Source organism: Staphylococcus caeli, from assembly GCF_900097965.1.
Lineage (GTDB): Bacteria > Bacillota > Bacilli > Staphylococcales > Staphylococcaceae > Staphylococcus > Staphylococcus caeli.
Window position 1 is genome coordinate 57672 of sequence record NZ_FMPG01000002.1, and the last position, 230686, is coordinate 288357.

The following is a 230686-nucleotide window of genomic DNA, read 5'->3' on the forward strand; positions in this document are numbered from 1 at the left end:
AAGGCATTTTCCGAAAAAAATCTACCGAAACTCAATAACTTGAATGTAGTTGATCGTAACTTTACAAGCGGAACCCATATAACTATAATGATTATGAAAAATATTATAATAAAGTAATAGGATATGATTCTACTTTACTATGTATCTTTTCTAAATAGAAAGTTAAGAAAGGTGTTCCTCAATTGTGAATCACAATATTAATTACAGAAAGTTCATCGTTCCTATCGTCGTTGGCATCATACTCTGGTTATTAACCCCTATACGACCAGAAGGCTTAGATAGCACGGCATGGCATATGTTCGCCATCTTCGTAGCAACGATTATTGGTTGTATCACGCAACCACTCCCTATTGGCGCAGTTGCCATGATTGGCTTTACATTAACAGTATTAACTGGTACCGCCAAAATAGACACTGCCGTTGCAGGGTTTGGCAATAGTAGCATTTGGTTGATTGCCATGGCATTTTTCATATCCAGAGGCTTTGTCAAAACGGGTCTCGGCAGACGAATTGCCTTACAATTTGTGAAAATATTCGGGAAGAAAACCCTCGGACTAGGTTATTCACTCATCGGTGTTGATTTAATACTAGCGCCTGCAACACCTAGTAATACCGCTCGTGCGGGCGGCATTATGTTTCCAATTATAAATGCACTTTCGCGTTCATTCGGTTCTAAACCTGAAGATGGCACGCAACGTAAGATGGGAGCATTTTTAATCTTCACAGAGTTTCACGGCAATTTAATCACAGCAGCCATGTTCTTGACAGCAATGGCAGGCAATCCCCTTGCTCAGTCACTTGCGAAACATCAAGGTGTCGATATTACTTGGATGCAATGGTTTTTAGCAGCACTCATTCCCGGTATTATTTCTTTGATTCTCGTGCCTTTAATTATTTATAAAATGTATCCACCTGAAATCAAGGAAACTCCGAATGCGAAATCTTGGGCTCAAAACGAGTTAAATGAGATGGGTAATATGGCTAAAAGTGAAAAATTCATGATTGGTATTTTTGTCATCGCCTTAGCCTTATGGGTATTAGGCACTACGTTAAATATCAATGCCACATTAACAGCCTTTATCGCCCTTTCATTGTTACTCATTACTGGCGTATTAACTTGGAATGACGTTCTGAAAGAAACAGGCGCTTGGAACACATTGGTCTGGTTCTCAATATTAGTCATGATGGCAAACCAACTCAATGAACTCGGTTTTATTCCATGGCTTAGTAAATCAATTTCTGGAAGTTTAGGCGGCTTAAGTTGGCCAATTGTACTAGTGATTCTAATCGTCTTTTACTTCTATTCACATTACTTATTTGCAAGTTCGACTGCACATGTAAGTGCGATGTATTCAGCATTACTTGGCGTAGCAATTGCAACAGGTGCGCCACCACTTTACAGTGCATTGATGCTCGGTTTCTTTGGTAACTTAATGGCATCAACGACACACTACAGTAGTGGCCCAGCTCCGATATTATATTCAGCAGGCTACGTATCTCAAAATCGTTGGTGGTCCATGAATGCTGTACTAGCTATATTCTACTTCATCGTATGGTTAGGTATTGGCTCTTTATGGATGAAACTCATCGGTTTAATGTAAATTTAAAGCCCCGTGTAACAATTTCACAAACATGGTACAACAACTATCATGTTAAAAGTGAAGGTTACACGGAGCTCTTTTATTTTAATTATTAATCCATTACCTTTAATAATTCTCGACCTGCTTCTACACCAGCTTGTGTTAGTTCATGACTATTCACCCAAACTTGAGTTACCTCTGCTCCACGTTTTTCGAAAATATCAATAACGTGCATACTATCTTCCTTAGTTACAATTGGATCATGCTCACCCATTGATAACAAGACTTTCATGTCACTTAAATCTTTGTCATTCGCAATATCAACTGGATACAACGGCGCATATAGTAAAGCTGCTTTAAATGAAATATCTTGATGTAAAATCATACTTATTGCAATATTAGAACCATTCGAAAACCCTACCGGTATAGCTTGTGTTAAATCAAAACCATAGCGTTCAGCAGCTTCCTTTAAAAATAAAATCAGTCTGTCTGTACGAAGTTTCAAATCCTCTAAATCGTATTGACCTTCCCCATGACGTTTAAAGAATCGATTCATTCCATTTTCAGATACTTCTCCTCGTATGCTTAATACATTATACTTCGGATTAAGCAACTCACTTAAAGGTAACAAATCATGTTCATCGCCACCTGTGCCATGTAATAAAATCAATGTTGGCGCATTTGTATCGCCTGCTCTAAAAATATATTCCATCTTATTTTAGACTCCTTTGAATAAATATTATTTAGTAGTTGTTAGCCAGTACCTCATCTATTCAGACCTAGAAAGTGTTCAAATTATCTACGCGTATCAAAAGGTCTAATTTCTGATTCAATATAAGCTCTCTGTTCCTCTAAAAATGGTGGTAATGCTAAATTTTCGCCTAATGTTTCATAAGGTTCATCTCCCATAAAGCCAGGTCCATCAGTAGAAACCTCAATTAATATGTGTCCTATGCGTGCATATAAAGCCTCAAAATAGAACCGATCCACTAATCCAGAATTGCCAATACCTAATGCCTGGTATTTTTCCTGCCATTGTTTTATCGCTTCATGGTCTTTTAATCTAAATGAAACATGATGGACTTCACCATATCCTTGTCTTGATTCTGGACTTTCAGTATCCTTTCTTAAAATAACTTGACCGCCATTGCCGCCTTCACCAATTTCTAAAATTGCTACATTATCTTCAGTTAAAATGGTTTTCATACCAAATACTTCTTCAAGCATTTTCATAAAATCTTCAAAATAACTTACAGTAATTTCAATAGGTCCTAGCCCATAAATAGCTTTATCCATTGGTACCGGACCATTTTTCCATGGTTTACCTGGCGCTACTCCTGCATTATGCTCATCAGATATCAGTTGATAACTTTGACCATCTACCTCTTCAAAAGGCAATACTTTTGTACCGAAGAGCGTTTGAATCCCCTCATGTTTAACATTATATTCATCAAAACGTTGCTCATAATAAGCTAACGCTGCATCGTTAGGCACTCTAAATGCAGGACGTGTAATTGAATTCGTACCTGGTGTACCTTTTGGACTATTTGGAAAATCAAAGAATGTCATGTCTGTTCCTGGTGATCCTTCGTCATCAGCAAAGAATGTATGATACGTATATATATCATCTTGATTCACCGTTTTTTTAACGAGTCTCATACCTAATACTTCTGTGAAAAATTTATAATTTCTTTCAGCGTCGTCTGTCATTGCAGTAACGTGATGAATGCCTAATAATTGTGGGTTTGTCATAGTAAAAATCTCCTTGTATATATATTTATCTCGATTTCGCAGTAATTTTGGTTAAAATTTTTAAATGCTACTCCTAGTCAATAGGTTGCGCACTTAATTTTTTTAAAACTTGTTGTAATACAGTTATTTCTTCATCTGTAAGTACTGAAAATGTAGACTCTAATGTTGATGCATGAGCTGGAAATATTGTATCCATCATGTCACGACCTTGGTCTGTTAATAATGCATTCGTAACACGCTTATCTTTTTCATTACGCTGCCTTACAACACAGCCCTTTTCTTCTAATTTATCTACTACATAAGTAATGCTACTACTTGCTATCAACACACGATTACCAATGCGTTGAATAGGCTGTGGTCCTTTATTATAGAGCAATTCCATTACAGCAAATTCTGTAACATTCAAATCATAGCGTTGGACGTCTCTTCTAACAATTTTCATTAAATGATCTACGGTTCTATTCAATCCGATAAATGAATTTAAAGATGCTTTTGTACGATTCATGTATTCACCAACCTTTTGAATTTATTTCGAATTCGAGATAAATTATAACGCTGCTATCATATAGTGTCAATAATTAAGTATAAAAAATATATCATCTCCTATAAATGCCATAACATGAGCTATTTATTGCCATTAAAGAAATCAAATCTTAACCACAATAACACTGCCTGCCCATATTTAAATTTCAACTTCGTTTTTCATCACCACTTAAGGGTATGCATATATTGTGGAGGTGTCATGAATGAATCAATTATTTATAAACAATGAATTTATAGCAAGTCAATCTACTGACACAGAGGACGTCATTAATCCTGCAACAGGTGAACAGATAGATACAATTACATTTGCAACTAAAGATGAAGTTAACGATGCTATAGAAAAATCAAAACAGGCACAATTAGAATGGGAAAAGGTACCTGAACCAACTCGTGCCGACCATGTCAAGTTACTTATTCCGTTGCTCGAACAAAACAAAGACACATTGGCAGAGCTTTATGTAAAAGAACAAGGTAAAACATTAGCTTCAGCAAAAGGTGAAATTGATAAATCCATTCAATTCATCGATTATATGACGAGCCTAAGTATGAATAACAAGGGTGAAGTCCTGCAAAATAGTCGTGAAAATGAAACAATTTTACTTACGAAGAAACCTATAGGTGTTACTGCTGGTATCGTCCCTTGGAATGCTCCAATTTTAGTATTAATGAGAAAGATTATTCCTGCTGTTATCACTGGATGCTCCGCTGTCATTAAACCAAGTGAAGCAACTTCCCTTATTACATTAAAGATTGCCGAATTATTGCGTGCTTCAACAATACCCGCTGGTTTAATTCAAATTTTACCAGGTAGAGGAGAAATTGTAGGTACCCAATTGGCACAACATCCTGATATTCAACTTATTTCACTAACAGGTAGTATGCGTGCTGGTAAATCTGTTTACGCTGAAAGTGCAAATACAGTTAAAAAAGTAAACCTTGAACTGGGTGGCAATGCACCAGTCATCGTTACACCAAATGCTAATTTAAATAAAGCCGTAAATTATATCGTCACTGCAAGAATCAATAATGCTGGACAAGTTTGTACATGTCCTGAAAGAATCTTTGTACATCAAGATATACATGACACATTTATCGATAAATTAAAAGATCAAATGGAACAATTAAAAGTTGGCGATCCGTTTGATGCATCTACAGATTACGGTGCAATCATTAATCAACAACAGCTTGATAGTATAGAGGAAAAAGTACAAAACGCGATTAAAAATGGTGCTAAGTTAATTACTGGTGGGCATAAAATCGACCGTTCCGGCTTCTTTTACGCACCTACAATTTTAGATGAAATCAACTCTGAGGACGCTGCTTTCAAGGAGGAAATCTTCGGTCCTGTATTACCAATTGTGACATACTCTGATTTTGATGATGCTATCTATCAAGCAAATGATACGAATGCTGGCTTATCATCATTTATCTTTTCTGAAAATCTACAAGAGATTATGTTGGCTACTGAAAAACTTAAATTTGGTGAAGTCTATGCCAATTGTGAAGCCGAAGAAGTGGTAAATGGTTTCCATGCCGGTTGGAGAGAATCAGGATTAGGTGGTGCCGATGGTGTTCACGGACTAGAAGAATACTATAATACTACCGTATCTTATATAAGATATGATTAAAATAGATGGCACAATTGTGAAGGCCTTTAGCTTATACTAAGCTACCAATAACAAAAAAAGCATTCGATTAATCCAAATGACTCAATAAAGTACATTTAGAAATCGAATACTCGTATAGTGCAGGTGTTGAAATCAAACATGACAATTTGGTTTCAATTCACTGCGCTTTTATTTTTCTTCTTTAAATCCTGCTTTTTCTAAAGCTTTTTTAGTTTTTTTATAGCTAACATCTTTGTCTTTATCTGCATTCGCAAATGCTGAAGATTCGATTTTTTTCAATTCTTCTTTATCAATTTTCTCCATATCAACTTTTATAGATTCGATAGCTTTATCATCAGTGTATTTCACTTTTTCTTCTAAACCATCAATGTTTTGATATTTTTCACTTTCTTTATCTAATAATTCTTTAACTTGCTCTTTTTCTACACCATAATCTTTATAATTTAATACAGATTCTGTTTTTTGTTCAGTAACTTTGTCACCCTTGTGAGTAAGTTTTGTTGTTATATCTACACCACTTTGCTCACCTTTAAATGTGTTTGTTTCTTCTTTTTCTCCACAAGCTGCTAGCATAACGATAGCAGTACCACTTACTGCGACTAGTTTTGTTAATTTATTCATAATGTATACACCCTATCCCTTTAGTTGTAAATTGCTTCTTTAGTATAACATTAATTTTTTATATTATTATACAATTTTTATGAAAATTTCACACATTATATACGATAATCTTACAATATTAAAAAACGTACATGTTTGTCCGCGAGTGTTTCTAGCGTTTAAACATGTACGTTCCGTTTCTATTCATTTAATGCCTTATCTAAGGACTTAATATTTTGTTGCATTAGCGTTTGATAACTTATGTTATTTTGGTTTGCTTCTGCTTTTGACAATGAAGCCATATTATGGAAACTTAATGGTGTTGTATGAGACTCTTTTTGAATTACATCAGTCACTTTTGATGATATGTTTTGTTCATAAAGTACATAGGGTTGCTTTGTGTCATCAATTTGGTGAACAATATCCATTAAGTCCCTTTGACTTGGTTCTTCATTGTTCATGCCGCTCACACCTTCTTGCTCAAAGCCGTAACGATGTGCTAAATAACCAATCGAATCATGAGAAATAATAACCTTATCACGTTTAGCATGTTTTGTAATATGTTTCATTTCTTGGTCAATATGCTCCAAATCACCGCGTAATGTTTTATAGTTTTTTTCATAATATGCTTTATGACTAGGATCTTTTTTCACTAAATCATCTTTTATCACTTTTGCAAATTTTTTATTTAAAACTGGATCTAGCCACACATGTGGATCTTCACTTCCCGCTTCATGTGAATGAGTTTCGTCCTCATGTTCATGCTCGTGTTCATGCTCATGACTCTCTAGTATTTCTTTACTACTGATACCTTCAGCTACAGGTAATTTTAAATGGGAGTTATTGATGGAACTTGCTATTTTTTTAGCTACTGGATCCATTTCATTATTGGAGTAAATGAATAGATCTCCCTTTGCAATGTTTACCATCTCTTTCTGTGTTGGTTCAAAAGAATGTAAATCTGCACCAGGTGGATAAATAGATGCGACATCAACATATTTGCCCCCAATTTGCTCTGTAAAACTTTGAAAAGCAAATGCTGTTGTATATATTTTAAGTTTGTTATTAGAACTGACGTCTTTTTTCACTTCTTTATTCATATTTCCACATGCACTCACTACAATTGTTATTACACATGTCAATACGAGTATTATAATTTTCTTCAAAAAACGCCCCTCCAAATCGAAATTATTCCGTTAAAACTATAAACTTATTTTCCACATTTTTCAATGCTTTTGACCTATCTATTTTATTTTTTAAAACTTAAAGCCCTTCACAGTTGTTTAAATTTTTAAAAATGTGATATTTAATAAGCAAGATAAAATAATAGGGGTGTTAGTATGGCTGAAATTAAACAAGGCAAAAACAAATTTTATATAGGTGAAAATGAAAACAATCCTCAAGCACAAATTACGTTTCAACAACAGGGTAGTAACCAAATAGACATTGATCATACAGGCGTTCCTGATGAACTTGGTGGACAAGGTATCGGCTCAAAATTAGTTGGTGCCGTCGTCGATTATGCACGTGACAACAATTTAAAAGTAACTGCGTCATGCCCTTTCGCTAAACATGTGATTGAAAAACATGAATCTTATCAAGACGTATATGTTGATTAGTATTATAAAGTGCAATTCAATTTTCTTTATATAGTTAGCGTGCAATAGCTTTAAGTTATAAATGATAATTTCAACATTAAAAAGGGACTAAAACTTCATCATTGTTTTAGTCCCTCTTATATTATCCATTTTGCAATAAATACATATTATGGTAAATCCCTTTTTCTTCAATTAATTGATTATGCGTACCTCTTTCAACTATTTCTCCTTTATTGAGCACTATAATTTGATCAGCATCTTGAATGGTAGATAGTCGATGTGCAATAGCTATTGTTGTACGACCTTGCCTCATATCATTTAATGATGTTTGAATTTGCGCTTCTGTTTCAGAATCGATATTGGCAGTTGCTTCATCAAGAATCAATATTTTAGGATTTGTAGCAATTGTTCTAGCAAAGGCAAGCAATTGACGCTCTCCACTTGAAAACGCACTACCTTTTTCAATGACTTTATATTCATATTGCTTTGGCAATTTTTCAATAAAATGATTTGCATGTACAAAAGTTGCAGCTGCTTGTACTTGTTCAAATGTCATTGTTGGGTGATACAGTTTGATATTTGAGATGATTGTTCCATAGAAGATAAATGCATCTTGTAACACTAAGCCTATCTTAGACTTCAACTCTGATTTTGGTAATGCCTTTATTGAATGATTATCAATTTTAATATCACCACGTGTAAACTCATAGAAACGCATGAATAGATTTATAATTGAACTTTTGCCAGATCCTGTATGGCCTACAAGTGCCACCATTTCCCCAGGATTTACGGTAAAGCTAATATCCTTTAATACGTCTGTCTGGCCATCATAACTAAAACTGACATGTTCGAATTCAACTTTACCATCCACAATTTCTAAATGTTGCTCTACATGTTGCTGTGGTTCATAAGTATCATTATCAATCAGCGCAAATACTCTACTAGCCGAAACAAGCGCTTGTTGTAAAATATTTAAATTTTGACTAACCTGGTTTATCGGTTCAAAAAATCGTTCCATATATTGTACAAATGCAAAGACAATGCCAGCTGTTATACCTGTAGTAAAGCTTATCACCCCAAAGTAACCGAGTATCATTACAACCGCAAAGATTGAAATGGAACTGATGGCTGGACGTAATAATAAGCTATCCAATTTCACTGTTTTCAGCATATATTGGTAATGTTCGTCATTAATATCATTAAATTCACGTTTTAACCGTCTTTCTTGGTTAAAAGCTTGGATAATTTTCATACCTTCAATAGATTCAGCTAATTTTGAATTTAAATCAGAAAGGCGCTGCCTAGATTTAGAGAATAAATATGCAGAATGCTTTCGATAAGTTGCAAGTATGAGAAATATGATTGGAAGAAATACTAAGGCAATCAAAGCTAATTTAACATCTAATATAAACATCATAATATAACTTGAAACCATCATGAATAATGCCATAATAAATGTTGCAAATACGCCTACTATCATATCGACAATTGTTTCCGTATCATTCGTTAATCGCGATACAATACTACCACCCGGCACTTTATCAAAGTATTTCATACCCAGCTTCCCTAATTTATTAAATGCATCAATACGTAATTGCTGAATCACTTTAAATGCTAAATATTGAAATAAATATTGGCTAAAATAAAGCGCGAGCGCCCCTATAATTTGTATAGCTATAAAGATAACCATAAGCCATATCATAGTATCTCTAGGAAAATGGCGCGGTGTTAAGTAATCATCGATAAATATCTTAACCATATAAGGCGTCAACATACTAGCTATCGTCGACACAATTAACGTGATAAACGCCAAGACAATTGTCCATTTAAAGGGTAGTGTATATTTAAATAACCTGATTAGCGCACTGCCTTGTTCTTTAGCTGTTAAGTTAGCATGCTCAGTCATGTTATTCATCCCCTTTCGTCAATTGGTCTAAGTTGCGATTCAGTTGATCCTGTAATACCTGAGATTGATACGTTTCAAAATACCATCCTTGTTTTTGCATCAATTGCTCGTGATTACCTCGTTCTATAATCGTTCCTTCATTCATGACAATAATGAGGTCTGCATGTTTAATTGCACTCATTCTATGTGCTGTGATGATATTCGTTTTACCTTGTCTATTTTGCTCAAGATTGGCTAGTATTGCCTCTTCCGTTTGTGCATCAACAGCCGATAACGCATCATCTAAAATGAGCACCTCAGGATTAACGAGCAATGCTCTTGCGATTGACACACGCTGCTTTTGCCCTCCTGATAATGACACACCTCGTTCTCCTACAACTGTTTGATATCCTTCTGTAAATGACATAATATCATCATGTATATAGCTCAAACGACTCGCTTCATAAATCTGTTTATCTTCTACGGATTCCTGGCTAAAACCAATATTGTCACGCAATGTCGTCGAAAATAAGAAATGTTCTTGTGGTACATAGCCGAATTGTGCTCGCAATTTTTCAATTTTATAATCACGAATAGGTGCACCACCGTATGTAATATCATTAACTCGTTTTGTATCAAATTCTCTGAGCAACAATCGGATAAGTGTACTTTTTCCAGAACCCGTTCTACCAACTATACCTATCGTTGTGCCTTGCTCAATTGTAAAATGAATATCGTGTATATCTTGCACTTCATTTCCTGGGAAATGAAATTGTTCAATATTAAAAGTAATATCACCATGTGGCTGTACATCATATTTATAAGTTGTATCAATACCATTGGGAATTTGACCTATCTCATCAATACGCTCATATGATGCCTTAGCTCTTTGAATAATATTGAAAAATAAACCAAGCGCCAACAGTGGCCAAACAAGCATACCTAAATATGCAGTAAAAGTAATTAACTGTCCTAATGTTATTTCCCCACGGCTGACCATTTGCCCACCAAATACAATTGATAAAAAGTAACTGGCACCAATGACTATAGTAATGGTCGGATCAAAAAGTGCATCTATTTTTGAGACTTTCAAATTTTTTGCTACAACATCATCGCTTAAAGTTTTGAAATCTGCTTGATCACTCGTTTCATAGCCAAATGTTTTCGTCACCTTTATCCCAGCAACACTTTCCTGCGTTTTATCATTTAATTTACTAAATGCTGCTTGTGCTTTTTTAAATCCTTTACTCAATAAAGAACCATAAATACTCGTCAACAACACCATAAATGGCAACGGAATCATGGCAATCAATGTCAATTTCCAGCTTACCGTTACTGCCATCGTTATAATAACTGTTCCGCCGGTTATTAATGAATCCGCAATCATCAAAATACCAGCACCGGCTGCGTTTTGTACTGCTCTTATATCATTCGTAGCATGTGCCATCAAGTCGCCAGTACGTCTGTTTTGGAAAAAAATGGCACTCATTTCCGTATATTTTTGGTAAAGATATGTTCTTAAAATTTTCCCTAGCTTCTGGCTTGTGCCAAATATTGATAATCGCCATATATACCTAAGGATATATGTAATAATTGCGACGAGCGCTAATAGGATTAGGTATATCGTTAGTTTTTGTGGTGTTAATTTACTCGTTGTCATTTCATCAATGGTACGTCCTATAATTTGAGGCGGTACTATTTCAATAATAGCAATCAAGAGTAATGTAATTAGACCAATGATATAACTACCTTTTTGTTGCTTAAAAAACCATCCTAATTTCAAGAATACATTCATATATCCACCCCCCATTTTCTATATATTGATGGTCTCATTTACTTCAAAAATTAAAACCATTATATTGATATGTTCATATTTTACCACAAGTCAACTTCTGTAAATATAAATGCTATTTTACACACAAAACACACCCTGTGCTTTTCCAATAATCAATGAGTGGAACAGAAACCTAATTTTCTAAATAGTTTTCATTGTCCCACTCCGACAAAAAGTCTGAGACATCTACTTATGCCCCAGACTCAATATCACTAATTTGAATTTTTACGTTGTTGCTCTTGATACTCGTAAAACACTTGGAACAATAATATCAACATCGCTGGATGATAGGTTTCTGTTTCAATATCTATATCGTGACGTGATGCTAACTTAAAACGTTCAGACTTGGTTTGCATAAGATTATGATGATCATCAGTCACTTGTACACTTCTTGAGAAAAAACCAGATTGATATTTGAGTACGTCTCCTTTATTTCCTTCAAACAGCATTGTAGGTTTGAACCCTATTTTAGAGCGAAACTCACCAATACTTTCGCCATTTTTCTCAACTTGCCATACTGTTTTAAATGGGGTTTTAAATGCGCCACTAATCGTACGTTCTTGTAAGACACGATATGTGTCGTTACCATCTGTAATTTCAAAATTTTGTTTATTACTTCCAAGATAAGCCATTGTTTCTTGTGCAGTTGATGTATAAAAAAGTTGCAACGTATAGACTGCTTCATCATTGGCATTGAATACATCAATAGCCGATTTTGACGCATTGAAAAAATTCTCTTTAAAATAATAATGTGCCATATAAACGCTCCTAAGCTTTTATTTTTCACTTTTGCATAGTTTCATTATACAAAAGAAGTGCACAATACACTATTAAGTATCATAATCAAATACTTTATATTGACTTAGTATATTTTTTATACTAATATTCTACTTGTACCTATTATTAATACATGAACCACGGATAAGGAGCAAGCACATGACATTTCATAACCAACAAGCTACACAAGTTACAAATATCACTTTAAATGTTTCAGATTTATCAAATATGATAAATTTCTATACACAAGTTTTAGGATTATCTATTAATACACAATCAAACACACATGTCGTTTTTCAAATTGGTAAACACGGTCATACATTAACTTTACAACAAATTGAAAATGGACGACGTCCTTCTATGAGAGAAGCAGGTTTATTCCATCTTGCATACTTATTGCCCACACGACAAGACTTAGGTAATTTCTTATATCACGCTTCTAACTTAGGTGTTCAAGTAGGTGGTGGCGACCATCTCGTAAGTGAAGCTTTATATTTTGCAGATCCTGAGGGAAACGGCATTGAAGTTTATTATGATCGCCCTCATACACAATGGATTTGGAATGATCAAAAAGTGAAAATGGACACCCTAGCCGTCGATGCCAATGATTTAATTGCACAACGCAGTGAAAGTTGTTGGCAAGGTATGCCAGACCATGCCAAAATTGGCCATTTACATTTGAAAACGGCTGATTTAGAAGATGCACGTAAGTTTTACATTAATCGACTTGGTTTCGCACACATTTCAGATTTTCCACAAGCCTTATTTATGTCTACGCAACAATATCATCATCACATTGCAGCGAATACTTGGCAATCTAATGCAAAACGTGAAGATAATAACCATAGTTTAGGATTATCACATGTTGACATCTATAAACCAAATGCACAATCAGAAACTTTAATCGGACCAGAAGGATTCGAAATAAGCATTCACAGTGATGAATCCCTCGTCGCTGATTAATGGCTAAGCGTTATGGTTTCATCTATGTAGATAAATATGATTACGGTAACGGAACAAAACAACATATTAAAAAAGATTCATTTGAATGGTATAAAAACTTAATCCATACAAATGCTCAAGACTTATAAAAATAAAACCTTGGTACATTTCAAATGACTGTACCAAGGTTTATTTTTTTATTCTAACCATTCAACAATGTCGTCTTGTGATTGGCGTACTTTCGCTTTAGGCTCAGTTTCTCTGTAGCCAAATGCAACCATCACAGAAGGTGCAAAATGCTCTGAATCTAGTATACCTTCCTCAGTTAAGAAATCTGTGACTGCATCTAAATCAAAACCTTCTATTGGACAAGAATCGATGTTTAACAATGCCGCACTAGTCATCATATTTCCAAGTGCAATATACGTTTGCTTTCTCGCCCATTCTAATAACGATAAATCTGTATCGTTAATGTGGAAATTCGTTTGGAAATTGTCGAATTTCTTTTCAGTTGCAGGAATGCTTTCCTCACTATATTGTTTCACATCTCGCAACAAGTGTTGTACATACGGAGACTGTGACGTCACGTTTTTACGTGCGAGTATCAATACGAAATGGCTCGCCGTCTCTAATTGTCCTTGCGCCCCCCAACTGATTGCTTTCAATTTATCTCTCAGTTCTGGATTTTGAATCACTAAAAACTTCCACGGCTCTAATCCAAGCGAACTTGGTGAAAGTCTAGCCGCTTCGAGGATTGTATTAAAGTCACTGTCAGATATATGCTTATTAGCATCAAAACGTTTTGTAGCATGTCTAAAATGAAAAGCATCTAATATTGTTTGTTGCATTTGAGTCATCGTTTCATCCTCTACCTTCCATATTAAATTTACATTAGTTAGTATAGACATTTTATAAATCATATTACAATGATATGTTCAAAGTACAACTAACAAACGTGTACCTTTATTCAATTAAAAGTACACGTCGCTTACATCATTAGCAACCTGATGTTATTTATTTAATACCTCTGATTCAATGACGCTCAAAACACCTTGTTGATCATTAGAAGGTGCTACATGATTAGCCACATCAAATAATGATTTATCATCACTGTTTTCCATGACATAACTATGTTTTGCAAGTTTCAACATATCATAATCATTATTCGCATCACCAAAAGCCATTAACGCATCCGCCTCTAAATCCCATATCTTCAATAAACGTTTTAATGCATGCCCCTTAGTCACACCTGGAATAATGATATCAATACTATCACGCCCACTGGACACAAATTCTAATTTCCCTTCAAAGTGCTTCTGGAGGTCTTCATCTAACGTTGGATGGGTTTGTCTATTAATATTGAAGGCAATTTTCACATAATCATCTTCCGGTAAATCTTGTAACGAATCAATTTCCTCCAATTGACGATAGTAAAAATGCGCATCTTTTTTAAATGATTCTGGATTATCTTTCAAAATGTATGCACTATTCAAGCCACATACTATTAAATGATTCATTCCACGTGTAATATTTAAATAGTCAACGATGTCTTGATACAATTTTCGATCAAATGCTTGATGATCGTATAGGGTCTCCCCTTCATAAATGACCGCCCCATTTTCAGCCACAAAGTACATGTCTCTTTCACCAAAAATTGATTTCAGTTTAGCGTATTGATTGCCACTTGCTGCTATAAATTTAATATCGTTTGTTTTTAATTGTTGGAAAATCTTGTCAAAACGTGGTTCATCGTATGTTTTATCAGTTTTTAAAAATGTACCATCCATATCAACCGCAATTGCTTTTATCATAAAGTCCCCTCAAATCTTCCTAATTGTATGTATACTCTTATTATATCGACAATAGTGCTTGATTCAAAGTAAATCTATTAGGACATCATTTTCCTAAATAGTAAAAAGTGGAAATAGTGAATGACATCAAGATACATATTGTCTCAACCTCAAGCACTACTTCCACTTATAGCATTACTTTATATTTAGTTATCTAATTGTCTAACAAAATCCAAATAAGCTTGCGTATTATCTTCTAACTGACTTGGTGTAATTGTAAAAGCACTATATAATTTGTGTGCACCTACATAATTCGCTTTGACAAAACGTGTCGTCGCAATCATCGGGCTTACTAATTGATCTATCGTAAACTTAACATTACCTTCAGGTTCATACGCTTCAGCAACAGACCCTATTGAAATTGCTAAGCCAATCTTCTTATCCGCTAAAGCATTCCCTTTAGATCCATACGCCCAACCATGGGTAAAGACTTCATCCAAATATTGTTTCATTAACGGTGGTGAACTATACCAATATAACGGATATTGAAAAATAATATGATTATGCGATTCGATTAATTGTTGTTCTTTTTCAACATCAATTCGTCCATGTGGATACTCAGGGTAAATTTCATGAACCGTTACTGATTCCCCTTCTTTAGATAAAGCATCGCGCCATTTTTTATTAATTGTCGAATTACTAATATCTGGGTGTGCAATTATTACTAATGTAGACATACAATTTCCCTCACTCTGTTACAAATTTAATAGCTATATATTATACTTCTATAGTTTAAATTCAAAATAATTTGCCTAGTGATTGAAAAAACACACAGGCCTTCAATCTATGAGAATAATTCATCAACTGTTACACCAAATAATCTAGCAAGTTTAAACGCCAATTCTAATGATGGGTCATATTTGTCATTTTCAATAGCATTAATGGTTTGCCTTGAAACTCCCATTTTTTTACTTAAAAGTTCTTGTGAAACACCTGCATGTTTTCTATATGCTTTAATTTTATTCTTCATCCTATCAATCCTTGAAAGTATACTTTGAACGCGTAGTTAAATAGTTAAACACCAGGAGAAATATACCAATTGCTATGACGACAATTTCTGGATACGTAGATATTAATGCCTTATCTATATCAAACCAACCAAAGGTTCTAAGTATAACCATAAACATCAAACTATACATAAGCCAAATGAAACTTTTTGCTAGGATTTCTATAAACATTTTACTCTGTCTTTCATCATATTTTGATCTACCTTTGGGTTGGTCTAATGTTTCTTTTGGTAAAAACTTATTGGTAATTACCGTCCAAATACATGAAAAAATCAATACAACTACAAATAGTAGCATATTCATATTGAGCACTCCTAAATGTCAAATTTTTTTTACATTTTAACGCGCTTTCAAAATAATGTCAAACTTATTTTACATTTTCAATATGGAAATCAACTCAAAAAAGCTTACCAGCATATAAGACACTGATAAGCTTTTAGCTATTATTTTTTCACATGTACTTTCGAAACATAATTAGATTTCACTTTAATATCAAAGATCGTTAAACCTGTAATATCTTTCTTCTTATCAGGAACAAAGAGACTGATAAGATAAGAGAATACAAAGGCTACTACGAACGAAATAATTGATACAAAGAATGGTGAGTTGCCTCCACCGACACCATTAAAGATGTAAGCAAAGAGAATACCTAATATTAAACCACATAGCACACCAACCGTGTTTGTTCGTTTAGTAAAGATACCAACCGCAAATACACCAGCTAACGGCACACCTACAAGACCCGTAATTAATAAGAATAAATCCCATAAGTCATTTGAATCCGCTGCAATCAGATAGATAGACATACCAAAACCAAAGAATCCTGATAATATAATCATCCATCTTGCAAAAGTAACTTCATCTTTTTCTTTACCTTTTCCAAAGAATCTGTGTTTAATATCTACTGATAAACATGCAGAAATCGAGTTTAAACTTGATGAAATCGTTGATTGCGCTGCGGCAAAGATAGCAGCAATTAATAAGCCAGCAACGAATGGCGGCATTTCTGTGAGTATGAAATAAGGCACGATAGAAGACGTGTTAAATCCTTCTGGCAATGCACTTTCATGTTGATAGAATGAATACAACATTGTTCCCATTCCATAGAATAATGGTGCCGAAATCAACGCTAATACCCCATTCATCCACAGTGATTTTTTCGTCTCACTCATGGATTCAGATGCTTGATAACGTTGTACAACATCCTGACTTGCTGTGTATTGATGTAAGTTATTGAAAATATTTCCTAAGAAAATAATTGGAATCGCTGCAGCTGCGGCATTAAATTTCCAGTTGTCTGCACTTATAATTTTCTTATGTTCAAGGGCATCAGCTACAACAGTACCTAAACCACCTTGAATATGTGTAACACCTAAGATGATGATTGCTGCTGCTCCACCTAACAGAATCACACCTTGAATGAAATCACTCCATACTACACCTTCAAATCCTCCAAGGAACGTATAAAGTATACATAAAATACCTACCAAACTCGCTACTACATATGGATTAATATCAGAAACCGCTGTAATTGCTAACGTTGGTAAATAAATTACGATTGCCACTCTTCCTATATGGAAAAGTACAAAGAGTAATGATCCAATTACTCGAATACTAGGGCTAAATCTTGCTTCCAAATACTCATATGCTGATGTAACTTTTAATTTTTTAAAGAAAGGCACATAGAAATAAATCAATAATGGAATAATCGCTACAATAGCAATATTACCTGCAATATATGACCAATCTGTTAAAAAAGCTTTTTCTGGCGTCGACATAAATGTAATTGCACTTAATGTCGTTGCATAAATAGAGAATCCTACTGCCCATGAAGGTAAACGTCCACTCGCAGTAAAGAAACTATCGGTGTTTTGACTAGCACGTTTTGTAAAATACGCACCAATTAATAACATAATCAAGAGATATACTATAACTGCTACCCAATTCCATGTACCAAAACCTATCTGCTCCATTTACTTCATCCCCTTACCTTACGTCTTATAAATTATATTCTTTGATGAGTTTGTCTAATTTGCTTCTGTTTTCTTTGTTAAATGGTTTGAATGGGCGTTTAGGAACACCACCATCAATACCACGAGTTGCTAAAATTTCTTTGAGTGTAGAATAAATACCCATAGATAATACATTTTCAATAATGTCATTTGTCTCATGTTGAATGGCATATGCTTCAGCAACATCTCCACTTTGAGCTTTTTCAAAAATTTGTCTAGCACGTTTACCATTTACGTTATATGTTGATCCAATGGCGCCATCCACACCAGAAATTGCTGCTTGTACCAACATTTCGTCGAAACCAGATAAGATTAATTTGTTCGGATATGCTTTACGAATTCTTTCTAATAAGAAGAAATTCGGTGCCGTATATTTCACACCAATTACTTTCTCATGATTAAAGAGTTCTCCAAATTGCTCAATTGAAATGTTAACGCCTGTTAAATCAGGAATCGCATAAATAATCATATTATTTTGTGTAGCTTCAATTAATTCAAAGTAGTAATCTTTAATTTCTTCAAAAGAGAATGGATAATAGAATGGTGTGACTGCTGAAATCGCGTCATAACCTAATTTTGTGGCATATTTGCCAAGTTCAATAGCCTCGTTTAAGTCTAATGATCCTACTTGCGCAATCATATTCACGTCATCGCCTACTGCTTCTTTTGCGATTTTGAAGATTTGTTTTTTCTGTTCTTTACTAATTAAGAAATTTTCACCAGAACTGCCGTTAACATATAATCCATCCAAGCCTTCAGTTTCGATAGCATTTTTGGCAATTTGTTTTAATCCTTCTTCTTTCACCTGACCATTTTCATCAAATGGTACCAATAATGCTGCATATAACCCTTTTAATTTCTCTTCCATGAGATAACCCTCCATATATTTTCAATGTTTGTATTCTAATCTAAGCTTCTTGAACTTAATTAACACCTTAAAGCAATGCGTAAATTGCTATTTACAGTTCAAATTGTAAACGCTACCATGAATACTATCAATAGCATTTTGAAAAAATTCATCATTTATACTAAAATTCATTGAAAATATTTTTCATGATTATTATGACTTCACTTTTAAATTAAAAAGTGATACATCTATTAATGAATAAAATACGGGAGGACGAACCACATGACGAATTATAGAGTAGCAATTGATATTGGAGGAACCGATATTAAAGCGGCGGTTTTAGATGAAAAATTGAATTTTGTTGACTATCAAAAGATTGCCACTCCTGATAATATAAATGAATTTATAGTAGATAAAGTGTATGCAATTGTTGAACAATTTCAAAATAAACATGCACTTTCACCACTGTATGTTGGTATTTCTAGTGCGGGTGTCATTGATGAAACGAATGGCATTGTTGATTATACTGGACCAACGATCCCTAATTTTATGGGTACAAATTTCCACGAATTATTAGCTCCCCTGAATGCCAAAGTCGATGTCTTTAACGATGTGAATGCCGCATTATTAGGTGAACTACAATTCCATCATTATGATGCTGAAAATATATTTTGTCTCACACTTGGAACAGGTATTGGCGGCGCATTTTATAATCAAGCGTTGGGTTTATATAATGGTGAACGTCATCGTGCAAATGAAATTGGCTACTTACTGTATCGTCATTCAGACCAGTTAACATTCGAACAACGTGCCTCAACATCGGCACTCAAAACACGAATGCAAGATTACGGTTTCCAATTTAAAGATGATGTCCCTAAATTATTTGAATTAGCAGAACAACAAGACCCACTTGCCTTAAATATTTTAGAGCAATGGAGCTATGATGTGGCTGAAGGTATTGCACAAGTACAAATCATCTATGATCCAGGTGTCATCTTAATTGGTGGTGGCATTTCGGCTCAAGGTGAGACTTTATTGAACTATATCGTTCCAAAAATAAAACAATTCTTACCACCTGACTACGGTCACGCCAACATTAAGACCACTCAAACACAAAACCACGCTTCACTTTTCGGCGCAGTTTCAAGATTTTAAACAAAAACGCGTTCTATCAGTAGTCACCTTTGACTTTGATAGAACGCGTTTTATTTCGTTGATAATAGCTATTCATTCAATATCGTTTTCTTCGTATGTTGATACACATTGTGCATGTAATCATCATCTAATAATACATAACTTACAATATCAATTAAAAATAATGTTGCTATCTGCGTATTTATAAATCTCGTATCATTAATTCTCGATTGATCCGTTGTGATCAGTACTAAATCGGCACACTTAGTTAAGGTGCTCCCTTCAAAGTTCGTTATTACTACGACATAGGCACCACGTGCATGTGCGACTTCTGCCGCTGCAATTAATTCCTCTGTCTCCCCACTATTCGATATAGCAACAAATGTGTCAGCTGTCGTCAGCAAAGATGCAAATATTTTCATTTGATGGGCGTCAGTTGAGACATTTCCTTTAAGGCCCATACGCATCATACGATAATAAAATTCTGTCGCTGACAACCCAGAACTTCCTAAACCAGCATAAATAATCTGTCTACTTCGCATAATTTGATTAACAAAATTTTGGATTTTTTCGTCTGAAATAAACTCCCCTGTTTGTTGAATAATATCTTGATGATATTTATGAATGCGTTGAATCAATGGACTGTTTTCTATTACTTTTTCCGTCATTTCCTGTTGCAAATTAAATTTTAAATCCTGAAAATTATCATAATTCAACTTATTACTAAAACGTGTAATGGTTGCTGGCGACGTCCCAATCGCATATGCCAATGAATTTATCGTGGAAAAAGAATCATCAAAGTTGTTATTTTGTATATATTCCACAATTTGTTTATCGGTTTTAGTAAATAAGTGATAGTAACGTTGAACACGATTATCAAATTTCATATATTCCCCTACTTTCGCATTTAGCTTAAACACAGTATAGATGAAAATATTTTTCACATCAACGAAAACTATTGATTAATATTTTCTTAGTGTTATATTAAAAATACATATCATATACAACTAAATTCACTAAATCTATAAAAGTTACGGAGTGTGTACATATGTTACCACAAGGATTAATTGTTTCGTGCCAAGCACTACCTGATGAGCCATTACATTCATCATTTATTATGTCTAAAATGGCATTAGCTGCGTATGAAGGTGGTGCAGTGGGTATCAGAGCAAATTCTAAAGAAGATATTATTGAAATAAAAAAAGAAGTAGATCTACCAGTAATTGGCATTGTCAAACGTGACTATGAAAACTCTGACGTCTTCATTACTGCTACAAGTAAAGAAGTGGATGAACTCATTGAGAGTAAATGTGAAGTTATTGCATTAGATGCGACAAAACAAACACGTCCGCAAGAATCACTTGAAGACTTGGTTGCCTATATTCGTGAAAAAGCACCACATGTAGAAATTATGGCTGATATTTCTACATTGGAAGAAGCACAAAATGCTGACAAACTCGGTTTTGATTATGTCGGTACAACATTACGTGGTTATACTTCATATACTAAAGGTCATATTTTATATGAGAATGACTTCCAATTTTTAAAAGATGTATTAGCACATGTTAATGCAAAAGTCATTGCAGAAGGAAACGTGATTACACCTGAAATGTATAAAAATGTAACAGATCTAGGCGTTCATTGTACTGTTGTTGGTGGCGCAATCACTCGACCAAAAGACATTACGAAACGTTTTGTAAATGTAATTGATCAATAATAGTAAAGAGAGCTAGGACTCCTGTCCTAGCTCTCTTCATATGTCCACTTTTATTAATAATCGAGTAGAAAATCACTCATATAGTATCTATTCGATTTTCAACGGTTATCTTTAAATTATGCAACTTCCTGTGCGACAAAGATTTTACGATCTTCCCATTTACCAGTTTGTGCATTGTAGTTATCACATGTAATCAGCGTTAATTGTTTTTTATTGGAAGGTTGTTCATCCAACACTTTGACATCTTCTGGTTTTACATCATAAATTTTTGTAATTTTATATTTTCGTTGCTCACCTGCAACTTTAAAATACACTTTGCTCCCCTTTTTTGCTTCAGGTAAATTTGAAAATTGATAATCCGATGAACCTGTATATGTATGGCCGGCAATTGAAATATTTTGGTCATCTAATGATTCATCCGCTTCTGCAAAACTAACACCTCTGTCTAACTGTTCAGGCGTTGCTGGTCCAGGATATACGGGTGTTTTTATTTTAGCATCAGGCACCGATAGATATCCAGCCATCTTAGATTTATCTTTAGGAATCTCAGCTTTACTTTCTTTATGCTTTGATGTTTCCTTATCATAATTTTCTATTTTATTTTCATTATCTTTCGCAGTAAAATATTGATCGATATGCGGCTTAGCAAATAAGTAAATTGCCGTCAATATTAATAACACACCAACCACTGTAATGAGACGGTTACCCCATTTTTTCATACTTATGTAACTTCCTTTCACTTTCTACTCCATCTAATTTCATAGTTAGTATAGCACATATTTGCATCATTCTAAAAATCGTAGTTCAATAATTAATACAAATATAAAAGCTAACGGATGGGATGAGACTAATATGATTAGACTAGCAAACACTTCAGATTTGCCCAATATTTTAGACATTTATAACGACGCCATTTTAAATACAACTGCAGTTTATACTTATGAACCTCAAACACTTGCATCACGTAGACTTTGGTTTAAACAAAAGACCAAAAATAACGAGCCTATCTTTGTATATGAAGAAAAAGGTAGCGCCATTGCATTTGCGACATACAGTTCATTTCGTGACTGGCCAGCATATCAGTATACTATTGAACATTCTATTTATGTAGACCAACAACATCGAGGCAAAGGTATTGCCTCAATGTTACTGAAAACACTTATCCAAGATGCACACGATAAAGGGTATAAAACATTAGTTGCTGGAATTGATGCTACTAATGATAGTAGTATCTATTTGCATAAAAAATTTAATTTTCAACATTCTGGAACAATACAAAACGTAGGTTATAAATTTGATCAATGGCTAGATTTGGCTTTTTATCAATTAGAGGTAAGTAAATTTTCGTAGTTAAAAGTACAGTATTTCCATAAACTGATACTGTTATATTTTCACTCAAGTTTTAAAAAATCATTAAAGTGGTAGAGAGGATTATATAACTAGAAAAGGGAGTGTTTACATGTCTGTACTTTCTAATGAAGCACGTGTGAAAATATTATCAGATATTATCGAAATCCAATCTGTAAACGAAAAAGAACTCGATGTTGCACATTACTTACAACAACTCTTCAAGCAATACGACATTCAATCAGAAATATTAAAATTAGATGGTGAAGATTCACGCGCTAATCTTGTGGCTGAGGTAGGCAATGGTAAGCCTGTAGTTGGTGTTTCTGGACACATGGATGTGGTAACAACTGGTGATACAGATCAATGGCATTACAATCCATTTAAACTTACTGAAGATAATGAAGGTAAACTACATGGTCGTGGCTCAGCTGATATGAAATCTGGGCTTGCCGCATTAGCAATCAGCTTAATTGAAATCAAAGCTGCTGGCACTTTAAACAAAGGTACAATTCGTTTCATGGCTACAGCTGGCGAAGAAGTAACAAGTAACGGTGCTGCCCTTCTGCATGATAAAGGCTACATGGATGATGTCGATGCATTACTCATTGCTGAGCCTTCTCAAGATGGTATTGTATATACTCATAAAGGAACTATGGATATTCGGGTGACATCAAAAGGAAAATCTGCGCATAGTTCTATGCCTGAATTAGGATTTAATGCAATCAATCCACTCGTCGATTTCATTCATTATTTAAATGCTGAATATAACAAAGTTGATGTTCATAGTGAATTATTAGGTACACCAACTATGAATGCAACTGTCATCAACGGTGGTGACCAAGTTAATTCTATTCCAGAATTTTCAGAAGCACTATTTAATATGCGTACAATTCCGGATTTTGATAATACAAAATTCGAAGCACTTTTCAATCAAATAAAAGACAAAGTTGCTACAGAAGATAATGGAGAAATTACAATTGACCCGTACGTTAATCGTAATCCAGTTTACACAAATGGCAATAATGATTTCTTAAAATTAGCCAAATCATTAGGTGATGAATACTTTAATAGAGATTTAGACGTTACTTCATCAACTGCAACTACAGACGCATCTTATTTAATGAAAGATAAAGACGAATCCTTCGCGTTTGTGATGTATGGCCCAGGTGAAACTGGACAAGCACATCAAGTTGACGAGTATGTATATAAAGATACTTATTTAACATTTATCAATTTATATATACAACTATTACCACAATATCTAAATAGCGCTAACTAGCTCAGAATAAATATAGTCATACTTAAATAAAGGGAATGGTCTGACAAATCCAACATTAGTTTTTGGTGTCAACTATTCCCTTTTTTATTTAAATCACTCTTCATATATATCAAAATCCCTATCTTGTATCCACATGATTATTTATATTGCATTTCCAACCACTTCACTAATTCATTCAAACTGTTTACAGTTATCGTAGGTGTTTGACCATTAAAATCAAAGTTACTGTGTTGGCGATTAATCCATACAGTATCAAATCCGAAACTAGCCGCTCCTGTAACATCCCAAGAGTTAGCTGAAACAAATAATATTTCGTCACGTTTTAATTGATAATATTTTAAAATCAGAGCATAACTCGCATAACTTGGTTTATATTGTTTTACTTCATTTACACTCATAACCGTATCAATATAACCACCGATTTCAGAATGGTCGACTAAAGGCATTAACATACTATCATTCGCATTAGATAACACACCAATATCTATATTCTTGGCCTTTATATCGGAAAATACTCTTGGTAGTTCTCTAAAATATTGTAGATTTAAAAAAGCCTCAAATAACTGATGAATATCTTCGTCGTTATATTGAACTTCATGTTCATCCAACGCATAGCGAAGCGCATCTTTCGTTAAATCCTCAAATGGAACATAACATTGCATAATTTGTTTTAAAAACATATGGTTTAATTGCGTCTGACGCCATAAGTTGGCAATTGAGTCCGCTTGTTGCTCCTCAAATTGATCTAAGCCATTTGTTAATGAGCGCATATCAAATATTGTTCCATACATATCAAAGATAATTGCTTTATACATAATAAAACACTCCTTTCCTTCCATTTCAAATTCACTTATTCTTTATCACTAACGATAAAAATTAAAACAATTTTAACTAAAATATTAAATTCATTACTGAAACTTATTATTTTATACTTAATGCTTTACTATATCTTGAATACCGCTATGAAAACAAAATCAATTTTTTATAAATATTCCTATTGTTATACATATCAATTAGAAACATGTTAGTATTTCATATTGTAAAGATACATTTAAAGTTATATAATATAATTATAGAATGCGTACGAGTTTTATATCGTGGCTAAGTAATATGCCGTTATTCATCATAGTTATATTCCATTCCCAGAATTAAACTTTATGCACCCATTTAATAACTGATATAAAACTGCATTCTACAATGTGTATGTTTAATACACATAAAAAAGAGAACTAAAGTCACTTTCAGGCAGTGTCTTTAGTTCTTCTTATATATTCACTATTTATTCTGGTTTACCATTTGGATAAACCATCACTTTTAAAGAGCCACTTTTATTCGTTCTCGCTTGCTCCATAGCTGCTTTAGCATCCTCTAAATCGTATGCATTTGTAAACATAGTATTTAAATCAGCTGTCGTATTAGACAACATTTCTGAACTTTTTTCTTTTGAACTCTACATTTACTTAATATTTAATAATTGATAAGTTAAATTCTGTGTTTGTTGGTAAATCTGCTGATATACCTCAAAATATTGTTGGTATAGTTTATGGTTTTGTTGATTTGGTTGATAGATTTCACCATATGCTATAAATGTATCGGCACATGCTTCCATAGAATCAAACCATCCTACGCCATACGCTGCTAACATAGCTGCTCCCATTCCTGGCCCTTCTTCATATTTTAAGGGAATTACTTCGGCATTAAATACGTCAGCTTGCAATTGCAACCAAAAACTATTTTTAGCGCCTCCACCTATTGATATAATTTGGTTATTACCATTTTGATTCTTTTTCATATAACTATATGATTCGTAAAGTGAGTACGTAATGCCTTCTATTGTGGCACGCGCGATATCCGATTTGTTTGTTTTACCATGCAAACCAATATAACTACCTCTGATAAATGCATCCCCATGCGGTGTACGTTCACCTTGTAAATATGGAGTGAATAATAATCCATTTGCTCCAATATTAGATTGTGCTGCTAGCTTTAAGACATCATCAAAGTTTTCATTGTCAAAAAACGTCTGTTTCAACCAATTCAAACTATTTCCTGCACTTAATGTCACACCCATTGCATAAGTTACATTTGATAATACATGATTAAAATGATGAATATTGTTTCCAAAGTTTTGTTTGTTATCAGAAATACAAGACAATATCACTCCTGAAGTTCCTATACTACACAATGTTTGTTCCTCTTTAATTACTCCAGCACCTAAAGCTCCACATGCATTGTCAGCTCCGCCTGCAAATACTGCTACATCATAATCCAATCCTAATTCTTGTTTGATTTCTTCTGTAAAATTACCAACAAACTCATGCGATTCAACTAATTTAGGATAAATATCTCCTAAGGATAATTGCTCCCCTATCTTTTTATCCCATGTTTTATTGGCTGGGTTTAATAACAAAGTGCCTGCAGCATCACTATATTCCATTGAGATATCTCCAGTTAATCTATATCTCACATAATCTTTCGGTAAAACAAAGACATCGAGTGCTTGCCATAGTTCTGGTTCATACATTTGCATCCATAGTAACTTAGGTAGTGTAAATCCCTCTAATATTGGGTTTGTCAACAATGTATCTCCAAATTTATCTCTAATCATTTGGCATTGCTCTGTAGTTCTTGTATCATTCCATAAAATCGCATTTCTTAGTGGTTTCTGATTAGCATCTAGTGGAACTAGGCCATGCATTTGCCCCGAAAAAGAAACCCCTGTTATCTGTTTATCCTGCATGTTTTCTTCCAAAAGTAATGCAGCTATTCCTTTCATTACAGCAAGAAACCAAGATTCTGGATCTTGTTCATTATAACCAGGCTGTGATTGTATTAATTCCAGCTCTACACTTGATTTCGCTAAAACTTGACCTTCTTCATTAATAGCAATTATCTTAATAGCGCTCGTTCCCAAGTCAATTCCAAGAACAACATCTTCCATATATATCTGCTCCTTAAGTTTGCCTTATTTTTGTATAGGTGTAACATAATCCTTATTCTCATTAATACCCGGTTGATGCACTTTTATAAAGTAAGTAATTATAAAAATCATTCTTAGAATGTATAGTCCCAACTACATCCATAATTATTATTTTAAAGACTTAATACTTTTACTTTCTTTAAGCAAAAGTATGTCTCAAATATAATTAAACAACTATTTCTTAATTTGTAATATCATTTTATTAATAACACCTATTATCCGACATTTTTACACGTCCTCATTGTACAATAGCAGTATTACATAAAATGAGTGTTTCATATCAAAACAAAGGTGATTTTTGTGATTAGTTCTTTAACTATTAGAAATCATTATACATCTGATTTAACAAGATGTATCAATGAAATAATTGTACTGCTCCCGTTAAACAAACCCTGTAAAATTAACTTAAATGGGTCAATCATAAACATCGAGAATGGAATCATAATTAATAACGCGGACCTTTTTCAAATGCTTAACGTACAAGATGTCGTTGAGTTAAAACTGCCATTGCCACTTTTTTACGAAAAAGATAGCAACCTCTCAAATTCATATTTCGACTTTAATCGTATTCATTTTCTAGAACAATTCAGGAATTTAGTATTACAACCTATACATCAATCTATATCAGACGAGATTGCTGTAACTAATTATATATCTAATATTATTGATTTTTTAATTAGAGAAGCTAAGGTAATGCTTCCTACGTATTACATACCACCACTTCATACAAAACATCCATTGCTTCAAAATCTCACAGATTACATTCATGAAAATATTCATACTAAAATACACACAAAGCAAGTTGCAGAAACTTTTTTTATTTCACAATCTTATATTTCAATACTATTTTCTAATGTATTGAATATGAACTTTAAATATTATACTTCTAGTTTACGCATTGCTTTATCTTTATTCGATTTAGTTCAGGAACATAAAAGTATTTATGATGTTGCAATGAAGTACCAATTTACAAATGTAAGTACATATTCCAAACATTTTAAAAACTATATTCATATACCACCTAAAAAATATGTACGTGATTTCAGAGATGGTTGTTTAAGTATGACTACTCAAATTAAATTCGATCGCGCGCAGTTTATTGACTATTTTAATAGTAATCAAATAGCGCCACAGCATATGTCAAATGAGCAACAAATAATAAATTTATCTACATTATCCTTTGATACTGTTTTTGAGCCAAGTTTCACCTTTATAAAACTAAATAATCTAAATGATTTGCTCCTTTTTTCAGAAAAACATATCGATAACAGAAGCTTATCGCATTTCCCTAAGGTGAATATTAATATTTTAAACACAAATTTAAATCATTTAAATTCTCTTAAATCGCAACAAATATTGTCAGTTGTACAACACTTACTTATGAACGGCTACTATTTAACCTTTAAAATACCAGATTTCACATTATCACAAACAATTGCAATTCCAATAAAAAATCTGTTAACTGAAATAAAGCATCATTTAGATCACGTCACATTGCAATTTGATTTTACAACTCATTTATCCAATCATTTGCCTATGATGATAACTACCCTTAAGCAGAATTACCCTATGCTAAAAATAGGTATTATCATTGATAATATTCTAAAAAACTCAAATGATATACTAGAAATGATTGAATCGATAAAAACGTTAAATGTAGACTTTTATTATATCAATTTCGATCTTTCTAGATTTAACAAACTACTGACACATGTACTTTCACAATCCATTCATCAAAGTAACTTAAAACAAAATATTGACCTTTTTTGCGAACATCTTGGGCCTATGTATGCCAAAAAATTGATTTTAAACCATATCACACATACTGCACTCAAAGAATATTTCAATCGCTCAAACCAGGACACTCATGTGTTATTAACACAATTCCTGATCGAAACAAATACACTTTTTGGTGGTGTTGGCTATGCTTATTATTCTGACAATACCAATTGCCTTATGTTAGTCAATCAATATAGTAGCTACATGCCTATTGTGCATATATATCATTTTCTAGAAAGTTTCTATAACTGCAAATGCGCACTAATGCCAAATGTAGTTATCGCGAAAACTAATACACAATACCATTTAATGCTATTAAATGAGCAAACAACACCTTCCCTTATTATTCGTATTCATCATAATTTTATTAAATCATTTCCAATTTTTTCACGTCTAATTAATAAGGAACATGGCATGGTTACACAATTGATGCCTTCCGATTTAGCACATAGTTATATTGCAAAAAATATTCTTTCTGCAATTGATAACGCTAACTACCCACTTAGTAAACTGGAGATGCATTACTTTAAAGATCCATTACAATTCACGCTCTCTTCACATTCAATTTTATATGTCATGATTTCCATTAATTAAAAAATTCCTGAGGCTATACAAATCCTCAGGAATTTTTTTGCATTATATTTTAAATTTCGAAAAAATTTTGGATATCTGCTAAATGTGTTATATCCATTGCATACTGTTGTTTCACACAACCGTGCTCAAGATGCAACACCTCGTCTGCACATGCTAACAATAATTCATAATCATGTGTAATCACAAATATAGTATGTCCTAAATCTGCTAAATGGTTAATAATTTCACTCATTTCACGCATACGTGCGCCATCTAAACCACTTGAAGGTTCATCAAAAATAAGTATATCACGCTTAGTTTCTACAGCTGACGCGATAGCGAGTCGTTGTTTTTCACCACCAGAAAGTGATAACGGATGACGGTCTATATGTTCCGAAATAGCATATTGCCTTAAACGTTTTTGAATTGTGGCGTCGTCTAAATCATGATTACTTAATTTCAATTCTTCATCTACACGCTCTGCAAATAATTGATTATTAACATCTTGCATCACTAAATAGACACGATTTAACCTTTGTTTATGATTCCAAATTTCTGATTCATGTATGATATGTCCTTTAAATTTACGTTCAATACCGGTTAAACATCGCGCAAACGTTGATTTGCCTGAACCATTATGCCCCACAATGGCAGTCACTTTACCTTTAGGAATCTCTAAATTCTGGATATTTAATGATAACGGTAGATGGGATTTATATTTAAATCGAAAATCATTCATGATTAATTGACCTTGTGATTCATTTCGTGTTGGCTTTGGCATGATTTGTCTAAGATGAGTTGCTCTTAAACCTAAATCATACAAAGCTTCATGAGTAAGTTGATTAAACGATGCATTGGAAAAAATCTGACTCAACATGCCATCTTTTAATACTACAAAACGGTCTACTACGTCCATAAGATAATGTAAACGGTGCTCAGCTATAATGATTGTTTTACCTTCACTTTTCCATATCTCCAACATATGTTTTAATTTGATGATGGTCTTAAAGTCCAAATTAGATGAAGGTTCATCCAAGATAATCAAATCATGTCCTTGAATCTGCACAGCTGTACATGCAATTAATTGTTTTTCACCACCGGAAAGATTAAAGATTTCTCTATCTAACAAATGGCGCATACGCAACATTTGAGTACTTGCTTCAATATTATTCTTAATTTGTTCAGGATCCGTACCATAATTTTCTGGTTCAAATGCAAGTTCACTCGTTGTGTTTAAACAAAAGAATTGGGATCTCGGATTTTGAAATACTGAGCCACTTTTTTTGGAAACTTCATAGACAGATTGTTCTAAAACAGATTCACCATTGATCACAATATCTCCCTCGATATCTCCATGATAAAAATGCGGTATTATACCATTTAAAGTATTAGTCAAAGTCGTTTTTCCACAACCAGAAGCACCAGTTAAACAAATAACCTCACCATTTTGTATGGTCAGGTTTATCTCCTTTAATACTTGATCTCCATTGGCGTAGTTAAACGATAAATTTTGTATTTCAATCATATTTCAACCTCACAAGATATAGTAAGTCGTGCCAAGCAATATTATTAAAATAGCGCACAGCCAATCAAACCAACGTATTTTCAAATCAATGATTGATGTTCTGCTATATACTAGATTCAATCCTCGTGTAACGGAAGCTACTGTTAATTCATTTCCTATTTTAATAACACTATTTAATAGTGGAACAATGCGATATTCAATATATACCATAGGTTTTTTGAAGGCTAAACGTAGTGAAATACCTCGCATTTTCATTGCATCTTTGATAGCTGATGACTCGGCTTTAATGGTCGGTAGAAACCTAAACATCACCGCAATTGGAATCGTAATTTTCCGCGGTATTTTCATACGCTCTAAGCCTAGAATCAACGTTTCAACTTGCGTTGTTGTATATATATAATATCCCATAACAAGGGACGGTAAAAAGCGTGTAATAACGCCTGATGGTACGAAGATAAGCAGCGTGGCAATTTGCTGTTGTCCTTCAATGACTACAAATGCCTCACCATACCATGCTAATGTAATGATTCCTGTGCATGTGATGCCGTAGCTATATTTACCGGCTAAGATAAGTAACAGTGCAGGTATCAACATGACGATGAGTCTAAGTACAATTTCATGACCCGTTGTACCACCTGTCAGTGCAATCAATGAAACGATGAGCATCATTAAAATCTTAATCCTGGGATCCAAATTAAATATATGATTATGTGCTAATATTTGATTGCGCATATTAAATCATACCTGCACGTTGGAAATGTTTTTTTAGGACATTTTTTGCAACAACGACACCAATCCAAGCACCAATAATCGTAGTTGCAATGATAACTGGAATCATGCCTAGTGAAAAAATAGACTCAACTGTAGCTTCATAATCTGTTCCATATTTTTCTTGGATAAATGCTAAATATGAATGTCTCATAAAATAAAACGGCAGCAAATTACCTATCGGCCAAAATGAAAATACAATATAACCTATGCAATTCAATTTCCAACTTTTATACTTACCTATAGACATAATCATATCTGCAATAATAATAACTGGTACGCTTAGAATCAAAGCCATCCACGGGTGACCCATTATCGCTAATATTAAACTTACGACAATACCACATATCGTCAACGCACCAAATTTTTGAGTTTTCATAATAAGTAGCATGATGGGTATGCCACCTATTAAACCGATCATGGCAGGAAGTAAAAGCATGAATATGGGGATAATGCCTAAGATACCTGGAGGTGCTATAAAAATGAAGTATACTGCCGTAAAGAGGCCTATATTTATTAAATCTTTTATGTCAATTTTGCTATTTTTCATCGGCTACTCCCTCTTTACTTCAATCTAAAATCATAAATTACTTAATTTATTTCAAAGGTACTATAATTGAAAATTATTATCAATCTTTGCGAATTATAAAAAGTCGGACAGAAACTAACTTTTATAAAAAAGGTACGTTGTCACGTCCCGACAAAGATGGTTAGGATCAAAATGTTTATCTGAACTGAAGCTTATGCGTAAGTCTCTCTAACTCAATGAATGATGTAGTGAAACTTCACATTTATTATACAGTCATCTTCTGCTAAATTGAAAAAGAAATCTGAGACATCTATTTATGTCCCAGACTCCCTATTATTCTCTACTAATTAAAATTTCAAAACTAAATTTGGCGTTTCAATTCTAAACGGTTTTTTCAAGTCTCTATCTTTCACTTTTTCTGAAAGCGACAGGCTATAAGTCAATGTTTCTCCTGATGTATCATTTGTTAAATAACCGTGCATAAATGAGTTCGATAAAACTAAAGCCGTCAAACCTTCCGACAAGACATAATTAAATTCTAAACTACGCAATTGTATTGTTTGTTTATCTTTCACGCTCGTTTCAATCATCTTGTTTAATTTATTAGGCGTAACGTAGAAAGAAAGATTATCAAAGTCCTTAGTGAAATATGGCGTGAATCGATAATATTGTTCCTTACTGCGTGCAATTGTACTAGTTTCTTTGCTGTAAGGATACTTAACACGTTTACTACCAATTCGTTTTTCGATTGTCATATTATCAACGCGCATTTCTAAAAATAAATCCCATACTTTTTCTTTAGTAAGATATGGAATCACATCATTCATTGCTGCCTTAAATTTGAATTTATTTTGATCATTGATTGTTAATGGAATATAAATAAATTCTTTTTTATTGCGTGATAATAATTTAAGCTGAATCATTGTTGCTACGTGATTCGGATTGATAATTGAACTTAAAAATTCTAATTCCATTTCGAAACCTTGTTCATCAAATTTAAATTGCGACATCTTTATATCTGGTTTAACTAACTTACTAAATTTGAAAAATGGTTCATCCTTATCGAATTGTATGTGTAACTCACCATCTTGTGCATAATAATTATAAAATCTACCATTTTTATAACTTTCCTCAACCATTTGATAACGTTTCATGTCTTTTAAACGCGCATAGTGCAGCAATGGTTTTAAGTCATCTTTAACTAAGTTATCGACATCATTAGGCACTTTTCGAATAAAGTCACCTAATGCATCCATCCAAGCTTCTTTTTTATCATCAGCAATTTTTAATGAGAAATTGTTTGTTCTTGAAAATGAAAAATGTCTATCTATAAAGTATCCTAATACTTCGTATGGATTTTCCAATGGACTTTCTAATATTTCCTCGGTAATTAATCCCATAACTTTGTAGAAGTCTTTAGGCGCAACATAGGCAGAACTCATATGCTCCCCTTCACGTTTCGTAGCATAATAATACGGTTTATCTGCAAGAACTGCAATTTTATCTGCATTAACATAAGCTTTCATCGTAAATAGTTGATCTTCTGCACTACGTAAATCTTCTGGGAAGTCAATGTGATTGTCACGTAATAACGACGTTCTATAGAACTTAGTTGGACTTAAAGTATAAATAATTCTAGAATTAGCTAATGTCACTTCGTCCTTCGTTTCTTTAAACATGGACTTAGGTACCCCACGTCCATTTACACCTTCCATTTTCACTAAGACAACGTCGGCTTGGTTTCGGTCTATAAATTGTGATACATCCATCAATGTATCTTTGTGAATATAATCATCAGAATCAACGAAAAATACAAATTCACCTTGAGCAATGTTCAATGCAGTATTTCTTGGTTTACCTGGACCGCCAGAATTCGTTTCAAGTTTTTCAATAATTAAATTCATTTTATCTTTAAACTTATTTGCGATATTTATGGTTTGATCTGTAGAACAATCATCCACTAATATCACTTCGAAATCCTTCTTGTCATACGTTTGTTTCTCTATACTTGTTAAAAGTTCAGATATATACGTTTCAGAGTTATAACTTGGTACTATGATTGAAAATTTCATGTTCCGCCACCTTATAAAAAATGAGTTAAATACAAGCAATATTATCCTTTAAGCATGTCACTTTCTATATGCATACCAATTACGACCGTTTTATTGTTGTACTTAACTCATATATTTTAAATGCTATTTATATCGGCATTCATATTAACTGCCAAATATATTTCTGACTAATCGTTCACTAGAACGTCCATCTTGATATTTAAAGTGTTTATCTAAGAATGGTTCTACTTTTTCAACTTCAAAATCTTGCTGATCTAATGCAGTTATCAATTCACTAAATGATTCTACAATTTTACCAGGAACAAAAGTTTCATATGGTTCATAGAAATCACGTGAAGTAATATAATCCTCTAAATCAAACGCATAGAATAGCATCGGACGTTTAAATACTGCAAATTCATATACTAGTGACGAATAATCACTAATCAAAATGTCTGTAATAAATAAAATATCATTTACTTCTCTAAAATCAGAAACATCGATGAAATAGTCTTGATATTCTCTAGGAATATTTAATCTATTTTTTACAAATGGATGCATTTTGAATAACACTACTGCATTATTTTCACGACAATAACGTGCAAATCTCGCGAAATCTATTTTAAAGAATGGATAGTGCGCGGTATGATGTCCACTTCCTCTAAAGGTTGGTGCAAATAAAATGACCTTTTTCCCTTTAACAATTGGTAATTCTTCTTCCATTTCTGCAATGATTTGTTTTTCATAGTTTTCATCAAATAAGATATCTGTTCTAGGCACACCAGTTGGTATAATATTTTGTTCTTTAATACCGAATGCCTCTCCATAGAAAGGAATATCTGTTTCTGAAGATACAAATGCTTTGGTATAATTTCTATGGTTTACTGAGTTGAAGAATGGGCCACCTTTTTTACCGGCACGACTATAACCGACAGTTTTAAATGCGCCTACAGCATGCCAAACTTGAATAATTTCTTGGCTTTTTCTAAATTTCACTGTATACAGTAATGGATGAAAATCATCGACAAAAATATAATCTGCTTTTCCTAATAAATATGGAAATTTAAATTTATCAATAAAATTACGACGTGCTGAGATATTAGACTTGAATAACGCGTGTATTTTATATTTTTCATCTAGATTTTGACGCAACATTTCATTATACACATATTCAAAATTACCTGACATTTCCGACCTTGAATCAGATGTAAACAATACCGTATTACCTTTTTTCAAATGGAAAAACTTAGTTACTTTGAAAATCGTTTGAAATACAAAGTTCCTCACATTATATGAGTATTGATTATACTTTAACTTTAAATCTCTAATTTTTTGTTTAAGTGGATTCATTTTTGGTGTAGGTGCTTTGAAGTTTATATCTAAAACAAATTCATTCACTTCACTAGAAATCATAGGTTTAACTGTATACTCCGTCTTAGTAGAGTTACCACCTTTTCTAAAAGTATACATAAAATGCTCTAATAACAAATTATTTTTACCGTTTTGCGTTGTTTCTTCATCATATAATTCAAGCTGTTCTTCATCTAATTCATACTGTTCAAGTTCTAATAAAGATTCATTGATATGTGCAATATAATCAAATTCACCTTTATATACGATTAAATATTCACCAGATGGTAAATAATTTCCGTCATCTAATATCGCAACATTAAAGCGTGCTCTAAATTGATTGCCTTCAATTTTTACATCATTTGCTTTCAGTTCTTTCGTTTCAGTCAAATTTCTTAAAACGAAATGCTTTTTATTAATTGCAATATCTTCTACATGACCTTCTATAAATAATTGAATTCTTTCCCAATAAATATTATCAATTATTATTTTAGATTTATTCAATTTAAAAATTCCTCTCTTTGTACAGCTACCTGTTCATATCTTTGTTATATAGGTAAAATATATATTCTTATACTTTACTTACACCTACTTTATTATTAATTACATGGTCCATTTAATAACTGTTTTTCCCCATGACGTTGATAAATCTGTTTCAAAGGCTTTAACAGCATCGTTAATTGTTTTCACTTCAAATTCGCTACCTTTAAGTAACGATAATTTTTCAACAACATCTGGGTTATTTTTATAAAATTCTGCAATGTCTCTGAAATCTTGAGCGCCACTTCTACTACTACCACTCAAAGTAATACCCTTTTCCAGCACTAATCTCGTATTAACTTCAATTGGATACTCACTTACACCTAATAGACAAATCGTGCCTTCCGGAGCAATTATATCGATAATTTGATTTACTGCTGATTGACTACCCTTGCCGCCGACACATTCAAACCCATGGTCAAATGTAACGTCATCTGGAACATCATGTATATGATAGATATGATCAACAAATGAAAAATGGCTAAGTTTATAGTCAGTTTTACCAAAAACAGAAATCTCAGCATTTGGGTATAGTTTACGTAATAAAATAGCTGTAATATAACCTAAGTTACCATCACCCCAAATACCAAAGCTGTTTTTATTTGCATTCGATTTACGCTCGAAACGTTGGATTGCATGCCAACTAACACTGACTAATTCCGAATATGCAATCGTACTTAAGTCCTCAATACTTTCATCGATTTCGACCACACGATCATGATCCATAAACACATAATCTTGCATAAATCCATCAAAGCCACTTGATCTAAATTTACTGCTAGGTAAATAGTTTTCTGCTATAACATCATCTTTCTCTATTGGCGTATTTGGCACTAAAATTACTTTAGTACCAATTTCATATATACCCTGACTGTCATAAACTACTTCACCAACACCTTCATGAATTAAAGACATTGGTAGTTTCTTTTTTAAGACTTTTTCGTCTCTGCTACCTGTATAATAGCGTTGATCTGCAGCACAAATAGACAAATATAATGGTCTAATAATAACTTTATTACTCTTAACATCTTCGTTATTGTAAGTAACCTCAAATTGTCTAGGTGCCACAAGTTGATAAACTTGATTAATCACTCATCATCCCACCTTTAATGATTGAATTTGCGACTTTAAGATCATAAGGTGTTGTAATTTTAATATTATAAAGTTCACCCATAACTAATTTTACTTGCTTATTACCTACGACAAGAATTTTACATGCGTCTGTCATAATTTTTTTGTCGTCATCTGACAGTTCGTTATAACTATTTCTTAATAAATTAATATTAAATGATTGTGGCGTCTGACCTTGATACATTTCACTTCTAACTGGTATAGATTGTATAGAATCTCCATCTTCTGAAGTGATAATTGTGTCAGTCGCAGTTATTACAGTATCTACTGCACCATATTCTAATACATTATCTATGTTCTCTTTGATGATACGACGCGTTAAGAATGGTCTAACGGCATCATGTGTCACGATAACATCTTCGTCCGTAATGCCGTGTTCTGCTTCTGCAGCACGTATAATGCTCATGATTGTTTCATTTCTGTCAGATCCGCCTTGGACAACCTCAACTCTTGCATCATCAATATTATGTTTGCGTAATGTATCTTTCGTATGTGATATCCACTTTTGTGGTGTTGCAATATATATTTTATCAAATTCACTTGTTAATAAAAATTTCTCTACCGTATGCACTAATATTGGCTTTCCGTCCAAGTCTAAAAATTGTTTTGGAAGTGGTACGTTACCCATACGTGAACCTATACCACCTGCTAAAATTCCACCATAAATCATATTCTTCCTCCTAAATAATTATACTATATAATTGTTGTTTTAGTCTTAACTCTATCTATATCTAAATATGTTCTCATTTGTTAATAATTTAAAGATTTTGCGCAATTAAGATATCTACGTAAGATATTTATTCCTCTGTTAATATATCAACTTCTTTTTAATTAGGATATTGATATAAGATATTAATTCTTATGCATAATATATCAACTTTCTTAGGCTATTTCTACTTTTTTCATTATTAAGTAACCATAATAACATTACTCATATAACTTTTTCACATATTTCTACTACTCGTTCAGTAACTTTGTAAATATTCTATGTGTTAATTTACACATATTTGGCGTTATTCAACATTAATTTTTCAGAATATATTTACAATTCCGAATTTTATTAGTATATTCGTACGTATCAACGATGATTTAGCATATTTTTACAGGAAAACGATGCTTTATCTGACCGAAATAAGTTCGATAGCTACACGATTTTAGAATGTTATGAATCGTTTTAAAAGCTATAATTAGTAATTTTTGTCAAAACATTCTAATGGTAAACACTGGGAGGGCAACATTATGAATAAATCAGAGCAATTGATTCATGAAGATAGTAAATATTTCGCAAAACCAGGACGCATTAAATATTATCCTTTAGCCATTTCACATGGGTATGGTGCGACACTTGTTGATATTGAAGGCAATACATATATTGATTTATTGGCTAGCGCAAGTTCACAGAATGTCGGACATGCACCCAAGCCTGTCACTGAAGCTATAAAAGCTCAAGTAGATGAGTTTATACACTATACCCCTGCTTACATGTACCACGAACCACTCGTTAAATTAGCTAAAAAGCTTTGCGAAATTTCACCTGGTTCATATGACAAACGTGTTTTATTTGGACTATCTGGTTCTGATGCCAACGACGGCATTGTTAAGCTAGCAAGGGCATATACAGGAAGACCTTATATTATAAGTTTTGTTAATGCTTATCACGGTTCTACATATGGTTCGCTTTCTATGTCTGCCATTAGTTTAAATATGCGTAAACATTATGGACCAATGTTACCAGGCTTTTACCATATTCCTTTTCCTGATAATTACCGTGGAATGTTCGGAAACACGCAACCTAATAGCGTAGATGAATATTTAGCACCACTTAAAGAAATGTTTGAAAAATACGTACCTGCCGATGAAGTTGCTTGTATTATGATAGAAACGATACAAGGTGACGGTGGATTATTAGAGCCTGTCGATGGTTACTTTGAAGCATTACAAGCGTTGTGCAAAGAACACGGTATTTTACTTGCAGTCGATGATATTCAACAAGGTTTAGGTCGTACTGGCAGTTGGAGTTCTGTGACACACTATAATATAGAACCAGATCTCATTACTTTTGGTAAATCATTAGCTGGCGGCCTACCAATGTCTGCGATTGTGGGACGTAGTGAAATCATGGATTATTTGGAACCACCAGCACACCTATTTACAACTGGTGCAAATCCTGTTAGTTGTGAAGCAGCATTAGCGACTATTTCAATGATTGAAGATCAAGATTTATTAAGTGCTAGCACAGAAAAAGGAGATTATGTACGTCAACGTATGGATCAATGGGAGTCACAGTATCAAAGTGTTGGAGACGTTAGAGGGAAAGGCCTATCAATTGGCATCGATATTGTTTCTGATAAACAAAACAAAACACGCGATGCTGATGCCGCGCTGAAAATTTGCAACTATTGCTTTGACAATGGTGTAATTATTATCGCCGTTGCAGGTAATGTACTTCGATTCCAACCACCATTGGTTATCACTTATGAACAATTAGATACCGCTTTAGATGTTATAGAAAATGCCCTTCGAGACTTAGAATCTGGTAAATTGGATAATTATAATATAGATGGACAGGGTTGGTAACGTCTGACAAAAACGATTTTGTAACGTGCTGACGCCTAGTGAAATAATATGAGTGATAGACTATAGGCTCGAGCCATACCCTAGACAATCATACACGGTCAAAATCGGAATATTCTATATATAAAGAGGACAAATCCATTGTTAAGGATTTGTCCTCTTATTTTGAGATTGGCGATTTATGTCCCAACCTTGTTTTAGTTTTTATATACCTTTTGTTTTACCTATTACCAACATCATGACCAATTTCGACTGACTGATCATTTTTGTTATATAGCGCCGCTTGAATACTACCAAAGTTTGGATCATTGCGTTTTTCTTCAATTTCAAATCCTAAACTCTTAAATATATCAATATCTTGCTTATTGGTCGCATTCTCATAGAAAATTTTGCCACCATCGTTATAAAAACGTGGTTTGTCTATAGATTCTTGTAAAGTACCATCACCTCTTAGGTAATCTATCAACACTTCATTAATGGTTGTTGGAATTTTGTTACCACCAGGTGTACCAATACCCATGTAGTAATCAGGACCAACCACAATACTAGGTGCAGTAAATGAACGCGGCTCTTTATGTTTATCTCCGTAGTTTGGACTGGATGGATTAGAAGAGAAGTTCCCTAAAGAGTTGTTCATATAGAACCCTTCTTTCATATACTTACCAGAACCAAAGAAGCTTGCTAACGTATTTGTGGTACTCGTCAATTTTCCATCCTTATCAATAACCACAAAATGTGTCGTACTTGTATTATCTACATTATTCGTATTGAAATTACTATTAAAATTAACTTCATTCAACTTACCTAATAAATAATCTTGCGATAAATATTCATCAAAGTCTTGATCTTGTCCATTTATAATGTCACGGTTTCTGTACATCAATGCTCTGGATTTTAGAATACCCGTTATGTAATCCAATCGATTGTCTGGTGCTTCTTGATTATCTGTCGCCTCATCAATTTCCAATCCTTGTAACATTAACGTACCACCTAATGGATTAGATGCTGAATAAATTTTATTATTTAAATAATCTGTACTTACAGGTTCTTTTTTCTTTGTTTTATAGCTCTCAAAGTCTTTCGTTGAGAGTTTGTCATCTAATTGCTTAGACACACTTTCACCAATCTCATCGTAGAAATAATCTGGTCCTTTATCTCTAATGCCTTTAATAGTCTTAGCTAGTGCCGGTTGTTTTACAACATCACCTTCTCTTTTAGTTTGTTTACCATCAAAGAATGGTGAATCTCTATCGACATCCGAACCGTACAATTTAAGACTTCGCTCTAACTCAGAATCTACTTCAAAGCCATCTTCTGCCAATGGAATCACGTAGTCGAGAATTTTCTTCTCATCCATTTTTCCTGCTTCTTTATGTGCATCGTGCAAGCCACGTACAAAACCTGGCGTACCAATTTCATCTTTTTGTTTAAAATTAAATGACGAAATATCCTTATATTGCCATTGCTTAGGTGCAACATTCTCTTGTCCATCATAAGATAGCATCGCACCTCCACCGCCTAAACCAGAGGAATGTGGCTCAGTAATGGCTAAAGCATAAGAAACACCCATAGAAGCATCAACTGCATTACCACCATCTTTTATGATTTTTTCACCCACGCGTGTTGCTATTGGATTATTTGAAGCGACACCGTAATTTTTATCAGAAAGATCTTGTTCATGATCCGCTATTTTATTCTCATATAGATTATCTTTATTATAATTGTCTTTTTTCGTAATCATAAAAAAGAGAAATGATATAAGGATGGTAAGGAGTAATATTACGATGAGCGTTTTCTTTTTATAAATACTCATACTTATGCTCCTTTAGATAGATAATGATGGTGCGTTGTTTTTAGCTCACTTTGCTCATATTGATCTAAACCTTCATTTGCTCTTGCAAATACAATTAATAAGAAAATGACTAATACAATTGAAATAACAGTTATGCTTACCCAATGTTTTTTAATGTTCATATACGTAACCTCCATTCTCTTTTTTAAGTTCAATACCATTGCCTTTAATATTATTTAGTAATTTTCTTTCTTCAACTGTATTAGGCGTTGACTTCGTGATTTTTCCACCTTGTGATTTGATTGGTGTGACCATAAATTTAGATTGTTTGCCATTCCAATTTTGCTGTACCACTAAACCTTGTTTATTTTTAGATAAAAAACCTTCAGAAGTGACATTGCCTAAACTATAAAAAATATCGGTATGCTTATATTTTTCAATTTCTTGAATGACTGAATTATGACCGATAATAACATCAGCACCTGCATCTGATAATGAATGCGCATATTCCTTTTGCCTAGTCGTTACCGAACGTTCATCGGTGATGCCCCAATCTACGTTGACAACAACAAAATCATTTTTCTCTTTTAATTTTTTAATTAGTGGAACATAGATATTTGGTTCCAAACTAATTGAAGTTGTATTTTTGATTGGATCTGTATAATCAGATTCAACATCTGTAAATGATACATTCGCAATTTTTTTACCTTTTACTGTTTGTTGTACCGTTTTACTGTTGATGGGATTGGAACCATTTCCCGTCAGATAATTGTAGCCAGCTTGAGATTCTACAGATTTCATAAAATCTCTTGCAGTTATATTGTCAGTTACTTCGTTAATCACACTTAAGCTTTTGAAGTTTAAACCTTTTAAAAATAGTACATTTTCTAGATTTTTGTTGATATTCGTTTTTCTATCATTTGAAAATTTTGCCATTTTCAAACTTGCAGTTGAATAATCACTACCTTTTAAAACATCACTGATAGCTGCAAACGATTCCTTTAAATTATTCTTTCGAATATGTTTATTTAAGTCGACATTTCCTAAATACGTAAACTTGATTTCATTTTGTCCTTTACCCATTGCTTTAACTGGCTCGACTTTTTGAGCTGTGACTGCAAATACTAGAAGTACAAGTGCAATAGCTAAGATTACGCCAGTGTAAATTGAATTTCTTTTTTTGTGCCGCTTCGTCCACTTGAGTATGCGTTCTTCTATTGAAAATTTCTTAGTTTTTTTCATAGTTTATGCTCCTTACTAGTTGATAAAACTATAAAAGAATAGGATGACGTAAGTTATACATGTTAATAGCATACATGTCGACAAAGTAATAATGACACCTTGTTTTTGAATTGTGTTGGCTATAATTCCTGGAATAACGACACCAATGCCTGACATTTCAACCATCTCAAATGGAGTTAAAGGGTAAATTAAATCAAGAACAAACTTTAATACCATACCTGTAAGAATCATCGCAGCAAATTTTCGACGTCCGTATAAAATCACGAAACGGCTGATGCCGTGATTTACAATAAAGTATGTAATACAACTGATTACCAGTACGGATAATAACATGACCGGCTGATCAAAGATTAATGCTAAATATCCTGGTACTACTAAACCAGCAGGGCTGATACCAAATTTTTCGGCAAATATTAAACTCAATACGATGCCTACAAATAATGAAAAATATAACTCTGAACCTATCATATTATTTGATCCCTTCTATATACTGTGCTATTTGTTTACCTGGTCCGTGAATATTACCTACACAGAACATCAAGGCGTTATGAGATTCTTCGTAAACTGCACGTTCAACCTCTGTTATATCTCTACCTTCAAAATTTAAATACTTTTTATCAGGTTGACCGCTCATGACATCAGTCACCATTTGCGTACTCTTACCAGTACAGATTAATGTGTCGAAATCAACTTCTGTAATAAAGTCTTCACAGAATTGTCTTGTTCTATCTACTCTATCAGAACGACAGTTTAGGATAATTACAATTTTATTGTAAGGATAATTATATGTTTCTACTTTGTTCAAAATTGCCTTTGTTGACTGTGGTTCATTCGCTGCAAATGCATTTACATATACATTGGTCGTTTGGTTTGCGTTGTAGTATTTAACTTCCACTGCACCAACGTCTGGTGGTGCATTCAGCATACCGGATAATGCGGTTTCCCTATCGATACCTAACGCTTCTGCAACGCCCATTGCAATCGCAACATTGTCTGGGAATACAATATAGCCAAATTTTCTTAGAAATGATTCTGGCACTTCATCTTTATCCACGACAATCAATTTTGTCTTTCTTCTTTTTGCAACTTTTGCAAAAAACTTTGTATAATCATCTTTCATCACAACTAAATGACCTCGATAAGGAATTGTCGCAGTAAAGGCCTCTGCAACTTCATCTAAAGTAGGACCTAAGACATCCATATGATCTTCCATTACATTTACTATGACACCGATATTGGCTTTAACGAGATCCTTTTGGAATGTAATTTGATAATCAGGGTTAACAGCCATACATTCATTTACTAAGGCATTCCCTTTCTGTCTTACAACTTTGCGTATGATGTCACGTTGTTCCCCAATATTTGCACCTTGTGGCTTTCTATGTACAGGAAATTCTTTCGGTGTAAACCAATACAACATTCGAGCATCTGTTCCAGTTGTTTTACCAATAACACGATATTCATCTTCACGCAAAATACTGTAAATCAATCTTGTAATTGTAGATTTTCCTCTAATACCATTTATATTGATGCGTACAGGAATTTTTTCCAGTCTGTCAGAATGTCGTCGTTTCTCGACAATACCTAACCAAAGAATAAGTCCTACACAAATTATGATAAGTAGCAAATGTTTGTCCCTCTTTTCAATCAGACTGATATTTTTGTATGTATAATGTTGAGAAATAATGATTGATTAACATAATGAACATGATTCCTTTATAATTCGTTTAACAATGTTAAATCTACATCTCTTTCAATATAGACATGCTATCATGCAGTTATTGATTTAATATAAACACTTTAAAGTCACTATTAACATATTGTAAATTAGCCTTTACAATACATGTAAAATGAAATTTTTTTAATTTCAAAAACCTTTCGCACCGGTGATTTATTATTTTTACTAAATAAATGAATTTCTTACTAATTTCTTAAAATAATTTTAGTTAACCGCAATGCTTTTCAGAAAACAAAAATATAATATTTACTGCAACTTTACATGATATTAAAACTTAAATGTTACTTTATATGTGTAGAAGATATTCCGAGGACATATAGGAGGCAGTTTTATGAGTAAACCAGTTAAGTTAGTTGTTTCAATTTATCTTGCAGCTGTAGCAATTATTTGTTGTGGCTATCTACTCATGATTTTAGTTGGTAGTTTTCAAGGAAATGATATGAAAGGCTCAGTTTTAGATGCAGATAGTAGTAAAAATATTGAAAATGTAGATAATATCGATAACACTTCTAACGCAACACCTACAGAATCAACGACTGTACCAAAAGGATCGCAGTCAAGTATCCCTACTCACTCAAATACACTGTCAATATTACAAAATAACAAAACTCATACATGGTCTTTAGACAACTCGACCTCTAAAGCACATGTATGAGTTTTTTAATGATGCACATTCACCAACTGCCAATATCTAACACATTAAGTTCATTTTCAAAATTAATATAGACATAAAAAAGACATACTTATCCATATACTTTTAAACTCATAAATACTTCTAAACACATTAAATTCAAAATATTCGTTATAATTAGGATGCATAGCATTTTACAGTAAAGGGGTTTTTAAGATGAGTAAATTTACAGAAACCGAGAAGGTTAAAATTTTAAAAGATTTAGTAAGCATCCAGTCTGTTAACGATAACGAAATTGAAGTTTGTAACTATCTCAAGGATTTACTTTCTAAACATGGCATAGACTCTAAAATAATCAAGATTAGTGATTCACGTGCAAATTTAGTAACTGAAATTGGTGAGTCCGGCCCTGTTTTAGGTATTTCTGGTCATATGGATGTAGTGTCCGCTGGTGATTTGACGAAATGGACATATGATCCATTCACCCTAACAGAAAAAGATGGTAAGCTCTATGGTCGTGGATCAGCAGATATGAAATCAGGATTAGCTGCTTTAGTTCTCAGTTTAATTGATATACATGACCAATCATTGTTAACAAATGGTCGAATTCGTTTATTAGCAACTGCTGGCGAAGAAATAGTCGGAGAAGGTGCAAAAGCATTCCAAGAACAAGGTTATATGAAAGATGTAGATGCACTTGTGATTGCTGAGCCTTCTCAAGATAGAATTATTTATGCACACAAAGGTTCAATGGATATCCGAGTAATTTCGAGAGGTAAGGCTTCCCATAGTTCAATGCCACAACTCGGCTTTAATGCAATATCACCATTAGTGAAGTTTGTCTATAAAGCAGATGAAGGATTCAAAAAATTTGACCAGCATAATGATTTGTTAGGAAATGCATTAATGAACGCAACCATTTTCAACGGTGGTAATCAAGTTAATTCTATACCTGAGCATGCTGAATCTGAATTTAACATTCGTACAATTCCGGAGCACGATAACAATCAATTTATAAGTTATTTCAATGATATTTTAAAACAAGTTGAAACGGATAAAACTGATATAGAAATTGATACGTATATGTCTCGACCACCTGTTTATACTACAGGTCAAAATAAATTAGCGACATTAGCACATGATATGGGTACAAAATATTTGAAAAAAGACTTGCCTTTTGAAGCTTCACCAGGCGTTACCGATGCTTCTGATTTATTAGTCGATAAAGATGAAAATTTCTCTTTTATTATGTATGGACCAGGGTTAGTCAGCCAAGCACATCAAGTAGATGAATATGTTGAAAAATCTAGTTATCTTACTTTTATTGACTTGTATACTGAACTTTTCCCAACCTATTTAAAGCATCTTTAACAATATTGCTTTTCAAAATAAAAAGAATCAGACACTTTTTGAAGTGTTCTCGATTCTTTTTTTATTGAAAGGTAGGTATAGTGTTTTGATTTAGTAATCATGAAGAAGTTTGTGGTACTGCTTTGGTGTCATTTGATATGCCTCTTTAAAGACTTTAATAAAATAACTTGTAGTAGAAAACCCACATGTCATCCCTATCTCAGTGATCGTACAATAATCATTATTATTGAGCATATACAGACTTTGCTCTAATCGATATTGAGTCAAATATTCGAAAGGTGTTTGCTTTACATTTTTCTTAAATAATTTAATCGTTTCTGCTTCACTTAAGTAAATCATCTCACTTAAATCCTTCAATGACACCTTTTCAGAAAAATGTTGTTGCATATGCAATATTACTTGTTTGATTCTGGAATCAAACTTATAAGTAAAATCATTTGGTTGGTGTTCCATAATATATAATATGTACTTCAATGTATGATAAAAATGCATCATAATATCTAATTCAAAATACTTTTCTTTATTATCATATGTTTTGCCTACTGTTTCAATAATGGTCAATAAACGATTGTGGTATGCGTTCCACTGAGATAAATGTATGTAAGGAATATCTTGGACCTGTTGTATGATATGGTTTATATATTTAAATTCCATGTAATTTGTCATTTCTGGTATGCCAATATTCCAACAATAAAATTCACTAAATTGCTCTACTTCTTGAATCTCATGCACAATATCCGAATTAATGAATATACCGTCACCTTTATCAAGAACTTGTTCTTTACTTCCAATGATAATTTTTAGCTGTCCATTAATAACATATACAAATTGTAATGCGCGATGCCAATGAAGGGGAATATATCCCATGGTCATTTCATGCATTTTTGTTTTTAATACAATATGCTTCCAATTATTATCCTCATATCGAATCCGTTCTTCCCCGTTGCTCTCTATAAAAACATCTTTATACATTTTCCTCACCTCAATATATTGCTATTTTTAACGTGTTTAATTGTATTATAGCAATATTTTTTACGCTATATTTTAATATATTAGTAAATGAAGGTGATAAAATGGAAAATAAACAACGTTTAATAGGCATAGTCTTAGCAATTTTAGGGGCATCTTTTTGGGGATTAGGCGGCACAGTGTCTGATTACCTATTTCGACATCAAAATGTGGATATCAACTGGTATGTTACTGCTCGTCTATTAGTGAGTGGTCTCATATTATTATTCATCTTCAAATTATTGAATCCTAAACTAACCATATTTTCAATATTTCATAATATCCAAAGCACGATTCAATTATTTATATTCTCAATATTCGGCATGCTACTTGTACAATATTCTTACATGGCATCAATTAATTATGGTAATGCTGCAGTTGCAACTTTATTACAATATATTGCACCAGTTTATATCATCATTTGGTTTGTTCTACGGAAAAAAGCAAATTTTAAATTATTTGATCTAATTGCAATGCTATTAACGATATCCGGCACATTTCTCTTATTAACAAACGGCTCTACTCATAATCTTGTAGTACCTAGTTCCAGTGTCATATGGGGAATTATTTCCGGTTTGTCACTCGCTTTTTATACAATTTATGCAAGTAGGTTATTAGTCAAATTTCCCGCAATACTCGTAGTTGGTTGGGCCATGATCATTTCTGGTTTGTTAATGAATTTTAAAGCACCCATTTGGCAATTCAGTATTACACAGTTAAATTTTGCAAACGTATCTTATTTAACATTTGGCATTATCTTTGGTACAGCAATGGCATTTTTCTTCTTTATTAAAAGCTTAAATTATTTATCTGCAAAGGAAACTACGCTTTTTGGCACTATTGAACCAGTAATGGCCATAGTTGCTAGCGCATTTTGGTTAAAAGTCAGCTTTCTGCCTTACCAATCATTAGGTATTCTACTTATTATCATATTGATACTAACTCTTTCCTTAAAAAAAGAACAAGAACGTTAATATTATAAAAAGCGAAGAGACGTCATCGACACACATTCGATTTCGTTTCTTCGCTTCTAATTACCATATATAGTCTGTCTGATATTCCGTTTCCTGATTTAACATCATTGACATATATAGTTCATCAAAATAATGACCATCTATGTAGACCGACTCATGTCGAATACCTTCTATTTTAAAACCAAGTTTTTCGTAAAAGTTTACTGCCGGTTTATTCGTTGTAATAACGGTTAGTTCCAAGCGTCTCAAGCCTTTACGATTTGCCCATTTAATTGTTTCATTGAACATTTGAGTGGCAATACCTTGTTGTTGCAAATCATTAACCAGACCCGTAACCATAGAACCTATATGTCTAATTTTAATTAAACGACTGATATGTACAGACACATAACCTAATATCTCGCCATCCTCTGATTTGGCACCTATGTAAAAATTACGTTTTATTTCGTCTTCAAGTTGTTCCTTATCAAATTCCCGTTCATCTGCTAAGTACAACATAAACTGTGTTTCTGCATCCAATCTTTTTTGGCAAGCATAAAGCGCTTCCGCTTCATTCGGACAAATTCGCTCAATACGCATGATATCCCCCCACACTGCTATGAATTAACCTAATCATACATTATTTTTTATAATTATGACATAATTTATTATGTTTTCATCATTTTAATCACATACAATGTAAAATTAATATTTAACCGCTTAGCTTTCATTTTATAATTTCTATAATCATTCAATCCGTCATCTCACTTCAAAATCAAAAAAAACTGCCAAAACACTATGTATTTTGACAGCTTCTTATTCATTTAAAAATTATTAAAATATCCACGCTTGTTAATCCAATAAACTTTGGTACATTAAACGTAACTGATGTTCAAACTGCTGCATATCTATAAAACGCGCTTGTCGATGCATTTCTTTTCCATCCATAAAAATCAAATCGACTGGCACAGTGAATATTGACAACTCACCTGCAATAGCTTCAACGTCACTTTGATTAATCACACCCAACGGAATTTGAGGATATTCATCAACTAACCCTGCAATTTGTGGTAATACCGCATGGCAAACACTACATTGATCCCTCATAACATGTATCACTACAAGTCTATTGGATTCAATGAATTTATAAAATTCTGCTACTGTCGTCAATGTTTTTTGCATTATGAACACCACCTTTATGACCTTGATTAAACACTATGAAATCATTTTGACAACATATCTTTGCCTTTTTCTAATCAGTAAATATCCTTTAGCTATATATCAACTACATCACAACTTAAAATAACTATATATCACTAATTAAATTATTAAAAATTCATGACTTTTAACAAGCAACTATTAGATTTCACCATTTAATATATTTTGGAACACTTCAGGTACACGCGTGACCTTTTGCTTTTGTAAATTAAAAAATGTACCACTTTGTTTACCAAGACAATGTGTTTTACCTTCTGATGTAATCTCAAATTCAAATTCCCAACGTAATTTACTTGCTTTTACAAGGTAACACCGCCCAACAGGTTGGTCATGAATTGTAACAGGATTTTGATATTCGGCTTCTGTTTTCATCAATATAGGAGAAATGTGTTGATGCATCATATCAGAATATGACATGTATTTATTGATAAAATCCGTACGCAAATCTTCAAACCATCTAATGTATACAATATTACTCACTATGCCCATAGCATCAATATCATAGCCATTCACTTCTATATTGCGTTCTGCCACTAGCTTTCTTATAGTCATAATTTTTTAAACCCCTTAAACTTTTATATTCATTACCAACTATATTTTAAGCTATCAGAACATGAGATGACATTATTTTGTTTCTGTAATTTCGGGCAACATTTGTTGTAGACGGTGCCTTGTTTCTTCAGTATATCCTTGAAGTCCACCTGTATGAATAAACAATATATTTTCCTGATTATCATACTGACCCGACTTAATTTCTTCTATCAATCCTTTAAAAGCTTTGCCTGTGTAAGTAGGATCTAATATCATACCTTCTAATTGTGCAATATCAATATAGAACTGCAATTCCTCATCTGTCGCTTGCCCATAACCTAATCCGATATAAGCATCATTAATATGCACAGTATCAAATCTTTTTACAGAATCATCGAGCTGCTGAATAATTTCAATGATTTTATTATGAAATGCCTCGGTACTTTGATCGACTGCATACCCTATAATTTGTTTAGTAGACTGATGTTGTTCATTGCCATACCATAACCCAGCATAAGTACCGCCTGAACCAACCGCAACATTTATAGAATCGAAAGTAATATTCATTTCTTTTTCTTGTTCTATGATTTCATCGAAGGCATGTACATATCCGTGCGTGCCAATCCAATCTGAAGCACCCACTGGAATTGAGAATGGTGTCTTGCCTTGTGCTTCTAAATTCTTATATAAACTTTCCATGCTTGCTTCTCTAGAGGCTGTGGGCCCTATCACATGGATATGTGCTCCTAACATAGCATCTAAGAATAAATTGCCTTCATACGCTTGCAGTTCTCCCCTAAGCACAAGGTGACATTCAATATTATATTGTGCACATAACGCAGCTGTCGCACGCGCGTGATTAGACGTTATTGCACCTGTCGTAATGATCGTGTCATAACCATGATCTAATACATATTGTATTGTGTATTCTAGTTTACGTACTTTGTTTCCTGAAATTTCTGTTCCCGTAAAATCGTCACGTTTAATATAGATTGCTTTGCCTAACGCTTGGCTCAACCGTTCCAATTTATGAATAGGCGTATTTAAATTAGCTACATTTAGCTTGTTCTGTAACATACAACCCCTCCTCTAAATTAATTTCATTCATTATTGATGTTGCGCTTATTTATTCAAAAAATGCTTCCTAAATAAAACATATCGGTTCATATCCCTAAAATGTTCCCCATCGAAAACATCTTCAACATCTGTCGCAACAAACGTGAAGCCTACTTTTTTAGCTACTTTATTGCTCGCTATATTGCGTTTATCAGCCATAATAGTTAATTTATTCAGTGCTAAAATTTCAAATGCATAGTGGCACAAGTAGTTTACACAATTTGTCACTATTTGTTTACCTGTATAGCCTTCTGCTATCCAATATCCTACTTCTGCCTTTTGATGTGTAACTTGTATATTATGTAAATCTATAGTTCCAATCAATGTTTCATCATAATATATTAAAAACAAGCGTGCCTTATTGTCTGCATGCTGTTGTATCATCATTTTCAAATAAGACTGCTCGTCTTCCAACGTCACGTCTTCTTTAACAAAATCCAAAAATGTTGATAAATGAGATAAATTGCCCTTTATCGTCTCTAATAATGGCTCGGCCATATCTAATTCTGGGGGTACGAGTGTTACATTTGGCATAACTTTAATAGCCGGTCTATAATTCATGTATTTCACCTTCGATTCTATTTATAGTTATCTCCATAATATTTATAATTTCAGAATATTTCAACTTTTAATTCGAAAATTAAAAAATGAGGACAAGCGACAGTTCGAAAACTCATTCGAAACTTAATCACTCATCCTCATATTAAATATTTACAATGCTATTATGCTTTTACTGTTAAAATTAATTCTTCCGCTTTGACGTGCTTAACATCTTCTACTACTAATGCACGGTCTTCCAAATTCGTTACCACTAAAGGTGTAACAATACTTGGTGCGTTTGCTTTAATGTAATCTAAATCAACTTGCATTAATAATTGACCTTTGTTCACAGTATCGCCTGTATTTACAAAACTTTCAAAACCTTCACCATTGAGCTTAACCGTATCAATACCAATATGAATCAATAATTCTAAGCCTTGTTCTGATTCTAAACCAATCGCATGTTTTGTAGGGAATATTGTCTTCACAGTACCATCGAATGGTGCGACAATTTTACCATTTTCAGGAATAAAACCAACACCATCTCCCATCATTTTTTGAGCAAATACTTGATCAGGCACTTCTGATAATGGAATGATTTGACCTTCACCTGGCGCGTAAACTTTAATTTCATCTGTTTGTGCCACATGAACTGCTTCGTTACTATCTACTTCTTCAACAGTCGTTTCACTAGGTTTCGTAATTTCACCTTTGATAATGCGCGCCATATCATGTTTAATCTGATCCGATTTAGGTCCAAATATTGCTTGCATATTATTACCAACTTCAAGTACACCGGAAGCACCTAACGCTTTCAGACCTGCAACATCAACCTTGCTTTTGTCGTTCACTTCTACACGTAATCTTGTGATACATGCATCTAAGTGTTTAATATTACTTTCTCCACCCATTGCTGCTAGGACATTGAATGGTAAGTCACTCGCTGATGATTGTGTGAATTGTGCCTGTTTGTCTTCGCGTCCAGGCGTTTTGTATTTGAATTTTAAAATTAAGAATCTGAAAACGAAATAGTAAATAAATGCATAAACAATACCTACTGGAATAACTAACCACCACTGAGTCTTATTCGGTAGTACACCTAGTAAGACATAATCAATAAATCCACCTGAGAACGTATAACCTAAATGCACATTTAATAAGTATAAGATTAAAAAAGATAAGCCATCTAATACTGCATGCACAAAGAATAATAATGGTGCTACAAATAAGAACGAGAATTCTAATGGTTCAGTAATACCCGTTAAGAATGATGTTAAGGCTGCTGATCCCATTAAACCGGCAACAACTTTTTTATTTTCCGGTTTCGCAGTATGATAGATCGCTAACGCTGCTGCTGGTAAACCAAACATCATAACTGGGAATTCACCTTGCATGAATTTACCAGCCGTTAATTTACTACCTTCTTTAATTTGTTCAATAAAAATACGTTGGTCTCCGTGAATCATCTCACCAGCTGCATTTTTCCAACTGCCAAATTCAAACCAGAATGGCGCATGGAAAATATGGTGTAGACCAAACGGTATCAATAATCGCTTGATAAATCCGAATAAAAATACTGCTACGCCTGTGTTCGAATCTAATAATCCTTCACTGAATGCATTTAAACCATCTTGAATCGTTGGCCAAATCCAAGCCATTGGAAACGCTAAGATAAATGACGTTGTCGCCATCATAATTGGCACAAATCGTTTACCCGCAAAGAACCCTAAGTATGATGGTAATGAAATATTATAGAATTTGTTATAACACCATGCCGCAAGTGCACCGATGATAATACCACCAAACACACCCGTTTGCAGTGTAGGAATACCTAGTACACTCGCATAACCACTAGCTGCATCATTAACGTTGTCTGGTGTCACATGCAGGATCGCTCCCATCGTTTTGTTCATAATGACATATCCTACAAATGCCGCTATCGCAGCAACACCATCACCACTCGCTAAACCTATTGCAACACCTAAAGCAAAAATCATTGGCAAGTTATCAAATATACTACTTCCTGCCCCTGCCATCATTTCTGCAACATTTTGAACTCCTGCATTTTGTATAAATGGCAAATAATGTTGTAGTTCTTCGCCTTGAATGGCCGTACCAATTGCTAATAATAGACCGGCCGCAGGTAATATCGCTACTGGAAGCATTAATGCTTTACCAATACGTTGCAGCTGTCCAAAAAGCTTTTTAAACATATATAATTCTTCCCTTCATAAATAATAATTTCGTCAAAAATCGCGCAAAAAAAGCATGAACAAACAGACTATTCCCTATAGTCTTCCGTTTGCTCATGCCTGCCTAACCAGTAACACGCAAATTGACGATTATTTTTTTTATATTATATAACGCTTTCATAAAATACACAATAACTTTTTTGCCTTTATTTTTACAATTTGAGTCTTAATTCGTCACATTTTCAAAACTAATAACCTACAATGAGCGCTACTGACATACCAATACAACAAATAATAACCCAGAGTAAGATAACCTTCCATGCAAATTTCAACCACTGTGTATAGGTAATCTTCCCAACGGCTAAAGCACCCATTAAAATTGCAGATGTTGGGAATAAGACGTTACTAATGGCGTCTCCATATTGGAATGCGAGAACTGTAATTTGACGATTAATATTTAATAAATCAGAAATAGGTACCATTAATGGCATTGTTGTTAACGCTTGTCCTGACCCCGATGGAATAAAGAAATTCAGCATAAATTGTAATATAAACATTGCTATAATGACTAATGACGAAGGCACACCTGCCAACAAAGTTGTCATACCATAAACGATGCTATCAATCACTTCTCCATTTTCTAAAATAACGATGATACCTTTGGCAAAACCAACAATCATAGCGCCAAACAAAATATCTTTCATGCCCTCAATCATTGCATCAAAGGTACCGTTGATACCCAAGCCACCAATTACTCCAGCAAGAATTCCGGCAAATATAAAGTTGGCGCTCATCTCATTAAATGACCAGCCGAATGTGAATATGCCATAAACATTGAGTATAATCGCTAAGACGATCAATCCTAATCCGATTGCTTGTCGCTTTGTAAAACGTGCGCGTGTTAATTGCGTTTCAGACTTAGCTTCGATTTGTTCCAGTTCATAAACATAACTTTTCGACTTATCACGCTTAACCTTGCGTGCATAAAGCATTACGGTTGAAATAGCCGCTATTAAAATGAATACATATATGATTGAACGTAATCCCCATCCTGAAAACATCGGCAATTCTGCTACAGTTTGTGCAACACCTACAGTAAATGGATTCAACATCCCTCCTATAAATCCACTTGCTGCGCCAAGAATAACCATTGCTGCACCCGTCAGCGCATCATAGCCTAAAGTTCGTGCAATAATAATACCAATAGGGACAAAAATGATTGTTTCTTCTGCTAAACCAATTGAAAACCCTAAAATTGAAAAAATAGTCATTGTTAATGGAATCATCAGTACTTTATATGCACCTAATGATTGCATTGCTTTATTTACACCATTCTCAAAAGCACCAGTCTTGTGAACAATACCGAATGCGCCACCTACTAAAAAGATGTAAAAAACTATCTCCCCACCACTTATTAATCCTTCAGGTATTGCGCGAAATATATCAAAGAAAGATACGCCATGTTGTTGAACCTGCTCATATGATCCAGGTATAACTAATGTTTGCCCATCTTTTTTCTCTCTTGAAAATGTTCCCGCTGGAATTAAATAAGTGAGAATACTCGCAAATATGATAATACATAACAAAAGTGCATACGTATGTGGTGTTTTTAAACGCTTATCCTTCAAAAAATTTTTGACCATGCTTAAAACAACCTCTCCCAATGACATCCTATTTTTAACTTGTGAAATACAAAAAATATCAATTTAGTTATATTTAACACAATTATCTGACAATTCGCACTTTCTATTATTCCACAACCAAATATTAAATCAATACCCAAGGTGTGAAAATATCTACAGTGCATGCGTGATGAATGTTATATGTTTTGATTTCATACTATAACACGACTTATTTTTGTGTCTTTAATACTAGAAACAGATTAAGTAAAGAATTGAGTCTAGCACATAAATAGGTGTTTCAGATTCTTTGTTAATAAGTAAATTACAACCTGTATTAAAAACTATAAATATAAAGCACGACTAAACTTCGTTAATGAAGTATAGCCGTGCTTATGCAAAAAATTTAGTTTTATACTTATCTATTTTAACTAGACAATATATTAGAAGAAACGTTTAACTGCTGTTGACATTGGTGGCAGTTCGTCTAGGTCTAATTTTTTATCTTCAGTAATGGATCTAAATGCCCATTTACCATAATTGATTGCTTCATCTTTAACGATTTTACCTGGTAATGGTGCTGCATTAGGATCTACATAAACATTAACAATTGTTGGTCTGTCTTGAGCCATCGCATCAGCAACGACTTCATCAATGTTGCTTGGATCTTTTAATGTGTAACCAACACCACCACAACTTTCAGCAAATTTAGCTAAATCTATATCTGTGAAATCGATAGCATATTCTAACTCACCAGCGGCTTGTTGTTCATATTTAATAAATGATAATTGTTCGTTATTTAATACAAAAATCGTCATAGGTAAGTCATATTGAACAGCTGTGGCGAAATCCTGCATAACCATTTGGAATGCACCATCACCAGCAATACCTACAACTTGACGATTTGGGTATGCGCGTTTCGCTGCAATTGCACCAGGTAAAGCGCAGCCCATTGTACCTAACCAGCTAGATACAATAAATTTATTGTTCACTGTTAAATTTAAATAACGTGTTGACCAAACTGTTGATGTACCTACATCGATAGAAAAGATTGCGTCATCTGTTCTCACTTTGTTGATTGCGTCCATTAAACGTTCTGGGCGAATCGGTGAACTTTCATCTGCTAAATCTTTCGCCATCCATGAATCCCAAGTCGCTTTTCTTTCGAGTGTTTTATTTAAGAAATCACGATTTTTAATGTGTTTTACTGAATCCGTTAATTGTTGTAACGCATATTTACTATCACCAAGTATACCTACATTTACATTGAAACGGTGTCCGATATTGTCAGGGTTTGTATCAATTTGAATGGCTTTAATATTTTTCTTAGGTAAGTAGTCAACATATGGATAATTTGTACCAACCATAATTAATAAGTCGGCGTCTTGTATTGTTTGGTATGATACTTTGGTACCAATTTTTCCTAGATTTCCTAAATTATATGGATGTGCATCCGCTAGTATACCTTTTGCAGGTAATGTGATGATTGATGGAATTTTAACCGCTTCAATAAATTCACGCACTTCGTCTTTAGCATGTTTCGCACCTGTACCAATTAACATAACTGGACGTTTACTCTTATTAATTAATTTCGTCGCTTTTTTGATACTGCGTGGTTTCGGCGCTACTCGTGCAGGTGGTGCTGTATCAACTGGCGTATTCGTTGTGTCTTTCACTTTATTTGTTAATAAGTTATTTGGCAGAATTAAGACTGCTACGCCTTTTTTCTGATATGCCGTGCGAATGGCTTCATTTACAATGCCAAACACGTCTTTATCGTTTTCAGTGATTTGACGATTATATACTGCAACATCGTCTACCATTTTGCTAATATCTGTTTCTTGGAACGCTTTAGTTCCTAATGCTGTGCTATCTGTTTGTCCAGCCAAAATAAGTTGTGGCACATTATCTAGTTTGGCATCATACATACCATTAAGTAGATGAACGACACCAGGTCCTCCGATACTTAATGCAACACCAATTTTACCCGTTAATTTAGTATAGCTAGCTGCTGCTAAACTAGCCACTTCTTCATGACGTACATGAACAAATTCAACTTCATCTCTTACAGTTCTCAAACTATCAACAACTGCATCAATTGAGTCACCTGGAATACCATATAAGTGATCAATATCCCACGCTTGTAATGCTTTTACTAATGCTTCATTTGCTTTAATTTTTGCCATTATAAAAAACTCCCTTCAGTTTTTCACTTTAATTCACTATATTTTTAAATTTTAATAATAATCAAGTAATGCTTAGAAGTTCATTTAATATAAAAATAGGATGAGTATCGGTAAAATAATTGAACTTAATATAGCCGTTAAAATCATACCTATTGAACTAAATGCACCGGATTCTAAATCTATTTCTAAGGCTTGTGCCGTACCAAAGGCATGTGATGCATTACCATATGCCATGCCTTTTGCAATCGACGTATTAAATCTGCCTAATCTTAATAAATACGTTCCTAAAATACTGCCAATTAAACCAGTTGTAATAATAAACATGACGGTAATTGCATCAATACCACCAAGCTGCTTTGACACTTCAATACCAACAGCGGCAGTCATAGACCTTGGCAACATTGTTACAATGACTTCTTTTGAATAACCAAATAGTTTTAATATGCAGTAGACAAATATAAAATTTAACATCACTGCAGTCAACACACTGCTAAAAATAATGCGTGCATTGTGTAATATTTTATGACGATTTTGATAAAGCGGAAACGCTAAACATACGACTGTACAATTTAGTAAATAATGAATCCATTTCCCTCCAACCATATATGATTGGTAGTCCACCCTAAATAGTAGCAGTACACATACAATCCCAATTGAAGCAATCAGTGCTGGATTCAAAAATGGACTCCTAAACTTAGCTTGTAGCTTCTTAGCACCGACAAACATCAGTATCGTTAATAAAATCATAAAAATAGTTTTTAAAAGTAACATCTAATCTTGTCCATTCCCGTATCGTGCATTTTTAACCATTTTTTCAGCTATAAAACCTGAAATCAGTGACACACAACACGTACCTAATATAATCATTGTGAAAAATAGGATGAAATTTAAATTGATTTCTGGAATGACATCCATAATACCTACAACTGATGGGACAAAAAAGAAGACCATTGTCGCTAAGAAAAAGTTAGAACCTTCACTCACCCATTTGGAAGGAATCACTTTAAATTGCAAAAGCAAAAAGAATAGTATTAAGCCAACGATACTTCCGGCAATTGGTATATGAAAAAAGCTTTGAATGACATTACCTAAATAAGTAATACCCAAAATCAATATTATTTGAAATAAGACCTGTATCAACTTCTTTGATATTTGCATTACACATCACCCTTATTTTCATTTGTTAATTACTTGATTGAATATATATTCAAGTATAAGACGATGTTTTCTATAATAAAAATATTGATTTTCAATAGTACTTATTACTTTTATGAATGAAAGCGATTTAATCCATTATATTTTTCTATACTAATTATTGAAGGAATCTATCTATTAATAAAAACACGCAGCTGTGAGTGGGACAGAAATCAAACTATTTAATAAGGATTCATAGTCTCTGCAGGACAAGACTAACTAGGATTGAAAATACTTGATATAAGCAAAGGCTCAATTCAGTCATCTTCTGCTAAATTTAAAAAGCCTGAGACATCTATTTTTGTCTCAGACTTATTGTATGTGCTTTAATCTAATCAATGATTTTCGAGTTTATGTATATATTATAATCTTTGTTTCATGAAATCTATCCACTGTCTCGTCGCATGACTTAAATATTTATCACGTTTCCACACGACACCTAGTTCCCATCGCATACCAGGATCTTCTAGCTTTTTATGTACAAAGTGACTATCTAATAAACCTACAATGTTCTCGGGTAAAATACTGACACCTAAATGTGCATTCAATAAATTTTCAATAAAATTCCACTGTGAAATCTTAGAAATCGTATTCGGTAGATAACCGGCATTCTTCGCCGCTTCGATAATTTTATCGTTCAAATAAAAGTCTTCATTAAATAAAATAAAATCCTCATCTTTCAACATACTCATATCAATTTTTTCTATATTCGCAAGATGATGCTCTTTATTTAACACTAATTTTAAATCCTCTTGATAGAGCGTGATAGAATGGAAAATCGTTTGGTCTACTGGTAAAGTTGTGATACCAATATCAATTTCATCATTGATTAACTGTGTCTCAATCATTTTCCCGCCATTCTCAACAAGGTTATATGTTACATTAGGATATTTCTGATGAAACTCACCTAGTATTTGTATAAACTTATTCATGTTCATAACCGCAGATAAGCCAATACTTATATGTCCGGTTTCTAAGCCTAACAAACTGTTAATTTCTTTAGGTAAATCATTGTAAAGCGTTAAAATCTCTTTGCATTTTTTATAAAAAACTGATCCAGCGTCTGTTAATACAAGTTGTCGCTTACTCCGATCAAATAAGGGCATATTTAAAGTATCTTCTAAATCTTTGATTGCTTTACTTATCGTTGGTTGGGCAATATATAAATGTTTCGAAGCATTTGTCATACCGTTTTGGTCGACAACAGCTACAAAGTACTTCATATGTTTAATGTCCATGTACCCACTCCTTTATAAAATGTCTCTTTTTAGCATTCAGTATACGTAGAAATTTCAATATTTCAATATATGTGCCATGAAAATGATTTCCCCTACAAAATCACTGGTTATTAAATGAAATTTCATCTAACTTTAATTATAGATTCCATTCAAACATACATTTGCATTTTGCTTTAAAGATGATGATACAATATTCGTAACAAAACACATAAGCATTAATACCCCCTTACTATTGCCGTAGTAAGGGGGTTTTTAAGGTGTGGCTTTTGTCACCTATGCATTATTTATCACGTCTATTAAGCCAATAAGAAAAATACGCGATAATACAGCTACTTATAACTGTCATTAATATGTGTACAAAACACATAAGCATCATAATACACCTCCTCTCTCAGTCAATTTGATGCCTGAGAGATAGGCGACGCTATAATTATATCAACCTATTCATGCTACAAATAAATTGCTAATAAGGTGCAAAAATACAGACAAATAATCCTGCACAAATTAACTTTGCACTTTCTTATATGCTAAAAAATTTAATTTCCATCTTGTTGAACTAAAATATCCGTTCTCAAGATTCTTCTAATTGTGAGAACGGATATTATCAATTTAATTTATGGTAATCTAGCTTGGATATTTTACATTTCAGGCCAAATTAGTATCTTTCGATTGCGTTTGGTTCGTTGTTTCGTCATTCACTTTAATAGGTTGCTCGCTTAATTTTATAATTTTGAAACCAATATATCCGAATATAATAGAAATAATTGGTACAGTATAATTTAATATAGCGAACGGAGCATATTCGATGACAGAAACACCTAATGTTGATGCAATAAACACACCACATGTATTCCAAGGTACAAAGACCGAAGTTAATGTACCACCATCTTCTAAAGCTCTCGACAAATTCTTAGGATGTAATTGTTTTTCCTTAAATGCACTGATATACATGCGTGAAGGTACGATGATGGATATGTATTGTTCTGAACAAGTAAAATTTGTTCCAATGCAAGAGACAATGACAGAGGCGATTAATGACCCCGTTGACTTGGCTACTTTTAAAACGATAGAAATCAACGCTTTCAACATGCCGGAATATTCTAAAACACCACCAAATGTCATCGCGACTAATGTAAGAGAAATCGTATAGAACATCGACTCTAAACCGCCACGATTAAACAGTTCATCCACAAGTTTATTACCTGAATCGATTGTATAACCTGTTTGTAATGCTGTTAATGCTTCGGTAAGACTTCCACCTTGAATGAAAATCTGCGCAAAAAATCCTAGCACAATACCTACACAAATGGCTGGTATTGCCGGTACTTTGACAACAACAAGTGCAATTACAATAAGTGGAATCAGTAATAGCCATGGCGTAATGAGAAAGTTATCTTGCATCGTATTTAGTATTGCGTGGATGTTTTTAGCATCAAAATGTTGGGCACCATAACGTTGTCCGATAATAAAAAATGCGATGAGCGATATAATGAGTGCCGGAATCGTTGTATAAAACATATGCTTGATATGTTCAAACAAATTTACACCTGTCAATCCTGCAGCCAGATTCGTCGTATCTGATAGTGGACTCATTTTATCTCCAAAGTACGACCCACAAATGACTGCACCTGCAACCATACCTGGTGATATACCCATACTAATTCCAATGCCCATTGAAGCTACGCCTACAGTAGCCATTGTGGACCAACTGCTACCGATTGCTAAAGCAACAATACCACATAAAATAATAACAACCGCTAAGAAATAGCGTGGATCAATGAGTTGAAGTCCATAATAAATCATTGTTGCTACGACCCCGCTACCAATCCATGAACCAATGACTAACCCAACTAAAATGATGATTACGATTGCTGGTAAAGCATGTCGTATCCCCTTATACATCATTTCTTCAACTTCACTAAACTTATAGCCATGCAACATTGTCACAAGAATAGCGACAGCCGTACCAATAAGTAATGGAATATGTGGTTCTTTTTCTAACACAGCTACTGTAAATAACATGGATATAATCATTGTCGCCAATGTGAAGAACGCTGAGATAAACCCCAATTCTTTTTTCACTTGGCTTTTACTACTATTGTTTTTAAATTTACGTTTAAAAATAATAGCCACCTCCTCTGTTATTAAAATCATACTGAAAAATGATAGCGCTTTCAATACTTAGGTTAATTTTTAATTTTATTTTTATATAGTAAATATATAATTATCCAATACTATACCATTCCACTTGTTAGCAAGTCATTATTTTGCATGTCAAATTACAATTGTATGGCATATATTTCAGACTTATTAAAGTTAGTTGTATTAATTGTATACTTTATTGTACTTTTATCATTTGCATTTTATGATAAAAACATCAATAAAAAATGTTTGGGGATATGTATGAATATTAAAAAAAGATTGACTACGATACTTCTTGCGACTACGATTCTAATGACAGGCACTTTATCATTTGAGACAATGCAACAAAGTCACACGACAGAAGCTGCAGTAAATTATTATACGAAAAATCAATGCACTTGGTATGTATTTAAAAAGAGAGCAAGCGTGGGTAAACCGGTGCCAAATGGTTGGGGCAACGCTAAGACTTGGTATAGCAATGCTAAGAAAAGTGGTTATCGTGTAGGGAGAAAACCAGCAAAACGCGCAGTCATGCAGTCAACTGCAGGAACTTATGGCCATGTCGCTTATGTCAGCGCAGTTTATAACAATGGTAGTATCAAAGTTGCAGAATACAATTATAATCGCCCTTTAGCATTTGGAACAAGAATATTAAGCAAATCAGCTGCCGCAAAATACAACTATATCTACTAATCAAATCGCTTTTTAAGCTGTCGATAAAGTCCACTACTTTATTGGCAGTTTTTTTACGTTTCGTATTGAAAAGAGACAAATATCACGCATGATTTCTTAGCATTTTCAATAAAAAACACACCCCAAAAGTTAGAGTTATCGTCCAACTTTTGGAGTGTGTTTCAGTTAACCATTGAGGTTGCTTAACATATTTACTATAAATTTTTTATGCTTTCAAATGCATATTATGATTTTTGTGCTCGAATAGCTTCAAGTAATTGTTGTGCAACAGCTGTATTCGCACGTGGTTGTGTCTTCAACATATCTGCAACTTTAGCAATTTCTTCACCTTGTGCACCAACAACAATAGCTAGTGATTTATATTGTAAGCTCATGTGACCTTGTTGGATACCTTCAGATACCAATGCACGACAAGCCGCAAAGTTCTGAGCTAAGCCAACTGCAGCTACGACATGACCAAGTTCTTGAGCGGTATCAACTTTCATAAGATCTAGCGATGCTTTTGCAATAGGTAATACTTTTGTACCACCACCTACTGTTGCTAAAGTCATTGGCACTTCAATCGTCCCCACCAATGTTTGTCTCGCTTCATTGTATTTCCATGTTGCTAATCCTCGGTATTGGCCATCCTTGCTCGCATATGCATGTGCTGTCGCTTCTGCACCACGCGTATCATTACCAGTTGCAAGGACAACAGCATGAATACCATTCATTACACCTTTATTATGTGTAGCTGCACGATGAATATCCACTTGTGCTAATACGGATGCACGCTCCATGCGTTTTGCAACAGTTTGACCATCACGACCACCTTTGGACAGTGCTTCAACTGATATTTCACCTTGTACTTTAACAACTGAAGCAGTTGCGTGATTAGATAAGATGCTCATTAGGATGTCTACTTCTGCCAATTCATTTTTCAAATATGCTGTAATACCTTCTAAAATTGTATTTAACATATTTGCGCCCATGGCATCTTTTGTATCTACATATACTTTAAGCGACAAAAGCGCTTCTGCAGCAAACGTATCGATTTGAATTTTTCGATAACCTCCGCCTCTCTCTATTATTGACGGATAAACTTCATCAGCGATTTGTTTGATTTTAGGCTCAAGTTGTTGAATATGCTGTGCTAACGCATTTGTATCATCCACACCATCAAACACAATTTGTCCAATCATGAGTCGTTCACTTGAGACCACTTTGAAACCGCCAGTTTGATTAACTAATTTCGCACCATAGCTGGCTGCTGCAACAACAGAAGGTTCTTCCACCATCATAGGTACAACATATGATTTATCATCAACCTTAATTTCTGGCAATAATCCTACTGGTAACGCGCCTTGTCCAATGACATTTTCAATTAAACTATTCGCAATTTCTTCAGGAATAAGCGTATTATTTAATAATACGTCTCTATTTTCTTCGCTTAGCCAACCCTTTTCAACAAGTTGTGACAATTTGTCTTCTCTAGATAAGTGACGAAATGTTTTGTCTAATGCTTCCATTATTTGCCTCCTTTTTCAATTGCAATTGCAATGCCAAGACCGCCACCAATACATGCCGTAGCAATACCTGATTGTTTATCTTCTTGTGCTAAAAGGTTTACGAGTGTTGTAACTAAACGTGCACCACTTGCACCAATAGGATGACCTAATGCGATTGCACCACCATAAAGATTAAGCTTATCTTGTGTAATTCCCAAGTTATCTCTAACCGGAATACTTTGCGCTGCAAAAGCTTCCGTCATTTCTACAACATCAAAATCATCTATCACTTTGTTAGATTTTTCCAATAATTGTGTAACTGCATGATATGGCGCATAACCCATCAATTCTGGATCACAGCCAACTTCAGCGTGATTGCCTACTATAGCTAATACTTCGTAACCATTTTCTTTAGCATAAGTTTCATCCATTAAAATTACTGTAGATGCACCATCATTAATACTTGAAGCATTACCACCTGTTACAGTCCCATTTTCTTTAAAAATCGTTTTTAATGTCGCTAGTTTTTCTCCACTACTATTACCGCGAATGCCTTCATCTGTCGTCATCCACTCACCATTCGCATCTTTTAGTGGTACAATTTCGTTTTCAAATTTTCCAGATGCTGTAGCTTGATATGCTTTTTGTTGCGATGCATTAGCAAAGTCATCTTGTTGCTCACGTGTCACACCATATTTTTCAGCAATCTTCTCAGCTGTGATACCCATAGGTACATTCATAAAGGCATCCGTAAGTCCATCATGCATAAAGCTTTCCACAGGTGCTTCATCTTCATTTAAAATTAATTGCGGCGCATTCGTCATACTTTCTACGCCACCTACAGCAACAACTTTGGCTTCTCCAAGTTGAATTAATTGTTTACCTAAAATGATAGACTTTAATCCTGAGCCACAAACTTCATTGATTGTCATTGCAGGTGTTGTATCAGGTACGCCTGCTTTGATACCAATTTGGCGTGCTGGATTCTGACCATTACCACTTTGCAGTACGTTTCCGTATATGACTTGTTCAACATGTTTCGGGTCTAATTGTATAGCTTTCATAGCTGCTTCTAATGTTGTTGTACCAAGTTCTACTGCAGTATACTGACTTAATTTCCCTTTAAATTTCCCTATTGGTGTACGTTTTGCACTTACGATTGCTACTCTATTCATTATTATTCTCCTTTATGACTAATTTCAAATCATTGTATTTTATCGTTGTGATTTGGTATGATACAATTGCTTATTTATATACAGAAAGGTGTCGATACACTTTATGACAGTTGGTATTGATCAAATTAATTTTTATGTTCCAAGATTTTATGTAGATATGGCTAAACTTGCAGAAGCACGTCAAGTTGATCCCAATAAATACTTATTAGGTATTGGCCAAACTGAAATGGCAGTGAGCCCTACAAGCCAAGATATTGTTTCAATGGGTGCAAATGCTGCTAAAGATATCGTTACAGATGACGATAAAAAACAAATCAGCATGGTCATCGTAGCAACTGAATCAGCAATCGATTCAGCGAAAGCATCAGCAGTTCAAATACACAACCTACTTGGAATTCAACCATTTGCGCGTTGTATTGAAATGAAAGAAGCTTGTTATGCTGCTACACCTGCAATTCAATTAGCTAAAGATTATTTAGCACAACGTCCAAATGAAAAGGTTCTTGTGATTGCAAGTGATACTGCTCGTTATGGCTTACAATCTGGTGGCGAACCAACGCAAGGTGCTGGGGCTGTTGCTATGATGATATCACATAACCCTCGTATCCTTGAACTAAATGATGATGCCGTTGCATTTACAGAAGACGTTTATGATTTCTGGCGTCCAAGTGGTCAACCATATCCACTCGTTGACGGTGCACTATCAAAAGATGCATATATCCATTCTTTCCAAGAAAGCTGGCAAGAGTATGCACGTCGTCATAATAAATCATTAGCTGATTTTAGTTCATTATGCTTCCATGTACCATTTACAAAAATGGGTAAAAAAGCACTTGAGTCTATTTTAACAGACGATATCGATGAAGAAACTAAATCACGTTTAACTACAGGTTATGATGCAGCAACGTATTATAATCGCTATGTCGGTAATATTTACACTGGCTCATTATACTTGAGTTTAATTTCATTACTTGAAACACATGATTTAGTACCAAACGATACTATCGGATTATTTAGTTACGGTTCTGGCTCAGTTGGTGAATTCTTCAGTGGTAAGGTTGTCGAAGGTTATCAAGATGCACTTGATATTCAAGCACACAAAGATTTATTGAATAACCGTGAAGAAATTTCTGTTGAAACTTATGAAACTTTCTTCAAACGTTTTGACAATTTAGAATTTGACCCTGAAACAGAGTTGCAAAATGAACAAAATTCTATTTTCTATCTTGAAAGTATCAATGATCATATCCGTAATTATAATACCTTAAATTAGGTTTTAAAGCACTTATTCTTATCACGTTATAAATGCTTAATTTAAATTGTCTTATTTATGTTATTCATTTGAATCTTATACATTTTATCGTTTATTGACTAAGTACTATCCAATTATAATTATTAAATTAGAAAAACCTCCCTTCCAAAAGTACATAAGTTACTTTTTAGAAGGGAGGTCTTTTTATGCTATTTCACTTTATAATCTATTACGATTTTCTTCTTCAATCATTTTAGTATAAGATGCACTTCGTTCTTCATTAATTTTCAAAGTTAATCCTAATGCTTTACGTTCATTATTCGCATCTTTATATAATGAGACCATCATCAGTATAACAACAAAACTAAATGGCAATGCGGATATGATTGCTGCAGATTGTAAGGCACTTAGTCCCGTATCACCACCTGCTAATAATAACACATAGGCGATTGCGGCTAAGGCTAATCCCCACACAATCTTAATAAAGCCTGATGGGTTCAATGTGCCATATGCTGTTTGCATTCCTAAAACATATGTTGCAGAATCTGCCGATGTAATAAAGAATGATGCAATCAGTGCAAGTGCAATAATAGATAATATAAATCCAAACGGCAATTCATTAAAAATACCAAATAATTGCGTTTCTGGTGGCATTTTCAAAATACTTGAATGTGATTGTCCAACTGTAATACCTGTCGCACCAAACGCACTAAACCAAATAATACTTATTACAACTGGTACGCCAAGCACTGCAATAACAAACTCTCTAATACTACGTCCTTTAGAAATTCTAGCAATAAAGGTACCAACGAATGGGCTCCAACTCATCCACCAGCCCCAATAATAAATCGTCCATGTTTGTAACCAATCACTCTTTTGTTCATTTAATGGCGCAACATCCAAACTATTGAAGATAAGTGTATTCAGATAATCTCCAGTACCACTTGTCATCATGTTAAGAATAAGTAATGTTGGTCCAACAATAAATATTACAATTAATAATAATGCGGCCAAAATCATATTCAAATTACTTAAATATTGAATTCCTTTGCTTAAGCCACTCCATGCGCTGTATAAAAATAATACGGTAACAATGGCAATAATAATACCTTGAACGATAGAATTACTTGGTACACCGAATAAATAGTGCAATCCACCATTAATTTGTATAGCACCTACACCAAGTGAAACAGCTACACCAATAACTGTAGCAAACACTGCTAAAATATCTACTAGATTGCCAATTGGACCTTCTACTCTGTTTCCAAGAATAGGTCTCAGTGTTCTTGAAATTAATCCATTGTCACCTTTACGGAACTGAGAATATGCCAATGCTAGCGCGACAATGCCGTATACTGCCCAAGGATGAAAACCATAGTCAATAAATGATGACTTAAACGCTTCTGCCATCGCTGCTTTTGTTTCAGGATCTGCAGTTGGTGGAGCCATATAATGTGAAATAGGTTCAGATGCCCCGTAGAACACCAAACCAATACCCATACCTGCACTGAATAACATCGCAAGCCATGACACTGTTCTAAATTCTGGTTTATCTTTTGGTTTTCCCAATTTTAATTTACCTATCGGGCTAAATAATAAGAAAATACAAAAGCCTAAAATTACTGTATATAGCAACATATAATACCAACCAAATGTCTTAGTAACCCAAGTTGATATCTTACCACCCACACTACCAAATTGTTGTGGGAATAACGCCCCAATAATTACTAGTATTGCTATAACTGCTGCTGAATAAATAAAAACACTTGAAAATCCCTGTTTTTCCCGTTTCAGAAGACTCACCATCCCAAATTTTTATTTTAAAGATGGTTTACACGATATCATACTGAGTTAATTATTCAACTCTATCTAGAAAACTTTACAATTAATATATATTATTATATGTAGCTTTCTATTTTATTTGACATAATACAACTGTTAGGCAATTTATGGCTTCGTACTATGCTTCGGTCTATAAAATGATTTCATATCTAGTTGTTCTATTTTCAATAGCTCTATTTTGGCATCTATTCCACCACCGTAGCCTGTCAAACTACCGTCTTTCCCAACAACTCTATGACACGGAATAATAATTGAAATCGGATTACTACCCACAGCTCCCCCTACTGCTTGCGAAGACATTTTAGTCTTTCCACGTAGCGCACCTACCTTTTCAGCTAAATATCCATATGTCACTGTTTCGCCGTGTGGTATTTCTAAGAGTAATTGCCAGACTTGTTCACGAAATGTTGTACCTTTCGCGCTTAAAGGGAAATCTATCTCAGGGTTATTTCCTGAGAAATATTCATCTAGCCATCGTTTGGCTTTATCGAACACAGGTAACTCTGATTCTGTTAATCCTGATTTATACTGCGCTTCAAAGTCTTTATGAGTAGGAAGCCATAAACCCGTAATATTTTCTCCGTCTGAAATCAAAGTGATTTGTCCTAGCGGAGATTGGTATAAACTTTTATAATCCATCGTCTACCTCATTTCTGTTCTTAATGATTTGTACATATCATATGCCTTTACTCAATACGTGTAAATCCATAACTTTTCATCATCTTAGGACACTCGTTTATTGCATTCATAGCTTTGTAGAAAAATAAAATCACTGTCCAAGTTCAACAGTGATTTAGAATGCTATTAACGCTTAATATTTGTTTTAGGTATTATAATGGCACTGGCTAGCACACCACACATAACAAGTATTGCGCCTGCTATAAAACCAATACTTGCAGCATTACCGATACTGTGACCACTTTGAGCCACACCAGTAAATATAGAAGTCATAATTGCAATACCAAACGCACCACCTAGTGTCGATCCCATTTTAAAAATCCCAGATGCCACCCCTACTTTTTCTGATGGTGTCGTGGAAACAGCAGTACTTAGTGCAGGAGTTGCAAATAAACCTGTGCCTGCCCCGAAAAATAAAGCTCCTATCAAGGCAATCACAATGTAACTAGTCAAATTAAAAAACGTTAGACTAAATAACAACACACCAGTCGCTGTTAATATCGGTCCAATGACCATTGCACGTTTTGCACCAAAGCGTTTAATACTCTTTTCTCCCAATCGAATAACAAGTAGTAAGGCAATCAAATAAGGTAACGTTAATAATCCCGATTGGAATGCTGTCATATGTAAACCACCTTGTGCATACATATTAAACAAGGCAATGACACCCACACCTGTGTTTAAGAGAAAATTAGCCAGGACCGCACCTATATAAGGTTTGTTTTTAAACAATGCTAAATCTATAAACGGTGTCGTTTTAGATTTTTCTACATTATAAAATAGAATAATACAAATGATAAAGATAGCACTTAATATAAGTGTAATTTCATTCGTCCATCCCATTTTATAACCTTGTGTAATCACAAAACTTATACTACCAATCATCACCACAAAAATAGTCAGTCCCAAATAATCAAAACGCTTTGTTTGTGCTACATCATATTTACTTTCTGGCAAATGTTTCAACAGTAATAGTGCGATAATTGAAAGTATAATAGATAAGACAAAAATAGATTGCCATGCAATAAAAGTTGCCATAGCTCCTGCAAAAAATGAAGATAAACCTGTTCCACCAAACGCACCAATCGACCAATAACTTAATGCCCTTTGACGTTGATCACCTTCAAAAAAATCATTCAAAATTGAAATTGTTGCAGGCATGATGATCGCTGCTGAGAATCCCTGTATCACTCTACCTAAGAGTAATAACGTTACATTCCCAGAAATGATTAGCATAAGTGAACCAATAATACTTAACAACAAAGCGATTCGCGTCATCTTAACCTTCCCAAATCTATCAGAGATATTTCCTGCAACCACCATAAATACACCTGTCACAAATGATGTTAAGCTCACAGAAATATTCACTATATCTGGCGTAGTTTCAAAAGAACCTTGAATTTGTGGTCCTATATTTAAAAAAGATTGCGCAAATAACCAATACGTTAGAATAGAAAAAACGATACCAACAATTAACTGACTTCCAGAAATATTGTTTTTGTGTTCTGACATAAAAACATCCCCTATGTTTAAGTTGAAATAGATAATTTCGCATAACATTTAAAAGAATAGTGATTTAACACTTCTTTTAATATATTTACACTTCTAATTTTATCACTTTTTCTACTCAAAAGTGGGGATTTAAGCGTTAATATTAGAATTTTCAGATAATATAAATTCTTTATTTTCCCTTTATAAAAGTACTTCAAAAATTCTAAAACATTTTCTTAATTGCTTTTTTGAAGTATTTTTGGAAAAATCGTTTCCGATGCAATCCCTTTTTGCTTTTCACAAAATAAAAAAGGCTTTGTTCAGATACTAGTAGTTCATTTATGATGTCAACACCATATTCTGTACACGGCAACATATATTGATTAAGATGCTTACTTTGTTGCCCTTCAAGTTCGCCTACATACCAATAAATTTGTTTTGATTCATATACAGGTAACTGCGCTTTCATAAAATGTATAAATTCGGGATACCAAACTGACGGTGAAATTAATATATATTTACCGAAGGCATCCGGACGGTAAAACAAGCCATAAAGAGAGACGAGTCCTCCAAAAGAAGCACCACCAATACCAATATCCTGATTGTCTTGGGAAATATTAAAACATTTTCTTAAATATGGTATCAGTTTATCTGCAACCCAATTTAAATAGCTATTCGCTTCTCCACCATATTCAACACCATCGATATCAGCTTTCCATGGAATATAATCACGCTTTCTATCATTCGGTACAATGCCTACAAATATAACGTCTTCTTCGATATCCCTATATAAATAGTCCCCATCTTGTACAATTATGATCGGATAAGACTTCCCTTCCGTCTTATAATAACTTTTTGGTAATTTAACTTTTAGCTCTTGTTGTTGGAAGGATAAAGTCAATGTTCTTATCTTCACATTCATCACCACATTTCATTATAATCTTATAATATAATCATTTGTTACTAACTATTTATAAAAAATTATACAATTTAATATCATTGTCTTTTGCATATTCTAAAGCTAATATTTCCAATGTATTAATCATGGCAGGATTACCTTTAACTTTTATATATTGGAACTTTAAGCCATAGTCTTCTGCCTTAATATTTTTCAAGTCTGATTCATCTAAATTATTTTGAGCTACAAATCCTCTTCTGAACTTCGTTGTACCTGCATCAGATTTTAAATTGAATTGTGCTAATTTATCGCTCAAATCTTTTTGAGTCAATTTATAGCCAGTCATAAAGCCACCAGCTTGTCCGACAAATATTGGCTTCTTATTATTAAATATTACAAAAATCCCTTTTTGCTCTTGCACTTTATTTCTACTTTCTTTGTCAAAATTGAGTGCATTTGATTTATCATATTTAAATAATTTTTTTAATGGTTTTTTATAGTCATCTAGTAACTCTGCTATCTTTTTGTCGCCATTCATTTTTAATCATCCTTTTTATCATTTTAGTGTCATTCTATCTATACACTATATCGTACTTGTGTAAACTTGCGGCAAAATTCTATTGTCTTTACAATAAACTCTTAATGTTTAACAAGTCATAAATGATAGACTTCTTCTACGAAAATAGCACAAAAAAACTGCCAACAAAGTCACAAACTCTATCGACAGTTTTGTATGGATTCACATCCAGTTATTTTAGTTATTTCAAATAGTTTAATACCGTTAGACCAACTGCTTCTGCAGAAACTCGTAACGCTTTTTCACTAATGATAAATTTAGGATGGTGATGTGGATAAATTGTGCCATCCTCTGGTGCTGCACCGGCATATATAAATGTACTTGGTAATGTCTTAGCATAGTATGCAAAGTCTTCAGATGGTGGTTGAGGTTCACATCTCTCAATACTTTGTATTGCGTCTGTATTGGCATTTTCAAGCGTATCTATAACAAATCGAGTGAACTCTGGATCATTGTACAAAGCAGGGTAGTCATCATGGTAGTCTAACTCACATGTAACACCAAACATTGCTTCTAGTCCATCCGCTAAACGATTCACCTCTGTCTTAATCGTATGTTTCGTTTCATCCGTCAGTGCACGCACGTCACCTTCTATTTCAATGCTATCTTTAATAACATTGAATTGTCCTTTACCATCAAATGAACCAATCGTCACAACGCCAGTTTCAAATGGATTCAATCTTCTTGAAACAATCGTTTGCACTGCGTTAACAAAATAAGCACCTGCTACAATACTGTCATTAGCAGTGTGTGGCGATGAACCATGACCACCTTGACCTTTAATTTTCAATTTAAAAAAGTCTCTGCCAGTTTGGACATTACCTTCACGATAATAGATATTACCCGCAGGCATATGACTCATTACATGTACGCCCAATACATGATCTACACCGTCTAGTACACCGTCTTTAATCATCGCTTGCGCTCCACCTGGTGGTACCTCTTCAGCTGGTTGGTGGATAACGACAACTTTACCATTGAATTCTGATTTTAATTCTATCAGTGTCTCTGCAAGTATAAGCATATAGGCTGTATGTGCATCATGACCACATGCATGCATCACACCCTCGTTCTGAGATGCAAAGTCTAAACCAGTGTCTTCTTGGATAGGTAATGCATCAAAATCTGCACGAATTGCAATTGTCTTCCCTGGCTTGCCGCTGTCAATTGTTACTTTCAAACCATTTGGTCCAATATTTGTTTCGACTTTACAATCTTTATCTTTATAAAATGCTTCTATATACTTAGGCGTTTCTTTTTCATGAAATGACAATTCTGGATGTTGATGTAAATATCTACGTATTTCTATCATACGTGATTCTTTATCTTTCAAAGCGTTAATTAATTTTTCCATGCTAATTCCCCCTACGAAATATATTAACTTAATTACATTATATACCTATTTAATTAAAAATATTTGTTGTGACGTTCCTTACAAATAAAATCGGTATTTTACTTTATCTGAAAATGTTCATTTAGTTTTTCAGTTTTTTTACTGTTGGTACCATAACCATAATAATTATTAATGATAACAATGCCATAAATACATTTAGCCATAAACCTACTAATGCACCAATTTGTACATTTGTCGTACTTGCAACAACTCCAAATAATGCGCCTGATAGAGCGATACCAAATGCACCACCAAGTGATGATGCCATTTTATAAATTCCAGAGGCTACTCCTACTTTGTCTTCAGGTGAATTTGAAATTGCCATATCTGTTGAAGGTGTTGCATAGAAACCTAATCCTAAACCATATAATAAGTATCCAATGATACACACAACCACATATACCATGCTTGGTAAAAATGTTAATGAAACCAATATAATACCTACCATATTGAAAAATGTACCCAGTAACATTGGTTTTTTTGCTCCAACTTTTTGTAGCACTTTTTCACCAACACGAATCATTAATAACACTGTAATTAGGTACGTAATCGACAATAGTCCTGTTTGAAATGCATTAAAACCTAATCCCTGTTGTACAAATGTATTTGCAACTAATAATGCACCAGCAACACCATTCAATAAGAAGTTAGACAATGTTGCACCTGTATATGCCTTATTATTAAATAATTTAAAATCAATCAGTGGATTACCGATTTTATTTTCAACTTTCAAGAATATGATTGTCGCAATTATAAAGATTACAATGAGTCCTAATATAATAGGCGAAGTAAATCCTAGAGCACCACTTTGTGTTATCACAATATTAATACTTAACATCATAATGACAAACAAGATTAAACCAGTATAGTCAAAACGCTGTTTCGTCGTATTTACTGATTTAGTTTCCGGAGTGCCTTTTATTAGAAACATTGCAACTAATGCAATGATAATTGATAAAATAAAAATCCAACGCCATCCTACAAATGTTGAAACCATACCACCGAATAAAGATGCCAATCCAGATCCTCCCCATGAACCAATTGACCAATAACTTAGTGCACGTTGTCTTTCTTTTCCTTCAAAATACGCTTTCATAATTGCCAAAGTTGATGGCATAATTGCCGCTGCTGACAATCCTTGAATAACTCTCCCAATAATTAATAATATAGGTAAATTACTAACAATAATTAATACTGACCCTATAATACTCAACCATAAACCAATGTAAGTAATCTTCACTCTTCCTACTTTATCTGCTAAACTACCTGCTCCAACAACAAACATTCCTGAAAAGAGTGCAGTGATACTGACTGCTATACTAATCGTACCTATATTACTGTTAAATGATTGTTGTAACGTTGGTACTACATTTAATAAAGATTGTGCAAATAACCAAAAAGTAACAACTCCGAGTACAATCCCTAAAATGAGTTTGTTGTCCCCTTTATACGTTTGTGAATTTCCCTGTTGTGTCATTATTGCTTCCTCCTCTATAAATTTTAACTAATGACCATTAGGGAAGATAAGCTTCATTGTAAATGTGAATCACACATTCCCAATTAATTACAAATGCTATCCTCTCTAAACTTAGTCTAGTACTTATCTATATTTGGCTATATGCTTTATTTGTGATTTTTATCACTTAATCATTGTTTATTCCATTTATATTTAAATGATGACAAAAAGAGAAGTGCTTTTTTTGTTATTTTATTAAGTCAGTTTACAGTAATTAGAAAAAACACTTATAAAGCTCTGTGCTCTATAAGTGTTTTTCATTCCAATTTTAAAATTATCGATATTTTTTAAACTCAATAATTTGAACTGCATTTGTCTGCAATTTCAAATAATACGTGATTGCATCTTGTACATTAACTTCACTAACTTCCATCTTTGGATAAGATATACGATTCACATAATCAATCGTTTCCTCATCCATACCATGTCGTGTATTGTAATGTTGCCAGACCGTATACAATGCACCATTATTTTTATCTAAGGTTAGATGCTTAACTTTATACGTTCCTGCTACCATACGTCTCACATTGAGTCGGTATTCTTTATGTGTTAAATATTGATTCTGATCATTTAATACAAAGTAAGGATTATAATGTTCTGCATCCCACATCACAATTTGAAAATGATCATAGGACCCCAACACAATACAATTTTCATTTTGATAAAGCACATCTTTAAGTAGTCTTTTATAAAATGAGCTTGTAAAAAATGCCGGCCTTTTTCCATCAAATTGATGATACAGTTCAATTCCAGTTAACTGGGTGCTGGTATCATTCAATTGAAACTGTTGATGTAGCTCAAAATTCAACCAATAACCAATCATTTGAATCGAATCATTCATCTCAATCAGTTGCTCAAAAATAATCCCTGCTCTAAAGTACTCCCCATTTGTCAGGTGTGTATCACCAGTTAATGTATTCCAATTGAGCAAAATGAACGGAATTCTATTTTGTTCTAACTTCAATGTTTCAACAATCTTATTATATTGCACGAAAATATGGCGCTTTGCCATTTCATACTGTTGGCCTTCTATAGATTTGAAATCGATCATATCATTTTGATTAGCTGAAAAAGCAATGTTATCAATGCAATAATAGTCATTATTCAATATATTTTCCACTTCATGTATTGTGGACAAATGGTCAATATTCACATTTAATACGATTTTCAAATTATCAAAATATTTATTAAACAAGTCTACTATTTTTTTAAATGTCACCTCATCTGTGCATTGAATATAAATAATGCAATTGAGCGCTTCACTATCTGGTAATGCGTTAAATATATGTTCTAAAAAGTAACCCATTTCTTTATAATATTCGTTAAAATTAGTGGCACTTCTTGGTGGTTTCAATTCTATTCCTAATCCAATTTGCTGCGTCATTAAAAAATTAATCGCTTCATCAATCTCCATGTAAGAGTGGATGTTAGGAATAATTTCATCACTTTCTATTTTCGAACGCCTAATATGACCAATTTCAATTGGATCTTTGATTAAAACGTGGTTCACACCCAACAATTTTTTAACTTCTATCAGTTGCTTTCTAACTCTTTGCATTAACAATGATTCTATATACCCAATTTGAATCACATGCTGAAAATGAGAAATTGATTTGTTAGTTTTTGCTAATGAAATATCTAATACTTTTTGCGCATCTGGCGACTGTACAATATCACCAATATTTTGATTGATAAAGAGCGACAAATAATATAAATATGTTTGATATGTAGCATTTTGTATATTATCATCATGAGCGATTTTCTGTGATTTATTTTGATATTTCATCCTAAACTCTGAAGGCGTCTCATTTGTCGATGCCTTAAAATGTTTTAATAATATATTGGAGCTACTAAAACCATTTTTATATGCAATGGTTGTGATGCTTTCATTCGTTTCTACTAGGTCATTTTTACAGTGTTCTAAACGAATGTGATTAATATATTGATTAAATCCCATTTTCTTTTGTTGTTTAAATAATTTTGATAAATATGTCGTACTTAAACCTACTTTATCTGCCATTTCTGTAAGGTTAATATGCTCGGCGTAATGTCGTTCTATATAATCACAAACATAATCTAACCTTTGATCTGTCTTTAAAAGCAAGGATTTTTCTTTATCAATCGTTGGTATATAACGCGTTAAAATAAATACCAAATCTATTAATTGTTGCTCTATGTACAGTTTATAAAACTCACCTTTTCTGATGAACACTGTGCCTATTTTAGCAATTGCATTCACACATTGTTGGTATATAACATCTTGCAATGTATCACGATTTAATATAAATTCTCTATCTTGAAAGTCATACATATATTTTCTTAAATATGATTCCGTTAAACAAATTGAAATAACTATGGCATCCGTATGCTTCAATATTTGATATTGCTCATTATAGTTTATGATAAACACGTCGCCTTTTTGATAGTTCATCACAGTTGCTGATTTACTAACTTTTATCGTACCTTTCAAGATAAGTACAATACGTAAACCTTCACTGACAGCAAGTCTTCCATCAGTATTCAAATTAAATTCTACATCATATAATGTTTTCATATGACACCCCTTTACTGAATCTAATTTAAATAAAATTTCACATTATTACTATATATTATTGAATATTGTTGAATTTTAGACAAAAACAATTACATATTTGTACAAACAAGTTGTATTTTACTACATAAAAAAACGAAAACCACAAAATCAGTTGTTAACTTTGATTTCATGGTTCCGCTCCTACGCTCTATTTGTTTTTAATTTTATACTCGATTAACTCATTCAATTTTCGAATGTTTTCACTTTGTTGCATTAATAATGCATAAATATCTTTATCATTCATTTGTTCATCATCGTCATCATTAGATTTATTTTTTGCTAATTGTTGCGATGACTGCTGCATATCCATTTGATAATCTTTCAGTGCTTGATATAAGAAATCTGTATGCACTGCTTGATGTGCAATTTCATTATATAAAATATGCGTTTTTTCATCTGTATGAATCGTAAATTGTTTAGACTGAGAAGCCTTAGTCTGAGATTGAATACTAAATGAACGATCATACGTTTCATTGGCTACCTGTTTTGAAGTTGATTGTGTACGCGATGAAGGCATTTGATCTTGTAACGCATGCCCTTCGATATCAAATTGCGGTAATATTCTATTTAACCAGCTTGGAATATACCATGATGCTTTACCAAATAATTGTGTCAACGCTGGGATGAGTAATAGTCTAACTACGAATGCATCAAATAGTACACCAAAACCAAGTGCTATACCCATTGATTTGATCATGACATCGTCTTGGAAAACGAAAGCAATAAATACGCTAAACATAATTAATGCAGCTGCCACAACGACAGGTCCACTTTCTTTAATGCCTACTTTAATAGAATGTTCATTATTATGTGTTTTACTATATTCCTCATGAATACGAGACATTAAAAAGACTTCATAATCCATCGCAAGTCCAAATAGCAAACCAATCGCAATTACAGGTAGGAATGCAAGTAATGGTCCAGTTGTATCAACACCAAACAGACTAGACATAAATCCTTCCTGCATGATTAATGTTGTGAATCCTAGCGTTGCTACAAGTGATAGTACAAAACCTAATACCGCTTTTAATGGAATAATAATTGAACGGAAAACCACCATCAATAATATAAACGCTAACGCAACGATAACACCTGCGAATAATGGAATAGCTTCATTCAATTTCTGTGACATATCAATATTAATGACGCTTTGACCCGAAACTTCTGTCTTGAAGCCATATTTATCTTTAGCATCCTTATTATAATCTCTTAAGTCATGAACTAAATCATTTGTAGATTCGGCATTCGGACCTTTTTCAGGAATGACTGCCACTAAAGCATAATCTTTATTTTCACTTAATTGTGGCGGTGTTGCCATGTCTACATTATCCATCTTGTTGATATCTTTTGTTAAAGCTTGTAAATCTCTTTGCAATGCTTGAGGGTTATCTTTTTGGTCTTTGACATTTACAAGCATAGCAATTTGACCATTATAACCTTCACCAAACTTGTCTGAAATAATTTCATAAGCTTGTTTTTGCGTACTATCCTCTGGTTTCATACCATCGTCTGGAATACCTAACCTCATATTACTGATAGGAATTGCTGCTACAACTAGAATAATTAAGCCAATTAATACTGCAGCCAATGGTTTTCCTACTACAAATTTAGACCATTTTGTTTCTACATCATCATCAAATTCAGATTTCGTATGTTTTGGTTTAATTTGTTTATGGAAAATACTAATCAATGCTGGTAGTAATGTTAATGCGCTCAATACCGCAACAAGGACGCTAATTGCTGATGCAAATCCCATTACAGCTAGGAAATCTATCCCTACCAATGAAAGTCCACATACAGCAATGATTACGGTAACGCCTGCGAAGATAACGGCACTTCCTGCTGTTCCTACCGCAAGACCAACTGCTTTGATATGATTCGTTTCTGTCTTCATAATTTGACGATATCTAAATAGTATAAACAATGCATAATCAATACCTACCGCCAAGCCTATCATTACAGACAAGGTTAACGTAACATTGGGAATGTCAAACGCATATGTGAGTAATGAAATAATACCGACACCCGTTCCTAAACCGAGCAATGCACTGATAATCGGCATACCTGCTGCGATAAATGACCCAAACGTTACTAATAACACTACAAAGGCTACGATAATACCAATAAGTTCAGAAGATCCACCCATTTCTGTTGACTCCATACCAGTACCCATAAGTTCAACATTAACGTTATGATCATCTTCTAACTGATTTACTTTATCTTGAACATTATCTTTTGATTTTTGAGTCATCGACGTTGCAGAGACATCATAATTTATATCTGCGAATGCTGTTGTTTTATCTTTACTAATTTGTTTATTTTCATAAGGATCTGAAATATTTTTTATCTCTTTGTCATCATCCTTAATATCTTTCAGGGTATTTTTTATATCTTTTGTTATACCTTGTTTTACAATTCCATTATCGGAATCACTTTTAAATACAACTCTAATTTGTGCTTTTTCACTATCTTGATTAAATTCATCTTCAATTTTCTTATTCGTATCTAGCGATTGCAAACCATTCATGGTAATGTCGTTATCGAACTTAGGCGCACTCACTGTTAAAGGGATAATAATTGCAGCAAGTAGTACAACCCATGCTATAACACTCCACCATTTATGTTTCGCTATAAACGAACCTAATTTATACAAAAATTTTGCCAAACTATTGCCTCCTCAATTAATCAACGTTATAGTTTAAATATACTGTGTAGATTATTTATATACCCAAGATAAACGCTGCGTACTATCAATAAAAGATTTAAATATTCTAATATGTCTATTTAAACTACAGATTAGGAGAATTGTAGAATGAATGAAAAAGATTTACGCGTAATCAAAACGAAACGCGCACTTTCCAACAGTCTTTATACTTTATTAGAAAAGCAATCATTTACAAGCATTACTGTGAACCAAATTTGCAACGAAGCATTAACGCATCGAACAACGTTCTATAAACATTTCTACGATAAATATGATTTACTGATTTATTTAATTACAGAAATCACTAAAGACTTTTTCTCAATGGATATCAAAGAACGCATTAATCATCCTTTTAGTGCTATGGAACAAACATTAAATGATATCGACGAGTTGAAACGTGTTGGCGATAAACAATGCGATGACAGAGAATTCGAACGTACAATTTCCAATTATTTTATACGCAAATTACAAGCAGATATTAAACAAAATGAACACAGACTTTCTGTAGATGCGAACGTGCCACCTGAACTTATTTTTTACGTCTATGGGTCTAGTTTATACGGTTTTCTTGAATGGATTAATGAAAACCATATTGATTTACCAGCCTCCGAGGTTGATGTACTTTTCCAAAAACTGATTAATATAAAAGTACACGATGTTTAAATGTACGTATTAAAAAAGCACCGCGCAAAAATTGCGCAGTGCTTTTTCATCTATAATTAAAACATTTCAGAAACAACTTTTTGTTCTAAGAAGTTTAATAAGTAGTCTGGGCTACCTGTTTTGGCATCTGTACCTGACATTTTGAAACCACCGAATGGGTGATATCCAACAACTGCAGACGTACAACCGCGGTTTAGGTATAAGTTACCTACGTCATATGACTCTACCGCTTCAATCCAATTTTCACGATTATTCGTAATTACTGCACCTGTTAATCCATAATCTGTATCATTAGCAATTTCTAATAATTCTTCGAAGTCTTTGCCTTTAACAAATCCAACAACTGGACCAAAAATTTCTTCTTGCATAATTTGGTCGCTAGATTTAAGGTCAGCAATAATTGTAGGTTCTACAAAGTAACCTGTAGCATCATCTGTACCGCCACCTTGTTTTAACTTACCTTCTTTACTACCAATTTCGATGTAGTTTTTAATTTTATCGAATTGTTTTTGATTAATAACTGGACCCATGTATGTGTTATTTTCAGTGTTACCAACTGTTAAGTTTTTAGTTAAAGCAATAGATTTTTCTAAAACTTCATCATACACATCTTTGTGAATAATAGCTCTTGAACATGCTGAACATTTTTGACCTGAGAATCCAAATGCTGAAGAAACAATTGATTCAGCTGCTAAGTCTGTATCAATATCTTTATCTACAACAATCGCATCTTTACCGCCCATTTCAGCAATAACACGTTTCAAGAATTGTTGTCCATCTTGTACTTTTGCTGCTCTTTCAAAAATTCTAGTACCTGTAGCACGAGAACCCGTGAATGTAACAAAGTGTGTGTGTACGCTATCAACAAGATAATCCCCAATTTCTTTTGGATCACCTGGTACAAAGTTAACAACACCTTTTGGTAAACCTGCTTCTTCTAAGATTTCCATTAATTTATACGCTGTTAATGGTGTATCTTCAGCTGGCTTAAGTAATACTGTATTACCTGCAACCACTGGTGCTAATGTTGTACCAGCCATAATTGCAAATGGGAAGTTCCAAGGTGGAATTGTAACACCTGTACCGATAGGTTTATAGAAGTATTTATTATGTTCGCCTTCTCTATCTAGCACTGGTTTACCATCAGCAAGTTCCATCATTGATCTTGCATAGTATTCGATAAAATCGATACCTTCTGCAGTATCACCAACCGCTTCATCCCATGGTTTACCTGCTTCGTAAACCATTACAGCTGAAATTTCTTCTTTACGGCGTCTAATAATAGCTGCTACGCGAATTAAAAATTCAGCACGATCTTTATGAGACCATCTCTTCCAAGATTTATAAGCTTCATTAGCTACATCAAATGCTCTATCTACATCTTTTTGAGTTGCCTTTGAAACTTCTGCAATCACTTCAGACGTATTTGCCGGATTGATAGACTGATACGTATCTTTAGTGAATTTTTCTTCCCCATTAATAACTAAAGGAATCTTTTGGTTTAATTCCCCTTTGACTTTCTTTAAAGCTTCTTTAAATGACTCGACATTTTTACTATCTGTAAAATCAATGCCTGGTTCGTTATGATAATTAACTACCATTTTTCTACCCCCATGTAAGTTTGTAAATAGAAAACTAAATGGAAAACTTCCATTCTTATTGTCATTGTATAGGTATCGCACAATAAATGCAATCGCTTACATAAACTTTTATAAAAATTAATCGTTTTAGACTTCACTCTTTATTTCTAATATACCATTTATTAAATTTTATATTTATCGCAACTTTACAGAATTATTACAATTAAATTTAATAATTTGTTAAATAATAACGATTACTCCGATAATAGTTATATGATATTCTTAACATTGCAAAATAAATCATTTTTAAAATGATTTTAACATCAAATTAAAAGTACACGCGAGAGGAAACTATTATGAAGACATATACCTCAGTCATATTTTGGATGCGGACAATTGCTTGTTTAAGTATTGTGCTCATTCATTCCATTACCACAACATTTAGTAAAATGGACTTTGTTGGTCATGGTACTACTATCAGAGTAATTCAATTATTGCTTATGTTTAGTACGCCATTATTCGTTTTTATTTCTGAATTTTTATTAGCTAAAAATTATCACGTACAAACAAAACCTGGCTTTTTCAAAAATAAACTTATTTACCTTGGGATTCCTTATATTTTTATCAATATTGGTATTTCAATATTTTATTTTGAATCAAAAACTTTCGAGCAATTTATACAACACTTTGCAGACACGATGTTTCATGGTGGTGCAGTAACATATTTCATCGTTATTATTTTCCAGTTTTATATACTACATATATTTTTTGCTAAATATATTATCAAATGGAAACCTATCCCAGTCATTATCGGCGCTGTAATATTTGCCACATTGTATTGGGCATTTAGACAATTTGCACCACAGTCAGAGAATCCTATATTAGGTTTATTCTGGGAACGTGAAGGCTGGATGTTATTCTTAGGATGGATTAGTTATTTCTTACTTGGTTTTTATTCAGGTATTTACTACGAGACACTCATGGCAAACATAAAAAAATACACGTGGCACATTATCATTGGGGCGGTAGTCGCAACTTCTATATTAATCGGAAATTACTTATTAGGTATCAGTACTTGGGTTGAATCTAAACGCTTTGATATTCCTTTTTATGTAACGATGATTATTTTACTATTTTTCTTATTCTCATCTTATATAAAATATGTACCTAAATTTGTCTTATTTATCAGTAACTATTCATTCTGCATTTATTTAATACATTATTTCTTTGTACATGATTTAGGTTTATTAAGAGCTGATAGTTCCTTAAGAAATATAGCATTTAATTTTATTATTACAGTAACTGTTTCAATTTGTTTAGCTTATGTGCTTAACCTATTTAAATTCGGAAAATTCGTCGTCGGTGGCATCGGGCATATTAAATACGACAAAGTCTATGAAAGCTATCGCCATGGTAAAATGGATTAACTTAAATGTTCACTTAAATATAAACAAGAAACGCTTTGCTACACTTAAAATTGGTGTAACAAAGCGTTTTTTGTTATTTTGCCTCAATGTCTTCTTTAGAGACGATTGGATAATTTTTGAAAAGTAATGAGCATACATAGCCAACAATCAAACCAATCACGCCTACGATTGCCCCATAAATAAAGATCTTAACTGGATCATTAAACCCAAACATCACTAAAAATCCTGCTAATGGTGTAGCTGTACCTGTTGCATCATTAATCATTCCGGAAGATGCAATCACTGCGCCAGCTAATGCACCTCCAATAAAGTTTGCAGTGTAAATCGGCACAGGATTTGCTGAAACAACATCAGCTTGCGACAATGGTTCGATACAAACGGCAATTCTAGATTTGCGATCACCTAACTTTAATTTGTTAAACATTGTTCCGTTAATAAATGATGAAGCAAATGATACCATTGCCGCAATAGCCATTGGCATACCTGTCAAACCTAGTAAAGCAGTCAAAGCCATTGAACTTAGTGGTGCCGTACCAACAACTGTAATGACACCACCCAATATAATCCCCATAATAATTGGGCTTACTTCAGTAGAACTTTGAATAATGTCTCCAATTTTCAACAAAGAATTGTTAACGAGTGGTGTTACACCTGTAGCCACTAACCTTGCTAATGGCGCAATGATGATAATACCTACAATCAAATCAATACCATCAGGCACTTTTCGTTCTGCAAATTTCATTAAATAACCAATCACATAACCAGCTACAAAACCAGGTATCAAATCTAAGCCACCACACGCCGCGGCAATAACAAGTGCATATACTGGTGATACACCGATAGCAAGTGAGACTAAACCTGCTGCTGCGACACCACCTAAACCTCCTGCAGCATCACCTAGATCCCCTAAAAATTTTATACCTAACAAATCGCCACCCACATATTTGTGAAAAGCTTCTACTAAAAAAGTTGCTATAGCCGCATTTGCTAGAGCTCCCATTGCACGCATACCTTTAGGCGCGCGATATGTAAATAGTGTGAATAACGCTAACACTACTATTAAGAATACTGTACCTATGATTATATCCATGTATAAATGCCCCATCTCTCTTCAAACATAATAAGTGACGTCCAAAAGCATTCATATGTATCTATCACATATGTTTACTTAATCATTGCATTTATTATCCAATATACAATTTCACTTATTTTTATATTAACATAAATCCATTTTATATTCCGAACTATTTTATTATTTTGAATTTAAGCTCCGCGGAATATTTTTCGAAACACTTTTAATCATTTTTAATATATTACACAATTTACCTATAAAAGGTTTTTCTATATATCTATGTACCTCGTTTAAAATGAATTTAAATTCAATTTAGTAATTAATATAATAAAAAAGCGTATGCATATGAATGTAGCACTTGTATAATGCTAACTTTCATATCACACGCTTTAAGCTAAGAATTTATTGGTTGTTTATGTCATGTATAGGCTTAGCTGGTGTTCCTAATGCAAGCACGTTAGCTGGAATATCTTTCGCTACGACACTGCCTGCACCTATCACTGAGCCTTCACCAATCGTAACACCAGGTAGTACTACTACATTAGCTCCTAGCCAAACATTTGATTCAATACGAATAGGCAATGCTTGTTCTAATCCATTGTTTCGTGATTGATATTCTAATGGGTGAATCGCAGTGTAAAGACCACAACTAGGACCAATAAACACATCATCTCCGATAAATATTTTCCCACCATCCATAAAATAGCAATCATGGTTTATAAAAACACGTGACCCTAAAAAGATATTATAGCCATAATCTGTTTGAAATGGACTTAACAGTTCTACTGATTGTGGTTCATAGTTCAATAATTTCTTGAGTATTTGATGCCTTTTATCTTTTTCACTTGGCTTAGTATGATTTAATTCAAAACACAAATCCTTAGCTGCCATTCTTTCAGCATCAAGTGCCGAATCGAAATTTGCATCATACCATTCGCCTGCTAACATTTTCTCTTTTTCAGTCATGTTTATCGCCTCCAGTTATTCACTCTAAATTTAATCATCCAGTTCAGTTATTATGCGAAATATCAAGTATCTGTGGTTTATGTCATAGAACTAAGTAATTGATACATTAATGTTCCTGCATAGTTTCCAATGACATAACCTAGCGTACCAATGATCAATATCGGTCCAACTAAACCTGTCCAGCCCTTCCCAATTGCCAGAGCAGCTGCAGTTGTTGGACCACCTGCTGTCGCATTACTTGCTAATAGTATTTCTTCTATTTTAAAATGAAATACTTTCCCTAATAACAAGCTAAGACCTAAATTGAATACCAATATAATTATAACAAAAATGAACAGTAAAGGAGCTGTAGAGATGATTGTCGCAAATGAAGCTGGCGTCCCTATAACTACGAAGAAAATATAAATCAGAAATGTTCCAATTTCAGATGCTCCAGCTAATTTTTCAAAAAAATCTCCCCAAATGGCAACGACAATAAGTGTCAGCGTCGTTAATAACAAATATTGATCTCCAAAAAATGACACAATGACTGTGAATAACATATTACTTTTAGGGACAAATTGTTGTATGAGTTCGGCAGCTTTGAAACTCACTGCAACAAGTGCAATCGCACTAGCTATAGAAAAAGCGATATCAAGTAATTGTATTTTTTTAGGTTGCCAATAAGACTGCTGCATTTCGGGGGAATTTGTTTCGTGATAATCTGTTTTGAAAAACTTTTTAATCCAAGGTAGTGAAGGCATCGCGATTAATAGCATAAAGTATAATGCCATCACACTATTATCAGCCACCACTGCTGAAGAAACTATTTCACTCGGTGTTTCGAACTTAGAACTTAACGCTGCAAAGTTAACACCTCCGCCAATATAACTCCCTGTCATCATTGCACCTATTTTATTTAAATATGGAATCCATTGGTGCAACACTAAAAATGCGACTGTCGTCCCTATCATCGTACCGACAGATGCGATGAAGAATATAATCAGTAAACGTCTACTTTCTTTCCAAATTTTTAATATGTTAGAACTAAACAATAATAATGGAATCGATAACGGAACAACATAATCCCATACTGTATCGTATACTGGCGAACTTGTTGGAATCACTTTAAAGTTAGATAACAACATTGCTCCTACCAGTGCTATAATTGCCCCAGAAATTGTACTTGCCCATTGAAATCGTTGTTCTAAAAATAAACTTATCGTAGCCCAAACAATAATAATTGCCCACAGCACCCAAGTATCATCTTTGGCTATCAATGTGCCTAATATCATATTTGACATCTCCTCTCAATATTTCATTGAATTATAGCTATTTTACCAATATTCTTCATATTTTTTATAATTTTCTGAAAATAAATTGTTTATATGTGAAGAAATTGATATTCTTACTGTTATAGCAACACCAACAAGGGGGATTTTTATGAAACAAAAGATCGGGTTAATTTTAGGACCATTACTGTTCGTTATCATTTACTTTATTCCTGCAATCACAGGATTAGAAGATGCACCAAGAGCAGTACTTGCCGTTACATTATTTGTAGCGACATGGTGGATAACTGAAGCAATTCCTATTCCAGCTACATCCTTAATTCCACTATTTCTGTTGCCACTAACTGGTGGTACCGAAGAAGCAATAGCAACGAGCGCATATGCTGATCCTATCGTCTTTATGTATATGGGTGGTTTCATTATCGCTTTAGCTATTGAAAAATGGAATTTGCATAAACGTATCGCCATGACGATTATTTCTATGATGGGGACAAATAGCAATCGAATTATACTAGGGACAATGATTGCTACTGCTTTTATTTCGATGTGGATTTCGAACGCAGCCACAGCATTGATGATGCTACCTATAGCATTGGCACTGATTCAAGAAATTAAGGGCGCACAATTTTTAAAACCTGAATCTGCGAGTAAATTTAGTAAGGCTCTGCTACTTACGGTCGCTTACTCCGCGTCTATTGGCGGATTAGCAACATTAATCGGTTCTGTACCAAATGCTGTATTTGCCGCAGTAGCTGCTTCAAGTCTTGATAGAAAAGTATCCTTTGCACAATGGATGATTTTCGCAGTGCCATTGACTATCATTCTTTTAGCAGTACTTTATTTCTTACTTACAAAATGGCTCTTTAAAGTTGAAGATGCCGATCAAATATCGTCTGATTTCGCTAAAAAATCGTTACATGAGCTAGGCCCTATGTCTAAAGAAGAAAAACTAACTGGACTCGTCTTCTTATTCGTCAGTCTATTATGGGTCTTCGGTGGTCTATTACCAGAATCCTTACATGTCACTGATACCATGATAGCAATGGGCGGCGCAGTGATATTATTCCTAATTCCTGCCAAATCTAAGAAAGGTGGACTACTCGTTTGGGACGACATGTCCAAATTACCTTGGGGTATACTCTTACTATTCGGTGGTGGTTTATCCCTAGCCGCTGCATTTGAAGATTCTGGTTTAACAAAATGGTTCGGCGGGATGATGGGCATCGTCAAGCCGCTTCCACTGATATTAATCGTACTCGTACTATCTACTGCAATATTATTCTTAACCGAAGTAATGTCAAATACTGCAGTATCCAATATGCTAATGCCAATTAGTATTGGTTTTGCTGCCGCTATAGGCCAAGATCCATTCATTATTATGGCTATTGTAGCCGTTTCATCAACCTGTGCCTTTATGCTACCGATTTCTACACCGCCAAATGCAGCGGTATTTAGTTCGGATGAATTAGAAATGAAAGATATGGTCAAAGCTGGCTTTATTTTAAATATATTCACCATTATAATCATTTCATTCTTTGCATACTTCTGGTTACCTATCGCATTTGGTTTATAACTACACAGTCTCTTATACTACTAAGGTATGATGAGTTGTCTATACTATGGACGCATGTTAAATTCTGAAAAACAGTTTAGAATAATGATATAAACTTATAAAAGGAGTCAATAAATATGAAAATATTATTCAGAGGGGCGATAGCGGTCATATTAATACTCGGTATCGTAAAAACATTTGAAGACTATGACGTTGCTGCTGAGGCAACGCATTACTTTAATCAAGTTAAAAGTGGCGAGGCATTGCAAAGCATTGAAAATATAAATTTTGACGGCTTGAAAAATTTGAATTTTGATAACTTGAACCCTTCAGATTTCTTTTAAAGTTTATAGCCAACTTCTAGTGATTTCAGCATAAGTTTTACAATTAATATCCAAGACAACCTTCAGACTGAAGCAGCGTATTGCTTATTTAAAAGCATGCGTTGCTTTTATTTTTGCGTTAAATTTAACAATATAATAATTAGAATTTTCTGAAATATATTAGTGACAAATTTCATTTACTTTATTATAATATAATTAAATTATAATAAAGGTGGTTTTACATATGAAAAAATTCATCATAAGTTTATTGTTGTTTATCTCATTTGTTTTAAGCACCGTTCCATTAATCAAAGCTGCTACTATTTACGCACAAGGTGGCGTTTGGAATTACGGTATTGGTAGCACTTATGTATGGTCTTACTATAGCCACAATTCTAAAGCACATGCCTCAACAGCAGTTGGTAAATATACTTCTTACAGTGGTAAAACACGACCAGGTATTCAAGCAAGAGCTTCGGCCCCTATAGCTTTTTGGGGAAATCAAACATATTATAAAGTTTATTGATACATTGATATTTTTTATATAAGTTCTATTGATTAAATTCTATTACCATTTAAAAAATGACTATTATTGACTGAAGTATGAAAAATACTTCAGTCTCTATTATAAAGAGGTTCTGTATGAAAATATTTAAATTGTTATTAGATATCGTCACTCTTTGTTTAATAGCTGTATTAATAATGATTTTTTCACTAAAAGAAGCAGAAGAATCATTCCCTAACAGTAACTATGTACTTCATATAACATCTTGGGACAGACAATTCACAAAAGATGAGGTTTACAAAAAAATTGAATCAGTTGCTAAAAAAGAACATATTAAAATTTATAAATCTATCCCACCATCTCATCACACCAATAATAAAGAAGTATATTCGTTTAGCAAAACGAATGAAAATATTCCAAACTATCGACTAGTTAAATATAGCGAAATACTGTCTAAAGACATTAGAGGTAATTATTTTATTATCGGTAATAATTTCAACATCAATTATATGAATCAACAACTTCAACAAAAAGGAGTTCATTCAGAACTGTATTCAATTAATAAAGTAATGCTTTTCTTGTCCGTAATCAGCGATAAAGGCCTCATTTTTCCTACTGGTTCATTACTACTTATATATCTATTTTATTATTTTCATAAAACAAATATGCAATATAAGTCTTTTGCTATCAAAAAATTACATGGTTATTCTATAAGGAAAATTATTTTTGAGAACGCAAGACAAAGTATTTTATACTATGGTGCTTTATCTTTCATATCTACATTTCTACTATTTATTATCTTATCGAATAGATCACTCATTGGAGATATTTCTTTATTTATCTTTCGTTTTATAGTGAGTGTTATAGCTTTATACATCGTACTATTTATAATTTCACTAATATCTTATCTACTATATATAAGACTTAATATTTCCCAAACGATTAAAGGAAAGAAACCATATCATTTAATTAGAACTATAACCGTGTTTAGTAAGTTATGTATAACCTATATGCTTATATTTTTAGTTATTCAAAATATTGGCGTTTATCATTCACTAGCACAAATAAAAGAAACCAAAACTTATTGGAATAAATTAGATGATTATTATTGTCTTGAAATTGCACCTTTTAAATATACTGAGTCTGAAATTGAAGATATTTCTAAAAAATTGCATCGTATGATTAATATAAGCGAGAAACGTAATCATTCTTTATTAATTAAAAATAATAATATATATCGACCAAAGCATACAAACTTTACTCCCGATAACGGTAATGTAGTATTTGTGAATGAAAATTTTATACATTTTTATAACGATACGCTACAAAATCAGTTTTCTAATAAAACATCATCTAATACTGTTGAGTTGCTCTTACCACCCAACACAAATCATATGAAACAGCAAATCCATAATTCCTTTAAAGCATGGCTAAGTTTTCAACAAAATAATTCGAATCAGACAAAAGATATCAAATTATTGTCATCAAACAAAAACTATGAAATATATACATTTGATACAAGGTCCGATTTAAAAAATACATTTGCGCATAGTCCTATCATAGCTTTAGTGAATGCTGAAGATTTAGGTGATAATTTTTATTATGCTGCTGTTTCACAAGGAAGCTATTTGTTCAAGAATGAAAAAATGACCAATAACTATTTAAACCATTATGATTTAACCAATGTCATTAGTGGCATTACAAATTATAAATCAATCGTACTCAATGAATATCATGATCTTAACATAAAATTTCTAGTTATCATTTGTTCAATTATGCTATCGTTCTTAACATTACTACTCATTACTATATTCGATATTCATCAATATTTTAATAAAAATCAAAAATTGCTATTAATCCGAAAAATGCACGGTTTTAGCTTATTTAAAAATCATTATCTTTATTTGCTATGGAGCAATTGCATTATTATTATCGTCGGCTTATTCGCTTTGCTAACCATCCAAAATATGCTGGTCGTACCATTATTTGCTACCTTGCTATGCCTTCAAATTTTTATTCAATCGTTATACATTAAAAAATTAGAATATACCAACTTTATTAAGATAAAGGAGCTATAATTATGAATAAGAAGTTTATATTAGGTATCCCTATCATTTTGGTTTTATTACTTATTTTCCTTTTCACATTTGATAAATTTGATAGGTTTAACCCCTTCTTAAAAAACGAAACTTCATATGCTATCGTTAAACCAAACACACAATACTATCAAAACGTGACAATTTATTCTGAGCAAGGAGAAAAACGCAATTACAAACTATCTTTTGGAGGCTACGATCCTTCAAAACAATATGTAAAACTAAATCACAAGGGTACATATGTAAAAAATATAGAATACATTAGCAAACAAAATTTCCCTTCATTAAGCAGGTGATAGTTATGCTTCAAATAAAAAATGTATCTATAATTAAAGGTCAAACAACCATATTTCAAGATTTAAATTTAAATTTCCAACTAGGAAAGTCATATTCACTTATAGGATACAGTGGCTCTGGAAAATCTACTTTGTTAAATTGTATCGCAGGTTTTGAAAGACTAAACTCAGGTGAAATTCTTTTTAGCAATAAAAAGTTAATTACAAATCGAAATTTTTATAAGTCTACATTAGGTTATTTGTTTCAAAATTATGGCCTCATTGACAATGCGACTATAGACGCAAACCTAGATATTGGTTTGGCATACAAACGTTATCCTAAAAAACAAAAGTTGAAATTGAAAACGAAACTCCTTGAAGAGATGCAAGTACACGCTGAGTTATCAAGAAAAATATCAACACTTAGTGGGGGCGAACAATTGCGTATTGCTTTAATACGCTTATTACTCAAACAACCTTCAATTATATTAGCAGATGAGCCTACTGGATCAGTCGACAAAGATAATAGTAATCTTATAATTGATAAATTATTAAATGCTCTAGACGAAAAAAAGATTATAATTATTGCAACGCATGATTTAGCAATTGCTCAAAAATGTGATGAATGTATTCGAATTGAGGACCTAAAATAGAATAATCATCCATACAAAACAACGGACTACCTGAGAATAGATAGTCCGTTGTTTCTTTTATATAAACATCTTTTTTAAGAAGTAATGTAGTCTCCACCGCTGACATGGATAACTTGGCCAGTAATATATGAACTATCTGCATATGACGCAAGAAATACATAGGACGGTGCGAGCTCTGCCGGTTGTCCTCTTCTACCTATAGGTGTTTCTCCACCTTGATGTTCAACCTTATCTTCTGAGAAGGTAGCAGGAATTAATGGTGTATATATTGGTCCTGGCGCCACCGCGTTGACTCGAATGCCTCGTGAACTTAGTGTCGTTGCCAGCGAACGCGTAAATGACACAATAGCACCTTTAGTTGCTGAATAATCTATTAAATGTGCAGAACCTCGATATGCAGTAACGCTCGTCGTATTGATGATTGCATCTCCATCTTTTAAATGTGGTACTGCCGCTTGTGATAAAAACATCATACCGAAAATATTGGTTTCAAATGTTTCTTTGATTTGATTAGGTGTTATATCCTCAAAATGATCTTGTGGGAATTGAACACCACCGTTATTTACAAGTATATTCAAGCCACCAAAGTCTTTCACAACGTTCTCAATGAGTTTTTGTGAATCATCAACTGATTTTAAATCATGCGTGTAGGCTTTAGCTGTGCCCCCTAATGCTTCTATAGCATCCACAATCACTTCTGCATCTTCGTGTTCATCATAATAACCAATCGCGACTTGTGCACCTTCTCGAGCATATAACATGGCAATTGAGCGCCCAATACCTGAATCTCCTCCTGTAATTAGTGCTACTTTGCCTTGTAGTTTACCTGCACTTTTATATTCATCCATTTCTGTTATAGGCTGTGGATCCATATCTTTTTGGATACCCGGCTGTCTATCCTGTGTGTATCCTTTAATTTGATTGTGAAATTCTGTTAAATTCATTATCTGCACCTCTTTCTTGTTATATCTGTTCATAGCTCGATACCACTTCATGAAAATTACAAACATAAAAGCCACATATCAGATTGCAAGCAATTTTCTTATCATTTAAAAAACACTGCAACGTTACCGTTACAGTGTTCAAATTAAACTTATTTAAATTGAGTGTTTCACAACGCGACTTGAATGTATAAATGCCATAATTGCAAAAATTGCATATATGATGGAGTAAATTATCATAACGATGTAAATTGGTAACATCGTTGCGCCACCCATAAGTGACATAAATGCTTTAGCGGCAAAGTATGCATGCAGCAATGATACAATCAGTGGCAATCCAAAGTTAAATGCGACCTTCAATCCAAGCCCTTTCAACATATCTTGATGTGTATAACCAATTTTACGTAGAATACGGAAATTAGGCAGTTCATCTTCTGTTTCATCCATTTGTTTAATGTAGACGATACAACCAGCTGCCACTAAGAACGCTAATCCTAAAAATGATGTGACAAACAATACAATACCTATTGAGTCATTCATATCTTGATGCGCTACCTTTTGTGGAAGTATGTGCGGATTGATTGACTTAGCAATCTTATTCGCTTGTTTCCAATCGCTTTGATGTTTCAAGTCATAGCCATATTGAGGTTGTGTTTCTTTCGCATCTGGCTTGATTTGGTTATATTTTTCTGCACTCACTACCATAACCGGCCCTGCAAAGCTCGTCTGACTACTAAAATAAACATCTTTGGTAGCATCTTTGACATTGAAGACTTGCTTTGGTTGGCTATTTAATTGAATTTCGCCTTCATCATTATATTTAATAATGCCACCACCTGCAGCTAAGTTTACCATTTTAGCATTTGAACCTTTAACTGCCTTGTCGTTAATATACTCATTACTTGTGACAAATAAATTAATTGCTTGTGGACCTGCGATACTTTGTCCTTTTTTGAAGAAGCTGTCTTTTGTTACTTTAAATTCGGAAACTTCTTTATATTTATTATTAAAACCGATGTGTGCTTGTTCTAACTTTTTCTCAAATTGTTCAGCTTGATGCTTTTTAGAAAAATTAAAATCCTGTGGTGAGGTCAATTTCAAATTGTCATCAATCGTTGCTTTACTAATTGCACCAAAGCAAAGCACCGTAACCGTTACTGCAGAAATTGTCGCAATTATCGTTAGTGATAATGCATTTTTCTTCATTCTATGCATAATCGAAGACGTAAATACGACATCCGTGATTGAAACCTTACCACGTTTACTTCGTTTCAATGTTTTAAAAATAACAGACACTGAACTTCTGAAGAACAGATATGCCCCTACAACCGTTAAAAACAATATAATAAATGGTGCGAACATAAATAAATTCACAAATTTGCCAAACATTTCCGTAGCCATGTAATAACCAAAGAGAATCATCACTATGCCCAGTATACCTGAGCAGATTTCAAGTATAGAGACGTTGTTCTTTGAAGCTTCAGATTTAGAACTATCATTCATCATAGATAAAATGCTACGTCTGCGTAAAAAGATAAAGCTTTGAATTAATATGAGCAACAACGCGATTACTACTAGCAAACATGTTTGAATGACGGCTGGAAATTGGAATGTTAAAGATACACTTGTACTAATACCTAGTATTTTAAGTACAATCATCAGTAATATTTTCGACCCAAATACACCTACAACCATGCCTACCAAAGTTGTCATCACAAACATAGCAATTTGTTCTATCGTAATCATACGTAGGATATTGCCTCTCGTAAGTCCTATGAGTTGATATAACGCAAATTCGCGTGTACGTCTTTTAATAAATAACTGATTGGCGTACATTAAAAAGACGATGATAATCGCAAATAAGAAATATGCTCCAATTTCAGATCCTTTACTAATAATCTTCATAGAATTCTCATTATTAATACTATCCGTATACTTTAATGTCACAAAGCTAAAGTACAGTACAATACTGACAATTAATGAAAATATATACATCGCATAATGGCGCACGTTTTGTCTTAGATTTTTAAGTACAATTTGATTAAAGCTCATGTGCCACACCACCTAAGGCAGTTTGCATATGAATAATATTCTTATAGAATGCTTGGTTTGAGTCTTCTCCTTGATATACTTCTGAATGAATATTGCCATCTTTCAACATGATCACTCGGTTTGAATAACTCGCTGCAACAGGATCATGCGTCACCATTACAATTGTCGCATTCATATTTTCATTCAATTCTTCTAGTCTGTTTAATAAATCTTGTGCACTTTTAGAGTCTAATGCGCCTGTAGGTTCGTCTGCGAAAATAATAGCCGGTTTATGCACAGATGCACGTGCCGCAGCAGTACGTTGTTGTTGCCCACCAGAAATTTCATTTGGGTATTTATCTCCAAGTTCTTGAATCCCTAAGGCTTCCGTAACTTCTTTATAATTTCTCTCTTTTTCTTCTTTTGACATTTTTTGTATCGATAAAGGCAACATAATATTTTCTTTTACTGTTAACGTGTTAAGTACACTATAATTTTGGAAAATAAAGCCAACTTCTTTTTTTCTGAAATTTGCTAATGCTTTATTACTCATTTTATTTAATTTATTACCGTTAATTTCTACCGTGCCACTTGTAATATAATCTATTGAACTAAGTACGTTTAATAATGTCGTTTTACCAGAACCTGATGGTCCCATAATTGACACAAATTCACCTTTTTCAATTGTGAACTCAATTCCTTTAAGTACTTCTAGTTGGCGATGTCTGTTTCCATAACTTTTCGTTAGTCCTTCTACTTTTAATATAGACATGTCACTCACTCCTTAATTACTGTATAGTCATAGCTTAACGTTTTATTATCTATTTCTCGTTTGTTTGAACTAACAAATCTACCTATTAAAATGACAAACATGTCACACCAAACATCAAAGTATAAACTACGATTTCATTTTAGCATTATACTAGTAAATCACATGATTTAACTTATGATATAATAGTCTAGTTCAATTTTAAACGAGGAGTTACAAAGATGCTTAATAAACTTAAAAAGGAATGGCTCACAGCACCTGGAACGAATATTTTGGCTGGTATTCTAGTCGCATTAGCACTTATTCCAGAAGCTATTTCATTTTCAATCATCGCAGGTGTAGATCCGATGGTAGGACTTTATGCCTCATTCATTATCGCTGTTGTCATTTCTTTTGTCGGTGGTAGACCCGCTATGATTTCTGCGGCGACAGGTTCCGTTGCGTTAGTCATCGTCCCCTTGGTTCGTGATCATGGTGTCCAATATCTACTTGCTGCTACAATATTAATGGGTATTATACAAATTATATTCGGTATTCTAAAAATTGGACGTCTCATGAAATTCATTCCAAATTCAGTTATGATTGGCTTCGTTAATGCGTTAGCTATTATGATCTTCATGACACAAATCAAGCACATTTTTGGTATATCTATTCCAACCTATATATTTGTTATCGTAACATTACTTATTATTTACCTCTTACCACATGTATTTAATAAAATTCCAGCACCACTCATTGCTATCGTCGTTTTAACATCTATTTATCTAGCAACCGGTGCCAATGTTAAAACTGTCGGAGACTTGGGTGAAATCAAACGTGCTTTGCCACATTTCTTCATTCCTGATGTACCATTTAATCTAGAAACACTTCAAATTATTTTCCCATATGCATTATCTATGGCTATTGTTGGATTAGTAGAAAGTCTTTTAACTGCGCGCATCGTCGACCAAGCTACCGACACATATAGTAGTAAGAATCAAGAATCTAGAGGTCAAGGTATCGCCAATGTCATCACGGGTTTCTTTGGTTCTATGGGGGGTTGTGCAATGATCGGTCAATCCGTTATAAATGTTCGCTCAGGTGCCACGACGAGGCTATCTACCTTCACTGCTGGTGTATTTTTAATTATTTTAATCATTGTCTTCGGAGATTGGGTCGTTCAAATACCGATGCCCATTTTAGCTGGTATTATGGTTATGGTCTCCGTAGGAACATTTGATTGGCGTTCATTTAGCTTTATCAAAAAAGCCCCACGGTCAGATGCATTTGTAATGATTTTAACGGTAGCTGTCGTATTATTCACTAACAATTTGGCACTTGGTGTTATCTTAGGCGTTATTGTCAGTGCGCTATGTTTTGCGACTAAAATTTCTAATGTCACTGTAGAGCATGAAACATGCGACAACGAAATTCATTATCACATTAAAGGTCAAATCTTCTTTGTATCTATCGACACCTTAATGAATCAACTTGATTTAGAATTACACAATCAAATGATTTATTTGAATTTCAAGGATGCGCACGTGTGGGACGATTCGGCAGTTAATGCCATAGATCAGCTCATAGAAAATTACCACAAAAAAGAAAACACAGTCTATATTCAACATCTAAATAAAGATAGTCGCAAGATTGTTAATGAGTTAAGCAAAGTGAATCAACAACATCTATTATAAGTTTAAGCTTGAATGCTGGGGTTAGGACATTTAAATTGTCTTAGCCTCAGCATTTTTTATAAACAATAATATTGACTTTTATACCTATAGGGGGTATATTGATGATGTAAAAATTCTTAAACAGGCCTCGAAAGGAGGAAACTGTACATGACTGAACAGAAAACAACAACATTAGAAATTACGGGTATGACATGTGCCGCTTGTGCTAATCGCATCGAGAAAAACTTAAATAAAATGGAAGATGTGGAGGCCAATGTTAATGTGACAACAGAAAAGGCAACCATAAAATATAACCCTGACATCACGACAACAAATGATTTAACGAAAACTGTAGAAAAAACAGGCTACGGTGTGTTAAACGAAAAAGTTGAGTTAGATGTAATAGGCATGACATGTGCTGCTTGTTCCAATCGCATCGAGAAAGTATTAAATCGTACGGAAGGCGTATCTAAAGCAACGGTCAACTTAACGACGGAAAACGCAACAATCTCGTATAATCCAGGTGCAACATCCGTTAATACATTAATTAGTAAAATTCAAAAAATCGGTTATGATGCATGCCCTAAACAAGAAATATCTGAAAAGCATTCACAAAAAGAAGTTGAATTAAAACACAAGTTGATTAAACTTGTCATTGCTGCCATCCTTTCTGTACCACTATTGCTTACGATGTTTGTGCACCTTTTCGGCATACACATTCCAGCAATTTTTATGAATCCATGGTTTCAATTTATCTTAGCAACACCTGTACAATTTATTATTGGTTGGCAATTTTATGTTGGCGCCTATAAAAATTTAAGAAATGGTTCAGCAAATATGGACGTACTCGTAGCATTAGGTACAAGTACAGCCTATTTTTATAGTTTATACGAAATGATTAAGTGGATAAACCAACCAAGTATCACACCACACCTTTATTTCGAAACGAGCGCAGTTTTAATTACCTTAATTTTATTTGGAAAATATTTAGAAACCCGTGCAAAATCACAAACTACAAATGCACTTAGCGAATTATTAAATCTTCAAGCAAAAGAAGCGCGTGTATTACGCAATGAAGCAGAACAAATGATTCCACTTGAACAAGTCGTCGTTGGCGATTATTTAATCGTTAAGCCCGGTGAAAAGATACCTGTAGACGGTATTATTATCAAAGGCCAAACTTCAATCGATGAATCGATGTTAACAGGTGAATCAATGCCTATTGATAAATCTCAAGACGATGAAGTGATAGGGTCTACAATTAATAAAAATGGTCTGATTACGGTTCAAGCAACTAAAGTTGGCTCTGATACTGCGCTTTCTTCTATTATTAAAGTTGTAGAAGATGCACAAGGCTCAAAAGCACCCATCCAACGCCTTGCTGATATAATTTCAGGTTATTTTGTACCGATTGTCGTCGGTATATCCATTTTGACGTTTATTATCTGGATAACATTAGTCCAACAAGGTCAGTTTGAACCAGCATTAGTCGCTGCCATTGCTGTTTTAGTAATTGCTTGTCCATGTGCACTAGGTTTAGCTACACCTACCTCTATTATGGTTGGTACTGGAAAAGCTGCCGAAAACGGTATCCTTTTCAAAGGTGGCGAACATATAGAACGTACACATCAAATTGATACGATTGTATTAGATAAAACAGGTACCATCACAAATGGTAAACCAGTCGTCACAGATTTCGATGGTGACACTGAAACATTACAGCTATTGGCTAGTGCTGAAAAAGGGTCAGAACATCCACTTGCCCAAGCCATTGTAGATTACGCAAAAACTAAAAGTATTACATTGTTACCTACAGAGTCATTTGAAGCGGTACCTGGTCATGGTATCAAAGCTACGATAAATCATCGTAATATAATGGTAGGTAATCGTAAGTTTATGGAAACACATGATATTGTTATCGATTCTGATGAAACACAGTTATCAGAATTGGAAAATATGGGTAAAACTGCTATGTATATTGCGATTGATCAAACATTACGCGGCACAATTGCCGTTGCTGATACAGTAAAAGATTCAGCCCACAAGGCAATTGAACAATTACATGCCCTTAACATTAATGTAGTTATGCTTACTGGTGATAACCAACGCACTGCACAAGCCATTGCAGATGAAGTTGGTATCGATACTGTTATAGCTCAGGTCTTACCAGAAGAAAAAGCTAAACACGTCGAAGCGCTACAAACAGATGGCAATACCGTTGCCATGGTCGGAGATGGTGTGAATGATGCACCTGCACTTGTTCAAGCTGATATTGGTATCGCTATTGGAACAGGTACTGAAGTGGCAATTGAAGCAGCTGATGTTACAATTCTTGGTGGCGATTTATTACTCATTCCGAAAGCAATCAAAGCAAGTAAGTTAACGATACGTAATATTCGCCAAAATCTTTTCTGGGCATTTGGTTATAATGTCGCCGGCATACCGATAGCTGCTCTTGGTCTTCTTGCACCATGGGTCGCTGGCGCAGCAATGGCCCTCAGTTCAGTTAGTGTGGTCACAAATGCACTTAGATTAAAACGTATGAAATTGTAGACATATCTCTGGGACATAAAAAGATATCTCAAACCCAAGTTGTGAAACAATTTGTTTCAATTAGAGCTCTTTTCAATATTTAATTTTCAAGAAAGTTAGAATTACATTTAAATATATTAAAGTATAAAATAAACTATATAACTTATTTCAAGGAGGTGATTCATATGGCAACGAAAACAATTACAGTAGAAGGTATGAGTTGTGCACATTGCAAACAAGCAGTTGAATCTGCCCTCACGCAACTTGACGGCGTATCATCTGCAAATGTCAGTCTAGAACAAGGTAATGTTGCGGTTGATTTTGATGATAATAAAATCTCTCATTCTGACATGGCAGAAGCAATTGAAGATCAAGGCTATGATGTAAAATAACGTCATAAATTACAATCGTTAATATTAGCAATCTTAATATTATATTAGGACCATTCAGCCCATCTTTTTAATGTAATATTACCAATTTTATTTTGCATATTGCTCACCATCGTGCTATAATATTATCAACAAAGTTTCAAACATTAATACACCAAACCCCCTCACTACTCTGAATAGTGAGGGGGTTTTTTTAGGTGTTGGCTAGTCGCCTGTCTTATGATCGTCATGTTTGCTTAGCCAATGCGCAAACCATGTAACGATGCAACCACTTATGGCTGCGGTTGCAATTTGAAACAAAGTTTCAAACATTCAAATACACCTCCCCTCTACGTTAAAATAACGCCTGAGAGTTCGGCGACTAAAATATTATACACCTTGAAAATATACCAACACATAGCTTTAAATAAAGTTGAAAAAAAGTGAAAACCCTAATTGAAAATCAGTGGTATTTCCGCATTATTTTTCTCTATTAATTGGATTTAATGAAAATAATGTCAACGTGCGTTTCATTTATCTACAAATAAAACAATGACTTTTAATTTAATGCTTTATTAATTCACACGTAATGCTGTATCACCTGTCTGAAGTACATCCATCGTTGCATCTAATGCATCGACAATCAAGTTCTCTACTGCAGCATCTGTATAAAATGCAATATGCGGCGAAACAATCACGTCTTGGCGTTCTATTAATTGTTTCAAAACATCATCGGCTAATTCTGTATTACGTTGGTCACTTGGAAACAGTCCTTTTTCACCTTCGTACGTATCTAATGCAGCACCTTTAATAATACCTTCATCTAATGCTTTTATTAGCGCACTCGTTTTCACAATCGTACCTCTAGCACAATTCACAAATACTGAACCTTTTTTAAATTGACTAAATAAAGTTTCATCAAATAAATAGTCATTCTCTTTACTAGCAGGGATATGTACCGTGACAATATCTGCATCTTTAATCGCTTCAGGAATGCTCTCAGCATATGTTAAAAATGCTCGATAATCCTCGTTAGGCACAACATCATAGGCCACTACTTCCGCATCAAATCCTTGCGCAAAGATTTTAGCCACAATTGCACCAATGCGTCCTGTACCAATCACTGCAACCTTTAAATCTCTAATTGAACGCGATAATATCGCTGGCTGCCATCTGAAATCATATGCCTGAGTCTTCTGTTGAATATCATTATAGTTACGTACAAGGTTCAAAGCTTGTGAAACGGTATATTCTGCGATTGAATGCGGTGAATATGATGGTACATTACTAATTACTAGTTGATACTTTTCAGCCAAGTCAAAATCATAGATGTCAAAACCAGCACTACGCTGCGCAATTTGTTTAATACCAAATTCATGTAACTTTCTATATACACTTTCCGCCAACGGAATTTGTTGTGATATTGATACACCATCAAACCCTTTGACTCTATCTACCGTATCTTCATTTAACAAATCTTCATCTAAATCTACTTGTACATTATTTTTAGAAGCCCACTTTTCAATATAAGGAATATCTTCATTTCTTACGCCAAATAATTTGATACTGGTCATAGTAACTCGCTCCTTCAATAATTTTTATGCATAAAGATGTTTCAAATCTTGAATTCTCTGTACTGCTGTTTCCAATGATGCATCATCTACAGCTAATGAAATTCGTACAAAGTTTTTGCCATGTTCACCAAATGGTATACCTGGCGCTACTAGGATAGATTGTTTTTGTAATAAGTATTGTACAAACGCCTCTCCATCATATGTTGGCGGTGTATGTAACCATAAAAAGATACCGCCTTTCATAGGTTCAAAAGGTATATTCGCCGCTTTCAATTTCGCTTCAAACATATCTCTACGACGTTTAAATGTCTCATTTTGTTTATCTAAAAAACTGTCGTAATGATTTAATGCATAGGCTGCTGCATCTTGCAATGCGCCAAACATCCCAGCATGGGTATGGGATTGATATTTTTTCATTGCTTGAATGATGTCTTTATTACCAACAGCAAATCCCACTCTAAAACCAGACATGTTATAGCCTTTTGATAATGAAAATACTTCAATCGCAAGATCTTTTGCATCTTCTGATTGTAAGATACTTGGATTTTTCTCATCAAAACCAAAAGCACTATACGCAAAATCATGAACTATTTTAGTCTTAGTGCCTTTAAATTGAGCAATTGCTTCGTCAAACACCGCATGTGTCGCTACAGATCCAGTTGGATTATTAGGATAAGTTAAATAAACAAGTTTCGTATTCTGCAAAATATCTCGATTCACTTTGTCCCATTGCGGTAAATAGTAAGGCGGTTCTAATACGAGTGATTGTGGCCGTGCATCTGCTAATAACACACCTGCTTTATAATCTGTATAACCAGGATCTGGCAAAAGTACATTCTCACCCGGATTAACAATACATGTCGGCAATCCTACCAATCCATTCTTCGTCCCATATAAAATACACACCTCGTCTTCTGGGTCTAATGACACTTCAAATTGTCTTTTATAAAAATCAACAATTGCCTGTTTAAATGTCTCCTTCCCATGAAACGCACCATACTTTTGATTGCTAGGTTCACGTAATGCCTCCGCGAAACAATCGATAATCCCTTTAGGTGTCTCACCATCAGGAATGCCTACTGCCATATTAATAAGTGGTAAAGGTCCATGTTCAACTTTTTGTCCCATTGTTTTTCCAAAATAACTGTCTGGAATCTGTGCTAATCTATCTGAAATAACCATAAAATCCTCCTTAATAAAAAAGGAGTGGCACAGAAATCAAATCCTCTAATAGAGATTCCGTAGTCCCACTCCAGCAAAGATGACTAGAATTGAAATGTTTACCTGAGCTGACGCTCATGCATAAGTCTCACTAACTTAATAAATTAAAGCAGTGAGACTTTATATTTTCAATTGATTCATCTACTGCCTAATTGTAAAAATCTGAGACACCTATTTATGTCTCAGTTTCCTGTATGTTACCTATCTTTCAAGTATATGCCCGTGTTGGCCGAAGCACAGAACTTAACATTTAAGTCTGTTGCTGAAGCATTATCTGGCAAATACACTCAACTGCTCTTGATAAGATTATCTTTTAAATTACAATTAATTTTATCAGAATATTCAAACTTGTCAATTGCTATAAATACGCAAAAAAAGAGTAACTCATAATGAGTTACTCTTAATCTATACCACTAAACCACTATGTTTAGTGCTATAAATCCTACCACCAACCGTGTGAAGCACGGAAAGCTATAGCTGCGTCGATTGAACCATAACGGTTTTGCGCATAGTTTAACATACCTTTAGTTTGTGAAGATACTGAACCAGTACCCCATGATTCCATTGTTTGACCTAAACCACTGTAACCTGCTGGGTTAACTGCGTTAGGGTTACCACCTGATTCAGGCATAACGATTGAACTCCACATAGCTTCTGTACCACCAGCAGCTAAGAATTGAGCTTTAACTGATCCACCAGTTGATGCTGCTGATGATTGTGCAGCTTTATAAGTTTGAACTGCAGCACTTGTTTGTGCAGTTTGTACGTTTGAGTTAGATGAAGCTTTAGGAGCTTCAACTGCAGCTACTTCTGTGTTGCTTGATTGTTGTTGAGTTGCAACTTCGTTAGCTGAAGTTTCATTAGTATTAGTAGATGCTTGAGCAGCTACGTCTTGGATTGAATTTTGAGCACCAGTTGCTTGGTAGTTCCATGACCAAGTTTGACCGTTTGAAGTGAAGCTATACTCAAAGCCATTGTATACGAAGTCATAGTTATATGCACCAGCGTGTAATGGTTTTTCGTTTAATGCTTCTGGGTTGTTTTGAGCTAAATCAGCTAAATGTGCGTAATCAACGTTTGATTCTGATGCATGCGCTTCATTGTTGTCAGCTGTTGCTACATATCCTGTTACACCTAATGCTACTGCTAATGATGATGCTAAAATTGATTTCTTCATAATTAAAAAATCCTCCAATTAATATCTTTTTAGTTTAAGTTATATTTTTCATTAAATTATTTATCGTATGTGCTAATTTTCGTTTGTAATTTTTCTCTTAGCTTTTCGCCACAAATAATATACCATAAATTCAAGGCAGTTATATTACACTTCCTTAACAAAACGTTACAAATCAAATGCTCGTTTGTAACATTGACATCTAATTGTTTTGTTTTGTTACGCTTTTATATTCACATTAACACAATATAAATTGCACTAAATATTGTTGTCTAGACTTTTAAGGCGAGTATTTCCAATCTATATTTACGGTTTGAAATATTACAATATTCATTTTTGTTACATAATTGTAATATTTTCAAAAGACAAAAAAATTATATTTTGGGGTAAGATTTGTAAATTTTTTTGTTGAAAAATATAAAAGACCACCCATTTGTGGCCTTTTATACTTCTTCTCATTGTAAATCATCATATTGCGCTCTTCTACTTTATTACAAAATGTGACAAACGTTTTATTCTATTTGTGTTATTTTACGCTAAGAATTTGAATATTTCTCTATCATATAATTTCAATACCTTCATATAAAATACATTAATCAAATATCCCATTAAAAACGGCACTAAAAAGAATGCTATAAATACAAAAACCAGATTCAACAAGATGGAATGTTCCATAAATTTATATGCACTAATTGGACCAATTAAACCGATAATACCGAATCCAGCCGATTCTTTTGTCCCACCAATACCAATAAACGCGCCTACTAAACCTGTAATTAAAGCATTCGTAAAAATTGGTAATAAAATAATTGGATGTCTTACCATATTAGGGATCATCATTTTAACGCCACCTAAAAAGATGGTGATGGGGACACCTGCTCTATTTATCTTTAATGTACCTGCAACGAGCACACCTTCACACGCAACGATACCTAGTGAAGCCGAACCTGCAGCTAACCCACTGATTCCTATAGCTAGTGCCGTAGCAACAGTTGAAATAGGTGAAATTATAATAAAGCTAAATACAAGTGCAATCAGCATCGACATTAAGACTGGCTGTAATTCTGTAAAGGAATTAACTAGATTACCAATGCCTGTAGTAATCATTTTTATGTATGGCAACATTAGTACACCAATTAAACTAGCAAACACACCTACAAATGTCGGTAGTATTATTAGCGTTAAACTACCGAACCGTTCTCCTACTATTAATATTAAAAATACTGCAATTGCAGCAGTAATCATTGTATTGATTAAATCACCAACACCTGCAATAACCCATGTACCGTCTTTAAATTGTGCTACACCACTTCCAACAAATGCTGAACTTGCTACAACTGCTGTTGCTAATGGCGACAGTTTAAATCGCATAGCTATCAAAGTACCCACTAGTATCGGTACTGTGAATTGAATACTTTCAACGATTTGAAGTAATGTCGCAAATATAGAATATTTAGGCGCAAATAATTTAAATAATTCACCTAATATTGCATTAGGAATTAACCCTGCAACGATAACAATTGCTACCCCAGATAATACATTGTATAAAAATTGTTTTGGACTCACTTTAATCATTGAAGTACCCCCTAAGTTGAAATAGAATATTACTATATCACATTTTCTTAATTTTCAGAATATTTATTTTGTATTTTTTCTTCCATTACAAATAGGATTACTCATTAAAGACATTTTCCAAAACTTACACATATATAAACTATCATCCAACATTATGTTGAATGATAGTTTACACCTGACTGATCTATGTTCACTTTTCTAATTGATATAAACTTTTCTCACCTTCTGGTAACTCATCTATAAATTTAGCCGGATCAATTGCATATGTGTTACCGACACCGCCACGCATACGTTGGAAATGTAAATGCGCTCCTGTCGTTTGTTCTCCAGTATTACCAGATAATGCAATTGTATCCCCTGCTTGAACTTCATCGCCTACTTTGACTTTAAAGTCATTCAGATGCATATACCATTGATGATATTGACCATTTGGTTCAGATATTTGTACAACTTTGCCACCTAAATCATTATTAAATGTTCGTGTCACTGTACCGTCTGTCGCTGCTTGTATCGGGGTATCTTCTGGCAAATGATAATCAATGCCATAGTGTTTACTGTCAAAATCACTAAATTCGTACTCTCCAAAATTTTCCGTTTCCCGACTGCCCTTTAAAAATTCACTTATTCGATGATTACCTTCATTGTCATTTTGTTCCGTAAATGAATCGTTAATGTGTTCTTGAATATTGTTTATATTCAATGCCAACCATGTTAATGGAATGATTAAAATGAGTAGAAAGATAATCCATTTCATTGTCTTTTTCACTATTTGAATCACCTTTTAATATTTAAAGTATTGGCTTTTAAGTATACTTTTTATAGTGGAAAATCTCTAACAATACGTTTTGAAAAACAGTCATACTTTAGTTGTACACAAGCAATCTTTCAGCGCTTTTAATATGGCATTATGTAATCAATACATTTTACTGTGCATAGCTCTCCAAAATATTTTCTATCAAATCCCATACTTTCGGCACATCAACAGCTGTTGCAAAATAAGCATTATTTTCTTTTTGCAACACATTACTTAAATCAACAACCATCGTGCCATACGTTAATGCACTTTGATGCTCAATGTCGATATGCGTGTGTTGCATCGTAAAGAGCTCGGGCTTTAATAAATAAAGTATTGTACAGGCATCGTGTATCGGACCTCCATCCATATTAAAATGCGTTTTATACGTAGATTTAAAAAATGTCAGTAATTCAACTACAAATCGTGCAATTGGATTTTCAATTTTTGCAAAACGTTGAATCACTTCGTCTGTTGCCAATACTTGATGCGTCACATCTAATCCAAACACATTTATCGGCACACCACTGTCGAATACACGTGTTGCCGCTTCTGCATCGACCCAAATATTAAATTCGGCTGTAGGTGTCCAATTACCGAATGTACCGCCGCCCATAATCGTAATAGATTCAATGTATTGCGTAATGCTCGGCTCTTTAATCAATGCAGTCGCTATATTTGTAAGTGGGCCCGTCGCCACAATTGTGACGGGTTCCGTACTCTGCTTTAAACTTTCAATAATCGTATCAACAGCATGTTTAGCAGTTGGCTTTAAAGTTGGAACTTCAGGTAGCTTAGGACCATCTAAGCCTGTATCGCCATGAATTTGAGCAGCAAACGAGGCTGGCTTTATTAAAGGTCGCGTTGCTCCAACAGATACACCAATATCCTTTCTTCCCATTACTTCTAAAATATTTAATGCATTTTTAGTATTTTTTTCTACAGATTGATTACCGGCTACAGTAGTTACAGCTAATATTTCAAGTGCACTGTGCTTAGCACCAGCAAGAATTAACGCAATGGCATCATCATGTCCTGGATCGCAATCCATAATTATTTTTTTTACCCATAAGTTTCACTCCATTCTATGAAATCATTTTTTATATGATTCGCTATGTATGATAAACAAAGGAGGATTATTTGTATTTATATTATCATTCATTTAAATTTATCGTTTTGATTAAAACTTTTAAACTAAACAATCCACCTCTATCATAATTATATGACATTGAGATGGATTGTTAAATCGCGATTAAGATTAAATTGTAATGCTTTTTTCCTACTCAAATTTTTATTTAGCTTCTATTTTCATTAATAAAATTTAATACTTCTCCTGATATGGCTACGGCGCTATTACTCTCACCTTCAATGCCACCTTGATGAATACCAATCACTTCGTTACTGCTATTAAATACAGGTGATCCAGAATTACCACCAAATGTACTTGCGTTATATGTAAATTGTGTACCGTTATTCTCCAGTACAGCCCCTTTACTTTCCCACATTGTAGCTAATGCTTTATCGCCAGGATAACCCGTCACTGTAATTGGTGCATCTTTAGTAACGTCAGCTGCATCTTTAATAGTAGCAGTTTGTACCACATCACCTATTGATTGACCTGCTTCATTTTCATTAAAATGAACAATGACAATATCTTCATTTCCTGGATAAGCTTTTACTTCTTTTTCAGTAAAAGTACCATAAGGGAACGTATTTTCATCTTTAGCTGCAGGTGCAAATGTCATATTACCGTTCGATCCATTGGCAACATGCTTATTGGTTAAAACCGTATTCTTATCAATTACAACACCTGTAGCAATCTTGTTACCAATATTGATGTATCCTACAGATTGGTAATGGCCACTTGTCGTCTCTTGAATTTGTGTACGATCTTCATTAGGCAATACAACTCTTGGCATTGGTTTATTTACTGTATTGTTTCGTGCTGCAGTCACAGTCTGTGTACTTAATGGTAAGGCAGATACCAACAAGAGTATCATCAATGCTATACCACCAAATATTTTTCTTAAAATCATAAATAACCTCCACTAAAATTTATTTGTTCTTTTTAATTTAAAGAATTTTGTGAAAATAATCAAATGATTTATTATGCCTTATTTAATTTAATGTTATAGATATTAAACTGTAATAAAATTTATTTACTAATTTAGCTCAATTGGTTATATCCAAAACTTCAATAACCATAGAACAACAAAAAAGCTAGAACAAATATCTTGTCCTAGCTTAATATCTTTAATGACTATTCATTTGGGTCATCATCTATTATTTGTTGCATTGAACGTGACACACTACTTGCGTACATACTACCAAACTTCACTAAATGTACCATTAATAAGTAGAGTCTATAAAATTCCAATCGCCTTTCTACACCCTCACACATAGGATAAACTTCATGATATGCATCATAAAATGCTTCTGTAAAACCACCAAACACAGTAGTTATACCTATATCAAACTCCCTATCGCCATATAATGGTGCCGGATCAAATAGTGCAGGTGAACCATCCGTAAGAAACATGTAATTGCCACCCCATAAATCACCATGTAATAATGACGGCTCACTGTCATGATTTTCAAGTTCATGCACAATTACTTTGCGTGTAGTTTCATACTTGGCAAGGTCGTCTTCAGTCCACAAACCAAGTTGAGATAGTCGTTCTTTAAGTTTATCCAACCTTTTTTCTACAAATAAAACTATCCAACTATCTGTCCACTGGTTATCAAAGGAAATGTCGCCACCTTCATAAGGCAAATCAAAACCAAATTGCTGATTTGGTTGATATTGACGATGCATATGTGCAACTAGTTCGCCCAAAGCTTTTTGACTACCGGAAACACCTTCATCTAAAAAAGTTAATAATAAATAAGCGTCTTCTTCAATAACACCACTATCTATTACTTTAGGCGCCGTTATATTAGCCCTTTCAAATAAATTTAGTCCTTCTATCTCAGCCGCATAAAAGGAATCCGATCTCTGACGCTGTACTAGTAAAAAATAAATATCATCATCCGTTTCAACACGAAATGCTTCATTAACATCACCACCACTTACCGGTGAAATCGACTTAATATGTTGCAACGGTAAGTGTTCCTGCCATGCTGAATTCATATTCAATCCCTCCTATTTAACTATAAAATAATCTATATATCACTATTTCCTTATACTTAGCTACTTAATCACTTCATTTATGAAAAATCATTCTGTGAAACTTCTATAAAACATGTCGTTTTGCTCTAGGCAATGATTATGTAAAATGCTAGTCTATTAAGGACATCATTTTCAATTTGCATTTTTAAAATTGATTAAGCAACACGTATTAAAAGCTTTTACTATTAATTCAATTTAACAAATGGAGCGATAATCATATGTATAAACTCATCAAACCAATCTTATTTCAACTTGATCCAGAAAAAGCACATGGTATGACCATCGATGCCCTGAAACTTACTCAAAAATATCCAATATTCCTTCCCGTCATTAGACAAATGTTTCATTATGAAAATCCAGTACTTCAACAACAAATCCATGGTATTTCTTTCGATAATCCAATTGGACTGGCTGCTGGCTTTGATAAATCTTGTGAAGTACCAAAAGCACTTGAAAAAGCAGGATTTGGTGCGCTTGAACTGGGTGGCATTACACCTAAACCACAACCTGGCAATCCAAAACCACGAATGTATCGTTTAATTGAAGATTATGCTCTAATTAATCGTATGGGATTCAATAATTTAGGCATGAACAAAGCTTTAAGTAACTTGCGTAAATATAGTTACCAAACACCTATTGGTTTAAATGTAGGTGTTAACAAAGCAACACCTTATGAAGCACGCTATGAAGATTATATTAAAGTCATCTCAACTTTTAAAAATGACGTTTCTTTCTTCACAGTTAACATAAGTTCACCTAATACCGAGAATTTACAAAGTTTCCATGATAAAGATGAATTTTCACAATTATGTAAGGCAATTCAAAACTTTAAAGATAAAGAGTCACTTAACGTCCCTATTTTCATAAAATTAACTTCAGATTTATCATTAGAGGGATTAGGTCACATGCTTGAGCCTATTACACAAACATTTGATGGCATCATATTAGCCAATACGACTCAAAAACGTGAAGACTTGCAATCAGACAATCGTGTAGAAACAGGTGGCCTCAGTGGCAAGCCATTATTTGAACGAAATCTTGAGTTGATTTCCTATGCTTATAAACAAACAAAAGGTCAATTTTTAATTATTGGTACTGGCGGTATTTTCGATACATCTGATGTCATAACAATGCTTCGTCACGGTGCTTCACTTGTTCAAATATATAGTTCTTTAGTCTTTGAAGGACCTGGTTTAACTAAAAAGTTAAACAAACAACTTGCAAGCTACCTAAAATCTAATGGTTACAATAGTGTTAAAGATATTATTGGATTAGATGTAAAATAATTATGTACATATTGTGTCCCTTTTTATATTCAATTCATTTAAGATTCATTCAAACTATTATTTTAATTCGAAACGGGTATAGAAACAAAAAGGAGGCGCTACGATGTATAATAAAATTTTACTCGCTTACGATTTTGACAATTCATTCAACAATGTTCCAAAAGAACTGAACAATTTAATTGCTGGTAATGATGAGGCAGAAGTTACAATCTTCAATGTCATTCCAGAAAGTGATTTAGAAGCATCTGTGCGTTACGATAATAAACATTTTGAAGATTTAGCTAAAGAAAAAAACGAACAACTCAAACCTTTCGTACAAGAACTTGAACAACTCGGTTTAAAAGTTGAAGTTAAATTTAGCACTGGTTATATAAAACAATCTATTCTATCTGAAGTGAAAGCAAACAATTACGATATTATTGTGATGAGTAATACCCGAAAAAAATCAGATATTAAAAATATCTTAGGAAATGTAACTCATAAAATTGCAAGTAATATTAGCATACCTGTACTTATCGTAAATTAAATTAAAAAACTCAATTTCACATCCCTTGTTACTTAATAAAAGTGACAAAGTTGATGATGAAATTGAGTTTTATTTTATATAATGGACACTTTTGTTTTAGACTTACATGTTTTGGAATGTTTACTACATTGCAATGACATTGAATAAATGTCCATCGATGTCGCTAAATAAACCACCATAGTACCCTTCATGTTTCGTGCCTCTTTGTATAACTTTACCTCCTGCCTTTTCAACAAGGTCTAATAAAGTATCTACTTCTGCTGTTTCTGATACTGAAACTGAAACAAGCGCTTCATTTTTCCCAATATCTGTTAGTTGTGCTACTTTTTCAAATTGTTCATTTTGAATCAACATTATAATTTTGTGATCGACCGTTTCAATGCCTCTCATTTTATCTAATACTGCCTCATTTTGTTTAATCGCAAATCCTATATTTTCAAAAAATGTTGCACTCGCTTTTAAATCTTTAACTGGCAAATTCAACCAAGCTGATTGTATATTCAAAACAATCTCCTCCTAGAAATGATACTACTTAAACCTAGCAATAGCTTACCATTTCAATTGTTTTAAGACTACAATCATGCATCTATATAAAAATACCCCGAATGTTAAACTTAGAAGTTCAACATTCGGGTAACATTTTGAAATCATTAATTTATAATAAATAATATAAAGACAAAATTCTTATGGGTCTCTGTATTGCATTTTTCAAATAAATATATTCTATTTTGCATTTTTTCTTTTTCTGTTAAATAGTAATGTCGTACCAATTAACGCTAATAACGTTGCAAACAATGTTGTATGCTGTAATTTTTCACCCGTTGCTGGTAATTCATTAACTTGCTCTACGTTAGCATGTTTCATTTGTTGTGGTGATTTTTCATCAGAATGTAGATTTGAATTACTCATTTTCACTTTTTTATGATTAGATACTTTTTGGTAACTTATGTTTTCCACTTCTATATCTTTTGTATGCGCACTGTTACCATTAGGTTTAATAATTCTATTATTATCTTCATCACGCTTCTTGCCATCATCTGGTTTCTCATTATCATCCGGTGTCTTGTCTTCGTCTGGTTTCTTTTCATCATCTATAGGCTTAGTGTCTTCTTCCTCTGTCTCACTATTGTTGTGGCCGTTATCTCCATCTGGTGTTGTATCCTCTTCCCAATCTATTGGTTTGCTGTCTTCTTCCTCTGTCTCACCATTGTTGTGACCGCTGTCTCCATCTGATGCTGATCCTTCTTCCCAATCTATTGGTTTGCTGTCTTCTTCTTCTGTCTCACCATTGTTCTGACCGCTGTCTCCATCTGATGCTGATCCTTCTTCCCAATCTATTGGTTTGCTGTCTTCTTCTTCCGTCTCACCATTGTTGTGACCGCTGTCTCCATCTGATGCTGATCTTTCTTCCCAATCTATTGGTTTGCTGTCTTCTTCCTCTGTCTCACCATTGTTCTGACCGCTGTCTCCATCTGATGCTGATCTTTCTTCCCAATCTATTGGTTTGCTGTCTTCTTCCTCTGTCTCACCATTGTTCTGACCACTGTCTCCATCTGGTGCTGATCCTTCTTCCCAATCTATTGGTTTGCTGTCTTCTTCCTCTGCCTCACCATTGTTGTGACCGCTGTCTCCATCTGATGCTGATCCTTCTTCCCAATCTATTGGTTTGCTGTCTTCTTCTTCCGTCTCACCATTGTTGTGACCGCTGTCTCCATCTGATGCTGATCCTTCTTCCCAATCTATTGGTTTGCTGTCTTCTTCTTCCGTCTCACCATTATTATGTCCACTTTCACCATCTGGCAACGTGTCTTCTTCCCAATTAATATCATTATTTTCAATGATTTCTGTTTCACCATTACCATTAGCATTATTTTGATAAAATACTAAACCATTGTTCCAAGTTGCATGAGCTGCATAATGTGGATAATGTTCAGGATAGCCAGAAATATTTGTTTGGAAGTTTAAGTTTTGTGCATCACTTTGGTACATGCCTTCATATCGAATTGCATAACGTTTGTTTAACGTATCGAAATGTAACTGATATTGACTTTCTCCGATTTGCAACATATGTTTTACTTCTTCAGTTACATCTTTCCACATGCTTGTATCATTTGTATTCGCGTATACACTTTGTGGTGGATTATCCCTACCGATATACTCATACACTTTAACTGTCGGTATGACACCATTTGTAGTATAACCATTCGTAATTCTTCCATTTATCGTAGCACTTTGAATCGTATTCCCTTGAGTGTTGATATAAGCTATATGACTAAACTTACTCTGCTCTTTATCAATTGTTTCAATTGCTCCGTTAACACCAACTCCTGCATTATTAACACCATTTAAATGTTGTACATATATTTCTTTGGATAGCGTTTTACCATTTAATGTAGATGTTATTGTTTGTTGGCTGTCTCTTTGAACTACTTTTGGATCAATAAACAAGTTTAAATTCAATTGTGCTGTCACATTCACTTTATCCTTTATATAATCAGTGAATGTATACCTAATTTTACCGTTGTCCAGCAACTGCCCCGTTGCCATGACAATGGAACCATTTTTAATATCTGGTACTTTTTTTCTAGCCGAAACACCATAAGTGTTCACGTTATTAGAAATCATGAAGTCAAAGTAATCACCTGGCTTAATACCTTTTTCAAAGGCTAAATTATATTTCAATTGGCTACGTTGGCCTCTATGTGGATTCACAACATTTTCACTTATTATTTGTGAATCATCTTTAGCGCTAACTTTATTCGTCACATCTACACCTTTTGTGTTGCTAACACTTTCACTATCTTCCTTATTACTCAACGGTTTTGATTGTGCTTGTGCAGTGTTTATTCTAGGTGAATCACTCGTTTTATCTGTAGTCACTTTTTTACGTTTGTCATTAGCGTCACTTTGAACATTTGCTGGCTGTTCACTTTGCCCTTCCGTAACTTTAGCAGGTAGCTTTTCTTGCGCAACCGACGCTGATGTTTGTACTTGAGCACTGACTTTTTTCGTCAAAGTATTTTGTGATTGTTCAACTATTTTTTTATTTGTATGTTCATTTGCTAAATTATTTGTTTTAGCTGTTTCAGATATATCTGTATTTTCTACCACTTCTTCTTTAACAGCTATTTTATTTTCCACAGATTTTCCAACATTATCATTACCTTCTAAAGATGATGACTCTTTTTGAAATTCATTACTTTGACTTTCTTTCAAATTTTCACTTTGAGTATCAATTTTGGCTTCTGTTGGCGTTATCTCACTCTCAACTACTTTGCTATCACTTTGTACTGTTTTATTTTCAATTTCAGCTTGTTCAGATGCATAAGCTGATTCTGATGCATATCCAGCACCCCAAATTAATGTTCCTAATAATACCGAAGATGCACCTAATTTGTACTTCCTTATACTAAACTTTTCATTTCTTATTTCCCTCATAATTATACTCCTTTTAAATTCCAAAAACTTGATTAAAAAATGTAATATTTTTTTATTTTATGATTATATAATCATAAAAATGTTTTGTGTAAAAAGTGACAGATCAGTAAGCACATGTGACATTTTTGTAATATAAAAATCCTTGCCAAGCTTTGGCGAGGATTTTCACACATCATTTTTGGATATACTATTTAAGCTTATTGTATTTTAAAACAATATTGATTTGCTTCTGTAGTTTTTGTTTTTCGTGTGCATAGTGTCCAGAAACATGGCCATGAATTTTGTTAACCGCCTTTTGTGCAGCTCTATGTGTTTTGATTGTTCTCGTTTTTTTGAACGTATTCACTGCCTTCTTCGCTTCTATAACTTTTGCATCCAAACTTTGAACAGTGTCGTATTTTACTGGTGTAGTTTGCTTTGCATCTACAGCAGCTTCTACCGCTGTAGTTGTTAATCCGAGTAGCGCTACTGACAGCACTACTTTCGTTATATAGTTATTTTTCATTTAATTTCTTCCTTTCAATATTTAGTACATATATGATAGTACTTCAAAATAATAATTATTAGAATTAACTATCTATTAATTAATTATTAACTATTTATTAACTGAATATTTCCTTAATATTAAGATGATATTTGTTGAAAAGTATCAGTTTTACTTGGCACTACTATGTTTAAAAGTCATTTCACATAATATGTTTCTCTTGTGTACAATTACACAAAATTATTTTAAATTTTTCTGAATATTTAGATATATTTGTGCTATGATATACATTATTATAAATAAGTTATAATGTTTCACGATATAGATTCATTGGGAGAGGTTGTTTATGAACGAATTTTTCAGAAAGATTTTAAAACGAGAAGATCCATCCGTATACCAAGTCAAAGATGCGCATTTAAATCGAACTTTACGCGTTAAAGATTTTCTTGCGTTAGGTGTAGGGACAATTGTTTCTACCTCTATATTTACATTACCTGGAGTGGTTGCAGCGCAACATACCGGACCTGCTGTTGCATTGTCGTTCCTACTTGCAGCTGTCGTAGCAGCGCTCGTTTCATTTGCCTATGCAGAAATGTCTTCTGCAATGCCTTTCGCTGGTTCAGCATATTCTTGGATTAATGTTGTATTTGGAGAGGTCTTTGGTTGGGTAGCAGGTTGGGCATTACTTGCAGAGTATTTTATCGCAGTCGCCTTTGTTGCATCAGGATTTTCAGCAAATTTGCGAGGTCTTGTTTCACCTTTAGGTGTTGAATTGCCTAAAGCATTATCAAATACTTTAGGTACTGATGGTGGTGTAATCGACATAGTTGCAGCTGTCGTTATCTTACTCACTGCTTGTTTGTTAGCTTATGGTATGTCGGCTGCGGCTCGTATCGAAAATATACTTGTTGTCATCAAAGTATTCGCAGTACTTCTTTTCATCGTTGTTGGATTAACTGTCATTGATTTGAGTAATTATGTACCTTTTATACCTGAGCACAAAGTTACTGAAACTGGAGACTTCGGAGGATGGCAAGGTATCTATGCCGGTGTATCAATGATTTTCTTAGCTTATATTGGGTTTGATTCTATTGCTGCCAACTCAGCAGAAGCTATCAATCCTCAAAAGACTATGCCACGTGGTATATTAGGTTCGCTTGCTATTGCAGTCATCCTGTTTGTAGCTGTTTCATTAGTACTTGTTGGTATGTTTACATATTCAGCGTATGCAGATAATTCTGAACCAGTAGGATGGGCATTAAGACAAAGTGGATTTGGCATCGTAGCAGCTATCGTTCAAGCCATTTCAGTTATTGGTATGTTTACTGCGCTTATTGGTATGATGCTTGCTGGTTCACGTTTGTTATATTCATTTGGACGTGATGGTTTATTACCTTCATGGTTAGGAAAATTGAACAGTAAAGGATTACCAAACCGTGCACTTATTATCTTAACAATTATAGCGGTTATTATCGGCTCAATGTTCCCATTCGCATTCCTTGCACAATTAATTTCAGCAGGTACGTTGGTCGCATTTATGTTTGTTTCTATTGGTATTTTTGGCTTGCGCCCAAGAGAAGGTAAAGACATTCCAATGCCAGCATTTAAAATGCCTTTCTATCCAGTTATGCCTATAATTACTTTTATTAGTGTTGTCTTGGTTTTCTGGGGATTAAGTGTAGAAGCTAAATTATATACGCTCATTTGGTTTATCATTGGCCTGTTACTTTATATTTGTTATGGTGTAAGACATTCTAAAAAAAGAAATAATGAAAAGTCGTTATAATATTTTTAAGGACTGGAACGTGTTTATAACATAAACGCGCGCCAGTCCTTTTCTATATACTATTAATTTTTTTCATCATCAATTTGTGACAGTTTTCGAATATTAGTAAAACTGACCTTATCAATTAAATTTTCATAAGTGTCTAAAGCCTGTTCTGTTATTTCTAATCCTGCATCTGTTAGATAAATATACATTGCTCGATGATCTTCAACGCATTCTTGTCTAAAAACTAGAGCTTGGGTCGGTTTTTCCATTCTAGTTATGAGTCGAGACATCGCGCTCTGACTCAAGTCTACTATTTTAATTAAGTCATTAATTTTATACTTCTTACCTTTTGCCTTATAAATTTCATATAAAACATAGAATTCCTTAAGGCTCAGATTATATGTTTCTTTTAAATTTTTTTCAATCATTGTCTCTATATAATGTACATATTTGGTCAGTTGAACCCAATTATCAATTTTTTGTTGTTTTTTCATTATATCCTCCCAAGATATAAGTGTTATTGAACTAATCATAACATTTCTTTCATAAATGTACTAAATCTCTGTCATTATACTGTTTATATGATAAAAAAACTGCCGTAAGATCACTTTACGACAGTTTTATTAATTATTTATGTTGTAGTAATTTTTCTTTTAAATCTTTACGTTCATATTCTAATGAATAAGGATCATTTAACCAATAAATACCTTCATCTACTTTAAATGTTTTACCATTTTTAACTGCCTTAGTGTTTTTCCAAATATCTTTCTTTTCAAAAGATAAGTCAGCACCTTTGGCAACTGGTGTTACAACATAATCGCCAGACATTTCCGGGATTTGTTCCTCAGATATATCAGCTAAATCATTTTTCTTAGTTGCTTTTTCTACCTTACTAGGCATCTTCAATCCAAATGAATCATATAGAATCTCGCTACCATGACCATAAGTTTTACCTAATGCATAGATTTTCTTATCAAAATCTTTAATGATCGAAACGGTCGTATCTGTTCCAATTTGGTCTTTAATTTCTTGACCATCATTTTGTGTCTTCTTATCCCATTCCTTAATCCATTCATTAGCTTTATCTTCTTTACCAACTATTTTTCCAAGTTCTTTATGTTGTTCTTTGTAATCATGTTTCATATAGTCAAAAGCAATCGTTGGTGCAACTTTATTAAGCTTTTTCAAGTTTTTATCTGTGTTATATGTGATAATCAAATCCGGCTTAAGTTTCGCAACACTTTCAACATTTTCTGGATCTACTTTATCGACATCTTTAAATTTATCTTTTAATACTTTACTGTCATCAACAATATTTGCGACACCTACAACATTTGCATCTAATTGTTTCAAACCACCAGCGTAGGTAGCACCTAATACAACAATACGTTTCGGATGTTTCGGTATTTTAACTTTTTCACCTGAATCTTGTTTATATGTTGTTTTTACTTCATCTTTTTTAGAAGCTTTATCATTTGAGCCGTTGCCACATGCAGCGAGTATTAACACTAATGCTAGCAATGGTAATATTAATTTTTTCATCTCTATGTCCCCTTTTATCAACTTATTCTCAATTATACATGATGTTATATGAATCTCAATCATATATTGCGCTTTATTTTTAAATTTTAAAATATATTTACTATCAAAAATAATAAAACGTTATTATTAATTCAAAACATTTGCACCTCAAACAAAAAAGCAAATTCCCACATTGAGTTGTGGAAAATTTGCCTTTCTTGAACCTAAAATTCAATAAATTGAAAGTAATTCTTGAGTATATACATGACGTTGTTGATCAAATAAATTTTGCACATGAAAATCATCAACGATTTCACCTTGTTTCATTACAATCAGACGTTCTACAATTTGATTTAAAAATGTAATATCATGTGAAATTAAAATCAGACCTTTTCGAGAATTATTTACTTTAACATAATCCTCTTTAAGTATTTGCAACATACGTTGTTCAGCAATCACATCTAAACTCGCTGTCATTTCATCCCCAATAATGATATCGGGGGCTAACATCATTGTCCGTATCGTATTAAAGCGTTGTAACTGTCCACCACTCAATTCCTCAGGGTATTTATTCAACATTTGGTCATCTAATTGCATACGCTCCATTAACTTAGATAATCGTTCAAACATTTGACTTTCATCTGTTTGATTTTGATATTTTATTGCTTCTGCCATAGATTGACGCATTCTAAATTTAGGGTTAAAACTATCGTATGCATGTTGAAATATAGGCAATATGTGATGCTGATGACTTGTATACGTACCGCTAGTCGGTTGAATTAAACCTAATATGATTTGCATCAAAGTTGTCTTTCCAGAGCCACTTTCTCCAACGACGCCTATGACTTCGTTAGGTTTAATGTCCAGAGTTATATTTTTCAAAATATGTTCCTGTTTGATTCTATAGTTCAGATGATTGAGTCGAATCATGTATTTCCCCCTTTTCCAACTGGCTACGCGCATTAAATAACTCCGAACTATAAGCTGTAATATTCCCTGCTTTAAAGTCATGTACCTGTTTATATTCAATGATTTCTCCGCATCTCATTACATGAATCCAATCACTAAAATCTAACACGTGCGCTAAATTATGCGTAATTAACAACAATGTCACTTGATGCACATCCGCTAAGTGCTTAATCAATTGCATGACATGATACCCTGTTATAGCATCTAAAGACGCTGTAGGTTCATCAGCTATAATCACATTCGGATTCAACATCAATACACTTGCAATTTGGATACGTGCTAATTGTCCGCCTGATAGGTTAAACCGGTATTTATCTAACATCTCGTCTGCATCCAAATCAACCCATTCGAGGGCTTGTCTTACGTGTTGTTGAGCAACCATTTTATTCACTTTATAATGTTGTCTATATATTGCATTAAGTTGTTTCCCTAACTTGGTATGATCATTAAAACTATGAGTATAGTCCTGCGAAATAAAACCAATTTCTTTACCTAATAATTGTTGCATATACTTAATTTCGCGTTTTTGATATTTCAAACTGTCATAGTGCATGCGCAAAGTCGACGGGATATGTTGCACCAAAGCTTTGGCAGTCAAACTTTTTCCAGAACCACTTTCTCCTACGAGCACATTGACTTTTGCTTCTCTCAAGCCAATATTCACCTGCTGTAATAAATGATTACCCTTGTTGTCTTTAATAGATAGATTTGTCATTTCGAGTATATTAGTCATCCATATCACGCTTCCCCTTTAATAATCTATCTCGCAATGCATCTCCAGCTAAATTAAATAATAATATCGTTACAGTTATTAAGCATGCTGGCACAATTAATAGTAATGGATAGGAAGTTATATAATCTCTACCCGCATTTAACATTGCCCCCCATTCAGGTGATGGAGGCTGCGCACCTAAACCTAAAAATGATAGTGATGATATATAGAGGATAATTTTCCCAAAATCTACTGTCATTAACACAATGATAGAAGGCATTACTTGCGGTAGAAAATGCTTAAATATAATGATATACGTTGGAACATGAAACAACTTAGCCATTTGAATGTACGGTTTATCCATTTCACTATGTACGACTGCTCGCGTTAACCGTGTATAAGTCATCCATTTTATAATTGTAATGGCGATAACTAAATTCCATATACTTGGTTTAAAGAAACTTGCGAGTGCAATCATCAAGACAAATTCTGGAATACTGAGACCGATATCAATACAACGCATAATCACCGTATCGATAATGCCATGTTTATAACCCGCGATAAGTCCTAAAGGTACACCTATGATTACGGTAACTAATAACGTTATCAAACTTATGATCAATGTATATCGAGCACCAATAATCGCTCTAGATAATAAATCTCTTCCATAGTCATCCGTACCAAGCCAATGCGCCATGTTAGGCATTTCCAAACTTTGACCAAGATTCACTTCAAATGCACGATCAGATGATACGAAAAATTGCGCCACTATTAATATAAATATATATAATGCAAAGATATAGAAGATGATTTGATGTTTACGTATGCTGAATTGTTTCATGATGTTTCACCATCCTGACGACGTTTTGAATGAACCTTTGCATGTTTCATATGTCGGCGTTTTGGATCAATCCATAGCAATAATAAGTCACTCAAAGTATTCGCTAACACTACCATCACGCCAATCATGATGACAGTCCCTTGTACAACTGGGTAATCTCTTGCTCTTATACTATCTACTAAAAAGTGACCTATGCCGGGTATACCGAATAAATTTTCAATAACAACTGTACCGCCAATAAGACTCCCCACAGACATACCGAGCACTGTAATCACAGGTATAATAGCTGGTTTGAATAAATCTTCCCATAATATATAGCGTTCCGACATACCTCTTAACCTTGCCGCTTCAACTTCTTTAGATTGATACAGCTCAATTAAGGTAGAGCGCATTAAACGCACATAATAGGCACTCATGCCTATACTTAATGCTGCGATTGGTAAAATATAACCAGCCATTGAATCCAATCCAGATGAAGGTAATAAGTTCCATTTTTGAGCAAATATAAATATTAATATTGTACCTAAGAAGAATGACGGGATACTAACCGTAAACGACGTCACTGTTCTTATCAATGTATCAATCCATGTATGATAGTGTCGTGCTGCTATAATTCCTAATGGGACGGCAACAATAAATACGACAATGATAGTCATTATCGCAATAAACAATGTTGGTGGCGTGTAATACATCAATTCATGCATCACTGGCTCACCCGTTTGATAACTCGTACCAAAATTCAATTGCACAATTTGACCGAGCCATTGAATATATTGCACAATCATTGGTTGATTTAAGCCTAGACGTTCTTTCGTTGATTCAATTTGGTCATTTGAAACGTTCGCAACATCTAGATGTAATATTTTATCAACTGGATCCCCTGGCGTAAGTTTCATTAGTATAAAAGTGATAGTAGAAAGGACAAACAATACAATGATCATTTGTCCAACTCTAGAGAGTATATTTTTTAATAACATTATTTTTTATCTACCTTATAATCTATTAGATATATACCTTCTGGTGATGCTTTTAAGTTACTCACCTTTTTATTCATTCCTACAATATTATCCATATATGTCAAATAACTATTAGCTAAATCTTTATCCGTAAGATTAATAATTTTATTTGCCAATTGATTACGTTCTGATTTATCTACAGTTGTATTAAGTTTATCTATAAGCGTCGTTACTTCGTCATTATTATAAGCACCAGCATTAATCGCACCTTTAGGTTTAAACGCTTGATTAAAGAAATAGCCTGTATCTCCTCTTGGAATTGTGCCGAAGCTATACATAGACGCATCCCATTGCTTTTTATCTTTAAGGTACCCTTCAATATCATCTACATTCCGAATGGTAATATCAATATTAGCTTTTTTAGCATCCGATTGAATGACTTGCACCATTTTCGGTAGTTCTGGTCGACCATTATATGTGGACACCGTAAGTTTTAAAGGATGTACTTTAGTATATCCTTCTGCTTTCATGATATTTTTAGCCTTCTCAATATCTTGTTGTTGTACTGCTTCTTTCTTAATAAAGTCTAATTTAGAGTTAAATGGTCCTGTTGCAGGTGTTGCATGACCTTTAGATACATTTTCCGCCATACTTTCTCGGTTAACAATTTTATCCAATGCTTCGCGTACGGGTTTGGTCATTTTTTCACTCGAATGATTATACATGAGTAATGACGTTCTAAAACCTGAAACTGCAGATGTTGTTGTTTCGTCACCTTTGTTGAGTACTTTCTCTTTTTCTACAGGAACATCTGTAATTACATCCGCTTTACCAGATGCTAAATCACTCGTACGTGCATTACCATCCTCTTGATATGTAACATTAATATAATCTAAATTCGGTTTACCTTGCCAATAATCTTTAAATCGTTCTAATTTAATTTTCTGTGATTGTTTATAATCTTTGATTTGATACGGACCAGTACCCACTGGCGTTTGTGTCAAATCACTTTTGGCGTTTGTATCATATATAGCTGAAAATGGACTCGCCAATTCAGAAACTAATTCCGGATATGCTTCTTTAGTCGTGATTGTCAGTTTTTGACCATCGACTTTAATATCTTTAATTGGTAATGAACCTTTTACGAGATCACTTTTTTGTATACTTTTTTCTAAACTTGCTTTTACTGCACGTCCAGTAACTTTTTTACCATTTTGGAATTTAATATTATCTTTTAAAGTAATGTCTAATTGCGTTGGTGACTTTTGATTATAATCCTTAACTAATAATTTCTGAATTTTACCATCTGCACCTGCTTTAAATAATGATTCTGCAGCACCTATTTTAACTGGAACATCTGTGTCATAAGGCGCAATCGACGTCGTCTTCAGTGGTAATTCAACGTTGAGTGTTTTCCCTTTCGAATTGGTTCCAGCTCCGCTACAACCGGCTAATATTAATGCTAATGTAGCTATAAATGCAATTAATCTTTTCATTCTATATTCCTTCTTTCAACATAAATGATACTTTACTTAACGTAATAAATGGATTGCTCATAATATGAATACAACTCAATCACATTCCATAAAAATCAACGCTATCATTACTTTGCTGTTCCTTCATTTGATTTCCAGCAAATAACATAATCCATGTAGCTATAATAAATGGCAGTGTAAATACTGGTAAGCCGAACGGTGTCAGTAATGTCGTCATTCCTGCATGAATTACAATTGTTAATAGAATACCTATTACAATACTAATGTTACGCTGAATTCTAGTGCTAAACGTAACGCCTAATGCCAATACGGTCAGTATGACGTTATAACCGAACAGACCGTCATTAATTTGGTCATGATTAGCACCTAATACAATTACTGCTATAAAGCCTATTAAGTTCGCTATTATTGCAAAAATGCCTGCCTTTCTTGAAGCAATAAAAATGCCAATTAGTATCAACAATCCAGCTAATACACTTTTTAATAAAAACACCTCACTGAATCCCGATAAAAAAGCATTAAAAAAATGAATGCTATGCCCAGAAAACTGAATTTCATGTATTGCATTGGGCAGAATATTTACATCTGCATTTACAAACTTAAATTGAAATGACATGAGTAACACTAACCAACTTACAAATACATACGGCATTGTAAGCATCGGTACACCAAAAGGTTTGAAAAATTCTCTGAAAGCTGAACCAATTGGCATCGTGATAGTAATCGCGACAATTATAATAATCAAACTGTACCATTCTGGCACTAAGAATAACGTTAATGCAATTGCTGTAAGTACAGGATTAAAACCTGCTAATCCGGTATTGATTTCGTCGTCTGAGTAATTCGTCCTTTTCGCTAACAATAGTGCAATCATGCTTGCAATTAACGCCATTGTTCCTACTTTCCAACTTCCGACAAAGAGACCTAACAAAATAAATAATCCTGTCCAAGCATTATCTAGTAATAACACCTGCGCAATATTCTTTAATACAATACGAACTGCATACATATTGTCACCTGATTTCCATATACTCTGACCTAACCATGATATATTAATACATAGTAAATTAAAAGCAATACATATCAGTTAGAATAAATATATAATTGTAAATCAACCATTTCATAAGCTGTTATTCTTGTAGTTTAGAATAAATAGTTCTATCATTAAAGTGCATGTATATTATATATACAATTTAATTAGTTGAAAGGTAGTGAAATTGTGCATTTTACACAACGTGAACAAGACAAACTCATGTTAGTTGTTGCAGCTGATCTAGCACGCAGACGTCAGCAAAGAGGATTAAAATTAAACTATCCCGAGGCAGTTGCGATTATCAGTTTCGAATTGCTCGAAGGTGCAAGAGATGGAAAAACTGTTGCAGAACTAATGAGTTATGGTAAACAAATATTGAATGAAGAAGATGTGATGGAAGGTGTTGCAGATATGTTAACTGAAATGGAAATAGAAGCAACGTTCCCAGACGGTACGAAGTTAATCACTGTACATCATCCAATAGTGTAAAGGAGGAATTTAATTATGAAGCCTGGTGAAATTATAGTTAAACGTACTGAAATTGAAGTAAATCAAGGACACTATGCTACGATACTTGATGTTAAAAACACTGGCGACCGCCCTATTCAAGTTGGTTCGCACTATCATTTCTTTGAAGTAAATCCAGCGTTACAATTTGACCGCGAGAAAGCATATGGTAAACGTTTAGATATTCCTGCAGGAGCAGCAGTACGTTTTGAACCCGGTGACGAAAAGGAAGTTCAACTCGTAGAATATAGCGGCAAAAGAAGAATTTATGGTTTTCATGGCAAAGTGAATGGACCTATTGATGAAGAGCGTGTCTATAAGGCTGAAGATGACAACAGCGCCACAGAAATTATTACTGAAGAAAATAAAGTCAGCGAAAACGCTAATAAAGAAAGTGGGTATAACCGATGAGTTTTAAAATGACGCAATCACAATATACAAGTCTATATGGTCCTACTGTCGGAGACTCTGTAAGATTAGGAGATACCAATTTATTTGCACGTGTCGAAAAAGATTACGCAACATATGGTGACGAAGCCGCATTTGGCGGTGGTAAATCAATCCGTGATGGTATGGCTCAAAATCCTAATGTAACGCGTGATGACAAGCAAGTAGCAGATTTAGTTATTACAAATGCACTTATTCTTGATTACGATAAAATCGTTAAAGCGGATATCGGTGTTAAAAATGGTTATATTATGAAAATAGGTAAAGCTGGTAACCCAGATATCATGGATAACGTAGACATTATAATTGGTGCAACTACAGATATTATTTCTGCAGAAGGCAAAATAATAACAGCTGGTGGTATCGATACACACGTCCATTTCGTTAATCCTGAACAGTCCCAGGTTGCCCTTGAAAGTGGTATTACTACACATATCGGCGGAGGGACAGGCGCATCTGAAGGCGCTAAAGCGACAACAGTTACTCCAGGCCCTTGGCATTTACATCGCATGTTATTAGCAGCAGAGTCGCTACCATTAAACATTGGTTTTACTGGTAAAGGGCAAGCAGTTAATCACACAGCTTTAGTAGAACAGATACACGCTGGTGCTATCGGTTTAAAAGTACATGAAGACTGGGGTGCAACACCTTCAGCATTAGATCATGCGCTTCAAGTTGCTGACGATTATGACGTCCAAATTGCATTACACGCCGATACATTAAATGAAGCAGGCTTTATGGAAGAAACAATGGCTGCCGTTAAAGACCGTGTACTACATATGTATCATACAGAGGGCGCAGGTGGTGGACATGCGCCTGACCTAATTAAATCTGCAGCTTATTCCAATATACTACCATCTTCCACAAACCCTACCTTACCTTATACAGTTAATACAATTGATGAACATCTAGACATGGTTATGATTACGCATCATCTGAATGCATCAATACCTGAAGATATTGCCTTTGCTGATTCTCGTATCCGTAAAGAAACAATTGCTGCGGAAGACGTATTACAGGATATGGGCGTTTTTAGCATGGTCAGCTCTGATTCCCAAGCCATGGGACGCGTAGGCGAAGTAATTACAAGAACTTGGCAAGTGGCACACCGTATGAAAGTACAACGTGGTCCGTTAGCTGGCGACAGCGAATATAATGACAATAATAGAATCAAGCGCTATATTGCAAAATATACTATTAATCCTGCGATTACGCATGGTATTTCAGATTACGTTGGGTCAATCGACGAAGGTAAACTGGCTGATATAATTATGTGGGAACCCGCTTTCTTTGGTGTTAAACCTGACGTCATTATTAAGGGAGGTTTAATAAACACTGCAATTAACGGGGATGCTAATGGTTCTATCCCTACTTCAGAACCTTTAAAATACCGCAAGATGTATGGTCAACTTGGTGGAAATATGCAAGGTACTTCAATGACATTCGTATCTACTACTGCTTATGAAAATGATATTGGCAAACTTTTAGGTTTAAAACGTAAACTAAGACCCGTGCACAATATTCGTAAACTAAGTAAAAAAGATATGAAAAACAATAACGCAACACCACATTTAGATGTCGATCCACAAACATATGAAGTATTTGTAGACGGTGAAAAAATCACTAGTGAACCAGCAACAGAATTACCATTAACACAACGTTATTTCTTATTCTAGGAGGCCAACAATGATTATCGAAGAAATTGTAGGAAATATCGCTAACCTTACAGATAGCGACAAAAATAAGCACATTGAAAAAGTATACTTGGAAAATTCTGATTTAGTTAAAAGAATCCAACGTGTCACAACAGATCATGGCAATGAAATTGGTATTCGTTTAAAACAACCCATCGATTTACAATATGGCGACATTTTATATCAAGATGATACAAATATGATTATCGTTGATGTAAACTCTGAAGACTTATTAGTAATTAAGCCACGATCATTACAAGAAATGGGAGATATCGCACATCAACTTGGTAACAGGCATTTACCAGCACAATTTACAGAGACTGAAATGCTCGTCCAATATGATTATTTGGTAGAATCGTTACTAAAAGATTTAGGTATACCTTATGAACATGAAGACCGCAAAGTCAATCAAGCGTTTAGACATATAGGACATTCTCATGATTGATCATGCACATTTACGCCTGTTTCAGTTTTGCGATTCACAGTTTCCAACAGGTGCATTCAGTCATTCTTTTGGACTTGAAACTTATATACAACGCGATACCGTCCATGATGAAGCATCGTTTCAGCAATGGCTCACCCTATTTTTAAACGAACAATTAACATTCGCAGATGGGCTTGCAATGCGTCTTGTTTACGATGCACTCAATCAAGAAGATACGGCAGCTATCTTAAAATTAGACCGCCTACTCTTCGTTCAAAATTTACCAAAAGAAACCCGACAAGGTTCCAAGCAAATGGGCAATCGCATGGTTAAACTCGCTTCAGAACTTTACGACAGTGACTGGATTGACTGGTATCACTCGAAAATGAAAGCAAAACAAGCGACATTACACCCTACTATTTGTTTTACCATGCTTGGTCACTATCTCGGTGTCGATATTGAAACCATTATTGATTATTATTTATATCAAAATGTGTCTAGTCTCACTCAAAATGCAGTACGTGCTATTCCATTAGGACAAACTGCAGGTCAGCGTATTGTGCATAAAATGATACCTGTTATGAAAAAAACGAGAGAGCATATTATGACACTAGATCAATCTCAATTAGGTATAACTGCACCTGGTTTAGAGATTAATCAAATGGAACATGAAAATGTAAATGTAAGAATTTTTATTTCGTAGGAGGAAGACTTTTATGACAGATACAATAAAGATTGGTATAGGTGGACCTGTAGGTGCAGGTAAAACACAACTTATCGAAAAAATTGTTAAACGCTTAGCTAAAGACATGAGTATTGGCGTTATCACAAATGACATCTATACTAAAGAAGACGAAAAAATATTAGTCAATTCTGGTGTGCTACCAGAGGATCGTATTATTGGTGTTGAAACTGGAGGTTGCCCACATACAGCTATTCGTGAAGATGCATCTATGAACTTTGCAGCTATCGACGAATTGAAAGAACGTAATGATGATATCGAGTTAATTTTTATAGAATCAGGCGGCGACAATTTAGCTGCTACATTCAGCCCAGAACTCGTTGACTTTTCCATCTATATTATCGATGTCGCTCAAGGTGAAAAAATTCCACGTAAAGGTGGTCAAGGTATGATCAAATCAGACTTCTTCGTCATTAACAAAACAGACTTAGCACCATATGTAGGTGCATCGTTAGATCGTATGGCTGAGGATACTAAAGCATTCCGTGGCAACCGACCATTTACGTTTACAAACCTAAAAACTGATGACGGTTTAGATGAAGTCATTCATTGGATAGAACAAGACGTATTTCTTAAAGGGTTGGCTTAAATGTCTGAGGAGAGACAAAATTGGACAGGTCAATTAGATTTATCAGTCTTTAATAATGGCAAAAAATCAGTAGCTAGGAATATCTTTTTTGAAAAAGCTCTGAAAGTCATGCGTCCAGTTTATTTAAACAATTCTGATATCCCTACTTTTTATATTGTTAATGTAGGTGGGGGCTATTTAGATGGTGACCGCTATTCAATGAATTTCAATATAGATACTGATGCCAAAGTTATTCTAACTTCTCAAGGTGCAACCAAAATTTACAAAACGCTAAATGATCATGTAGAGCAATATCAAACTTTCAACATTAAGGATTATGGATATGCTGAGTATGTAGGTGATCCAATTATTGCATTTGAGAATGCTAAATTTTATCAACATAACCAATTTCATTTAACAAAGACAGCCGCATTATTCTATACCGATATCCTAACTCCAGGGTATTCCAAATCAGACAAAGCTTTCAGTTATAGTTATATGCATTTACTCAATGAAATCTTTGTCGATAATGAATTAGTCGTTTTTGATAATATGTTACTAGATCCATCCAAAAATAAAGTTACTGGAATTGGTTACATGGAAGACTATACACATTTAGGTTCATGTTATTTTATACACCCTAGTGTAAATCAAAAATTTATCGATGCAGTTTATGAACACATCAAACATTTCCAACAACAGTTTGATTGTCGTTTTGGCATTACACAATTACCTACACACGGGTTTAGCATACGTATTTTATCCAACAAAACACAAGTCATCGAAGCGATACTCAATACACTTCAACGTTATGTTGTGAAACAAATATTTGATCGAGATGTAGATTTTTTAAGAAAATATTAAGTGCTCAAAAAAAGAGGACTAATCCTTAATATGGATTGGTCCTCTTTATATTTAAAATCTTACGCTTTTGACCGTGCATGATTGCCTGGGGGGGATGGTTCAAGCCTGTAGCCTCTCACTCATACTATTCCCCTAGGCGTCAGCTCGTTACAAAATCGTAGTACAACTTCATATCACCTTAGAATGATGTGGCTCTCCAAAAACAAACACCTTCATATAAAATAATTAATCGCTTTAGAGTAAATCCTAAAGTAAATGCTTTTTAAGCATCTCAAAAGTTATTGTTGTTCATTAAACACTTCAATAGCATGTTTGATTTCGTCTCTCACGCGTTGAAATTCTGACCATGGTTTCCCTGCTGGATCATCGAACCCCCAATGCACTTTTTGCACATTTGACGGTAAAGTTGGACAATGTTCATCTGCATTACTGCACAATGTTACAACTAGATCAGATTGCTTTAATAACTCACTATCAATGATATCGGATGTCTGACCCGTGATATCAATATCTACTTCTTTCATTGCTTCTATTGCTTTCGGATTCACACCGTGCGCTTCGATACCTGCAGAATAGACTTGCCAATCATCTCCAAGTATAACTTTACCCCATCCTTCAGCCATTTGACTGCGACAAGCATTGCCTGTACATATAAAATAAATCACTTTTTTATCCATGATAAACCTCTCTTTTTAAAAAATTATAAGGGTTAGGTATAATCCAATCAATGTGAATAATAACACTGGAATCGTGATAATGATACCTGTTTTAAAATAAGTACCCCATGATATTTTCACACCTTTTTGAGCTAGGACATGTAACCAGAGTAATGTAGCCAATGAACCTATCGGTGTAATCTTAGGACCTAAATCTGAGCCTATCACGTTCGCATATATCATACCTTCTTTAATGCTCCCAACAGCGTGTGATTGACCTATCGCTATCGCATCAATTAACACTGTAGGCATATTATTCATGATAGATGATAAAATTGCAGCCATAAAGCCCATACCTAACACACTACTAAATAAGCCATAATTTGAAATATGTGATAGTAAATCTGCTAAAACGGAAGTAATACCTACATTTTTCAATCCAAATACAACTAAATACATACCAATTGAAAATACAACAATATTCCAAGGTGCGCCTTTAATCACTTGTTTCGTATGTACTGCAGGTGATTTGCGTGCTAATACGACAAAAATGAGTGCAACTAGTCCAGCAATGATAGATACTGGGATTTGGATAAATTCACTAATAAGATAACCAATAAGTAATATACCTAAGACAATCCAAGAAAGTTTAAAGAGTTTTTCATCCTTTATGGCACTTTTGGGCGATGCAATATCATTGGTATCAAATGTTTTAGGAATAGAATTTCTAAAATATAGCCATAATACAACAATACTTGCTATCAGTGAGAATATATTTGGTATGAACATACGACTCAAATATTCTACAAATCCAATATCAAAGTAATCCGCTGATACAATATTGACTAAATTACTTACAATTAATGGCAATGATGTTGTATCGGCAATAAAACCACTGGCAATAATAAATGGGAAAATCACTTTTTGATTAAATCCTAAATTTCTGACCATTGCCAGAACTATCGGCGTTAGTATTAATGCGGCACCATCATTTGCGAAAAATGCTGCTACTACCGAACCTAAAAGCATAATAAAAATAAACATTTTCAATCCATTACCTTTGGATGCGCTCACCATGTGTCTGGCTGACCATTCAAAGAAACCAATTTCATCTAATATTAGCGAAATCAGTATTACGGCTACAAACGTGAGTGTGACATTCCATACAATGCCTGTAACTTCTATGACATCAGCAAAGGAAACCACGCCAGTGATGATGGCAATAATGGCACCAATGAATGCTGTAACGCCAATATCTAACCCTTTTGGTTGCCATATGACAAAGAGTAATGTTAACAAGAAGATTGTAATTGCTAATATTGTCATTATGAACACGCTCCTGACTTCAGGTTATTACATATACATCGCTGATTGGCCGTATTCATCGTTTTAAGATTTTCGTTAACCAAATCAAATGTCTCATGGTTGAGTTGATACATATGTTTGTTTCCTTCTTTACGCGTTAGAACCAAATCACAATCTACTAAGGCCTTCATATGATGGCTTAGTGTTGGTTGCGAAAATTGAAAATGCGCTAATAAATCACACGCACATAATTCACCACATGAAATTAAATCTAATATTTCTAACCTACTTGGATCAGATAAAACTTTTAATAATGTTGCCAATGCTTGATAAGACATAACAAACCTCCTAGACACAACATAGACTAACATCAATATAGATAACTGTCTATGTACTTTATACAAAAAGGAGTGGAACAGAAATCAATTTTTCTAATTAAGATTTCGTAGTCCCACCACCGGAAAGGATGACTAATATTGATAAGTTTAACTGAGCTAAAGCTCATGCATAAGTCTCACTAACTTAATGAGTTAAGCAGTGAGACTTTTTACTTTTTCTTAGATTATTAAATCATATTAAGTAACCAAACGAGACTGACAACAAATAAAACAATTGTAATGATATAAATAATTAATTTTTGAACACTACTCAGTGATTTCTCTTCTTTTGAAAACAAGTGAAATAGCGTGCCATCTTTGCCCATTAATAATGTAATAGAATAAATAAGTAAGACAATAGCAATTACAAATAGGACTATAGCGATGAATAACATAGGTTCACTCCTTTATAAAGTCCAAATAACTTATTTCAAAACTATGTTCCATACTATCTTAACAGTGTGTCATTTTAAAGAAAGACGCATATTTTTATACTTATCCAATCAAAATGGTAACACTCCTTTGCTAACATTGATACAATAGTACCGGTTAATGAATCTTTACATAGGAGTGATCGTGTGACAGAGGAATACATTTATCAAAATACTGTACAACCAACTTGGATAGATAATAATAATCATATGCATGATGCGCAATACTATGCTGTATTCAGTGATGCTGTTGCTGGCTTTTTTGCTTCTCTTGGTTTTTCAAGAGAATATCGCCAAAGCCAAGAAGTCACGATGTTTACCATAGAAGCACACATTTCATTTTTAAAAGAATTGATACTAGATGAAGCTTTTTATATAAAAGTACATATATACAATTATGACGCTAAAAGAGTTCATTTATTTTTAAATATGTATAACAACCAGGATGAGCACAATGCGACATACGAAGTCATGATGATGGGCGTCAGTAATCAACAACGTAAGAGTATGAATTTCCCTGAGCCTATTCAAGCAAAAATCAAAGCATATTTTGATCAACAACAACTATTTGAAACACCTAAACAATTAGGTCATGTCATTGGCATTCCTCAAAAATAATGACTTTCAGACATAAAGATAGCCCGAGTATATGATATTAGTTCCTAAAACAAATATTTAATATCTGTCTTAGGTTTGTTTATCATATTTCCCGGGTTATTTTTTATATGTTGCTAGTCATTTTATTCAATTAATTTAATGTATCTAATGCTTGCGTTAAATCTGCTACTAAATCTTCTGTTCCTTCAATACCTACTGATAAACGGATGAGTCCATCTGCAATACCTTCTTTTTGACGAATATCTTTAGGAATTGATGCATGTGTCATTAATGCTGGTACCGATACTAAACTTTCTACAGCACCTAAGCTTTCTGCTAATGTGAAATATTGTAGTTTACTGATGACTTGTTTCGCACTTTCAATATCTGCAACTTCAAATGCAACGACACCTGTATGTCCTTCAGCTTGCGCTTGATGTATATCGTGATTAAGGTGTTCAGACATACTTGGATGGAAGACTTGTTTGACAGCTTGATGTTGTTGCAACATGTCAATTATCGCTAATGTATTACGTTGAACTTGATCCATACGTAGGCCTAATGTTTTCATACCACGAATGAGTAAGTAACTATCTTGTGGTCCAAGCACACCACCCGTTGAATTTTGGATAAATCCAATACGCTCTGCTAAATCTACATCTTTTGTCGCTACTAATCCAGCTACTACATCACTGTGACCGCCTAAATATTTCGTCGCAGAATGTAAGACAAGATCTATACCCAATGCTAATGGGTTTTGGAAATATGGTGTCATGAATGTATTATCAACAACGGATATTAGATTATGTTTCTGTGCAATTTCAGCTGATTTCTTAATATCTGTTACACGTAATAATGGATTTGACGGCGTTTCTATATATAACATTTTAGTTTCTGGTTTAATGTATTGTTCAACTGTATCGATATGAGTTGTATCTATGAAATCCGCTTCGATACCAAAGCGATTAAATACTTTCGTCAATGCTCTATAAGTACCGCCATAAACATCTGAGTTAATGAGTAAATGATCACCTTTATCTAGTAACATCATAACCGCAGAAATTGCAGCCATACCTGAGCCAAATGCAAAGCCGTGTGTACCTTGTTCTAAATCTGCAATCAACCCTTCTAAAGCGCTACGAGTTGGATTCGCTGAACGTGAATATTCATAACCTTGTCTCATGTCTCCAATGCCATCTTGTAAGTATGTACTCGTTTGATAAATTGGTGTAGTTACTGCACCTGTATATGGATCTGTTGTCATACCACCGTGGATAAGTTGTGTTTTTTTATTCATAATGATTTACTCCTTATAATTTAAAATTTGTTTAGACATGTATCGATCACTACCATCTGGAAAAATAGTAACGATGATACCTTGTTTAATATGCTTTTTAATCTCTAATGCGCCTTGTAGTGCTGCACCTGACGAACTTCCAACAAGCAAACCTTCTTGTCGTGCAATGCGTTTCACATTATTGAAAGCATCTTCGTCACTGACCTTGATGATATCAGCAACTAATGATTTTGACAGAAAATCAGGCCACTTTTCAGAACCAATCCCTTCAATATCATGTGCATGAGGCTGGCCACCACTTAATATAGAGCCTTCAGGTTCTACAATAACACTCTCAACTTGATGTGCTGTTAAATGTTTAGCTACACCTGTAAAAGTGCCTCCTGAACCAACGCCACTGACAAAATAATCGACATTGTCTAACTGATCTGTAATTTCCTTGCCTAATGTTGATTGGTAAGCATCAGGATTATGTTTAGAATCAAATTGATTTAAGTAAAAGGCCCCCGTACTTTGTTCATAAGCTTGTGCAGCTACTTGAGCACCAGTCATACCCAATGTTTGTTCAGTTCGGATTACCTTTGCACCTAAAGCTTTAATGATTGCTATCTTTTCTTCTGCAAAACCTTCGGGTGCAAAAATAACTGCCTGTATATCATAGTGATTTGCTGCTAACGCTATGCCAATCCCTGTATTACCAGCCGAAGCTTCTACAACCGTATCACCTTGTTGAATTTTATTTTCTTTTATAGCCATTTCAATCAAGTGTTTCCCTAACCTATCCTTCACACTTCCACCTGGATTAAACTGTTCTAACTTTGCATATATCTGCACGTCTTTATTACTAAATGACTGTAACAGTACAAGTGGTGTGTTTCCTATTAAATCAAACGAAATCATTGTTTTCCTCCGAGCTAGCCCATTTTTCCATTCCTTACTATACCGATAAGAATTATATATTCTTTCGCTCGAATTTGCAAATAATATTTTTCATAACTCAATCTGATGCTTCCGTGTCATCTAAACAAATTCTTAAATTTTAACTGTCTAAGCAAACAAAAAGACTGAAACAAAACAACTGTTCCAGCCTGCTTCTGATACAAATCCCTTTATTAGTCTGTGATTTGTATAATCTTTATTAAGAATCATTGTGTATCTATATCATATAAACCTGTTAAAACATTCGACTCTAATTCACTTATTTTCACTTTAAATGGTTGTGTTTGGATTAATTGATGTGTTGCAGCATAGCCTTCAATACGTGCTTTATAAGGCAATGTACTTTGTATAACACCACCGCCTAGCACGATATTATGACAATTAAATATGCTAAACAAATTTGTGCATAACTGTTGTGTTAATAACAATACTTCTTCAATCATTTCAGTTATAGTCGCATTGCTATCATTGTTATACATTGCTATGGCTTCTTGGGTACTCACCGGTTTCTGTAAAATTTCACTTGCTTTTCGACTTATTGCTACACCGGAAATTTCATTTTCCACACAGCCATACTGTTTACATACCGGACATTGATATGCACTATCGCTTTTTAGTATCGTATGTCCAATTTCTCCAAAATTCCCTTCACTGCCCGCTACTAATTTGCCATTTCTAACGTATGCCATTCCGACACCTGTACTGATTGTTAAATAAATTAAATCTTCAACTGGTGTTTGCAGATGACGATATTCTGCAAGTATCGCCGCATTAGTATCATTAACAAAATAAGGTTGGAAGCCACTATGTTCAGTGATATAATCTCCGGCATGAAACCCATTATATTGTTGTAAATTAGGTAGATTTATAAATATCCCCTTCGAATAATCGCATGGTCCAGGCATTGCAATATTCAGTGTTGTGGTTGCAACATCATCATACTGTTGCACATATTCCTGCGCCACACGTACAATTTCAGCAAACTCTTTTTCAGGATTATCGCTATATGTCGTAAATTTTTGATAAGCGACAACTTCTAAATCCTGACTAATTAAACCTACGATAGTCTTAGTTCCACCAATATCCACACATATTTTCAACATCCTTCATCAACTCCGTCTTAAATATTAGTTTTAGTATGAACAAAAAAAGACGCAGAGCAAAGCATTTTGTCTAAAAACAATGCAATTCTCTGCGATAATATTTATACATAACTCGTGATCAATGTCATGTTGCCCTCAAATGTAACATCTTGATCTTCCGTTGTTAAAATAAAGTGCGATCCTTTCTTTATTTCATAGGTGCCTTTACCTGTCGTAACACTACCACTACCTTCAACAACAGAGACTAAGCAATACGCTTGTGGCTTTTCATATGTTAATTGACCATCAATCACCCAACGTTCAACTGTGAAAAATGAATTAGACACAAATTGCGTGAACTGTTGTCCTTGTATCTCTTTATGAACAGGCGTTGTGTTCGGTGAACCCGATGTTAAATCAATGACTGCTTTACTTTCTTCTAAATGTAATACACGTTGGTTTCCATTGGCATCTTTACGATTATAATCATATATACGATATGTCGTATCCGATGACTGCTGAGTCTCTAATATCAATATGCCTTCACCAATAGCATGCACCGTTCCAGCAGGCACATAGAAAAAGTCACCTGCTTGAACTTTCACTGTTTTAAACAATGCATCAAATTGCTCATGATCAATCATTTCATTTAATGTTTGTTGATCCGTTGCATTCACACCATAAATAATTTCTGCATCTTCCTTCGCATCTAAAATGTACCAACACTCAGTTTTACCAAATTCACCTTCGTGCGCTTGCGCATATGCATTATCAGGATGAACTTGTACAGATAATTTATCATTTGCATCCAAAATTTTAGTCAATAATGGAAACTTTTCTTCTTTTGGATTACCAAACAACGCTCGGTCTGTATTCCAGACTGTTTCTAATGTTTCCCCTTGATGTACACCATTTATAATCGTATTCGGTCCATTTGGATGTGCGGAAATGCCCCAACATTCTCCAGTATGGTCATTGGGAATATCATAGTGAAACGCTTCAAGTGCACGGCCACCCCAAATACGTTCTTGAAATACTGGTTGTAAAAATAATGGCATCAGTTTGTCCCTCCATCTTATATTTCTTTTAGTATAGCGTATATTGCTTCTTTATGTGTTGCATCGATTAAACTTTGGCGTATCTCATCATCCATCAATGCACGTGATAGACGTTGTAATAGTTTCAAATGCGTGTCACTACTATCACTTGGTACTGCAATGAGAAAGACAATTTGTGGTAATGTGCCATCTAAACTATCCCAGTTGACACCATGTTTATTGTTCATTACAGCCACAATTGGTTGTTTCACCGCTTCGGATTTTGCATGTGGAATTGCAACATTCATCCCTATTGCCGTAGTAGATTGTGCTTCTCGTTTCAATACCTCACCTTTCAATAACTGCTTATCCGTAATATATTGTTGTTGTGCCAATTGATCGACTAATTGATCAATCGCTTCATCTCTCGTTATTTTTGTATCCATAATTTTAATCACTTCTTCATTAAACACATCTGTTGCTGTTACTTCATTTGAATGTGCTGTCGTCGTGTCATGATGTTGTGGTTGATTGCCTTTCGCGTCCGCATGTTCTGGTTCAACAACTTGATTGTCATTCATACCTGTCGCAATTTCAGATGAATCTACAGTTAATGTAGGTGAATTTTTTCTTAAAATTAACACCAAACTCATTGTTACAAGACTACCTACAATCACAGCGATAAAGAACCAAACAATCTGATCAATACCACCTAATACTGCTACAATTGGACCACCGTGTGCAACTCTATCTCCGACGCCACCAATAGCTGCGATTACTGCAGCAACCATCGCTCCAATCATATTCGCTGGAATAATACGTAATGGATCCTGTGCGGCAAATGGAATCGCACCTTCTGTAATACCAAATAATCCCATCGTAAATGATGCTTTACCCATTTCTACTTCACCTTGATTGAATTTACGTTTGTTGATAAACGTTGCTAAACCTAATCCAATAGGCGGCGTACATACTGCTACAGCTACCATTCCCATAACAGCATAGTTTCCTTCTGCAATTAATGCTGAACCAAATAAAAACGCAACTTTATTTACAGGTCCACCCATATCAAATGCAATCATAGCACCAATAATCAATGCTAAGATAACAATATTAGTACCTTGCATACCTTTTAGCCAAGTTGTTAATGCTTCAAAAATACTAGCAATCGGTGCACCAATAAGGAAAATAAAGATCAATCCTACAATAATAGATGAAATAATAGGAATGATAATAATTGGCATAATCGGTGCCATAGCTTTCGGTACTTTAATATTTTTAATCCATTTTGCAATATAACCTGCGATAAAACCGGCAACTATACCACCTAGGAATCCTGCACCTGCATCACTACCATAAAAACTTCCATCAGCTGCAATCGCACCACCAATCATACCTGGTACGAGCCCTGGTTTATCTGCAATACTTACCGCAATGTAACCTGCTAAAATAGGCACCATGAAACTAAATGCCAAACCACCGATGCTTTCAATCGATTTCCAAAAAGAATTATCAGGAATTACTAATCCTTTAGATGTTGCTTCTCCACCAAGCGTCAATGCAATAGCCATGAGCAATCCACCTACAACAATAAATGGCACCATAAAAGATACACCATTCATCAAATGTTGATAGAACATTTGTACACCACTTTTAGCATCATCATTCCCTTGATTAGACTGTGATGCACCACTTTCGTCGTGATAAATACGTGCGTCTTTGTCAATGATACGTTGAATTAATACCTTTGGTTGATGGATTCCTTCACGCACACTTTCATTGATTAACAATTTACCATCGAATCGAGATAAATCCACTTGGCGATCAGCAGCAATAATAATACCATCAGCCGCTTCAATCTCTTTAGCTGTTAATACATTTTCTGCTCCAACACCACCCTGTGTTTCAACTTTAATATCGACACCCATTTCTTGTGCAGCTTGCTCAAGTTTCTCTTGAGCCATATACGTGTGTGCAATCCCATTTGGACACGACGTAATCGCTAAAATTTTCATATTGATCATCCTCCCTCACTCTTATTGTAAGCGCATTCAAACGGAAAATAAAAAACATAATTGCCGTTGTTAGTGGCAATTATGCTTTAATGAGTTTCATTATATGTGTTTTAAATCGCTGCTCATCATAACGTAATAACGTTTGTACATCTGATTCAGTAATGTTAGCAATCCTTTGCATCATTTTCTTCATTGTAGATATATCACGTTCTGCAATGGCTAAGAAAAATATGATTTTCGCTTTATTTTGTTTCCATGTATATCCTTGTTGATTTTTAAAAATAATGATATGTGATTTCAAGACCCTTTCCGGATTACCATGAGGAATACTGATAGCATTGCCGATATAAGTTGATGAAAAACGCTCTCGCTCTAATGCACTCTGAATATAGCCAGTCATAACTGAGTGATTTCTATCAAATATCTCTTGCGCCTGCTCAAACACAAATGATGCATTTAACGAATCCTGTTTGCCCACAACGATATCAAACTGAATATTAGCCAGTTCATCTTGTTGAATAAGTGGATTTTGTTTATGATGCATCAATGTCAAAACCTTTTTGCCATCCTCCTCTGAGAATAACGGCGATACTTCAATTAATGTAACATGGGCTGGCAATTGGTCCGTTTCCATTGCATGCGTCGTTACAAGAGCGTCCACATTTGTAAAATCATATTGCTCAACTTGCTCAAATTTCAGCGTAGCTACAATCGAAATACGGTCATCTAAATTTGCAATTTTCGCTTCCAATAAACTAGAAATACCTACACCATAGTAACAGGTAATCACGATATTAAATATTTCTTTTTCATTTCTGTCTATAGAAGATTGAAAATGTAAGGCTAGAAAAGCAATTTCATCTTCAACCAAATGTATATCTGAGTCTTTCGACAGATAAGTGACCGTTTCATATAGCGCGTTGAACACAAATGGATAATGCTTTTTAATATCATCGGTTAAAGGATTATTGATATAGACATCTTTAGCAATTCTTAAATATGTACGACTAAAGTGCTCAAAAAGATTTTCTTGGAGCATTGGATCTGTCGAGAAGGCAATACCAACGATTTTTTCCATTTGGTAAATCATGCGTTCAATATAACTTTTAACAAATATTTTTTCCAAGCCCAAATCATATTGATTGAAATAGTAACTAATGAAAAATGACAACAGTTTTGCTGTTTCTTTAGTTAAGTTATAACCCAAGACTTGATTAATTTGTGTAACACATTGCTGTGCAATCTCATATGCAGTATCATCAATCACCCATGATTGTCCATCTTCATCATGTGACCTTTTAAAAATAATAATGAGATGAATGAGTAATTGCTTAATTCTAATTCTCGAGGTGTGAATATGATATGTTTTCAGTGTTTCTTCTATAATTTTTGTCATTTTATTAATATGTGCTTTGGGTAATTCATTCAAAATAAGCGTATCAACATTTTGAATATTTTCAGATAGTTGGTTTAAATGTAAAATGGCATTTCTAATATTCATTTCACTACCACTAACCGTAATGCCTTTGCGCTTCGTAACTTTGATTGTCACATTAAAAGAGAGGCTCCATGAACTTATTTTATTTAACAAGTCATTAATTTCTGCTTTAGTTAAGTGATATGTATTTGCTAATTGCTCAATTGTGATAGGTTGTTCGTACATTAATAATTGATATGCCAATTTGATAAGTATTTCATTCTCTTTATTCTTATAATCAGAAAGTACATCAACTATTTGAGTCGCATTATATTCATCAAGGTTTAGTTTGTAACCTCGACCTTTAACACTAATAATGAGAGCTGTTAAAACCTCACTATTGATAAACTTAATATCATTTCTCACCGTTCGATTCGAAATATTTAAATCCATTGAAATTTCGTCTGCGTTTATATACTGATTGCGCTTATTAAGTAATAATTGAATCATTTTTGCATGTCTTTCTAACATTATTACCTCGCACCCTTCATTTCAGTTAAAATTGCATCTTATATTTAAATTCATTGTAGCCAGTCGCAATGAGATTAGCAAGAAGATAACGAACGACAATCGTTCGATCCAGTGACAAAACAAAAAGCACCCATACAAAAGCATAATGCTCATGGATGGGTGCCCACTAATATTTAAATTAACTGCGTGCCGTGTGTATCGTTTGCTTAATATAAGTGTAAGCCTCTTGAAGTTGCTGACGTTCTTGTTCATCTAACGTAATCGCATATCTCTGCACAATTCCCGCTTCATCTACCAATGTAGGCAAACTATAAGCGCCATCCTTCAGACCGTATTCCGAACTCACTGATGTTAGTGGCACAATCGTGCGTTGATTGAGTGCCATTGATTGTATCAGTTGTATTGTCACCCGAGATATCGCTGCATTCGTCCATCCTTTTTGATAAAAAACATCCATCGACACTTGATTGATGATCGACGTTATATGCGCTTTATCTAATTTAGGACTGTTACTCAATGCTTCAAATTCACCTAAATCCATCCCATGAATACGCACCTTACTCCACACTGGTACTGCGTGCGTACCATGCTCTCCAATGACAAACGCTTCAACATTTTTAGGATCAACTTGATAATGGTTGGCAATAATCGTTTTCAACCTTGATGTCTCTAATGCTGTTCCAGTCCCAATAATTTTATTGGATGGATACGCAACTTCATTAGCAATATATACCATTGAATCAACTGGATTTGAAATTAAAATAATACACGCATTTTGTGTAACTGCCGCAATTTGAGTCATCACATTTTTTATGATTGAATAATTGCCTCGAGCTAATAATGTACGGTCACCATTATTGATATCCGTCGGTTCACTCGCGGCGATAACGATAAAATCAGCATCTGCTAAATCTTTGTACACACCGCTTCGAATTTTGATGTGTGCTGTGTTGGTTAAACCTTGTGCATGACTATGGTCCAACGCTTCTCCACTTGCCACATTTTCTCTATCATCAATTAGTATTATTTCTGAGAATAAATTCAATTGTTGTACATCCGTTAGTACTTGTGTACCCACTTTGCCTAAACCTATAATGCCTAGTTTTGACATAAATTCATCTCCTTCTTGAAACATCGGTTTACATTCATCTTATTTTTCGTATGGAATCACGTCTTTACCATATTTCTTTTTAATAAATTGTTTCATATCTTCTGATTGTAATACTTTAATCAGTTCTTGATATTTTTTGTCGTCTTTATGGCCTTTTTGCACAGCTAATATATTAGCAAATGGCGATGATTCTGTTTCACTGATAATTGCATCTTTATGCGGCGTTAGACCATTATCCAACGCGTAATTAGAATTCATAATAACTGCCGCGCCTTCTTTACTTTCATACGTTTTAGGTAAGAACTCGGCACCTTGTTTATTGTTAAATTTCAAGTCTTTTTTGTTTTCAACGATATCTTCAAATTTTGCGTCTTCGATGCTGACTCCTTTCTTAATTTTTATTAAACCTTTATCTACAAAAAATGATAAGAAGCGACCTTCTTCAGCAGGATTATTTGAAACATAAATTGTCGATCCTTTAGGTATATCTTCTATCTTTTTATATTTCTTACTATAAACACCCATTGGCGTTGTAAATACTTTACCTACTTCTTCAATATTATATTTATGGTCAGATTTTTCAGCTTTTAAATATGGTGTATGTTGGAAAAAGTTCGCATCAACGTCCCCTTTATCTAACAATTTATTCGGCACTTTATAATCATTCACCGTCTTAACTTCTAGGTCGTACCCTTTCTTTTTCATTTCTTCCTTCGCATGTTTCAACACTTCGCCATGTGGCGCCGGTGAAGCTGCAACCGTGATTTTCTTGTCATCACCTTTACCACCAGAATTACCACATGCTGCTAGGATAATCGTTAATACTAATAATGAACCTAATGTAATCAATTTCTTCATTTTATACTCGCTCCTTCATCTTTTTAGAACTATTACTATGTAAAAAAACTTCCTCTTAATAATTTAAGAGAAAGTTCACACCTTCTCTCATCTCCAAAAGTTCAATAACTTTTTGTGAATTAGCACCATTTCGTTCAACGACGGTTGCTGGGTTTCATCGGGCACGTCCCTCCACCTCTCTTGATAAGAGTATATTTATGTAATTGTAATGATTATATCCTAGCATTATGCTCACATTTAGTCAATGAATTTTTAGAAAATTCCAAATAATGCAACTGTAGTTTTACAAGTAATCATAAAGACCGAGACACTGCTTAATGTCTCAGCCTACTTGTATCGTTTAATTTTAAATTCAGTCAACTACTACTTAATTGAATAAAGTACAACGATTAGTTATGTAATAATTGTCATTATATATGCAAACAAATTATTCATTGCATGCAAAGCAATCGCTGTAGCAAGACTGCGTTGCGTTTTCAAATAAACATAAACAATGCCCACTGCAATAATGATATACATCACGATTTCCAGTGGTGACTTTGCTGAAGTCACATGCAACGATGCAAACACAAGCACTGAGACAACAGACATAACAATAAAATTGAATTTCTTTCCTAATTCGCCAATAAGCAAGTACCTAAACAAGAATTCTTCTGTAACTGGTGCAATAATCACAATCGTAAAGAATGACAATGCAATAGCTAATGGCGATTGATACATACTTTCAATCAACTTATCATTCTGTGTTTGTTCAAACTTCCATTGCTCAGGTGCAAATGTATCGACGAGATACGGATAAATTGCATTGAATACAATCATGATAATAAAAGTGACACCTATGAGTTTCCAATGACGCTTTATATTATGAAACCCTTGATACAACTTCTGCTTAAAGTTTTTACTGTGAAACAACATCCAAAATCCAAATATAGTCAGAAATCCTACTATTTCCAGAGTGACTGTTGTAACATCTGATAAAACTACATTAAAACTATCCGATCCTTGGCCTTGTACTTCATCAATAGTGAACATGATTGCCATAAACAAAATTGAAAGTACAAGATTGCTCACAAAATAAATCACAGGTAAGAAAAAATCCCTACCATTGATATCTTTCCATCGATATTGATGCTCATTTCTAAATGCCATATGGTTCCTCCTCACATATCCAACGGTTTACTATTACTTTGCACAAATAGCATTGCTTAAAACATAATAAAAGTGATTGCTTGTCAGCGATGTATACAAATTTTAAATTTATATGCGTATCTAACACTGCGATGTGGTATAAATACATAAATAAATCAAATTCACATCATGTATAAGGAGATGTTGTTATTGCGTATTTTAGTATTAGGTGCAGGTGGTATCGGTGGTTATTTTGGTGGTCGTTTAGCTGAAAATGGTCAAGATGTCACCTTTTTAGTTAGACCTAAGCGTAAAGCTTATTTAGAGCAAAATGGATTAACGATCCACAGCAAACAAGGTGATTATCAACTTGAGCCACAATTAATCACCAAAGAAGCACGCGTTGAACCCTTCGATGTTATTCTACTTTCTTCTAAAGCCTATCATTTAGATCAAGCCATCGAAGATTTAAAACCTTTCGTAAATGAAAATACGGTTATCATCCCACTATTAAATGGTGTTGCACATATACCAAAATTACAGTCTGAATTTGGCAAATCACACATTATGGGTGGATACTGTGTAATTGAAACGACATTAGATAGCCAAGGCGACGTTGTTCAAACAAGTCCATTTGACAAATTGATTTTCGGTGAATTAGATGGTAGTGAAAGTGCACGTGCTAAATCAATTGCCAATGCATTTTCAGGTACAAAAGCCTCCTTTAAATTATCGAATCAAATCGAACAGGGAATGTGGCAAAAATATCTCATGATCACCGTATTATCAAGCATCACAACACTGATGCACGCACCTATCGGACCTATAAGAGATAGCGATGGTGGCACTAAATTTGTCCGTGACCTCTATGATGAGACGGCAGCAATCATGCATGCACATGATGCACCATTAGGAGGCGATATTGTCGAACAATATATGACTTCATTCGAACAGTTATCTTATCATTTCAAAACTTCGATGCAACGTGATATGGAGAAAGGCTTAAATATTGAAACTGATCATTTACAAGGCTACTTATTAGATTTAGCTGAACAGTATCAATTGGATGCCCCATTACTTCGTTGTGTTTACCAGCATCACAAAGTATATAAAGAAATGTTGAAGTAATGTTCATATAGTGAAAAATAAAAAGAGCACACTCGCTTAAAATGCATAACAAAGCGATTTGTGCTCTTTTCTAATATAGGCATGGCTTACTTAAGTTTGGACATATATTGATATGCTGTCACACCATATCGATATTTAAACACTTTATTTAAGTGTGCTAAATCAACGAATCCACATTCAGTGACTGCTAAGTAGACATCTTTCGTACGTTCTATGATTTGTTTCGCAACTTCTGTCTTGTAATTAATATAATACTGATAAGGCGTAATACCTGTCTGACTTTTAAAAAATCTTATAAATTGAAATTTTGATAATTGAAGTTCTTTGCAAATATATTCTAATTTAAATGTATCAGTGACACTGCTTTTAATAATATCTTTCGCCAATCTTAACTTCACATGATCTACATTCGATTTCTCATAGTATGTATCAATTTTTAAACTATCGACCAGATTTTGAAATTGTTCATAACAAACGGCTTCAGAAGATTCTTTAAAAATAGAATGAGCTAACTGCAAGACATGATGTGCAATTTTTCCATTATAAATAATTGGGTCTTGGAATTGAACGATATGCTTTAAGTTTGTCGCTTCTAGCAATTGCTCTGGCTTAATATAGAGCATCGCATATTCTAATCCCTCTTCACCATTAGACATCCCATCATGGTTCTCTTCAGGATTAAAAAACATCACACCATTTTGAAAAGACTGCCGCTTCTCGCCTTTCAAATGATACCCTTGTATACCTTTTAACGTTACACCAATGCTATATTCTTGATGTGCATGTTTTTTATAAGTAAAATCATCCATTTTTGCACTTAATGCCGTTATACCGATAGCATTTTTAAATTTAAATTCGTTCATCTGCCCACGCCCTCAATATTAAAGCCATACCATTACAGCAGCATATAATAAGAATAGTGACATTGTAACATTTACGAGTAGTTCATGATTTTGTAAAAATGATTTTAACATTGTGCCAAAAACAATCCATATACTAAACGAAAACAATGCAATGATTGAAATAACCATAACATAAATGACAACAATTGGTATAGACGGGTGTCCCATCAATACAAAGGTTGGAATAATCGTCATTGTAAAAGTGATTACTTTAGGATTTAAAAACTGCAAGTTAAATCCTGACTTAAAAGTTCCGATATTACTATGTTCCGGTTTATCACTATGTTTTTTGAAAAGTGTATAGATGAGATATAGCATATATACACTACCTATTACTTTCATAACGAATAATAAACTTGGCATGATAACAGCAAAAAATGTATTCAGTATTGTAGAAATGATAAGTAATACAGTAAATGCAGTGATTGCCCCATAGGTATACTGGACACCACCCTTAAACCCTTTATTTTTAATCGTATTTAAAATATCTATATTCGTTGGTCCTGGAGTAACAGTTACCAAAAAAGTATAAATTAAAAAAGATACTACATTCATTATGACGCACCTCGTTCATCTTTGTTTATTCATACTATTATATTGATAACTGGAATAACCATATAGTACATTATTGCAGTAATTCTGTTGTACTATTACATAAGACGATTTTAATAAGTTTAATTTTCATGCGTTGGATCTGATTCAGTCTATAATTTAGCGGAAAGTCATTAAAACTTTAAAAAACCCTATACAAATTAATGTATAGAGTTTGTCATTATAATAAAGTAATTTGATTTACGAATTAGGGTAACTATTTACGTAATCAACAAATTCATATCACACATACTTGTATCCTATTATGATTCTTTAGCTTGTTTGTCATCTGAACGTTTTTGTAGCATGATTGCCACAACCGCAAGCACAATGACTAATACAACAATACCTATCAATCCAAGGAATTTTGCTACATTACCAAAGACAATACCTACAACTAAAAAGTCAGTATCTGAGAATGTTGTAGCTGCTCCACCTAAATCTCCTAAAAACGGTAAGAAGAGTAACGGTAAAAACGTAATCAACAGACCATTTAGTGCAGACCCTGCTACTGCACCTTTTATACCACCACGTGCATTACCAAAGACTCCTGCAGTAGCACCAAGGAAGAAGTGCGCAACTACACCTGGAAGTATAACTACTCCGCCAAATAAGAATAAAACAAACATGCCAATCACACCCACGATAAAGCTTACGAAAAAGCCTATGAGCACTGCATTTTGTGCATAAGGAAAGACAATCGGACAGTCTAAGGCTGGTTTCGTATTTGGGACCAATTTTTCTGAGATACCTTTAAATGCGGGAACGATTTCCGCTAAAATTAAACGTACACCAGTCAAAATTATAAACACACCTGCTGCAAACGTCACACCTTGAATAAGTGAAAATACAATAAAGTTCTGCCCATTACTGATTTCCGTATGTACATAATGAGGACCGGCAAATAATGCCGCTACAAAATATAATAAAGTCATCGTTAATGAAATACTAATTGTACTTTCTCTTAAAAAACTGAGACCTTTTGGAAAATTAATTGCTTCTGTTGATTTAGATTTCCCATTAAATAACTTTCCTATTTCTCCCGCAGCCCAGTAACTTATCGTTCCGAAATGCCCCAACGCTACTTGGTTATTTCCTGTAATTTTCTGCATCGTTGGATGAGCCAACGCCGGTAAAATCGCCATTATCAAACCTAGAATAATAGCACCGATAATCACTGTCATCGTGCCTGTAATATGACCAACTGATAATAATATAGCTAAAAATGCTGCCATATAAAACGTATGATGTCCTGTTAGAAATATATATTTTAAATTCGTAATACGCGCAACTATAATATTAACAATCATTCCGAACACCATAATCAGTGCAGCTGTTGTGCCGTACTGTTCTAGTGCAATTGAAATAATCGCTTCGTTATTAGGAACGACACCTTGCACACCAAAAGCGTGTTGAAATATCTTTCCAAAGGGCTCTAAAGATTGTGTAACAACATTTGCCCCTGCACTTAATACTAAAAAGCCTAGAATTGTTTTGATGGTGCCTGATGTAATATCTGTCGCAGATTTTTTCTGCATAATTAAACCAATCAATGCAATTAAAGCCACTAATATAGCAGGTTGACTTAAAATATCAACAATAAAATCTAGTATGGGTTTCATATGACGCCCTCCTTATACACATTTTATAAAATATTTAACTCGCTCAATTTTTTATTAAGTTTGTTCTGTAATTCTTCTTTATCTAAAATATTATCTAAAACAATCACATCGCCTAAGTTCTTCGTGTTTTCTTCTAAATCTCTACCACAAATGAATAAATCAGCCATGTCTGGACTCGCGCTCATTACGTCACTATGTTCTACTTTAATATCAGATGGTGCATTTAAATTTTTCAAAGCTTCTTGTGCATTCATTTCAACCATAAAACTACTGCCTAAACCGTGACCACATACAACTAATATTTTCATAATTATCATTCTCCTTGTATTATATTTATAATTTCTTCAGCAGTTTGTGCTGTTAATAATTTATTTACTGTCTCTTGGTTTCCTAAAATTGCCGCTAGATTTCTTAATATAGCTAAATGTGCTTCATTATCAATTGCACTGAGTACAAAAATAAGTGATGCGTAATGATCATTTTCAGAAAAGTTAATATGATGATTGAGCTTCAATAAACTTAAGCCAACTTGTTTTACATCATCATTTGGCCTTGCATGCGCAATTGCAATCTCTGGTGCAATTACAATATATGGACCTAATTGTTTCACACTATCAATCATGGCCTTTATATAGCTTTGTTCAAAATAGTCTTGCTTTAACAATGGTTGGGCAGCCAGATTAATTGCTTGTTCCCAGTCATCTACTTGATCAACTACTTGAACTTTATCTGCTGACAGCGTCTCCAAACTCATCTATCTCCGCCTCCTAATTACTGACTTATATTTTTAATTTCCATCATCATGCCATTCTTATCGCCAGAAAGCATTTTATCTCTCGCTTCACTATCCATGATTAATTCGCTCAATTGACGTAATGCATTTAAATGAATTTGAGGTTGTTTTGTTGCTAATGTAATAATCACCTTCACAGGATCGTATGTCTCATGCGAAAAATGTATGCCATCTTTAAAATGAATTAAGCTAAAACCGACCGATTGCTTAACATAGTCATGATTTGCATGTATGAGGGCAATATGTGGGCTAATCACCATATATGGGCCGAACGCTTCCAATTGTTGAATAATCGCGGTTGTATACGCCTCATCTACAACACCCTCATTAACAAGTAATGAGACACTTCGTTTAATTGCATCATCTCTATTGTGGGCAACTTGCTGTGTTAATAACCTTGATTCGGGTAATACTTGGGCTAATGTTGGTCCCGTTCCACGAACTTCATTCACGTATTTTTCCCTCGAAAGATTGACTATTTTGTTTAATTGTTTCCGATCTTCTTGGTTTAAAAATGGTGTAACATTAATGACTGGTACTGTCGTTTGTTGAAACGGGACGGTAGATATGATGTAATCGACACCTTCATGTTTTAAAACCTTTTCATCTATTTCATATATTGAATACGCATCTACAATATCTAATTCTGGATAAATATGCCGAATTCTACTTTTAAGTAACTGAGATGTACCGATACCTGAGCCACATAACAACACAACTTTTATTTTCGGTGCATTTTTTGTTGAAATACGTTCAATAGCCGATGCAAAATGTAAAACAATATACGTTAGTTCATCTTCATTAAAGTGAATTTGATAATTTTCTTCAATGCCCCATAAATGATGCTCTAGCGCTGTTATCAACTGACTATATTGTTTAATAATTTCTAATTTCAAAGGATTATCATGTGTCATATCAAACTTTAATCTATGAAGTGCAGGTCTTAAATGTACGATTAAACCCGTATGCAATTTCGTATCGGACATTAAGTCTAATCCCAGTGTCCCACTCATTCTCTCAATTAACTGTGCTACTAAAATCTCCAAATCATCCATCTCTTCATCTTGTTGGGTGATCTCTGATGTTTTTGCGCCTAGTAAATGCAGTGTTATAAATGCCGCTTCACTTTTAGGAAAATGCAGTTGAAATATTGTTTCCAAAGTTTTTTTAATTTGAAGTGCAATCTCAAACTGTTCAGTGGATTGCAGTTTTTCATATTCTTTCTTCGGTATTTCAAATACAAATGACTCATTCACCCTGTGAATTGCTATCATAATATGATAAATCAATCCATCAATCGCACTTTGTACGAATTGATAATTTGCATTTTTCAATGCAGTCGTGACGCATAATCGAATCTGCTCTAATTCATAAGTTGAAAACATATGATGCCCTATTTGATGCGTGTGTATTTGAAAGTATTCATGCACCATGTCTGCATAACCTTTACGATAAGCGTGTTCTGAGCCTTCTATAACAAACCCTTTATTTTTCTTATACTCAAGCATTAAATCATGTTGCGATAGCCACTGTTGTACTGTTTTCAAATCTTCAACAATCGTTCTCCTTGTAACAGAAACCATTGTTGCCAAAGTTTGTGAAGAAGTTGGTGTTTTGGTTTCAAAAAGTTTTAAGGTGATATATAAAATACGCTCTTTCTTTGAATAATGAACAGTATTCGTAAATTTCTTGGGTTCATATTGTTGGAACTGATCGGTAGCAGAAGTAATTTTGATGCCATCATGTTTATTTCTCTCAATCTCTAAATTCAATGTATGCGCCATGTCTTCAATATATTCAAGATCATATTGAATCGTTCTTTCAGAAACATTGAAATGTGTTGCTAAATGATGAATCTGTATAAAAGTTGCACGTTCATTCAAGTACGTTACGATATGAAACTGACGTCTACTTAACATATGAGCAACCTCCTCACGTTTTAATTGTAACCGCTTTCTATAAGTGGTGGATGTGTAATCTTTTGCGTCTAATAATACGAAAAGTTGCACATCTGATAAAAAATCATTATATTTTCAAATTATAATGTGTTATATGAATTATTTATAGCTCTTAATATTAAAAATTTTGATAAGGAAATAAGTATATGCAAGCTAGCAAAATAATCTCAGAGTTTACTTTTAATGAATCTTGATATTTCATTAAAACTGTTGATATTAGGCGCTATTAAAGATAAAAATATGTTGCTGAATTCAATGTCACAGCATAGAACTAAAAAAAGCTAGAACAATGTCAATTGTCCTAGCTTTTCTCTCATATAATCATTATATTAAACTTCACGAATCATATTTAAAAACCTTTGTAGTTCGGCAGTCTGCGGATGATTAAATATTTGTTCTGGTGCACCAGATTCTCCAATCACACCATCATGAAGGAAGACAATTTTATTCGACACTACTTTAGCAAAATGCATTTCATGTGTCACAATAATCATTGTCATACCTTCATTGGCTAAATCTTTGATGACGCGAAGGACATCATTTACTAATTCCGGATCCAGTGCAGAAGTTGGCTCATCAAACAGCATCACTTTTGGATTCATGGCTAATGCACGGGCAATCGCCACACGTTGTTGCTGCCCACCTGACAAGGCACTCGGTCTTTGATCTTTCACTGCTGTTAAATCTACTTTTTCTAACAAGGCCAACGCTTGTTGTTCCGCTTCAGTTTTCTTCACTTTTTTAACAGTGATTAACCCTTCCATGACATTTTCTAAGGCCGTCTTATGCGGAAATAAATTATAGCTTTGGAAGACCATACCGGATTGTTTACGTACTTTAATCTGTGATTTTTTATCTTTATTACTATAGGTTTCCCCATTCACATAAACGACACCTTCAGTTGGTAATTCTAATGCATTAATCATTCTAAGTAATGTCGTTTTGCCTGAGCCTGAACGCCCAATAAATGTGACAACCTCACCTTGATCTACTGTTAAATCAATGCCGTTAATCACTACTTTATCATTAAATGATTTTTTAATATTTTTCAACTCAATCATGAACGATACCCTCTTTCAAGATAAGATTCATAGAAGTTTTGCACGATTGAAATGATAAAACATACGACCCAATACATTAATGCTACAAGCAAATAGATCGTTAGATATTCATATGTCGTCGATGCAACTTCTTGCGCTTTTCTAAACATTTCGGCTACAAGAATAAATCCTAGTAATGATGTATCTTTGATTAAGCTTAAAAACGTATTGCCTAGCGCAGGCACTGAAACTCTTATTGCTTGTGGCAGAATAATACGTTGTATCGTTTGACGATAGTTCATCCCTATAGAATACGCTGCCTCTGTTTGGCCTTTAGAAATAGACATAATCCCACCACGTATGATTTCTGATGCATATGCACCAACGTTTAACGACAAACCTATAATAGCTGCTATAACAGGTGCTAACGTCCACTGATTATCAGAGTTGTTCGTCAATAATCTACCGAGTTCAGGAATACCGTAAAAGATAATGAATAATTGAACAATCATCGATGTTCCTCTAATGATTGAAATATAAAAACGTGCAATCCCTCTTAAAATGCGACTCGTAGATATACGCATTAATGCAGTCATAAGCGCAATTACTAAACCTAAGACAAATGTTATTAATGTAATAGGAATTGAAAATTTCACTAACCCCTCAAGCATCGGTGCAAACGCTTGGCCTGCTGCATCTAGTGCGTGTTGTTGTTCTGAATTAAGACTTAGAAACATCTTCGCCAAACCATTTCTTACTTATTTTCGCCAATTCACCATTATCTTTTAATTTTTTCATAGCTTTGTTAACTTTTTTAATTGTTGCATCGTCTTCTTTTTTATTAAATGTTAATGCAGATTGACTCTTCTCAGCATTACCTTCAATTGCCTTCACTTTAGCATTTGGTTTTTGCTTTTTATAATCTAAATATGAAATATTATCGTTAAATGTACCATCAACGCGGTTAGACTGTAATAAATCCATAGCTTGGTTGAAGCCATCTACTTTTGTCATTTCTGCACCTTTAGATTTTGCTAATTTACCATAGTTTGAAGTGAATGTTTGTGCTAAATTTTTACCTTTAACATCATCGAACGTTTTAATATCTTTATTATTTTTGTTTACTACTAATACAGCTTTAGAATACGTATATGGTTCTGAAAATTTATATTTTGCTTTACGGTCGCTATTGATACCTACTTGGTTTGCGATCACATTAAAGCGACCAGAATCTAATCCAGCGAACATTGAATCCCATTGTGTTTCTTTAAATTCAACTTTATAATTCATCTCTTTTGCGACAGCTTTCATGACATCGATATCGTAACCAGTTAATTTATCCTTTTTATCATGGAATGAAAATGGTGCATAAGTCCCTTCAGTCCCTACTACAAATTTTTTACTTTCACTAGCTGTTTTATTTTTACTATCTTTATTATCAGAATTGCCATTACCACATGCAGCAAGTCCCACAACTAGAATTAATGTAAGTATTGTCAATAATGTTTTTTTCATTTGCCCAACCTCTATCCTTATTCTTATTATTCTTATCGGAATAAAAATAGTTTATGCCTATCCCTCGATTTAGTCAATAACTTTTTTAATGTATTTGTATTTATTTTTATTTTCAGGTCATCTACCTATTAGAAATTTTAATCAACTGTAGTTTCGTTACATATTTAAAACCAACATAGTACTTATATATTCCAATTGTTACAAATTTCAAAATAGAAATGTAAGCGTATACAAATGTAAAATTACATGCTATACTTTATCTGATACCAAACAAAAGTTTGAAATTTAAACAATTGTTTGCAAAGTAGAAAGGAGGAATATTATGAATAACAATGAAAAAGAAGTTCTGAAGCGTATTCAAGATAATCCGTTTATTTCACAACAAGAATTAGCGCAGTCAATTGGTTTATCTAGACCTGCTGTTGCTAATATCATTTCAGGATTAATACGAAAAGAATATGTATTGGGAAAAGCTTATGTACTAAATGAAAATTATCCTATCGTTTGTATTGGTGCAGCAAACTTGGATAGAAAATTCTACGTACATTCAACTTTACAACCCGAAACTTCTAATCCAGTAACTTCTACAAGATCTATTGGTGGTGTCGCAAGAAATATTGCTGAAAATTTAGGTCGTATGGGGGAAACTGTCGCATTTCTGTCTACAAGTGGCAACGATAGTGAATGGGATATGATTCATAAACTATCAAATCCTTTTATGAATTTAGATCATGTACAACAAATTGAAAATGCGAACACTGGATCATATACCGCTTTAATTAATAAAGATGGTGATATGGAATATGGGTTAGCAGACATGAAAGTTTATGATTTTATTACACCAGAATTTTTAATTAAACGTACACATTTACTTATTAAAGCAAAGTGTATAATTGTTGATTTAAATTTAAGTAAAAATGCCATTGATTTTCTCTGTGCATATTCAGAAAAACATAATATCAAGCTAGTTATCATTCCTGTATCATCACCTAAAATGAAGAATATGCCTGACTCTCTTCATGCTATTGATTGGCTTATTATCAATCGCGATGAAACTGAAACTTACTTTAACATCAAAATAACTAATACTCAGGATTTGAAAAATGCCGCTCAAAAATGGATAGATTTAGGTGTATCAAACGTCATAATTACCAATGGTGTTAAAAATCTTATATATAAAAATAATGAGTTAGAAATTGTAAAATCAATAACACCTTCAAAAAACGTTGTTGATGTTACTGGCGCTGGGGATTCTTTTTCAAGTGCCGTTATTTTCACTTGGCTAAACGAATTAGAAATTGAAAATATAATTAACGCCGGAATTGTTAATGCTCGTAAAACAATTGAAACGAACTATACTGTTCGACAAAACTTAGATAAAAAACAATTATTTAGAGATTTGGAGGAATATAATAATGAAAAATTACATTGAATTTTCAAAAGAAGTACAACAAGCTAAACATAATAGTCAACCTATAGTTGCTTTAGAATCTACAATTATTTCACATGGCATGCCATATCCCCAAAATGTCGAAATGGCCAAAAATGTAGAACAAATTATTAGAAGTAATGGTGCTGTTCCAGCAACAATAGCAATTATTAATGGCAAAATTAAAATTGGTTTAGAAAGTGATGAATTAGAATTACTTGCTAAAAGTGAGAATGTTGCTAAAGTGTCACGTCGAGATTTAGCAGAAATTATTGCTACTAAACGCATTGGTGCAACAACAGTTGCATCAACAATGATTTGTGCTGAATTAGCAGAAATACAATTTTTCGTAACAGGCGGAATTGGTGGTGTCCACCGAGGTGTTGAACACACTATGGATATATCAGCTGATTTAGAAGAGCTTGGAGAAACAAATGTAACGGTCATTTGTGCGGGTGCAAAATCTATTTTAGATTTACCAAAAACATTAGAATACCTTGAAACTAAAGGTGTACCTGTTATCGGTTACCAAACAAATGAACTTCCTGCCTTCTTTACTCCTGACAGTGGTATCACTTTGAATAGTTCGGCTGATTCACCTGAATCTATTGCACTCATATGTAAAACGAAAAATGACTTGTCACTTAAAGGTGGTATTGTTATTGCTAATCCTGTTCCAAAAGAACATTCCTTATCAAAAACATATATAGATAAAATTATAAAAGAAGCTGTCAAAGAAGCTACTAATAAAGGAATTAGTGGCAAAGATTCAACACCGTTTTTACTTAGTAAAATTGTGGAAAAATCAGAGGGACAAAGTTTGGAAACAAATATAAAACTTGTTGAAAACAATGCTGTTCTAGGAGCTAAAATCGCAGTTGCTTTCACTCAATTGTAGGTGATAATTATGTCAGTTCTATTTGCCTTGACTGGAATCTTATTTGCAATATTTATAGCTTTTCTATTTAGTTTTAATAGAAAAGCTATAGATTTCAAAAAGCCAGTTGTCATGTTAGCCATTCAAGTTATACTTGTTTTATTTATGATGAATACAAGTATAGGCATGAAAATTTTAATTACTTTAGGCTCTTTTTTTGAAGCTCTTATCAATATTAGTAATGCTGGTATCACTTTTGTATTTGGCGATTTGGAAAATAAAGACGGTTCTACATTCTTTTTAAATGTATTACTTCCACTTGTTTTTATTTCCGTATTAATCGGTATACTCAACTATTTTAAAATTCTTCCATTTATTATTAAGTATGTTGGCTTAGCAATTAATAAAATAACACGCATGGGTCATTTAGAAAGTTATTTTGCAATATCTACCTCTATGTTAGGACAACCAGAAGTTTTTTTAACAATTAAAGATACTATACCAAATTTAACACGTGCAAAACTTTACACCATAGCTACCTCTGCAATGAGTGCAGTAAGTATGGCAATGTTAGGATCCTATATGCAAATGATTGAACCAAAGTACGTTGTTACTGCAGTTATGCTTAATATTTTTAGTGCATTAATCATTGCAAGTATTATTAATCCTTATAAATCGAATAAAGAAGATACTAAAATATCTCAAAATTCAAATGATAAAAACGACACATATATTAACAAATCTTCGAAAATTCCTTTCTTTCAAATGATTGGTGATAGTGCAATAGATGGATTTAAAATTGCGATAACAGTCGGTATCATGTTATTAGCATTTATCTCTTTAATGGAAGCTATCACCATAGTATTTGACTTAATAGGACTTAACTTCAAACAAATAATAGGATTCATATTTGCACCTGTGGCGTTTATAATAGGTATACCTTGGCATGAAGCCGTTCAAGCTGGATCCATTATGGCTACCAAATTAATTACTAATGAGTTTGTTGCTATGTTGGATTTTCAAAAACTTGCTGGTGATTTAACGTCACGTACCCAAGGTATACTTTCAGTTTACCTTATTAGTTTCGCAAATTTTGGTACTGTGGGTATTATTGTTGGTGCAATCAAAGGAATCAATAGTGATCAAGGAAATAAAGTTGCCTCATTTGCACTACGTTTATTACTTGGTGCCACCTTGGCTTCTATAATATCGGCTTCTATGATTGGCTTAGTATTATAGTTTTCAAAGATACTTTTCCACTTAAAAAAACGTCTTTTTTCAGACAACACAAAAAACTGCCAACAAAGTTTCTATCTTTGTTGGCAGCTCTATTTCAATTTTACTATCCTTATTAATTACTAAATCTGTAAATTTCATCATCGAGCACAACTTCTACATTCGGGTGTCGTTGTAATATCGAAGCAGGTAATGACTCCGTGATGTCACCATTTAACATTTGTTGCACAGCTTCTTTTTTATTACTACCAAATGCAAATAGAATAATTTTTTTCGCGCGCATAATTGATGCCAATCCCATAGAAATCGCTTGTTTTGGCACATCTTCTACATTATCAAAGTAATGGCTATTCGCATTAATTGTAGATGGCGTCAAATCTACGACTCTTGTCACACTTTCAAATGATGAATCTGGCTCATTAAATCCAATATGTCCATTTTCACCAATTCCCAAAATTTGAATATCAACAGGCCCTACTTCATTAAGTAATTGCTCATAATTTAAGCATTCTTGTTCAACATCTGATGCATCACCAGCTGGCAAATGAATCTGATCTTTATTCCATCCTTTGTTATGATCAAATAATCGTTCATTCATATAGACGTGATAACTTTGATGATGGTCTGCCGATAAACCAATATATTCATCTAAATTAAAAGTCCTTATTTGGGCTACATCAACTTGATTGATATTGATCAGTTCTGATAAGTGCTCATACACTTCTATCATCGTATTACCTGTCGCTAATCCTAAGACAGTGTCAGGTTTACGCTTCATTTGTTTCAATAATTCTGTTGCGACGTACTGGCTCCCAACCGTACGATTTTTTAAATTAATAACGTCCATTTTAATCATTTCACCCTTAGTTCCTCTACTCTATTTTTTTCATTCGAAAGTCTATGTGTTGAATTCTGAATTTATTTATTTTCACTTTCTAATAATTCTTCTACTTCATTCTTAATTGTAGTGACGTGAGGCCCATATATCACTTGAACTCCGTTTGCTTTTTGAATCACACCACGAGCTTCGGTAGATTCTAGCATTCCCTTATCAACGTCTTTATCCGAATTTAATGTGACACGAAGTCTTGTTGCACAACAATCCACCACATCTATATTCTCTTTTCCACCTAAAGCAGCAACGATTGTCTTCGCTCGATCAGTCGCATCAACAGTTTCTACTGCTTCAGTATCTTCACGACCAGGTGTTTTAAAATTAAATCTCGTAATTAAGAATCTAAAGATAACATAATACAAAATAAACCAAACGATACCAATTGGAATAATCCACAAATAGTTTGTCTTTGCATTACCTTGTAAGACGCCAAATAGTAGAAAATCAATAAATCCGCCACTAAATGTTTGCCCTACTGTTATATTGAAAATATCTGCCATCATAAATGCCAAACCATCTAAGAAGGCATGAATTACATATAAAATTGGCGCAACAAATAAAAAACTAAATTCTAATGGCTCGGTAATTCCTGTTAAGAATGACGTCAAAGCAGCAGATAACATCAACCCGCCAACAACCTTTTTACGTTCAGGTTTTGCTGTATGGTAAATTGCTAAAGCTGCTCCACACAAACCAAACATCATTGTGATAAATCTACCGGACATATATCGTGAAACGCCATTGAAGTATTTCGTTACGTCTGGATCTCCCAGTTGTGCAAAGAAGATATTTTGCGTGCCTTGTACCATATGTCCTTTAACTTCTAGCGAACCTCCCAATGCTGTTTGCCAAAATGGTAAATAGAAAATGTGATGCAGGCCAAATGGTCCTAATAACCTTAATATAAATCCATAGAAAAATGTCCCTATGACGCCTGTCTTATCTACAATACCTCCAACGCCAAATATCCATCCTTGCACCGTTGGCCAGATAAAGAACATGACAACACCTAGTACGATAGATGAAATCGCAGTGATGATAGGTACGAATCGCGATCCACCAAAAAAGCCGAGGTATGCTGGCAAAGATATTTTATGGAATTTATTATGTAAGAGTGCGGTCATAATACCTGTGATTATCCCACCAAATACGCCAGTTTCTACAGTTTGAATTCCTAGAACCATACTTTGCCCATCTTCAGCTAAATTACCTTTAGACAATGTATCTGTAATCGTTAATAATCCATTCATTGAAACATTCATTATCAAAAAACCAAGCATTGCTGCGAGCCCTGCTGTTCCTTTATCACTTTTCGCTAGTCCAATTGCTACCCCAACAGCAAATATGACTGGAAGATTCTGAAAGACAATGTTTCCAGCTGCTGACATTAAAATAAAGATATTTTGTAAAAATCCAATATCTAACATAGGATATGCTTTTATTGTATTAGGATTACTCAATGCCCCGCCGATACCTAGTAATAAACCTGCTGCAGGTAAAATTGCTATCGGCAACATGAAGGATTTCCCAAATTGTTGTGCTTTTTCAAACAATTTACTCATATTCAATGACCTCCTATTTAACTTAAATATACAGTCAAAGAAAATATTAATCAATAAAATTTTAAACGGTGAAAATAATTTTCATAAAACTTTAAAGGTTTCTATAATTCATTGATATATCGTTTCTAGTAACATTTTTGAAAATCTAAAAACCAATCATAGCAATAACTAATCTTTTACCTCTATGTTGTACAACAATAACGTATGAAATTACATCGTTTACGCACTAAAAATTTCTGAAAATAGACACTTACGCATGTTTTATTTTAAGTTATGCGTTACACAACTTTTGATCAACAATTTATTGTAAATTGTACATGTAACATTAATCACTTGGAGGTGAATTGTTATGTTTAAAGAAATCATTGCTGTCATTAAACAAATCGTTACACAATTTGTATCAGGCGGCTTCCAAGAAAAATAAACGTCCCAACCCACTCCGCCTCAAATTTCATAATCATCCCTTAATGAAAATGAATAAATCATTCGTCGATGCACATTCATTTAATGCCTATTAGATACCCCCTTATATCTAATAGGTTTTTTCTATGCCGTTTATTTTACTTATATCAACTTTCAATAAATGGGACTTTTTTAACACTTTTTACTAAAGACGATAATTTCTTTAGTTTTGTTAATAGTTAAGATTGAAATTTTAAATGATACCGATTACAATGAATATTATTTAGTCATCATATGACTTGATGAATTTTATTGGGAGGCGTTATCTAACATGCTATTAGTTGCTTTGAGCGCAGTCATTGTGCCATTTATCTTTCTAGTATTACTTCGCATGTCCGCTTTAAAAGGTATGATTATTAGTGCGATTGTTGTTACATGCTTAGCTATTTTTATATGGGGAATGCAAGGCAATGTGATATTAGCTTCTATCTTACAAGGCACACATAAAACTTTTACAATACTATATATATTATTTGGTGCACTTGTACTACTCAATACATTACGACAAACGGGCGCTGTAACGCGTATTAATGATGGTTTCAAAAAAATCTCTGCAGATATGCGTGTACAAGTGGTTATTGTTGCTTTCTTATTCGGTTCATTGATTGAAGGTGCCTCTGGATTTGGTACGCCTGCCATGGTTACTGCCCCACTCATGGTGGCACTCGGTTTCAGACCCATGATTGCTGTTACTACGGCATTGATTTCAGATAGTGTAGCTGTCTCATTCGGTGCAGTTGGTACACCAGTACTTGTTGGGCTTAGTACCTTAAAAGACGCAGATAATCATTTCTTTCAAACGACCGCTGAACGTATCACAACTCTAGATTTTCTAAGTGGTGTTTTTATTCCTATTATTTTAATCAGTACTATGATTATCTTTTTTGGTAAAAATAATAAATTGAGATCTATTGTTGAAATCCTGCCGTGGGTGTCTCTTATTGGTATTGTCTATGTGAGCGCATCCTTTGCATATGCATTTTTATTCGGTGCAGAATTTGTTGCAATTTTAGGATCATTAACGGGACTTGTTGTAGCTGTCATAACTGCAAGTAAGGGTTTGTTATTACCCAAAAATGAGTGGAAAGAAGGGTTAGATGATACTTACACAGTAACGACGACCGAACAATCGATGCCGCTACTCACTGCGTGGGCACCATATCTAATGGTGGTCTCACTCTTACTACTTACTAGAACCGTACCAAGTATCAAATATGTCACTACCCATATTTTAGATTTTTCTTGGTCTAATATCTTAGGTTTTAGTTCGATTTCATCAGATTGGCAATTACTCTATTCACCAGGAACGATTTTAGTACTTTCAGCATTTTTTGCGATTTTCGTTCAAAGAAAGCCAATTCGTGATATTTCACGTGCAAGTATTCAATCTTTAAATACGATAAAAACAACCGGGATAACACTCATTGCAACACTTGCAATGGTACATGTTTTTATCAATTCAGGGATCAACGCTCATGATTTAATTAGCATGCCAGAATATATCGCCAAAAATATGGCCACATATTTAGGTCCAGTATGGCTTTTTGTCGCCCCATTTTTAGGTGCGTTAGGGTCATTCATCACAGGTAGTGCAACTGTTTCAACATTGACATTCTCACCGATACAGTTGAACATTGCCAATGCCATTGGTGCAGATCCTTACACGATACTTGCTGCACAAATTATTGGGGCTGCTGCAGGTAACATGATATGTGTACATAACGTCGTTGCTGTTTGTGCAGTCGTCAATATGCCAGGGAAAGAAGGCAGTGTCATTAGAAAAACGCTTGGACCGGCATTACTCTATTGCTTATTAGTTGGTGTTAGTGCATACCTGATAACTTTGATATTTTTTTAATTTAAAATTTTAGAAAATGTGGATTGCTTGAGTCACGATGAATGTTTCAGGCAGTTCACTTTTTTCGTTTTTCTTGAACTTTCACTCCCTCAATATGTATAGCAATGTAAAATATTATCTTCATCATTGTTATTCTGGTAAAGTACAGTTAAAATACTGTTAAAATCTAGTACAACATGGGGATGAGATGTACATATGAAATTTGAAAGTATCACATTATTAACTTCAGAATTTGAAGATACCTTACAGTTTTATGAAGAAATATTAGAATGTCCTGTAATATCTGAGGATGCAGACATGTTCACTGTGCAGATTGGGGAGACACAATTACAATTTTGTCGGACCACTGACAGTAATCAACCTTTTTATCATTTTGCCATTGATATTCCATATAATCATTTTTACGATATAAAAGCATATTTTCAAAATATTTTATTTCTATCTATGGAGGATGGACAACATTCAACCTACTTTGAAGACTTCGCTGCACATGCAATGTATTTCAATGATCCGTCTGGAAATATCGTTGAATTAATTGCACGTGTGTCAAATATGAATGATGAACCTGAATTTAGCAGAATAAGTGAAATTGGGTTTGTGTGCAACGATGTGCATACTATTTATCAAGCACTTACGAATTACAATCTAACGACACATCAAAACGCACCATTTGCTCCACAACAGTTAAACTTTTTAGGAGACACACAGGACGAAAGTTACATTTTACTGACACCCGCAGGTAGGCGATGGTACTTTTCTGATAATAGTGCCGAGACACACCCTATCACGATACAAACACAGGCATTCCGCTTATCCTATGATGCAGACGATCAGTGGCATCTAACGTCCGTTTAACTTATAGTATTAATTATGCACTGTCAAAGACCTACTATATGCAAAAACGCAAAAAAACCTTCTCTCGCATTTAATAAGAGAAGGTTTTATATTTGAGTACCTTTATAAAATAACCATTTTTTCAGTTACTTGCGACTTATCGCTCACAAATTTTTTCAATGTTTTATTTAAAGCGTCTTCGGCCTCTTGGTCATAATCATACGAGCCATCTTCATTAGCAGTAATATGTTTATCTAAAATAAATCTGCCTTTATGAATTGTATCTGCACCTAATTCCTTAATAACTGGATCGAGACTATATTGTATAGCTAATACATGTGCAAAGCTACCTCCTAGTGCTAATGGTAATACCGTCTTACCAGTAAATGCACCTCTTGGTAGTAAATCGAGATACGTTTTTACAATACCTGAATATGCTGCTTTAAATACAGGTGAAACAATGATAATACCATCCGCATTTTCTACAGTACGATGTGTTTCATTAATTATTTCGTTTGAAAAATCAGCAGTAATCAGTGCTTGAGCGTCTAATTGATGTACATGTATGCCTATGTATCAATCCCCACCTGATTCAGGTATTGTTCCGCGTAATTAACAACGCTAGTCAATCGAGACTTCAATTTATTACCACCAGCTATAATTGATACACTTGCCATGTAAAAAATCCCTTTCAACACTCAATTATTATAATGTATTAGTGGTGTGCCCAATTTCGGCGTGCGGAGACTTTTAATAACATGATTAAGTTGTTTATAAAATATCTACTTTCTCCACCGTATCATCAATGATACTTAGTGTCATAAGAAACGGCTTGATATCTTACAAAATTACTCGAATTTAAATTATTGGGGAATATACTCTGTAATTACAGCTTTATTAGCTAAATCGATATATGCACAAGTACCTGCCGAAAGATCAATTTCCCATTTATATATACCTGCATGAGCCATTTCTTCACAAAATGTTGGAAAGTCTGTTTCACCAGCTTGATGACGTCGCAATATATCTTGAATTTGTGCTTTATCTGAAGAAATAGCAATTGATTGGCTACTCTTAATACCTTCATCAATAATTTCTGCACCATCTTTATGTGTGTATGTCGTTGTGCCTTCCTTTATATTAACTATGTTAAAAGCCATGCCCATATTTTTAAATGCTTGAAACAATTTCGGAAAATCTACCCCTGTATATTGTGCATGTGCCTGATGAATTGATGCCCTTGAAAAAGTTGAAAAGTCCATTCTCATTACTCCTTAATTGATTATTTCTACTCATCATAAGCTTAAAAGATGTATTCAACAAGTATTTATTGCAGCGTTATTGATTTTTATCCGTACTTTTAATTAAAAATCACTTTTTATTTTCCTTACAATAAAGGATTGCTCAAACTAAAATACAGGCTAAGGCATTTAATAGCGGCCTGTATTCACTGTCATATTCCCCAATCTTTTAACCTTCTGACGTTTGATCAGTCTTACGTTGTTCTCTTAAATTGGTACGCATATCTTTATTAATTTTTTTGCTCGTTTAAAGTAGATACTTTCAAAATAACTTGTCGTACCAATTTTATAAAATATCAATGCAACTATTATGATGACAATAAAATCGTATGGGTAATGAATCCAGTTCATACCTCTAAATTCTTTACTGCCTATAAATGATAACCCGGCAAGTACGATAAGATATAAAATAATCCATAAACTACCATTAATTTGTTTCTTCGTGTTTTTCCAATTCATTTTATATTCATAGAAGAAATAAATTGGTAGACCCAAAATAATAATTAAAATAACCTGTGCTGTCGTTGGCCACATTGCCCAATAAATCGCTAATGATGCCATGACAAATGAAAATGGTGCCATGAATTTCAATAAATTCGCACGAAACGGCCTATGCATCTTAGGTGCCATTTTACGTAATGAAATAACCGTTGTAGGTCCTGTTAAATATGCGACAAGTGTTGCAGTAGAAATAACACTCGCCAAAGTACCCCAGTCGCGGAACAATGACACCATAATCATACTAACGATTGCATTAAAGATAATTGCAATACGGGGAATTTTATATTTTTCATTTATTTTCCCTAAAAATTTCGGTATGTGTCCATTTTGCTCCATAGCACGCAATACACGCCCTGTAACTGCTACAAAAGATACGCCCGTACCAAATGGTGAAACAACAGCTTCCATATATAATAATATTGCTAGCCAGTTCAATCCAAGTAGTATTGCCATGTCAGCAAACGGTGAATTGAAGTTAATACCACTCCAACCATGTTCATGTATCATATCACTTGGCATAGATGTGATGAATGTACTTTGCAGCACAATGTAAAGAACTGCACTTAATGTTAGTGAAATGGCTATACCACGTGCAATGTTCTTCTCGGGCTTTTGAATTTCAGACCCCATATTAATAATCGTTTGAAACGCATTAAATGAGAAAATAATACCCGAAGCTGTCGTAGCTGCAAATATTGGCGCAGAACCATATGGCATAAATTGATTAATAGAATGTCCATAATGACCTGTATCAAATCCTGAAATCATTAACATAATAATCGTTAACAGCGGTACACCTAATTTGAATACCGAAATTAAACTTGTAAATGATGTTAACAATTTTACAGACCAATAATTTAATAATGAAAAAATAATGATAATGACAAACACTGCCAATAATCCTGCATTGCTAATCGTGCCATCTTTCATTAAACCTGTTGTGAATTTTGCCCAGTCCCAAGGCCAAGAACTCATATATTGAACAGCTGATACTGCTTCAATTGGAATAATAGTCACAAGTGACACCCAATTGGCCCATGCGGCAATAAAACCTAGCAGAGATCCATGCGTATATTGTGCGTAATTACTCATGCCGCCTGATTGTGGAAACATCGTACCTATTTCTATATAGTTATACGCTATAGATCCAATGACTACAAATCCTATAATCCATGAAATAATCGCAGCAGGTCCAGCAATTGAAGATGCTTCCCATGCTCCAAATAACCAACCTGATCCAATTAATGAACCTAATCCAAGTAGTACCAATTGCGGTAAATTAATTTTACCACTTTCATCATTTTGTCTCATAATTACCCCTAAATTCGTCTTTTATATTCATATCAAAACCAGCGCACTCTTATACACTGACTTGTATATGGTGTTATTATACGCATCTAAATAATCAAGTCAAATCAAGATGACACCTTAAGATATTTGTATAAAACTGTATATAAATGCAATATAATTACATTCATTGTATAAAAGATTTGTACAACTAATATCTCACTAACTACTTATGTAATCACTTTAAACTATATTTTTTGTATGTAACTCATTTATTCATTTTCAACAAAAATACTTATATATCTAAATTATTTCATAAAGCGCTTCAGATGCTATAAGAACAGTCATTACAGGTAGTTCAAACCCATAACCATTAATTTTTAGCATATATTCCTCTCATTAAATGTATTTATACACAAATAAAGCATTATCTACTAGACGTTCATGAAATACCTAGTAGATAATGCTGATAATTATGTTACTTAAATATATGTTTGCAAATGATCCACATATTATATTCCCATACGTCATCGTACGGCCTTAAGGTCTTACTATGATGAGCTATATTTTGGTATAATAAAACAATCAAGATATGAATCCATGAACATTACTTTTTATATTTAATAACAATAGTCTTTATTTTTAAGATACATAAAGTGACGAAAATACCTTTTCGTCATCACTAAACTTGGAGGTATAACCTATGAAAGCAATCTATTTCAATCATGACGGTGGCGTCGATGACTTAGTTTCACTATTCTTACTACTACATATGGACGATATTAATTTGATTGGTGTAAGTGCGATTGGTGCGGATAGTTACGTAGAACCTGCAGTCAGTGCATCGAAAAAAATTATTAATCGTTTTTCAAATCAATCACTTCATGTTGCCGCTTCAAATGAACGTGGAAAGAACCCCTTCCCTAAAGACTGGCGCATGCATGCATTCTTTATGGACGCACTACCAATACTTAATGAACCAACGCAACAACTGTCCAAAGTACTCAATCAGGATGCATATCAAGATATTATCGACAAACTTCAACATAGTAGTACACCTGTAACATTATTATTCACAGGACCACTTACAGATTTAGCTAAAGCTTTGACCGTTGAACCATCTATTGAAAATCGTATCGAGCGTCTCGTATGGATGGGTGGAACTTTCTTAGAAAAAGGTAATGTAGAAGAACCAGAACATGATGGTACTGCAGAATGGAATGCCTTTTGGGATCCAGAGGCTGTCAAAAAAGTCTTTGATACCAATATTAAGATTGATATGGTGGCATTAGAAAGTACAAACCAAGTACCCATGACATGGAAAGTAAGACAAGCTTGGGCAAATGAACGTCATTACCCAGGGGTAGATTTCTTAGGTGTAAGTTATGCTGCAGTCCCACCACTTACACATTTCCAAACCAATTCAACTTACTTTTTATGGGATGTCTTGACGACTGCATACGTAGGTAAACCTGAACTTGTTCAACAACATAAAGTCAATGTTTCTGTGCATACCAAAGGTCCTAGCCAAGGACAAACCTATATCGACAATGAACATGGTCGACCAATTTCAGTCGTTGATCACGTTGAACATGACGCATTTTTCAAATATATTACCGATTTAGCTAAAAAAGTATCGCAATAATATAAAAAGACAATTTATAAAGCGCTAAAAACGCCTTATAAATTGTCTTTTCTTATACTCTTTAATTATACATATTTAGTTACTGTCTCTGTAGGCAATCTATAGGAACCATGCGCTGGATTTTTGGCCTTACCAATCGCAACAATCAAAACAGGCACATAACGCTCTGAATCAATATCAAATGCGTCTGCAATTTGATCACTTTCAAATCCTCCAATAGGATTCGTATCATAACCATGCGACTTAGCTACTAACATAAACTGCATTGCCGCTAAGCTACTGTCAATTTTAACAATATCGTTCATTATTGCTTTTGGTGCATTTTCATAAAGCGGAATGACTTTTTCCAACATTTCGTTTTTTACTTCCTCTGGCATTAAACCCTCTTTAACTGCATTATTGTATATCTCTTCACCATGAGTTTGGCTCTGCATATCTCCAAAAATGACTACCATTGCTGCAGAAGTATCATTTTGTCGTGTATTAAAACGAATCAATGGACGTAGTTTATCTTTTCCTTCATCACTTTCAACGACAAGAAATCTCCACGGTTGCATATTTACTGAAGAAGGTGCTTTAGTAGCTTTCTTAATCATTTCATCCATCTCTGTTTTTGGAATTTTCACTTGCTCGTCAAATACCTTAACAGATTTTCTATTCATTAAAATTTCTTCAAAATTATTATTAATCATCTTACATAACTCCTTAATTGTTTTTAACAAAATCAAATTATACGCAATTCGACACTTTTTTCAAATCATCTGTTTTCATACCAATTTCTACAATCTTTTATTTTTCCCTTTAAAACAAAAAAGCACCCGAAACAAATAATGTTTCAAGTACCTAATAATTACAAATTCATGTAATATGGATTCAATCATCCTATGATAGAGATTTTATTTTCTTCTGTCCTGGTTTTACAAAACACATTGCGATAATTCCAATAATTGAAGCAACAACTGCAGATATAAACATAGATGAATAACTATATGATGTCACTAAGATACCAGTTAACGTTGGTGCTATAATCGTCGCTGAGTTAACAAAAGTTATTTTTCTAAATCCATTTTCATAATGATTCGGCTATCATGAAAACCTACTTTTTCGTATAACAGTTTGGCATTATTTTCAGCAAAAACATTTAATCTTATTTCATCTACACCTTGCTCCTTAAAAAATATTTTAGCAAAGTCAATTAAATTCTGTGCAACTCCCTGTCTTCTAAAGGACTTAAAGACAAATAATTCATAAATAAAGCCATATACTTGTTGTGAAAGAATATCTTCACCTTGATCAAGTAACATAAAACCTTTAAATTGGCCGTTTTCAACTAACACATAATACGTAGCACCCTGTGCTTTTAAACGTTGAGACATAGTACGCATCGCTTCATCGGTTAACACACATGTTGTCGTAATTGATTCTTTGAAAAGTTGTGGAATTGTATCATTAATGATTTCTAATTCTGCATCATTTGCCCTTTTGATTGTCATGATATCCCCGCTTCATCTTTTATTTCTTGACTTTGTTATAACAAAAAAACCTAAGACACACTGAAATGTCTTAGGTTTTCTTAGGTTTCTTGCAATCTAACTCTATTTCATTTTCACAAAATATGTTCAATAATTAATTCTGAGCTTACTTAACTGTGCCTGCATCTTTATCATGAACACCATGACGATAGAAATCAAGATACTCAGGGTCTAATGGTTTCTTACCACGAATAATATCTGATGCTTTCTCAGCCATCATTAATACTGGAGAATGGATATTACCATTCGTAGTACGAGGCATTACAGATGCATCAACAACACGTAAATTCTCCATACCATGTACTTTAAATGTTTCTGGGTCTACAACTGACATTTCATCTGATGCTGGGCCCATTCTACAACTACATGATGGATGTAACGCTGTTTCACCATCACGTTTAACCCATTCGATAATTTCTTCATCTGTTTGTACTTCTGGACCTGGAGAAATCTCACCACCATTATATGGATCTAAAGCTTTTTGACTTAAGATATTTCTAGCAACTTTAATCGCTTCAACCCATTCACGTTTATCTTCTTCTGTAGATAAATAGTTAAATACGAAATCAGGTTTTTCAAACGGATCTTTAGATTTTATTTTCAAATGACCACGTGAATTTGAGTACATCGGACCTACGTGCACTTGATAACCATGTGCTTCAGGTGCTTTCGTACCATCGTATCTTACCGCGATCGGCAAGAAGTGGAACATTAAGTTTGGATAGTCCACATCTTCGTTAGAGCGCACAAAGCCGCCACCTTCAAAATGGTTAGATGCTGCTGCGCCTTTGCGACCGAAAATCCATTGTAAGCCAATAAATGGCATTTTCAATTTATTTAAACTTGGTTGCATTGAAACAGGTTGTTTACATGCATGTTGCACATAAACTTCTAAATGGTCCTCAAAGTTTTCACCAACACCTGGTAAGTGAATACGAGGCTCAATTCCTAATGAACGTAAATGTTCAGAATCACCGATACCTGATAATTGTAACAATTGCGGTGAGTTAATTGCGCCACCAGATAAGATGACCTCTTTGGCATTAACTGTATGCTCTTTACCATTTTTCTTGAATGTCACACCTGTGACTTTATTACCTTCGAAATTTAACTTCGTAACAAATGCACGTGTTTGAACTTCTAAATTTTTACGTTTCATAGCTGGGTGTAAATATGCTCTAGAAGCTGATACACGACGACCATTGTGTACTTGACTGTCGAATGGTCCAAAACCTTCTTGACGGAAACCATTCACATCTGGCGTCTTATTGTAACCAGCTTCAACTCCTGCATCAAAGAATGCTTGGAATAATGGATTGTCCGCAGGTCCACGTCTTAATTTAATTGGCCCATGATGTCCACGATATGGATCATCTTTTGTAGAACCAAATGTTGTTTCTAAGCGCTTAAAGTATGGTAAACAATGCGCAAAGTCCCATGATTCCATTCCTTCAGGTTTCGCCCATTTTTCGTAATCCATTGGGTTACCACGTTGATAAATCATACCGTTAATAGAACTAGAACCACCTAATACTTTACCGCGAGCGTGACCAACTTTACGTCCACCCATATGTGGTTCTGGCGTCGTTTCATAAATCCAATCGTACAATTTATTACCTGCTGGATACATTAACGCTGCTGGCATTTGTATTAATAAATCCCAAGGATAGTCACTACGTCCAGCTTCTAAAACAAGTACTTCATTCGATGCATCTTCACTGAGTCGGCCACCTAGTACTGAACCAGCACTACCGCCACCAATAATGATATAATCATATGATTGTTTCATTGTCATACTGCCTCCTGAATTTTATAGATTACTTTCATTTTTGAAAATGATTTATGCTTTACCAAACCAATTAACTGGTTCTGGATTTGTATTACGTAAGATATGTTTTTCTACTTGATATTCAGCTAAACCTTCTTTACCAAGTTCTCTACCGATACCGGATTGTTTATAACCGCCCCATGGTGCTTGTGCAAAGTAAGGGTGAAAATCATTAATCCAAACTGTCCCCATTTTCAATTGATTAGAGACGCGTTCAGCTTTACTAATATCTTGTGTGAACACACCGCCTGCTAAGCCATAAATTGAGTCGTTTGCCAATTCAATTGCTTCTACTTCTGTTGAAAATCCTTCAATTGTCACGACTGGACCAAAGACTTCTTCTTGAACAATACGCATTGAAGTATCACAGTCAGTAATGACAGTTGGTTCAAAGAAAAAGCCATCTTTTAAATCGTCACGGTCTGGACGTTTACCACCGATTGCAATTGTCGCATTTTCAGCCTTAGCAACTTCCATGTAGTTTTCTATTTTTTCTCTGTGTTCCGCTGAAATAACTGGACCCATCTCTGTTTCTGAATCAAAACCATTACCCAGCTTAATATTTTTAACTCTTTCGATAAGCGCCGCTTCAAATTTATCCTTGATATCATTGTGTACGATCACTCTTGAACCTGCTGAGCAAACTTGACCTGCATGGAAAAATGCACCGTTAAGTGCTTGATCTACAGCTAATTCGAAGTCCGCATCTTCGAAAATAACATTTGGATTCTTACCACCAAGTTCTAAAGCAATGTTAGTCACATGATCTGCCGCTTGTTTCATAATGTGTTTACCAGTTTTAATACCGCCTGTAAATGATACTAGGTCAACCTCTTTATGTGCTGATAACGGTTCACCTACTTCTGAACCTTTACCTAGTACAAGGTTAATGACACCTTTTGGAAAACCAATTTCTTCCATTAATTCAAATACACGAATTGTTGTTAATGGCGTAATTTCACTTGGTTTCATGACAAGTGAACAACCGGATGCCAATGCTGGCGCAAGTTTCCATGATGCCTGTAATAAAGGATAATTCCATGGTGTGATTTGCGTTACAACACCTACTGGTTCTTTTACTATTTTGCTATCTGTATTTGGAATTGGTGAATCAATTATTTCTCCACCGTCTTTATCTGCTAATCCTGCATAAAAGTTAAATACATTGGCAATATCGTCCATATCTGCATAAGATTCTTCTAATGTTTTACCTGTATCTAACGTTTCTAGTCTCGCTAACTCTTCTCGATGCGTCGCAATTGCATCGGCAATCACACGCACTTTTTTGCCTCTATTTTCACTCGTTTCTTGAGACCATTCGCCACTTTCAAACGATTTTCTAGCAGCTAATATTGCACGTTCACTATCTGATGCTGTACCTTCTGCGACTTCAAAAATCACTTCTTGGTTAAATGGATTCACAATTTTTCTGGTTTCATTATTTGAGCTATCTACCCACTCACCATCAATGTACTGACGACGAGACAAACGATTTACAAGTTCCATTAAAACGACCTCCGTTAAGTTTGTTAAATTTTTATTTAACGAATTTTATAAAATTTATGTTAGCATAGTATTTGAAAGCGTGTCAAACGTACTCAAACATTATAGTCTGATGTTATTATCGCGAAATAGTGTGACCTTACACTACAGATATTGACTTGCTATAATCTATAGTTATATACAAATTAGGTTGGAGGTGGACAACATGGTACGTTCAAATAATCCAGATAATCAATTAGCAGAAGCTAAAGATATTGTTATCAATGCAATTGGAGAAACAATGGACCTTTATGGCATTAATAGAAGTGTCGGAAATTTATTTGGTACGATGTTATTTGAAGAAAGTATGACACTCGATGAAATGCGTGAACAACTTCAAATGAGCAAACCAAGCATGAGCGCAGGTGTGAAAAGACTACAAGAATTTGACATCGTCAAACAAAAATTCACACGTGGTAGTAGAAAACAACATTTTATCGCTGAAAAAGACTTCTTCAACTTCTTTCGCAATTTCTTTTCACAAAAATGGCGTAGAGAGATTGTCATCAATGCCGAGGCAGTACACGAAGCAGTAGCGCAATTAGACATATTAATTAACAATGAAGCAATTGATACGTCGACTAAAACTGAAGCAATTGAAACAAAGCAACAACTTATTGACACGTTGCCTTACTATGAGTGGTTAGAACAGTTAAGTGATGCGCTTGAAAGCGGCGAAATATTCAAGTATTTCCCAATTCCTGAAAATAAATACACAGACTCCATTGACTAATTCAATGCGCAGGGTGTGGGCAATTTTATATTGTTCTGACACCCTTATTTTTAATAATTTATACTTGACTAATCGTAGGAAAGGGAGTGGGACAGAAATCCATTTCTCTAATAAAGATTTCGTAGTCCCACCCCGGCAAGGATGACTAGAGTTGAAAAGTTTACCTGAGCTGAAGCTGATGCATAAGTCTCACTAACTTAATAAATTAAAGCAGTGAGACTTTATATTTTCAATTCAGTCATCTACTGCCTAATTTGATAAGAGCCTGAGACATCTATTTATGTCCCAGGCTCAGCTTTTTTATGCTATAAATTATCGTCTTCTTTTTTCTCTCTTACCTGTGTAATACGTAATGAACGTCGTTCGACTTCTCTGTATTTATCAGCACGATGCTCTAATTTAAGCCTATCTTCATTCAATGTCCGCATAAACGCAAACATCATCATGACAAAGACAACCAGAACCGGCACACTCGCTAATAAAGCGGCAGTTTTCAATACTTCTAACGCTCTTTCACCACCTACCAACATCAACGCAAATGGTAACAGACATAATGCAAACGCCCAGTATAAACGGTTCGCTTTTAGAGGTTCACCGATCACTTTCTTTTGAGATGCTGCTGCTAAGATATATGAACCTGAATCAAATGTTGTTGCTAGGAACAATACAGCAGAAATCATGAATAATATAATAATGATATTGTGGAACGGTAATTGATGTAATACCTCAATAATAGTTGCTTCCGTACCATGTGTATTTAAGTTCTGAATAACATCGAATTGACCACTAATTTGTAAGTAAACTGCATAGTTTCCAAAGATACCAAAGAATAACATACATCCTAACGTACCATAGATAATCGTACCTAATACGACTTCTTTCAACGTACGCCCTTTAGAAATACGGGCGATAAATAAACCGATAAATGGCGCATAAACAATCCACCAAGACCAATAGAATATCGTCCATTGTTGCGGGAAGTTTGTCTCTTTACGACCGCCAATACCACCAAATGGTTCTAGCCATGTTGCCATTTGGAAGAAATTCTTAATCATATTCCCCATACTTGTAATCGTAGTTTCCATAATGAAAATTGTTGGACCTACAACTAAGACAAATCCAAGTAATAGGAACGACAGAATTACATTCCAATCACTTAATACTTTAATTCCTTTTTTTAGACCAGAATATGAACTATAGGCAAAGATACCTGTCACTAAGAATAATATAGCACCACGCATCCACATGTTGTCACCATCGATACCTGTGAGCCTTTCAATTCCTGCTGTAATCATTGGCACACCTAAAGCTAATGATGTTGCTGCACCACCTAATAGGCCGAATATGAATATCACATCTACAATTTGTCCTACAATACCATCTGTTTGATTTTTTAAAATTGGACGTAATGTTTGGCTCACTTTATAAATCGGCTTTTTCTTAACGAATAATAAATAACCAATACAAAGCGCTGGCAGTACAAATGTTGCCCATGCAATTGGCCCCCAATGGAACATACCATACATCGTGGCATAATTTAATGCGCTATCTGTCATGCCTTTACCACCATGTGGCGGATCTTGATAATAAAATGCCCACTCAATAATTCCCCAATATAAAATATCTGAGGCGATACCAGCACAGAATAACATAGCCGCCCAGCTGAAATTATTAAATTCAGGTTTATCTGTCGCCTTTCCTAAGGTTACATTGCCATATTTACCAAAGGCAATATAGAGTACAAATATCAATATTGCTAGACCTATGAGCAAGTAAATGGATCCTAAAGCACTTGATACAGCGTTATTCATCGTTGTAATAACTTCCTGACTTGCTTTTGGAAATACCATCATAGGGATAACAGCAATAAGTAAAATTACGGATGATCCTATAAAGGTTGTCCAATCCATAACTCTATTATTCTTCATTTTTGAACACCCCTGTATTTAGTTTTTTTACTATGTAAAAGCTTCTAAAAATATATTTATTATTAGAAAAACTATTTCTTAATTCACATTCATGAGCCTAACGAACTTTCAATAATAATGCAAATCGCATTCAAAATTTTTATATAGAACTGATGAATAATTATATAATTTAAGCTTTTAATCACTTCGCAAAAATCGCTACAATAGTAGTATTAAATTTAAATTTAACGAATTGAATGAAATATACAATTTTAACGATTGTATATTTATACTTTAATTACGTATAAATATTTCTTTTGTTTTTTTTGTTTTTACTTAAAAATTTAAAGTATTAAACGACTTATATTTCAAATTTGAACATAACATCAATATTTTAATTCAATCATCAAAAACACCTTTTTTTACTTTAAAGGCTTATAATTAAATTGATAAAACTTTTAATTATAATCAAAAGGAGTATACAGATATGGATAAATCACAAATCATCAACTATTGGGATAAACGTGCAGGTACATTTAGCCAAAACAAACAAGATGAATTAGAAAGTGCACATGCTCAAAAATGGATAAATGAAATCCAACACATCGTGCCTGTGATTAAAGGGAAACGTATTTTAGATATCGGAACTGGTGCAGGATTTTTAGCTATTTTATGTCGACAACAAGGGGCAGCAGTTACAGGTATTGACCTTTCAACAGATATGATTATAGCTGCGCAATCTAATTCACAGAAATTCAAGCAGGACGTTAATTTTCAAATTATGGATGCAGAGCATCTAGAATTCAAAGACGATACATTTGATGTGGTCATTGCACGTAACGTTACTTGGCTACTTCCAAATACACGAACTGCATATCAAGAATGGCTACGTGTCTTGAAATCAGGTGGCAAACTTATCAATGTAGATGCTGATTATGGCAAAGATTCCTTTGAATCGTATCAAGCCATCTCTTCAAACCATGCACATCATACACTTGGAGAACAAATGTTATCTGAAAGCGAAGCGATTAAACAAAGCCTTGAGATTAATCATCTTCCCCGCCCACAAACAGATATTGATATTTTAAGCGCATTAGGCTATCAACATATTCATTTAGATACAAATATTTATCAACGAATCTATCATAAGGAAGACGCGTTTTATAATCCAACACCAATTTTCTTAATATCAGTAACTAAACATTAGATATTTTTATAAAAAAGCGTTTTTATATTTTATTTTTATATATTAAGTGCCTTCAGCTTGCGTTCTAAAATAATTTTTATCATACTATTAGTGAATAAAGTAAAAGGAGTGGTAAGAATGAATAAAGAACAATTTGATAAAGTAAAAAATGGAAAAGGCTTCATTGCGGCATTAGATCAAAGTGGTGGAAGTACACCTAAAGCACTTAAAGATTACGGCGTAACCGAAGATCAATACAGTAATGAAGATGAAATGTTTAAACTTGTTCATGACATGCGTACGCGTATTGTTTCATCACCTTCATTTAGCTCAGATAAAATCGTTGGTGCTATCCTTTTCGAACAAACAATGGATCGTGAGGTAGAAGGTAAACACACTGGTGATTATCTTGCAGAAAAAGGTGTCGTACCTTTCTTAAAAGTGGATAAAGGATTAGCTGAACAAAAAGATGGCGTTCAATTAATGAAACCAATGCCAGATTTAGATGATTTATTACGTCGTGCGAATGAACATAAAATCTTTGGTACGAAAATGCGTTCTAATATCTTAGAATTCAACAAAGAAGGTATTGATGCGGTCGTTAAGCAACAATTCGAAGTAGCAAAACAAATCATCGCTGCTGGTTTAGTGCCAATTATTGAACCTGAAGTTAATATTAATGCAGAAAATAAAGCTGAAATTGAAGCTTATTTAACTGAGTCTATTTTAGAAGAATTAAATCAATTAAATGATGATCAACTTGTGATGCTTAAAGTAACTATCCCTACAAATGCAAACCAATATGAATCATTAATCAACCATCCTAATGTTGTACGTGCTGTTGCACTTTCTGGTGGTTATAGCAGAGAACATGCCAACGAAGTCCTTAAGCAAAACAAAGATTTAATCGCAAGCTTCTCTCGTGCATTAATCAATGACTTAAATGTTAATCAATCTGATGAAGAATTCGATCGTATTTTAGGCGACACAATTGAGTCTATCTATGACGCTTCTGTTAATAAAAATTAATCACTAATATTCAAATGTAATGTACCCGTGTACAAATTTGTACATGGGTATTTTTTTCATTTAAACAAGGATCCATTTTAAGTGATGTTTAGCACTTTCACACAAATTGTGAAAATTTTCTCAAGTTAGGCTAGCCAACTTCACTAACTATCTATATAATAATATTAATTTATAAATTATATGAATTAACTATCGAGGGGATTGGGAAATGAAAAAATATTTACATAGGTGGATTATTGAAGCACTAAGTTCTATGGCATTAGGTTTGTTTGGTTCTTTAATTATTGGCCTTATTTTAGAAACAATTGGAAATCAAACTTTAATACCACAGTTACAATTATCATTTTTATCAGAAATTGGGAAAGTAGCTATGTCTGTCACTGGCGCTGCGATTGGGGTCGCAATCGCTTACGGACTAGGAGCTAAACCACTTGTCATATTTTCATGTGTAATTGTAGGTACTTTGGGCTATACAACATTTGGTGGCGGCGCAGTAGGTGCATACATCGCTACACTAATTGTTGTTGAATTAAGTAAGTTCTATGCTGGGAAAACTAAGATTGATATCATCATTACGCCATTACTGACAATTATTATTGGCGGTACTATCGCTAAATTGTTTGGTCCTGCGTTAAACCAATTTATGACGGGATTAGGCAAAGTGATTATTGCTGCAACGGATCAACAACCACTCATTATGGGTATTCTCGTTTCAGTAATATTTGGATTGGCATTAACTGCACCCATTTCAAGTGCAGCACTCGCATTGATGCTTGACCTAAGTGGTCTGGCTGCTGGTGCAGCAACAATAGGTTGCGCAGCACAAATGGTAGGCTTTGCTGTAAATGGCTATAAGGATAATGGTTGGAGTAGTATTTTATCAGTTGGAATCGGTACAAGTATGTTACAAGTGCCTAATATCATCAAACACCCAATGATACTTGTACCCCCAACAGTTGCCAGTGCCATTGTTGCACCAATTATGACCACATTATTCCCTATGACCAACAATGCTGCGGGAGCTGGTATGGGAACGAGTGGTTTCATTGGCCAGATTATGACAATAAATACGATGGGCGGTTCTATACAAACTTGGTTACTCATACTTGTCTTTCATATTGCCTTACCTGTTATCATTAGCTTTGTGTTGTATAGATACTTCTTTAAAAAGCAATGGATTAAACCAGGCGATCAACTCATTCATGTTGCAAACTAGCGTCTGCCATTAAGTATAAATGCTATTACTGTAGGAAATGCATTATAGCTAAAGCAATATTTATGTGGGTAAAAATTTTGGTTATTAATAAAGTATATTTTAAAATATTAAAAACAAGCTTAAATATATACAGTTTTATAGATACTCAAAGTAACATAACTCCACTTAGCTAAAGCAGATGTATTTGAACTTTTACGAGTGTATAATAATAGAGTCGCCGTTTTACTTCTGTGTTTTAACTAACATGGAAGGAGGTGATACCATGTTAAGCACTCTATTTGTAGCACTTATAGCGCCTATCATAGTAGGAGTTATAATCACGTTATTTTCACATTGGTTAAACAAGCGTGCTAAATAATCCAGCGGCGACATAACCAATACACCAGAAAGAGCCCGTAACTACGGACATAGTTATCGGGCTCGGTGTTTACCATATAAACACTCTATTTGTTAATCTGATTATAACATCATAGGTGTTGAGAAGGCAAAATCTATGACAATAAGATGTGTAAGAGACTCATTGTTAAGTCAAAATTCAGAAAAACAGTTATTTATTTAAAAAATGTTTGACATAAATTATATATTTACAAAGGTGCAATCAGGCAAATCAATTACATATGTTCAATAATCTCTTATATTATTGAACATATCAGTAGTAGTGCTATATTTGCTTTTATTATTGGAGTATTAGTGTGATTAAGGTTTATTAACTTTTAGCTACGCAAACGTAATGATAAATAGGCGGCTAGTCCACCAAAAACCCCCAACCTATTGAAATAAGTTGAGGGCTTCGGTGTTCCAATGGAACTACCTTTTGTTATTTTGATTATAACATTATAGCGATTAGGATTGCAAAAACATTTGTGAATGGTAATTGCTTTCTCTTTTTTATGCCGTTGATTAAGTTTCTTTACCATAGTTTTTGTAAAAGTAAAAATATCACTTAATATAAGTATTAAAATACTATACAGAAAAATGGCCAATTTAACAGAGTACACAACACTTTTGTTTCCACTATTTGGTGGATTAATATATATAATTTCAAGTTGGTTATTACTGTATGTTGCTTACTACACCCCCAATTGTTGATGGTATTATTAGTTTAATAAGTTTAGTATTTTTAATTGCTAGAATTTCCAATATTTCAATTGTGTTATTCATACTTTCAATTTAAAAAAGAATTCAATAACAAAGAGAATGACACTGCAAAAAGAATAAATTGTTAATTAATAAAACTTAACCAAAGTGGATGTGTTCAAACATATACAGGTGTATAAAGTGATACTTATTTTCGTTCACATCGTAGCGCCAGTCATCAGTGGCTGTGCCATTGCGTATTATACTTATTGGCTAAGTAAACGCAATAAAAAATAGGTGACATCGAGCCACACCAACAAAAATCCCCTCACTACTCGCAATAGTGAGGGGATTGGTGTATAAATAAATACTTATTTTCGTTACACGTATTATAACATCATATTATATAGAAATGCAAAACTAGAATATGAAACTAATTATAACAGGAATGATTATCCTCAATATAGCAATCCATTCTGAACGAGATAGAGCTTTTTTAGTCTGTTGATTTTTAGACCTTAAGGATATAACTGTAAATCTAGAAGCAGGTATCTTAAAGTTTAAATAAATTAATAAAATAACGATTAAAATACCTAAATTATCTATTTGAAAATTCAAGGTATATTCCAAGTTCAATACAGCGATTTACTCCCCTATATTTTTCTTCATTCCAATAGAGATTTAATCTTCCTTTCAAGATTGGCTAATATAAATAATTCAATTTTTCATTAAACTATAATATTGGTGAAGCCAACTTAGCAATGGATTGCTTAAATTTAATCCAATAAGAACGTTGGTTGTATCGTTCTTCAGTAAGTTCTTTCGATACTTTCAAATCTTCGAAAAATGCATCCTTCAATTGCTTTGTAATATCGCTATCATACATAAATGCATTAATTTCAAAATTCAACTCGAAGCTACGTATATCCATGTTTGAAGAACCAACACTTGCCACTTCATCATCAATAATCATCATTTTAGAATGAATAAAGCCATTTTCATAAGTGTATACTTTCACACCATCTCGAATTAACTGTGCCACACTCGTAATAGTCGCCCAATATACAAAAATGTGATCCGGCTTACACGGAATAATTAAACGTACATCTACACCTGATTTAGCGGCTATTCGCAACGCATTAATATAACCTTTATCCGGAATGAAATATGGACTATGCATGTAAATAGACTTTTTAGCATTCATGATCATTTTCATATAGCCAAATTCAATTTGATGCCAATTATCACTAGGTGCACTTAATGCAAGTTGCATTGATACTTGTCCACCTTGATGTGCATTATCTGGGAAGTATTTATCATTGTAATCTAATTGCTCACGTTTTGCTTGAGAATTCCAATCATGTATAAATGCTAATTGCAATGCATCCACACCGTCTCCTCTTACTCTTAGGTGCGTATCTCTCCAATAACCAAATTTTTCATTGAGACCTAAATACTCATCTCCAATATTGAAACCACCAACATAACCAGTCATACCATCAATGACAACGATTTTTCTGTGATTACGGTTATTCACTCTAAAGTTCACGAGTGGTATTTTGGCTTGAAAAAATGCTTCAACCTGTCCTCCAACCTCTTGGAACTTCTTAAATTTTGATTTATGTACAGATTTTGAGCCGACCGCATCATAAAGTAATTTAACTTCAAGACCTTCCTCAGCCTTCTGTTCTAAAATACTGACAATCTCTTTGCCTAAACCGTCTAAATTCAATACATAATATTCCATATGAATATAAGCCTTGGCATTGCGAAGATCTTCTTTCATTTGATTAAATAAATCATGACCATCCGTATAAATATCAATATTATTATCATGACTTAAAAACGATGGCTCTTTTGTTAAAAGTGTAGTAGCAATATCTTGATGTTTTCTAACGATAGGATTATCCGAATCACTTATACTATTCGTCGAACCTTGGAGTTGAGACTGTACCCTTTTCATACCGTCTTCAATTTGGTTATGCGCATGACCACGTTCACGTTTCTTACGTATACCTCTCCCGAAGAAAATATAGACGAAGAAACCTAAAATCGGCATAACAAAAAGTAAAAATAACCAAGCCCATGTAGCAGTTGCATCTCTCCTATCTCTGTCTAAAAAGACAATGACAAATGCTAAAATAATATTAATAACAAAGAAAAATGCTAGCACACCACGATAAATTGGGCTTACACCTGCATCAAATATTAATTGCATAACTTCACCTCGTAGTATTTTCATTAAAATTTCACCATTAGTAGTACTCATTATAATTCCACTTCTGATTGTCCTTCAATAATATCATGTCATCATTATATGTTTATACTATTTTCACTATTTACTAAAAACATTATTTTTGTAATGATTGTTCAATTGTATGGTTGCGTCCAGCTTGTGAACCAAATAAAGTGATAATAATTGCCGTAACTAATAAAATGCACAGTGATGCAGTCCAAGAACCAGTAATATCGTGTAAAATACCAAATAGTAAAGGACCAGTGGCTGCAAACAGATATCCAATAGATTGTGCCATACCAGACAATTTAGCTGCAGTCTGGCTATGTTCCGTACGTAAACTAAAGAATGTATTAACTAATCCAAATGCTACACCACCAGCAACGCCAATCAATATTGTTGAAATGATTGCTAGTTGCGGTACAAATAACATAATCAGTACACCCATAATAAATAATAAACCGGTAATAAACGTTACTAACAATTGAGATTTCATTTTAGTCGCAAAAATTGGTGTGATAAATGTAAAAGGAATAATGGAAATTTGTAGCACTGATAAATAAGCGCCCGCTTCACTAATAGACATACCGCTTTGTGACAGATATACAGGCATCCAATTAATCAATGAGTAAAAAATCAATGATTGGCCACCCATTAATATCGTAATTTGCCATGATAATGGTGACTTCCAAACATTTACACTTTCTTTAGGTAAAGCTGTCGCAGTTTGTTGTTTTCCTTTTAATTGAACAGACCAAATGATAATCGTAATAAATGTCACAATAGCCATAAAACTGATTGCAATATTATAATTAAATGATTTGAGCAATGGCACTGTACCATATGAAGATAATCCGCCAAATACATTCATCACAACGGTATAATACCCAGTCATAATACCGATATGTAGTGGGAATTTTGCCTTTATCACTGCCGGTGCAAGCACATTGCCAAATCCTATACCAATACCTATTAAAATGGTACCAATGTACAGCCAAGAAATATCGGTAATGGATCTAACCAAAGTACCAACAAAAATAAAACAAAGTGCTAGAAAAATTGTTTTTTCTAGTCCAAAACGATTACTTGTCTTCGCTGCAAACAATGACACGATAGCGAACGATAGTAGCGGTACAACAGTTATAACACTAATTGCACTATTAGATAACACTAAATCTGCTTTTATATCTGGCAAAGCAACACCTATTGATGTAATTGGCGCTCTTAGATTTGCCCCAACTAGTAAGATCCCTATAAATAATAACCAATTAAATGGCTTTATTTTTCTATATTTTTCCATACTGTACCACCCTAAAAAGATATTTCAAAACGTCATATTATATGGTACGATATGTACGTTATAATGTAAACAGGAGAGGTTACTTTGTATAATATCCAAAATATCGTCGCAAAAAATATTGCCGACTATAGAAAAAAGCACCATTTAAGTTTAGATAAAGTTGCGAATGCTACTGGTGTCAGCAAAAACATGTTGAGCCAAATTGAAAAAGGCAATTCAAACCCAACCATTACCACATTATGGAAAATTGCAAATGGGCTTCATATTTCTTTGTCCCAGCTAACATCTCTACAAGATGATCATATCGCATTTATCGATGAATCAGATATTATCCCTATTATTGATGAGCATGTAACTATCTATCCTTATTTTCCATATGATGAAAGCAAACATTTCGAGATGTTTAAAATGGTGATACAACCTAATGGTAAAATGCATTCTGAGCCACATCATGCCGGGTCAGAAGAGTACATCATCGTCAACGAAGGCACTTTAGAAATCGAAGTAGATGATAAATCATATATAATTAATAATCATCAAGCATTCCGTTTTAATTGCGATGTCCAACATAGTTACTTTAATCCTGGTAACACAAGTACAGTACTGACCTCTACAATGTATTATCAATAGCTTAAGTTTAGAAATGAATTAAGTGTCAGGACTCGAGAATCCTGACACTTTTTTTGGAACTCTTATATATTTTTTTACTTTAACTTCGTTTCAGTGGGAGAATGATATACTAAATCACATTTACATATACTTCATTACAATGTTAACGTTGTCATATGATAGTTTTAAATTCATTATGGAGGTGTTCTTAAAGATGGCGAGTAATAACACGCACAATTTGAAAAATTCAAGTCACATCCATAATTCTGATTTTTGGCGCGCTAAAATCGCTGTGGTAGGCCTATACTTGTTGTTAGCGTTAATGTATTTATCGTTTATGTTCGATCTCGAACGTTCATTTTTTTCTCCATTTACTATCGGTGGTATTCTATTAGTTATAGTTATAGGATGTAGAATGGCAGTATCTCCATTTAATGTAGACAAAGTTAAGGTCGAGGTTAGTGATCCTAAAATTTATCGACGTGTACTTAAGTTAAAATTCAAAAAAAGAGTTTTCTTTTTAATCATTGCGTTATCTTATATGTATTTGGTAAATGCAATTGTAGCACCATTTCTCGCAGGCAACCCAACACAATTTTACGATTTCAATTTTTTAATTTCATGTATTCCTCCTACCTTAATTGTATTATTAACAGCTAATAAAGATTCTAGAATAAAACTGAACACTGAAGGGACTGACGATAATGAAAAATGATAAATTATTACAACTCATTCCCAACTTCCACCTTTCGAATCCAGATCAAAAACATCAATTATTACACGTATATGCCATAAGTTTGAAATGGTTATTACCTGGCATTTTCATTATTTCTTTAATAGATCTTATTGTTGAAATATTTCTCGGTCATATGCCATTTTTAGGTATATTAGGTATGCTGTTATTTATAATTTTAATCATCATCGTAACCTATAACCTCAAAAAACAAAAAAGAAGGTGAATTCCAATCATTAACCTTGGAGTTCACCTTCACTCTTTATCTCAATAACAACTTACTTTTCTGTGTCATTTCTGTAACTCAAATCCCAACCGATATCATACTTATCTATTAATTTTGCATATTTTGCGCCCCAGAACATATCGTCCAATTCCATTTGAACTACGCCATCTTTTTTCAAGTGTTCATATACTTCTCTGATAGCTGCTTCACTATCAAATTCTAGTACAATATAAACATTACGGTCTTGAAGCATTGTGTTATCATCTTTTGGTATATCAGAAAGCATAAATATTTGTCCGTCTACTTCTAGCTGACTATGAATAATACGTTCTAAATCTTCTGCAACTGTTTCATTTGCTTCGCCATATGTCATGACACCTTTTATTTTTCCATCTAAAACCTCACTATAAAAATTCAAAGCTTCTCGACATGTACCGTTAAAAAACAAATAAGGTGATACTGTTTTTAGCATCGTGACACTCCTTTATTTAATATATATCACTTTTAGACTTCCCTAATTAAGACACGTTTAGTCTTAATAATTTTAAAAATTAATCCCTACCGAAGTCTTATATATCAATTATCAATTCGAAAATTTTTATAAAAATGAAATTTTAGACGTTCTTATAAGAACTTTTCTATATAAAAGGCAGATTCTTCAATTGACTTGTATTCCGTATTAATGACTGTCGCATTTAGCTTTTCAAATATGATTTCAGCATAACTTAATTCATCTTTAATTCTCTCAATACTATTATAATTTGTCGGACCGTGTAAACCCAAGACTTTCACACGTTCATTTCTTATGTTCAGAATATAATTGGGACTCGCCGTTAAACCAAATACTTTTAGTTCTTTTAGTTTAAATACTTCATCTGGAATATCAACTTCAGGTACTAACGGTATGTTTGCAATCTTATATCCTTTATTTGCTAAGTACATACTTAATGGGGTTTTAGACGTCCTTGAAACACCTACTATAAGCGCATCGGCTTCACCAATATCTGTAAAATGCTTACCGTCATCATATTTCACAGAGTATTCCATTGCCTCTATACGTTTAAAATAGTGCTCGTCCAATTTGCGTAAAGCACCACTTTCCAGTATGGGCTCACAGTTCGTGCGATGTTGAATAATATCAATTAAATCCGACATATAATCTACATATGGAATATTAGCTTCCTGTGCAAATTTCTGTCCAACTATATTGAATTCTGGGTTAACCAGTGTTGTCACAACGACTGCATTACGTTCCTGTGCAATTTTCAATATCTGTATCAATTCATCCTTACTTTTAATAAAAGGGAATTTTTTCATTTCGATTTGTGAGATATCAGGAAATTGAGTTAACGTCGCATGAATCATACGTTGAGCCGTCTCGCCTAATGAATCTGAGATAATAAATAACTTAAGTTGCGGATCCATCGCATTATTTAGCATACTTATGACTGACCTCCACTTCACACTGCGCTGTTGAAAGTAATGCTCCCGGCACTCTAAACGGCGAGCATGATACATAATCAATATTGAGCTTATTGAAATATAGAATCGATTTATGGTCGCCGCCAAGTTCCCCACAAACACCAATTTTTATTTCAGGATTCACGGCTTTTGCTTGTTCAGTAGCCATTTTAACAAGATTACCTACACCCTCAATATCTAATGTTTGGAAAGGATCTTTTGCTAAGATACCTTTGTCAGCGTATTCACCTATAAATTTACCTGCATCATCACGAGAGAACCCAAATGTTAACTGAGTTAAGTCATTTGTTCCAAAGCTCATAAAATCGCATTCTCTAGCTAATTCACCAGCAATCAAACATGCACGTGGCGTCTCAATCATAGTTCCAATGCTATAATCAATCGACTCTTTCGCTTCTTGTTGTATTCTATCAATACGTTCATTAATATTTGTTTTTAGTATCGAAAATTCAGCGACCGTTGATACTAAAGGAATCATTATTTCTGGCTGACATGCAATGCCTTGAGCTTTCAATCGCAAGGCACTTTCAATAATAGCTTCCACCTGCATGAGATAAAGTTCAGGATACGTGATTGCCAACCTACATCCTCTGTGGCCGAGCATAGGGTTCACTTCATTTAAATTTTCAATCAATTGTTCTAACTCATTAATAGGTACTTCCAGTTGATTAGCAACAGCTTGTTTGTCTTCTTGTGAATTTGGCAAAAATTCATGCAGTGGTGGGTCCAATAAACGTATAATTGTTGGTCGGTCACCAGAAAGTTCCAAGATTTTTTCAAAATCAACAACCTGGTATGTCTTAATTTTATTTAAAGCAGTTATTCGTTGATCATGCGTATCTGATAAGATAAATCTTCGCATCTCTACCAGTCGTTCAGGTGCAAAAAACATGTGCTCTGTACGTACAAGGCCAATACCTTTTGCGCCAAATTGATATCCAGCTTGAATATCTGGAACCGTTTCAGCATTCATGCGCACATCTAATCTCGCTTTGGATGCTGACCACTTCATAAACGTTTCAAAGGCCTCACTACTCTCTGCCTCTATCGTTGCTATTTCGCCTTTATAAACATCACCCTTCGCTCCGTCAACGGATACAATGTCCCCTTCGTATAACGTTCCACCTGGATAGTTTACAATTTTATCTGTTACGTTAATTTCTATGTTGGAGCATCCTGTCACGCAACATTTACCCATACCACGTGCCACTACAGCTGCGTGTGATGTCATGCCACCATGTGTTGTTACAATAGCTTCACTCGCAATCATCCCTTCAATATCTTCTGGGGACGTCTCAGGTCGCATTAAAATGACTTTATTTCCTTTTTCTGACTCAAACTTTGCATTTTCAGCTGAGAAAACAATCTTCCCACTCGTTGCACCAGGACTCGCTGGCAATCCCATATCAGAAACCAAAACTGCTTGTTTTAAAGCACCCTCATCAAAATTAGGATGTAATAGTTGATCAATAGACTTAATATCGACACGTTGAAGCGCTTCTTCTTCTGTTATAATACCTTCTTCAACCAAATCAACAGCGATTTGTATAGCTGCTCGTGCTGTACGTTTTCCACTACGTGTTTGTAAAATGTACAATTTTCCATTTTCAATAGTAAACTCAATATCTTGCATGTCCTTGTAGTGCATTTCAAGTTGCTGTGATACCTCTACAAATTGTTGATACACAGTAGGCATCTGACCTTTGAGCGTATCAATGTCTTTTGGTGTACGTATTCCTGCTACAACATCTTCACCTTGTGCGTTCAACAAATACTCTCCAAACAACTGTGCTTCACCAGTCACAGGATTACGTGTAAATGCTACACCCGTACCACTCTCTTCTCCACTATTACCAAATACCATTTCTTGAATATTGACAGCCGTTCCAATATCATGTGGAATTTCATTTAATTCACGATATATACGTGCACGCTCATTGTCCCAAGATTTAAAAACGGCTTCAATAGCTTCCGTCAATTGTTTAACAGGTTCCTGTGGAAATGGTTTGTACACTTTTTCTAGATAAATAGCTTTATAATATTCACAAATATCTTTTAAACCTTCAGCTGGAATATCTGCATCATTTTGATATCCTTGTTGTTTTTTATATTGGTTAAAATATTTATCAAATGAGGCCATAGGAATGCCGTACACTACTTCTCCAAACATTTGCAACAATCTGCGATAACAATCAAAAGCAAATCGTGCATCATTCGTTTTAACTGCTAATTTTTTTACATTTTCGTCATTTAAACCCAAATTTAAAATTGTATCCATCATACCCGGCATTGAAATTTTTGCACCACTACGTACAGATACAAGTAACAACTCCGTGTCCGAAGAAAATGATTTTTGACTCCTTTGAGAAAACGCTTCCAATTCTGTGTATAATTGTTTCATTAATGTGTCTGAAAGTTTTGCACCTTGTTTCAAATATTCAATACATGCTTCAGTAGTTATTGTGAATCCATCCGGTACTGGTAATGATAATCGCTTCATTTCAGCCAAATTTGCACCTTTACCACCTAATAAATCTTTCATTGATTTTTGTCCTTCATCAAATGCATAAATATATTTTGCCATACTCTTTCACCTCAAATAATTATTATGTCATACTATTTTTAATAGAGTATGTCACATTAATACAAAAATGACAACTAAAATATTAAAATTAAATGGCATAGATTTATTTTTTTGTCTATTACTTTATAAATTCTTCCTACTTACTACAAAAAAGACCTCTAATAACAAAGTCCATTGTCATTGAGGCCTTCTTTCATATTAATACCAGTTCTTACTACCTTTATTCCCCCATATTGTATGATATTGCTAAATAAATATTTTAAGAGAGTTCGCATATCAATATCACTCTTACTGTTTTATTTTAGACGTACACAATTTTTGGAAATCATTCTATTTCAAAAAGCTTTTGTTTAAACTGGTGAAATTTTAGTGGTTGTATAAGTAGGTGAAATAGATAGAAGTAGTGAGTTACTTAACAGAGTGTTAGATATTAATGGGAGGTAGCAACGTACTAAAAATAGCACTTAAGTAGGATTTTCCAAGGAATATTTTTTGTTTTCACAACATAATCTAGTTTTTTATTTAATTTTATTGGCGAGAAATACATCTAATTCAACATTTCATTAGAATAAAATTAATTATGTCATTTAAATGACCAATTCTGATAGATAGTTTAATTCACAATTTTTAGAAATATAAATTAATCATAATACCTATACATATTGTTCACTTCCATTCATTTCAAAGTGCATCACTGATACGATATACAATGATACGAGCTATTACTTATTAACTCATTTATGGCACCATTTCAGACATGAAAATTCAGATTAAGAACAAAACGTTTTGCATCTACGAAGATTATTATTTCATATTTTATAGAATCATTTATTAATAACTTAATTTTATTATATTATTTAGCGTGTAATTTGTAAAGTAGATATTAGTGATTCACTATATTTTAGCTTACTATTTTATATTGTTTATAAATTATATTGTCCAAACTTTCACTAAATCTTGGTTTTTAATACTACAATTTATTACATCTATAGCTTTGTTAAAATTTCAATAAAGGCTACAATAAAGACAAATAATTTTAAGATTTATAACAAGGAGGATACTTAAATGAAGATTATTTTAGCTCCTGACTCATTCAAAGGAAGTATGTCCGCTACAGAAGTCGCTACTTATATGTCACAAAGTATTTCCGAAATTTATCCGCAAGCTGATGTACATGCGTTGCCTGTTGGGGATGGTGGCGAAGGTACCATGGAGTCTTTAGTCAATGCGACCAACGGAACATTTCATTCAGTTAATGTTACAGGCCCACTTGGAAATCAGGTCAGTGCGCAGTATGGTGTTTTAAATGATGGCAAAACATGCGTCATAGAGATGGCCGAAGCTTCGGGGTTAAAACATATACCAGACAACTGTTTGAATGCTATGGATAGCACTACTTTTGGAACCGGTGAATTAATTCTTAATGCATTAGATAAAGGCTTCCGAAATTTCATCATTGCACTTGGTGGTTCTGCAACAAATGATGGAGGTTCTGGAATGCTTCAAGCGCTTGGAGTAAAACTTTTAGACAATCAACAACAAGAAATTAATTTCGGTGGTGCTGCATTAAAAGATCTTAAAGTAATTGACTTAACCTATTTCGATCAACGCATTAAACATTGCAATTTCACTATTGCTTCAGATGTTCAAAATCCACTTATTGGTCCAAATGGCGCTTCTCATGTTTTCGGTAAACAAAAAGGGGCTTCAATGGCACAAATAAGTCAACTTGATAGTAACTTAGAACATTGGGCAAATTTAATTGCTGCTGAAACTAAGATTCGTATTCATAATACACCTGGTGCTGGCGCTGCTGGTGGATTAGGTGCTGCTTTCAAGGCATTCTTCCCTAATCAATTTAAAGAAGGTATTCAAGTCGTCATTGACTATACAAATTTAGAACAACATTTAAAAGATGCTGATTTAATTATTACTGGAGAAGGTAAAATCGATTTTCAGACATTTTATGGAAAAACACCTCTAGGCATTGCAAAGTGTGCAAGAAAGTTTAATGTACCCATCATTTTTATCGGTGGTACAGTTGATATAGATATTGAGCAATTGTCAGATTTAGGTGTCATTAGCGCTTTTAGTTTAACTGATAGACCTCTATCACTAGCCGACACTATTCAAAATTCAGAACAACTTATCACAAAAGTCACTAAAAATATCATCAAAACATTTTTTCATAACACAACATTTTAATAGATTTTTTCCATTATCAGTGTAAATAATTTTGGATGTTTAACTTAAATGACAATGAGATGATAAAAATCAACTTTATGCACATTGGTTTTTATCACCTCACTTTTTATTTATATGATGGTCCGACTTTTATATTTGCGCTTTCTAAAGCTTGTGTTAATACTCCCATAACATTAATACTATGTTCTAATTGTTGTTGAGCCAAATCAAAATTTTCATCGTTAATCATTTGGGCAATTTTCACAAATTCCTCGTGCATGCGGTGGTTATGGGGATTGACTTGATATACTTGTGTGCCTCCATTATTATATTTCAATTCAAATACCTTCAGCTCATTGGTCGGACCTTTAATATTTATATTTCCAGCGTCCCCTTGAATATATGACTGATTATCAGAATTTGAATCTTTAGCACCAATACAGACTACTTTCATATCTTTATAATTCATTTGTAAAATACCTGATGTATCAATTTCATTTTCAATATTCGCTGAGTATGTTACAGCATCTGGTAGTCCAAACAAACCAACGGCTAAATGTATGTTATAGACATTAATATCCATTAACGCACCGCCACCTTTAGCAGCGTCGAATGCTGGCTGAATTACGCCGTTTTTAAAATCATCATAACGTGACGAGTATTGAGAATAATTAAGTTGAGCAATTTTACAATTCCCTAATTCAGTAATAGATTGCTTTAAGACTTCATAGTTACTTAGATAAATATTTGTGATTGCTTCGACAATCATAACATTGTGTGACTCAGACAATACTTTTAATTCAAGCAGTTCATCTTTTGTTAACGTAAACGGCTTTTCGCATATTACATGTTTATGCTGTTGAATTGCTTTCTTCGCATAATCAAAATGTAAATGATTAGGAACAGCAAGATAAATCACTTCAGTACTTCCGTCTTGTAAAAACAAATCATAATCCTCATATATCGTTTTGATATTAAACTGTTTTTGTAATTGTTCTACATTTTCTGGATTTCTGCCCGATGATACAATACTTTGAATTGTGTAATCTGGTATTTGCTCTATTACTGGCAGCGCTTCTTTCACTATTTTCCCTGCACCTACTATTCCAATATTCATGTCTTTTCTCCCTTTATCTTCATTTTATGTTTAGTTTTACTTTTATTTCTTATTATCGTTGCAAGTGTATTAAAGTATCTGCTTTGTCCGTAAAAACACCGTCAACACCCCAATTTGCCAATTGATTTGCACGTAATTGATTATTTACTGTCCATACATTCAACGCATAACCTGCATTTTTTATTTCTTTTACACGTGCTTGTGTAAGTTTAGTGTCTTCAATATTCACGATATTTGAATTACAGAAGTTTAATAACGTTCTCCAATCTTTGCCAAACCCACTTGCCTTAAAAATTAATGCTCTTTGATATTGTGGCATAATACTTTCAGCTAATTTTAATAAATAAATATTAAAACTAGAGATTAATACTTCTATCTGAGAGTCTAATGATTTTAATATTTCTGATACTTGAGTAACCATACTTTCTGATAATTCGCTGCCATTCGGACCACTAACGCCCTTCAACTCAATATTTAAATTAATTTTTGTGTTGTTAGCTAAATCTATAATCTCCTTTAAAGTAGACAAATGTTCCGCTTCATATTCATTACCAAACCAGCTACCTGCCGATGCGTGTTTTATTTCATTGTAATTTAGCTGGCTCACTTCACCAACCATGTCTGTTGTGCGATCTAGGTAATCATCGTGAATAATAACTAATTGCTCATCTTTTGTTATTGCAACATCTAATTCAATCCATTTTAAATCTGATACAGATGTCGCTTTTTTAAATGAAGCAAGTGTATTTTCAGGAGCTTTACTTGGCAATCCTCTATGTCCATAAATAGTAAACATCAAACCATCCTCTTCAACTAATGTTACAGTAATTATGATATTAATTTATTTATTTTTCAAATTATATATTAAGTACAGATAATATACCTATATTTCAAAATTTTTCTATGAAGCAAATAAAATACTTCCTACAAGTTAACATGTTGCCTATACTTGTAGAGTGTATTTAAAATGGTTGTGATTTCCTAATTATTGCACCTGATTTAACGCATCTTTGATATCATGATCGCCAGATTGTATGAAAATAGACGCTCTTTGAAGTGAATTTATGTCTAAAGCTTGTACTAAAGTTGTTGCAACATCTTCACGTGCTATCGTATAACTATTCGGAAACCACTTCTCTTCCTTATATACATGCGCATAAATTAACTTTTTTATTGTGCCTAAAATCAATTTATTAAATTCCACTTATTTTCTATTAATATTTCACATAAATTCTATACATTTTTATATTATGCGTTTCATGCTACCATTAAGTTATTATATTAAGTGAGGTGAGATGCAGTGGAAAATTTTAATAATGTTTATGTAGAAAAAGGTACAAAACCTTATTCAAAAATTATCATTGCACTGTTCATAGCTGGTTTCACTATTTTTTCAATTTTGTATAGTGTTCAACCACTAATACCTCACTTTACGAAATCATTTAACGTCAATGAAACCATAGCGAGTTTAGCATTATCTGCTTCAACCATTTCATTAGCTGTTGCAATGCTATTTTTCGGAGCAATATCAGAAGTAGTAGGACGTAAACCTATTATGGTTTTCTCTGTTATTTCTGTCTCTCTCTTAGCGTTATTACAACCATTCATCCTAGATTTCAACACATTTTTAATAATCAGACTGATTCAAGGCATATGTTTAGCGGGTTTACCTTCAATCGCTATGGCTTATATTGGAGAAGAAATCTCACCACGTCATTTACCAGAAGCTATGGGCATCTACATCAGTGGAAATGCATTTGGTGGCGCTTTTGGCAGAATATTCACAGGTTACATTTCTAGTATTTATGGTTATCAAATAGGTTTGATTTCCATTGCCATTTTAAGTGTGATTGCCACCGTTATTTTCATATTTTTATTACCATCATCCCAACATTTTAAAAAACAAAATTTGTCTATAAAATCTTTATTAACAAGTTACCTTAACCATTTGAAAAATATAAAATTATTAAAACCGTTTATGATAGGATTCTTACTTTTAGGTTGTAATATAGCGGCATTTAACTATATTGGATTTGCCCTCGCTGAAGAACCATACCACTTGCATGCTTCAGTTATTAGTTTCGTTTATTTATTATTTTTAATTGGCATGATCTCATCAATATTAAATGCTAAATTGCGTTTAGCACTTGGTACATTAAATGCTTTAAAATTTTGCATTTTGACACTTATTTTTGGGATCTGGTTTACGCTCATACCTCTATTACCTTTTAAAATAATTGGTTTGGCATTTAGCGTTTATGCATTCTTTAGTGGTCATGCTATTGCAAGTTCTGTAGTAACAACTCGGGCAGAAGATCATAAAGCACAAGCATCAAGTCTTTATTTATTATTTTATTATATTGGATCCTCTGTTGGTGGCACATTAGCTGGTATTTTCTACAGTTTTATTCAATGGCCAGGTGTCGTAATAATGATTACTGGATTTATGTCCATTGCTTTCATTATTTCATTAACAATTAAGCAAAATAAAAAGAACTGATTCGAATCAGTTCTTTTCTTCATTCTTAAACTTTTCAAAACTATAAAAACTACTAAGTAAGCCAATAGTAAGAATAATCGCAGCGAAAATCAAAGCAGCATCATAGTTTCCTTCATTACCTATTAATAGACCTGAAATTGCAGGAGCAATCATCTGTCCTAAACTGTAAATCACTGTTAATGAGGCTACCAAGTTGAGATTACTATTATGTTGAAACATGAGTGCTTGTGCCTTGGACATATATAACGTAGTTAATCCTAAAAACGTAGAGCCAAATAATAACGAACTAATCACTAGGCTTGGTATATTTTCTAAGAATACTGGCATTATCACACCGATAATTTGTAAAACAAAAGCAAGATATATTGCTTTTGCATGCCCCAATTTCCCAGCCATCATTGACCATAGCACTGCTGAAGGAATTGCACCTAAACCTACAAACATCCAGCTTAATGCAGCGTAATCTGCTAAATCAGGTATCGCTTTTACTATAGCAACTAAGAAAGTACCCGTAATAATGTATCCTGCACCTTCACAAAAATAAGAAATTGAAAAAACAAACACAAATCGCTTATTTAACTTTTCACTATTTTCATGTTGTTTTATTTCTTTATTTTGTGACTCTTCTTTATTTGGATTATTATCCTTCAAACCAACAATAGCAAAAATCCCTAATAGCAATGAACTGATTCCTAAAATCATCCAAGTCATTTCCCAGGAATTTTTATCAGTATATAAGTAAATAAAAATACTGCTTAAAAAGATACCCACACCAATACCACTATATAGCAATCCAGAAATACGATTTTTATTGGCAATTCTTAATGCTTCAAGTGTAACATTCGATGCTAGTACAAACACTGCGCCACTAGTTATACCTGAGATGAGTCTTAGTATAATCCAAACTGTATATTCATTAAAAGTCCCCATAAAAATTGTAGAAACAATATTAATAATTAAGTATATTTTTAAATCAGTAGCTTTAGTAAATATAATAAACCAGATTGGAATAATTGCACCAATTAAATATCCTAAATAATTCATTGTTGCCAAAATACCCGCACTTTGATCATTCATATCGCTACTTTGTTGCATAAAAGGCATTATCGGGGTATATGCAAAACGCCCTATTGCCATAACAATGAACAAACAAATCATACCTAAAATCAATTGTTTATATGCCTTTTGCATATAACTCCACACCTTTCTTTTTCTTCTTTTTGTATAAGCTACGACAAATACTTTAAATATTCAATCGCATAATATTACCGGTGCCTCATTATGATTTTTTATTTCACTGTCTAATTGTCTCTTTATGATTTTACAACTCCATCTTATGTAATACTACCTTATACTACTGTAGAGTAAAATATTAAATATGAAACATTTACTTATATACATTTTAATATCGCATTATATATTATAAGCATGAACAATTTCACTAAAAAAGTGACACCCTATTTTGAATTTTTCCAAGAAAAGTATCTAATTAATAAAACTTGAACTTTGCTGGATTAATATCATTTAATAGAATGTCACTCTTATTTTTTATTATAGTTAGAAAATCATGAAATTAGTTTTCTTTTTTGTCTTTACGGCGTTTACCAAACAATATAAACGAACCTAGCATTGCAAAAATAGAACCCCACAATCCATTTTTATAATTATCGTTTGTACCTGTTTTTGGTAATTGTTTCACATCGTTGTAATTATGGCCGAATTTTCCATGATTAGTATTTATTTCGTCCGAGTTATTTTCAATTACGCTATTTTCATTGTCATTATCCAATGGACGTTGATTTTGCGTAATGTGTGAATGTTTGTGATTACTTATATTGTTAGGATTATTGCTTTTAGCTCCGTTAATTATATCTGAGTCTTCATGGGTGTTTTTTATTTTATCTGGGTTTTTCGCTTCACCATTTTCAATAATTACTATTGATATTTGTGATTTATTACCACTAACATCTTCAAGAAATACTTGAACTTCATCCCCTGGTTTAAGTTCTATTTTTTCTGGTACGCTAATTTCAAAATGACCTTGACTATCTACTTTACCTAACAGTACTTGATTATTAGGTAAAGTTACAATGACTTTTGCATTTGGCTCACCTTGACCAGTTATTTGTTTATCATTGTTTTTCACTTTATTGATAATTGGAATATTAGGCGCTGTCTTATCTATCACAATAATTTCTGTTTTTGGTGATATATTGCCAGCTCTGTCTTTAACTGAAACAATGACTCTCTCATTTCCTGTTAAAATTACTCCTTTTGGTAAATTAATAGTGAATATTCCTTGATTATCCGTTTTACCAATTACATTATTTCCATTTGGCAAAGTAATAATAACAATTATATTAGGTTCTGCTTGGCCAGTTATCTGTTTATCCACACTCGTGAAACTATTTACTTGTGGCGCATTTGGCGCTGTCTTATCTGCCACATTCTTCATTGTTACAGCTGATTCATTGCCAGCTACGTCGGTCGCTTTTACTGTTACTTGACCGCCATTATTTAAAGCTTTTTCTGGAACTTTCACCGTATAGTGTCCTTGGTCATCTGCTTGTACACTTACTTTTTCTCTAGTTGGGAATGTAATCTCTACTGTTGATTTTGCTTCTGCTTGTCCTGTGATTTCGTTATCATTACTTGTGAACTCATCCATTGTTGGAGCCGTCGGCGCTGTCTCATCTCCCACATCTTTCGTTGTTACTGATGATTCATTACCGGCTGTGTCTGTTGCTTTTGCTGTTACTTCTCCGCCGCTATTTAGCGCTTTTTCTGGAACTTTCACCGTATAGTATCCCTGATCATTAGCTTTACCACTCACCTTTTGGCCATCTGGGAATGTAATCTCTACCGTTGATCCTGGCTCTGCTTGACCTGTAATTTGGTTATCGTTACTTGTGAACTCATCCATTGTTGGAGCCGTCGGCGCTGTCTCATCTCCCACATCTTTCGTTGTTACTGATGATTCATTACCGGCTGTGTCTGTTGCTTTCACACTCACTTGACCACCGTTATTTAGCGCATTTGTTGGTACATCTATTGTATAACGACCTTGATTATCAGCCTGCACACTTACTTTTTCTCCAGTTGGGAATGTTACTTCTACCGTTGATTCTGGTTCTGCTTGGCCTGTGATTTGTTTGTCATTACTTGCGAACTCATCCATTGTTGGAGCCGTCGGTGCTGTCTCATCTGCCACATCTTTTGTTGTTACTTCTGATTGATTGCCGGCTGTGTCTGTTGCTTTTGCACTCACTTGACCGCCATTATTTAAAGCTTTTTCTGGAACTTTCACTGTGTAATGTCCTTGGTCATCTGCTTGTACGCTTACTTTTTGGCCCTCTGGGAACGTTACTTCTACCGTTGAATTTGGCTCTGCTTGACCTGTGATTTGGTTATCGTTACTTGTGAACTCATCCATTGTTGGAGCCGTCGGCGCTGTCTCATCTCCCACATCTTTCGTTGTTACTGATGATTCATTACCGGCTGTGTCTGTTGCTTTCACACTCACTTGACCACCGTTATTTAGCGCATTTGTTGGTACATCTATTGTATAACGGCCTTGGTCATCTGCTTGTACGCTTACTTTTTGGCCAGTTGGGAACGTTACTTCTACCGTTGAATTTGGCTCTGCTTGACCTGTAATTTGGCTATCATTACTTGTGAACTCATCCATTATTGGAGCCGTCGGCGCTGTCTCATCTCCCACATCTTTCGTTGTTACTGATGATTCATTACCGGCTGCGTCGATTGCTTTTGCTGTTACTTCTCCGCCGCTATTTAGCGCTTTTTCTGGAACTTTCACCGTATAGTATCCCTGATCATCAGCTTTACCACTCACCTTTTGGCCATCTGGGAATGTAATCTCTACCGTTGATCCTGGTTCTGCTTGGCCTGTGATTTGGTTATCATTACTTGTGAACTCATCCATTATTGGAGCCGTTGGCGCTGTCTCATCTGCTACATCTTTTGTTGCTACTTCTGATTCATTGCCAGCTGCGTCAGTCACTTTAGCACTTACTTGACCACCATTATTCAATGCATTTGTTGGTACATCTATTGTATAACGACCTTGATTATCAGCCTGCACACTTACTTTTTCTCCAGTTGGGAATGTTACTTCTACCGTTGAATTTGGTTCTGCTTGGCCTGTGATTTGTTTGTCATTACTTGTGAACTCATCCATTGTTGAAGCCGTCGGCGCCGTCTCATCTGCTACATCTTTTGTTGTTACTTCTGATTCATTGCCGGCTGTGTCTATTGCTTTTGCACTCACTTGACCACCGTTATTTAATGCTTTTTCTGGAACTTTCACCGTATAGTGTCCCTGATCATCAGCTTTACCACTCACCTTTTGGCCATCTGGGAATGTAATCTCTACCGTTGATCCTGGTTCTGCTTGGCCTGTGATTTGGTTATCGTTACTTGTGAACTCATCCATTATTGGAGCCGTCGGCGCCGTCTCATCTGCTACATCTTTTGTTGTTACTTCTGATTCATTGCCGGCTGTGTCGGTCGCTTTCACACTCACTTGACCACCGTTATTTAGCGCATTTGTTCGTACATCTATTGTATAACGGCCTTGGTCATCTGCTTGTACACTTACTTTTTGACCATCTGGGAACGTTACTTCTACCGTTGAATTTGGCTCTGCTTGACCTGTGATTTGGTTATCATTACTTGTGAACTCATCCATTATTGGAGCCGTCGGCGCTGTCTCATCTGCCACATCTTTTGTTGTTACTGATGATTCATTACCGGCTGTGTCTGTTGCTTTTGCTGTTACTTCTCCGCCGCTATTTAGCGCTTTTTCTGGAACTTTCACCGTATAGTATCCCTGATCATCAGCTTTACCACTCACCTTTTGGCCATCTGGGAATGTAATCTCTACCGTTGATCCTGGTTCTGCTTGGCCTGTGATTTGGTTATCATTACTTGTGAACTCATCCATTATTGGAGCCGTTGGCGCTGTCTCATCTGCTACATCTTTTGTTGTCACTGATGATTCATTACCGGCTGTGTCTGTTGCTTTTGCTATTACCTGACCACCGTTATTGAATACTCCTGCAGGTACCTCTACTGTAAAATGACCTTGATCGTCTGCTTGTGCGCTCATTTTTTGACCATTTTGAAATACTATTTCTACAGTCGATCCTGGCTCTGCTTCACCTGTAATTTCTTTATCATTACTTGTAAAATCGTTCATCGTTGGTGCTTCTGGTGCTGTTATATCTTTTACTATAATGGGATTAGACTTATTACTTATAAAACCATTTTTTTCTGCAATAGCTGTTAAAATAGTACCTTCTTTTAATGTTTTTTTTAGTTCTATTGATTTCTTAGTCTCACCTTTATTTAGAACTGTTTTTCCAATTACATTATCATTTTCATCTTTTATAATTATAGTCGATCCTTCAACACCATTAACCTCTATAGAAGTACTTTGATCATTTAACGGTTCTATTGTTGGTTTTAACACTTCTTTGATATTAATTACTTTGAAAGTATTTACTTCATCATTACTATAGTTTGGTGACTCAATTGCTATTGTATATGTTCCTGCTTTTAATTTCGGTATTTCTACTCTGAAACCGCCATTATCATTTAAGCTACCTGTGCTTATCAAGGTTCCATTTTCATCTAATATTTTTACTTTTTGATTTGGAGCAAACAAGTCTAGTTGAACTTTTCCTTCTACAGCTGTATCTTCTGTAGTTATATCGTTAGCCATAGGTTTTCCTACAAGCGGTGATGTTTCATAGCGAAGCACTTCATCTCCATCATTTTTCCCATCACCATCACTATCATTATTGAAAGGGTCTGATTGTGACTTATGAATTTCAAAATTATCTGTTAGTCCATCTTGATCTAAATCTTGAATGTAGTATGTCGATGATCCAAAAGTATTTTTTATAATGCCGCCATTTCGGTCAGTGAAATAACCGTTGAAAGCAAAATCTTCTTTTATTCTAGTTGTACTTCTAATTAAATTGCCATTTTCATCATATTTAGCATCTCTAGTAAGTATATTATTGGGACTTTGGTTATATTTTATAACTATTCTTATACCTACTGTTTCTGGTAATGAATTATTAAACTCAATTAACTTGTTTAAATCACTATCTGAAATAGATCCTCTGCCGTTTTTATCTATGGCTAAATCTGCCACTTTATTTTTTTCATAATAAACCTTATCAAAACCACCTACACCTCTAAAGTCATAACGATGTAATTCAATAGAACCTATAAATGGTATTAACGTAGGGTCAATTTGGTAATGATATCTCCATTGTTTATTTAATTCTGAATCAATAATCGGTCCACCATAGCTAAATGTTCCATTTTTGAGAATCTGTTGGTCAATTGTAACACCGCCAAATTTACCAATAGTTGAGTCATATTGTAATGAGCCACTACTGCCTTTAAAAACACTATTAGCAACAGAAGAATTTGAAGGTACAATGTTGTTGATTAATGTTTCAGATGGCGTTAAAAAGTATCCACTTGTTTCAGAAGTTTGGATTTTCTTATTTTCAAGTGAATCTTTAACGTATATTAAATAATTTAATTTATCAGTGTGGTCCTTCATACCCTCTAATATATTTCTTACAGTATCATCAAGTTCAATAACACCGTTTTCTGCAGTATATTGACTTAATATCTCTGCTCCACCAAATAATCCACCGTTCGCTCGTATAAAGTTAACTTGCCAAATATTAGTTAATTTACCTTGCTTATTTGCTAATCGAACCAATTCTACTGGTGAAGTACGACCAGCTGGATTTATTTTTATTTTTGTAACATGATTTGCAAGAACAGGATCTAACTGAAGGTCTATTTTATATCTATCTCCTGAATTAGCACCTGTTAAGTAGCTATGAATTTGGAAAGGAACAGATTTTCCATCTAAAACTTTTTTAGTTGTTAAAGCATCTGGTTGGAAAATTAGCGTTTGGAAAGTATAGTTATCCGAATAGTCTAATGCTTCTAAAGAACTATCTTCAGTCAAATCTCTGTTACTTCTCACACCAATAGGACTGTATAATCTTGATTCAGCTATTTTATTGTTTAAATTTATTAGTTCTTTGTTACTCAATTTTATATTTTCTGGGCTTACATTATTTACATTACGTTCACTTACCTTTAAATTTTGACTCAGATTTTCTTCTGAACTTCTATTATCTACAGTTTCTTTAGCAATAAATTCATTTTTTCTTCTTAAATTATTTTTACTGTTTTTATCATTTACTTTTGTTGATTCTATGATAGACTTTTGGACCTTTGAATTGTTATTAAGTTCATTTTTCCTTAAATTTAAAGCATCAAATTGATATTCATCTTTTTTATCTACTTGTTTTTGATTATTTTTTATTTCTTTATTTATAGTACTATCATTCAACTGATTTTCTTTAAAACTACTTTCACTTTCTGAACTAATTACTTTATCACTAGTCATCGCATAATTATTATTGTCATGAGATTGATTATTTAAATCAGTTTCCGTATTATTTGTACTTGTGTCATCTTTAGAGTTTAGTATTTTATTACTACTATTATCTAAAGTATTGTCAGTAGCTACATTTTTTTCGTTATTTTCTTTTTCATTATCAGTACTTATTTTTTCATCGATTCCTTTAGTTACATCTCCTCCTTTTAATTCTGATGCCTGAACATCATTTGAAAAGCCAAATACTAATATACTTCCTACTAACAAGGAAGCTGTTCCAATTGAAAGTTTTCTAATAGAATATTTATTCATTCTATTTGGGGTAAAATCTTGATCATTTTTCATTGGTTTCCTCCACTTAATGTATTATTACTTCCAGTTAAAGGTTACCACAATTATATAAACTTTTTAAGAGTTATATTTGAATTTCTATAAAAATATTAATTATTTTATGAATAGTTTCACTGTATTTAATTTTTAGTTTTTCTTATATTTTAAAAAGCAAAAAACCAACTATGTTTCATAGCTGGCTTTTAGTATTTTTCATTTCAAATATTTATTATATTCTATTGTTTCTATATTATTTGTAACAATTACATCTGCATGCAATTTATTTGTTAAATATCTACTTACTTCACATACTGCATTTACATTTAAGCTTTCAATTTCATTCATTTCTAAAAAAATATAATCTATTACACCAGTTTCATTATTAGTTTGGATGAGTAATTCTTCAATGTGTGATAATAAAATGCTTTTATAATCCTTAGATGGAATTGCCACAACTCTAGAATTAATCGGCTCTTCATTCTGATTTCTCAAATAAAATAACGTATTCCCTCTACTATATTGAATGATAATAAACATAGATATCCCCCAGTTAAAATCCTTCTAATATTATATTTTACACATTATACACAATCGATAAACATCTTTAACTAATTAAGAGCAATTGTTTTAAGATTAGTATAAGTTTATTATTCTGGATTTTCGACTTAACATTTGAATTCATAGTTATAATTAAAAAGGCCTTTCATCCAAGAAAAGATGAAAGGCCAAATTTTAATTTAATTCTTCAAAATAACTTACTTATCTTCGTCTTCTTTTCTACGACGCTTAGCAAATAATAATATTGCTCCTAATCCTGCAAAGATAGATCCAAATAATGTACCATTGCGGACTTCATCTTCACCCGTTTCTGGTAATTCATTTGCTGAATTTTGTCTACCACTATCATTTATTTTTTGTGGTTTTGTTGGTTCTTTAACAGTATTACTTCCATTATTTGGTTCTTCTCCCGTACCTGGATTTTCTCCCGTACCTGGATTTTCTCCCGTACCTGGATTTTCTCCCGTACCTGGATTTTCTCCCGTACCTGGATTTTCTCCTGTACCTGGATTTTCTCCTGTACCTGGATTTTCTCCCGTACCTGGATTTTCTCCTGTACCTGGATTTTCTCCTGTACCTGGATTTTCTCCTGTACCTGGATTTTCTCCTGTACCTGGATTTTCTCCTGTACCTGGATTTTCTCCTGTACCTGGATTTTCTCCTGTACCTGGATTTTCTCCTGAAGTTATTACTGTTGTAACAGTACTTTCAGATACATTTCCATCTTTATCTGTTGCTGTTATAACTAACACTTCTCCACCTTTTAAGTCAACATTTGTTGGAATATCTATTGTGTAGTTTCCTTCATCATCTGCTGTTCCTGTTGCTGTTGTTCCGTCTGGGAACGTTACTGTTACTGTTGAACCTGGTTCTGCTGTTCCTGAAATTTGTGTATCGTCACTTGTTACTTCATTCACCGTTGGTGCTTCTGGTGCTGTCGTATCTGTAACTGTTGTTGTTGCTTCATCCGACACATTTCCATCTTTATCTGTTGAAGTTACGTTTAACGTTTCCCCACCTTTAAGATCAACATTCGTTGGGATGTCTATTGTGTAGTTTCCTTCATCATCTGCTGTTCCTGTTGCTGTTGTTCCATCTGGGAACGTTACTGTTACTGTTGAGCCTGGTTCTGCTGTTCCACTGATTGTTGTATCGTCACTTGTTACGTCATTCACCGTTGGTGCTTCTGGTGCTGTCGTATCTGTAACTGTTGTTGTTGCTTCATCCGACACATTTCCATCTTTATCTGTTGAAGTTACAACGATATTTTCATCGCCTTTTAAGTCAACATTTGTTGGAATATCTATTGTGTAGTTTCCTTCATCATCTGCTGTTCCTGTTGCTGTTGTTCCATCTGGGAACGTCACTGTTACTGTTGAACCTGGTTCCGCTGTTCCACTGATTGTTGTATCGTCACTTGTTACGTCATTCACCGTTGGTGCTTCTGGTGCTGTCGTATCTGTAACTGTTGTTGTTGCTTCATCCGACACGTTTCCATCTTTATCTGTTGAAGTTACAACGATATCTTCATCGCCTTTTAAGTCAACATTTGTTGGAATATCTATTGTGTAGTTTCCTTCATCATCTGCTGTTCCTGTTGCTGTTGTTCCATCTGGGAACGTTACTGTTACTGTTGAACCTGGTTCTGCTGTTCCTGAAATTTGTGTATCGTCACTTGTTACGTCATTCACCGTTGGTGCTTCTGGTGCTGTCGTATCTGTAACTGTTGTAGAGGCATTTTCAGATACATTTCCTGCCTTATCAGTTGCTGTTGCAGTAAGCGTTTCTCCACCTTTTAAATCAACTTGATCTGGAATTGCAATAGTATAGTTTCCTTGTGCATCTGCAACACCTGTAACAGTTCCATTACCAGGAATTGTTACCGTTACTGTTGAACCAGCTTCCGCTGTTCCACTGATTTGTGTTGATTCACTATTTACAGTATTAATTGTTGGCGCATCAGGTGCCGTAGCATCTGTAACTGTTACAGTATTTGAAACGTCACTTACTTTACCATTTAATGACGCAGTTGAATTAAGCACTGTACCTGCCTTAAGTGGTTGACTTAAATTAATTGTTGCTGCTGCACCGTTTGCTGGTATAGTGACGGTACCAATGACATTATTATTACTATCTTTTACAGTAATTGTCGCACCCGCTGTACCGTTAACTGTTAACTGTTTATCATTATCATCAACAGGATTAATCGTTGGTGCAGGTACTTTTGATACATCAATAATATTAAATTTGCTCACTTCGTCGTTATCGTAATTTGGCGAATCAATTGCTATTGTATATGTACCTGCTGGTGATTTTGGAATAGAGACTGAGAATGTGCCATCTGCATTTACTGTTGCCGATCCTACAGTTACACCACTCGCATTAATAACTTTTGCAGTTTGAGTTGCTGCACCAGTTTTTAAAGGAACTGTTCCTGTAACAACAACGTCATCAGTAGTAACATCAGCCGCGACAGGTGTACCAACTAATGGTGAAGTTTTGTATTTTACAACTTCATCTCCATCATTTTTACCATCACCGTCAGTGTCATTGTTTTCAGGATCACTGAATGATACTTGACGTTCATATCTGTCTAAAAGACCATCTCTATCATAATCTTGCAATGCTAATGTTGCAGTACCCATAGTATTATTGATAAGTTTACCTGTACTATCTGTTAAGTATCCGGCAAAAGTGAAATCTTCTTTCTGCCTAACTGTTTCACCAATCAAATTACCTTGTGCATCATATTGTGCATCTTGTGTCAAAATATTATTTGCACTTTGATTTAATTTCAATACAATTCTTATACCGACTGTTTCTGGTGTTAAGTTATTAAATTCAATTAAATCATTTAAATTTGAACTTGTAATTGTTCCATTGCCATTTGCATCAAGCGTCAGAGTCGCTACTTTATTACCTGCGATATACGTTTTATCAAAACCACTTAATCCCTTATAGTCTAGTGAGTGTAATTCAGCCGTATCGATATAAGGTAATAAATCTTTATCAATTTGGAAATTATAACTCCAACCTTTTCCTCTTGTATATGTGAAGATACCGTCTTTCATAATTTGCTGATCAACAATAAACCCACCATTTGTACCTATTGTCGGATCAAATGTTGCAGAACCTGTACTTGCTTGAAATGCAGTTTTACTGTCACTAGAAACATTATTCTGTAACTGAATTAAATCTGCATCCGTTTTTGTTAAGAAATAACCACTACTTTCTGATGTTCTTACTATTTTGTTCCCTTCTGAGTCACGTACATACATTTGGTAGTTAAGTTTGTTATTACTTAAATCTCCAGCTGCTTTCAGGATATTTTCAACTGTGTCATCCAATTCTATTCTACCGTTCGTAGCTTTATATTGAGATAGAATTTCAGCTCCACCAAACAGACCGCCGTTCGCTCTGATGAAATTAATTTCCCAAATATCAGTAAGGTTACCATTTTCATCACGTAATCTAGTAAATTCTACAGGTGTTGATCTACCTGCTGGATTAGCTGTGATTTTTGTTACATGGTCTGCAATTAATGGATCTAGTTTCAAATCAATTTTATATCTATCACCTGAGTTTGCCCCTGACATATAACTATTTATATCAAACGGTATATAATTCCCTTTTAAAATTGTGTCTGAATCTAATGGCTTAGGATTAAACATTAATGTTGCAAATGTGTAGTTATCCAAATAACCTAATGATTTTTCGACTTCTTCACTTTGATCTACAGCTGCTGCAAGTGCTGTTGGCGTTGCCATTGCACGAAACATTGTACGCGTTGGTGTCGCTAAAGTCTCTGCACTTTTTTGACTATTGACTAATGTTATTAAAGACGCTTTTAAAATTTCAACATTAATTTCTTCTGCTGTTGCAGTGTCATAATTAATGTCAGCGTTGTCCATTATTTTTTGTGCTTCCGCATCAGATACTTGACTATTTAAAAACGATTCAACAGTTGCTTCTTTATTTTTTGAAGAACTTAATTTTGTTTCCAACGCAGATTGTTTTGCTTTTTTAACTGTAGTTGTTGTTTGTTTTGATGTTTTTTTCTTATCTGCTGTAGCCGTTGTTTTTTTAGTTTGTTTTTTGTTAGTTGCTTGTTCCTGTTTAGGTGTTTCTGTAGCAGTTGTGTCGTCTTTACTTTGCTGTTTTGTTTTATTATCTGTTGTTACATTTTCGCTAGTTGATTGTTCTTTTGAAGGTGTTTCAGTTGTAGTATCAGGACTTTGTTCTTTTGTTGTATTTGAATCACTCTTATCTGTTTGTGTTTCCGTTGAATTATCTTTCGTAGGAGTTTCTTCCGTTGAAGTTTGTTCTTTTATTGGAGCTTCTGTTGTTGGAGTTTCTGTTGTTGAATCTTCATTTGTTTTTTCTACAGAAGTTTCTGATGTATCTTCTGAAGCACTATTTTCTGTATCTAGATTATTCGATTCATTCGAAGTTGTAGTTTCATTTTCTTCTGATGATTGAACCACATCTTCAGAAGATGTATTTTCATCAGCAGCTTTTATGTCCGATATATCTAAAGCTTCACCCTTATTATCTTTTGCATTATTATCTGTAATAGAATCTAATTCTGCTGCTTGAACTTCACTTCCTACACCAAATACTAATGTTGCTCCTACTAGTAATGATGCCGTACCAACTGTAAATTTTCTAATAGAATATTTATTTAATCTATTAGGTAAAAACCCTTGTCTGTTTTTCATCTTTTCCCACCTCAAAATAAAGTTTATACAATTTAATATTATTCAATTCAATAAAAAAAATCAAGAAGTATCTTACGTTTCATTTAACCATTTTTTTAATTTTGCACAATTATCAGAAAATAATCATATTTACTAACCTTAATAATACTTGCACAACATTGCATTTAACATAATTAATTTTAACATTAACAAATCACTTTTATATACAAAAACATTCGTTTATTGAAAATAATTTACTTTTGAATATCATTTTCGTAAAGTTACTAACATAATGCACTCAAATCAGAGTAAATCACAAAATCAAAAAACAAAGATTTCCAACAATAAATAAGTTGATATTTCCAATTGAATTAGATAATAACCAATCGTAGAATTTAATTTTCATCAAATTAGCAATTTATGATGTAATTCGTTGTTAATTTTGTATATTATAGTACGCAATGCAAATTTATTTTATAATTTTTAAACAATGAGATGGGTAATAAAAGTTAAACATCTATATACTATTTTTTAAAAGATTGCACTTTAAAATAGTTTGCAAATAACAAAGATAGTGATTTTTTAATTTTTGACTATTAAATTTGACAATTCACATTAAAAACATTACCTTCATTTGTATCAATTATAAATACAAGTACAAGAAAGGAATTTACTTATGCAAATACTATTAACTGGAGCTACTGGACATTTAGGCACACATATTACAAATCAAGCTATCAAACAAAATATAGAAAATTTTAGTATTGGGGTTAGAAACATCAATAAAGTTTCTGATACGTGGAAACAAGCTTTAGAAGTTAGAGAACTGGATTATTTCAATCAAGAAAGTATGGTTACTGCATTCAAAAATATTGATTTAGTTATTTTTATTCCAAGCATTATTCATCCCTCATACAATAGATTGCCTGAAGTTGAAAACTTAGTTTATGCTGCAAAAATAGCAAATGTTAATCATATTATGTTCATTGGTTACTATGCCGACCAATATAATAACCCCTTTCACATGAGTCCTTATTTTGGTTATGCAGAAAGATTACTTGCAAGTAGTGGCTTAAATTATACTTATGTTCGAATGGCAATGTATATGGATCCACTTGTTGACTACCTCCCAGAATTAGCAGAATTAGGAAAGCTTATCTATCCAGTTGGAGATGGAAAAATCAATTACATCTCTAGACACGATATTGCAAAAGGTATTATTGCTATCTTATCTAATCAAAATCTATTAGGACAACGTTACCTCTTATCAGGTCACACGTATTCTATGACAGAATTGGCAAGTATTTTATCTAATGTTGCAGGTTCTAAAATTAATTATGATCCCGTTTCATTGGATACTTTTGGCAAGATGTATGATGAACCTAAAGGTTTTGGTCCATTGCTCGCTTCTATGTATAAAGCAGCATCAATGGGACTTTTAGAACAACACAGCTCAGATTTCGAAAAATTAACAGGTGATCAGCCTGAAACATTCGAACATTTTTTACAACAAAATTATTAAAAATAGTGTGAATTTATGCTCCTATAGATAAAGGCACAAAACAGCAAAACATACTTTATATATTAAAAACCCTTGAGCCAAAATAACTCAAGGGTAATTTAATGATTATTTGTTATTTAATTTTAATGCTTCGTCATTTGCTTCACGAATTTGTTTTAGTAATTGATAATCTTCAATAAGTGATTGACCATATGAAGGTATAATTTCTTTCAATTTAGGTTCCCATTGCTTAATTTGTTCAGGGAAGTTTTTCTCAATAACTTCTAAAGCAACTGACACTGAAGTAGAAGCACCAGGTGATTCTCCTAACAATGCAATTACTGAATGGTCTTTTGAATTAACAACTTCTGTTCCAAATTGAATGAATCCTCTACCGTGTTCCTTCGTATCTTTGATAACTTGTACACGTTTTCCAGCTTGCATGATATCCCAATCTTCATCTTTCGCATCAGGTACAAAGCGACGCAGTTCTTTCATGCGATCAGCTTTTTTAGCTAACACTTCTTGAACTGAATACTTAATAAGTGGGAAGTTCTTGGCTGCTGCTGATAACATCGTTACAACATTGCTTGTATTAATAGATTTAAATAAATCTAAATTAGAACCATTTTTCAAGAATTTAGGACCAATTGCAGCAAACGGACCAAATAATAATGATTTTTCATCTTGAATGTAGCGTCTATCTAAGTGTGGAACAGTCATTGGCGGTGTACCTTCAGGTTCCTTACCATAAACTTTCACTTCATGTTTAGCTACAACTTCAGGGTTGTTACATACTAAAAACTCACCAGTAATCGGGAAGCCACCTAAATGTTTGCTTTCTGGAATGCCAGTTTTTTGTAATAATGGAATTGCTGCTCCACCAGCTCCGATAAATAGGTAATCAGTGATATGGTGCTCTATTTTCTTAGTTTTTAAATCTTTTACTTTAACTTCCCATTTACCATCTTTGCGGCGACTAAAGTCTTGAACTTCATGTTTATAGAAGAGCTCAGCATTTTCATGTTCATTTAAATTTTTAGCCATTTTTCTAGTAAGTTCACCGAAGTTAACATCTGTACCTTCATCAATCTTACTAGCTGCCACTATTTCGTTAGGGTCACGCCCTTCCATCATTAATGGCATCCACTCTTTTAACTTATTATGATCTTCTGTATATTCAATTCCTTTAAACATTGACAGTGGTGATAAAGCTTCAAAGCGTCTTTTCAAGAAGTTTACGTTTTTATCACCTTGTACAAAACTAAGATGCGGTAATGGGCGTATAAAAGCTTGAGGATTCTGAATTTGATTACTTGTCACTAAATGAGACCAAAATTGTTTTGAAATCTCAAATTGCTCGTTAATCTCTTTTGCTTTTTCAACATCGATTGAGCCATCTTTTTGTTCAACCGTATAGTTCAATTCACATAATGCAGCATGTCCAGTACCAGCATTATGACGTTCATTGGAACTTTCAATTCCAGGTTTGTCGAGTCTTTCAAAAAGTTTAATATTCCATTCTGGTGCGAGTTCTTTTAACAATGTGCCAAATGTTGTACTTAAAACACCAGCACCTATTAAAATAACGTCTTTTGAGTTTGAATCTCTCATCGCTGTTCCACCTTTCGTATTCACTTTTCAATATAAAATAATGTTTAATAGTTTCATATAACACATTGATACATGTCTTCTGTAAACGATGTTCATATATCATATGACAGCCTATTAATATATTTTTCTCGATAAATATCTCTCATACTATATGATAAAACAACCCTCAAAAATTGTAAATTATATATTACAAGTATATGAATTAATTTGAATTTAATATTCCTATTTAGTAAAACTATTCAATCACTTATTTATAATGATATTATCTATTAAACGTGCTTTACTAAATTTAACTGCAAGTGAAATAAATATATCCCCCGAAATTTCATATTGCTCAACAAGTTCAGGGTAGCTATAAATTGCAACAGTTTCTACATGACCACTCGTATGTTCTTCTATATAAGTACGCATTGCTTTAATGATAGTCTCACTATTGCGTTCACCATGATCATATAATGATTGTGCTAAACTTAAGCTTTGATATAAATGCGCAGCTTCTGCTCTTTCATCCTGTGTTAAATATATATTACGTGAACTTTTCGCAAGTCCATCTGCTTCTCTTACAATGTCTACGCCAATTATTTCTATAGGATGATTAAAATCTTCCACCATTTTTTCTATAATAGCTAATTGTTGTGCATCTTTTTTTCCAAAATATGCTTTATGCGGTCTAACAATATTAAACAACTTATTAACAACTGTTACAACACCATCAAAATGACCCGGTCGCTCGGCGCCTTCCAATACAGTTGCCAAACGACCAGCCTTCACTTCAATTATTGGTTCAGATGGATACATTTCTGCTTCACTTGGGAAAAATATATAGTCTACCCCTACCGAACTTGCTTTAGACATATCACCTTCAATATCTCTAGGGTATGATGCTAAGTCCTCATCAGGTCCAAACTGCAATGGATTAACAAATACACTTATTACAGTAATATCATTTTCAGCTGCAGACATAGACATCATTTTCAAGTGTCCTTCATGTAAAGCACCCATTGTTGGAATAAATCCAATAGTGTGCTGTCTGTCTTTGTGATTATTTATAATCTGGTGCATTTCTTTAATTGTTTTGATAATTCTTATCATTCTGTGACCTCGTTCATCACTTGTTTTTTATATGTGTGTGCTTCACTTGGAAATTCCGAATTTTTTACTTCTTGATTATATTGAGCTAATGCATCACTACCTATTGAAAAATCGCCATACTGTTTCACGAATTTCGCTTGATGTTCAACGCCATAATTCAATATATCGTGATAAACCAAAACTTGTCCGTCTGTATCTTTGCCAGCACCAATTCCAATGACTGGAATCTGTAGTTTCTGAGAAATTTCACGCGCCAAATCACTTGGAACAGCTTCTAAGACGAGCATGATTGCTCCCGCTTGTTGTACTGCATATGCATCTTCTATAAGTTGCAACGCCGCTTCTTTATTATTGGCTTGCATTTTATATCCCATAATACCCACGCTTTGCGGTGTTAAACCCAAGTGCGATACTACTGGAATGCCCATATTACTGCAGTTTTTAATATACTTTGTCAAATGAGCACCTTCTGCTTTGATCGCATTTGCATTCGTTTGTTGATAGAGTCTGATTGCATTTTCTAAATCATATTGTTCATTCACGCCAACTGCACCAAATGGAACATCTACTACAATATAAGTGTCAGGCGCTCCACGTCTTACTGCCTTTGCATGATGCATGATATCTTCAACAGTTACTTGTACTGTACTCTCGTAACCTAAAACGGTCATTCCTAATGAATCTCCTACAAGTATGATATCTATATTTGCCGCTTCAACTTGTCTAGCGCTTGGATAATCATAGGCTGTTACCATTGAAATCTTTTCTTGATTATCTTTCATTGTTTGTAACTGTTTTAACGTTTTCAATTAAAATCAACTCCACAATTTGATATATTATTATTGTTATTCATATATTAACCAATCTTTTTAGAAAAGGAAATACAAAACATGATCAACATTGCCGTTATCGGTCCCGGTGCAGTAGGAAGTACAATTGCATTTGACCTTAAATATTTGAATTCTAATATACAGTTACTCGGACGTCGCGCTGAAACACTTCAATTTTATACAAATGGGGACACAAAGACAGCGTATACTTTAGATGTTGCGCCGCTTCATGTACATCATCAACCAGTTGATGTGCTTTTTATTGCTGTAAAAATACCACAACTCGATTCTGTCCTATCTGAATATAGTCATTTATTACATTCAGAAACGATTATCATTTTAGCGCAAAATGGACAGGGACAATTATCTAAATTTGATCATCCACACGTATATCAAGGCGTTGTTTATATTAGTGGGCAGAAAAAAGGTAATATAGTCACTCACTATCGTGATCATAAGATTATATTAGAACGTAATCTCCACACTCAAAAACTATCTAAATTAGTTGCGGATTCCGCGCTCAATATAGAGCTTACTGAAGATATCAATAAAGCTATTTGGTATAAATTGCTCGTTAATTTAGCGATTAATAGTGTTACAGCATTAAGTCGTTCCACTGCTTCTGTGTTAGAAGTCCCTGGTATGAAGACGCTTTGCAGACAATTACTCTTGGAAGGTATAGCCATTGCTAAAGCTGAGCATATCTTGTTTGATCATAAAATTGTCGATGATATTCTTGAAATATATGAAGGCTATCCTTCTAATATGGGGACCAGCATGTATTATGATATCCTGGCTAATAAACCATTAGAGATAGAGGGCATTCAAGGCTATTTATTTTCTATAGCTAGAAAACATCAATTAGAAACACCCATACTCGATTCAATCTATGCACTATTACTTGCACAACAACCAATAATAGACAAATAAAGCGCATACCAATAACTAGTATACGCTTTATTTATATAATGAAAGTTGAATTTCTCTTTATTTAATTGTTAAAAGTTCATATACAGTTCATAAATAAGATTTATATTACCATCATAAACAATATGGAGGTAATAATAATGAAAAAATTAATGTACAGTTCTGCATTTTATACACTCTTAGGGTTATTAAGTGGCCTTTTCTATCGTGAAATGTCTAAAGCTGAAAACTTTACTGGATATTCACAGTTAAATGTTACTCATACACATTTACTAGTACTTGGTACGATTATGTTTTTAATTTTTATGATTATCGAATATCAGCTAAAATTAACTAAACACAAACAACTTTTCAATAGTTTCTTTTATATTTTTCATTTAGGCGTACTTGTAACTGTCGCTATGCAATTTATTAACGGTATTGCTGCAATGAAAGGCTTCAGTGTGAGTCCTGCAATTGCTGGTATTGCTGGATTAGGACATATCATGATTACACTAGCTTTCATTTTATTCTTTGTCTTATTAAACAAACGTATCAATGCACTTACAACTGCAAAGTAAGGCTTTTAAGACTTGTTACACATACAATTAAATTAAACCTAGTACATAATCAATGGTATGCGCTAGGTTTTTTGCTTACTATTTTGTTTTTTTATTGTCAATCCATTGCATATAAGTTGCTGTCTTCCATACATACTCCAACGGACCTAATTTAAAGAATTTTAACCATAAGACGCTTATTGTCATTTGTGTGAAATAAATGAACAGACAAATCCATAAAGTATCTATATATGTCCAATGCGCTCCTGTAAAGGTAATTAATACTAAATAAATCAGTAGTGTTTGTCCAATATAATTTGTCAAAGCCATTCTTCCATAATACTTTAATGGTGCTAATAGTTTCCGTGACCAATTCACATTTAATAATAAAATAAGACACGATGCATAAAATATGCTCATGGAAGGAGAGAAAATAAAAATTAAATGATTATAGTGATCAACGGCACTGATATATTTTTCTGAATTTTGTTGTTCCTGTGTTGTTAATAAATCGATTTGCGGTACAATATAATTTTTTTCTAGCATATACCAACCTAGTATGGATATTACACCAGAAATCGTAGCAACGAGACCCCATAATCTTTTATGGTTTTCAAATTTGAAAATCAGTCCAAATTGAGCAGATGCTAAGCCCAAAATAAAATATGGTAATGGTGTTAAAATTTTAGCATTTAAATATAACGTTAAAGTTAGTATAATTAATCCCAATACTAAGTTAATATATTTATTTAACTTAAAGAACGGAATTACAATTATGCCAAATATTGCATAGACCAATAATGCTTCACCTGGTTGTAATAACATGTGTAAACAACCAAATACAGCAAGTACGAAAATACGTCTAAGATATATAATGTATTTATTTCCAATCTTATACTCAGCTCTTTGCATAAAAATATAGAATCCTATACCAAATAAGTATGAAAATATGGTAAAGAATTTACTTTCTATAAAGAAATCTAAGAATTTTCTATAGGTAATATCCGAAGATAAATCTGACGCTCCTAGATTCGCTATTGCAACAATGTTCACTAGTATAATACCTAATAAAGCAAAACCTCTTAAAAAATCTAATGTTTCTATTCTATTATTAATTTTCTGCAAGCCAATACTCCTTTGCTTTCTATCATTTAAAACTACATATTTATCTTTATGGTTATTGTATTTTATCAAAGTAACCCTATCGTCACCCTATTTCTATGTGAAAATGATATGACAATTTTGTTATGAAAAAACTGCAAATTCTAATTCAATTCATTAGAATTCGCAGTTTGGTTTTAATTAAGAATTTATCTTAATATAATTTAATTTTTTAACTTTGATTTAGTGTGCTATTACTTATAATCAATGACCATAGAAATCAATGTCTTAACCTTTCCAGGATTAATATAACTATGCGCTATGTCTGACTTGAATCTCAAGGCATCACCTTTTTTTAACTCCAGTACTTCATTTTCTAAATGCATTTCTAATTCGCCCTCAGTAATAATGATAGATTCCTCTGAACCGGACAAATGTGGTTCAGATTGTAAAGTCGCTCCAGGATCTAGCTCAACGTAAAAAAACTCAAATGATTTACTTTTTTCAAATGGAAAATAAGGATAAACGCGATACTTTCCTTCATCTTCAGTGACAGGCACAACTTCTTCCTTTTTCACTTGTATATAATCAGATTCCGCTTCACTCATTAGACTACTGAATGATAATTTTAGACCATTACTTATTTTCCATACTGTGTTTATCGATGGAATTGTGTTCCCTTTTTCAATTTCATTCAATGAAGAGGTACTGACACCTGTTAATTTAGAGAGTTTCTCCAAGCTAATTTTGTTTTTCTTTCTATATAAATAAATGTTTTTAGCTACTATTTTATGAAATTCCATCATAAAGACCCCTTTTATAATTGACTTTCCACTAAAACGGATATAAAATCCTTTTAATAGGAAATATCCCGTAAAATGGAATATCCTCCAACTATTTCCATGATAACGGATGATGTGAGGAGAATGCAATTTGTTTATATCATTTATAGTTTATACATTTTTCATGAGTTACACACCCGGTCCTAACAATTTATTAGCATTGGATGGCGCTTTACGTAGCGGAATGAGAGGTACTATGCATTTTTTATTCGGAATTGGTTTAGGTTTTTTAACTTTGTCGCTGTTATGTTTAATTTTTAGCGAGTATATGGCAACATATTTTGAAAGTTTCATTTTAATTATTAAAATTTTTGGTTTCTTTTATTTATTATATCTTGCCTATTCAGTCTTTAAGCACAAAACTGATGATGAAAAACAGAACAGTAAATATCGTCTAAGAGATGGACTTTATCTTCAATACATGAACCCTAAAACGATTGTCTATGTGCTGACTGCAATCGTAACATATGTCACTACCCAAAACTTAAGTTTATTATCATCAATGAGCTATACACTTATTATCGCTCTTATTGGTGCTTCTGGTGCTGTTGCATGGGCAGCAATGGGGCTATGCTTCAAAAAACTATTATTGAAATATAATTCAATTTATAAAATTTCAATGTCTATTTGTCTCATTTTATTAGCATTTATGATACTTTTAGAATAAATGCGATATATGTAAAGGAGAAACTTATGTTTTTAGCTTGGAATGAAATTAAGCGCAACAAATTGAAATTCAGTCTTATCATTGGCGTTTTAGTAATGATTAGTTACTTGCTTTTCTTATTATCCGGCTTAGCCAGCGGGTTAATGAATATGAATCGCGAGGGTATCGATAAATGGCAAGCTGATGCAATTGTGTTAAATAAGGATGCGAATCAAACGGTCGAACAGTCCCTATTTAACAAAGAAGATGTTTCAAATTCATTAAAAAAACAAACAACTCTGAAACAGTCTGGCGTTATTATTTCTAATGGCACGCATGAAGAGAACGCGCTGTTATTTGGTGTTACTGACAAATCGTTTTTAGTGCCAAAAATGATTGAAGGGAAAAAATTCCATAAAGATAATGAAGTCATTGCAGACGAGTCCTTAAAAGATAAAGGCTTTAAGCTAGGCGATAAACTATCGCTATCACAATCTGATGAAAAATTAAAAATTGTGGGCTTTAGTGAAAGTGCAAAATACAATGCATCACCTGTGCTATTTTCTAATAACAACACAATTCAAAAATTAAATCCTTCTCTATCTTCAGATAAAACAAATGCAGTCGTAGTCAAAGATGCGAATTGGCAAAAGAAATCTCTACCCAATAATTTAGAAGCCATTAAAATCGAAAACTTTATTAAAAACTTGCCAGGATATCAAGCACAAAATCTAACACTTAACTTTATGATTATATTTTTACTTGTTATTTCTGCAACAGTAATTGGTATTTTTCTTTATGTAATAACACTACAAAAAACAAATCTTTTTGGGGTATTGAAAGCACAAGGCTTCACAAATGGTTATCTAGCAAAAGTTGTATTATCTCAAACATTTATCATTGCTTTAATTGGTACGCTGATTGGTTTAATTTTAACTATAATTACGAGTGCCTTTTTACCATCTGTAGTTCCAATTAAATTTAGTATCGTGACATTAACCATTTATGGTGTTGTACTGATTGCTGTTTCATTAATTGGCAGCCTTTTCTCAATTCTAACAATTAGAAAAGTAGATCCACTGAAAGCCATAGGATAATAAGGAGAATAGACATGCTAGAATTTAAAAATGTAACTAAAAGCTTCAAAGATGGAAATCAAATCATTGAAGCCGTCAAACCTACCACAATCAAATTTAATAAAAATGAGCTTATTGCGATTATTGGACCTTCAGGATCTGGTAAAAGTACATTCTTAACTATGGCAGGTGCCCTACAAACACCCAGTTCCGGAGAAATCATTATAAATAATAAGCGTATTTCTCAAATGTCGCAAAAAGCATTAGCACATACAAGAATGGAAGAAATTGGTTTTATTTTGCAATCTACGAATCTTGTTCCCTTTTTAAATGTTAAACAACAATTTAAATTATTACAAAAACAGAAGAAAAACGTTATGTCTGAAAAAAACTATACACAACTAATGAATCAACTGAATTTAAATGATATTGTGAATAAACTGCCAAGTGAAATATCAGGTGGGCAAAAACAACGTGTCGCGATAGCGAAGGCACTTTATACAAATCCCTCTCTAATACTAGCCGATGAACCCACTGCTTCCTTAGATACTGACAATGCTATGGAAGTCATGAATATCTTAAAAGAACAAACCGCTAAAAAAAATAAAACTGGTATTGTCGTAACGCATGATGAACGTTTAACTAAATTCTGTGATCGTGTATATCATATGGAAGATGGTATTTTAAAAGCTAAATAAAACACGCCGTTACTTATTTAATGCATCATATGTAAGTAACGGCGTTCTTTTTGTTAAATAATTAAATTCATTACTAATATGAGACCTAGTCCAACAACAGATAACATTGTTTCTAATAAAGTCCAAGTTAAAAATGTTTCTTTCATAGTTAAACCAAAATATTCTTTAAACATCCAAAAACCTGCATCATTAACATGTGAGCAAAATATACTTCCTGCTCCAATTGCTAATACTACCAATGAAATATTTACATCCGTTGACTGTAATAACGGTAATACTATTCCAACAGAAGATATGGCCGCAACAGTAGTTGATCCTAATGCAGTACGTAACAATGCTGCTGCAAGCCATGCTAGTATAAGCGGTGACATCTCTGTTCCTTTAAATATCTCAGAAATAGTATCACCGACACCACCATCGATAAGTATTTGTTTAAAGGTACCACCACCACCAATAATTAATATCAACATAGCAATTGGTGTTATCGCATTAGTTACTGTATCCATAATTTGCTTCATGTTTTGTTTTCTTCTAATTCCCATTGAATAAATCGCAAACAAAACTGCAATTAGCATCGCTGTAACAGATGTTCCAATAAAATAAATGAAGCCTTCAACACCTTTTGCATGACCTTCTTCATTTCCTGTTATAAGTTGAACAACAGTTGCAAATAACATTAAAATAACTGGTAAAAGAGCTGTAAGTATACTTATACCAAAACTTGGAGAATTATCTTCATCCAACTCTTTTACTTCACCCACTGCAGCTTGATTTCCTTCTCTGCTAAAAGCATCCGGTGTTAATCTATACGCTATTTTCGGGAAAATCCCCCCCACAATTATTGCTAATGGTATACCGATGATAAAACCGTACATTAACACGTGACCAATATTAGCATTCACAGCTTCAGATATTGCTACTGGTCCTGGGTGTGGAGGTAAAAATCCATGTGTCACTGCAATCGATGTAGCCATTGGTAGACCAACTTTGAGATTTGAAATTTGCATTCTCTTAGCTAACGTAAATACTAAAGGTATTAATAAAACAAAAGCTACCTCTAAAAATAAAGATATCCCTATAATAAATGATGCAATAATCATTGCCCAAGTTACATATTTTTTTCCAAACACATTGATTAGCGTGTCAGCAATACGTGTCGCTCCACCACCATCTGATAGTAATTTCCCTAATATTGAACCTAACCCAAAAATAATAGCAATATGTCCTAATGTGTCTCCCATACCTTTTTCAATAGTTTCAACAATTGAATCTAAAGGCATTCCAAGTAATATACCTGTAACCATAGAAGTAATAATTAATGAAATAAAAGTATTTAACTTAAACCACATAATCAGCATTAATAATATAATCACACCAATTACAACTGCGATGAGTGGCCAAAATTCTCCCAACATAAATCTCTCCCCTTTATATATCTATAGAATTCATTTTGTATACTTCAGTTAGTGTTTCATCATCTCCAATATTTCCCGGGAAAATAACATACGGCATTTGATTGTATTTCGCCTCATTACCAGTTAACCAAACCGGTACACCTTTAGTTATTTGTCCAATAACCTGTGCTTTCTTTATATTTAAACCTTTTGTAGCAACATCACTTGAAGTTATGCCACCCTTAGCAATAATAAATCTTGGTTTTATCGTTAAACCTTTAACGATTTCAACTAATGCGTTTGATATATTAGTTGAAATACTTAAATTATTAGATAAATCTTCTGTTCTAATAACATCTCTAGAAGTAAAAACTACGACATCTTTTTTTAATTTAAGTAACTTAATCACCCTATTAATCTGTTGTTTAATATATTCATTCAAATCATCTCTAGTAACTGCTTTTACATCGAATTCAATGGCAGTTATATTTGTATTTTCTAATAGGTGTTTTAGTTGCGCTGATGTTTTTTTAACGTGAGAACCAACAATTATTAATCCTCCATTTATTTGTGAACCATATTGCTTTAAATCAATGATCTCACCAGGCGTTTGACACATCGCTTTAACAAATGAAGCTGCAGTTCTAAACATAAATTTTTTATCATTATTCATTAAAAATGCTGTTAAACATGATACAAAATAGTCCATATCTTCATCATTTAATGCATCAACTACCACAGCATCAAAATTTGACACCTCATCCAAAACTTGATTTATTGATTTTCTATCTCGTTTACGTATCTGATTTAAAGTTATTCTTTTAACATCATTTGCTTTAATACTTCCTTTACTCTTTTCCTCTATAAAATCTGACATGGTTTTTGCCTTAAAACCAAATGTTGTGTCATTAGCAAACTCACTCTCAGAAACAGGAATATACGAATTAGATTCCTTAAGATAATGAATTCCATTATAAGTAAAACGATTACCTTCAAAAAATTCTGGCAAATAAAATACAGCATCAAAAGCGTTATCTGATGTATCACTTAAAATTTTTGGCTCAAGGTAAAAGTGGCCTCTTAATGTTGAGTCACCTCTACTTATAATAATATAAGGGGTATCTAATTGCTTAGACACTTTCTCAATATTTCTACTAATCTCTTGATGTAAAATTGTTGTTTCCGTTTCATTTAATGCCCTGGAGTTTGTCAAAATATAAAACATGTTACTACTTTGTTTAAAACCATCTTCTATCAATGATTCAGTCCATTCTGTGTATACTGGTAAATCTTTCACAGTTTGTGTACCAGTTGGATCATCATCTAGAACTATAATTTTATATTTGAATTCATCGAGATTTTTATCAAAATTATCGCCTATTGTTTCACTAATTAAGCTTGCATTTAACATTTTTCCACCTACATATTATTGATTTTTTCGAAATATTTTATGATACCTGAATGATCATTCATACCATTTCCCTGAGCTACTTCCGATTTATATATTTCTTTAACTTGATTTGCTAAAGGTAATGTCAAACCTACAGTATCAGCAGTAGAATTCACATTTTTCATATCTTTCATATTTATATTTATAGTTCCACCTGCTCTATAATCTTCATTAATCATTTTAGGGAATTTAGCATCCATAACGTTAGAGCCAGCTAGTCCACCTTTAATTGCTTCATACATACTCTCTAGATCTATATCAAATTTTTTCGCTAATACTACGGCTTCTGATAGTGCAGCAATATTTGTATTCACTATAATTTGGTTCGCTAATTTCACAACACTTCCTGCTCCGACATCTCCAACTCTAATAACAGATGATGCAATAGGAGATAATATTTGTTGTATTTCTTTCAAGTCTTTTTCTGCACAACCAATCATTACTGACAACTCTCCAGTAATTGCTAATGGTTCACCGCCACTCACTGGCGCATCAATATATTTGATACTTTTTTCTTCTAGTATTTTACTAATTTCTAAAGATTCATTAGGTGTTAGTGAGCTAGTATCAATGATTGTTTTGACATTACTATTTATTTGTTTTGTTATAGCATTTTCCCCACTATATAGTACGGATTTTACAATGGCACCATTGGGCAATGAGGTTATAATACAATCTGATTCTTTTGCCATTTCTTGGATAGAAACTACTACGGCACCATCATTTGCTACTTCTATTTCTGCTTCTTTATTTAAATCATTTACCAATACTTCAATGTTACTTTTAAGTAAATTTTTAACCATGGGTTTTCCCATAATACCTAATCCAATAAATCCAATTTTCAATTTCAACACCCTTTCTGAAAACGTTTACAAAATAATTGTATACCATATCCAATAAAATGTATACATTTTATTGGAAGTTTTTTTATAGTAAACTAAAATAGATGAGGTGAAAAATTTGAATAGCAATGAATTAACCATTTACCAAAAAATAAGAAATGACATTATTACTGGTAATTTGAAGAAAAACGAAAAAATTACTGAAGCAAAATTAGCAAAAAAATATGATGTTAGTAGAACTCCAATTCGAGAGGCATTAAAACAATTAGAATTAGAATATTTTATTAAAGATTCTTATATTTTTATACCAACAACAGAAGAATATAGGCAAATATTTGAAATGAGAATATTGTTAGAAACATATGCACTAAGAAAAGCAGCAATTGTATATACTAAATCAGATTTGCATGAATTAGAATCTTACACAAATATTGATATCGATTATGGAGATGAACTTGAAATTATAGAAATTAATGATAAGTTTCATCAAAAAATAATTGCTGCTACTAACAATCAATTTATATTAGATACCTATCAAAAATACAAAAGCTTTATCTATTTGTTTAGTCAAACTGTTATAAATCAACGGAGACCAGGGTTAATTGAAGAACACAAAGAAATTGTAACTGCACTTTATAATAGAAATATTGATTTAGCTGTTACTTTATTAGAATCACATTTAAAAAAGGATTTAGAATTTAGCCTTTATTACTTAGACTTTAAAAATAACGAATGACATCAAACCACAGTCCATATACCAATTAAGGACTGTGGTTTTATTTTGACTATGTGCATTGCATACGTATTGCATTTTCTAACAAATGGGTATATATTATTTTTAACAAGTATATTTTTTATACTAACAAGTTCAGTATATTTACGAACAGAAATATGTATAAGGATTACGCACCTACTTAAATTATCGGAGGGATTTAAATGAATATTACTGGTCATCACCACATCTCAATGTATACAAAAGATGCTCAATTGAATAAAGACTTTTATACCAATATATTAGGATTACGTTTAGTTGAAAAATCTGTTAACCAAGACGACCCAACTATGTATCACTTATTCTTTGGTGATGAAATTGGCTCTGCGGGTACATTACTTAGCTTTTTTGAAATCCCTAACTTAGGAAAAAATAGACCTGGCACTAATAGCATCCATCGTTTATCACTACTTGTACCAGATGTAACAGCTTTAGATTATTTTGAATCGCGTTTAAATACACATAATATAACTACGACACGAATGACTTATTTAAATCAATCAGCACTCTTATTTAAAGATATAGATGGTTTAGAAATTATTTTACTTGCAAATGATGAGTACCAACTACCACAGGCTTGGCGTAAAAATCCATATTCAGACATACCAACTCAATATCAAATACTTGGTATGGGACCAGTTGAATTACGTTTGCGGGATACACAGCCAACCATAGACTTTCTTGTTCAAGCGTTACATTACACACCTCGACAAGACACAGATGAAACGGTAATGACTTTAGACGCACATGGATTATATACTGACTTTGTGATAGTGGAACAAGAAGGAAGTCGTGCACGACCTGGTCAAGGCTATGTACATCATATTGCGGTCAATACACCAACAGATGACAATTTAAAAAATACGTTAGATACTATCAATCATAACCCAGGAAATAATAGTGGCATTATTGACCGTTACTTTTTCAAATCTTTATATTATCGTCATAATAGCATTTTGTATGAATTTGCTACGGAAGAACCTGGCTTTACAGTAGATACAAACATCGAGGATTTAGGTAAACAACTCAATTTACCTGATTTTATGGAGCAACAAAGGACTGAAATAGAAAAAAATTTACATGATTTATAAAGGATGATGCATAATGGCAATTTTAAAAATGAATGAAAATACACCATTGGAATTCGGGCTTTATTCCCTTGGCGATCACTTACTCAATCCAGAAAATGGTCAAAAAGTAAGTTATGAACAGCGTATTCAAGAATTAATTGAAGCAAGTCAATTAGCAGAACAAGCAGGTATTGATGTCTTTGGTGTAGGAGAAAGTCATCAAGAGCATTTCACTACACAAGCACATACAGTCGTATTAGGTGCGATTGCTCAAGCTACTAAAACGATTAAAGTCTCTAGTTCTTCTTCAATTATTAGTGCTGCCGATCCTGTCAGAGTCTTTGAAGACTTCGCAACATTAGACTTAATTTCTCATGGACGTGCAGAGATTGTTGCTGGACGCGCTTCACGTACTGGTATTTTCGACTTGTTTGGTTTGGATTTAAATCATTATGATGAACTATATGAAGAAAAGCTTAATTTGTTAATGGAACTAAATCAAACAGATAAAATTACGTGGTCTGGTCAATTTAGACCTGATTTAAAAAACATGAAAATTTTCCCTAGACCTATCGATAATACGTTACCAATATGGCGCGCAGTTGGTGGTCAACCTGCAAGTGCCATCAAAGCTGGTCGCCAAGGTATTCCAATGATGATCACTACATTAGGTGGTCCCGCAATGACATTTAAAGATGCCGTAGATGCTTATAGAGAAACTGCAGAAGAACATGGTTTCAACACTTCTCCTGAGTCTTTACCTGTCTCAACTGCGAGCTTGTTCTATACTGCAAACACAACGCAAGATGCATTACGCGAGTTCTATCCTCACTTAAATGTTGGCATGTCATTTATTAGAGGCGCGGGCTATCCAAAACAACAATTTGCTCATGCCCCAGACCATAGAGATGCATTAATGGTTGGCAGTCCACAACAAATTATTGAAAAAATTCTTTACCAACACGAACTTTACCAGCACCAAAGATTTATGGCTCAAATTGATTTTGGTGGTGTACCTTTCGACAAAATTATGAAAAATATTGAACTCATCGGCAATGAAATTATCCCAGGTGTTAAAAAACATTTGAAAAATTAGGAGGTAACAAATGAATATCGTATTACTTTCCGGCTCAACTGTCGGTTCTAAGACAAGCACTGCCATGAAGTATCTACAATCTGAAATTAATCAGTTAGAATCTGAACATCAGGTCCAATTTTTCGATTTAAAAGAACTAGATTTATCATTTAGTGATGGTCGTAATTATTTAGATTATTCAGGTGATACATTAACGTTAACAACTGCGCTCATGCAAGCAGATATTATTTTCATTGGATTCCCAGTATTTCAAGCATCCATACCAGGCACGCTAAAAAATGTTTTCGACTTACTTCCAGTAAACGCATTCAGAGATAAGGTTGTAGGTATTATTGCGACGGCAGGTTCAGCAAAACATTATTTAATTCCTGAGACACAGTTAAAACCGATACTAGGGTATATGAAAGCACACATCATGCAAACTTATGTATTTATAGAAGAACGTGACTTTTCACAAGGTACAATTGTAAATGATGATATTCTATTTAGATTGAATGCTTTAACAACTTCAACGTTACGTGTCGCAAAAGTGTATGCCCAAGTACTTGAAGAAGAAAATAATCAATATGATTTTTAATTTTATAACACAATCGTTCCTACAATGGTGCGATTGTATTTTTTTATAAAATATGGGCAGCCTAACAGACTTAGTAACGTGCCTTTAAGTCTGTCAAACTGCCCAAATTATCATTATTTCAATAATATGAAGTGTGTATTTACAACTCGCTTAATTTAATTTATTAGTTATTAACCCCTTTACAGGATCAAAAACTGTCATTTTATCTTGTATCATCAGTGACTCAGTTAACGCTAATTCTGTGATTTGATTCGTATCGTACCATTTAATAAATAACGTACGTGTCGTTAAATTTAGCACCGTTTGGTATAAAGTATAATGCAGACCTTCATTTTCATCTAAAACCGCACCTTTAGGAATACTGACACCATCTAATAATTTGAAAGCATCGAGCACGTCATATGCTGGATTGTCGCTGCCAATTAGATTATCCTTCAAATATGCCATACGGATAAAGCGTTCGCCCGAGGTAAATCCCCCTGGCAGACCAAACGTACCACCTTCATTACCTAAAGATGCTACCGATTGACCTAACATACGCTTATGTGATGGTTTATGAGGCGTTAATTGTGCAAAATTCCTTAAATTTTCATAATGCCAATTTAAATCTGGATTATTAGTCAACACGCCTAACGGATTTTCATTGATAACAATTTGACCGTCTCTAAAAGTAAGTTCCACTGTTCGGCCTGTCTCATCCGTAATATGATAATGTATCGGTGGTACTTCTTCAATGTCATTTAAGACATGACCAATAACATTAACTGTTGGCGCATTTTTAATCACATTATCAATATTTTTATTATAACCTAGCACCCAAATAATCACTTCGCTTTGCGCGATATTCATATAACCTTCACGTGGTTCTGTGGCATAAGAAGCGTAACCTCTGAAATATTGTATCGATGTACCAAGACCATGCTCATTTACACCGTCTCCAAAGAGCAATCCTTCCATATCACAACCAGAACCAATAAAACCATATCTTGTTTTACCCTTGTAATCCACACGTGATTCCCAATAATAATGTCTTGGCTGGGCTGCGGGAAATCCTTCAAGTTGATATACAAAATCCATTGTTCGGCCTAATAGCACTTGTTTATTTTTTGATGAAAATGAAAAACCTGTGCACATTTTTTTGCCCCCTTTGTATAATCTTTATTTATTTTTATACACTTGATTGCGTAATGATTTGTGAAAATGATTGTTAATCTCTTATGTATTCACAAACCCGCTTTTCAACTATTGAAGCTTGTACATCGATGATACGTTGATTTAATGAACCTCTATATGACAAATTAGGTTTATATAAATGATTAATGAACGGACCATCTATGAGTATATCAATGTGCTCCAGCAATGCCTTTCTTTCAGCACTATCTTGTATGAGGTACTCAAATAAAAATCCTGTCCATATCCATATTGACTTAGTCTTACCATATCGTTGTCTGAATTTTTTAACACATTGCAAGGTAATATCCACATTGCAAAATGGTTCTCCTCCTAATATGCTTATTCCCGAAATATAATTGGGTTCGCATGCATCCATCACTTCTTCTAAGATACCTTCATTAAAAGGCTCACCATATTTAAAATTCTGAGCAGCCACATTATAACAATTTTCACAAGCAAACGGGCAACCTGAAACATATAAGCTGCACCTTACACCTTCACCATCCACAAAACTTTGATGCTCTATTTTTGCAATATAGCCTTGCCCATGTGTAATATCTAATCCTTTCATATTGTTGTATCTTTCAAATGTTTGACTCGTGCACACATTTCTTTATGACGTCCTTCTATCGTTGGACGTTGCACGGGATTACCAAGATAGCCACAAGTTCGTTTCACAACATCTACTGTTTTCGGGTCGCTGTTACCACATTCAGGACATTGATAGCCCTTAAATGTTGTATCAAAATCACCTTCAAACCCACATTTTCTACAGTGATCAATTGGAATATTGGTACCTAAATAACTCACCTTGTCATATGAATAATCCCATACGGCTTCGAGTGCTTTTAAATTATGATTCAGTTTAGGATATTCACAATAATGAATATATCCACCACTTGCATAGTATGGATAATCTTTTTCAAATTCAATTTTTTCGAATGGCGTAATGTCCTTACGTACATCATAGTGGAATGAATTTTGATAATAGCCTTTATCAGTAATATCTGGAATTTCACCAAATTGTTCACGGTCTAATCTACAGAAACGATCGGTTAACGACTCACTTGGTGTACTGTATATGCTAAACCAAATATCATATGTATCGGTCCATTTTAATTGATATTCTTTCATTACTTTCAGTATATCCAGCGTAAAGGCCTTTGCTCTAGAAAGTTTTTCCCATTCAGGACCATAGAATACAGTTGCTGCCTCGTATAGGCCAATATAACCCATTGATAAAGTTGCGCGTTGTCCTTTAAAAATATCAATAACCTGCTCGTTATCATTCAAACGATATTTAAAAGCCCCATTTTTGTATAAGATTGGTGCATTATCCGGTGTTGCTTGTGCAATGCGTTCAATGCGGTAAACAAGTGCATCGTGCATAATTGTCATACGTTTATGAAAAATCCTCCAAAATGTTTCAATGTCCCCTTTGGATTCGATTGCAATCCTTGGAATATTGAGTGTAACGACACCTAAATTACAACGTCCATTATTTTCAAAATGACCTTCCTTATCTTTCCACGCTGGTAAAAATGAGCGACATCCCATAG

General features: G+C 33.8%; 202 protein-coding genes, 5 pseudogenes and 1 riboswitch (2 of these 208 only partly in view). Of the genes and pseudogenes, 67 read left to right on the forward strand and 140 right to left on the reverse strand.

Annotated features, from left to right (window positions below):
• Positions 1-38: the final stretch of a YkvI family membrane protein gene (locus BJS11_RS03230; RefSeq protein WP_069994493.1), read on the forward strand. The gene continues 1030 nt to the left of window position 1, outside the view; the window shows 38 of its 1068 coding nt (coding positions 1031-1068); its start codon lies beyond the left edge, outside the window; its stop codon occupies positions 36-38.
• A gap of 146 nt (positions 39-184) precedes the next feature.
• Positions 185-1600 carry an anion permease gene (locus tag BJS11_RS03235; RefSeq protein ID WP_069994494.1) on the forward strand — a complete coding sequence of 472 codons (1416 nt, stop codon included), beginning with the start codon at positions 185-187 and terminating at the stop codon, positions 1598-1600.
• A gap of 91 nt (positions 1601-1691) precedes the next feature.
• Here the strand turns inward: BJS11_RS03235 and mhqD are convergent, their stop codons facing one another.
• The 3 genes from mhqD to BJS11_RS03250 all read right to left on the reverse strand — a co-directional run bounded on the left by mhqD (position 1692) and on the right by BJS11_RS03250 (position 3836).
• Positions 1692-2291, reverse strand: a complete 600-nt coding sequence (gene mhqD / locus BJS11_RS03240; RefSeq protein WP_069994495.1) for a methylhydroquinone degradation carboxylesterase MhqD — start codon at positions 2289-2291, stop codon at positions 1692-1694.
• An 83-nt stretch (positions 2292-2374) separates the two neighbouring features.
• Positions 2375-3331 carry a ring-cleaving dioxygenase MhqE gene (gene mhqE / locus BJS11_RS03245; protein ID WP_069994496.1) on the reverse strand — a complete coding sequence of 319 codons (957 nt, stop codon included), beginning with the start codon at positions 3329-3331 and terminating at the stop codon, positions 2375-2377.
• A gap of 73 nt (positions 3332-3404) precedes the next feature.
• Positions 3405-3836: a MarR family winged helix-turn-helix transcriptional regulator gene (locus tag BJS11_RS03250; RefSeq protein WP_069994497.1), complete on the reverse strand. Its 432-nt coding sequence runs from the start codon at positions 3834-3836 to the stop codon at positions 3405-3407.
• Between the two features lie 241 nt (positions 3837-4077).
• Here BJS11_RS03250 and aldA point away from each other — a divergent pair, with 241 nt between their 5' ends.
• Complete coding sequence (gene aldA, locus BJS11_RS03255) at positions 4078-5502, forward strand: aldehyde dehydrogenase (RefSeq protein ID WP_069994498.1); 1425 nt, start codon at positions 4078-4080, stop codon at positions 5500-5502.
• Positions 5503-5670: 168 nt separating this feature from the next.
• On the opposite strand, the gene BJS11_RS03260 is transcribed toward aldA, so the two are convergent.
• Both BJS11_RS03260 and BJS11_RS03265 read right to left on the reverse strand, forming a co-directional pair.
• Positions 5671-6123 (reverse strand): DUF1307 domain-containing protein, encoded by a 453-nt coding sequence (locus BJS11_RS03260; RefSeq protein WP_069994499.1) that lies wholly within the window; start codon positions 6121-6123, stop codon positions 5671-5673.
• Positions 6124-6302: 179 nt separating this feature from the next.
• Entirely contained in the window at positions 6303-7268 is a 966-nt protein-coding gene (locus tag BJS11_RS03265; RefSeq protein ID WP_069994500.1) for a metal ABC transporter solute-binding protein, Zn/Mn family, read from the reverse strand.
• Positions 7269-7442: 174 nt separating this feature from the next.
• On the opposite strand from BJS11_RS03265, the gene BJS11_RS03270 reads away from it, so the two are divergent.
• Positions 7443-7721, forward strand: coding sequence for a GNAT family N-acetyltransferase (locus BJS11_RS03270; protein WP_069994501.1), 279 nt, complete (start codon positions 7443-7445; stop codon positions 7719-7721).
• Between the two features lie 121 nt (positions 7722-7842).
• Here BJS11_RS03270 and BJS11_RS03275 read toward each other — a convergent pair whose 3' ends face one another.
• From BJS11_RS03275 to BJS11_RS03285, 3 genes are all read right to left on the reverse strand, one after another.
• Positions 7843-9606 (reverse strand): ABC transporter ATP-binding protein, encoded by a 1764-nt coding sequence (locus BJS11_RS03275; RefSeq protein ID WP_069994502.1) that lies wholly within the window; start codon positions 9604-9606, stop codon positions 7843-7845.
• 1 nt (position 9607) lies between these two features.
• Positions 9608-11380: an ABC transporter ATP-binding protein gene (locus BJS11_RS03280; protein WP_069994503.1), complete on the reverse strand. Its 1773-nt coding sequence runs from the start codon at positions 11378-11380 to the stop codon at positions 9608-9610.
• A gap of 251 nt (positions 11381-11631) precedes the next feature.
• Positions 11632-12177 (reverse strand): tubby C-terminal domain-like protein, encoded by a 546-nt coding sequence (locus BJS11_RS03285; protein ID WP_069994504.1) that lies wholly within the window; start codon positions 12175-12177, stop codon positions 11632-11634.
• Positions 12178-12355: 178 nt separating this feature from the next.
• Between BJS11_RS03285 and BJS11_RS03290 the strand changes: the two genes are divergently transcribed.
• Positions 12356-13159, forward strand: a complete 804-nt coding sequence (locus BJS11_RS03290; RefSeq protein ID WP_069994505.1) for a VOC family protein — start codon at positions 12356-12358, stop codon at positions 13157-13159.
• A pseudogene (locus BJS11_RS13255) lies at positions 13159-13287 on the forward strand (family 1 glycosylhydrolase); the annotation flags it as partial. The gene BJS11_RS03290 and the pseudogene BJS11_RS13255, both read left to right, overlap by 1 nt.
• Positions 13288-13335: 48 nt before the next feature.
• Here BJS11_RS13255 and BJS11_RS03295 read toward each other — a convergent pair.
• From BJS11_RS03295 to BJS11_RS03325, 7 genes are all read right to left on the reverse strand, one after another.
• Positions 13336-13995, reverse strand: coding sequence for an NAD(P)H-dependent oxidoreductase (locus tag BJS11_RS03295; protein ID WP_069994506.1), 660 nt, complete (start codon positions 13993-13995; stop codon positions 13336-13338).
• A gap of 153 nt (positions 13996-14148) precedes the next feature.
• Positions 14149-14949 carry a Cof-type HAD-IIB family hydrolase gene (locus BJS11_RS03300; protein WP_069994507.1) on the reverse strand — a complete coding sequence of 267 codons (801 nt, stop codon included), beginning with the start codon at positions 14947-14949 and terminating at the stop codon, positions 14149-14151.
• 185 nt (positions 14950-15134) lie between these two features.
• Positions 15135-15665 carry an NAD(P)H-dependent oxidoreductase gene (locus tag BJS11_RS03305; RefSeq protein WP_069994508.1) on the reverse strand — a complete coding sequence of 177 codons (531 nt, stop codon included), beginning with the start codon at positions 15663-15665 and terminating at the stop codon, positions 15135-15137.
• Positions 15666-15772: 107 nt separating this feature from the next.
• Positions 15773-15958: a helix-turn-helix transcriptional regulator gene (locus BJS11_RS03310; RefSeq protein ID WP_069994509.1), complete on the reverse strand. Its 186-nt coding sequence runs from the start codon at positions 15956-15958 to the stop codon at positions 15773-15775.
• Positions 15959-15962: 4 nt separating this feature from the next.
• On the reverse strand, positions 15963-16298 hold the full coding sequence (locus BJS11_RS03315; RefSeq protein WP_069994510.1) for a hypothetical protein: 336 nt from the start codon (positions 16296-16298) through the stop codon (positions 15963-15965).
• A 140-nt stretch (positions 16299-16438) separates the two neighbouring features.
• Entirely contained in the window at positions 16439-17968 is a 1530-nt protein-coding gene (locus BJS11_RS03320; protein WP_069994511.1) for a sodium:solute symporter family protein, read from the reverse strand.
• 25 nt (positions 17969-17993) lie between these two features.
• Positions 17994-18875, reverse strand: a complete 882-nt coding sequence (locus BJS11_RS03325; RefSeq protein WP_069994512.1) for an N-acetylneuraminate lyase — start codon at positions 18873-18875, stop codon at positions 17994-17996.
• Between the two features lie 261 nt (positions 18876-19136).
• Between BJS11_RS03325 and BJS11_RS03330 the strand changes: the two genes are divergently transcribed.
• Positions 19137-20009: an ROK family protein gene (locus BJS11_RS03330; protein WP_069994513.1), complete on the forward strand. Its 873-nt coding sequence runs from the start codon at positions 19137-19139 to the stop codon at positions 20007-20009.
• Positions 20010-20077: 68 nt separating this feature from the next.
• On the opposite strand, the gene BJS11_RS03335 is transcribed toward BJS11_RS03330, so the two are convergent.
• Positions 20078-20875, reverse strand: coding sequence for a MurR/RpiR family transcriptional regulator (locus BJS11_RS03335; protein WP_069994514.1), 798 nt, complete (start codon positions 20873-20875; stop codon positions 20078-20080).
• Positions 20876-21012: 137 nt separating this feature from the next.
• Here BJS11_RS03335 and BJS11_RS03340 point away from each other — a divergent pair, with 137 nt between their 5' ends.
• Positions 21013-21705 carry an N-acetylmannosamine-6-phosphate 2-epimerase gene (locus BJS11_RS03340; protein WP_258953778.1) on the forward strand — a complete coding sequence of 231 codons (693 nt, stop codon included), beginning with the start codon at positions 21013-21015 and terminating at the stop codon, positions 21703-21705.
• Between the two features lie 116 nt (positions 21706-21821).
• Here BJS11_RS03340 and srtA read toward each other — a convergent pair whose 3' ends face one another.
• Entirely contained in the window at positions 21822-22424 is a 603-nt protein-coding gene (gene srtA, locus BJS11_RS03345) for a class A sortase SrtA (RefSeq protein ID WP_069994516.1), read from the reverse strand.
• 133 nt (positions 22425-22557) lie between these two features.
• On the opposite strand from srtA, the gene BJS11_RS03350 reads away from it, so the two are divergent.
• Together BJS11_RS03350 and BJS11_RS03355 are read left to right on the forward strand one after the other, a co-directional pair.
• The gene (locus BJS11_RS03350; protein ID WP_069994517.1) at positions 22558-23055 is read left to right on the forward strand and encodes a GNAT family N-acetyltransferase; all 498 of its coding nucleotides are present in this window, start codon (positions 22558-22560) and stop codon (positions 23053-23055) included.
• 109 nt (positions 23056-23164) lie between these two features.
• Entirely contained in the window at positions 23165-24334 is a 1170-nt protein-coding gene (locus BJS11_RS03355) for an ArgE/DapE family deacylase (RefSeq protein ID WP_069994518.1), read from the forward strand.
• Positions 24335-24471: 137 nt separating this feature from the next.
• Here the strand turns inward: BJS11_RS03355 and BJS11_RS03360 are convergent, their stop codons facing one another.
• The 3 genes and pseudogenes from BJS11_RS03360 to xylB all read right to left on the reverse strand — a co-directional run bounded on the left by BJS11_RS03360 (position 24472) and on the right by xylB (position 27275).
• Positions 24472-25149, reverse strand: a complete 678-nt coding sequence (locus BJS11_RS03360) for a haloacid dehalogenase type II (RefSeq protein WP_069994519.1) — start codon at positions 25147-25149, stop codon at positions 24472-24474.
• A gap of 464 nt (positions 25150-25613) precedes the next feature.
• Positions 25614-25763 (reverse strand): annotated as a pseudogene (locus BJS11_RS13525) (NAD(P)-dependent alcohol dehydrogenase); the annotation flags it as partial.
• A gap of 27 nt (positions 25764-25790) precedes the next feature.
• Positions 25791-27275, reverse strand: a complete 1485-nt coding sequence (gene xylB / locus BJS11_RS03365; RefSeq protein ID WP_069994520.1) for a xylulokinase — start codon at positions 27273-27275, stop codon at positions 25791-25793.
• A 507-nt stretch (positions 27276-27782) separates the two neighbouring features.
• Here xylB and BJS11_RS03370 point away from each other — a divergent pair.
• A complete protein-coding gene (locus tag BJS11_RS03370) occupies positions 27783-29687 on the forward strand; it encodes a helix-turn-helix domain-containing protein (RefSeq protein WP_245167061.1) in 1905 nt (634 codons plus the stop codon).
• A 49-nt stretch (positions 29688-29736) separates the two neighbouring features.
• On the opposite strand, the gene BJS11_RS03375 is transcribed toward BJS11_RS03370, so the two are convergent.
• The 7 genes from BJS11_RS03375 to BJS11_RS03405 form a co-directional block, all read right to left on the reverse strand.
• Positions 29737-31191, reverse strand: coding sequence for an ABC transporter ATP-binding protein (locus tag BJS11_RS03375; RefSeq protein ID WP_069994522.1), 1455 nt, complete (start codon positions 31189-31191; stop codon positions 29737-29739).
• Positions 31192-31200: 9 nt separating this feature from the next.
• Positions 31201-31923 carry an energy-coupling factor transporter transmembrane component T gene (locus tag BJS11_RS03380; protein WP_069994523.1) on the reverse strand — a complete coding sequence of 241 codons (723 nt, stop codon included), beginning with the start codon at positions 31921-31923 and terminating at the stop codon, positions 31201-31203.
• Between the two features lies 1 nt (position 31924).
• Positions 31925-32509 (reverse strand): MptD family putative ECF transporter S component, encoded by a 585-nt coding sequence (locus tag BJS11_RS03385; protein ID WP_069994524.1) that lies wholly within the window; start codon positions 32507-32509, stop codon positions 31925-31927.
• A 326-nt stretch (positions 32510-32835) separates the two neighbouring features.
• Complete coding sequence (locus tag BJS11_RS03390; protein ID WP_069994525.1) at positions 32836-34560, reverse strand: glycosyltransferase family 2 protein; 1725 nt, start codon at positions 34558-34560, stop codon at positions 32836-32838.
• Positions 34561-34704: 144 nt separating this feature from the next.
• Complete coding sequence (tarL, locus tag BJS11_RS03395; protein ID WP_069994526.1) at positions 34705-36393, reverse strand: teichoic acid ribitol-phosphate polymerase TarL; 1689 nt, start codon at positions 36391-36393, stop codon at positions 34705-34707.
• Between the two features lie 99 nt (positions 36394-36492).
• The gene (locus BJS11_RS03400; RefSeq protein WP_069994527.1) at positions 36493-37521 is read right to left on the reverse strand and encodes a zinc-binding dehydrogenase; all 1029 of its coding nucleotides are present in this window, start codon (positions 37519-37521) and stop codon (positions 36493-36495) included.
• Positions 37514-38230, reverse strand: a complete 717-nt coding sequence (locus tag BJS11_RS03405; protein WP_069994528.1) for a D-ribitol-5-phosphate cytidylyltransferase — start codon at positions 38228-38230, stop codon at positions 37514-37516. The genes BJS11_RS03400 and BJS11_RS03405 overlap by 8 nt, the downstream gene beginning before the upstream one ends.
• Positions 38231-38799: 569 nt before the next feature.
• Here BJS11_RS03405 and BJS11_RS03410 point away from each other — a divergent pair.
• Entirely contained in the window at positions 38800-40137 is a 1338-nt protein-coding gene (locus tag BJS11_RS03410; RefSeq protein WP_069994529.1) for an aspartate aminotransferase family protein, read from the forward strand.
• Positions 40138-40354: 217 nt separating this feature from the next.
• Here the strand turns inward: BJS11_RS03410 and BJS11_RS03415 are convergent, their stop codons facing one another.
• From BJS11_RS03415 to pgsB, 5 genes are read right to left on the reverse strand one after another with little or no spacing between them, the layout of a single operon-like run.
• Positions 40355-41947 carry a gamma-glutamyltransferase gene (locus BJS11_RS03415; RefSeq protein WP_069994530.1) on the reverse strand — a complete coding sequence of 531 codons (1593 nt, stop codon included), beginning with the start codon at positions 41945-41947 and terminating at the stop codon, positions 40355-40357.
• 2 nt (positions 41948-41949) lie between these two features.
• The gene (locus tag BJS11_RS13770; protein WP_167351805.1) at positions 41950-42108 is read right to left on the reverse strand and encodes a hypothetical protein; all 159 of its coding nucleotides are present in this window, start codon (positions 42106-42108) and stop codon (positions 41950-41952) included.
• Complete coding sequence (locus BJS11_RS03420) at positions 42098-43168, reverse strand: CapA family protein (protein WP_069994531.1); 1071 nt, start codon at positions 43166-43168, stop codon at positions 42098-42100. Before BJS11_RS03420 ends, BJS11_RS13770 begins: the two co-directional genes overlap by 11 nt.
• 15 nt (positions 43169-43183) lie before the next feature.
• Entirely contained in the window at positions 43184-43636 is a 453-nt protein-coding gene (gene pgsC / locus BJS11_RS03425; RefSeq protein WP_069994532.1) for a poly-gamma-glutamate biosynthesis protein PgsC, read from the reverse strand.
• Between the two features lies 1 nt (position 43637).
• Positions 43638-44795 carry a poly-gamma-glutamate synthase PgsB gene (gene pgsB / locus BJS11_RS03430; RefSeq protein ID WP_069994533.1) on the reverse strand — a complete coding sequence of 386 codons (1158 nt, stop codon included), beginning with the start codon at positions 44793-44795 and terminating at the stop codon, positions 43638-43640.
• 442 nt (positions 44796-45237) lie between these two features.
• On the opposite strand from pgsB, the gene BJS11_RS03435 reads away from it, so the two are divergent.
• On the forward strand, positions 45238-45561 hold the full coding sequence (locus tag BJS11_RS03435) for a hypothetical protein (protein WP_069994534.1): 324 nt from the start codon (positions 45238-45240) through the stop codon (positions 45559-45561).
• Between the two features lie 192 nt (positions 45562-45753).
• Positions 45754-46908 (forward strand): ArgE/DapE family deacylase, encoded by a 1155-nt coding sequence (locus BJS11_RS03440; protein WP_069994535.1) that lies wholly within the window; start codon positions 45754-45756, stop codon positions 46906-46908.
• A gap of 90 nt (positions 46909-46998) precedes the next feature.
• Here BJS11_RS03440 and BJS11_RS03445 read toward each other — a convergent pair whose 3' ends face one another.
• The gene (locus tag BJS11_RS03445; protein ID WP_069994536.1) at positions 46999-47880 is read right to left on the reverse strand and encodes an AraC family transcriptional regulator; all 882 of its coding nucleotides are present in this window, start codon (positions 47878-47880) and stop codon (positions 46999-47001) included.
• A 101-nt stretch (positions 47881-47981) separates the two neighbouring features.
• Between BJS11_RS03445 and BJS11_RS03450 the strand changes: the two genes are divergently transcribed.
• Entirely contained in the window at positions 47982-48890 is a 909-nt protein-coding gene (locus BJS11_RS03450; RefSeq protein ID WP_069994537.1) for a DMT family transporter, read from the forward strand.
• A 60-nt stretch (positions 48891-48950) separates the two neighbouring features.
• Here the strand turns inward: BJS11_RS03450 and BJS11_RS03455 are convergent, their stop codons facing one another.
• From BJS11_RS03455 to nhaC, 13 genes are all read right to left on the reverse strand, one after another.
• Positions 48951-49469, reverse strand: a complete 519-nt coding sequence (locus BJS11_RS03455; RefSeq protein WP_069994538.1) for a GNAT family N-acetyltransferase — start codon at positions 49467-49469, stop codon at positions 48951-48953.
• Positions 49470-49721: 252 nt separating this feature from the next.
• Positions 49722-50051: a thioredoxin family protein gene (locus BJS11_RS03460; protein WP_069994539.1), complete on the reverse strand. Its 330-nt coding sequence runs from the start codon at positions 50049-50051 to the stop codon at positions 49722-49724.
• Positions 50052-50228: 177 nt separating this feature from the next.
• On the reverse strand, positions 50229-50639 hold the full coding sequence (locus tag BJS11_RS03465) for an acyl-CoA thioesterase (protein WP_069994540.1): 411 nt from the start codon (positions 50637-50639) through the stop codon (positions 50229-50231).
• Between the two features lie 72 nt (positions 50640-50711).
• Complete coding sequence (locus tag BJS11_RS03470) at positions 50712-51695, reverse strand: D-cysteine desulfhydrase family protein (protein ID WP_069994541.1); 984 nt, start codon at positions 51693-51695, stop codon at positions 50712-50714.
• Between the two features lie 45 nt (positions 51696-51740).
• Positions 51741-52295 carry a GNAT family N-acetyltransferase gene (locus BJS11_RS03475; protein WP_069994542.1) on the reverse strand — a complete coding sequence of 185 codons (555 nt, stop codon included), beginning with the start codon at positions 52293-52295 and terminating at the stop codon, positions 51741-51743.
• A 161-nt stretch (positions 52296-52456) separates the two neighbouring features.
• Positions 52457-54487 (reverse strand): glucose-specific PTS transporter subunit IIBC, encoded by a 2031-nt coding sequence (gene ptsG, locus BJS11_RS03480; RefSeq protein WP_069994543.1) that lies wholly within the window; start codon positions 54485-54487, stop codon positions 52457-52459.
• Positions 54488-54714: 227 nt separating this feature from the next.
• On the reverse strand, positions 54715-56109 hold the full coding sequence (locus BJS11_RS03485; protein ID WP_069994544.1) for a YfcC family protein: 1395 nt from the start codon (positions 56107-56109) through the stop codon (positions 54715-54717).
• Positions 56110-56528: 419 nt separating this feature from the next.
• Positions 56529-58271, reverse strand: coding sequence for a pyruvate oxidase (locus BJS11_RS03490; protein WP_069994545.1), 1743 nt, complete (start codon positions 58269-58271; stop codon positions 56529-56531).
• An 84-nt stretch (positions 58272-58355) separates the two neighbouring features.
• On the reverse strand, positions 58356-59042 hold the full coding sequence (locus tag BJS11_RS03495) for an LrgB family protein (protein WP_069994546.1): 687 nt from the start codon (positions 59040-59042) through the stop codon (positions 58356-58358).
• Positions 59043-59429: a CidA/LrgA family protein gene (locus BJS11_RS03500; RefSeq protein WP_069994547.1), complete on the reverse strand. Its 387-nt coding sequence runs from the start codon at positions 59427-59429 to the stop codon at positions 59043-59045.
• 398 nt (positions 59430-59827) lie between these two features.
• The gene (gene cidR, locus BJS11_RS03505; RefSeq protein WP_069994548.1) at positions 59828-60703 is read right to left on the reverse strand and encodes a cidABC operon transcriptional activator CidR; all 876 of its coding nucleotides are present in this window, start codon (positions 60701-60703) and stop codon (positions 59828-59830) included.
• A gap of 280 nt (positions 60704-60983) precedes the next feature.
• Positions 60984-61079, reverse strand: a complete 96-nt coding sequence (locus tag BJS11_RS13530) for a type I toxin-antitoxin system Fst family toxin (protein WP_280833797.1) — start codon at positions 61077-61079, stop codon at positions 60984-60986.
• Between the two features lie 269 nt (positions 61080-61348).
• The gene (gene nhaC / locus BJS11_RS03510) at positions 61349-62737 is read right to left on the reverse strand and encodes a Na+/H+ antiporter NhaC (protein WP_069994698.1); all 1389 of its coding nucleotides are present in this window, start codon (positions 62735-62737) and stop codon (positions 61349-61351) included.
• 369 nt (positions 62738-63106) lie between these two features.
• On the opposite strand from nhaC, the gene BJS11_RS03515 reads away from it, so the two are divergent.
• Positions 63107-63538 carry a CHAP domain-containing protein gene (locus BJS11_RS03515; protein WP_069994549.1) on the forward strand — a complete coding sequence of 144 codons (432 nt, stop codon included), beginning with the start codon at positions 63107-63109 and terminating at the stop codon, positions 63536-63538.
• A 224-nt stretch (positions 63539-63762) separates the two neighbouring features.
• Here BJS11_RS03515 and BJS11_RS03520 read toward each other — a convergent pair whose 3' ends face one another.
• Together BJS11_RS03520 and BJS11_RS03525 are read right to left on the reverse strand one after the other, a co-directional pair.
• Positions 63763-65046 carry a hydroxymethylglutaryl-CoA reductase, degradative gene (locus BJS11_RS03520; RefSeq protein WP_069994550.1) on the reverse strand — a complete coding sequence of 428 codons (1284 nt, stop codon included), beginning with the start codon at positions 65044-65046 and terminating at the stop codon, positions 63763-63765.
• Positions 65046-66200: a thiolase family protein gene (locus BJS11_RS03525; protein ID WP_069994551.1), complete on the reverse strand. Its 1155-nt coding sequence runs from the start codon at positions 66198-66200 to the stop codon at positions 65046-65048. The genes BJS11_RS03520 and BJS11_RS03525 overlap by 1 nt, the downstream gene beginning before the upstream one ends.
• Positions 66201-66303: 103 nt before the next feature.
• Here BJS11_RS03525 and BJS11_RS03530 point away from each other — a divergent pair, with 103 nt between their 5' ends.
• Positions 66304-67473 carry a hydroxymethylglutaryl-CoA synthase gene (locus BJS11_RS03530; protein WP_069994552.1) on the forward strand — a complete coding sequence of 390 codons (1170 nt, stop codon included), beginning with the start codon at positions 66304-66306 and terminating at the stop codon, positions 67471-67473.
• Between the two features lie 198 nt (positions 67474-67671).
• On the opposite strand, the gene BJS11_RS03535 is transcribed toward BJS11_RS03530, so the two are convergent.
• From BJS11_RS03535 to BJS11_RS03575, 9 genes are all read right to left on the reverse strand, one after another.
• Positions 67672-69258 (reverse strand): BCCT family transporter, encoded by a 1587-nt coding sequence (locus BJS11_RS03535; RefSeq protein WP_180365206.1) that lies wholly within the window; start codon positions 69256-69258, stop codon positions 67672-67674.
• A gap of 141 nt (positions 69259-69399) precedes the next feature.
• The gene (locus tag BJS11_RS03540) at positions 69400-69933 is read right to left on the reverse strand and encodes a methylated-DNA--[protein]-cysteine S-methyltransferase (RefSeq protein ID WP_069994553.1); all 534 of its coding nucleotides are present in this window, start codon (positions 69931-69933) and stop codon (positions 69400-69402) included.
• A 165-nt stretch (positions 69934-70098) separates the two neighbouring features.
• Positions 70099-71484 carry an MFS transporter gene (locus BJS11_RS03545; RefSeq protein WP_069994554.1) on the reverse strand — a complete coding sequence of 462 codons (1386 nt, stop codon included), beginning with the start codon at positions 71482-71484 and terminating at the stop codon, positions 70099-70101.
• A gap of 202 nt (positions 71485-71686) precedes the next feature.
• Positions 71687-72385 (reverse strand): alpha/beta hydrolase, encoded by a 699-nt coding sequence (locus BJS11_RS03550; protein WP_245167063.1) that lies wholly within the window; start codon positions 72383-72385, stop codon positions 71687-71689.
• 49 nt (positions 72386-72434) lie between these two features.
• A complete protein-coding gene (locus tag BJS11_RS03555; RefSeq protein WP_069994556.1) occupies positions 72435-72899 on the reverse strand; it encodes a hypothetical protein in 465 nt (154 codons plus the stop codon).
• A 220-nt stretch (positions 72900-73119) separates the two neighbouring features.
• Complete coding sequence (locus tag BJS11_RS03560) at positions 73120-74292, reverse strand: M20 family metallopeptidase (protein ID WP_069994557.1); 1173 nt, start codon at positions 74290-74292, stop codon at positions 73120-73122.
• 121 nt (positions 74293-74413) lie between these two features.
• Complete coding sequence (locus BJS11_RS03565) at positions 74414-75808, reverse strand: MFS transporter (RefSeq protein WP_069994558.1); 1395 nt, start codon at positions 75806-75808, stop codon at positions 74414-74416.
• 313 nt (positions 75809-76121) lie between these two features.
• The gene (gene aryK, locus BJS11_RS03570) at positions 76122-78401 is read right to left on the reverse strand and encodes a transcriptional regulator AryK (RefSeq protein WP_069994559.1); all 2280 of its coding nucleotides are present in this window, start codon (positions 78399-78401) and stop codon (positions 76122-76124) included.
• Positions 78402-78588: 187 nt separating this feature from the next.
• Positions 78589-81105 carry an MMPL family transporter gene (locus tag BJS11_RS03575; RefSeq protein ID WP_069994560.1) on the reverse strand — a complete coding sequence of 839 codons (2517 nt, stop codon included), beginning with the start codon at positions 81103-81105 and terminating at the stop codon, positions 78589-78591.
• A 147-nt stretch (positions 81106-81252) separates the two neighbouring features.
• On the opposite strand from BJS11_RS03575, the gene BJS11_RS03580 reads away from it, so the two are divergent.
• A complete protein-coding gene (locus BJS11_RS03580; protein ID WP_069994561.1) occupies positions 81253-81807 on the forward strand; it encodes a TetR/AcrR family transcriptional regulator in 555 nt (184 codons plus the stop codon).
• 56 nt (positions 81808-81863) lie between these two features.
• Here the strand turns inward: BJS11_RS03580 and pruA are convergent, their stop codons facing one another.
• Positions 81864-83408, reverse strand: coding sequence for an L-glutamate gamma-semialdehyde dehydrogenase (gene pruA, locus BJS11_RS03585; RefSeq protein ID WP_069994562.1), 1545 nt, complete (start codon positions 83406-83408; stop codon positions 81864-81866).
• Between the two features lie 335 nt (positions 83409-83743).
• On the opposite strand from pruA, the gene BJS11_RS03590 reads away from it, so the two are divergent.
• Positions 83744-84814, forward strand: a complete 1071-nt coding sequence (locus tag BJS11_RS03590; protein ID WP_069994563.1) for an acyltransferase family protein — start codon at positions 83744-83746, stop codon at positions 84812-84814.
• Positions 84815-84887: 73 nt separating this feature from the next.
• On the opposite strand, the gene BJS11_RS03595 is transcribed toward BJS11_RS03590, so the two are convergent.
• The 3 genes from BJS11_RS03595 to BJS11_RS03605 all read right to left on the reverse strand — a co-directional run bounded on the left by BJS11_RS03595 (position 84888) and on the right by BJS11_RS03605 (position 88126).
• Entirely contained in the window at positions 84888-85904 is a 1017-nt protein-coding gene (locus BJS11_RS03595; protein ID WP_069994564.1) for a PTS sugar transporter subunit IIC, read from the reverse strand.
• A 384-nt stretch (positions 85905-86288) separates the two neighbouring features.
• Positions 86289-86852: a sugar O-acetyltransferase gene (locus BJS11_RS03600; protein ID WP_069994565.1), complete on the reverse strand. Its 564-nt coding sequence runs from the start codon at positions 86850-86852 to the stop codon at positions 86289-86291.
• A gap of 77 nt (positions 86853-86929) precedes the next feature.
• A complete protein-coding gene (locus BJS11_RS03605) occupies positions 86930-88126 on the reverse strand; it encodes a DUF819 family protein (RefSeq protein WP_069994566.1) in 1197 nt (398 codons plus the stop codon).
• Between the two features lie 148 nt (positions 88127-88274).
• On the opposite strand from BJS11_RS03605, the gene BJS11_RS03610 reads away from it, so the two are divergent.
• From BJS11_RS03610 to BJS11_RS03635, 6 genes are all read left to right on the forward strand, one after another.
• Positions 88275-89696, forward strand: a complete 1422-nt coding sequence (locus BJS11_RS03610; RefSeq protein WP_069994567.1) for an SLC13 family permease — start codon at positions 88275-88277, stop codon at positions 89694-89696.
• Between the two features lie 116 nt (positions 89697-89812).
• On the forward strand, positions 89813-90019 hold the full coding sequence (cwrA, locus tag BJS11_RS03615) for a cell wall inhibition responsive protein CwrA (protein WP_069994568.1): 207 nt from the start codon (positions 89813-89815) through the stop codon (positions 90017-90019).
• A gap of 223 nt (positions 90020-90242) precedes the next feature.
• Complete coding sequence (locus BJS11_RS03620; protein ID WP_069994569.1) at positions 90243-90524, forward strand: lactococcin 972 family bacteriocin; 282 nt, start codon at positions 90243-90245, stop codon at positions 90522-90524.
• Positions 90525-90640: 116 nt separating this feature from the next.
• A complete protein-coding gene (locus tag BJS11_RS03625; protein ID WP_069994570.1) occupies positions 90641-92581 on the forward strand; it encodes a DUF1430 domain-containing protein in 1941 nt (646 codons plus the stop codon).
• A 2-nt stretch (positions 92582-92583) separates the two neighbouring features.
• Complete coding sequence (locus BJS11_RS03630) at positions 92584-92895, forward strand: YxeA family protein (RefSeq protein ID WP_069994571.1); 312 nt, start codon at positions 92584-92586, stop codon at positions 92893-92895.
• A 5-nt stretch (positions 92896-92900) separates the two neighbouring features.
• Entirely contained in the window at positions 92901-93527 is a 627-nt protein-coding gene (locus BJS11_RS03635) for an ATP-binding cassette domain-containing protein (RefSeq protein ID WP_069994572.1), read from the forward strand.
• A 74-nt stretch (positions 93528-93601) separates the two neighbouring features.
• On the opposite strand, the gene BJS11_RS03640 is transcribed toward BJS11_RS03635, so the two are convergent.
• The 3 genes from BJS11_RS03640 to BJS11_RS03650 form a co-directional block, all read right to left on the reverse strand.
• Positions 93602-94471, reverse strand: coding sequence for an SDR family oxidoreductase (locus tag BJS11_RS03640; RefSeq protein WP_069994573.1), 870 nt, complete (start codon positions 94469-94471; stop codon positions 93602-93604).
• A gap of 153 nt (positions 94472-94624) precedes the next feature.
• Positions 94625-96520: an FtsX-like permease family protein gene (locus tag BJS11_RS03645; protein WP_069994574.1), complete on the reverse strand. Its 1896-nt coding sequence runs from the start codon at positions 96518-96520 to the stop codon at positions 94625-94627.
• Positions 96510-97271 carry an ABC transporter ATP-binding protein gene (locus BJS11_RS03650; RefSeq protein ID WP_069994575.1) on the reverse strand — a complete coding sequence of 254 codons (762 nt, stop codon included), beginning with the start codon at positions 97269-97271 and terminating at the stop codon, positions 96510-96512. The genes BJS11_RS03645 and BJS11_RS03650 overlap by 11 nt, the downstream gene beginning before the upstream one ends.
• 218 nt (positions 97272-97489) lie before the next feature.
• Here BJS11_RS03650 and BJS11_RS03655 point away from each other — a divergent pair, with 218 nt between their 5' ends.
• The 3 genes from BJS11_RS03655 (at position 97490) to copZ (ending at position 101844) form a co-directional block, all read left to right on the forward strand.
• Entirely contained in the window at positions 97490-98941 is a 1452-nt protein-coding gene (locus BJS11_RS03655; RefSeq protein WP_069994576.1) for a SulP family inorganic anion transporter, read from the forward strand.
• Positions 98942-99088: 147 nt separating this feature from the next.
• Positions 99089-101473: a heavy metal translocating P-type ATPase gene (locus BJS11_RS03660; RefSeq protein ID WP_069994577.1), complete on the forward strand. Its 2385-nt coding sequence runs from the start codon at positions 99089-99091 to the stop codon at positions 101471-101473.
• Between the two features lie 164 nt (positions 101474-101637).
• Entirely contained in the window at positions 101638-101844 is a 207-nt protein-coding gene (copZ, locus tag BJS11_RS03665; RefSeq protein WP_069994578.1) for a copper chaperone CopZ, read from the forward strand.
• A 201-nt stretch (positions 101845-102045) separates the two neighbouring features.
• On the opposite strand, the gene BJS11_RS13535 is transcribed toward copZ, so the two are convergent.
• The 9 genes from BJS11_RS13535 to BJS11_RS03705 all read right to left on the reverse strand — a co-directional run bounded on the left by BJS11_RS13535 (position 102046) and on the right by BJS11_RS03705 (position 111287).
• A complete protein-coding gene (locus BJS11_RS13535) occupies positions 102046-102153 on the reverse strand; it encodes a type I toxin-antitoxin system Fst family toxin (protein WP_142351554.1) in 108 nt (35 codons plus the stop codon).
• A gap of 242 nt (positions 102154-102395) precedes the next feature.
• Positions 102396-103394 carry a D-lactate dehydrogenase gene (locus BJS11_RS03670; RefSeq protein ID WP_069994579.1) on the reverse strand — a complete coding sequence of 333 codons (999 nt, stop codon included), beginning with the start codon at positions 103392-103394 and terminating at the stop codon, positions 102396-102398.
• 24 nt (positions 103395-103418) lie between these two features.
• A complete protein-coding gene (locus BJS11_RS03675) occupies positions 103419-104576 on the reverse strand; it encodes an aminotransferase class I/II-fold pyridoxal phosphate-dependent enzyme (protein WP_069994580.1) in 1158 nt (385 codons plus the stop codon).
• A 481-nt stretch (positions 104577-105057) separates the two neighbouring features.
• Complete coding sequence (locus tag BJS11_RS03680; RefSeq protein WP_069994581.1) at positions 105058-105792, reverse strand: aggregation-promoting factor C-terminal-like domain-containing protein; 735 nt, start codon at positions 105790-105792, stop codon at positions 105058-105060.
• Positions 105793-106320: 528 nt separating this feature from the next.
• Positions 106321-107364: a PTS sugar transporter subunit IIC gene (locus BJS11_RS03685; RefSeq protein ID WP_069994582.1), complete on the reverse strand. Its 1044-nt coding sequence runs from the start codon at positions 107362-107364 to the stop codon at positions 106321-106323.
• A 190-nt stretch (positions 107365-107554) separates the two neighbouring features.
• Positions 107555-108130: a M23 family metallopeptidase gene (locus tag BJS11_RS03690; protein WP_069994583.1), complete on the reverse strand. Its 576-nt coding sequence runs from the start codon at positions 108128-108130 to the stop codon at positions 107555-107557.
• 157 nt (positions 108131-108287) lie between these two features.
• A complete protein-coding gene (locus BJS11_RS03695) occupies positions 108288-109208 on the reverse strand; it encodes a nucleoside hydrolase (RefSeq protein WP_069994584.1) in 921 nt (306 codons plus the stop codon).
• 244 nt (positions 109209-109452) lie between these two features.
• On the reverse strand, positions 109453-110193 hold the full coding sequence (locus BJS11_RS03700) for a trypsin-like serine peptidase (RefSeq protein WP_069994585.1): 741 nt from the start codon (positions 110191-110193) through the stop codon (positions 109453-109455).
• A 224-nt stretch (positions 110194-110417) separates the two neighbouring features.
• Entirely contained in the window at positions 110418-111287 is an 870-nt protein-coding gene (locus tag BJS11_RS03705; protein WP_069994586.1) for a fructosamine kinase family protein, read from the reverse strand.
• A gap of 257 nt (positions 111288-111544) precedes the next feature.
• Between BJS11_RS03705 and BJS11_RS03710 the strand changes: the two genes are divergently transcribed.
• On the forward strand, positions 111545-112612 hold the full coding sequence (locus BJS11_RS03710) for a quinone-dependent dihydroorotate dehydrogenase (protein ID WP_069994587.1): 1068 nt from the start codon (positions 111545-111547) through the stop codon (positions 112610-112612).
• A gap of 103 nt (positions 112613-112715) precedes the next feature.
• On the forward strand, positions 112716-113138 hold the full coding sequence (locus tag BJS11_RS03715) for a universal stress protein (protein ID WP_069994588.1): 423 nt from the start codon (positions 112716-112718) through the stop codon (positions 113136-113138).
• 123 nt (positions 113139-113261) lie between these two features.
• Here BJS11_RS03715 and BJS11_RS03720 read toward each other — a convergent pair whose 3' ends face one another.
• The 3 genes from BJS11_RS03720 to BJS11_RS03730 form a co-directional block, all read right to left on the reverse strand.
• Positions 113262-113642: a VOC family protein gene (locus tag BJS11_RS03720; protein ID WP_069994589.1), complete on the reverse strand. Its 381-nt coding sequence runs from the start codon at positions 113640-113642 to the stop codon at positions 113262-113264.
• A gap of 219 nt (positions 113643-113861) precedes the next feature.
• A complete protein-coding gene (locus BJS11_RS03725; RefSeq protein WP_069994590.1) occupies positions 113862-116576 on the reverse strand; it encodes an Ig-like domain-containing protein in 2715 nt (904 codons plus the stop codon).
• 187 nt (positions 116577-116763) lie between these two features.
• Positions 116764-117081: a fibrinogen-binding protein gene (locus BJS11_RS03730; RefSeq protein ID WP_069994591.1), complete on the reverse strand. Its 318-nt coding sequence runs from the start codon at positions 117079-117081 to the stop codon at positions 116764-116766.
• A 325-nt stretch (positions 117082-117406) separates the two neighbouring features.
• Between BJS11_RS03730 and BJS11_RS03735 the strand changes: the two genes are divergently transcribed.
• A complete protein-coding gene (locus BJS11_RS03735) occupies positions 117407-118846 on the forward strand; it encodes an APC family permease (protein ID WP_069994592.1) in 1440 nt (479 codons plus the stop codon).
• Between the two features lie 62 nt (positions 118847-118908).
• Here BJS11_RS03735 and BJS11_RS03740 read toward each other — a convergent pair whose 3' ends face one another.
• From BJS11_RS03740 to yut, 8 genes are all read right to left on the reverse strand, one after another.
• A complete protein-coding gene (locus tag BJS11_RS03740; RefSeq protein ID WP_069994593.1) occupies positions 118909-119325 on the reverse strand; it encodes a MarR family winged helix-turn-helix transcriptional regulator in 417 nt (138 codons plus the stop codon).
• A gap of 133 nt (positions 119326-119458) precedes the next feature.
• Positions 119459-120373, reverse strand: coding sequence for an ABC transporter substrate-binding protein (locus tag BJS11_RS03745; RefSeq protein WP_069994594.1), 915 nt, complete (start codon positions 120371-120373; stop codon positions 119459-119461).
• A 210-nt stretch (positions 120374-120583) separates the two neighbouring features.
• Positions 120584-121282 carry an ABC transporter ATP-binding protein gene (locus BJS11_RS03750; protein ID WP_069994595.1) on the reverse strand — a complete coding sequence of 233 codons (699 nt, stop codon included), beginning with the start codon at positions 121280-121282 and terminating at the stop codon, positions 120584-120586.
• Positions 121254-122054: an ATP-binding cassette domain-containing protein gene (locus BJS11_RS03755; RefSeq protein WP_069994596.1), complete on the reverse strand. Its 801-nt coding sequence runs from the start codon at positions 122052-122054 to the stop codon at positions 121254-121256. The genes BJS11_RS03750 and BJS11_RS03755 overlap by 29 nt, the downstream gene beginning before the upstream one ends.
• Positions 122047-122874 (reverse strand): nickel transporter permease, encoded by an 828-nt coding sequence (gene nikC / locus BJS11_RS03760; protein WP_069994597.1) that lies wholly within the window; start codon positions 122872-122874, stop codon positions 122047-122049. Before nikC ends, BJS11_RS03755 begins: the two co-directional genes overlap by 8 nt.
• Positions 122871-123851 carry a nickel ABC transporter permease gene (gene nikB / locus BJS11_RS03765; RefSeq protein WP_069994598.1) on the reverse strand — a complete coding sequence of 327 codons (981 nt, stop codon included), beginning with the start codon at positions 123849-123851 and terminating at the stop codon, positions 122871-122873. The genes nikC and nikB overlap by 4 nt, the downstream gene beginning before the upstream one ends.
• Positions 123851-125326 carry a nickel ABC transporter substrate-binding protein gene (nikA, locus tag BJS11_RS03770; protein ID WP_069994599.1) on the reverse strand — a complete coding sequence of 492 codons (1476 nt, stop codon included), beginning with the start codon at positions 125324-125326 and terminating at the stop codon, positions 123851-123853. Before nikA ends, nikB begins: the two co-directional genes overlap by 1 nt.
• Positions 125327-125405: 79 nt before the next feature.
• A complete protein-coding gene (gene yut, locus BJS11_RS03775; protein ID WP_069994600.1) occupies positions 125406-126335 on the reverse strand; it encodes an urea transporter in 930 nt (309 codons plus the stop codon).
• Between the two features lie 210 nt (positions 126336-126545).
• Between yut and BJS11_RS03780 the strand changes: the two genes are divergently transcribed.
• From BJS11_RS03780 to BJS11_RS03810, 7 genes are read left to right on the forward strand one after another with little or no spacing between them, the layout of a single operon-like run.
• On the forward strand, positions 126546-126848 hold the full coding sequence (locus BJS11_RS03780) for an urease subunit gamma (RefSeq protein ID WP_069994601.1): 303 nt from the start codon (positions 126546-126548) through the stop codon (positions 126846-126848).
• Positions 126849-126863: 15 nt separating this feature from the next.
• Positions 126864-127277, forward strand: a complete 414-nt coding sequence (locus BJS11_RS03785) for an urease subunit beta (RefSeq protein WP_069994602.1) — start codon at positions 126864-126866, stop codon at positions 127275-127277.
• Complete coding sequence (ureC, locus tag BJS11_RS03790) at positions 127274-128989, forward strand: urease subunit alpha (protein WP_069994603.1); 1716 nt, start codon at positions 127274-127276, stop codon at positions 128987-128989. Before BJS11_RS03785 ends, ureC begins: the two co-directional genes overlap by 4 nt.
• Before the next feature lie 10 nt (positions 128990-128999).
• The gene (ureE, locus tag BJS11_RS03795; protein ID WP_069994604.1) at positions 129000-129452 is read left to right on the forward strand and encodes an urease accessory protein UreE; all 453 of its coding nucleotides are present in this window, start codon (positions 129000-129002) and stop codon (positions 129450-129452) included.
• On the forward strand, positions 129445-130134 hold the full coding sequence (locus BJS11_RS03800) for an urease accessory protein UreF (RefSeq protein WP_069994605.1): 690 nt from the start codon (positions 129445-129447) through the stop codon (positions 130132-130134). Before ureE ends, BJS11_RS03800 begins: the two co-directional genes overlap by 8 nt.
• A 13-nt stretch (positions 130135-130147) precedes the next feature.
• A complete protein-coding gene (gene ureG / locus BJS11_RS03805) occupies positions 130148-130762 on the forward strand; it encodes an urease accessory protein UreG (RefSeq protein WP_069994606.1) in 615 nt (204 codons plus the stop codon).
• Positions 130763-131605, forward strand: coding sequence for an urease accessory protein UreD (locus tag BJS11_RS03810; protein WP_069994607.1), 843 nt, complete (start codon positions 130763-130765; stop codon positions 131603-131605).
• Positions 131606-131883: 278 nt separating this feature from the next.
• Here the strand turns inward: BJS11_RS03810 and arsC are convergent, their stop codons facing one another.
• From arsC to BJS11_RS03830, 4 genes are all read right to left on the reverse strand, one after another.
• Positions 131884-132282, reverse strand: coding sequence for an arsenate reductase (thioredoxin) (gene arsC / locus BJS11_RS03815; RefSeq protein WP_069994608.1), 399 nt, complete (start codon positions 132280-132282; stop codon positions 131884-131886).
• 15 nt (positions 132283-132297) lie between these two features.
• On the reverse strand, positions 132298-133590 hold the full coding sequence (arsB, locus tag BJS11_RS03820) for an arsenite efflux transporter membrane subunit ArsB (RefSeq protein ID WP_167351807.1): 1293 nt from the start codon (positions 133588-133590) through the stop codon (positions 132298-132300).
• A complete protein-coding gene (locus BJS11_RS03825) occupies positions 133587-133904 on the reverse strand; it encodes an ArsR/SmtB family transcription factor (RefSeq protein WP_069994610.1) in 318 nt (105 codons plus the stop codon). Before BJS11_RS03825 ends, arsB begins: the two co-directional genes overlap by 4 nt.
• A 227-nt stretch (positions 133905-134131) precedes the next feature.
• Positions 134132-134338 (reverse strand): hypothetical protein, encoded by a 207-nt coding sequence (locus BJS11_RS03830; protein ID WP_069994611.1) that lies wholly within the window; start codon positions 134336-134338, stop codon positions 134132-134134.
• Between the two features lie 183 nt (positions 134339-134521).
• Between BJS11_RS03830 and BJS11_RS03835 the strand changes: the two genes are divergently transcribed.
• A complete protein-coding gene (locus BJS11_RS03835; protein WP_069994612.1) occupies positions 134522-134992 on the forward strand; it encodes a thioesterase family protein in 471 nt (156 codons plus the stop codon).
• A 130-nt stretch (positions 134993-135122) separates the two neighbouring features.
• Here BJS11_RS03835 and BJS11_RS03840 read toward each other — a convergent pair whose 3' ends face one another.
• From BJS11_RS03840 to BJS11_RS03880, 9 genes are all read right to left on the reverse strand, one after another.
• Complete coding sequence (locus BJS11_RS03840) at positions 135123-136268, reverse strand: bifunctional cystathionine gamma-lyase/homocysteine desulfhydrase (RefSeq protein ID WP_069994613.1); 1146 nt, start codon at positions 136266-136268, stop codon at positions 135123-135125.
• Positions 136269-136274: 6 nt separating this feature from the next.
• A complete protein-coding gene (locus tag BJS11_RS03845; RefSeq protein WP_069994614.1) occupies positions 136275-137168 on the reverse strand; it encodes a PLP-dependent cysteine synthase family protein in 894 nt (297 codons plus the stop codon).
• Positions 137169-137413: 245 nt separating this feature from the next.
• On the reverse strand, positions 137414-138310 hold the full coding sequence (locus tag BJS11_RS03850) for an ROK family protein (RefSeq protein ID WP_069994615.1): 897 nt from the start codon (positions 138308-138310) through the stop codon (positions 137414-137416).
• Positions 138311-138411: 101 nt separating this feature from the next.
• Positions 138412-139347: a mannose-6-phosphate isomerase, class I gene (gene manA, locus BJS11_RS03855; protein ID WP_069994616.1), complete on the reverse strand. Its 936-nt coding sequence runs from the start codon at positions 139345-139347 to the stop codon at positions 138412-138414.
• A gap of 17 nt (positions 139348-139364) precedes the next feature.
• A complete protein-coding gene (locus BJS11_RS03860; protein WP_069994617.1) occupies positions 139365-141341 on the reverse strand; it encodes a fructose-specific PTS transporter subunit EIIC in 1977 nt (658 codons plus the stop codon).
• Positions 141342-141420: 79 nt separating this feature from the next.
• Positions 141421-143289 (reverse strand): BglG family transcription antiterminator, encoded by a 1869-nt coding sequence (locus BJS11_RS03865; RefSeq protein WP_069994618.1) that lies wholly within the window; start codon positions 143287-143289, stop codon positions 141421-141423.
• A 178-nt stretch (positions 143290-143467) separates the two neighbouring features.
• Complete coding sequence (locus BJS11_RS03870; RefSeq protein WP_069994619.1) at positions 143468-144400, reverse strand: lactate/malate family dehydrogenase; 933 nt, start codon at positions 144398-144400, stop codon at positions 143468-143470.
• 39 nt (positions 144401-144439) lie between these two features.
• Entirely contained in the window at positions 144440-145258 is an 819-nt protein-coding gene (locus BJS11_RS03875; protein ID WP_069994620.1) for a MetQ/NlpA family ABC transporter substrate-binding protein, read from the reverse strand.
• An 84-nt stretch (positions 145259-145342) separates the two neighbouring features.
• Positions 145343-145448, reverse strand: a riboswitch (SAM riboswitch).
• Positions 145449-145651: 203 nt separating this feature from the next.
• Positions 145652-146407 (reverse strand): CPBP family intramembrane glutamic endopeptidase, encoded by a 756-nt coding sequence (locus BJS11_RS03880; protein ID WP_069994622.1) that lies wholly within the window; start codon positions 146405-146407, stop codon positions 145652-145654.
• 189 nt (positions 146408-146596) lie between these two features.
• Between BJS11_RS03880 and panE the strand changes: the two genes are divergently transcribed.
• Positions 146597-147514: a 2-dehydropantoate 2-reductase gene (panE, locus tag BJS11_RS03885; protein WP_069994623.1), complete on the forward strand. Its 918-nt coding sequence runs from the start codon at positions 146597-146599 to the stop codon at positions 147512-147514.
• 86 nt (positions 147515-147600) lie between these two features.
• Here panE and BJS11_RS03890 read toward each other — a convergent pair whose 3' ends face one another.
• The 9 genes from BJS11_RS03890 to BJS11_RS03930 all read right to left on the reverse strand — a co-directional run bounded on the left by BJS11_RS03890 (position 147601) and on the right by BJS11_RS03930 (position 155935).
• Entirely contained in the window at positions 147601-148377 is a 777-nt protein-coding gene (locus BJS11_RS03890; RefSeq protein WP_069994624.1) for an AraC family transcriptional regulator, read from the reverse strand.
• Positions 148378-148395: 18 nt separating this feature from the next.
• Positions 148396-148971 carry a LysE family translocator gene (locus BJS11_RS03895; RefSeq protein WP_069994626.1) on the reverse strand — a complete coding sequence of 192 codons (576 nt, stop codon included), beginning with the start codon at positions 148969-148971 and terminating at the stop codon, positions 148396-148398.
• Between the two features lie 299 nt (positions 148972-149270).
• On the reverse strand, positions 149271-150629 hold the full coding sequence (ulaA, locus tag BJS11_RS03900; RefSeq protein WP_069994628.1) for a PTS ascorbate transporter subunit IIC: 1359 nt from the start codon (positions 150627-150629) through the stop codon (positions 149271-149273).
• A 23-nt stretch (positions 150630-150652) separates the two neighbouring features.
• Positions 150653-150937 carry a PTS sugar transporter subunit IIB gene (locus BJS11_RS03905; protein WP_069994630.1) on the reverse strand — a complete coding sequence of 95 codons (285 nt, stop codon included), beginning with the start codon at positions 150935-150937 and terminating at the stop codon, positions 150653-150655.
• A 5-nt stretch (positions 150938-150942) separates the two neighbouring features.
• Positions 150943-151383: a PTS sugar transporter subunit IIA gene (locus BJS11_RS03910; RefSeq protein WP_069994632.1), complete on the reverse strand. Its 441-nt coding sequence runs from the start codon at positions 151381-151383 to the stop codon at positions 150943-150945.
• 17 nt (positions 151384-151400) lie between these two features.
• On the reverse strand, positions 151401-153341 hold the full coding sequence (locus BJS11_RS03915; protein ID WP_069994634.1) for a BglG family transcription antiterminator: 1941 nt from the start codon (positions 153339-153341) through the stop codon (positions 151401-151403).
• Positions 153342-153709: 368 nt separating this feature from the next.
• On the reverse strand, positions 153710-154441 hold the full coding sequence (locus tag BJS11_RS03920; RefSeq protein ID WP_069994636.1) for an amino acid ABC transporter ATP-binding protein: 732 nt from the start codon (positions 154439-154441) through the stop codon (positions 153710-153712).
• Positions 154438-155157 carry an amino acid ABC transporter permease gene (locus tag BJS11_RS03925; RefSeq protein ID WP_069994638.1) on the reverse strand — a complete coding sequence of 240 codons (720 nt, stop codon included), beginning with the start codon at positions 155155-155157 and terminating at the stop codon, positions 154438-154440. Before BJS11_RS03925 ends, BJS11_RS03920 begins: the two co-directional genes overlap by 4 nt.
• Positions 155141-155935: a transporter substrate-binding domain-containing protein gene (locus tag BJS11_RS03930; protein ID WP_069994640.1), complete on the reverse strand. Its 795-nt coding sequence runs from the start codon at positions 155933-155935 to the stop codon at positions 155141-155143. The genes BJS11_RS03925 and BJS11_RS03930 overlap by 17 nt, the downstream gene beginning before the upstream one ends.
• A 322-nt stretch (positions 155936-156257) precedes the next feature.
• Here BJS11_RS03930 and BJS11_RS03935 point away from each other — a divergent pair, with 322 nt between their 5' ends.
• From BJS11_RS03935 to BJS11_RS03945, 3 genes are read left to right on the forward strand one after another with little or no spacing between them, the layout of a single operon-like run.
• On the forward strand, positions 156258-157367 hold the full coding sequence (locus BJS11_RS03935) for a carbohydrate kinase (RefSeq protein WP_069994642.1): 1110 nt from the start codon (positions 156258-156260) through the stop codon (positions 157365-157367).
• Entirely contained in the window at positions 157351-158262 is a 912-nt protein-coding gene (locus BJS11_RS03940) for a pseudouridine-5'-phosphate glycosidase (protein WP_069994644.1), read from the forward strand. The genes BJS11_RS03935 and BJS11_RS03940 overlap by 17 nt, the downstream gene beginning before the upstream one ends.
• A 9-nt stretch (positions 158263-158271) precedes the next feature.
• A complete protein-coding gene (locus BJS11_RS03945; RefSeq protein WP_069994645.1) occupies positions 158272-159480 on the forward strand; it encodes a NupC/NupG family nucleoside CNT transporter in 1209 nt (402 codons plus the stop codon).
• A 112-nt stretch (positions 159481-159592) separates the two neighbouring features.
• Here the strand turns inward: BJS11_RS03945 and nagB are convergent, their stop codons facing one another.
• Positions 159593-160324, reverse strand: coding sequence for a glucosamine-6-phosphate deaminase (nagB, locus tag BJS11_RS03950; protein WP_069994646.1), 732 nt, complete (start codon positions 160322-160324; stop codon positions 159593-159595).
• Positions 160325-160395: 71 nt separating this feature from the next.
• Entirely contained in the window at positions 160396-161934 is a 1539-nt protein-coding gene (ptsG, locus tag BJS11_RS03955; RefSeq protein WP_069994647.1) for a glucose-specific PTS transporter subunit IIBC, read from the reverse strand.
• Between the two features lie 733 nt (positions 161935-162667).
• Here ptsG (BJS11_RS03955) and BJS11_RS03960 point away from each other — a divergent pair.
• Together BJS11_RS03960 and BJS11_RS03965 are read left to right on the forward strand one after the other, a co-directional pair.
• Positions 162668-164254: an L-lactate permease gene (locus tag BJS11_RS03960; RefSeq protein WP_069994649.1), complete on the forward strand. Its 1587-nt coding sequence runs from the start codon at positions 162668-162670 to the stop codon at positions 164252-164254.
• A gap of 195 nt (positions 164255-164449) precedes the next feature.
• Positions 164450-165109, forward strand: a complete 660-nt coding sequence (locus tag BJS11_RS03965) for a toxoflavin lyase-like VOC family protein (protein ID WP_069994651.1) — start codon at positions 164450-164452, stop codon at positions 165107-165109.
• Between the two features lie 102 nt (positions 165110-165211).
• On the opposite strand, the pseudogene ssuE reads toward BJS11_RS03965, so the two are convergent.
• The 3 genes and pseudogenes from ssuE to BJS11_RS03980 form a co-directional block, all read right to left on the reverse strand.
• A pseudogene (gene ssuE, locus BJS11_RS03970) lies at positions 165212-165765 on the reverse strand (NADPH-dependent FMN reductase).
• A 186-nt stretch (positions 165766-165951) separates the two neighbouring features.
• Positions 165952-166350 carry a DUF1398 family protein gene (locus tag BJS11_RS03975; RefSeq protein ID WP_069994653.1) on the reverse strand — a complete coding sequence of 133 codons (399 nt, stop codon included), beginning with the start codon at positions 166348-166350 and terminating at the stop codon, positions 165952-165954.
• Between the two features lie 208 nt (positions 166351-166558).
• Positions 166559-168201: pseudogene (locus tag BJS11_RS03980) on the reverse strand (APC family permease).
• A gap of 679 nt (positions 168202-168880) precedes the next feature.
• On the opposite strand from BJS11_RS03980, the gene BJS11_RS03985 reads away from it, so the two are divergent.
• Positions 168881-169822, forward strand: a complete 942-nt coding sequence (locus BJS11_RS03985; RefSeq protein WP_069994655.1) for a nucleoside hydrolase — start codon at positions 168881-168883, stop codon at positions 169820-169822.
• A gap of 65 nt (positions 169823-169887) precedes the next feature.
• Here the strand turns inward: BJS11_RS03985 and BJS11_RS03990 are convergent, their stop codons facing one another.
• The 5 genes and pseudogenes from BJS11_RS03990 to betB form a co-directional block, all read right to left on the reverse strand.
• Positions 169888-170514: a nitroreductase family protein gene (locus tag BJS11_RS03990; protein WP_069994657.1), complete on the reverse strand. Its 627-nt coding sequence runs from the start codon at positions 170512-170514 to the stop codon at positions 169888-169890.
• A 190-nt stretch (positions 170515-170704) separates the two neighbouring features.
• Positions 170705-170869 (reverse strand): annotated as a pseudogene (locus BJS11_RS13880) (MFS transporter); the annotation flags it as partial.
• Between the two features lie 2 nt (positions 170870-170871).
• Positions 170872-171315: a GNAT family N-acetyltransferase gene (locus tag BJS11_RS03995; RefSeq protein WP_069994659.1), complete on the reverse strand. Its 444-nt coding sequence runs from the start codon at positions 171313-171315 to the stop codon at positions 170872-170874.
• A gap of 145 nt (positions 171316-171460) precedes the next feature.
• Positions 171461-173143 (reverse strand): choline dehydrogenase, encoded by a 1683-nt coding sequence (betA, locus tag BJS11_RS04000; protein ID WP_069994700.1) that lies wholly within the window; start codon positions 173141-173143, stop codon positions 171461-171463.
• 51 nt (positions 173144-173194) lie between these two features.
• Entirely contained in the window at positions 173195-174688 is a 1494-nt protein-coding gene (gene betB / locus BJS11_RS04005) for a betaine-aldehyde dehydrogenase (protein WP_069994661.1), read from the reverse strand.
• 202 nt (positions 174689-174890) lie between these two features.
• On the opposite strand from betB, the gene cudC reads away from it, so the two are divergent.
• Positions 174891-175457 carry a choline uptake/conversion transcriptional regulator CudC gene (cudC, locus tag BJS11_RS04010; protein WP_069994663.1) on the forward strand — a complete coding sequence of 189 codons (567 nt, stop codon included), beginning with the start codon at positions 174891-174893 and terminating at the stop codon, positions 175455-175457.
• A gap of 305 nt (positions 175458-175762) precedes the next feature.
• On the opposite strand, the gene BJS11_RS04015 is transcribed toward cudC, so the two are convergent.
• Complete coding sequence (locus BJS11_RS04015) at positions 175763-177385, reverse strand: BCCT family transporter (RefSeq protein ID WP_069994665.1); 1623 nt, start codon at positions 177383-177385, stop codon at positions 175763-175765.
• A 466-nt stretch (positions 177386-177851) separates the two neighbouring features.
• Here BJS11_RS04015 and BJS11_RS04020 point away from each other — a divergent pair, with 466 nt between their 5' ends.
• The 5 genes from BJS11_RS04020 to BJS11_RS13550 all read left to right on the forward strand — a co-directional run bounded on the left by BJS11_RS04020 (position 177852) and on the right by BJS11_RS13550 (position 182169).
• Positions 177852-178571, forward strand: a complete 720-nt coding sequence (locus tag BJS11_RS04020) for a class I SAM-dependent methyltransferase (protein WP_069994667.1) — start codon at positions 177852-177854, stop codon at positions 178569-178571.
• Positions 178572-178688: 117 nt separating this feature from the next.
• Positions 178689-179579 carry a fructose bisphosphate aldolase gene (locus BJS11_RS04025; protein ID WP_069994669.1) on the forward strand — a complete coding sequence of 297 codons (891 nt, stop codon included), beginning with the start codon at positions 178689-178691 and terminating at the stop codon, positions 179577-179579.
• Positions 179580-179787: 208 nt separating this feature from the next.
• Positions 179788-180795, forward strand: a complete 1008-nt coding sequence (locus BJS11_RS04030; protein WP_069994671.1) for a PTS sugar transporter subunit IIC — start codon at positions 179788-179790, stop codon at positions 180793-180795.
• Between the two features lie 262 nt (positions 180796-181057).
• Positions 181058-181153: a type I toxin-antitoxin system Fst family toxin gene (locus tag BJS11_RS13545; RefSeq protein WP_142351556.1), complete on the forward strand. Its 96-nt coding sequence runs from the start codon at positions 181058-181060 to the stop codon at positions 181151-181153.
• Positions 181154-182073: 920 nt separating this feature from the next.
• Positions 182074-182169, forward strand: a complete 96-nt coding sequence (locus BJS11_RS13550; RefSeq protein WP_142351560.1) for a type I toxin-antitoxin system Fst family toxin — start codon at positions 182074-182076, stop codon at positions 182167-182169.
• A gap of 436 nt (positions 182170-182605) precedes the next feature.
• Here BJS11_RS13550 and cls read toward each other — a convergent pair whose 3' ends face one another.
• Together cls and BJS11_RS04040 are read right to left on the reverse strand one after the other, a co-directional pair.
• On the reverse strand, positions 182606-184090 hold the full coding sequence (gene cls / locus BJS11_RS04035; RefSeq protein ID WP_069994701.1) for a cardiolipin synthase: 1485 nt from the start codon (positions 184088-184090) through the stop codon (positions 182606-182608).
• A 133-nt stretch (positions 184091-184223) separates the two neighbouring features.
• Positions 184224-185408: a CynX/NimT family MFS transporter gene (locus tag BJS11_RS04040; protein WP_069994672.1), complete on the reverse strand. Its 1185-nt coding sequence runs from the start codon at positions 185406-185408 to the stop codon at positions 184224-184226.
• Positions 185409-185492: 84 nt separating this feature from the next.
• Between BJS11_RS04040 and BJS11_RS04045 the strand changes: the two genes are divergently transcribed.
• From BJS11_RS04045 to BJS11_RS04055, 3 genes are all read left to right on the forward strand, one after another.
• Positions 185493-186038 (forward strand): helix-turn-helix domain-containing protein, encoded by a 546-nt coding sequence (locus BJS11_RS04045; protein ID WP_069994674.1) that lies wholly within the window; start codon positions 185493-185495, stop codon positions 186036-186038.
• A gap of 193 nt (positions 186039-186231) precedes the next feature.
• Complete coding sequence (locus BJS11_RS04050; protein ID WP_069994676.1) at positions 186232-186732, forward strand: hypothetical protein; 501 nt, start codon at positions 186232-186234, stop codon at positions 186730-186732.
• On the forward strand, positions 186722-186976 hold the full coding sequence (locus BJS11_RS04055; protein WP_069994678.1) for a hypothetical protein: 255 nt from the start codon (positions 186722-186724) through the stop codon (positions 186974-186976). The genes BJS11_RS04050 and BJS11_RS04055 overlap by 11 nt, the downstream gene beginning before the upstream one ends.
• 52 nt (positions 186977-187028) lie before the next feature.
• On the opposite strand, the gene BJS11_RS04060 is transcribed toward BJS11_RS04055, so the two are convergent.
• From BJS11_RS04060 to ppdK, 3 genes are all read right to left on the reverse strand, one after another.
• A complete protein-coding gene (locus BJS11_RS04060; RefSeq protein ID WP_069994679.1) occupies positions 187029-187448 on the reverse strand; it encodes a VOC family protein in 420 nt (139 codons plus the stop codon).
• A gap of 152 nt (positions 187449-187600) precedes the next feature.
• Entirely contained in the window at positions 187601-188401 is an 801-nt protein-coding gene (locus BJS11_RS04065; protein WP_374699926.1) for a pyruvate, water dikinase regulatory protein, read from the reverse strand.
• A 4-nt stretch (positions 188402-188405) separates the two neighbouring features.
• Positions 188406-191042 (reverse strand): pyruvate, phosphate dikinase, encoded by a 2637-nt coding sequence (ppdK, locus tag BJS11_RS04070; RefSeq protein ID WP_069994683.1) that lies wholly within the window; start codon positions 191040-191042, stop codon positions 188406-188408.
• Between the two features lie 1065 nt (positions 191043-192107).
• On the opposite strand from ppdK, the gene BJS11_RS04075 reads away from it, so the two are divergent.
• Positions 192108-193247 (forward strand): glycerate kinase, encoded by a 1140-nt coding sequence (locus tag BJS11_RS04075; RefSeq protein ID WP_069994685.1) that lies wholly within the window; start codon positions 192108-192110, stop codon positions 193245-193247.
• A gap of 106 nt (positions 193248-193353) precedes the next feature.
• Here the strand turns inward: BJS11_RS04075 and BJS11_RS04080 are convergent, their stop codons facing one another.
• The 3 genes from BJS11_RS04080 to BJS11_RS04090 form a co-directional block, all read right to left on the reverse strand.
• Positions 193354-194343, reverse strand: coding sequence for a Gfo/Idh/MocA family protein (locus tag BJS11_RS04080; RefSeq protein WP_069994687.1), 990 nt, complete (start codon positions 194341-194343; stop codon positions 193354-193356).
• Between the two features lie 52 nt (positions 194344-194395).
• A complete protein-coding gene (locus tag BJS11_RS04085) occupies positions 194396-195139 on the reverse strand; it encodes a glycerophosphodiester phosphodiesterase family protein (protein ID WP_069994688.1) in 744 nt (247 codons plus the stop codon).
• A gap of 189 nt (positions 195140-195328) precedes the next feature.
• The gene (locus BJS11_RS04090; protein WP_142351557.1) at positions 195329-195547 is read right to left on the reverse strand and encodes a hypothetical protein; all 219 of its coding nucleotides are present in this window, start codon (positions 195545-195547) and stop codon (positions 195329-195331) included.
• Positions 195548-195643: 96 nt separating this feature from the next.
• On the opposite strand from BJS11_RS04090, the gene BJS11_RS04095 reads away from it, so the two are divergent.
• Positions 195644-196843, forward strand: coding sequence for an MFS transporter (locus tag BJS11_RS04095; RefSeq protein WP_069994692.1), 1200 nt, complete (start codon positions 195644-195646; stop codon positions 196841-196843).
• 6 nt (positions 196844-196849) lie between these two features.
• Here the strand turns inward: BJS11_RS04095 and BJS11_RS04100 are convergent, their stop codons facing one another.
• The 4 genes from BJS11_RS04100 to BJS11_RS04115 form a co-directional block, all read right to left on the reverse strand.
• Positions 196850-198034: a YbfB/YjiJ family MFS transporter gene (locus BJS11_RS04100; RefSeq protein WP_069994694.1), complete on the reverse strand. Its 1185-nt coding sequence runs from the start codon at positions 198032-198034 to the stop codon at positions 196850-196852.
• Between the two features lie 382 nt (positions 198035-198416).
• Positions 198417-204647, reverse strand: coding sequence for an Ig-like domain-containing protein (locus BJS11_RS13260; RefSeq protein ID WP_081333935.1), 6231 nt, complete (start codon positions 204645-204647; stop codon positions 198417-198419).
• Between the two features lie 198 nt (positions 204648-204845).
• Positions 204846-205169, reverse strand: a complete 324-nt coding sequence (locus tag BJS11_RS04110; RefSeq protein WP_069996717.1) for a hypothetical protein — start codon at positions 205167-205169, stop codon at positions 204846-204848.
• A 218-nt stretch (positions 205170-205387) separates the two neighbouring features.
• A complete protein-coding gene (locus tag BJS11_RS04115) occupies positions 205388-209908 on the reverse strand; it encodes an Ig-like domain-containing protein (RefSeq protein WP_081333936.1) in 4521 nt (1506 codons plus the stop codon).
• 655 nt (positions 209909-210563) lie between these two features.
• On the opposite strand from BJS11_RS04115, the gene BJS11_RS04120 reads away from it, so the two are divergent.
• On the forward strand, positions 210564-211409 hold the full coding sequence (locus tag BJS11_RS04120) for an SDR family oxidoreductase (RefSeq protein WP_069995517.1): 846 nt from the start codon (positions 210564-210566) through the stop codon (positions 211407-211409).
• A 105-nt stretch (positions 211410-211514) separates the two neighbouring features.
• On the opposite strand, the gene mqo is transcribed toward BJS11_RS04120, so the two are convergent.
• From mqo to panB, 3 genes are all read right to left on the reverse strand, one after another.
• On the reverse strand, positions 211515-213002 hold the full coding sequence (mqo, locus tag BJS11_RS04125; RefSeq protein WP_069995516.1) for a malate dehydrogenase (quinone): 1488 nt from the start codon (positions 213000-213002) through the stop codon (positions 211515-211517).
• Between the two features lie 243 nt (positions 213003-213245).
• Positions 213246-214094, reverse strand: a complete 849-nt coding sequence (gene panC / locus BJS11_RS04130; protein WP_069995515.1) for a pantoate--beta-alanine ligase — start codon at positions 214092-214094, stop codon at positions 213246-213248.
• Positions 214091-214903 (reverse strand): 3-methyl-2-oxobutanoate hydroxymethyltransferase, encoded by an 813-nt coding sequence (gene panB / locus BJS11_RS04135; RefSeq protein WP_069995514.1) that lies wholly within the window; start codon positions 214901-214903, stop codon positions 214091-214093. The genes panC and panB overlap by 4 nt, the downstream gene beginning before the upstream one ends.
• Before the next feature lie 81 nt (positions 214904-214984).
• On the opposite strand from panB, the gene BJS11_RS04140 reads away from it, so the two are divergent.
• Both BJS11_RS04140 and BJS11_RS04145 read left to right on the forward strand, forming a co-directional pair.
• On the forward strand, positions 214985-215854 hold the full coding sequence (locus BJS11_RS04140) for an oxidoreductase (RefSeq protein ID WP_069995513.1): 870 nt from the start codon (positions 214985-214987) through the stop codon (positions 215852-215854).
• Between the two features lie 137 nt (positions 215855-215991).
• Positions 215992-216411, forward strand: coding sequence for a DUF2871 domain-containing protein (locus BJS11_RS04145; protein ID WP_069995512.1), 420 nt, complete (start codon positions 215992-215994; stop codon positions 216409-216411).
• Positions 216412-216489: 78 nt separating this feature from the next.
• Here BJS11_RS04145 and BJS11_RS04150 read toward each other — a convergent pair whose 3' ends face one another.
• On the reverse strand, positions 216490-217515 hold the full coding sequence (locus tag BJS11_RS04150; protein ID WP_069995511.1) for a DUF418 domain-containing protein: 1026 nt from the start codon (positions 217513-217515) through the stop codon (positions 216490-216492).
• A 230-nt stretch (positions 217516-217745) separates the two neighbouring features.
• Entirely contained in the window at positions 217746-218294 is a 549-nt protein-coding gene (locus tag BJS11_RS04155) for a helix-turn-helix domain-containing protein (protein ID WP_069995510.1), read from the reverse strand.
• A 130-nt stretch (positions 218295-218424) separates the two neighbouring features.
• On the opposite strand from BJS11_RS04155, the gene BJS11_RS04160 reads away from it, so the two are divergent.
• From BJS11_RS04160 to BJS11_RS04170, 3 genes are read left to right on the forward strand one after another with little or no spacing between them, the layout of a single operon-like run.
• Complete coding sequence (locus BJS11_RS04160) at positions 218425-219000, forward strand: LysE family transporter (protein ID WP_069995509.1); 576 nt, start codon at positions 218425-218427, stop codon at positions 218998-219000.
• A gap of 26 nt (positions 219001-219026) precedes the next feature.
• Entirely contained in the window at positions 219027-220076 is a 1050-nt protein-coding gene (locus BJS11_RS04165) for an ABC transporter permease (protein ID WP_069995508.1), read from the forward strand.
• 14 nt (positions 220077-220090) lie between these two features.
• On the forward strand, positions 220091-220753 hold the full coding sequence (locus BJS11_RS04170; protein WP_069995507.1) for an ABC transporter ATP-binding protein: 663 nt from the start codon (positions 220091-220093) through the stop codon (positions 220751-220753).
• Between the two features lie 53 nt (positions 220754-220806).
• Here BJS11_RS04170 and BJS11_RS04175 read toward each other — a convergent pair whose 3' ends face one another.
• From BJS11_RS04175 to BJS11_RS04185, 3 genes are read right to left on the reverse strand one after another with little or no spacing between them, the layout of a single operon-like run.
• Positions 220807-222168: a gluconate:H+ symporter gene (locus tag BJS11_RS04175; RefSeq protein ID WP_069995506.1), complete on the reverse strand. Its 1362-nt coding sequence runs from the start codon at positions 222166-222168 to the stop codon at positions 220807-220809.
• Positions 222169-222181: 13 nt separating this feature from the next.
• Positions 222182-223558, reverse strand: a complete 1377-nt coding sequence (locus BJS11_RS04180; RefSeq protein ID WP_069995505.1) for a four-carbon acid sugar kinase family protein — start codon at positions 223556-223558, stop codon at positions 222182-222184.
• 8 nt (positions 223559-223566) lie between these two features.
• Positions 223567-224451, reverse strand: a complete 885-nt coding sequence (locus BJS11_RS04185) for an NAD(P)-binding domain-containing protein (RefSeq protein ID WP_258953787.1) — start codon at positions 224449-224451, stop codon at positions 223567-223569.
• A gap of 97 nt (positions 224452-224548) precedes the next feature.
• Between BJS11_RS04185 and BJS11_RS04190 the strand changes: the two genes are divergently transcribed.
• The 4 genes from BJS11_RS04190 to BJS11_RS04210 all read left to right on the forward strand — a co-directional run bounded on the left by BJS11_RS04190 (position 224549) and on the right by BJS11_RS04210 (position 227954).
• Positions 224549-225175 (forward strand): GntR family transcriptional regulator, encoded by a 627-nt coding sequence (locus tag BJS11_RS04190; RefSeq protein ID WP_245167064.1) that lies wholly within the window; start codon positions 224549-224551, stop codon positions 225173-225175.
• Positions 225176-225375: 200 nt separating this feature from the next.
• On the forward strand, positions 225376-226302 hold the full coding sequence (locus BJS11_RS04200) for a VOC family protein (RefSeq protein WP_069995501.1): 927 nt from the start codon (positions 225376-225378) through the stop codon (positions 226300-226302).
• Positions 226303-226315: 13 nt separating this feature from the next.
• Positions 226316-227377, forward strand: coding sequence for an LLM class flavin-dependent oxidoreductase (locus BJS11_RS04205; protein ID WP_069995500.1), 1062 nt, complete (start codon positions 226316-226318; stop codon positions 227375-227377).
• Between the two features lie 10 nt (positions 227378-227387).
• Positions 227388-227954: an NADPH-dependent FMN reductase gene (locus tag BJS11_RS04210; protein ID WP_069995499.1), complete on the forward strand. Its 567-nt coding sequence runs from the start codon at positions 227388-227390 to the stop codon at positions 227952-227954.
• Positions 227955-228104: 150 nt separating this feature from the next.
• On the opposite strand, the gene BJS11_RS04215 is transcribed toward BJS11_RS04210, so the two are convergent.
• From BJS11_RS04215 to nrdD, 3 genes are all read right to left on the reverse strand, one after another.
• Positions 228105-229088 carry a choloylglycine hydrolase family protein gene (locus BJS11_RS04215; protein WP_069995498.1) on the reverse strand — a complete coding sequence of 328 codons (984 nt, stop codon included), beginning with the start codon at positions 229086-229088 and terminating at the stop codon, positions 228105-228107.
• Between the two features lie 73 nt (positions 229089-229161).
• Positions 229162-229698, reverse strand: a complete 537-nt coding sequence (gene nrdG / locus BJS11_RS04220) for an anaerobic ribonucleoside-triphosphate reductase activating protein (protein WP_069995497.1) — start codon at positions 229696-229698, stop codon at positions 229162-229164.
• A protein-coding gene (gene nrdD, locus BJS11_RS04225) for an anaerobic ribonucleoside-triphosphate reductase (protein ID WP_069995496.1) crosses the window boundary here: on the reverse strand, positions 229695-230686 show its 3' portion. It continues 859 nt past the right edge of the window; the window shows 992 of its 1851 coding nt (coding positions 860-1851); its start codon lies off the right edge, out of view — the gene reads right to left on this strand; it ends in the stop codon at positions 229695-229697. Before nrdD ends, nrdG begins: the two co-directional genes overlap by 4 nt.

What these genes read in the sequence shown, in the direction of transcription:
- BJS11_RS03830 (WP_069994611.1), bottom strand. Translation starts at nt 134,338, where the DNA reads ATGTTATTCATCGCTATAGTCCTATTTGTAATTGCTATTGTCTTACTT.
- BJS11_RS03540 (WP_069994553.1), bottom strand. Translation starts at nt 69,933, where the DNA reads ATGGATTATAAAAGTTTATACCAATCTCCGCTAGGACAAATCACTTTG.
- BJS11_RS03910 (WP_069994632.1), bottom strand. Translation starts at nt 151,383, where the DNA reads ATGAGTTTGGAGACGCTGTCAGCAGATAAAGTTCAAGTAGTTGATCAA.
- BJS11_RS03525 (WP_069994551.1), bottom strand. Translation starts at nt 66,200, where the DNA reads ATGAATAGAGTAGCAATCGTAAGTGCAAAACGTACACCAATAGGGAAA.
- BJS11_RS03895 (WP_069994626.1), bottom strand. Translation starts at nt 148,971, where the DNA reads ATGAATGTAGTATCTTTTTTAATTTATACTTTTTTGGTAACTGTTACT.
- aldA (WP_069994498.1), top strand. Translation starts at nt 4,078, where the DNA reads ATGAATCAATTATTTATAAACAATGAATTTATAGCAAGTCAATCTACT.
- BJS11_RS03495 (WP_069994546.1), bottom strand. Translation starts at nt 59,042, where the DNA reads ATGTTACTTTTAAAAACTATTTTTATGATTTTATTAACGATACTGATG.
- BJS11_RS04155 (WP_069995510.1), bottom strand. Translation starts at nt 218,294, where the DNA reads ATGGAATTTCATAAAATAGTAGCTAAAAACATTTATTTATATAGAAAG.
- BJS11_RS04200 (WP_069995501.1), top strand. Translation starts at nt 225,376, where the DNA reads ATGAATATTACTGGTCATCACCACATCTCAATGTATACAAAAGATGCT.
- BJS11_RS04080 (WP_069994687.1), bottom strand. Translation starts at nt 194,343, where the DNA reads ATGAATATTGGAATAGTAGGTGCAGGGAAAATAGTGAAAGAAGCGCTG.
- BJS11_RS03705 (WP_069994586.1), bottom strand. Translation starts at nt 111,287, where the DNA reads ATGAATTCAGCATGGCAGGAACACTTACCGTTGCAACATATTAAGTCG.
- BJS11_RS03625 (WP_069994570.1), top strand. Translation starts at nt 90,641, where the DNA reads ATGAAAATATTTAAATTGTTATTAGATATCGTCACTCTTTGTTTAATA.
- BJS11_RS03280 (WP_069994503.1), bottom strand. Translation starts at nt 11,380, where the DNA reads ATGAATGTATTCTTGAAATTAGGATGGTTTTTTAAGCAACAAAAAGGT.
- BJS11_RS03485 (WP_069994544.1), bottom strand. Translation starts at nt 56,109, where the DNA reads ATGGTCAAAAATTTTTTGAAGGATAAGCGTTTAAAAACACCACATACG.
- BJS11_RS03415 (WP_069994530.1), bottom strand. Translation starts at nt 41,947, where the DNA reads ATGAGTATTTATAAAAAGAAAACGCTCATCGTAATATTACTCCTTACC.
- BJS11_RS03515 (WP_069994549.1), top strand. Translation starts at nt 63,107, where the DNA reads ATGAATATTAAAAAAAGATTGACTACGATACTTCTTGCGACTACGATT.
- BJS11_RS03275 (WP_069994502.1), bottom strand. Translation starts at nt 9,606, where the DNA reads ATGACTGAGCATGCTAACTTAACAGCTAAAGAACAAGGCAGTGCGCTA.
- BJS11_RS04060 (WP_069994679.1), bottom strand. Translation starts at nt 187,448, where the DNA reads ATGCTAAAAACAGTATCACCTTATTTGTTTTTTAACGGTACATGTCGA.
- BJS11_RS03455 (WP_069994538.1), bottom strand. Translation starts at nt 49,469, where the DNA reads ATGCGTATTGAGCGAATTTGTCCGAATGAAGCGGAAGCGCTTTATGCT.
- BJS11_RS03260 (WP_069994499.1), bottom strand. Translation starts at nt 6,123, where the DNA reads ATGAATAAATTAACAAAACTAGTCGCAGTAAGTGGTACTGCTATCGTT.
- BJS11_RS04100 (WP_069994694.1), bottom strand. Translation starts at nt 198,034, where the DNA reads ATGCAAAAGGCATATAAACAATTGATTTTAGGTATGATTTGTTTGTTC.
- BJS11_RS03555 (WP_069994556.1), bottom strand. Translation starts at nt 72,899, where the DNA reads ATGAATGGCGACAAAAAGATAGCAGAGTTACTAGATGACTATAAAAAA.
- BJS11_RS03735 (WP_069994592.1), top strand. Translation starts at nt 117,407, where the DNA reads ATGAACGAATTTTTCAGAAAGATTTTAAAACGAGAAGATCCATCCGTA.
- BJS11_RS03730 (WP_069994591.1), bottom strand. Translation starts at nt 117,081, where the DNA reads ATGAAAAATAACTATATAACGAAAGTAGTGCTGTCAGTAGCGCTACTC.
- BJS11_RS03310 (WP_069994509.1), bottom strand. Translation starts at nt 15,958, where the DNA reads ATGAAGAATAAAATTAAAGCATATAGAAAACATGCAGGTGTTTCACAA.
- BJS11_RS03580 (WP_069994561.1), top strand. Translation starts at nt 81,253, where the DNA reads ATGAATGAAAAAGATTTACGCGTAATCAAAACGAAACGCGCACTTTCC.
- BJS11_RS03270 (WP_069994501.1), top strand. Translation starts at nt 7,443, where the DNA reads ATGGCTGAAATTAAACAAGGCAAAAACAAATTTTATATAGGTGAAAAT.
- pgsC (WP_069994532.1), bottom strand. Translation starts at nt 43,636, where the DNA reads ATGATAGGTTCAGAGTTATATTTTTCATTATTTGTAGGCATCGTATTG.
- BJS11_RS03370 (WP_245167061.1), top strand. Translation starts at nt 27,783, where the DNA reads ATGCTTAACGTACAAGATGTCGTTGAGTTAAAACTGCCATTGCCACTT.
- BJS11_RS03920 (WP_069994636.1), bottom strand. Translation starts at nt 154,441, where the DNA reads ATGATTGAGTTGAAAAATATTAAAAAATCATTTAATGATAAAGTAGTG.
- BJS11_RS03355 (WP_069994518.1), top strand. Translation starts at nt 23,165, where the DNA reads ATGTCTGTACTTTCTAATGAAGCACGTGTGAAAATATTATCAGATATT.
- BJS11_RS03710 (WP_069994587.1), top strand. Translation starts at nt 111,545, where the DNA reads ATGTATAAACTCATCAAACCAATCTTATTTCAACTTGATCCAGAAAAA.
- BJS11_RS03630 (WP_069994571.1), top strand. Translation starts at nt 92,584, where the DNA reads ATGAATAAGAAGTTTATATTAGGTATCCCTATCATTTTGGTTTTATTA.
- ureG (WP_069994606.1), top strand. Translation starts at nt 130,148, where the DNA reads ATGACAGATACAATAAAGATTGGTATAGGTGGACCTGTAGGTGCAGGT.
- BJS11_RS04170 (WP_069995507.1), top strand. Translation starts at nt 220,091, where the DNA reads ATGCTAGAATTTAAAAATGTAACTAAAAGCTTCAAAGATGGAAATCAA.
- cwrA (WP_069994568.1), top strand. Translation starts at nt 89,813, where the DNA reads ATGAAAATATTATTCAGAGGGGCGATAGCGGTCATATTAATACTCGGT.
- BJS11_RS03650 (WP_069994575.1), bottom strand. Translation starts at nt 97,271, where the DNA reads ATGTCTATATTAAAAGTAGAAGGACTAACGAAAAGTTATGGAAACAGA.
- BJS11_RS03250 (WP_069994497.1), bottom strand. Translation starts at nt 3,836, where the DNA reads ATGAATCGTACAAAAGCATCTTTAAATTCATTTATCGGATTGAATAGA.
- BJS11_RS03445 (WP_069994536.1), bottom strand. Translation starts at nt 47,880, where the DNA reads ATGTATAAAGATGTTTTTATAGAGAGCAACGGGGAAGAACGGATTCGA.
- BJS11_RS03300 (WP_069994507.1), bottom strand. Translation starts at nt 14,949, where the DNA reads ATGATAAAAGCAATTGCGGTTGATATGGATGGTACATTTTTAAAAACT.
- copZ (WP_069994578.1), top strand. Translation starts at nt 101,638, where the DNA reads ATGGCAACGAAAACAATTACAGTAGAAGGTATGAGTTGTGCACATTGC.
- ptsG (WP_069994647.1), bottom strand. Translation starts at nt 161,934, where the DNA reads ATGAGTAAATTGTTTGAAAAAGCACAACAATTTGGGAAATCCTTCATG.
- BJS11_RS04210 (WP_069995499.1), top strand. Translation starts at nt 227,388, where the DNA reads ATGAATATCGTATTACTTTCCGGCTCAACTGTCGGTTCTAAGACAAGC.
- mqo (WP_069995516.1), bottom strand. Translation starts at nt 213,002, where the DNA reads ATGAGAGATTCAAACTCAAAAGACGTTATTTTAATAGGTGCTGGTGTT.
- BJS11_RS03700 (WP_069994585.1), bottom strand. Translation starts at nt 110,193, where the DNA reads ATGATTTTAAGAAAAATATTTGGTGGTATAGCATTGATGATACTCTTG.
- BJS11_RS03375 (WP_069994522.1), bottom strand. Translation starts at nt 31,191, where the DNA reads ATGATTGAAATACAAAATTTATCGTTTAACTACGCCAATGGAGATCAA.
- nrdG (WP_069995497.1), bottom strand. Translation starts at nt 229,698, where the DNA reads ATGAAAGGATTAGATATTACACATGGGCAAGGCTATATTGCAAAAATA.
- BJS11_RS03715 (WP_069994588.1), top strand. Translation starts at nt 112,716, where the DNA reads ATGTATAATAAAATTTTACTCGCTTACGATTTTGACAATTCATTCAAC.
- BJS11_RS03330 (WP_069994513.1), top strand. Translation starts at nt 19,137, where the DNA reads ATGACGAATTATAGAGTAGCAATTGATATTGGAGGAACCGATATTAAA.
- BJS11_RS03460 (WP_069994539.1), bottom strand. Translation starts at nt 50,051, where the DNA reads ATGCAAAAAACATTGACGACAGTAGCAGAATTTTATAAATTCATTGAA.
- nikA (WP_069994599.1), bottom strand. Translation starts at nt 125,326, where the DNA reads ATGAAAAGATTAATTGCATTTATAGCTACATTAGCATTAATATTAGCC.
- BJS11_RS04055 (WP_069994678.1), top strand. Translation starts at nt 186,722, where the DNA reads ATGAAAAATGATAAATTATTACAACTCATTCCCAACTTCCACCTTTCG.
- ureC (WP_069994603.1), top strand. Translation starts at nt 127,274, where the DNA reads ATGAGTTTTAAAATGACGCAATCACAATATACAAGTCTATATGGTCCT.
- BJS11_RS03490 (WP_069994545.1), bottom strand. Translation starts at nt 58,271, where the DNA reads ATGGCAAAAATTAAAGCAAATGAAGCATTAGTAAAAGCATTACAAGCG.
- BJS11_RS03655 (WP_069994576.1), top strand. Translation starts at nt 97,490, where the DNA reads ATGCTTAATAAACTTAAAAAGGAATGGCTCACAGCACCTGGAACGAAT.
- BJS11_RS03695 (WP_069994584.1), bottom strand. Translation starts at nt 109,208, where the DNA reads ATGGATTGCGATCCAGGACATGATGATGCCATTGCGTTAATTCTTGCT.
- BJS11_RS03800 (WP_069994605.1), top strand. Translation starts at nt 129,445, where the DNA reads ATGATTGATCATGCACATTTACGCCTGTTTCAGTTTTGCGATTCACAG.
- BJS11_RS03845 (WP_069994614.1), bottom strand. Translation starts at nt 137,168, where the DNA reads ATGATTTCGTTTGATTTAATAGGAAACACACCACTTGTACTGTTACAG.
- BJS11_RS03620 (WP_069994569.1), top strand. Translation starts at nt 90,243, where the DNA reads ATGAAAAAATTCATCATAAGTTTATTGTTGTTTATCTCATTTGTTTTA.
- BJS11_RS03965 (WP_069994651.1), top strand. Translation starts at nt 164,450, where the DNA reads ATGAAATTTGAAAGTATCACATTATTAACTTCAGAATTTGAAGATACC.
- BJS11_RS03880 (WP_069994622.1), bottom strand. Translation starts at nt 146,407, where the DNA reads ATGGCATTTAGAAATGAGCATCAATATCGATGGAAAGATATCAATGGT.
- BJS11_RS03985 (WP_069994655.1), top strand. Translation starts at nt 168,881, where the DNA reads ATGAAAGCAATCTATTTCAATCATGACGGTGGCGTCGATGACTTAGTT.
- BJS11_RS13530 (WP_280833797.1), bottom strand. Translation starts at nt 61,079, where the DNA reads ATGATGCTTATGTGTTTTGTACACATATTAATGACAGTTATAAGTAGC.
- pruA (WP_069994562.1), bottom strand. Translation starts at nt 83,408, where the DNA reads ATGGTAGTTAATTATCATAACGAACCAGGCATTGATTTTACAGATAGT.
- BJS11_RS03810 (WP_069994607.1), top strand. Translation starts at nt 130,763, where the DNA reads ATGTCTGAGGAGAGACAAAATTGGACAGGTCAATTAGATTTATCAGTC.
- BJS11_RS04205 (WP_069995500.1), top strand. Translation starts at nt 226,316, where the DNA reads ATGGCAATTTTAAAAATGAATGAAAATACACCATTGGAATTCGGGCTT.
- BJS11_RS04020 (WP_069994667.1), top strand. Translation starts at nt 177,852, where the DNA reads ATGGATAAATCACAAATCATCAACTATTGGGATAAACGTGCAGGTACA.
- yut (WP_069994600.1), bottom strand. Translation starts at nt 126,335, where the DNA reads ATGTATGCAGTTCGTATTGTATTAAAGAATATTGCGCAGGTGTTATTA.
- BJS11_RS03390 (WP_069994525.1), bottom strand. Translation starts at nt 34,560, where the DNA reads ATGAAATTTTCAATCATAGTACCAAGTTATAACTCTGAAACGTATATA.
- BJS11_RS03435 (WP_069994534.1), top strand. Translation starts at nt 45,238, where the DNA reads ATGAGTAAACCAGTTAAGTTAGTTGTTTCAATTTATCTTGCAGCTGTA.
- cudC (WP_069994663.1), top strand. Translation starts at nt 174,891, where the DNA reads ATGGTACGTTCAAATAATCCAGATAATCAATTAGCAGAAGCTAAAGAT.
- BJS11_RS03380 (WP_069994523.1), bottom strand. Translation starts at nt 31,923, where the DNA reads ATGCGCAATCAAATATTAGCACATAATCATATATTTAATTTGGATCCC.
- BJS11_RS04115 (WP_081333936.1), bottom strand. Translation starts at nt 209,908, where the DNA reads ATGAAAAACAGACAAGGGTTTTTACCTAATAGATTAAATAAATATTCT.
- mhqE (WP_069994496.1), bottom strand. Translation starts at nt 3,331, where the DNA reads ATGACAAACCCACAATTATTAGGCATTCATCACGTTACTGCAATGACA.
- mhqD (WP_069994495.1), bottom strand. Translation starts at nt 2,291, where the DNA reads ATGGAATATATTTTTAGAGCAGGCGATACAAATGCGCCAACATTGATT.
- BJS11_RS03520 (WP_069994550.1), bottom strand. Translation starts at nt 65,046, where the DNA reads ATGGAAGCATTAGACAAAACATTTCGTCACTTATCTAGAGAAGACAAA.
- BJS11_RS03450 (WP_069994537.1), top strand. Translation starts at nt 47,982, where the DNA reads ATGGAAAATAAACAACGTTTAATAGGCATAGTCTTAGCAATTTTAGGG.
- BJS11_RS03940 (WP_069994644.1), top strand. Translation starts at nt 157,351, where the DNA reads ATGAAAAATTACATTGAATTTTCAAAAGAAGTACAACAAGCTAAACAT.
- BJS11_RS03315 (WP_069994510.1), bottom strand. Translation starts at nt 16,298, where the DNA reads ATGAATATGCTACTATTTGTAGTTGTATTGATTTTTTCATGTATTTGG.
- BJS11_RS13770 (WP_167351805.1), bottom strand. Translation starts at nt 42,108, where the DNA reads ATGAACATTAAAAAACATTGGGTAAGCATAACTGTTATTTCAATTGTA.
- BJS11_RS03725 (WP_069994590.1), bottom strand. Translation starts at nt 116,576, where the DNA reads ATGAGGGAAATAAGAAATGAAAAGTTTAGTATAAGGAAGTACAAATTA.
- BJS11_RS04085 (WP_069994688.1), bottom strand. Translation starts at nt 195,139, where the DNA reads ATGTTTACTATTTATGGACATAGAGGATTGCCAAGTAAAGCTCCTGAA.
- BJS11_RS04215 (WP_069995498.1), bottom strand. Translation starts at nt 229,088, where the DNA reads ATGTGCACAGGTTTTTCATTTTCATCAAAAAATAAACAAGTGCTATTA.
- BJS11_RS03840 (WP_069994613.1), bottom strand. Translation starts at nt 136,268, where the DNA reads ATGAATAAAAAAACACAACTTATCCACGGTGGTATGACAACAGATCCA.
- BJS11_RS03915 (WP_069994634.1), bottom strand. Translation starts at nt 153,341, where the DNA reads ATGTTAAGTAGACGTCAGTTTCATATCGTAACGTACTTGAATGAACGT.
- BJS11_RS03405 (WP_069994528.1), bottom strand. Translation starts at nt 38,230, where the DNA reads ATGATTTATGGTGGAATTTTAGCAGGTGGTATAGGTTCACGTATGGGT.
- BJS11_RS03945 (WP_069994645.1), top strand. Translation starts at nt 158,272, where the DNA reads ATGTCAGTTCTATTTGCCTTGACTGGAATCTTATTTGCAATATTTATA.
- BJS11_RS03785 (WP_069994602.1), top strand. Translation starts at nt 126,864, where the DNA reads ATGAAGCCTGGTGAAATTATAGTTAAACGTACTGAAATTGAAGTAAAT.
- BJS11_RS04175 (WP_069995506.1), bottom strand. Translation starts at nt 222,168, where the DNA reads ATGTTGGGAGAATTTTGGCCACTCATCGCAGTTGTAATTGGTGTGATT.
- BJS11_RS03295 (WP_069994506.1), bottom strand. Translation starts at nt 13,995, where the DNA reads ATGACTCAAATGCAACAAACAATATTAGATGCTTTTCATTTTAGACAT.
- betA (WP_069994700.1), bottom strand. Translation starts at nt 173,143, where the DNA reads ATGAAACAATCATATGATTATATCATTATTGGTGGCGGTAGTGCTGGT.
- BJS11_RS03750 (WP_069994595.1), bottom strand. Translation starts at nt 121,282, where the DNA reads ATGATTCGACTCAATCATCTGAACTATAGAATCAAACAGGAACATATT.
- BJS11_RS03500 (WP_069994547.1), bottom strand. Translation starts at nt 59,429, where the DNA reads ATGCAAATATCAAAGAAGTTGATACAGGTCTTATTTCAAATAATATTG.
- cidR (WP_069994548.1), bottom strand. Translation starts at nt 60,703, where the DNA reads ATGGACATTAAACATATGAAGTACTTTGTAGCTGTTGTCGACCAAAAC.
- BJS11_RS04165 (WP_069995508.1), top strand. Translation starts at nt 219,027, where the DNA reads ATGTTTTTAGCTTGGAATGAAATTAAGCGCAACAAATTGAAATTCAGT.
- BJS11_RS03325 (WP_069994512.1), bottom strand. Translation starts at nt 18,875, where the DNA reads ATGGAAGAGAAATTAAAAGGGTTATATGCAGCATTATTGGTACCATTT.
- BJS11_RS04145 (WP_069995512.1), top strand. Translation starts at nt 215,992, where the DNA reads ATGAAAAAATTAATGTACAGTTCTGCATTTTATACACTCTTAGGGTTA.
- BJS11_RS03350 (WP_069994517.1), top strand. Translation starts at nt 22,558, where the DNA reads ATGATTAGACTAGCAAACACTTCAGATTTGCCCAATATTTTAGACATT.
- BJS11_RS04065 (WP_374699926.1), bottom strand. Translation starts at nt 188,401, where the DNA reads ATGGATCCGCAACTTAAGTTATTTATTATCTCAGATTCATTAGGCGAG.
- BJS11_RS13260 (WP_081333935.1), bottom strand. Translation starts at nt 204,647, where the DNA reads ATGAAAAATGATCAAGATTTTACCCCAAATAGAATGAATAAATATTCT.
- BJS11_RS03905 (WP_069994630.1), bottom strand. Translation starts at nt 150,937, where the DNA reads ATGAAAATATTAGTTGTATGTGGTCACGGTTTAGGCAGTAGTTTTATG.
- BJS11_RS04110 (WP_069996717.1), bottom strand. Translation starts at nt 205,169, where the DNA reads ATGTTTATTATCATTCAATATAGTAGAGGGAATACGTTATTTTATTTG.
- nagB (WP_069994646.1), bottom strand. Translation starts at nt 160,324, where the DNA reads ATGGACGTTATTAATTTAAAAAATCGTACGGTTGGGAGCCAGTACGTC.
- BJS11_RS03635 (WP_069994572.1), top strand. Translation starts at nt 92,901, where the DNA reads ATGCTTCAAATAAAAAATGTATCTATAATTAAAGGTCAAACAACCATA.
- BJS11_RS03660 (WP_069994577.1), top strand. Translation starts at nt 99,089, where the DNA reads ATGACTGAACAGAAAACAACAACATTAGAAATTACGGGTATGACATGT.
- BJS11_RS03360 (WP_069994519.1), bottom strand. Translation starts at nt 25,149, where the DNA reads ATGTATAAAGCAATTATCTTTGATATGTATGGAACAATATTTGATATG.
- BJS11_RS03640 (WP_069994573.1), bottom strand. Translation starts at nt 94,471, where the DNA reads ATGAATTTAACAGAATTTCACAATCAAATTAAAGGATACACACAGGAT.
- BJS11_RS03590 (WP_069994563.1), top strand. Translation starts at nt 83,744, where the DNA reads ATGAAGACATATACCTCAGTCATATTTTGGATGCGGACAATTGCTTGT.
- BJS11_RS03385 (WP_069994524.1), bottom strand. Translation starts at nt 32,509, where the DNA reads ATGAAAAATAGCAAAATTGACATAAAAGATTTAATAAATATAGGCCTC.
- BJS11_RS04030 (WP_069994671.1), top strand. Translation starts at nt 179,788, where the DNA reads ATGAAAAAATATTTACATAGGTGGATTATTGAAGCACTAAGTTCTATG.
- nikC (WP_069994597.1), bottom strand. Translation starts at nt 122,874, where the DNA reads ATGAAACAATTCAGCATACGTAAACATCAAATCATCTTCTATATCTTT.
- BJS11_RS03440 (WP_069994535.1), top strand. Translation starts at nt 45,754, where the DNA reads ATGAGTAAATTTACAGAAACCGAGAAGGTTAAAATTTTAAAAGATTTA.
- BJS11_RS03975 (WP_069994653.1), bottom strand. Translation starts at nt 166,350, where the DNA reads ATGGACTTTTCAACTTTTTCAAGGGCATCAATTCATCAGGCACATGCA.
- BJS11_RS03560 (WP_069994557.1), bottom strand. Translation starts at nt 74,292, where the DNA reads ATGGAAAAATTAATTAACGCTTTGAAAGATAAAGAATCACGTATGATA.
- nikB (WP_069994598.1), bottom strand. Translation starts at nt 123,851, where the DNA reads ATGTTATTAAAAAATATACTCTCTAGAGTTGGACAAATGATCATTGTA.
- BJS11_RS13545 (WP_142351556.1), top strand. Translation starts at nt 181,058, where the DNA reads ATGTTAAGCACTCTATTTGTAGCACTTATAGCGCCTATCATAGTAGGA.
- BJS11_RS03740 (WP_069994593.1), bottom strand. Translation starts at nt 119,325, where the DNA reads ATGAAAAAACAACAAAAAATTGATAATTGGGTTCAACTGACCAAATAT.
- BJS11_RS03825 (WP_069994610.1), bottom strand. Translation starts at nt 133,904, where the DNA reads ATGTCTTATCAAGCATTGGCAACATTATTAAAAGTTTTATCTGATCCA.
- BJS11_RS03605 (WP_069994566.1), bottom strand. Translation starts at nt 88,126, where the DNA reads ATGATATTAGGCACATTGATAGCCAAAGATGATACTTGGGTGCTGTGG.
- arsC (WP_069994608.1), bottom strand. Translation starts at nt 132,282, where the DNA reads ATGGATAAAAAAGTGATTTATTTTATATGTACAGGCAATGCTTGTCGC.
- BJS11_RS03290 (WP_069994505.1), top strand. Translation starts at nt 12,356, where the DNA reads ATGACATTTCATAACCAACAAGCTACACAAGTTACAAATATCACTTTA.
- BJS11_RS03305 (WP_069994508.1), bottom strand. Translation starts at nt 15,665, where the DNA reads ATGTCTACATTAGTAATAATTGCACACCCAGATATTAGTAATTCGACA.
- BJS11_RS03755 (WP_069994596.1), bottom strand. Translation starts at nt 122,054, where the DNA reads ATGACTAATATACTCGAAATGACAAATCTATCTATTAAAGACAACAAG.
- BJS11_RS03530 (WP_069994552.1), top strand. Translation starts at nt 66,304, where the DNA reads ATGACAGTTGGTATTGATCAAATTAATTTTTATGTTCCAAGATTTTAT.
- BJS11_RS03645 (WP_069994574.1), bottom strand. Translation starts at nt 96,520, where the DNA reads ATGAGCTTTAATCAAATTGTACTTAAAAATCTAAGACAAAACGTGCGC.
- BJS11_RS03990 (WP_069994657.1), bottom strand. Translation starts at nt 170,514, where the DNA reads ATGATTAATAATAATTTTGAAGAAATTTTAATGAATAGAAAATCTGTT.
- BJS11_RS03960 (WP_069994649.1), top strand. Translation starts at nt 162,668, where the DNA reads ATGCTATTAGTTGCTTTGAGCGCAGTCATTGTGCCATTTATCTTTCTA.
- BJS11_RS04120 (WP_069995517.1), top strand. Translation starts at nt 210,564, where the DNA reads ATGCAAATACTATTAACTGGAGCTACTGGACATTTAGGCACACATATT.
- BJS11_RS03675 (WP_069994580.1), bottom strand. Translation starts at nt 104,576, where the DNA reads ATGGTTATTTCAGATAGATTAGCACAGATTCCAGACAGTTATTTTGGA.
- BJS11_RS03685 (WP_069994582.1), bottom strand. Translation starts at nt 107,364, where the DNA reads ATGATTAAAGTGAGTCCAAAACAATTTTTATACAATGTATTATCTGGG.
- BJS11_RS03550 (WP_245167063.1), bottom strand. Translation starts at nt 72,385, where the DNA reads ATGAATGTGAAGATAAGAACATTGACTTTATCCTTCCAACAACAAGAG.
- manA (WP_069994616.1), bottom strand. Translation starts at nt 139,347, where the DNA reads ATGCCATTATTTTTACAACCAGTATTTCAAGAACGTATTTGGGGTGGC.
- BJS11_RS03935 (WP_069994642.1), top strand. Translation starts at nt 156,258, where the DNA reads ATGAATAACAATGAAAAAGAAGTTCTGAAGCGTATTCAAGATAATCCG.
- BJS11_RS03860 (WP_069994617.1), bottom strand. Translation starts at nt 141,341, where the DNA reads ATGAAAATTTTAGCGATTACGTCGTGTCCAAATGGGATTGCACACACG.
- BJS11_RS03610 (WP_069994567.1), top strand. Translation starts at nt 88,275, where the DNA reads ATGAAACAAAAGATCGGGTTAATTTTAGGACCATTACTGTTCGTTATC.
- BJS11_RS03865 (WP_069994618.1), bottom strand. Translation starts at nt 143,289, where the DNA reads ATGTTAGAAAGACATGCAAAAATGATTCAATTATTACTTAATAAGCGC.
- BJS11_RS03870 (WP_069994619.1), bottom strand. Translation starts at nt 144,400, where the DNA reads ATGTCAAAACTAGGCATTATAGGTTTAGGCAAAGTGGGTACACAAGTA.
- BJS11_RS03285 (WP_069994504.1), bottom strand. Translation starts at nt 12,177, where the DNA reads ATGGCACATTATTATTTTAAAGAGAATTTTTTCAATGCGTCAAAATCG.
- BJS11_RS03410 (WP_069994529.1), top strand. Translation starts at nt 38,800, where the DNA reads ATGAATAAATCAGAGCAATTGATTCATGAAGATAGTAAATATTTCGCA.
- ppdK (WP_069994683.1), bottom strand. Translation starts at nt 191,042, where the DNA reads ATGGCAAAATATATTTATGCATTTGATGAAGGACAAAAATCAATGAAA.
- srtA (WP_069994516.1), bottom strand. Translation starts at nt 22,424, where the DNA reads ATGAAAAAATGGGGTAACCGTCTCATTACAGTGGTTGGTGTGTTATTA.
- BJS11_RS04040 (WP_069994672.1), bottom strand. Translation starts at nt 185,408, where the DNA reads ATGGAAAAATATAGAAAAATAAAGCCATTTAATTGGTTATTATTTATA.
- betB (WP_069994661.1), bottom strand. Translation starts at nt 174,688, where the DNA reads ATGGAACTTGTAAATCGTTTGTCTCGTCGTCAGTACATTGATGGTGAG.
- xylB (WP_069994520.1), bottom strand. Translation starts at nt 27,275, where the DNA reads ATGGAAGATGTTGTTCTTGGAATTGACTTGGGAACGAGCGCTATTAAG.
- BJS11_RS04140 (WP_069995513.1), top strand. Translation starts at nt 214,985, where the DNA reads ATGATCAACATTGCCGTTATCGGTCCCGGTGCAGTAGGAAGTACAATT.
- BJS11_RS03475 (WP_069994542.1), bottom strand. Translation starts at nt 52,295, where the DNA reads ATGAATTATAGACCGGCTATTAAAGTTATGCCAAATGTAACACTCGTA.
- BJS11_RS03745 (WP_069994594.1), bottom strand. Translation starts at nt 120,373, where the DNA reads ATGAAAAAATTAATATTACCATTGCTAGCATTAGTGTTAATACTCGCT.
- BJS11_RS04075 (WP_069994685.1), top strand. Translation starts at nt 192,108, where the DNA reads ATGAAGATTATTTTAGCTCCTGACTCATTCAAAGGAAGTATGTCCGCT.
- BJS11_RS03320 (WP_069994511.1), bottom strand. Translation starts at nt 17,968, where the DNA reads ATGGAGCAGATAGGTTTTGGTACATGGAATTGGGTAGCAGTTATAGTA.
- BJS11_RS03545 (WP_069994554.1), bottom strand. Translation starts at nt 71,484, where the DNA reads ATGTCAGAACACAAAAACAATATTTCTGGAAGTCAGTTAATTGTTGGT.
- BJS11_RS13535 (WP_142351554.1), bottom strand. Translation starts at nt 102,153, where the DNA reads ATGTTTGAAACTTTGTTTCAAATTGCAACCGCAGCCATAAGTGGTTGC.
- BJS11_RS03850 (WP_069994615.1), bottom strand. Translation starts at nt 138,310, where the DNA reads ATGTTGAAAATATGTGTGGATATTGGTGGAACTAAGACTATCGTAGGT.
- BJS11_RS03465 (WP_069994540.1), bottom strand. Translation starts at nt 50,639, where the DNA reads ATGACTATAAGAAAGCTAGTGGCAGAACGCAATATAGAAGTGAATGGC.
- panC (WP_069995515.1), bottom strand. Translation starts at nt 214,094, where the DNA reads ATGATAAGAATTATCAAAACAATTAAAGAAATGCACCAGATTATAAAT.
- ulaA (WP_069994628.1), bottom strand. Translation starts at nt 150,629, where the DNA reads ATGAAACCCATACTAGATTTTATTGTTGATATTTTAAGTCAACCTGCT.
- BJS11_RS03670 (WP_069994579.1), bottom strand. Translation starts at nt 103,394, where the DNA reads ATGACCAGTATCAAATTATTTGGCGTAAGAAATGAAGATATTCCTTAT.
- BJS11_RS03600 (WP_069994565.1), bottom strand. Translation starts at nt 86,852, where the DNA reads ATGACTGAAAAAGAGAAAATGTTAGCAGGCGAATGGTATGATGCAAAT.
- BJS11_RS03470 (WP_069994541.1), bottom strand. Translation starts at nt 51,695, where the DNA reads ATGTTACAGAACAAGCTAAATGTAGCTAATTTAAATACGCCTATTCAT.
- BJS11_RS04180 (WP_069995505.1), bottom strand. Translation starts at nt 223,558, where the DNA reads ATGTTAAATGCAAGCTTAATTAGTGAAACAATAGGCGATAATTTTGAT.
- BJS11_RS03595 (WP_069994564.1), bottom strand. Translation starts at nt 85,904, where the DNA reads ATGGATATAATCATAGGTACAGTATTCTTAATAGTAGTGTTAGCGTTA.
- BJS11_RS03535 (WP_180365206.1), bottom strand. Translation starts at nt 69,258, where the DNA reads ATGGTGAGTCTTCTGAAACGGGAAAAACAGGGATTTTCAAGTGTTTTT.
- BJS11_RS03420 (WP_069994531.1), bottom strand. Translation starts at nt 43,168, where the DNA reads ATGAAAAAAACTAAGAAATTTTCAATAGAAGAACGCATACTCAAGTGG.
- BJS11_RS03680 (WP_069994581.1), bottom strand. Translation starts at nt 105,792, where the DNA reads ATGAAGAAATCAATTTTAGCATCATCATTAGCAGTAGCATTAGGTGTA.
- BJS11_RS03890 (WP_069994624.1), bottom strand. Translation starts at nt 148,377, where the DNA reads ATGAACGAATTTAAATTTAAAAATGCTATCGGTATAACGGCATTAAGT.
- ptsG (WP_069994543.1), bottom strand. Translation starts at nt 54,487, where the DNA reads ATGTTTAAAAAGCTTTTTGGACAGCTGCAACGTATTGGTAAAGCATTA.
- BJS11_RS03995 (WP_069994659.1), bottom strand. Translation starts at nt 171,315, where the DNA reads ATGACAATCAAAAGGGCAAATGATGCAGAATTAGAAATCATTAATGAT.
- BJS11_RS04050 (WP_069994676.1), top strand. Translation starts at nt 186,232, where the DNA reads ATGGCGAGTAATAACACGCACAATTTGAAAAATTCAAGTCACATCCAT.
- BJS11_RS03875 (WP_069994620.1), bottom strand. Translation starts at nt 145,258, where the DNA reads ATGAAGAAATTGATTACATTAGGTTCATTATTAGTATTAACGATTATC.
- aryK (WP_069994559.1), bottom strand. Translation starts at nt 78,401, where the DNA reads ATGAAAACATTATATGATGTAGAATTTAATTTGAATACTGATGGAAGA.
- nhaC (WP_069994698.1), bottom strand. Translation starts at nt 62,737, where the DNA reads ATGATTATATCCATGTTATTTACAGTAGCTGTGTTAGAAAAAGAACCA.
- cls (WP_069994701.1), bottom strand. Translation starts at nt 184,090, where the DNA reads ATGCAATTAATATTTGATGCAGGTGTAAGCCCAATTTATCGTGGTGTG.
- ureE (WP_069994604.1), top strand. Translation starts at nt 129,000, where the DNA reads ATGATTATCGAAGAAATTGTAGGAAATATCGCTAACCTTACAGATAGC.
- BJS11_RS04025 (WP_069994669.1), top strand. Translation starts at nt 178,689, where the DNA reads ATGAATAAAGAACAATTTGATAAAGTAAAAAATGGAAAAGGCTTCATT.
- BJS11_RS03925 (WP_069994638.1), bottom strand. Translation starts at nt 155,157, where the DNA reads ATGTTTCTAAGTCTTAATTCAGAACAACAACACGCACTAGATGCAGCA.
- BJS11_RS03565 (WP_069994558.1), bottom strand. Translation starts at nt 75,808, where the DNA reads ATGACACAACAGGGAAATTCACAAACGTATAAAGGGGACAACAAACTC.
- BJS11_RS04015 (WP_069994665.1), bottom strand. Translation starts at nt 177,385, where the DNA reads ATGAAGAATAATAGAGTTATGGATTGGACAACCTTTATAGGATCATCC.
- BJS11_RS03930 (WP_069994640.1), bottom strand. Translation starts at nt 155,935, where the DNA reads ATGAAAAAAACATTATTGACAATACTTACATTAATTCTAGTTGTGGGA.
- BJS11_RS03335 (WP_069994514.1), bottom strand. Translation starts at nt 20,875, where the DNA reads ATGAAATTTGATAATCGTGTTCAACGTTACTATCACTTATTTACTAAA.